Here is a 230,686-nt window from a genome sequence, read left to right on the forward strand (position 1 = left end):
CCGGTAACCTCAGCATCGCTTGTAATTGGCTGTTGGCTGGATTGGCATTGGAGGCTCAAAGCATCAAGTGAGGTTTGAGAGAGTGTACTAGCCGTAGATGATGTTGACTGAGAACACCCAGCGAGAGCAGAACTCACTGCGATAGGTAGTAATAAAGTCAGCTTATTGATTTTGCGATTCATATATCCTCCATAATTTTAATCGCGATTTTATGAGGTGGTTATGACAGCTATCTTTCTGTTTTATGAATAATAGATGACGACAATAGGTCTACTTTACCCATAACAACAAAGCGTTACAGTGACTAATTCATTAACAATAAAAAAGGCGCACAAGCTGGCTGGTGCTTGAGCGCCTTAGTAAACTGAATCGTAGGTTAGAAGTTGTAACCACCACCGATCATGAATACCCATGGGTCGATATCAACGTCTGTTGAGAACTGTTGGCCGTTAAACTTATATTTTGCAGTAGTACCGATATCTGCATACCAAACCGATGCGTTCAGGAACCAATCTTCATTGATCATGTAATCCATACCAATGTTTGCTGCCAAACCCCAAGAGTCATCAAGAGACAGATCGCTTAAACCTAGATCTTTTGCTCCTTGGTTTAGTGACTCATCGAAGAATACAGTGTAGTTGATACCAGCACCCACGTATGGACGGAAGTCGCTGTTCGCTTCACCAAAGTAGTATTGAACCATGAAAGTTGGCGGCAAGTGTTTCGTGTCAGCGATTTCACCTAGACCAGTAGCTGAAATATTGTGGGAGAAAGGACTCGCAGCTAATACTTCAAAGCTGATGTTGTCAGTGAACATGTAACCGAAAGTCAGGCCAAGTTGAGTGTTTGAGTCTACAGAAAATTCTGTATTCGGGTCATTTAAAACTGCGCCGCTGCTGTCGTTTGGAGATACTGTTGCTGCACCTGCACGGATGATGAAATCACCTTCTTTATGAGCAAGAACATTCGTTGACATAAGAGCCGCAATAACCGCAATACCACATACTGTTTTTTTCATTATTATTTCCTTGAGGGCTTCATTTTATTGGTGAATGAGTAATCATTTCTTATTTTGCGTGCAAGTTATCACAGAATACCCCTACTTTATTGATGGAAATCAATTTGTGAAAGGTTGTGACTACTTATGTAAAATTATATCGACCCGATCACTTTATCCCTTCATTTTATTGACAGTTTTGTAATGCGACTTTTCCGCACATCACTTTGTTAACTCTACCTTTTCACTTTGCTCGGATCTCTTTGGATCAAAATAGAGCAAGCTAATATTCTAAATGCATCAATGTGGTGCAACAGGATAGAAATCTTCATTCCCTCTTTTAATATTCAATGGGTTACATTTGGCTTAGTGCTTGCAGGACCATATGCATAATCATAAATACATTGAGGTTCTGACTATGCAAGACACTCTAACAATCGTTCTGGCCGGCGGTGTTGGCTCTCGGCTTTCCCCTCTCACCGATAACCGCGCAAAACCTGCGGTGCCTTTTGGTGGCAAATATCGAATCATCGATTTCACGCTCGCGAACTGCCTGCACTCCGGGCTTCGCCAAATACTGGTACTGACTCAGTACAAATCTCACTCTTTGCAAAAACACTTACGTGATGGTTGGTCGGTGCTTAACCCCGAGCTCGGCGAATACATCACTAATGTTCCCCCGCAAATGCGTACAGGTGACAGCTGGTATAGCGGCACAGCCGATGCGATTTATCAAAACTTATATTTGCTGTCGCGTAGTGAAGCCAAACATGTAGTGGTCTTATCCGGCGATCATATCTACCGGATGGATTACGCCCCAATGCTCAAGCAACATAAGCAGAATGAAGCTGACTTAACTGTAGCCTGCATGGAGGTTTCGATTGATGAGGCCAAGGAATTTGGTGTGATGGAGATAGATGAGTCTCTACAAATCAATAACTTTACCGAAAAACCGCGTTACCCCGCGAGCGTACCCGGCAGGCCAACACGAAGTATGGCTTCTATGGGAATTTACATCTTCGACAAAGAAGTACTGACCCAGGCGTTATTGGCAGACGCAGAAGACCCAGATTCAAGCCATGATTTTGGTAAAGACATCATTCCCAAGTTAGTCGGCAACAACAGTGTTTATGCGTATAAGTTTGGTGACGAAGAAGGGCGCGTAACCCAAGATGCTTACTGGAGAGATGTGGGTACGATCGACTCTTATTATCAATCGAACATGGATTTGTTAAAGCCAACTTCGCCAATCGATTTGTATCAGCCAGATTGGGCAATTCGTACCTATGAGCCGCAACTGCCGCCCGCACGCACCATCGCTTCGGTAGAGGGGAATCAAGGGATTTTCATCAACTCGATGATCGCGAATGGCGTAGTGATTGAAGGTGGTTCAGCGCAAAACTCTATCTTTTTCCCCAAGGTAAAAGTCAGCAATGCCGCGATTGTGATTGATAGTATTCTGTTTGAAGATGTTGAGATTGGAAAAAATTGCCACATTCAAAACTGCATTATAGATAAGAATGTGAAAGTACCAGATGGAACCCAAATTGGTCTTGATAGCCTTGCTGACGCCAAGCGTTTCCACATTTCGAAACAGGGTGTCATCGTCGTCCCCTCCTCTTATCAGTTTGAAGAGTGATGCTCTATCTCGGTTAACTTCACCTCGAACGAAAAAGGCAGCGAATTCGCCTGTCTCTTGATCACAAGTCTGGTTAATCAAGAGACTTGGCGAGTTCATACCCTTCAAGGATGGTTTGTAACCTAAGCCATCCTTGCCATAACGTCTTTATAGAAGCGCGACCTGTTCGCTTGGTATTCTTCCAACCACCTAACCGAGCAATACCGTTGTAAGCCCATGATATATTACGCGCTTCTTTCGGTAGTTTTTTGCTCTCCAACTTGAGCCACATTAACTTCCACGCTTTGCCTTTTAATATCTGCTCACAACTGCTCTTAGATAACTCGTCTGATTCATTCATAAACCTCAACTGGAGTAACCGAGTCGCGATAAAAGCCAAAACGACGCTGAGCCTTTCTAAGTTATCCTTACTTTGCATTCTCAGTTGCTCAACTTCAGTCCCTTCACTTTTCCAGACTTTATGAAAATCTTCTATCAGCCAGCGCCGCTCATAATAACTGACGATTTTGAGTGCCTCTTCCTTGCTCGTTATCGGCTCTGAAGTCAGTAAGTGCCATGCGAGCTTATTACCACTCTCTCCTTGTTCTATACATCCCACGTAGTAAAGCGGAATGTTATCGAACTCTTTCTTGTTAGCAGGAGACTTGAGTGTCACGGGGGCATATTTGATATCTAAATGAGCCTTGCGAGCTTTACGACCGCCTTTTTGCGGTATTTCGAGCACTTTCTCTCCGGCTGATAACAGGGTAGAAGCATAGCTATAAAGACGATTATCGTGCTCTTCAATACAGCGGCTTTGCATTGAGCGAACGAGGAACCTTTGTTGTTGCTCTCGCTTGTAAGTGAGGTATTCAAATAGGTCGGCTTCTCTATCACACACAGAAATTACATCTGACATCTTATCGCCCAGTCGATTTGCGACATGCTCGGATGCTTGTTCCCACTTATAACTTTCTTTTTCTTTATATGGTCGAGTCGCATGCTGGTGCCTCTGTCCACGCTTTTTGATATCCCGTGTCCAGCGTTGCTGTTCAATTAAACCAACCACTGTGTGGGTTTCAGGAGCAAAAAGTAAGGTCGAGTGAACAAACATTGCTCGATGTCGATTGCCTTGATTGGAGTGTCCGAGCTCATCTCGTAAACTGCGATGAGAGTAACTTAGAGAAGTAGTATCTTCTAATGCTAGAAGAGTCTGTTGCTCCAAGGCCTCCTGGACTGTGACATAAAATCCAGCATCTGCAATGTCTTCAGCCTTGATTTTTTCGTTACGGATAAAGCGATAAGCCCCTTCCATGTCCGCGGGAGAAATGATGAGCTTCGAGATTGGAACGCCTGGCTGCTCGGCAAGTGAAGCCGCTAGAGCGACGAGTCTTTGAGTTCGTCTAGGATCATTGAGGTCGGCTTGGCCGAATTGTTTTTGTGCCCAGAGGGTTGGCTCTATATAAGTCATAATCATCATCATCCTTGTCGTATATGGATGATCAGATCACGAAACATAAAATTAGTTCAAAAAAAATCCCTAAGCTGTAGCTTAGGGATTTCTGTATAAGAGACAGGCGAATTCGCTGCCTTTGTATTTGGTTGGATGTTTTCAAGCAAAGCTATCCAATTAAAAGCCCAAGCCTTAGAATGGACCTAACTCAATCATTTGAGCAATCACGACTGAAATCAGAGCGCCCACCGACCAGAACAAGAATAGCGGTAAGAAGAAACGCACCCACTTACCATAAGGGACTTTCGCAATCGCCAGTACCGCCAGCAAGCCACCGTTGGTTGGATAAATGTAATTCGAGATACCATCACCCAATTGAGACGCCAACGCAGCAACTTGACGAGTCACTTCACCAATATCTGCCAGTGGAATGATAATTGGCATGGTGATCACCGCTTGACCACTTCCCGACGGGATAAACAGGTTAATCGCAGCTTGTGAGAAGTAGATACCTGCCGCCGCAACAAGCTTAGAGCTGCCTGAAATGATCTGCGCAAGGTAGTAGATAATCGAGTCGACAATCTTCGCGTCTTCCATGATGGTCAACACCGAACGCGCAAAGAAGATGATCAACACCGCAACTAATACATCGCTGACACCTTTAGTCCAATATTCACAAATCTTGTTAGGAGACAATCCTGCCACCAAGCCAGGAATGATCGCCATTGCCACAAACGCACCTGCGATCTCAGTAAAGCCAAAGCCCATCGTCAGAGTACCGAAGATCATGTATGCGAACACGCCTAAGAATGCGATACCTGCTAGCTTCTCACGAACCGTCAGAGATTTAGCTTCAACGTTTGATTCGTAGTGGTAACCCGTGCCGTGTAACAAACCCTTAGTTGGATCTTGTTTTACTTTTCTTGCGTAATTCAACACATACCAAGCACCGGTCAGCAGCATAAACATGCCGACAATAAAGCGATACCACATGCCTGAATACAAAGGCAGCTCAGCGATAGTATGTGCAATCCCCGTGAAGAATGGATTCGCCAACGCCGCAGCAAAACCCGCACAACTTGCCAGTAGCACAACACCTAACGCTGTGATCGCATCGTATCCAAGCTTGATACAGATCGGAATCATCAACGAGATGAAAATAACATCCAATTCACGCATACCAGTGAAGGTTACGTTGAAGAAGATCGCCGTCATGATCACTGGTGCGATCACATACAAGCCTTGCTTTTTAAGCTTAGTGGTAAGCGCGACGACCGAAGCGTCTAGCAGCCCCATGTGTTTGATGATACCGAAAGCACCACCAACAAACACCACAACACCCATCACGCCAGAAGCGGATTTGAAGCCTTTAAAAAATGATTCGAAAAAAGAGGCTAATGTTGTTGGGTTGCTTGCCAATAGTGTATAGCTGTCTGGGTCGATCACCGTGCGGCCATTCATAACCACTCGTTCAAACTCGCCTGCAGGGATAAAGTAGGTTGCGATTGCTGCAACGATTACCATGATGACCAAAGAAAGAAATGGATGGTTTACTTCTTTCTCTGTCGAAGCTGTATTACCAGCTGGAGATGTAGGTACGGATGTAGATACCGTAGACGTCATATAGACTCCTTACTTTTCAGCAACCAAGCAATACTTGGCGCCAGGGGGATTTTTGGAAAAACGAAACCCTTCACGCAGAACATAGTTCGCGCTAACTAGGCTGTTTCTAAAAGGCCTTTGATAGATGGTGCTCTCAAATGTACATAGTGAAGTAGTGAGAACTACTCTCTTTGCGTCCGAGCAAAATGCAGATGTTCGGCCAAGTCAGGCCAAACTGAATGAGGTCATTACAAGCAGATAAACAGAAAAAGACTGTTTTGGTAATGCGTTTTTTATCAATTACAAAGACAAGCGGCGCATACTAGCATAACGAGCAGTAAAATGTCAGAAAAGTGTGAGTTAAGTCATATTTTGGTAGAGCAATAAAAAAGCGCCCTGCAAACCAGAGCGCTTTTCGGAATTGAATAAAACTACTTAGGAGCTAGCTCGTAGTTCTCTTGCATCTCATGAGGAGCAATACCGTACTCATAATCCGCTAAGTAACCGTCCTTATAAACCTTCATCCCTTTTTCATCCCAGCTCACTTTAATCACGGCTGTTTTGCCATCTTCGCTGCCCATTAGTTCAAGCATTTCAGCATCAATCTTAATCGCTTTGATGGTTTTAATTCGGTTAAACGGCTTGAACTCAGTGGTCGACGTTGGCAGTGAACCATAGCTGCTGATCCACGTCTCTTTTGGCACCAACCATTGGTTGAAAACATCATCAACAATCGCCTTAGGCATACTTGCAATAACCACATCGTCCGTCATCTCGTTGTTCGTTTCTAAGCTGTAACCACCTTTTCCGTCAGAAACGTAGGTCGGGAATTCAGTGCCTATTTCAGATTCAGCAGGCAAACGGCCTAGCGTCACAGACTTTTTAACGTACAGCTCTGCAGTTTCAAATTGCTGCATGATCTCTGGAATTTTCTGAAACTCAACAGGCGCAGCAAAAGCATTAAAAGCGAAAGAAAGTGAAGCTGCAACAGCAGCCAATTTAACAGGCATTTTCATGGTAACGGATCCAAATTTAACGACGGTGTTATGGTATCCCGTACTAACAGGTATCTCAATAAACTACCGCAGTCCTTGATGGTAATTGTGATATTGAGTGACGAATGCATAAATAGTTAGTGCGTTACTCAGACCTGTCGAAGCTTTGAAGCAAATTTCAATATGGAGTGGGCAGTTGAGTGTCTATAAATTAGAGTCTAGTGGTAACTTATTTATCAAAAACAAAAGAAGTTAGCCAAGTGACAAATTCGGAATTATAAAACCGATGAAGAGATATTCACTAGAGTGGCGCTCATAAATAGAGCAAATCATCAAGGATGGAGTATTTTTGAACATGTCTCGAAAACACAAAACATAATATGCGATCAGTTATTCGGACTTTCAAGGGAGTAAGTAGAGATTATTTGATAACACTGAAGTCAATCACACATGTGTACTTTCTCTATTGGTTAATCTATCCGATGTTTGCTACGTTTAAATGATACAGTCATTGGAAAGGTATGATTTATGAAAATAAACGTTCAAACACATCACGTATCAATTAACGACGACTCACGTAAAGACATCGAAGGTAAGTTCGAAAAGATATCTAACCATTTTCCATCACTGATCAGCTGCGACATCATCATTACCAAAGAACATGGTCAACATCAGGTTGAAGTGTTCACCAACTACGAAGGTGTACGTGTAACAGCAAAAGCGACAGATGACGTTATGTACCCAGCTATTTCATCAGCTATCAAAAAGCTAGAAGCTGGCCTAAGCAACCGTAAGGGACAATTGAAAGCAGATCTACACGAGAAACCAACAAGTACCAAGCCAGAGATTGCTTCGGACATCATCCAAGAGATGAAACTGGTATAACTCCTCAAGTAGTCAAAGCTTACCGATAAAAGAAGCTTATTAAGAATTTCAAAGCCAGCACATGTTGCCTGTCTCTTATACACAAATCCCTAAGCCACGCTTGGGGATTTTTTTTGAACTATTTTTAGGTATCATGATCTGATCATCTAAGCAATGACAAGGATGATTATCATGACCTATATAGAGCCAACCCTTTGGGCACAAAAACAGTTCGGTCAAGCCCACCTTAATGACCCTAGACGCACTCAAAGACTCGTTGCTCTCGCAGCCTCACTGGCCGAGCAGCCTGGCGTACCCGTCTCGAAACTCATTATATCCCCTGCTGAAATGGAAGGGGCTTATCGCTTCATCCGTAATGAGCAAATCAAAGCAGAAGATATCGCAGAAGCGGGTTTTTATGTCACCGCACAAGAAGCATTAGAGCAACAAACACTTCTTGCCTTAGAAGACACCACTTCTCTCAGTTACTCCCATCGCAGCATTCGAGATGAACTCGGGCACTCTAATCAAGGCAATCGACATCGCGCCATGTTTGTACACTCAACCTTACTTTTTGCTCCCGACACTCAATCTGTTATTGGTTTAATTGAACAACAGCGCTGGACTCGTGATATAGAAAAGCGAGGTCAAAGGCACCAGCATGCGACTCGACCATACAAAGAGAAAGAAAGTTATAAGTGGGAACAAGCCTCTCGCCATGTCGCTGAGCGACTTGGCGATAAAATTTCGGATGTCATTTCTGTGTGCGATAGAGAAGCCGACCTATTTGAATACCTCACTTACAAGCGAGAGCAACAACAAAGGTTCCTCGTTCGCTCAATGCAAAGCCGCTGTATTGAAGAGCACGATAATCGTCTTTATAGCTATGCTTCTACCCTGTTATCAGCCGGAGAGAAAGTGCTCGAAATACCGCAAAAAGGCGGTCGTAAAGCTCGCAAGGCTCATTTAGATATCAAATATGCCCCCGTGACACTCAAGTCTCCTGCTAACAAGAAAGAGTTCGATAACATTCCGCTTTACTACGTGGGATGTATAGAACAAGGAGAGAGTGGTAATAAGCTCGCATGGCACTTACTGACTTCAGAGCCGATAACGAGCAAGGAAGAGGCACTCAAAATCGTCAGTTATTATGAGCGGCGCTGGCTGATAGAAGATTTTCATAAAGTCTGGAAAAGTGAAGGGACTGAAGTTGAGCAACTGAGAATGCAAAGTAAGGATAACTTAGAAAGGCTCAGCGTCGTTTTGGCTTTTATCGCGACTCGGTTACTCCAGTTGAGGTTTATGAATGAATCAGACGAGTTATCTAAGAGCAGTTGTGAGCAGATATTAAAAGGCAAAGCGTGGAAGTTAATGTGGCTCAAGTTGGAGAGCAAAAAACTACCGAAAGAAGCGCGTAATATATCATGGGCTTACAACGGTATTGCTCGGTTAGGTGGTTGGAAGAATACCAAGCGAACAGGTCGCGCTTCTATAAAGACGTTATGGCAAGGATGGCTTAGGTTACAAACCATCCTTGAAGGGTATGAACTCGCCAAGTCTCTTGATTAACCAGACTTGTGATCAAGAGACAGGCACATGTTGCTGGCTTTTTCGATCTTGAGAATCAGTAAGTCACTCTCGCTACCAAATCGCTTTTCCAGTTCAGTCCATATCGCCAGTCCCTGATAGCTATGACAATCATCAGTAGTCTTTGGTAAAGTAACCCCAGATAACCTACACCAAACGGAATATTTGTTATGAAGAAAGTCGCGTTGATCCTTTTCCTAGCCACTCAATTAATGGCTTGTACAGAAGTTGGCAGTGAAGCTTGGTGTGAAGATATGAAGGAGAAGCCAAAAGGCGACTGGACAGCGAATGAAGCGGGTGATTTTGCCAAACACTGTATTTTCTAAGCGCTCGCTCTCCGTTAAATACAGTTTAATACAGAACACACCGCATAAAAAAACGACCGCTAGGTAGACCGAATTACCTAGGGTCGTTTGAGCTTTAAAATGCTAGATAGGCAAGCTCTCAACTTTCACACGAAACACATGTCATAAAAAACATAGTGAACACAACACACCGATTAAATCAGTTTGTTACGGATGTGGATAACCACCGCTTCTGCAACGATAACCACCGCAAAAATACTCACTAATACCATCGAAACTTTTTGCCATTCAAAAAGGTTTTGCGCATCGTTAAGCACCACGCCAATACCACCAGCGCCCACCAAACCCAATACCGCAGATTCACGAACGTTGATGTCCCAACGGAATAACACGATTGAGTAGAACGCTGGCATCACTTGTGGCCAATACCCTTTCAACAAGATACTCATCCACGAAGCACCCGTTGCGCGTAAGGCTTCAATAGGCCCCATGTTCACTTCGGCAATGGCTTCCGCTAACAGCTTCCCTACAAAGCCGATACTGCGAATTGCAATTGCCATGATGCCGGCGAGAACACCGGGGCCAAACAGTGCGATAAACAGTAATGCCCATACCAGTGAGTTCACCGAACGTGAAGACACAAGGAAAAATTGAGCAAACCAGTTCAACGCTTTATTGGGAGTAATGTTTGGTGCATTCAACAACGCCAAAGGAATCGCGAACACCAAAGTAAACAGCGTACCCAAGGTCGCGATGTGCAACGTTTCAATCATCGCAGCGTGGATCGTTTGTGGGTAAAAAGCGTAATCCATTGGCACCATACGCTGAAACATATCAGCGAACTGAGCAGGCGCGTCATAAAGAAATTCAGGAATCACTTCCACCGTCTGCCAAGACCAAACAATGGCACACACTAGGCTAAGGTAAACGGCGAATCGAGCCAAACGTTCATTAGGTGTAAAACGCTGCCACTCTCTATCGATAGATGCAGTTGTCATTAGAAGATTCTCCTAACAATGTTGGAAAGGAATTCACCGACAAGAATCAGTGCGATAATGGTGAGCAAGATAGCGGCAACGAAGTCATAGTCGAAACGTTGGAATGCAGAGAAAAGTGTTCCGCCAAGGCCGCCAGCCCCCACAATGCCCACCATAGTCGAATTACGCAGATTAGAATCCAACTGATAGCTTGCAAAGCCAATAAATCGCGTGAAAACCTGCGGCATCACGGCATACAGAATGACACTTACAAAGCTAGCGCCAGTCGCTTTAATTGCTTCAACCGGTTTAAAAGAGATCTCTTCAATCGCTTCAGCGAAAAGCTTAGCGATGAAGCCTATCGACGCAAACACCAAGGTCAAGATGCCAGCTAGCGCCCCAAAGCCCACCGCTTTTACAAATAAGATGGCGATGATCACTGGATGAAAAGAGCGACATAAGGCGATAAAAGCACGGACCGGCGTTGAGACGATCGCTGGCATCATATTTCTTGCAGCAAGTAGACCAAGGAATAATGAAATCACAATGCCAAAGATGCTCGAAATAATCGCAATCTGCAAGCTCTCTGCGAGACCACTCAATAGCAAACTGGTACGTGAAAAGTCCGGCGGGAACATTCGAGATAGTAATCGTTCACTTTCACCAAAGCCGATGATCAAACGCTCAAACGTCAGCCCCAATGTCGAAAAGCTATAGAACAAATAAGCGATAACACCAGCGATGATCGCACGGTTCGTCCACGACGCTTTAAACGGGTTTTCACGGTTAGCTTGCGAAAGACTTGGCGACGAACTTGGGTTTAATCCAGCCATGACTCACCTCCGTAGATGATTTTCAGATCTTCCTCCGAAATGCCTTCTGGGCTGCCATCGTAATGCACCTTGCCATTACACATACCAATGATACGTTTGGCATAACGCTTGGCTAAGTTCACATCGTGGATATTCACCAACACCGGGATGTTTTTCTGTTCGGCAAAGGTTTCCATCAACTCCATGATCTCAACCGCGGTTTTCGGGTCAAGTGATGAGGTTGGTTCATCAGCAAGAAGGATATAAGGGTCTTGCATTACTGCACGAGCAATACCAACACGCTGCCTTTGACCGCCAGATAAGCTGTCGGCACGTTGGTTTGCAAAATCTTGCAGACCAACAAATTCCAGTAACTCAAACGCTTTTGCTAAGTCTTGTGCTGAGTAGTTACGGCGCCACGCATTCCAAGCGGTCATGTAACCTAAACGCCCACTCAACACGTTTTCGATAACCGTTAAACGCTCTACCAAGTTGTACTCTTGAAAGACCATGCCGATATGGCGGCGCTGTTTACGAAGTGCTTGGCCTTTTAGTTGAGTCAGGTCGGCACCATCGAAAATGATCTCCCCTTGGCTAGGGTCATTAAGACGGTTAATACAACGTAGAAGCGTACTTTTACCGGTACCTGACGGTCCGATAATCGCGATGATACCAGGCTCGTCGATATCAATATTAATGCCTTTAAGGATTGGCTTGCCTGCCACATATTCATGAAATAGGTTGTTGATCTTTATTCCGTCATAGCTTGCTACGGCCATACTGCATTTCCTTGTGCGAATTTTAGAATGATCTATGCCCTACCCGCGAGGGCATAGATACTGGTACCAATCGTAGTAAGTAACTGGTATTGGTTGAGGTAAGTGTTCTGAGAACTAAGGGTTAGCCGTTGTTTGCTTGTTTCACTAACTCAGCGGCTTTTTTCTTTGCGCGTTTAGCAGCGTCTTTTTCAGCCAGTTTTTTCAAACCTGCTTTGGTGTAAGCCGTGCCTGTCGCATGAGCAATATCACGAATTACGCCCCACTCTTCCTTATAGCTGATTGGCGAGAAACGGTCTGCACCTTTGAATGATGCACTCATCTCTGGTGTGAAGCGGTAGCTGAAGAAGGCTTCGTTGATCTTCTCAACTAGCTCTGGTTTTAGGTTGTAAGCGTAACCGAAAGCAGACGTTGGGAATCGTGGGCTGCGGTAGATGATCTTAAGCTCAGAATCATCAACACGACCTGCTGCTACCATACGATCGTACACGTCAGATGCCACAGGTGCTGCATCATAGTCTCCATTGAAGACACCTAGGATAGATTGGTCGTGTTTACCTGAGTACAGCACTTTGTAGTCTTCATCTGGCACTAACCCTTTAGCTGGGAATAACGCACGAGGAGCTAGGTTGCCAGAGTTTGATGATGCAGAAGTGTGTGCAACCTTTTTACCTTTTAGATCAGCCATTGTGTTGATGCCACTGTCTTTGCGCACAATGGTGATCAGATTGTAACCTTGGAAACCAGACTCATCGCCTTTCACTGCAATTGGAACGTAACCCGCTAGGTTAACCGCGTAACCAGTTGGACCCGTAGAGAAACCAGCAACGTGCAAACGACCAGAACGCATCGCTTCTACTTGTGCAGAGTTCGAGTGCACCGTGTAGTAGATCACTCGCTTACCTGTGATTTTACTTAGGTGAGCTTGGAAGTCGGCAAACGCATCTTTGTATAGCGCTGGGTCTTCTACTGGTGTGTAGGTAAACACAAGCGTACTTGGATCATTCCACTCGTCTGGATTCTTTGGTGAATCTGCCACCAAATCTTGGTTTTCATCACAGTATCGATCGTCTAACACACCACGGCTAGAGCAGTCGCTTGCCATAGCCATTGAAGGAAGTAGTAATGAGCTAGCGATTAACAGTCCTTTAACACTGATTTTCATATTCAAACCTTACTTTTACTTATTGTTGAAAGTCACCTTCGCTATTGCAGCCTTCGTGCCATATTTTTATTTGCTAAATTTCAACGACTTACAACAAAAATCAAACTAACCAAGATCTTTTGAGTCATTGATGTCCAACTCAAAACCAATCATTTGGGTCATTTCTGTCCCATCAACCTTGATGGTAAAAAAAGAGCCCGAAGGCTCTTTGGTTCACTGCTTTTTCTCTTATTATTCTTCAATAATCCAGATAACTTAGGCGTCGCTGTCCATGCAGTTTGCGTAGTAAGTGACCGTTGCAGGCCAGTCACTGAATACGCCCATCACACCCACATCTTGTGCTAACACATCGAGCATTTTCATCATGTCGCCATCATTGTTGATACCATCTTTCACGCTCTTGTAGTACCAACCGCCGCCTTGCGCTAGTGGGCCTGAACGCTCCAGAGTCCATGCGATAATGTCGAGGTCTGCATCTTTAGCGAGCTTAGCGTAATTAGATGCAACCAGTTCGTTATTCTCATCTAGATCAACCAGAGCAAACAGGGGTGGCGCGATGATGTTTACACCCGCATCGTGCAGCTCTTTCATGTTCTCAACAGAAGCGACAAAGTCCGCTTGCTCGTAAACACGGTCATCAAGATAAACGGCTTGTTTACCGAATTTTGGTGCTGCTTTGATCCAGTACTTCACATCATCTAGGTTGAACGATTGCAAGTAAGTCTCTGAAGGTGCAAAGCCCGCATCTTTTAGTTCATCCACCAGCTTTTGCGCGTACATCTCTTGGCTGAAGCCATTGAAAGGCATCTCAACCGCTGCCGATTTCAATTCAGGTGTCACCTTCACACCGTGTTCTTTAAACAGCGCCGCACTTTCTGCGTGTGTCATCAACGTCCCGCTCTGGCTGTATAGATCCGTTCGCCAACCCGGAGTGCCGTTCATGTACTCTTCGACTGTGGTTGCTTTCGGGTTCGCCCCATCCATTTTTCCTTTTAACGTCTTAAACTCCGCCAGCGTGAAATCGGAAGTACGACACTCAACCTGAGCATCTTCGCCTGTCGCAGGGTTCGCCGGTTTAAATGGAACTGAACACTTCTTAGCAAGCTCTGGGTGAGCCAATACATCGGTTGTGGTGTGCAGGTCACTTTGAGAATGTCGACACACCAATTCCTTATCTTTAGTGAAAGTAACATCACACTCTACGACACCGGCTCCCATCTGAATCGCCGCTAAGTAAGATTCTTTAGTGTGCTCGGGAAACTGCATTGCAGCTCCACGATGCCCAATAGAAAAATCACTACGATGAAAAGGCCCTTCGCTACAGCTGAGCAGCTTGGTTTTCAAAGGGCTCTCGTCCATATTGTTGACTAAAAAGAGGGGACGAGGTCCTAGGTTTGCTGACTCTGTCGCCGCCCATGCTGTCATTGAGCTAACGCCGAGTATCAGAGCAATCGAACCTTTCAGTATTTGCTTCATGTTTGTATCTCCTTGCAACAAGCAATTATTTTTCTAATTTCCTTAATCCGGTCATTTCTATTTTTCTGATATGACCTCATGTGGTCTGATGCCACAATGTTGGGATTGCACGCTTTGTGCCAAATGTTAAAACTCTTTTATTACAATTACTTGAAACAGTTAATCATTCGACTAAATGATAAATGGGTCATTGTTGTCTTGTGCTTTTTCTTCCGCTTTGTCTTTTGGTTTATGTTTGCTCTTTGCTCCTCAAGAACCAAGTTAATGAGTTAGGCTTTAAAGCTCTCTTTATCCAACTGGTGTTTCTTCATTTTTCGATAAAGCGTTTTTCGGGGCAGATTCAGCTTGCTTGATACCTCATTGATATTGCCTGCGCTCTCTATCAAGGCTTCGGTTAATACATTTCTCTCGTACTGCTCCATCTGCTTTTCAAAGGCGAAATCTTCCCCAGTCGATTCACAAATTGGCGATTGCAGACCAAAGCCATCGCCGACAATGCCGAGTACAAATCGGTCGGCAACATTACGTAACTCACGTACGTTTCCGGGCCATTCATGTCGGCACAACTGTTGTATCTGTTCGGGATAAATCGTCGAAGGACGCGTCTTGTATTTGTGGCTTGCTTGAATCACAAAGTGGCGGAACAATACCTGAATGTCCTCTTTGCGTTGGCGCAGTGGCGGGAGATTAAGGCTGGCAATATTTAAGCGATAGAAGAGGTCGGCTCTAAATTCACCTGATTCACTGAGGCTTGCGAGGTCAGCTTTACTGGCAGCGACGACTACAATATCGACAGGTATCAATTCATTGCCACCAACACGCTCGATCACTCGTTCTTGAATCACACGTAGCAACTTAATCTGCACTACAATCGGCATGCTTTCAATTTCATCCAGGAAAAGAGTGCCACCATTGGCTTGTTCTATTTTGCCGATGCGTTTCTTATTGGCGCTGGTAAACGAGCCCGCTTCATGACCAAACAGCTCACTCTCAATAATGCTCTCTGTCATGCCACCACAGTTTATTGCGACAAACGGCTTTGCCTTACGACGGCTAAACTGATGTAAGGCGCGAGCAATCACCTCTTTGCCCGTTCCAGTCTCGCCGTTAATGATGGTGTCGACGCCAGTATGAGAGAGCGCAAGCACTTGCTTACGTATGGTGTCCATCGCTTTGGATTGCCCGATAACCACAGATTCAATCGGTAGTTCTGTATCCCGTTCGTCGTCTAACGTTGCAGGGCTGTTGTGCTGACACTGTGCCAACGCCAAGTCGAGCTTTTCTACCAACTCACTGGCATTGAGAGGTTTCTCCAGAAAGTCGAACGCACCCAACTTCATCGCCTCTATCGCCATCGGAATATCACCATGCCCGCTCATCAGTAATACCGGAACATTGGCTGCGCGATGTTGGATTGAGCTCAACAACGTAAGCCCGTCAACTTGTGGCATTCGCACATCACACAGCACCACCAACTGACTATTTGCTTTGAGGGATTTTAGGCCAAGGTTTGGGTCGGTAAAGCTAGTGACACGGAAACCCTCGAGTTCCAACATTTCACTCACGGCTTCAACAACGTCGGTTTCATCGTCGATAAGAACTATGTGTTTTTCTGAAGTCATGAGTTTGTGCCTTTTGGTAGAGTGACGATAAAGGTGGTGCCTTGGTGTTCAATCGATTCGACGTGAATCGAGCCGCCAAAGTCTTTAATTATGTTGTATGCGATAGACAAACCGAGCCCGAGCCCCTTACCGGTTATCTTACGGGTATAAAATGGGTCGAACAGATAAGGAATGTCCTCTTCGGGTATTCCTAATCCATTGTCCTTAACTGCAATTTGAATAGTGTTCAGATACTCTTGAGTGGAGATGCTGAGCTGGGGCCGCTCCCTGTGTTCAACGGCATCCAACGCATTGCTGATTAAATTCACCAGCACCTGCTCTAAGCGAATGCTGTTGGCTCGCACCATTTGATCGCTTTGTAGGGAATACTGAATTGACACCCTACTCTGCCGAGTTTCAAAGAGGTCGATCGCATCGCCAATCACCTTCTCCACCTCGACGTTATCAATTTTGCCGTCACTCTTGCGTGAGAAGGCTTTCAAGTGACGTGTAATCGCAGCCACTTTGTCTAATAAGATCTCGATCTTTTTCAGGTTCTCTTCTGCTCTGTCTGGCCTTTGCTTACCTAACCATAATTGAGCACTTCGAACGTGACTGTTTGCTGCGGTCAGAGGTTGATTGATCTCGTGAGTAATGCCGACACTTAACTGCCCCAACGCGGCCAGTTTTCCAGCTTGAATGAGCTCATCCTGAGTAACACGCAGCTTGGCCTCGGCTAAGGTGCGCTCTTCTACCTCTGCCTCCAATTTTCGGTTGGTTTGCTTGACGACTTTGGCGGTGGTTTGAAATACCTTTAAGTACTTAGCCATTTGCGTCACTTCGTCTTTGCCACGAATCGCGACTTCGGTATCTAAATGGCCCGTAGAAATCGCGAACATGTTGTCTTTAAGCTGTAATAGCCTTTCCAAAATACTCTTGCGCACATAGAACCATGAGATAGCCGCGGCAGCTAACACACTAAAAAGAGAGAGAAAAAGTGACAAACGTTGGTTCGATTGCAAAGAGTGTTGCGCCTGCTGAATCGACTGATCAATATTGCGGTTCACTTGGCTAGTGTTACGTTCGATTTGTACCGTTAACTGATTCAAATGCTCACGGCTGTTTTGTAAGAAATATTGCTCTTGATAGAGATGGTCGAGCGCTTTGTTTTTCAGCCCATACAAGCTGCTATCACTTGAGGCTAGGTTGTAAATCACGGTAAGTTGATTGTCCAATGTTGGAAAATCACTTCTTAGATCGCCACTTACCCATAGCTGCCACCATTCTTCTCCAACCTGCTCAAGTCGTAAACTGGTGTAATCCAGCTCATTAAAACTGGCGTCGTTATACAGTTTTTCTACCAAGCCTAATTGGTAGTACAGCAGGGACTTTAATTGCGTGAATTGAACCTGCTCTTTGGCTGAATCAGGCAAGCTATCGAGTAAATCACTGGCTTGCTGCAATAGCGGGTAAAAGCCTTCGAGTAGATTTCGAAGTTCTTGGTTGAGCTGTTCAGATTCAATCTCACTTTGGTACAACAGACTGAGGCTATTGTTAACTTGAGCAATAAGATCTTTAAAATAGGAGTGATAATCCGGAAATTGCACCATAACGCTATTCATAACTGAAATAGCATCTTCAATTTTAAGCATCGCTTGTTTACGCTCTAAATTGGATTCCGCATCACTGAGTTGAGATGAGGTTGTGATAATGACACGCACCATGTCATTTAAGCGGGCTGCGTTATCTAAAGCGGGGATTTCACTCTCTTTTAGCTCAACAAGGCGTTGATTTAGGTTATCAAAGGTGAAACTGGAGACTACCGAGAGGAAGATGGTAGTCATCGATAACATGGCTAACGCCAGCACCAAACGTAGCTCTATGCCTTTCCAGCCAAACCACTTACGACGCGGAATCTTTATCGGAAATGGACGTTCAAAACGGTCCTTGTTGTCTATCACCTCTGAGACACGACTACTCACTCGCCCCACCTTCTTCTAATCAAAAACCAACAGTAAAGGTCAATGATTCAATCAGTTAGGTGGTTAGCCCGACTTAAAGCCACTTCAAATAGTTTTAGTGAAACTATGAAAACAAGAGCAATCATTAACATTTCACATAAAACACCATAACAATTATTTTACAAACCCCGGACTGTCTGTTTTGAGAGAGAAGAAAGTGACTTCACCGACAGAAACGTGATTACTCTATCAATATAAAAAATCGCATAGGCTTTCACCTATGCGATTTCATCAATATCACGTCAATTTAATAGCCGAGACTCAACGAGTTAAAGAATGATCATCCCATCTTGATAAATCAGTGCTGGCGACACGTCTTGACCAAGTAATACAGGGCCGTCGAGGTCGACAATTTCAGACTGCACAGCAATAGGCAGCGCTGCACGCATGGCCAATGAAGTGCCAAGCATACAGCCAGACATAAGAGTAAACCCAAGCCTTTGCGCTTCTTCGGCAAGTGCTAATGCTTCTGTCAGACCACCAGTTTTATCCAGCTTGATGTTGACCATTTCATACTTGCCCAATAGCGACGAAAGCTGCGACGTGGTGTGGCAGCTTTCATCAGCACACAGTGGGATAGGATGCTTGATGTGTGCCAGCGAGGCATCATGCTGTTGTGGTAAAGGTTGCTCGATCATCGCGATATCAAACTCAGCCAATTGGTTAAACAGTTCTTCAAGATTCAGCCCTGCCCACGCTTCATTGGCGTCCAGTACAATTTTAACCCCAGGAGCCGCTTCTCGGACAGCGCGCACACGCTCTACTACTTGCTCACCATCAAGCTTCACTTTTAAGAGTTTCGCACCGTTCGCCACATAATCTCGAGCTTGTATTGCCATCGCTTCTGGTGTGCCAATCGAGACTGTCATTGCGGTAACAATCTGCGTTGGTAACTCGAACAAGCGATTCGGAAAGATCTGGTCGTTCTGCTGCGCTTGATAATCCCAAAGCGCACAATCGATAGCATTACGTGCAGCCCCTCCAGTCAATAAAGACTGAAGATGATCTCGTAATTCTTCAGGATCGGTCATACCACGCTCAAAAGCCGTTTCAAGAGAGCTAGCAGCTTGTTGAATTTGCGCCAACACAGACTCGGATGACTCACCATAACGTGGATAAGGCGTGCACTCGCCTTGCGCTTGTTTACCATTATGTTCGATGTAAACGCGAACAACATGACACTCTGTTCGGCTGCCTCGAGAGATGCGAAAAGGCGTTTGCATCGCGATAGTAATAGGTTCTGCAGTAATCTTCATAATTTCACTCGGTTGATGTTCGCTTTAACAAATGGAAACGTAGAAATGATGAAATCGTTAAAGTGAATGTCGCAAATGATCAGTAATATGTTGTACACCAAATCGCACTGGATCCGTCACGGGCACTTGATAAAGTGTGGTCCATTCTTGGCACAATGTCTCAGCCTCTTCAATGCTAATCGCAGATGTATTCAGGCATATACCCACCAGCTTCACATCTGGATTTGTCAGTCGCGCCGCTTGCAAATTAACGTCAATCGTCTGTTCTATCGTTGGTAATTTAGCATGCGGAAGGTTGCGAATATGTGGTCGCCCTACTTCATGACATAAAACCAACGCATCAGCTTGAGCGCCATGCAACAAACCCAAACTCACGCCAGCAAAAGATGGATTGAACAACGAACCTTGTCCTTCAATGATGTCCCACTCGTGGTCGGTAAATTCAGGGCTAATCGCTTCGACCGCGCCAGAAATGAAATCTGCAACCACAGCATCAATCGAAATACCGCAGCCTTCAATCAAGATGCCAGTCTGCCCTGTCGCTTTAAACTGAGCAGATATTCCCGCTTCTTTAAGCGATTTTTCAATCGCCAGTGCAGAAAACATCTTGCCTACCGAGCAATCAGTTCCGACAGTGAGCAGGCGCTTACCTTGACGAGGTTTACCATTACCCACGTTGAGGACACCATCAAAATGGCGTACATCATGAAGCTTAATCAATCCTCGCTGTTGCATGTCAGCAAGCGGTGAGAATTCACTCAAGCGCTGGTGCATGCCGGATGCAATCTCAAATCCCATTTCTGCAGCGGCTAATATCGTAGGTTGCCATGAGTCAGGGATAACGCCGCCCGGGTTTGCAGTGCCAATCACGAGCGTTTTCGCTCCCTGCGCTTGTGCCTGTTGCAAGGTCAGATCCGTCAAGCCAAGAGAAACGGTCTGTTCTGTTAAACGTAATTGACCAAGGCAGATTTCTGGTCGCCACTGATGAATACCACGAGCTGTTTTTGCAGCCAGAGGGTCAGTAACATCCCCAAGAAAAAGAAGGTAAGGTTGAGCGATAGACATGTGTATTCCTAATTAAGAGTCCTTGTATGGATTTACCTTAATTAAGAAGTTGAGCCCTGCCGAATGCCTATTTATCGCGTGCCTATAACATGATGTTATGGGTAGTAATTGGAGACGGTAAACTAATCAGCTAACAGCACTTAGCTAATAACATGAGCGCTGCAGTGCTGAAATGAACTGTTTAGCTGCAATCGACTGTGGCGTATGCTCAGCGCATAGAGTCGATACTGAGAAAGTAATAGCTGGTTGAAGTGGCAACACACAGACTGCATCGTCATTTTGATACTGTTCTGCCGTCCACGGATCAACAATCGCAAACCCTGCTTGGTGCTTAACCAGCTCCGCCGCAGCGCTATATCCGCGTACCGATATTGGGTGATGATAATGCTCATCTCGCGCAATCAAGCTTTGATGGAGCAGCAAACCCAAGGGGTCACGACTATCAAGCCCGATAATTGGTAACGGATAATTGATTAAGTCATCAAGGGTTAACTCTGTCGGTAGATGCTCTACGGTGTTAGATGGAACTAGAACCTGAAGGGATTTGGTTAATAGCGTTTCTGACAGTATCGCTGGCGGTGCTTCGTCTCCAAATGCGATAGCAATATCAAGCTCATGCTTCAATAACCCTGAACACAGTTCGTCGCGATTGGCAGTTAACAACTCAAAAGAGAGCTCTTGCTCGCGAGACATTTGGGCGACTACCGGAGTCAGCAATTTGGTCGCTAGAATCGGCGGCGCACCAATACGTAAGTGCTGATGGCCTTGCTTCACTTTGTTGGTCAAAGAGCGAAATTGGCCTAATTGTTGGTAGACCTTCTCCGCTTCTGGTAACAAGGTTTTCGCTTCAACCGTTGGTACCAATCGACCTTTGACACGCTCGAACAAGCCAAACCCCAACTGCTGCTCAGTGTGCGCCAAAATACGCGTCACATTAGGCTGGGACACATGCAAGCTACGTGCTGCTCCAGATACGGTTCCGGTCTGCATAATGGCGTAAAAGACTTCCAATTATCTTAGGTTCAAATCGATGTCCTTGTGATTCGCGAGCGTAATTAAGCCACTAGACTAACATATACATTGCGATTAGAGGCTGACATTAACGAAGGTTACATAGCCTCCGCGTTGGATGTCTTGGTCATGTAATTCATTGGTGTCATCCCTGTTTTCTGACGAAAGAAATGAATAAATGCACTGTCACTAGAGAACTCCAACCTATAGGCGACATCCGATATGCGCATGCCACTCGACAGTAATTCAATCGCCCCCAACAAGCGCCACTGCTGACGCCAACTTTGATATGGCATCCCGGTTTCTTTATTAAAGATCCGAGTGATCGTCTTTTCGCTCGCTCCAACAACCTCACTCAATTGTGCCAACGACGGTGCCATAAAATCTTTGTTATCAATATCAGATAACCAAGGTTTGAGACGGTGGTCTTGAGGTAACGGCAACGACAAGTACACCTCTTGCGAGTCGTTTAACTCTTCGATAAACAAATTCAACGTATTAATTTGCTCATTATTCGGCTTGTCAAATGCCCAAAATGCCATTCGTTCTATCAAGACTCTCATTAACGCAGTGATATCGAAAATCATCACACCTCTAGGCAAGCGCTCTGACAAGGATTGATCAAAGTACAGTGAGCGATATTGGGTAATGTTAGTCATCTGAGCATCGTGTTGAACGCCTTTCGGGATCCATGCCGCCCTCATTGGAGGCAAGACATACTTCACATCTTCTAATGTGATTGTCATGCATCCGTGCTTCGAAAACAGTAACTGGTCTTTTTCATGAAAATGTATGCCGGAAGCGTGATTAGAAACCTCAGCAGCAACACCAACGACTAACCCGTTATGGTCGTCTGCACAAAAGTCATCTTGTTCTGAAATCAATGCCATTGAACAGGTTGTCCTTATTTCGATGTTTTATGTCCAAATCTCATTATAAGATATTAGCACATCATGCCTAGAATAGTACCTGTTCTGTTATCCCTCTGATTAAGAGGTTCAGGAAATAACTAAATCATTACGATATTAATTAGAGGTATTTGAAAACAAAAAATGAACAAGATTATTGGAAAAATTTCTATCCCATTGGCGGTTGTGTTGCTGATGTTTCCGCAAATAGTAGAAACCATGTATAGCCCAGCTCTGACTTCTGTAAAAAACCACTTTGGGGTTACCAGTAGTGAAGCGGCACAAGCGATGTCTATATTCTTCATTGCTTTTGCATTCGGAGTCGTATTCTGGGGGCGCATGTGTGATGTATTAGGAAGACGAGTCTCTACCTTACTTGGGTTAGTCGTCTTTATCATTGCAGCTCTGTTTACCATGTTAGCGCCGACATTCACTTTAATGCTCACGGGCTTTGGCTGCTGTGCTTTTGGTGCCGCTGTTGGTTCTGTTTGCACACAGACTATTATCCGTGATGGTTATCAAGGTAAAGAACTCAGCCACGTCTTCTCGATTGTGGGTACCTCTATTGGTATCAGCCCTGTTGTTGGGATGTTGGCTGGTAGTTGGTTGACATCTATAGGTGGCTATAAATGGGTATTCATGGCGATGGTGGTACTTGTGGCTATCTTACTGATTTGGTCATTAGGTAAACTGCCAGAAACAAAGCCAGCAAATACAAAAAGAGACAGCCTAATTTCTGTTGCTATAAAAATGCTTACTGATGCACACATCTGGTACGTAACGTTAATGGTTGGACTATTCAATATAGCACTATTCTCGTACTACAGTATTGCCCCGTTTATGTTTGAGCAATTAGGGGCAAGTGTGAACTTTTTTGGTAATACCGGTTTTATTCTTGCGATGGGTTCAGTACTAGGTTCTGTCATTAATATGAAGCTAATTCGCATGCATTTAAGTCATGACAAAATTGTAGCATTTGCGTCTTGCCTATTACTAGTTGCAGGCATTGGTGTGTTTATCATGCAGGAATCCGTTTGGTTCTTCATCCCGATGGTATTTGTATCGCTATCATTCGGGCTTGCGTTACCTAATTTGCTTAGTGGTGCCTTGACTAAATATCACGACCACCTAGGCAGTGCTGGAGCTCTATTAGGCCTGTTCTATTACTTAATTATTGGTTTTGGCTTACATAGAGCAGCCGAGTTCGCCGACTTAGCATTGACGCTTTTGGCTTGCGCTGTTGCCGCCATTGTATTGGTTATCATGCACTCTCTGCATCAGATGAAACGTCAATAGCCTTAACTCTTAAAATAAAAAACCACCTTGTTAGGTGGTTTTTTATTACTGAAATACATTAACTAATATAAAGGTAACTAAAATGACAACGTTAATTTATGCCGCGTTATCTATTGCGAGCATCTTCTTTATATTTGCCATCGTCAAATATATTTTAAATCTGTTTACCTTCGATTTTAGCGATATTGAATTTTAAAAACATCTAACAACGAGCGTCAGATTAGCACTTCTCCTTGATAACCAAGTGGTTGCGGTTATCGCGGCTTTTCTTAATCAGCTCGTTACTCTCGTCCATTTCATCTGACTTAGCAAGGCGGTCATAAAGTAGCACATTCACGGTTGCAGCCAAGTTCATGCACCCAACCGTTGGAACGTAAACCACGTGATCAGCTCGATCGGCCACGTTTTGAGCAATAGAACCGTCTTCTGGGCCAAAAATGTAAATCGCGTTTTCTGGGTGTTTAAAACGTGGCAGTGGCGTAGCACCTTCCGCAAGTTCCACACAAACGATTTTGGTTTCAGGGTCAAGGTTATCTAAAAACGACTCAACGCCCGTCAACGGAATAGTACGCGTAGCACTCTTGGTATCAGTGTGAAATTTAGCGGCTTTTTCGTAGCGTTGCCCTGTGTATTTAACTTCGTCGACCTGATAACAACCAGCCGCACGCATGACAGCACCCACGTTTGTCGGGCTCTTAGGGTTAGTTAAACCAATAGTCACATGGCTTTTGTTCATGAATCTTTCTCACTTAGCGAATAGAAATAGTAGGGTGCTACAAAGCGCCGCATTCTAACAAAGCAACGTCGAATTCAAAAGCATCGAAACAAAAGGCCCCAACAAAAAGGACTTTTTCACCATCTAGCCTGATTGGAACAAATGTCACAACAAACATCTAACAGCCATCATATTTATAAAACAAAATCGCTCTGGGGTAACAATTCATCAATAAGCTCATTTACAAATAGCAACTGCATTCATATTGTGTTTTTAAAATTGCACAAGACGATCAAACAGGAAGTAGACATGACCCTAACCATCAAAAAACGTCTTTATATTCTCTCTTTCATTCCTCTGCTACTGATGGCCATCGGAATGATGAGCGTAACATATATGAAGAGTGCAGCGCTAACCGCGCAACAAGTCGAATCCACACGCAGTAAAATGATGGCCATGAAAGAAAAGGAACTTAAAGCTTATCTACAAATGGCCCAGTCTTCTATCAGCCCGCTCTTAGAACGAGGTGCAACTTTAGAAGATGCCTTGCCAACCTTAAGAACACTAGAGTATGGCGAGTCGGGCTATATCTTTGGTTACGACTCTAAAGGAGTGAGAATATTCGCAGGGCAAAATACCGATGGTATTGGAAAAAGTTATTATGACTTGCAAGATAAAAAAGGCCATTACCTGATTCGTGATCTTATTAAGAACTCAAAGCTTGGCAAATTCACTACCTACTATTTTCCAAAACTTGGCCAGTCGGAAGCACTACCAAAACTCAGCTACTCAATATTTATTCCGCAATGGGACTTGATGCTTGGTACTGGCTTTTACACAGACGACATTGATGCAGTCATCGCCGAGATGAAAGAGAGTTCAAACGTTGCACTACAAAGCTCACTCACCGCGATTACACTTTTTTGTGGTTTGATCGCTCTATTGGTTACTCTATTTGCCGTTGTTGTAAACCGTACTATTATGAAGCCCATAGAACAGTTCGATCTGTCAATTAAGGCTTTCGCAACTGGTGAAGCCGACTTAACAGCTCGAATGGAAACATTCAAAGTACCGGAATTCGCGAAGCTTAGCGAGAACTTCAATGCTTTTGTTACTAACCTGCAAACCATTATTCGCAGTGTAAGCGAGGTAGGTCAACAAGTTGTGTCTGAAACATCCAGCATGTCTTCTCGCGCAGCTCAAGTTGATGAACTCGCGACAGGGCAACGGGAAGAAACTGAACAAGTCGCTACCGCTATGACAGAGATGACAACAACGGCTCAGGAGATATCAAGCAACGCTAGCCAAGCCGCGGATTCAGCGAAGCTTGCAGAGGGCAATGCCAAAGAAGCCCAGCAAATCGTAAACGCGGCGGCTGATTCAGTAGCTGTTTTAGCCAGTGAGGTGTCGGAAGCTAACGCTGTCGTGTCTCGTTTAGAAGACGATGTTCAGAACATCTCCTCTTCGTTAGCTGTCATTCAAGACATTGCCGAGCAAACCAATCTATTGGCACTGAATGCTGCAATTGAAGCCGCTCGAGCAGGTGAACAAGGCCGTGGGTTTGCAGTAGTCGCCGATGAGGTTCGTAAGCTGGCGAGCCGAACTCAGGAAAGTACAGGTGACATACATGAAATGATTGAGCAGCTAAAAGCCGCTTCAGATGCCGCAGTGAAAGCGATGGATTCAAGTCAGAATAGAAGTACTCAAACCGTCGAAGAGGCGAACGCTGCCGCAACTGCACTGGCGAAGATCCAAGAATCGATCGATACCATCATGGATATGAACTCGCTTATTGCGACAGCAACCGAACAGCAAAACATTGTCGGCCAAGAGATATCTCAACGTATTGTCGTCATATCAGACCAAAGCTCTCAATCGGCATCGCTAGCCAACCAAAACCGCGCTGGTAGCCAAAACCTCAATAACCGCGCGAATGAACTTTACCACTTGGTCGACCGTTTCACGGTCTGATGTGAAGCGTTCAATAAAAAAATAACCTTAACAAAAGAGCTTCAGAGTTTAGTTTCTTCAGCTCTTTTTTACGTCTATGAACAGACTGTTCAAAACTAATCTAATTGTTCAGAAAGGAAGTCCACCAGTAGACGTACCTTTGAAGACAGATTACGATTTTGAGGATAAAGCGCCCAAATACCCTCTTTATCGTCTCGATAATCAGAAAGCACCTCAACTAACTCTCCAGAGTCTAGATCTTCACTCACATAATATTCTGGTAACTGTACCAAACCTATGCTTTGCTTTGCTGCTTCTAACAAAGCCAAACCACTATTGCACTTAATACGCCCATTAACACGCACCGAGCGAGGACGACCATTTTCTTTAAAGCGCCAATGCTCAAAACCACCAACCAAACATTGATGATTGCTCAATTCGGAGATTGTGTGAGGCTCACCGTAACGTTCGATATAGTCAGGGCTTGCACATACGTAGAGCTGTCGTTGCGAAAGCCTCTTCGCCACAAGACTTGAATCTTCTAATCGACCCAGGCGAATCGCAACATCTACGCCAGAGTCGATCAAGTCAAGCTTTTGGTTAGTCAGCATTAGCTCTAACTCAACTTGAGGGTGAAGCTTTAAAAACTGATGGAGTAATGGTGCAAGCTGGCGCTCGCCATAAGTCACAGGAGCTGTCACCTTCAGTAATCCTTTCGGTGTCGATTGCATTTGAGTAACTGCTAACTCCGCAATTTCTAATCCCTCGACTAACAATTTACATTGCTGATAATATAGCTGCCCGGCTTCAGTTAATGAAACCTTTCGAGTCGTTCGGTTAAGCAGTTTCACCGCGAGACGCTCCTCGAGGTTTGCTACTCTGCGACTAATTTGAGCGACCGATGTAGTAAGCTTCTGCGCTGCACCAGTAAAGCTTTCACGCTCTGCAACTGCAACAAACTCACTAACTCCTTCCCAATTGGCCATGCCTTTACCTTGTGCTGAACTACGGATACCAATGCAGTGTATTGAAGTTACTGATCTCTGTCACCTTAATCAGAAGACTTTACCCATAAATATCAGTTACCTTTGGCTATCGGACTTTTTCAAGCAGCTTTGTTTTGGGTTCAAATATCGACTAATTTAGAATTATTTGTGACGAATTCTCTCAAATAGTGGAGAAGTGTTAGAAATAACACCATAATATAGGGCTCTAAAATAAGTAGGTAAGAACATGAAAATTTGTGGTGTTGAAATCAAAGGTAACGATGCAGTCATCTGTCTTCTTTCTCTGTCAGATGGTGTATTTAACATTCCTGATTGCCGAGTTTCTAAGGTTTCTATCAGCGACGCTAACGACACACAGAATATGAAAGACTTTCAATTCTCTTTTGCAAAGTTAATGGAAGATTACCAAGTAGAAAAAGTAGTGATTCGCCAACGCCAAACTAAAGGCAAATTTGCTGGCGGTGGCTTCGGCTTCAAACTAGAAGCAGCGATCCAATTGATCGACGGCCTAAACGTTGAAGTAGTTTCTCCAACAGACATCAAAGAAAGCCTGAAGCGTAACCCTCTAATGATGAAGTTCAAAGAGACTGGCCTAAAACAATACCAAGAAGCACCGTTTACAACGGCTTACGCATGCTTGATGAAGCGCTAATCGATAGTCGCTAGAAAGTTATTGATAGAGAAAGAGCCTGAATATTCAGGCTCTTTTTATTTTTAACGGTTTAAAGCTGCTTGTCTTCGGAACCTAATCAATTCGGGCTTCTTCACCACCAGATAAACCGCAGTGGCTGACAACGCAAAACCCATTGCGCCATAGATGTCGAACGACTCGCCGAAGATAAGCCACGCTTGAATTGCGGTTGTCGGCGGTACGAGATAAAACACCGATGCGACACTTGAAGACGCCCCATTCTCCACCATGTAAAGTAACAACAATATTGCGACACAAGATAGAACGACTACCAGCCAAATCAGCGTTAACGTAAATTCTACCGTCCAGTTCACTTGCATGGTTTCGTAGCGCATCGCAAAAGGCAGGAACAACGCTGCAGAAGCCAAGTATTGCACCATTGCACCGCCCACCATGTCTGTCCCCTTACAGAAACGCTTTTGATATAAAGTGCCGCAAGTAATACCTACCAGTGACACTAAGCATAACAGTGTCGCCAAGCCTTTTTGGTCATCCGATTGCCATTCAATATTACCCATTAACACCAAGCTAATACCCGCAAAGCCAAGCGCTAAACCAAGCCATTGCGCAAAGTTAAAACGCTGTGAGGTGCAGCTAACCATGATCAGCGCGGTAAGAATAGGTTGCAGACCCACCAATAAAGAGCTCAAACCTGCAGGCATCCCCATATCAATCGCTAGATAGGTACCACCGAGGTAAAAACCATGAATCAATATCCCAACTACACACGCATGAAAAAATGCTCGACCACGAGGGATACGACGTTTAAGGATTGCAATCAAAACCAAGAACAGCGCCACGTTAGCTACCATCCTAAGTGAAAGTAACGTCGCGGGTTCAGCGTATTCAACACCAAGACGAGCGCCAACAAAGCCTGACGACCACAATATTACAAACACAAACGGAATCATTTTAATCAGCATTACAAACCTCTGGTCAACTCTTCATCAATGCTGTTACCTTAGTTGGGTACAGATAACTAATAAAGATACAGATATAATACTTTAAATGGTTACAGGTTGAGAATCGGTAGAAAGGAGAACAGTGTGGAAGTAGAAGTCAGCGGTAATAAATATCTCGCCACCGAGCAACATATTAAGGCTCAAATCGATAAAGGGCTCTTTCACCCTGACGATCGCTTACCCTCAATCCGACAACTAAGCGAGCAACTGGGTGTAAGCAAAAACACCGTGATTCGTGCCTATCAAGAGTTGGAAGCGACGGGCTGGGTATATTCCGTTCCCAAGTCGGGTTATCGCGTTAAAGCCCCCAACACCACAAGTTGGGATGCACCGAGCCAGCCGCAAAAAGTTGACCTTTTATCTGTCACTAAATCTGTACTCTCCCGCCCCAGTGGGCGTTTAAAGTTACAAGCAGGCTCTGCTCACCCAAACATTAACAACCCCGCCATTCGTAGTCTGTACGCTGAAATTGGTCGCCACAGCCGCTTGCAGACTCAACTTCCTGGCTATTACCAACTGCCGCCCGGCGACGAACAATTAGTAAAACAATTGTTAAAGATCACCCACGATCTGGGCGTACCTGCAGGATCGAAAGAGATTGCGATCACTCACGGCGCGCAGCAAGCGATCAGTTTAGCACTTCGCGCGTTAACCAAACCGGGCGATATCGTTGTAGTTGAGTCTCCATGCTACTTTGGTAACTTACTCCTATTGGAATCACTAGGCTTACAAGCACTTGAAATACCAAGCAGTGTGAGCCATGGAATCGATATTCAAGCACTACAAAATGCCTTAGATAAATGGGAAGTGAAAACGCTGCTGCTGACACCAAACTTTACCAACCCGACAGGATCTAGAATGCCACTTGCCAACCGAAAAGCATTATTAGAGATAACCGGATCTTTGCCGATTATTGAAGATGATGTGTTCGGGAGTTTGGCGTTTGATGCTCCGATTGCGAGCTTGAAAGAACTGGATGACCAAGAACGAGTGATCTACGTGAACTCTCTATCCAAGACTTTGGACTCTCGCTTGCGTGTTGGCTGGCTGCTTTCCGGTCGCTATCAACCTTTAATCGAAAAGTACCTACTGTGTGACAACATGGGTAGCTCCAACCTGATGCAATCAGCGGTCGGCCAGTTTCTCACCACTGGCAAATATCGCAGTCATTTATCTAAGATGAAGCGACTCTATCAAACCAACCAAAAGCAATTTCAAAGCCTTTTGATTCAAGCCTTAGATAGCTACCCTCATCTTGTAGGACGCTACCATCTTTCCAAACCTGAGGGAGCATTTATAAACTGGATAACGCTCCCCGAATCACTCGACAGCTATGCCGTCTACCAAGATTGTTTGAAGCATAAGTTAGGTATCTTACCCGGCACTGTGTTTGGCACCCACGACCAATACAAACATTGCCTGCGCTTTACTGTCGCGAACATTGAAGAGAACAAGGACTGGAAAGAAGGAGTCGCAACGCTGGCGAAGTTGATCGCCAAACATACACGTTAACTGCTCCACTAAAACAGGCTAGACCCTGAATATAACAAAGCCCCGCTCAACTGAGCGGGGCTTTCATCATTATCATTCCTGACTTAATTAAAAGCGATTAACCTTGCCAAGCGAACTGCTCAAATACTTTGTCTACTGGCGTTTCAGCAACGTGGTTTACGTAATTACTGATCACTTTCTGTGACAGGCCAAGAATCACTTCTAAAACTTGCTGTTGGCCGTAACCCGCAGCGAAGAATGCTTCCATTTCGTTTGCTGGCACATTGCCACGGTTATGAACCATACTTAGCGTGAAGTCGTGTAGAGCTTGCAGCTTTTCTGTTGGAAGTGCCGTGCGATTACGCAGTGCTTCAGTAATTGCCGGGTCAGCCTTCATTGAGTGTGCAATGCCAGTATGAGCTGGGACGCAGTAGTGACATTCGTGCTCAACGTTAATGGTTTGCCAAACCACTGTCAGTTCTTCTGCATCGAAAGATGAATCGCTAAACGCTTGATGAAGCGGAGTATAAGCCTTGAGTGTATTCGGTGATTCCGCTAACACACCAAACAAGCCTGGAACTCGACCCATCTGCTTTTTAGCGCCATCAAGAATAGGTTGGCTTTGTTTTGGTGCTGATTCTACTGAGTGAATTTTGAAATTGCTCATCGTTCTATTCCTATCAATTCTGATTCTAAATTTGGTCATTTACGGAGATTTAGTGACTGCTCTCCGTTGGTGTGAAAACAATATAAACCAAAATAGAACAGTCGTTCAAAATAAATATCTAATAAGAAATTAAAAGGAAGAATAGACGATTAAAAATCGAGTCATTGTTAACTTATCCTTTTGATTAAAAATAAAAAAAGCCCATCAAGTGAACCTGATAGGCTTTCATTCATTTAAGATTTTATTTTTGAATTACTACCAGTACTCAGCGTGAGCCAAAGCTTCAACACAGCTAGACTGTTCGCTCGCCACTTTGATTTCACCGCCAGTCAGCGATTGAGCGATCCAACCGTGAGAGTAGCTCAACTCAAATGGCGCAGGGATTTGTTCAACAGTGATTTGCTCAAAGCCCACCCTTGAATAATAACTAGGATCACCATACGTCACCGCAAGCTCGACACCCTGCTCTTTTAGAGTCTCTAAGCCGAAGTTAATCAGTTGTTGGCCGATACCACGCTTTTGAACCTGTGTGCTCACCGCTACTGGTGAAAGTAAATACGCCTTGGTTTCATCGTCAAATGAAAGCGGAGTAAAGATAATCGCACCAACGATCGTACTATCCGTATCCGACTCACTAGAATCGTCTTCCGCAACAAAGCAAAGTAGCTCTGCTGGAGCCGTGGTCGTTGCAAGATCATTGGCAAGCTTACCCACTGTTTTACCTTCATTTTCGCCTTCTGAATCGGTAAAGGTTTGAGTAAAAAGTTGAGTGATCGTTTCGATCTCGCTTGAATCGTGTTGTCTAAATTTCATAGTACTCTTCACTTACTGTACTTTCTTCAACACAAAAAAGTGATAATCAAAATCACGCTTCACAGAGCCTTGAGAGCCTTCCACAAGTTTGCTGTTATTGAAGAATTGTTTAATTTCATTGTCGCAATCTGCTAGCGCTTTTGAGTTTGGCATCGTCGCTTTCAGAGCTTCAACTTGCTTTTGCAAGGGCTGATAGTAGGCAAGCCAACCGGCATCACTCATCGCAAAGTCATTCAGGACTTGATAGCCCGCTGCTTTTGCCTGTTTAATGCGCTCAGAAACCGTCGTCATATCTGGGTACTCTTTCTGCCAGAACACTTCGGCCGATTCTCTAGGGTTCTCGGTGTTCCAGACCAAGTCATTCACGACTAATATGCCATCATCGGCGAGTAACTTTCGCCACTGCTTAAGTGCCTTCTGGGCACCCATGATGTAAGCACTACCCTCTGACCAGATTAAGTCGAATGACTTAGCTTCAAACGGTAAATCCATCATGCTTGCACATACCGTTTTGATGTTGCTTTCCAGACCAAGTTCTAGTGCTGCTGATTTAGAATATCCAAACACGGTTGATCATTATCTACCGCAGTGACCTGCACTTCAGCCTGATGTTTTTTCATCGCGTTCGTTAATACGGAGGTTGCAATGCCTTTACCACAACCAATTTCAAGGACGCGCTTCGGTGCTTCCGGAACATGGGAAAGCGCAGTAAGCGTATCCTCATTTGTTCCGGGACCTAAACGTTCTAATCCTTCAAAGATGGCGCCGAAATCCGCCATATATTGTTCATGTTCATTCATGTCTTTCGATAACCACTTCAATCGCAGAGCCTGTTTCTCATCAAAGCCCTGCTTAATTAACCAATCGAGGTGTGCATCTGGCGCAAGCTTATCCATCGACTCATGCCACTCTTCTAATCCGCTTTCGCCTAGCATTGCTGCTAATAGATCTCGTGAACGCTGCTTTTGCAGTAACTCTTCATCCAACTGCTTGAGTCTATTTTCCAACAAACTGCGTTCGATTTTTGCATCTAAACAGGCTTGGCACTCTTTAAGCGTCAACCCACCCGCTTGCAATTGCTGTAACAAGCGAACACGTTGTAGATCCTTTTCAGAATAAAGACGATAGCCATTGCTCTGACGCTGAGCTTCAATCAAACCTAGCTTGCCGTAATACAACAATGTAGAACGACTCAGCCCAACTAATTCGGCCAGTTCAGAGATACGATACATGCACTTCCCCTCTCATTTCGGTAGCAAAGATAAACTATGAAGTTGTAGTCAGGTCAACAGAATTTTAGACACTTTTCACGTCTTTTACCTGTTTTCCTTCAAACTGGTAAAGCGATCTGAGTGTGTCTTTTAGCCATAAAACGAGCGGATTATAGGCATTGCGTTTATGCCAAATCATAGTGAAAGGAATTAGCAATTTATTGGCATGTTCTTCGTTTAACGGAATAGGTAAGCAGGTTAGGTTAGGGTGAAGTTGCTCTGCGTAACGTCGACAGTAGTTGGGCGCAACCGTCGTCATAGAGTGATTTGATTGAGCCGCCATAAACAGAGACTGCTCAAAGCCTGCAAGAGTTAGAGCAATGTTTCGGTCTAGTTGTAGATCGGTTAACACTTCATCCAGCGCCCACGTTTCGCTTTTTTCCCACACGATATTGATATGAGGGTATTTGAGAAAAGCCTCAAGGTTCCACTCTTCCTGTAAGGCCGGATGATCTTTTCTGAGATACACCACTGGCATATCGTGGAACAGGACCTCGAAATCGATAAAGTAAGGCAGCGCGTCTAGAGACTCTTTTGAGCGCGGATGACTTTCTCGCCCTGAAAAGCCGATATCAGACTCACCACGCACGATGGAATCTATTGAATCGTAATCCCAGTTGCGCATTTTTATCTTCGCGTTGGGATAGCGTTGATACACGCTTTGCGTCAGCTCGTTAAGCATGATCAGTGACAGCGGTGATTCCGCCTCTAGATTCAATCGCACATCTTTGGGCGCGTCATCACCACGAGTCGTGAGAATTTGACTGCCAATCTGCAGCCAATCTTGAAGATCTTTGACCATACTTAACGCGAGTGGAGTCGGTGTTAACCCTCTTGGTGTTTTTACAAACAGAGGATCATCAAACCAATCTCGAAGCTTAGTCAGTGATTTACTCACAGTTGAAGGCGTCACGTTAAGCTTTTTGGCAGCTTTCGAAACACTCTGCTCTTGCAGCAGCAATTGCAGAGTGAACAGCAGGTTGAGATCAAGACGGGCTAGTGGCTTCTTCATAATCACTTTTCACTTGGGAAGGACTTACCCATAGTATTAGAGCAATACTGATAACTCCACCAGCAGCCAGTATAAATACCAACATATTCAATGCACTTAGCCCGATCACGCCCATAAGCCAAATGAACAGTGCTGATGTACACACCTGAGAAACACCAAGTATCGAGCTCGCCACGCCTGCTCGTTGTGAATAACAGCTCAATGCTTGGCTCATTGCGACGCCAAAACCTAACGAGAAGCCACCACACACGAAGGCAAAACCGATAAGCGTTACGTAATGTCCCAAGCCGCCATCAATCGATGCGAGCAGCAAGATAGCCGCAATCACGAAACATATTTGAGATGCCAGCATAAGGCTTTTCTGCCTAAATACATTCAGTGCAAATGGTGCAGAGAAAGAAACCAACATACTGACTAATGCAGTGAGAGCCATGGTATAAGAATATTGACCTCGGTTGAAGCCAAGCTCTGCCATGATCAACATCGGAGAAACATTCACGTAAGTCAGAATCGCCGTTACTCCTAAGCTGGTCATGATCACTCGGCCGATAAACAAGGGCTCCTTAAAAGTTTCGTTGGAAGATATTTGAGACACAGAAGTCCGTGCTGCTTCCGAACCTTTACCACTCGGCTTGGTTTCTCTTAGAACTAGAACCGACAGCAAACACACCACTACGCCCATACTTGCCATAGTCGTGAACAAACTGGGCCAAGGGTATACCGTCATGATTAGATGACCGATCACCGGTGCAAGCACTGGCACTATGCAGGTAATGCCATTCATCATCGAGAGCACCTTCGCTCGCTTCTGGTCATCTAGTACATCTCGTAAAATGGCGAATGCCACCACATAACATGAACCCGCACCAACACCTTGGAAAAAGCGTACCGCTAGAAACGGTTCTGCGCTGGTCACCACTCCACCTAGCATTGAAGAAGTAGCAAACACAATCGCACCGAAAATCGCGACAGGCCTTCTTCCTACTTTGTCGGCAAATTTACCGGCGAACAACATGGTGGTTGCCATTCCAGCCAAGTAGATAGAAAACGCAATATGGAGCTGCGCCTCTGAGGCATTTAGGTCAGCGGCGATTTGAGGCAAGCCAACCAAATACAAATCAATCGCCGTTGGATACAAAAGAACAAGCGCGAAACTACAATACAGAAAACGATACATAACACCCCCACATAATTGGTGCGAGGATAATAAGAGCGAAACGTCAAACTACCGAGTGGCATCTACGACAACGGATCTTTCCATTTACGACAAACCCTCAGTATGTAGAAAAGGCGCCAGACAAGAATTCAGGCAATAAGCAAGGTTTTGACTCAATTCAGCTGAACTTAAAACACCGATTTTTTAGCTATAAACCGCTGCCTATTACTCGGTAATCAATTTACAAAAGTTATCAGAACGATAAATAAAATCACCGAATGAATACTTAAATCAACCACTCATACCCACCATAAATTCCTGCTTAAATTTTTTAGAAAAATTCAAAAATAATTAGAATTTAACCCCTAACTTTACTGAGTAATTTGTTAGGCTTGGCAACAAATATTTACAATCCAACTAAAAACTAATTGGATACTTAGAGGTTGCTTTTTTGAATATGAAATTATTCGGCAGTTCTTTGATTCTTTCAGGAACTGCATTAGGGGCTGGCATGCTTGCTATTCCCATGGTGTTGGCTCAATTTGGCTTCATGATCAGCTCAGTGCTGATGCTACTTATCTTTATCGGCACCACATACTCAGCTCTCCTATTGGCAGAAGCGTGTACTAAAACTAAAGACAACAGTGGCATGAGCAGTGTTGCTTACCTCACTCTGGGCAGCAAAGGAAAACACTTTATCAATGCACTCTTTTACCTACTGCTAGTATGCATGCTGATCGCTTATATCTTGGGCGTGGGTGACATCATCCATAAGCTACTGCTCGATGTTGGCGTAAACATCTCTGCATCTGCTGCTTATACCGTTTTCAGCCTATTTATGGGTGTGATTGTGGTAGCGGGTAAGTCTTATATCGATAAGTTGAACCGTGGCCTATTCATCATGATGGTGGTGATGCTATTTATTGTTATCGCTTCTCTGTTTAGCAATATCCGTCTTGATTACCTCACTCAAACTAGCCAATACAAGGCCAATGATGTTGTGCAATACAGCGCGGTTATCTTTACCAGCTTTGCCTCTATGGTGGTGATCCCGTCACTGGTTATCTACAACCGTGAAGCGACTCAAAAGCAGATCCGAAATATGATTCTGTTAGGTTCAGTGATTCCGCTCGTGTGCTACCTCACTTGGTTGTTCGCGATTATCGGTAACCTTGGTACAGACGCGATCAGCCAGTTCCACAACATTTCAGAACTGATCTCTGCGTTTAGCGGACAATCTGCTTGGTTAAAAGTAGTGATTGCTCTGTTCTCTGCACTGGCATTGGTGACTTCTTTCCTCGGCGTGTCCATGGCGCTGTATGACCAAAACAAAGACGCGGTAACCAACAATAAGCTAATGGCTTACGTTCTGACCTTTGTACTGCCTTTGGTATTGGCTGAATTGTTTGCTAGCCAATTCGTCAGCATGCTCGACTATGCAGGTATGGTATTGGTATTCCTAGCTATCTGGGGACCACTCGCAATGGTAGTTAAAGTTCGTAGACCTGACTTCCCTCACCTACAAACCGAGGGCAGCTACACAGCTGCGGGTGGCGACACCGCACTAATGGCGACCTTCGGTTTTGGTGCGTTGATTTTCGTGTCTTGGTTTATGGGTTAGATAGAAGCACAGTATCAACCGCTGCCGTGGTGATATGTATGTGTTTGTGGGTGTAGACTAAACAAGTACCTCACACTCATATCAAAACACAAAAAGTCAGGAGTCTCTGCTATTAACAGTAGATACTCACTGGCTTTTTCAGTATTTGAACGTTATTACTGAGAATTAAAGAGACGTTCTTATTGAGTTAAGTTGTCAAGTAACTGCTCACATTGCGCTTTGAGCGATGTAAGTTCGTTTTCATTCATCTTAGACAAACAAAATATCTCTTCTGGGACAGTTTGCGCGCGCTCTTTAAGTTCAGTCCCTACAGGAGTTAGCGTAATTACTCGCACTCGTTCATCTTCAGCACTACGTTTACGAAGCACATAACCTTTTGCTTCTAAACGTTTAAGTAATGGAGTCAAGGTTCCTGAATCTAAATGTGTTTTAGCGCCTAACGCTTTGACATTTATCTCTTGTTGCTCCCAAAGCACCATCATCACAATGTACTGTAAATAAGTAAGATCAAGCGCTTTCAGCAGAGGTTGATAAGCTCGACTCATTGCATTTGAAGCACTGTAAAGTGCAAAGCACACCTGATTATCTAACTTTAGATATTCATCTTGGTCGCTCACGATCACCTCATCAATAAATTAAATTGCACACAATATACTTGCACACATAAGTTTTATCAATTAAGCTCACCTCAAAATAAAGTTGCACACAATTTAATTTTACACAACCATTTTAAGGATTAAGACAATGACAACACTCTACACTACTTCTGCTACTGCAATTGCTGGTTGTAACGGCCAAGTTTCTACTGACGATAATTTGCTTTCTGTTGCATTAAGCTACCCGAAAGAAATGGGCGGTTCAGGTGAAGCAACGAACCCTGAGCAACTGTTTGCTGCGGGCTACTCTGCGTGTTTCTCAAATGCTCTGCTTCACGTAGCGAAAGAAATGAAAATCAAGATTGTATCGGCGCCAACAACTGCAACAGTTGGTATCGGTCCAAATGAAAATGGTGGTTTTGCTTTAACCGTTTCATTAGCGATTGAGCTCGACTTGGCTCAAGAAGAGGCTGTTACGCTGGTAAAAACCGCTCACCAAGTTTGCCCATATTCAAATGCGGTTCGCGGCAACATTGATGTGAAACTGTCGGTTAACGGACAAGCGCTTTAGTCGCTTTACCCAAAAATATCCCACTAAAAAAATGTCCCGCATTAGGCGCAATGTAGATCAGATAAGGATCGGTTGACCGATCCTTCTTCTGAGAGATAATCGGAAGCCTGTTTCTAGGCTTCCGATTTTTTATGTCTATCCAAAACTATTTTGTCGATTTCCTCGAAGAAAATCCTGTTGATGTAGCTCAACTCACCACTTTCTCTGAACATATCCCAGATGAATGGGTTGTTAAGGCAGCTAGTCTTTCTGATAAAGCGACTATTCGCCGACGTCGACTACCAAGTGACATGGTCTTGTGGTTAATTGTCGGCATGGCCTTCTTCCGTAATGAACCAATTGCCGAAGTCGCACGAAGAATGAATGTCTGTGCGGATGGCTTGGCTGATGAAGAGTTATTAGCAAAAAGTGCTTTAACCCAGGCAAGACAACGTTTAGGCAGTGCTGCACCAGAGTGGTTGTTTAAACAATGTGGGCGAACGTGGGGTCTTGAACGATACCGTGATGATACGTGGCAAGGATTACAAGTTTTTGCTGTAGACGGTGCTCTTTTTCGCACCGCGGATACGCCCGAACTTAGAGAGCACTTTGGCTCGGGTAATACCTCGAGTAGCAGGCAGACACCACATCCAATGCTAAGAGTTGTGACTATGATGAATGTCCGTTCTCATGTCATCGTTGACGCTGCCATAAGCCCTTATCGGCGTGGTGAAATCCCACTTGCTATGCCCTTCATCGACTCTTTACCAGATAACTCTGTGACGTTACTAGATAAAGGTTTTTACGGTGCAGACTTACTTCTCTCTCTTCAAAATAGCGGTATTAATAGACATTGGTTGATACCAGCAAGGAAAGGGTTGAAATACACACTTTTAGATGAAGAAGAAAGCAATGATATGCTCATCGAAATGAACGTCTCACCGCAAGCTCTCAAAAAGAACCCTAGTTTACCTGAAAAATGGCAAGTCAGAGCGGTGACCTATGAAGTACAAGGTAAGCAGAAAACTGTTTTTACATCCCTTCCAAGAGCAGACTACGACGCGAAAGCGGTAGCCGAACTTTATCATGAACGTTGGGAAATCGAATTAGGTTATCGTGATATCAAAAGCTCAATGCAACACAATGCCTTAGTATTACGCAGTAAAACAGTAAACCTTGTTTATCAAGAACTCTGGGGGCTGTTGCTTGGTTATAATTTGGTAAGACGTGAAGCAAGTCAGGCAGCAGTTGAACATGGAAGAATGCCGAATGAAATTAGCTTTAAATACGCTTGTCAGTTTATAGCGAGCCAACTGAAGGTGATGAGTAAAGCGATATCGCCAGGCAATACACCTAAGCGTTTAAAGAGTCTAAGGGGAGACTTATCAGTCCTCTTTATAGACAAACGCCCTAAGCCTAATCGGCCTAGGGCGGTAAAAATATCAAAGACTCGCTACCCAATTAATCGCAAAGCAGCTCCGCTTAAGTGAACTACATTGCCCGCATTAGGCGGGACATTTTTATATAAGATGGAAAACTTCTAACTCTGAAAGATTAGCTCTTAAACGTACTAGCGATCTCTTTCAATGAAGCCGCCAGTTCAGCTTGTTCTTTAGCGGTTGCTGCTATTTGAGTTGCGCCTGTGGTCGACTCCGTCGATTTCTGCTCAACCGCCATCACGTTTTGCGCGATATCTTGAGTCACAACGGCTTGCTCTTCTGTCGCTGTGGCGATCTGTTCGGTCATGCTAAATATCTCGCTTACCGATGCTGAGATACCTTGTAAAGTGTGCTCAACCTCTTTTGAATCCTCAACCGCTTTAGACGACATCTTCTGGCTGTTATCAATAACATTGAACGCCGTCTGCACATCAGACTGTAGCGAGCTGATAAAGCCTTCAATTTCAGCTGTCGATTGCTGGGTGCGCTGTGCCAGTGTACGAACTTCATCGGCTACGACCGCAAACCCACGACCTTGCTCACCCGCTCTTGCCGCTTCAATTGCCGCGTTCAATGCTAACAAGTTAGTCTGCTCAGCGACGGACTTAATCACATCAATCACACTGTTGATGTTATTACTGCTCTCATGTAAGTGGGTGACCTTTTCCGCTAGATCATTAATTTCAGATGCCAGTTTTTCAATCGAGTGATAAGAATCCTGAACAGTGCTCAAACCTTCTTGTGACTGCTCATCGACCAGTTTAGCGGAGCTGGCTGTCTGCTGAGTTTTTGCCGCAACTTCATTTACCGTTGCTGACAACTCTTCTGTCGCCGTCGCAACTAAACCGATTTGATCTTGTTGTTGAACCAGCGTATTCGAGTTGTAATGACAAGTTTGCGAGGTTTCTTCAGCAGCTGAAGCTAAGGTCAGGCTCGACTGAGACAAGTTGTCGATAACGTTCGAAAACTTTTCTAACGTTTCGTTCAGTGCCGAAGATATCTGTCCAAGCTCGCTGTTACCAACGAACTTAGCACGAACCGTTAGGTCATTGTCATTACGAACTTTAGACAACATCACCGTCAGATCTTTTACTCTCATCGTTAGATCGCTGATAGTCTTAACGCTCACGAAGGTCGCAAACAAGGTGACTAAAGCAAACAGACCAATACTCATCATCATCGCAGACTGCGCCTCTGACATCTTTTTCTCAGTCAACGCAATCAATGAGTCTGCTAGCTGATTCTCGGTTTTCTTCAACTGGACAATACGGCCTGTCGCTTGAGCGAACCAATACACAGGGTCGACATCAAAACCACTCATCTTAGATTCAGCCAAACTACGAAGCTTCTCTACTTCTGCCACAGAGCGGTCATTCAATTGCTGCTCAAAGAAGCGGACATTATCTGGGTTACTCAACACCTCAAAGTTTGAGAAGTAGGTATTTTGCTCTGTCACCAAAGAGATGAATTTCACCAGCATACCTGGGCCAAACTCGTTTTTGGAGAAGGTATTATTCAGCACAGCACGCTCAATACCCGCACGCTCTTTACCTTGCAAAAAATTGTAATAAGCGATGGTTTCCGTAGTGATGGTGGCATCAGAGCTTAGCTCTGCGATTAACGCCGAGACACTCAATAATTTTGCGTTAAGTTTTGTGTAATAGCCCAAAGCTTCAGAAAGTGGTATCGACTGAGAATCAACTCGGTTACGAATAGAAGTAATTTGGTTAAGACTTTGGCTAATTTCGTTATTCAGGCGAGTAATCTGCGGTAAATCAATCGCTGCAGACTGCCAATATTCGGTTCTCTGCGCACGTCTATTATCCGCACTGGTTCTTTGAGATTGAAGTTCACTAACAAACTTAGTGCCCTTCGACCCAATAAAACCTGCCGTCATACCGCGTTCTTTTTGTAGCTCATGTACAAGTTCGCTGTACACAACCGACAAACGAGTCAGTTGGTTTAATGACGACATTTCGCTGGTCGTTTCTACGCTTTTAGAAATCGTAGAAGCACTCAGCCATAGAAACCCTAAGATCGGTAAAATAAGCAAAGCGATGATTTTTTGCTTAAAAGACATATCGGTTAATTTCATTGTTATTTCCTAGCAGCTAACGAATCTTTATCTGTAATGTAATTAGACACACTTCTAAAACGGTGTACTTTTACTAAGATCATATAATATTTAGTTTTATCAATTACCGTGCCATGTTATCGGCAATTGATAACGCTAGCATTTAACCTTACAAAACTCATTGGTTTATTTATAAATCTGTTAGCTATGCAACCTTATCGAACACAAAAACCGTGCAACAACATACTCCCGACGCAAGTGACTGAAAAATGACGCTTTTTATCAATACTAAAGGGGTAGGTAAACACTAAAATCCACCTGAATACTCACTACATATTGAGCAGCAACTATGTATAATGCCGCCCCGAAAAGTTAACAATTCAATCAACTAAAAAGCATAACCTGAGGTATTTATGGACTGTCCAGCTTGCGAAAAACACATTGGATGGGAATGGGTAGAAGAGGAAGCCATCGAGCCCAATGAAGAGTTCGACTGCCCTGAATGTGAAGCAACTCTGATGTACACCATCGATGAAGGCACCTATTACGGTGCGCAACATAAAACCGTCGAAGTCGTCGACGAATAGTCTTCATCAGACATTGAGCAAAATTCCATAGCAAAAGCTGCCAAAGCTCATCATCAATTGCATTCAATCGAGCACCTTATGCACCAGTAAGGTGCAAGAACGGCAATTAAGTCGAGCAAAACACACCTTTACTGGAACGAACGTTCAGCATAAAATATTGAACATATGTTCAGATTAATGAAGTAGATGTTATGGCCAAGACTGCGAAGTTCGATAGACAAGATGTTGTAGATAAAGCAACGAACCTGTATTGGGAAAAGGGCTTTCACGCGACTTCTATGCGTAACCTGCAAGACGTGATTGATATGCGTCCGGGTAGCATCTACGCAACGTTTGGCAGCAAAGAGGGTTTGTTTAAAGAGACGCTGACTCGCTATACCGAACTTGGCATTCTTAATTTGAACCGCTTCAGAAGCGAAACAGACTCTCCAATCAAAGCGCTTGAAAGCTTCGTAAAACGTGCAGTAGTTGAGTCCAAACAAAGTGCGCCAAACGGCATGTGTATGTTGGCTAAGACGGTCGCTGAGCTGACTGACGAGCACGCCGAGTTGTTAGAAGAGGCGAAGAGATCTCTAAAGATCATGGAGGGCGAATTCGCTAAGCTAATTACCGAAGCACAAGAGCTTGGTGAGATAAGCAAAGAGCGTGAACCTGTTCAGCTTGCTCGACATGTTCAGGTTCAAATCGCAGGCCTGCGTACCTACGCGAAAACCTGTGACGACATCGATTTACTTAACTCAATGGTTGAAGACGTATTTAAGTATCATCCTTTTTAAATGCTGAGCTCAGACATCTCAACAAAAAGACTCCACTGTTCGCTAAGGGCTAGAGCGGAGTCTTTTTAGTTTTGATCTCGTTAACTTTGTAGCCAATTAACTCTATAGTTTAAGGGTTATACCTTCCTCATGATCAGCGCCTGCGCATTGAAGAGCAGATGCAAACCACTACGGTAAACTTTTCCTGTATCGACGTTCCTTAAAGGCTCCTGCTTCTGGCGACCCAGTTTGTCGCCAGTAATTACACTTTCATGCTAAATCCGAAGTAAATCCCTTCAATTCGCGACATATCTCTGTCTTTCCAATTGTCCAATGTGTCGTGAATTCGGTAGCCGAGTTCCATTTTCATGTTCTCTACCGGTTCGAAAGTTGAACCAAACTGACCACCAGCCAACACGCCATCATCCCTTTTGGCGAAGCTATAACCTGTCGATACTCCTCCGAAAATTGCCCATTTTGAGTCGAAGTTATAGACATAATCATAAGAGCCAGTCGTAGTCGTGTAGTCTGACTTCATACTGTGCGCCACTCCTAACCCCCAACGATGCCTATCGTCGATCAAGGCATGATAGCCGACCGCAGGCGTAAACTCCGACTCATTCAACGCGGTGTAACCATCAAGTACACCTAAACTCACAAAGTGTTCAACGTCATCACTCAGCGCAAAGGCTGCACTCACCGCGAAGCCTGACAACACAACAGCGGGGACCACAAAGTACTTCATTCCCTCTCCAAAATATAAAACATTGTTCAATTAAAGGTTGCAATAGCGGCTTCTGAAGGAAAATAAAATGAAAAGTAAAAAGAGACCAACAGAGCCAATAGCTTATGCAACAACTTAAAGCGCGAGAAACTCTAAGCCCTCAACCAATCTAATTGTCAGAGCTATGACAACTTTGGGTACACAGCACCAATAATTGAAAAGGTAGGTTGATAAACAAGCAAACACAGTGTCTATCAACCTAAATGACCATCTAGTCGAGAATGATGTGAGGAAGGTAACGAGACATATCTTGAGTCACCAGGGAGCTGTCTTCTCGGATTGAGATTCCCGCAGGCTCATCATTAATCAACCAACTACCAACCAAGGTATAGTTATCACCAAACTTTGGTAATGGATGAAAAGCTTGAATGATATGTCCTTCTTCACCGTAAGGGCCCTCGGTATCGAGAACAAGCTCTTGATCTCTTACAACTTGAATATTGGCACCTTCCCGTGAAAATAGAGGCTTAATTACATGATCTGTGAGCTCGGAATTTTTCAGTTGTTTTAGTTTAGGATCATCTGAAAAATACGCAGCTAGTAAGTTCGGATGGTTAGGAAATTTTTCCCATAACAAAGGAAGTATTGCCTTGTTAGATAGCACTGACTTCCACATAGGCTCTAGCCAATTCACTTTGGCCGTATCCAAGTGCTTGGCGTAATCCTCTTGGAACATGAATTCCCAAGGGTAAAGCTTGAACATCCATCGAATCAGGTTATCTTGAGTGTCGGTAAACTCTCCATCTCGCGTTACGCCGATGTCTTCAATATGAACAAACTTCGTTTTCAACCCTGCTTCAATCGCACAGTCCTGCATATACTGAACCGTGCCACGATCTTCTTCAGTATCTTTACAGCATGAAAAGTGCAATGTCTGACCGGGTTGTAAGCGAGCTAACTCTTGGAATCTCGCCATCATTAACTCTTGAAGCAAGTTAAATTGATCAGAATCCCGCCTTAGCTTTCCTGAGTTCACCAAATCTTCAAGCCAAAACCATTGCCAGAATCCTGTTTCAAACAGCGATGTAGGTGTATCGGCGTTGTTTTCATAAAACTTGGCAGGACCACGTCCATCATAAGCAAGATCGATACGAGAATAGAGAGAAGGCTCCCTACGCTTCCACGAATCCAAAACACCTTGCCACATGGATTGAGGGATTTGAAAGCGCTTAAGCCAATATTCATCGTGCACGACCACATCCACGATTTCGAGACACATTTCATGAATTTCTCGAGTTGGCTCTTCAAGATCTTCTTCGATTTGCTTCAGAGTGAACTGGTAGTAAGCCGTTTCATCCCAATACGGTTCATCGTACATGGTATGGAAACCAAAACCATACTCTGCCGCCAGCTGCTTCCAGTGTTTTCGAGGTTCCGAATTCAGACGAAGCATTAGCCGCCCCAACCTTTACTTGAGCTCTTAGAACTACTCCAACTTGATTTCGCTGATACCGTGGAGCCAAAACCACCACGAGAGATAGTTCGTTTCACCGTCGGCTTGGGCTTAAACTCGTCACGACTCACAGATACCGTACCACGTTGATATGACTTCCCATAAGTTCGACCATCCGCAGTGACCCAATCATCATAGAAAATGCTACGAGAGTACGTCGATGTAAACATAGGCTGAGAATAGTAACGACGATCATCTACCATGCGTGCGAACATAAATCCTGCCATCGCAGGCATAAACCAATTGTTTTGAGGAGCAGCAACACATCCGCTAAAGCCAAACTCATGCGCACAATCATCAATGCTCTTATACTTAGGTGCCGTGCGACTCGCTTCTTCTAGAGCATCCTGATAAGCACTTTTGCACTCCGCCGCATAAGATGGGTGATCATAAATACATTCATCGATCGTGCCATAAATATTGGTTCGAACAGAATCATCACTGCAGCCAGAAATCATTGCTGTTGTCACCGCCACAGAAATCGGGGCCAGACTGAACTGACGCCAGTTCTTACGCATTTCAGGCAAAACTACATTTTGACTACGTTTCATGCCGCCTCCTAGTAGGTCATACAAGCGGCATTAAGCAGGCCAATCGCGACAGACATAGATGCCATCACGATACCTGCAGGAATTTCGTTAGCCTTAATACGCTCGACCAATTTTGGCATAAAACCATAACGAACTATCGCAAAAGCGAGTAGTTGTGCGACCAAAGCAATCACGCCCCAGATAGCGAAATCGACCAGATTTACTGAGTTCTTTGCTGCACCAGCAATTGCCAAGCTATAACCTAGGAAAGCACCAGATAAAGTAATACCGGCTGCAATATTTTGTTCATCCTTAACCAACTTCCACTCGTCGTAAGGAGTGCAACGAATATAAACAAACTTAAAAAGCAGCAAGAAGAAAATTGACAATGCGAAGTAAAGCGCAAACGCACCAAGCCCTGCCAGAGAATTTACAAATTGAGACATAATGTTTCCTTAACGGAGATGGAGAATTGTTAACTAATTAACGTGAAGTCAGTTGGAGTAAGGTTAATACCTGTGCTTGTTACTACACTGCGAACGTGCTGATTATTGACGATAGACTCTTCGGCGCTCACCAATAGTGACTCGAATAAATCCGTTTCAGCCTCACGTTCATAAACCATGACAAATTGATCGGTGGTTGTGATATTTCCCGACTGATCCCAAGTAGTCTCTGTCATAGGAACCGGACGAATATTGTCCCAAACCTTGGAAAAGCGGTGCCCTTCAAGCTCCTTGTACGATTGAACCACATCGTTGTCTAACAATGATTGCCACTGAGCGTCGGTATCAATCGGCTTAGACTCATAGAAATACCAAAGCTTCACTTCTTCAATATCAGCTTCTTGATTCCCATGTTGAAGGATCTGTAAATACCCCTCGTCGTCAGTGTAATACCGCAAAAGGCGAGTCTGATTATCAAGTTTGACCTCGCCAACTGCTTTAATGATTTGAGTTCGAGCTGCACCTTCAATAACTAGACTAGGTTCAATAATCTTCAGTTTGAGATCATCAAGTTCAAACGCACCGCCTAGCCTCAATCCAATCACTTCCGGCGCTTGGGGTGCCTGAGGTTTCTCGTCTTTTTGTTTTTTAAACCAGCCAAACATAAAGCACTCCTTGTTTAACAAACGAAAGAGCGTAACGGCCAAGCGCTACGCTCCATATACACGTAACTTAGAAGCTACTTACCGAGAATTCGAGCTAGTTCGTCTTCAGCTGACTTACTTCCCCCAGACACAATGCCAGCATCCGCCAACTTCTTATCTAAACTGCTGCCAGATTGCTGTTCATGGAGTTCTTGTGCAGCCTCAAATTGTGCTTGCCTTTCATCCTGGCGGCGCTTTATACGATCTAAAGATTCAACCGCAGTATGCATTTTTGCATTAGCGCCAACATTTGTTGCTGATACAGCGGCCTGCGCTTTTTGGACTGCTTCATTGGCTTTAACAACGTCAACTTGTTGTTCTAATTGGCGTAATTTGTCTTTCGCTTGTGCGATATTCGTACGCATAGATTGCTCAGACTGAGTAAACTGCTGAAAATAAGCCTGTTCCGCTTGTTGTTCGCTACGCAGCGTCGCAACCTTTGTTGCACACTCCAACGCTAGATCCTGTTGGCCTTTTTCCATAGCTGAACGGGCATGCCCTTCGTATTCAGCTATTCCACTATCGAAGCTCGCAACTTTCTGTTCTGACAGCTTTCTTTTTGCAATGATTTTAACTAAAGCTTCATCTGAACGGCGCAACTCCTCTTTTGCTTCTCGGATTTCTTGATCAAGAATCCTTAGAGCTTGGTTGTCCGCTACCGCTTCTGCCGCTTCATTTGCGCCACCTTTGATGGCCGTTACTAGTTTTTTCCAAACACTCATCTGCTCTCTCCTTATAAGTATTCTTGGTAAAGGTCGATGAATGCCTCAACGTTTCTAAATAGAGTAGCAACTTCAATGACTACACTCTCTTTTTTAGATTGAGACGACAATGAACCAAACGCTGTGTAATAGCTCTCACCATTCACGTCATTAATCCCAATAGTTGATAGAGGGAACATCTTGTGTGTACGCAGGATTGTTTCATTAAGCGCATGCTTATCCTTGACGTCAGATTGAGAGAACAACAAGACTTCAACCAATATCTGTTCCCCTGAAACGGCTAAAAAAGCATTAATTCCATCTTCGTTTTGTATCACGATAGACTGCTCAGTTGACTCAACACTCCAACCCTGATGCTCACTTAAGAGCACTTGTAACTCATTAGTATTCCAATTCATTATTTGTTGCCTTTTGACGTTCAAACCAAAGCATGACTCGTGTCTTATTAAACACGCACTTAAAAAAGCCGCTTTTATTACATAAAAAAACAAATACATATGTTATAAAAGCGAACCAAATTGTATCCTCAATCTATTTATCAATCTCACCTTATACACTTTTTATGTGGATTTCATTGCATAATTACAATGTAAGTTTTGTTTCCGATTATCCGCACCTCTCTATCGACAAAGCTGTATAGCACTCCATTAATTTAAATGCAGCGTAACTGTGCACATAAGAAAAGTGATCAAGCAATACACTTTATTGTTACCGAAGCGTTGTTACAGGAACGTCCCTGGAAATGGGGCAATATTCCAAAGTAAAAGCAGCCAAAACTTGCCATAAATTGTATTCAATCGAGCGCCTTATATCCTAATAAGGTGCAAGAACAACTTGTAAATCGAGTAAAACACTGCTTTAACGGAACGAACGTTCAGCATAAAATTTTGAACATATGTTCAGATTAATGAAGCATATGTTATGTCCAAGACCGCGAAGTTCGATAGACAAGACGCTGTAGATAAGGAAACGAATCTGTATTGGGAAAAGGACTTCACGCGACTTTTATACATAACCTGCAATATGTGCTTGGTCTTCGTCCGGGTAGCATCTATTCAACCGCTGGCAGCAAAGCAAGTCTATTTAAAGAGGTGCTTGCTCACTATACAGAGCTTGGCATTCTCAACCTGAACCGCTTTCGCAACGAAACAGACTCACCAATCAAAGCGCTTGAAAACTTCGTAGAACGTGCAGTAGTGAACCCAAACAAAGCGCGCTAAATAGCATATATCTTGTCGATATCGCGCTTGGCTCACTAACCACAGCGGTTATCGTTGGCTTCTGGAAACCAGTGGTCGTTGAAACAGAGGAAGACACTGTTGAAGCTGCGCCAGTTCAAGCTCAAACAGCACCTGTAGCGGGCGAAGGCGAGTACGACATCGTAGCAGTAACATGTTGCCCTTCTGGTGTTGCACACACCTTTATGGCAGCCAAAGCACTAGAGAAAGCAGGTGCGGCAGCTGGCCTTAAGATTAAGGTAGAAACACAAGGTCAAAATGGCATTCAAAACCGCATTACAGACCTAGATGTCGCAAACGCGAAACTGGTTATCTTAGCTCACGATATTCAAGTGAAAGACGCTCACCGCTTTGCAAACGCGAATGTGATTGAGTGTTCAACCAAAGAAGCGATGAAGAAAGCCGCGGACATGGTGGCTATTTAAAACCTGAAACAAGTTAGAAGATAAAAATTACTACCCCCTAGTAACTAAAATCCCCATTCGTCTAGTCAATGAATGGGGATTTCTTTTTACAGAACAACTCGTAGGAGCAACAGAATCAGCTCTTAGGATCGAGCGTCTCTTCGGTTTCCAAATCAAACAAATGACACTGTAGCGTATTAAAGTGAAGCACTGTCTCTTCGCCACTGTTTGCCGTACGATCGGCATCGAAAGGCACGCGAGCCACCAGCTTATCAGCACCCAATTTGAAGTAGAGATACAGCTCATTACCCATCGACTCGACCACATCAAGCCTGTGCGTTTGAGTATTCACCTCAGACAACGGCGCATCATGATTAGCCAGTTGAATGTGCTCAGGGCGAACGCCGAACCACACCCACTCGCCCAATTTTTCACGAGCAATAGCCTGCTTGTCCTGTGGTAGCGTCCAACGAGTACCACTTTCAGAAACCACGTTCATCACACCGTCAATCTCATCCAATCTCACCTTAAGAAGATTCATCGCTGGTGAACCAATAAAGCCCGCGACAAACTTGTTTGCCGGGTATTGGTAAAGATTCATAGGCGTATCGACCTGCATGATCTCACCTTGATTCAACACGCAGATACGATCACCAAGAGTCATGGCTTCCACCTGATCGTGTGTCACGTAGATCATGGTAGCGTTTTGCCCTTCTTGCTTAAGATTGTTGTGCAGCTGCGCAATGCTGACACGAGTCGACACACGCAGCTTTGCATCCAAGTTAGACAAGGGCTCGTCAAACAAAAACACATCTGGCTTACGTACCATCGCACGACCAAGCGCGACACGCTGCCTTTGACCACCAGACATTTCACCCGGCTTATTATTTAGCAGGTGTTCGATATCCAATGTCTTGGCTGCTTCTTCGATGCGTTCGGTGATTTCGCGCTTAGGCAACTTCTGTTGTTTCAGGCCGAAAGCCATATTGTCGTATACCGACATATGTGGGTAAAGTGCGTAGTTCTGAAACACCATTGAGATGCCACGATCTTTAGGTGGCAGCTCATTCACACGCTTATCGCCAATGTAGACATCGCCTTCTGAGATATCTTCAAGGCCTGCGATCATACGAAGTGTCGTAGATTTTGCGCAGCCAGACGGCCCAACAAACACCATGAACTCACCTTCGCGAATATTCAGATCGACACCGTGCACGGCCTTAAAACCATTTGGGTAGGTTTTCTCTACCCCTCTCAGTGTGACTTCAGCCATAACCTGTCCTTAAATCAATTGGTTAAATACTATCTTTGCAATCTGTCGTGGACGTTTTAGCCACGTTCTTGCAGTTGGTTGAGCTCAAAATGGGCGACTGATTCGATAACCAGATCCGCCACTGGTTCTAACTCGCTGTGTTGTGCTGTCCCCGTCAGCACGCCAACATTGCTTGCGCCTGCATTGCGGCCAAATTCCATATCCGAAACCGTGTCACCAAACATGATCACTTCATGTGGCTCAATACCGCATTGCTCACAGAAGGCATTAAGTAGTGCTGGCGCTGGTTTAGGTTCGATATCACCATCGGAGTAACCGACATAATCAAACATCTCACTCAAACCCGATTGCTCTAATGTGTAGATCGTTGAGTCTTTGGTATCTGCAGTCGCGATGCCTAAAATCATGCCCTGCTGTTTAAACACACCCAGCTTTTCAGCCACACCCGGTAGTGCTTCAATCCAGCTTGGGTTCTCTTCCACTTCGTCATTGAAAGCGGCTTTGGTCACCTTAGTGAACTCAGCGAGTGAGACATTTGGTTGCAGCATGTTGAACCACGCTGTCGCGGTATCTTCCACTGGGTTTGAGGCTAATAATCCATAGTTATCAACCACATCACCTTCAACACCGATGGCCAAGAGTAACTCAGCAGGTGTGACAGTTTGATTACCCTGATGCTGGTCACAGTAAGATTTCACACGCTCACAAGCACCACGAGAAACGTTGAGCCACATCTTGTGGAACTCTAACAATGTGCCGTCTTTATCAAATAACATCGCCTTAAACTTCATCACGGCTCATTCGCTCCATTAGTTCTCCCCAAGTACGCACTAGGGGTTGGTTAAATTCTGGTTGTTTACCGTCGAATACGGCGTTGATGCAGCCTTCAAACTCACGTTCGTCAGATGCAGTGTGAGTACTGTTCATTAGTGCTGAAGAAAGCTCTCCGCGACGAATATCCACTCGGCACCAACGGTAGCCTTCATCAATATGGATACTTTGCAGCTCATCATTCAGAGCGATTCGTCCAACAATCTCGCCATCCACCACGCACTCTGCGTAGTAAAGGTTTTCTGAGTCAGAGACAGCAATTCGATATGTTAGTGGCTGGCCTTGAGAGTCGTTGCCCGGTAGCAAGTCACCTAAGTTGATATCAAACTTCAAGCCGCAACGGCGCTCTAGGTAAACTTGCCCATTACGCAGACCAGACAAGATACCTTCACCGCTCAAGCCATGGCTGTAGACGAAGGTGGATGGGTCGCCGTAGATAGAGGGTTCATCAGATTTAGGATTGCGCTCATGCGGTTTAAGGTGCGAATCACTGCCGCCAATCGCGGCAATACGCTGACCACAATTCCACATTTCATTAAGAACCAATAACGCCTCTTCGGTCGCTTTTGGTGAAGTTGACCAAGTAGGGTCACAACACACTTCAAACGTAGACACTTGGCCTAGATCCACTTGATCGTAATGCCAGTGCCACGGCTTCATCATTGGGTGATTGATGCCAAGGGAGCTGTGTCCACTTTTCGCTAAACTCAATCCCACTTCCATGGTCGCTTGGCTGCTGTGTTCGACGTCTCTAAGGTCCAAAGACTTAACCGGACCATGCACATTGAAGTGCCCGAGATCGGTCGTGACTTCTAACGCAGGTAAGAACAAGCACTGCTTTGATACTGGCAGTTTAGGCTGGCAGATGTTGTGCTCAGTGAAGAAGAAGAAATCGAGCCCTTGTGATTCAACGATGTCTTTGGCCGCAGCCAAAGTATTGTGGCCATCAGAAAGCTGAGTGTGAGCGTGTAAGTCGCCACGATACCAACGGGAATCAGAACTCAGCATATGGCTGTAATCAAACTCGATATCGTGATCAGTTGTGACCGTTGGGTTCAGTTCTAACTCAACATCGTTATTAACTAACTCATCAGAGCAAAGTACATCGACTTGATACTGCATCGCACGCTCGGTACGAAACTCACCCTCAAGGTTATAAAGTTCTAAGAACCACTGGCCCGATGGAATCGCGCCATCAATCGCGCCTAGGCCTGAGTTTTTCGGTTGGGTAGCTAGTGACTTGTGCGCCTTTTCAAATAGCACTTTGCCACGAAAGGCTTGGTTGGCATCATACGCCGCTGCGTACAAGAATCCTTTTTTCACCGTTGTGCCAGTGATCGTTACGCTGTGAGAACCTGCTGGCACATCAAAGGGGATACGTACTCTACCAAACGGCAGCTCACCTTGAAATTGGGTCATTGTCTTCACCAAATTCGTCCTAATTGAAGGACTGGGTCAAAAAGAGGCCCACCCGAATAGATGGGCCTTGATGCATGCAAAGATAGTTTTGTTATCTTTACGGATTAAGAACGATTCGCTCGGTCTAGTGCACGTTGCGCTTTCTTAGCCGCTTGTTTTAGCGCTTTGTCAGCAGACATGTTTTGGATTTGAATCTGATCCGCTGCCACCTTCAGCGCATCCATGATCTTACCGTTGGTAGGGTCTAGGAAGTCTTTGGTCGCCGTGTTCGCTTGCTTCAATGGAATCAGAGCTTGTGGGTTATCTTTAGTGAACGCTTGGTACTCTGGAACTTCAGAAACGCTATTACGCACTGGGATGTAGCCCGTGAACATTGACCATGCTGCGGTGTTTTTCGCATTGGTGTAGAACTCAACAAACTCGAATGCACCTTTCGCCGCGGCATCGTCTGTGCCTTTTGGCATAACGTAAACCAGCGCACCCGCTTGTGGTGCAGAAGGGTTTGAGCCCCAACCTGGTTGTGTGGTTGCTGAAAGCTTAGTGAAGTCCAAGTCACCTTGGTCACCCGATGAACCGGTGTAGCCTAGTGCGTTGTCTTTCATCACGTCATCAATGGTTTTGTACCAGTATTCCCAACCTTGACCACCGTAGTGAATACGCATGATTTGATCATCGTGGATCCACTTACGGAAGCTGTCCCACACTTCAACCCACTCAGGAGAGTCAATCAGTACTTTCTTACCGTCATCACTGATGATCTTAGCGCCGTTAGAAAATGCCGCGTCAATCATGTTGTCTTGACCCCACATCGGCTCCCAGCCGTAGAAGGTCACATTACCTTTCTCATCACGTTGTGTGACTTTCTCAGCGACCTTAGCCACGCCTTGCCATGTATTTAGATCTTGCTCAGTAAAGCCGTTATCTGCCAACACCTGCTTGTTGTAGTAGAACACTTGAGTTGTACCGTAAGCAGGTAGACCGATGATGGTGCCGTCGTCTGCCGTCACTTGATCTTTAAAAGCACCAATGAAATCAGAGAAGTTGAACTCTTCATCCATGAATGGCGTTAGGTCACGGCTCAAACCACGCCCATGCATCGCTTCCGCACGGCCTGAATCTAGCAGCACAAGTTCAGGTGCCGTTTTCGACGCTAAACCGGCTTGCAGCTTCTGGTAGGTTTCCGTGTAGTTACCTTGCAATGCGGGCTTCACCACATACTCATCTTGGCTTGCATTGAACTCTTCGATGAGCTTAGTCATCATTTGCTGTGGCTTAGTACCACCGGAATACCAAAAGTTAACTTCGGTTGCCGCAAGAACACTGCTAGAGAACATAGACGCGCTTGCTGCGCCAGCACACACTAGTGCGAGAGTTTTTAGTTTCATTTCCGTTTACTCTTTTACGCCGTTATCGGCGATACCTGAAAGAATCGTCTTTTGACAAATGACGAATAGAATTAACAAAGGCAATACTGCAATGGTGCTCGCCGCCATGATTTGCGACCAGTTCAACCCATAGTTACCTTCGGCAATAAAGTAGTGACGAATACCAGTAGCGATCAGATTTAAATCCTGAGTTGTTATCACTAGGCTCGGCCACATGTAGCTGTTGTAATTGGTAATAAAAGTGATGAGGAACAGTGTTGCGACTGCTGCTCGGCATTGCGGTAAGATGATTGCCCATAAGATTTTGAGCTCACCTGCACCATCAATTCGTGCCGCTTCAATCAGCGACGGATGCACCTTGATAAACACTTGGCGTAGATAGAACACACCGAAAACCGACGCCGCGTTCGACGCCACTAAGCCCATGTGTGAATCCAACAAGCCCAGTTTTGCCAAGGTGATGTAAGACGGAATGTAAGTCACTGCACCTGGCAGCATGTAACAGCCCATAACGATGAAATAGAGCACCGTCTTCGAGCGAAACTTCAGCTGAGTCAGCGCGTATGCAAACATCGCTGAATTCACAATCACCAACAAGGTGGTGAACAAAGCCACGCTAAAGCTGTTGAAGATGTACAAGCCAAACGGCGCGCTGTGAAAGGTTTCGACAAAGGTTTCCCAACGAAACTGCTCTGGAATCAAGTCCAGCGGGTTAGCAAAGATCTCATCATTGGTTTTCAGCGAACCAGACAGCATCCATAAGAACGGAAACACCATGATGGTTCCACAGGTTGCTAAGAACAGGTGCTTAGCCAGTGCGATAAACGAGCGGCGATCCACTGAAGTTTTCTTTGACGTAACCTCTGATTTGGTCGCTTTGGTTTGGGCTCTAACTTTGGTTTTCGCTGTGCTCTGATTCAATACTTGATTGGCATCCAATACTTGCGTGGTCATAATTCTGTCCTTTCAAAAATCGACTAGTAGTACACCCAGCGCTTGCCGATGTAGGTATTAATAAGTGCCAACAATCCAGTAATCAGGAATATCACTAACGATGTCGCGGCCGCAGGTCCCATTTCGTAACGTTCAAACGCCTGTTGGTAGAACAAGTACAGCAAGGTACGAGTCTCACCACCCGGCCCGCCCTGCGTTAAGATCTGGAACTGATCGAACGCCTGCATTGCCGTGATAATGTTGACCACCACCAAAAAGAATGTGGTTGGTGAAATCAGCGGCAGCGTTATCTTCAAAAAGCGCGTTAAGCTGCTGCAACCATCAATCAAAGACGCCTCATACAGGGACTCTGGAATCTTGTTAAGCGCACTGATGTAAAACAGCATCGTCCAACCAATCGCCTGCCAAACTGTCACGATAATCACCGCAACCAAGGCTGTGTTTCCGTTCTCTAACCATGGAATCGCGCTAAACCCTGCCGACTCCAATAAGTGGTTTGCCAAGCCCGATTTGGTCTCGAATACCCAAGACCACACAATCGACACCGCGACCGTTGGTGTAATCCAAGGCGAGAAGATCACTGCACGATAAAATTGGCTACCCTTGAAGTTTTTGTGCAGCAGCATGGCAAACACAAGACCAAGAAGGATGGTGGGAATCACCACACCAACAGAGAACCAAAACGTGTTGAGCATCGCTTGGATGAACTCGTAGTCCTCGACCATATACTCGTAATTTTCTAAACCGATGAACGAATAATCTGGCGAGATGTAATCCCAATCGGTGAAGCTGATGTAAATCGAATAACCAAATGGTACGAGCCAAAAAGTAAACAGTGGCACCAACAACGGTGCAGTAAATAGCAGTACCTTTAAGCGGTTTTTCATTGGTTCTGAGAAAGCACTCATGGTGACCTCGTCCTTATTTGTATGCGGTTAAATTAAGGGGTTTGTGTGACAGGTTAGTAAGAGCGCCCTTCATTTTTTTTATGGCTACCCATTAGAAAATCTTTCTTCCAGTTCACCGTCTTCCATCTGGTGATAAAGCCAATCACAAAAGAAATTCACCTTGGCACTGCGTTTGTGTTTGGTAATCAAATAGTGGGCTGATTCGGCAGGCATTGAGGACTCTGTCGCCAGAACCAGAGCGTTTTTCTCTAACAACTCAGACACCGCAAGCGAACGCACTAACAACACGCCAATACCATGCTTAACTGCCTCTAGAGCGTGCAGAGAGTTACTCACTTCAAGTAGCACCTTAGGTAAAGTCATCTCGAATTGGTTATGGCTCAACCATTGCAGCCAGTTCTCTCGGTAGCCTTTTACTTGCACGGTCGGCAGAGCAGAAAAGTCATGCTCAACCAAGGAGTCTTGATATTGGTTTTTAAATTCTGGGCTGCACACTAACTGCCAATGTTCTTGAAACAGCCGCTCGCAATGGGTGTCTTCGCTTTCAACCTTACCGTTGGTCAGTTCGATATCGACATTCTGACAAGGGTTGGTTGATGGCCAGTCCACCAGCTGAATATCGAGCCTGATAAAAGGATATTTTTGATAAAAAGATGGCAGACGAGGTAACAGCCAGTTATGGCAAAAGGTGTGATTAACACGCAGGCTCAACACGTCGGTTTCTTTTTCCCCGAAGAGGATTTGAGTCTGTAGTTTCAGATGGGCCAATGAGCCAGCAACAATCGGTTGATAATGCTGGGCGGCTGACGTCAGCTTTACGCCTTTGGAGCTGCGTTCAAACAGTGTGGTATCGAGAAAGGTTTCTAAACTTTTAAGCTGCTGACTCACCGCAGCTTGTGTAACACAAAGCTCTCGCGCGGCAGCGCCAATAGAACCGAGGCGGGCAACAGCTTCGAACGCAACAAGGGCACGTAGAGGGGGTAACATGGCTTCACCTGATTGAAATAAAAGTGAAAAATACTTCAATCAGGTTTCAGTTTTTTGCGCTTACCGTTACAGATTAATGACGAAGGGACGTAGCTCAGATATTTATGATCAACGTCCCTTTTCTCTATTTCAGGTTTTTTTGATATGTCAGAAGATCAATTACTCTTTGATGTAGAGATCTTTAGAGTAGATACGCCCTTCTACATTGTTCTTAGCAAAACCACCGACACTTGGTCGCACTAGACGGGCCTGCATGTAGTAGTAGATTGGTGCGATCGGCATGTCTTCTGCCAGTAACTGCTCTGCTTGGTCATAGAAACCTTGGCGGTCTTGTTCGCTGGTTGCGGCTAAGGCGCTGTCCATTGCTGCGTCGTACTTGTCATTGCTATAGCGAGCAAAGTTACCCGAAGAACCAGAACGTAACAGGCTCAAGAAGGTTGATGCTTCGTTGTAATCCCCACACCAAGAGGCGCGCATCACATCAAAATCACCTTGGCGACGAGACACCAAGTAAGACTTCCACTCTTGGTTTTCAAGCTCAACTTGTGCGCCTAAGTTGCCTTTCAGCATTGATGCAATCGCCACTGCTATGGACTTGTTCGACTCACTGGTGTTGTAAAGCAGTTTGAAGTCCAACGGATTAGACGCATCATATCCTGCTTCTTTCAGTAACTCTTTTGCTTTTTGATCACGTTCTTTCTGAGTCCACGCGCTGTATTCAGGCTGTGTCGCATCAAAACCAGCCGTGTACTCATGAGCAAAGGTATAAGCCGGTAAGTTGCCCACCTGAGTAACACCATTGGTGATAACGTCACGCATCATGGAATAAGAGACAGCCTTACGGACTCGTGCGTCATCAAACGGAGCTCGTGTTGTATTGAACGCGTAGTAGTAAGTACACAGCAAAGGCACCGCGGTAAACGCATCTTGGTATTTGGTTTTAAGTTGCTGCGCCATATGAGTAGGCACATCAGACGTGATATCGACCTCGCCCACTGCATAACGGTTAATCGAGGCATTCTGATTCTCAAACGGAATATAAGTTACTGCGGTTAAGTAAGTATCTGAACTGTGCCAATATTTCGGGTTCTTCTTCAGTTCAATGCGCTCATTCACCACCCACTCGTCTAGTACGAATGCACCATTACCGACAAATTGCTTAGGATCGCTCCACGGCTTGTCGCTACTTTCTAGGGCTGACTTATGCACTGGCATCATGGATGTGTGGCCCGTCATCGCCACAAAGTAAGGCACTTTACTATCGAGTTCGAACTTCACCGTGTGTTTATCAACAGCCGACACGCCTAGCTCTTCAATCGGCTTCTTACCTTCTGCCACATCAGCAATATTGTTGATTTTGGTGAGCTTTAAGTACCACACATTTGGCGATGCCGTTTTAGGGTCTACCGCTCGTCTTATCGCATACACGAAATCATCAGCCGTCACCAGATCGCCATTCGACCATTGCGCGTCTTTACGCAGGTGGAAGACAAAGGTCTGGTTGTCTTCGGTTTCCCAAGATTCCGCCACACCTGGAGTAATGTTGCCATCGCGATCTTGAATCACTAAACCTTCAAACAAGTCACGTAGAATGTGCATTTCCGGCAAGCCTTCTGCTTTCGCAGGATCGAGTGTCGCAGCTTCTGCATCATTAGCACGCACCAAGTGTTGCTCTTTCGCCAGAGAAGTTCCCGCTGGCAATGTGTCAGCAACGGCAGTCACTGATATAAAAGGGGTCAATAGAGATGAAATGAGTAAAGCCGTTGAATGTTTCTTAAAATCCATATGTTTTTGCTCTCCTAGCCTATCTTTGAAGCAAGTAATAAAATTAACAATGCGACTGTTGACGAGTTTTAATGCTTTCGTTTATCTAAGTAGTTTTTGTAATCGTTAATACTTGATAGTACTTGATCAATCAGGAGATAAAGGTGAGTTTAATTCCAAGAACGGAAAGAGCTGCATTTTCAATAAAGCCGCTGCCATATGGAAAGTCGGTATTGGGCGCACCCTTGCTCTATTTCCCCGCACAAGTAGAAAGTGAGTCTCGAGGTCTAATCATAGCGGGCACACACGGTGATGAAGCCGCGTCTATCGCAGGTTTGTCTTGTGCGCTAAGAAGCCTGCCAGCCGCGAACTTGAGACACGATGTGATTCTGTCGATGAACCCAGATGGTAACCAACTAGGCACACGCGCCAACGCTAATCAAGTCGATCTAAACCGCGCTTTCCCAACTCAAAACTGGACAGAAAACGGCACCGTTTATCGCTGGAGTTCTCACACACCAATCAGAGACGTAAAAGTAAAAACAGGGCAGGCAAACCAGTTAGAACCAGAAGTACAATCGCTCATCAACCTCATTGAACAGCGCAAACCCAAGTTCGTCATCTCTTTCCACGAACCACTCGCCATGGTCGACGACCCCGATCAATCAGAACTCGCCACTTGGCTAGGTAAGCAATTCAACCTACCAGTTGTCGAAGATGTCGATTACGATACCCCGGGGTCATTCGGTACATGGTGCCAAGAGAGAAACTTGCCGTGTATTACCGTAGAGCTACCACCAGTTTCTGCGGACCTGACGATAGAACAGTATTTGGATGCATTTGTGGCTGTGTTGGAGTGTGAGAGGGCTAGAGGCTAGAGGCTAGATACCTCCGCCTACCCGATTATTCATTATTTTTCATCTTTAGATTTATACTTCGAAGTCCCAATGCAAATCCAAGGGCAAGTAAACCAGCGACAAGTACCGTGCTAGGGGTTGCACCTAAGTTCTCGAACCATTGTGTGAAAAAATGAATCCCCCCGAAAACTGAAACGGTATTTAGAACCCACCTGCGGTTTCTTTTCCAAGCCCAAACTGCAACCGCAATTAATGCGACAGCCCAAACGAAGGCAAATGTAGAAGCGGAAATAATGACTTCTCTTGTTTCGTTTCGCTCGCCCCACAAAGAACCAACCCAAAAGCCCATATTAATCAGAAAAAAGCCGGTTCTCGATGAAGCAATGGCTATTCTTTCGTATTCTGCTGGGAGTCTTTTAGATAGTTGATATAGGCTTATCGACAATAGGCTAAAAAGAATGACTGTGATGGTAGGCTCTTGAATACCAACAAAGTAAGTCGCATGAAAATATCCTGTTCTAGCGCCGATACAAGCTGATAGCATTAATGTTGCTAGAACAGCAAGCAGAGCACTCCTCGCAAATATACTCGCTACAGTAAATATTGTTGTGACAGTTATAATTGATAAAAGGCTACCTTCGCCCGCAACCGTGATTCCACCTCCGTTCATCAATGCGCCTGCCAAAATACAAATGTTAGCAAGTACATTCCATTGTTCGCTGCCACTACTTAATATCACAAGGCCACCGATTATAATGAATGCTCCTATCAATATTGCGGTTGTTGGTTCGGGTACCAGAGCAAGTATCGCACTACTGACAGCAGTAACCCCAAATCCAATTAGGATGTTAAACGCGAGGGAACCCGTAGATTTTGCAGCAAGGGCACTGAATTTTTCGTACTCTTCCCGAGTAACTGCCCCTTCGCTTAACAATTTATCTAGATCGAGAGTTACTTTCATAATGAATCCTCAATATTCATAACGGCTGCGACAGGGACCGACAAATTTAGCACCTAGTTAAGACAAGCAATCTAAATGACACTTTTGGCAGTCTGTTGCTGGCCATTGTTATAGGTAAATACTTTAGGTATTGGCTCATCGATACATGATATAGATATAGATATAGATAAGTACCTAATCAAGCTCTTGAAACACAATTCCCTAAATAGGTTCGATAGAGCGATATCCAATTAAACCCACCAATACGCATCATTATTGTCCGGCCAGTATTCATGTGGCGAGACTCATGATATCAATACTATACGCATATACTTGCTCAATATTTCCTTGAGACAGTTATTCCGTTAGACACATTTAAATAGGTAGGAAAAACCGCACACATAAGTTGTGACTAGGTAAAAGGGCTAGCTTGAAATAGGCTTTTTCGAGTTAGAAAGTGCCACGGGTAAAAATTCAGCTTGTGAAGGTTTTGGACAAAAATCATTTTCGGAAAATCGAACATTAGCAAATTATGAATAACTACAGGTATGGCAAAGGCTCTTGGAGGTGAAGAGTATGCTTGTTTACCAAACGAGAGTCTTGAGCAATATATATCAACAGTAAACCCTAATATCATGCCTCTGCTTTACGATTTCTTTGTAAAGTTCGACTACTTATTCGTGCTACGTCAGTCTAACTCCACTCTAACGGACGAAGAGTCAGAAGTGTTGCTGTCAGCCCAAGACTTAGTTTATGAAATGCAACTTACAATGATGTAAATCGAAATGCAGTGAAGCACTTTTGCGTCATTCTTGAGTGAGTTTAGTGATACAACGTTAGGGAGAACGAAACTTTATCTTTTCAAAATCTAATCTTTAGTATCCATCTGAAAATAAACTATGTTTTTTTACAATTTGGTCTACTGTTAAAAGAGAAAGGAATCTTCTAACAACGTCATTATTAGGTAATCAGAGCATTAAGATTCAGTTGCCACTGCTAGGAAGGGACACACTATGGTTTTAGAGTCATGTCGTATCACGCTAACAAATCAACAAATTATGATTAGTCAATCAGTTGAGAGCTCTCTCTATCTTCTCGAGGCTGAAATCAACAATGGGATATCTGAAGTTAAAATTGATGCTGACGATGGTTTTCAGGTTCATTCGTATATCTTTGACTCCGTTGAAGAGTCTATTGAAAGCCTGATGAACCTCTAACACTCTAGCTATTATAAGTCTCTATAGAAAGATCTCTTTCAAATAGGTACTTAGCTATAGCAAATTCTAAACGCAACTCACTTGATGAGTGTTCTAACAGGGCATCGCTCTAAGGCGAACTAGGTCAGCAAGGGCGAAACATATTGTTCATTTTACATGGAAGTGAATTTATGAATCTTCTTCGAGCCATATTGCTGAGTCTTCTCGTTACACCTATTTCGAGCCTAGCAGCTAAACCATTAAACTTTGGGATTGTTCCACAGCAATCCGCTGAAAAATTAGCCAGGCAGTGGATGCCCATCCTCCAATATATTTCAAAAGAAATTGGCCAAGAGGTGAGATTTGCCACTAAGTCATCGATTCCTTTGTTTGAAAAAGAATTGTCAAAGGGGTCATATGACATAACCTATATGAACCCTTATCATTATACTGTATTCAGTCAGTCCAACGGTTATATAGCGATAGCTAAGGCAAAAAATAAGAAAATAAAGGGGGTTATCGTTGTGAAGAAAGAGAGTGATATATCTACGGTACAAGAGTTAGAAGGTAAAAAGTTAGCGTTCCCTTCCCCTGATGCTTTTGCGGCAAGTATTTTAAGTCAAAGCTTCTTGGCACAGAATAATATCGATATTGAACCTGTTTATGTACGTTCACATGACTCGGTCTACCATAATATTGCTCAGGGCAACTTCGTGGCAGGTGGCGGTATCTATCGAACCTTAAATGCTATGCAGCCTGAAGTGTCAGATAAATTGACGGTTTTGTGGGAGAGTAAAGGCTATACTCCTCATGCCATCGCGGTCGGCCCTCATGTTTCTAAAGACCTTAGAAAACGTATTCAACAAGCAATAACGAGTCTTGAGAATGTTCACCCTGAGCTGTTGTCTCCTCTTAAAATTAAAGGGTTTGAACAAGCAAAAGACAGCGATTGGAATGACGTTAGACTACTCTTTGCCGAAGAGTAACCTTATGAAATTCCAAACCAAAACCTTCCTCGGTATCGCTTTAATTGAAGTTTTTTTTCTCGCGCTTTTGGTCGTTTTTGCTACAAATTTTATAGCTGATTCGAATAGAGCTTTATTTGAAAGCAAGATAGAGACTACTTTAAATTTATTAAAGCTGAGTAGTCTCGATGCCTTGCTTACCTATGATATAGCGCGGCTGGAGAGTATTGCACAAAACGTAATAAAAGATCCCGATATTGTGTCTTTAACAATGAGTATCTCAGGCTCCGAGGTTGTTATCGTTGGAAATAGAGATGCTTATCATACTGACTCGATATTGATTGAAGGAATGATTTTTAAAGGAATGGATGTTCACATAGATGGCATGGTTATTGGTCGGATAGACGCCATTTTTGATGAACGCGCTATCTTGAGTCACATAGAAAGTTCGAGTCAGTATTTAATTATGATAGCGAGTATCGAAGTCGCATTTGTTGCTATCGCCTCTCTATTATTCAGTCGGTTATTGGTAAAAGAGCTACGTAAAGTCACTAAAGCCATTGAAGGTATCGAAGTATCTGGCCCTGGCTTGACCCTTAGCTATGAAAAGAATGATGAGATTGGTCAGGTGATTTCAGCCTTCAATCGTATGTCTGTGGAGATGAGAAAACAATATGTCCAGCTTTCATTAGCTAAGGAGTCGGCTCAATCAGCCAATAGAGCTAAAGATGACTTCTTATCGGTGGTAAGTCATGAGATGAGAACCCCACTAAATGGGATTTTAGGGATGGCACAAATCTTGGGGGAAGGAGTCGATGAGGCAAAGAAAGAGCAAATAAGCATTATTGTCAGTTCTGGAGAGCATTTACTTCTCATCATTAATGACATTCTCGACATAGCAAAAATGGAACAAGGTAAGCTTGAGTTGCGCATTGAACCATTCTCATTAGAGGCTTTAGTTCAAGAGGTCAAGAATGCCTTTGATAACACTTGTAAACAAAAAAGTCTTGATTACGTTGTTACCACTGAACATATTGAGGGAACTTACCTTGCTGGAGACAACACAAGATTGAAGCAAGTAATATTCAACTTGCTTGGCAATGCCGTAAAGTTTACAAAAAAAGGAGCTGTCACATGTCACTTTCAATGGCTAGAAAGTGAATCAAGATTAACCATTACCATCACCGATACCGGAATTGGTATTCCTACTGATAAGCTTGAGACGATTTTTAAACCGTTCTCACAAGCCGATAGCTCTACCACCCGCCATTTCGGAGGTACAGGATTAGGCCTTGCAATTGTCACCCAACTCCTTGAACTAATGAGTGGGCAGATAGAGTTGGTGAGTGAAGTTAACGTTGGCAGTCAGTGTACTGTTACACTGCCAATGCCTTCAGTTATCACCAAACCGAACCGTTTCAGCAATGCACTTTCCACTCAAACTCATTGCTTCAAGGGGCGCGCTCTTATCATTGATGATAATCAGATTAATCTCATCGTAGGTGAACTTACCTGTAAGAAATTTGGCTTCGATGTTGATACAACGAGCCAAGCAGAAGAGGCTTTAAATCTCATAAAAGTAAATGACTACCTTTTTATACTTGTTGATCTTCATATGCCCGATATATCAGGTCTCGAATTAATAAAAATAATCAACCAAGTCGATGAAGTCCCTGTGTTATTTGGCTACACCGCAGACATGTCAATAAAATCGATTAGAGATTTTGAGCTAGCAGGTACTCAAGGGGTTTTACCCAAACCCCTTACCGATAAAGCATTTCGACAGGTGGTTAATAATTATTTTATGAACAGTATAAGTCGATCTAAAACGTAGAATAATGTTTTACATCGGACAAAAAGTACAGGTTAGACATCTCTTAAAGCAGCAAGACAGCGAATACGCTTTTGATGTGAGGCAGCAGAAACCTTAACTTTACATATTTTTACAGGGAATAGTTATGGACAAACAAAGTAGGCAGCAGATGGACGAGATTCTTATATTGGTAGGTCTAAGGTCTCGTCTTCTAAAGGTCGAATCGCGCAGCGGTTCCAGATTCATAGCATTTTTTTCTCTCACTTTAACTGCTAACTCATGATCATAAACACGCCAGAATTAACCTTACTTTTCCGATATATCCGAGTGCAGGTTGTTAGTGTATTAGGTGGAGAGCCTAAACATTGGCACTCAGATGAAGAGTTGGATGAATATTTAACGAACATTGATGAGAGAATGGTCTGTTTACTTCATGATTTGTTAGTAATGCTTGATTATGTATATACCTTGAAGCTAAACAATATCGACTTAGAAAACGAAGAACGCGACATCCTAGATGTAGCTCAAGAGCTAATTTTAGCAGTCAAATATCCAAGTCAACGAGATAAATGCCTCGAAAAATGGAGATGAAAAAGTGGCAGCAAAAATGGCAGCACTCATTGTAAATTGACGTTATTTAAGGGTGAAAATCGCCCAAGAATACTGTATTTATATACATGCAATTAATTTTAAGTTGTTGATTTTAATTGACATTTTTTGGTTTTCATTAGGTTCTACGGCATGTCTTAACAGTCTGCTATGGACAAGCACTCAGGTGGTGTTGCTAAGTACCGTGCTGCAGAAGGTAAAACTGTTTTACTTCCGTTCCGTGGTTCAGTTCACAACACAATTTCTGACATCCTTGGTGGTGTACGTTCAACTTGTACATACGTAGGCGCAGCAAAGCTTAAAGAGCTAACTAAGCGTACGACTTTCATCCGTGTACAAGAGCAAGAGAACAACGTATTCGGTAAAGAGTAATCTGAACGAATTCGAATAGTTTGAAAATCAAGAGCCGCTTTTTGAACTGACCCCCAATAGTTGGACACCAATTATTGGGGGTCTTTTTATGTCCAAATATAACCGAGAGCTAAAATGTATCATTGCTAAGCAATACTTAGATGGCACATCATCTCTCTACTTAGCAAAACAATATTCAATTTCTTCAAGACAGATACGGTATCGGGCTCAAGTCTTTACCATCCATGGTGCTAACTCATTTTTATCAACTAAAAGTGAAAAAAGCCCACTGTCAAACTGGATGAGAGTGGGCAAATTAGGTATTACTACTATTTCAAGCAAAGTATGCATAGCCAATAATACTAAACAGGTGTCATACTGACAACTGTCACTCTAAAAAAACGGTCAAAGTTTCATCAAAACATATGTAAGTTAAGGGTTTATATTTAAAAAGTTTGCATTTACCAAGTTTAATGCCTATCTAATAATTGATGCTGGTTCACAAATGAGGAGTGATACATGAATAAATCTCAGCTGGTTGAGCATATTGCAAAAAACGCTGAATTATCAAAATCAGATGCTGAAAGGGCTTTAAGTTCTACAATAAATGCAATTGTCGGAGCCCTGTCTGATGGAGGTGAGGTATCATTAGTAGGATTCGGGACGTTCAAAGTAAATGACCGTTCTGCTCGTATTGGTAGAAATCCAAAAACTGGCGAGGAGTTAAATATTCCCGCCGCAAAAGTCCCCGCTTTTAAAGCAGGCAAAGCCTTAAAGGAAGCCTGTAATCATTAAGATATTCACTTGGCACTATTAAGATAAATAACCACCTAAGTAAAACCCACAACTAAAGGTGGGTTTTTCCTTGGTAATACAGCTAACACCAATCGATACTAAGCACTCAACGAATATCTCAGCTTCATCTAGGTAAACACGTGAGGCCGTCAATTGGACACCTTCAATATATTTGCGGAGATCGGCGTCAGCACGTCTTTGGACAAAACCTTGTTAGCTTAAATGACTTAATTGCATCAAGATCAGGTATGAAAAAGTATCTTGAAACCATAGTCTCTTGTTATAAATACATTGCTTACAAGCATCCCGCTTAAATTCTCACAACACAGAGAATTACTCTTTGTCTAAATGTAGTTGGCAGTTGATCTTCTCGAAGCCAATTAGTGTCTTAGAATATATAAGGCTAACTGTAGCGGGCAGATTTTTCTCAATAATGTGGTTGTAATATCCCCGACAAGTTATGCTTTTCCCGTCATCAGAAACCACTACTAACGCTGCTCGGGATCTTCCAATAGTCGTTGACTTTGACTCAAGTATGCTCAGCCCAGTAGTCACTCTTTTATCTAGCTCAATACTTTGATCAATCGTCGAAAGTAAGAAAGTTGTTGCTACCCATAATAAGAAAGCAACTGTTGACTTCGAGTATTTTTCATACCAACGGTTTTTCTTGGGCCCATATTGTTTGAATGTACTGCTTTCAACCGGAGTCTGATTTCGAGACTGTATCCTAATAAATTTCACAGCAAATATTAAATAGATAACGACAGCAGATACAAGCATTACTACAGCAGAGTAAAGAAAATTATGGGTTACATCATAGTTAATCTCTGAAAAAACGAAGATATAAAAGACCAAACATATAGCTTCGCCTACAAACCAAAACTTCAATGTACTCTTCCTCACATTCGAATATGTATGCTTCCAAGAACCACCAGACTCAAAAGTAGATGGTATTTATCACGCCTTGTTAAGGTGTGAGGCACGCAATACCTAAGCATCCGCATACCACCTTAACCACTAGAATAAACGCATAGCAAAAATGCCACGCGTGCCGAATCACTCTTGAACAATTTGTTATAGCTTTTCTAACTTGGCAAATGAACTTGCAAGCAACTTAATCTCTCCGGTTTCATGAAGCCAAACATAAACTTCGGGCTTGAACTGTTCTGACTCTTTTAAGAAAACCATTTGATCACCAAGACCGTTACTAGCAATAGCCAATGCATGATGAGGAAAGTTGCCAAAACCAAAACACGCCTTGGTTTCTGCAATAATGTGGTTACAAGTACGAGCTAGCCTTTTTCGATCGGAGTTGTCCTTGATTGGGTAAAGCTCCCAGTCATCTTCTTCGGTCGTTGCCTCACCACCATTATCAGTCTTCATCGATTCACGATAATCATGAGGGAGCCTTGCACCAAGCTCCACCTCAGTATTAACTAATTGTTCTTCTGTTAAGTTGAATGCCATTTTTACTCCAAAACTATAACAGCTATATTAGACAGAAGAATTCTGTACTTAAATATAGAATTATTCTGTCTAGTATCTTAATGATGAAAACCATACATCTGTTTTGCTATGAATAACAATACTTTAAGTTCTACAGTTCCTTACCTACATCACTAAATACAGATTTTTTCTGTATATCATGAATTGAACGGCAAAATATGTTCCAGCCTGATGCACGAATAAGTGTTAGACGATTGGCCAGCAAGCTGTTGCCACAATAGTTCTCATGCTAAATTCATACGTTCTAAACACACTTTGGGGCACTTTCGAGCTAGAAAGTGCCACGGGTAAAAATTCAACCTGAGAAATTCTTGGACAAAATTAAGCCCGAAAGAACCTATTGTGCATCAAGTCCTTCCCTTACATATCGTCATTCTTTCGTAATAAACATTGCGAAAGCAATCTAAAGCTTTATAGCTTTAGTTGCAATCATTGTTGGTAAATAGTTTTCAATAATAAATCGCGGGGTTGGGTGTTCGTCTTCATAAAAACCAGCAATTACAAAACCGGAATTAATTTGTTCTCCGATTTGCTCTGTTAAAGTATGTCCAAAAACAATGGCCTGTCCTGTAGATAGCTTTTCTTCATATTCATTTTGGGTAAGACTAGTTTTATCAGAATACGGTATCGCATATTTAGGTTTTATGAGCCCTTGCTCTTCTAGCTTTTTATTTCTTTCGAAAATGAATAATACAGGGTTATAAAAACTAGTTAATAAAATCCCCTTCGTTTTAAGGACTCGGTAACATTCATTCCAAAGGTCTTTGAGATCAGGGATATACAAATTTGATATTGGAGAAATGATAAAATCAAATGTCTGCTCTTCGAAGATACTAAGGTTTCTCATATCTCCTTGAATAGTGGTAATGTTCAGTTCGTCTCGTTTAGCGACGAATTTATCTTTATTGAGCTGTTCTCGAGAGAGGTCATATACCGTAACTATTGCACCTGCTGCCGCGAGAACAGGAGCCTGTTGACCACCTGCAGAGGCTAAACACAATATTTTTTTGCCCTCTATACATTTCGGAAGCCAACTTTCGGTTAATGGTTGCTTTGTAATATGAACGGACCAGTTTCCCAACTTGGCTTGCTCAATTACTTCTTGCGACACAGGTTTTGACCAATCCGCTTCAGCTAGCGCGAATTTATCCCAAACTAAACTATTGTGATTTATGATACCTGTACTTATCTTGGGCATAAAGCCTCCTATTAATTAGGAAGATAGACGTAGAACTCAGTTCAATATGAACTTTTAAATCTTAAGCTGATTCTTTAATTTGTAGATATGAAAGATAGACTACGCCTACTGATCCTGTAAATCCGATGATTAAATGGATGAAACAGAATTAGTTGTTCATTGGCGTATATCCTTTAATGGAAGAGGTATTTTCTATGCATCCTATACCGAAATCTGACAATGTCAACTTCTAAGAAACGTGATTACCTTGAACTGATTTCAGTGGTTTAAAAGGATATAGCTTAAACTCAGACAAGATATGTTGAGATAGGTTTTAACTTGAATAGGGGCAAAAAAAATCTAGCCACTAATGACTCACCGAACTCGAAAACAGGTTGATGATCACCACGCCAGCCAAAATCAAAGCGATACCGATGACTGCGTTGATGTCTAGCTTTTGCCCGTAGACCAGCCAAGACAGTGCTGCGACCAGCACAATCCCTGCCCTACACCAAATCGCATACGCCACACCCAAAGAAATGGTTTGCACCGTTAGAGACAATAGATAGAAAGCACAGCCGTAGCCAGCCAATACTGCGACAGTCGCGGGCAAAGAAGTAAACTGCTGCGTTTTAGGTAATAAAGAAGTGGCGACAACTTCAAGCACAATGGCAAGTGATAGCATCACTGGAGGTGGGAGAGATAAAAGCATGTTCAAACCTACAACTAGAAAATAGGCGGCAAGCTTATGCTCTGTTTATTTCCAGAAAATGTCCCTTCTACCTAGTTACGGTATAGACTTTCGATAGATTCTCTTAGCAACACCTTTCCTTTCGCTACCCCTTCAAACCCCATCAATTATTACAAATAAGTAATAATCATTTTCCATTTAGAGGGATTATCAAAACCCGTACTCACACCTATACTAGCTCCAACAAAACGAGAGAGCGGAAACAATTAAGCTCGACTACGCTTAACGAGTTGAACTTAATTGCAAAGTTATCCGCTGTACTGACATATAAAGGAAGCATCCAATGACTATCGAAATCAAACCTGGTCAAACTCATATCCAATCTAAAGCTATGGTTGCTTGGAAAGCGGGCGAGCCGCTAAAGCGTGAAACGGTTGACGTTGAACTGCCAAAAGCTGGCGAAGTACTTGTTCGTATCGTTGCTACTGGTGTTTGTCACACTGACGCATTCACTCTTTCAGGTGACGATCCAGAAGGCATCTTCCCTTCTATCCTTGGTCACGAAGGTGGCGGTATCGTTGAAATGGTTGGCGAAGGCGTAACAAGCGTTGAAGTTGGCGACCACGTTATCCCACTTTACACAGCTGAGTGTGGCGAATGTAAATTCTGTAAGTCTGGTAAAACTAACCTTTGCCAAGCGGTTCGTGAAACTCAAGGTAAAGGCCTAATGCCAGATGGCACAAGCCGTTTCTCTATCAACGGTGAGCCAATCTTCCACTACATGGGTTGTTCTACTTTCTCTGAGTACACGGTACTTCCAGAAATTTCACTAGCGAAAGTAGCTAAAGAAGCACCTCTTGAGGAAGTTTGTCTTCTAGGTTGTGGCGTAACCACTGGTATGGGTGCGGTACTGAACACAGCTAAAGTTGAAAAAGGCGACACAGTTGCTGTATTCGGCCTAGGTGGTATCGGTCTTTCTGCAATCATCGGTGCTCGTATGGCTGGTGCAAGCAAAATCATCGGTGTTGATATCAATGAGAGCAAATTCGAGCTAGCGAAACAACTTGGCGCGACTGACTGCATCAACCCAATGAAATTCGACAAGCCAATCCAAGACGTTATCGTTGAGATGACAGATGGTGGTGTTGATTACTCATTCGAGTGTATCGGTAACGTAAACGTGATGCGTCAAGCTCTTGAATGTTGTCACAAAGGTTGGGGCGAATCTGTAATCATCGGTGTTGCAGGTGCAGGTCAAGAGATCTCAACTCGTCCGTTCCAACTAGTAACAGGTCGTGTATGGCGTGGTTCTGCTTTCGGTGGTGTTAAAGGCCGCTCTGAGCTTCCAGAAATCGTAAACCGTTACATGGCGGGTGAGTTTGGTCTTCAAGAGTTCATCACTCACACAATGAGCCTTGACGAAGTAAACGACGCATTCGAACTCATGCACAAAGGTGAATCTATCCGTACTGTGTTACACATGGACAGATAATTCTCCTTGGTCTCGGCACCTAGGTGTCGAGACCACAGTTCTGATTTAAACATCAGAGCGAAACTGTCTTCACCACCTCCTGCCCGGTGGGTGGTGAAACCTTTAGCTTAAGCTATAGAAAATCAAATACATTAATTCCGAAACCATCAACCTACGGAGCACAATAAATGACAATCGAAAACATTAGCCAAGCAAAGGTTGCTGGTGGTTGGCACAAACAATACACCCACTTTTCTGCAACGCTTGACTGCGATATGCGTTTCGCTATTTTCTTGCCACCCAATGCAAGCAAAGAAAACCCAGTTCCTGTTTTATATTGGTTATCAGGCCTAACCTGTACCGATGAAAACTTTATGCAAAAAGCCGGCGCATTTAAAGCTGCGGCTGAGCAAGGCATCGCTATTGTTGCACCAGATACAAGCCCACGTGGTGAGAACGTTGCTGACAATGAAAGCTACGACTTAGGCCAAGGTGCAGGCTTCTACGTGAATGCTACTCAAGCGCCATGGGACAGCCATTACCACATGTACGATTACGTGGTAACAGAGCTTCCTGCACTGATTGAGTCTTTCTTCCCTGTAACATCAGTGAAATCAATTTCTGGTCACAGCATGGGTGGACACGGTGCCCTAACGATTGGTATCAAGAACGAAGATAGCTACCGTTCTATCTCTGCATTTAGCCCAATCAGTAACCCAATGCAATGTCCTTGGGGCCAAAAAGCATTTAACCAATATCTAGGCTTAGATATTGAAGAGTGGAAGCAGTACGACGCCTCTGAGCTTCTAAAAACCAAAGGCACTAAACTGCCAATGTTGGTTGACCAAGGCGAAGCGGATAACTTCCTAATTGAACAACTGAAACCTGAGCAATTGGTAGAAGCAGCGAAGACAACCAATGCCGATTTAGAGCTACGTATGCAGCCAGGTTACGACCACAGCTACTACTTTATCTCTAGCTTTATTGATGAGCACATTGAGTTCCACGCGGCTTACCTAAACAAGTAGCAACACCTATTTAGCCCACACCTTGCAAAAGCGTGAGGTGTGGGCTTTTTTGTGCCTGCTGTTTGGCTGCAACTATCTTAAACAACGATTAACACTTTTAAACTCCAACGCTATACCAACACAAACAATACAAAGATAAAGGTACGAATATGAGCTGGTTTTTCTTGATGATGGGCGTAATGGCTGAAGCACTTTCTCACGTTGCACTTAAAGCCACTGACGGGTTTAGTTTGTCTAAGCCAGTGCCCGCATTGCTGGTGATCTCAGGGCACTTGGCAGCGTTTCTATTTTTGAGCCAAGCGATGAAGGGGATGCCTGTTGGTGTGGTGCACTCTCTATGGGCTGGACTAGCCATTTTGACAGTGAGCTTAATCTCGACCTTCGTTTACAGCCAACACCTGGACACAAAAGTTTGGATTGGCATGGGGCTTGTTGCCGCAGGCGTCATGTTGATCAACCTATCACAAGGCCACGCGCACTAATTTGCCCAGACGCTTTTAGATAGAAAGCGTCTGAAAGGTAAGTTATGAACAGTGCGTCAATTCGTTCAAATTTCCTAACAGAGTGGTGTCGCCTTCACTTATTCATACTCTTACAATCAACAAATCAAACCTGTTAACATAGCACCTTCAACATCACCTATTTTGAAGGTTGCTATGAAAGCAATTAAGACTCTTTTCTTCCTGATGGTTTTGGCTTGCGGCCTATTTACGGCTTGGCTATTTATTCCAATCCCTGCGACCATGGACAAGCAAACGCTCGATGTCCCACTGACGGAACCTTTCAAGCTTGTGGCATACCGCAGTAATCCAAATGATGCGAGCAAGCCATTTACTTACCACTACTATGTGATTTCAGATGTAGTTGGCGTTGACGACATGGACCCGTTTTTGATTACGACCGATCAGTTTGTGAAGCTTGGCGACTTCGACGAGAACACATTCAACCTTACGGTTAACGGCAAGATTGAGAGTTACACCAACGATTTGTGGATCAAAAAAACCGACGGCAAGCTTCAACACTGGTATGTCAGCGTTGATGCGAACTACGTTCGTTAGATACGAACTCAAATAACTCCAACTTTAAAACTGCGCTCTGGCGTCCAAGCCGAGCGCAATGTGCTCCTAGAGAACAATACGTATTCAGTCTATGGCGTTTGCTCACTTGCTCAAATATTGATTAAACTCAGTCATTGTACGCATCACTCCAGTGGCGATAATGAGTCGATTTCAACACTGCAAATAAGCAAGACAATGCAATCACTATTCCGAGCACCAAAGCACTACTATATCCACTAACCCCCGCTAAACTTGTGGCTAAAGAAGAAAAGACTATCTCTCCAAAAGTCTGTGTTCCCTGAAAGAAAGCAATGTTTGTTGCAGGCTGCAAAGTCTGCTGAGAAAAACGCATTGAATATGTATAGGTGCTTACCGCAATAAAACCCATCCCCAAACCTACAATGACAGATGTTAACCACACACACCATGCACCCAAAAGCCAATCTTCGGCGATCGCTATCCAAAGAAAACCACCGAACATAACCAACTGCAAGCCGAACAGCAATGTTGAGCGATATCCGCAACGCTTTATAAGGTTGCTAGCAATGAAACAACCTACAAGCATTACTAGCAAATGACCAACTCCTGTTAGCATTCCTACTTGCGACATAGACCAAGATAAGTCAACCAAGATAAATTTTGACAGCGCCATTGTGATGACTCCACACAAAGTGGCACATGAACATAGTACCAAAGTTGAAGTCGCTCTTGGGGCTTTGAAAAACTTGAGAAGGGATGCTTTTGCTGTTGTACTGCTGTGCTTCACTTTCGGCTCTTGCCAAGTGATAATTGGTATTAGACATACACACACTATTGCGGCCAATAGTAGTAAAGTCACCCGATACCCAACATATTCAAAGGCAACCATTGCAAACGGGCCCGCAATTAACATCCCGATAATAATTCCTGAAACCTGAATCGCATTCACTAAACCGAGTTGTGACTTCTCTGTATGATCAGCTGCTAAACCATCGGTCGCAATATCTTGTGTCGCTCCCACAATAGAAATGATCGCGAGTAATAATGTCACTATGGCCAAGTTCTGTTCAGTAACGTTAATCATCGCTAATGTTATCAGTGTCATTACCATCACCAATTGCATAGGTATGATCCATGACTTTCTTCGCCCAAGAGAGCCTAGCCAATTATTTTCCACTAATGGCGCCCACAAAAATTTAATGGCCCAAAAAATTCCAGCGAGCGGTACCATTGAGATCAATTCTAGTGGTAAACCGAGTGTTTTTAATAGTGTAGGAATAGCATGGAATGTTAAACCAATAGGGATACCCTGAACAAAATACAGACTACAAATAATGACAAAAAAGACATTGCTTTGTTTAGATCTAAAATTCTCACTCTCACCTTTAATATTGCAGCTTTCCATAAAAGTCCTTAATTTCATTTCTGTTCAATAGGTAAATTAATGTATGGTTTCTGAGAAACTAAATTATGCTTTACATATAAAAGAAAGTAAATGATAATTATTTGCAACAAGTGATTTGGTCATAACCTTAAAGTAATGGAAAATTTATCATCAGAATTTATTAATGACTTCAAATTTTTTAATTTTGATTATCAAGGTAAATCTTTAGATATAATGAGAATTAGTTTTTCTCCAGATAAATTTAGGGAAAACTTATTTTTTCACTTTGATATTGAATATCCAAATTCAGTCAGAGAGTCCGTACCCAAAAGAAAGAGGGAGTTTTTGGCAGGTCGGATATGCACCAAGTACTTGATAAAAAAGAATTTGGGTTACGCAATCGATGTTCCAATCTCCGCAGATCGTTCGCCAAAATGGCCTTGTGGATTAACAGGTTCAATATCTCATACCGATAATAGTGCTATTGCAATAGTGGGTAAAAAAGAACACTCAGACGACAACCTTTCATTTGGTATCGATATCCAGACTTTAATGTCTCAGCAACAGAGCAAAAGCATCCAACCACTTATTGCTGACATAACAGAATTATTGCTATTGAAGAAGCTTAATTACTCTAATGAATATTGCACTACATTGTTATTTTCGGCTAAAGAGAGCATATACAAAGCTATATACCCACATATTATGGAAATAGTCAACTTTGATGCTGTTAATTTAGTCAATATTAATCATCACAAATCAATCCTGACCTTTTCTACGTCCACGAACCTTAACAAAAACTTTAACATCAACAAAATTATCACGTGCAACTATCGCTATGACACCAAGAGAAATGAGATCACAACGCTATGCTTGTATAAACCAAGAAACTAAAAGCTGGCAAAACGTTATCTTGCCAGCTTTCTCTCAACAACAGAAAACTACGAAATAAAGTGCCAACTTTGAGCTTGCTGTTGAAGGTTCCAAAGCTCATTATAAAGAAGTTTATTTTGCAGCAAAGTGTCGTGCCCCCCTTGCTCAACGATCTTCCCTGAGTCTAAAACAACAATATGATCAGCGTATTGAACTGTTGATAACTTATGAGCTATTACAAGTACGGTTTTATTCTGAACTAAAGCTTGCATTGCAACCTGGATATCTCGCTCATTTTCAGGGTCTAGAGAGGCTGTGGCTTCATCTAAGATAACAAGTGGCGCATCTTTAAGAAGTGCACGAGCAATTGAAAGTCTCTGTTTTTCACCGCCTGATAAGTGTACACCACCAGCACCAATCTCGGTATCAAGCCCCTTTTCCATCTCTGACACTAAATTTTTGAGTTTCGCGAGCTCTATAACACGCCACAATTCATCATCTGTCGCACCTGGTTTAGCAACACGAAGGTTATTCGCCAGTGTGTCATTAAAAATATAATTCAATTGAAACACAATACTGACATGCTGAAGCCAATGCTCAACTTGCATACTTGCAATATCAACCTGGCTTCCTTGTTCTCCTATTGAGATTGAGCCTGAATCAAGCTGCCAAAAACGAGCTATCAATGACGCAATTGTCGATTTACCTGAGCCTGATGGGCCGACAAGTGCGGTTACTTTATTGTGAGGGAGAGTTAGGTTTAAACTATCAAAAAGCGGATCTTTTGAACCCGGATAAGTGAAACTCACATCATTAAAGGTGATCGCCATATTTGAAATCTGCGGTCGGCCTTGACCATGTGGCATAGTAGATAATGACAACACTTCATCAACTCGGTTTACAGCCAGATCTAAATAATTTAGCTCAGCCAAAAACATTGACATGTTAAGTAATGGCCTGAAAAAACGAACTGCTGCAATCAAAAATAATAATACTTCCGGTAAAGCTATTGTACGCTCTAACCAAGCCCAAGTAAGTACAACCAGCAACACAATTAAGCCTGACTCCACCAGTACATTAAAGCTGTATACCGGCCATACAGCAGCCTTCTCAGCTTTTAAGGCTTGATTACGTGTTGATGTTAAAACATCATTTAAACGTGAAAAAGCTTTCCCCATCATGCTATGTGACTTGAGTTCCTTTAAGCCATTCATATACTCCATTACGGCATCATTCAGTTGATGCATCAAATGCTGCATGTGACTCTGCCACTTCCTAGCGTAAGCTCGCGTTAGTAAGTAAGCGAAACAAGCTAATGGCAAGGTTGACATCATGGCCAGCCCCATTCGCCAATCTTTAGCTATCAAGCCTAAGGCAAAAAAGCACAATACTGAACCAGTGGCTATAATTGGTGCATACAAATGAGTAAAAATCCGCTCAATCATATCAATGTCTTTTAGCAAGGTGTTATTAACACTGCCAAAATCAGAACGCTGGAAAAAACCCATTGGCATTTTCCGTAAATGGTCACCTAAACGCTGACGAATTTGCTTTCCTGCATCAAAACCAATAAGAGAAATGTTCACGTGAATGACTCGTGCCAATAGGGCCCGTATGATCATCATGACAGCACATCCGATCACCAACAAAAATTGATGCTGTATATCTGGCTTATCGGCTAACATATCCAGCAGAATATAATAAAGAAAGCCATAGGGGGCAGAAGCAAAGAAAGCATCAAGCACTGTCAGAAATACAGTTCGATTTAAACCTTTCAGAGACGTACCGGTTAAACGCTTTAAGGTATTTATTCTCAACATGACTCTACACCCTCTGACACTGTCATAGTCTCTTGACCCTTTGATGATTGCCCAAAGTGCCAAGCTTTAGTTTCTTGGTGTGCTTCCCACATGGACTGATATAGCTCGCAGCCTTCTAGCAATTCACCATGTGTACCTTCTGACACTTTTTTACCTTTATCCATAACAATAATTTTATCGACATGAGTAAGCGTATTTAAACGATGCGCAATAACTAATACTGTTTTGCCTCGCATTAAACTTGAAATTGCTTGCTGGATGCGAACTTCATTGCGCGCATCAGCATAAGCCGTTGCTTCATCAAGGATCAAAATAGGCGAATCTTTAGCTATAGCCCGAGCAATCGCAATTCTTTGAGCTTGCCCACCACTTAAACTCCCTTGATCAACTATCGTCTCGTAGCCTTCTGGTAATGACAAAATAAACTCGTGAGCACAAGCTGCTTTCGCTGCATTAACTATGTCTTCATCGGAAAGCTCATCATTACCCATGCGAATGTTTTCTTTGATAGTCTGCTCAAAAATATAAACATCCTGAAAGACAAAACTAACAAGCGACATCAACTGATCAAATGGAAAATCTGTTATCAACTTATTACCGATAGTGATCTCACCACTCTGGTATTCAAAAAATCGAGGAATCAACTGAGCCGCTGTTGTTTTACCCGCGCCAGATGGCCCTACAATAGCGGTAATTTTTCCTTGCAAAGCAGTAAAAGAAACATCATCGACAGTACTTTTAATCGCTTTATTATGTCGAAACGTTACATGATCAAAAGTGATACCTGTATGTGCTATAGTTTGCTGTTGAGAGCCCTCACTCTGAGGAGTTATTTCACAGAAGTATTTTATCTTTTCAACTCCTTTTAGCATCTCACTGAACATACCACCAAATTGAATAAGGTTGTAAAGAGGTTCCATCAACCCCACGCCCAGTAATATAAAAATAAATAATGTCGATAGCGTTAAATCACCTTGAGCGTATAACCATACACTAACAGGTAATAAAAAAAGCAAACCAAGATCAAGCGATAACTTAAATAAAGATGCTGGCGTTTTTGTATCTAACAACCAATTCGTCACCAGTTTATGATGATCATTCACTGCATCTCGATATTTTTGATGCGAATCGACCGTCATGTTAAACGCTTTTACTACAGGTATAGATGCTACAAAATCGACAACACTAATATGCAAATTGGAAACGACTTTATGGTACTCATCTACTCTAACGTTGAAGCCTTTGAACATAAGAGCTTGTAAAACCAAAGCGATAGGTAAAGGTAAGAGAGCTATAAGTGCCAATCGCCAATCGATATATAACAAGAGCAGTGAAGCAACTAAAGGGCTCACAATCGCAGCAGCCATATCTGGTAAATGATGGGCAATAAAAGTCTCAATTCTGTCGACATCATCTGAAATAATTTTTTTCATTGATGCCGCAGCTTGTTTATTACTTTCACCTAATGATAACTGCCCTACGCTATCAATAATTTGTTGGCGTATTTCAAATAATAGTTGAAAAGCGGCTTTGTGCGACAATAATCCAGATGCTAGTTGCAACAGCATTTTCATCACTAATGCAACCGCAGCAAGTAAAACTAATTGCCAGACAATATAGGAGTCAACAATAGCGTCATTGATAAACCCATCAACCAAATGGTAAATTATAAAATATGGTACAACCGTAAATAAAGAATAAACAACGGCTAATACCATAGACGATAAAAGCTTACGGCGTTGGCTTGCAACCAATTGAATTAACCAAGAAAACGGCGTTCCTTTCATTTTTTTGCCTATATAAATAAGTAAATAAAAAGCGTAAAATCTCATTACGCCCCTAATAAAGAACTAAGACATTTTATTTTTAAGGTAGTCAAACAATGTAGGACAGAGGTTATTAAGGTAAAAATGCCCACCAGAAAAACGCTGAAAATCAAACTCCCCCACAGTTGCTAATGACCAATCTAGAATTTCACTTTCTGTTACTTCTGTATCTCCCTCACCCAGCAAAGCACTAAGAGGACAGGAAAGTGTTGGTAAAGAGTCTCGTTGATAGCTTTCTATTGCCTCAAAATCAGCACGAATAATGGGTAGCATTAACTTTCTAAGGGCTGGGTTATCAAAAACAACCTCTGATGTTCCCCCTAACCCCATGATTTTGTTAACCAAAGCATCATCACTTTGCTTATGGTAGTTGGTCCCTCTACTTTTATGCGGTGGAATTCGTCCTGAAGCAAAGAAATGCGCCAATTTACGACCCTGCTGCTCCCAGCGTATTGCGGTTTCAAACGCCAAAGCGGCGCCCATACTGTGGCCAAAAAAGGAGGTGGGGCGATGAGGCAAAAAAGATAAACTTTGCGCAACCTCATCAGCACACTGGTGTAAGCAAGTCTTGAGTTTTTCTGATAGTCGATGACCACGACCTGAGAGTTGCACTGCATAAACAGCGGTATGCTCATCAATATGGTCACGCCACGGCATGAAATATTCCGCATTCCCTCCAGCAAAGTGGAAACAGATTAGCTGCCTACGTGTGCCTGGTTTGATGAGTTTCAATGGCTTATGCATTTTCACTCTCCTGATGATATTCAACCAACCAACCTTCAATAGAAGGGCTCGTTAACATTGGCTCTTGCGCCGAAATGACTTCAGGATTCCCAATACACCCCATTAAAGATCGCCATACTGATGCTTGTCCTAGTAAGAACTGTGCTGATGCAGGGGTTGGTGATTCAATATTACTTACCATGCTATGTAATGCTGTTCTGATTGCCTCTGACCAGTGTTCGTCAATAATTTCTTCTAAGCTTGGCATTTCTTTGTATAGAAACTCGCAAGAAGCGGGCTGATAAAACTCTGGCGCTTGTTGTTTATCGAGCAACTCTCTCATCCCATTTTCCTCAGGGGTTCGAGGTATATGAAAAGCTCTATTCCATAACACTGGGCCATGTGTGTTAACTAACACCAAATTGCCACTCGGTAACCCCACAGTAATGCGATGCATAATGTGGAAATGGTTATCAGGGTCGCCTGGATCCAACTGGTTCTGAATCTTCAAGATGAGCGGAACCCCAGCAAAAACACCGTGAATTACTTGATAAGGCGGTAATAGCTCCGACTTTAATTTTCTCACCTCAGACCAATCAACATTAGAATGGAACTCAAATGGCGTAACCCCTCCTAATGCCTGTCCCAACATATCGAGCAAGCCGCAAATCACTTGTACTCCACAGGTCGCTTCAATAAAGCAAGGCTGCTGAGTTTCACGCGCTTTCTTTAAGTACTCAACAAAGTGGCGAACAGCTGGCACATTAGGATAATGAGTATTAATTTGGTAATGACATCCATTTTTCCTCGCTAACTTTAAGCATTCCACGACATCTTTTTCATAAACGGGATGCTCTTGCAGAACATGTATGCCTTTTTCTAATAATGCGCGGGCAAGTTGTGACCCATCCCCCCCTACAATTGCAGAACGAACAACAACACATGCAATATCAATATCGTGAGGTAATTCTGATACCTCACGATATAAAGGCACACCATACTCCTTAGCTATTGTTAACGAGCGCTTACTTCCTCTTGCTAAAATTCCAGCAAGTTCAAATCCTGGGAATTGGCGTTTAAATGCGGAAAGGTATACCTGACCAAAAAGCGTTCCACATACAACAACACGATATGTTTTCATCACAAAGCCCCCTCTTCAAACGCCAATTTATAATTAGGCTCAATCGAGAGGTCCCAATGACTAAACATATTTTGTTCGTGCAAAAACGAGATTAAATGACCTGTTTCAACTATTTCAGAAAGCCAAAACACCCCATTATTTAAATGAGACGATGATCGCGTTAACAATTGGTGCGCAGTAAAAGCGGCGGCCAGTCCCGTCATTCGATAGCCATTATTAAACTTACAACGAAGCGCTAAATTAACTGGCTGTTGAGCAATCCAACCTTGCGCATCCATTACGCAATATTGCTGAGTACCATGCTTCTGAACCATGGATTGACTCAGCCTAACTAACGCTGCAGTTTGCTCCTTAGCACTTTCATTTGCTGACATTAATAACTGTCGATCAGCGACTAAATTAAAGGCCGCGAAGTTAGATATTGAAAGTGTGTTAGCGACGCGTTGATGCTCAGCACTCAAATAAGGTAATGCGGTAAATTCTTTTCCCTCAGGTAGTGGTTGATACCCCTCTCTTACCCCCTCTCTCACCTTTATATCATCTCTAATTACCACCCCGCTTAAAGCATCATTCCCCCCTAAGCTTGCAATAAAATCTATCGCAGACGTTGATGTAAATGCTTCAATACCCCCTACATAAAGCTCGATACTGTGCAGTTCTTGTAGCTTTTCTTTGGCAATAAAAGGAAGCAACGAGGTAAAACCGGGAACAAAACCCGCTCCAAAAACACAGCTAACTGGTAAGTCTCGACCCTGCAACTGTTGCTGAACGTGACCGAAAACATCCTGCTCCCCCCCTACATCGACATATAAGGTATGAGTGTCTATTGCAACGCGAGCTATATTGTCTCGAATCGCCGACGCAGGCCCTGCTGCATTTATGATCAAATCATGATGATGGCAAACAGCTGCCACCTCCTTCTGATCATACAAATCAACAATCCTATAATGTGTTAAGTCAGGACGTGGCTGCCGTCCTATTCGCGTAACTTGATAACCAAGCGCACAAAGCGCTTGGTCTATATGTTGTCCCACTTCACCACAAGCTCCGAAGATGGCGACTCTATTCATGCTTTCCTCCTTGCACAGCAACTGTGTTTAAGTGCTTAGCTAGAGGTAATACTTGAGATGATTGCATACAGGTGAAGTGATCACCTTCAAGTGAAATAACATCAATGTCACCAACACTATATTGCAGCCAAAAGTCATGCATATCGGCTTTAAGCGTGGGCAGTAAATAAGTTTCATCTTGCTGACAAGCGAAAGTGAAATCACCACTATAAAAAGATGGTTCATAATGAGTCACAGCCTGCAAACTGTGATGGAACACTGGATAGAGCTGAGAAATATCTCCTACTTTTGCCGTTTGTTGATTTGATTGGATATCAAGTACTGTTTGGAAATAAGCGATACGCTGTGCTTCATTTGCTTTTGCGTAACTCGCATAATTTAGTGAGAGTTTATCAAAGCCGAGCTGTTTAGCTTTAGCCACTACATCTTCAATATTAATTTGATTAGGCTTAGTGGCTAATAAAGCCAAATAAGTTTGCTCAAGCTGAAGTAAATCAATACCGCTCCAAGGGTTTGGTACATTCAGTTCTTTAGCAAGAGCGACATCCGTCATCATAGGGTCATTTACTTTGTACGGAATTTGATAACTACTTGCGATCGTCAATGATGCGAACGGAGAGCCACATTCCATCGCTTGTCTTGCCAGCTCAAAAGCAATTAACCCCCCCATACAAAAACCAAAAAGATGGCATTTAGACAAGTCAAAATTATCTTCCAATAAGGCTTTGTATTGATCAGCTAATTCAACGATCAAATGTTCACTTGGAATGGTTAAATATTGCTGTCTATCCTGAACACTAATGCCATAAACTGGCGCTGTAAGGTGCTCTACGAGTGCTAAGCAAGGCATTACAGTGCCGCTACCATCATGAAGAATAATGATAGGTGCGCCGTCACCTTCTTTAATACGCTGCAAAGCCATTGAACTATCTTCAATCGCACTGCAGTGCTGCTGAATTGGCGTTTGTTTTCGTAAGAAGATCGCAAGCTCTTTAATAGTGGGGGTTTGCAATACCTGGCGAAGTGTCCCTTCCCAGGGAACAAATTCTTCACCTAATTCTTGGCGGATCCTACTCACCCACTGCGTTATCAATAATGAGTCACCACCCGCACCAAAGAAATCATCATTTGGCCCCATATTAGGGTTACCAATCACATCCCGACATGACGATAGTAATAACGTCTCAAGTTGATCAAGGTCTTCTGATACCTCGTTTTGTAGAGTCTCTTGATGGCCTATAATTTCAGGTAACGCCTTTCTATCTATTTTACCGTTATTTGTAAGCGGAAAACGGTCTAAGACAGCCAATTGTGCAGGTACCATATAACTAGGTAACTCTTTACTAAGCTGTTCTAAGATTTCAGTCTTATCACATTCATGCTTCTGACCATTGAATTGGGCCAGCATAAAACTTTGACCTAATTGATATAAGGCTTCTTGATTATTAGGGAACGCAAATAACTGCTCAGCCCCTACATCCGACATTGCGTTTAACCAACGTTCCTGAGGCATAAATGGAGAATTTAATGCTAAACGTTCATCATTATGAGCGGTCAAGCCATGTTTGAATTCCATTGAAGTCATAAGTTGGTAATTATCTCTTGTCGCCTCAATTACAAGTAACCAAGCCCCTGGCTTCATTAACTCACGTAAGTGATTTAACCCTTCACGCGCAACAACTGCGTTATGTAACACATTAGAAGAAACAACCAGATCATACTGACCGCAATCAAAACCTTGCTCTAACGCAGGTTGATTGAAATCGTATAAGCGATAATCAACAAAATCATAACCTTGATAACGAAGCTTAGCTTCATTGAGGAAAAATGATGAAACATCAGTAAAGGTATACTCGACATTATGTGCTGCTAGAGCCGGAATAAGCTCGTTACTTGTACCACCAACACCAGCACCAATCTCTAGGATACGAATTGGCTGAGCACGTTCAGCTAAATGCTTTACTTTACTTAACGCCGCTGTGATCAACATTTTATTCATAATTTTGCTGATCAAGTTATTTTGGTAAGTTGATGTCGCGACATCTAACTTGCCATCAGGAAACAACAAATCGAGAGGATCGGCCTTATCTCGCAGTAACTCAGGCAAACATTGACTACTTCGCTCAAGGTAGTTAACTAAGCCTTTATCACCATCCAAACACTCCAGTGCTTCGTAACATCCTTTCCAACATAACGAGATATCATCTTCGCTCACTTGCTGTAGTAAAGCGTATGTTTCTCCATCATGTCGTGCTAGCTGATTTTCAATAAGCGCTTTTAGCCATCGACTTAATAATTGTTTATGACGAGGCGCATAATTACCATCAGCAATCATGTCATCGATGTTTTTCTGTTGACCTTCACCTAATCCTCCACTTGATTGCAATGCTTGAACCATATGGAGCAAAGCGACTCTATCTAAATAATAAACAAAGTCTGTTACCGACTTCTCTGGCACTGTTTGCCTAATAGCTTCTGCCGTCAAAGTTAACTCGGTTTCCGTCTCTGCAAATTGATGCGAGAACAAAGTACTTTTTGCATCATTTGGGTAAATAGCCGGCTCAATGTAAGCTTGAAGGTGATAATTATGCTTATCTCCTCGCGCTAAGACGACAGCTTGAGATACTGATGATTGACGCTCAAGCGCTGATTCTATTTCACCAAGCTCAACTCGATATCCTCGTACTTTTACTTGGTTGTCATCACGACCAACAAACACGATTACACCATCATCTCGGTAATAACCTCGGTCACCCGTTCGATACCAAGGTGTTCCGGTATACGCATCTTGGAAGAAATGGGCAGCCGTTTTCTCTTCATCTTGCCAGTACCCGAGCGCTACCCCGCTACCGCCAATACACAGTTCACCTGCAACCCAGTCAGGGCAGGCCATACCTTTGTCATCCAGTACAGCAAACATCTGATTTGATAACGGAGTACCGTAAGGAATAGAAGTGTAATAATCAAAGGTAGGATCAATTGGGAAATATATAGACCAAATAGCGGCCTCTGTCGCGCCACCTAAGCTGTATAGTCGGGCGTCAGGTATCAAGGTAGCAATCGCTTTAGGTAATGCGACCGGAATCCAATCACCAGACATCATTACGCATTTAATACTATCCAGCGTAGGTAGTGATTCGTCGGCTAAATATCGCGTTAACATTGTCATCTGCGCAGGTACAGAGTTCCAAACACTGACGTTATGTTCTCGAATTTGACGAGTCCATTCTGCTGGGTTTTGAATATTTTTCTCGCAAGGTAGCACCAACGTAGCACCACAAGCTAAGGTACCAAAGATGTCATAAACTGAGAGATCAAAACTTAGTTTAGCCAATCCAAACACCACATCGCTTGCTGTAATGTCAAAGCGACGATTGATATCGACCACAGTATTCACAGCCGCTTGATGACTTACCATGACACCTTTGGGGCTTCCTGTACTACCAGAGGTATAAATAATGTAAGCCAGTCGTTCAGATGACTGAGTTATCTCTGTACTGCCAATGTTATGAACACGACCTTGTAGCGCTTGCGCATCACAAATATTGACGGCCTCAAACCCATCGTCTGCTAGCTGTTGGGCAAGTTCATTTGAGCGCGTCAACACCAACTCTACATCGGCATCAAACAGAATTTGTTTCATACGAGAAACCGGCTGACTAACGTCAAGCGGTAAATACACCCCATCAGCTAATAACGTTGCTAATGTTGAAACAACTTGTTCAACACTTTTATCAATCGCAATCGCAATACGAGCTCCCTTTGGTAACTTGCTCGCCAGTGACTTTGAACGAACGATCAGCTCATCGTATGTCAGTGTTTGTTCGGGCGTAACCAGTGCTGTCGCATCAGGCGTTAACACTGCTTGCTCTAATACCAGTTGATGCAACATAGATTCAGCAACAGGTTTAATCGTATTATTTACCTGTTCGCGAACCTGTTGTTGTTTATTCGGTAAAGCAAGGCGAGTAGCTTGATCCCACTGCTGAAGTCCACCAGCAATGACTTGTTCAATCGCACCTTCAAAGCATGTAAACATTGACTCGATCATTGAGTCAGGGAATATGCCGTCAAGTACATCCCAATTGATGTACAAACAGCGGTCTCGATTCATAAGTTGGCAATCAATCCAAACTTGAGGCGTTTGACTAATACCATATGCAACCTCCATCCCCATCTCGTACTGAGATTTGGTCTCTGAAACTTGCTCTCTATTACTACCGACTAATGCACTCGTGAAGACTATTGGCATGCGAGCATAATCAGCACCACGTTGTCGGGCTATTTCACGCATAACCTCAACGCCACTAAACGCTTTATACTCTAAGTCTTGCCACAATTGATTCTGCTGCTCTTTCACTTGTGCTAATAAGGTTCGTGACTCCGTAAGATTCACTTCCAGCAAGTTAACACTCGTGAAATCCCCCACCATATTGAGTAAATCTGGATGGATCGGTTCACGATTCATTACCGTCATGTTCAAACAAAAATGTTTTGATTTAGACCACTTAGCTAACACTTCACTAAAGAGCGTCAGTAATAGCGATGAAGGGCTAACCCCTTGATGATTGCATTGACTTTCGAGTTCAGCCCATTGCTCTGGCGCTAATTGCATTTCATGGCGAGTGAAATGCGGTGTTTCTTTCGTAGCTTCCGACGTCAAACCATCATTAATATCAGCGAGGAGTGGTAACTCTGGTGCCATTGGCAAATGAGGCACTCGGTCTTGCCAGTATTGTCTCGCTTGCGCATATTTGTCTGTCAGCTTCTGTCGCTTTTCAAACTCCATGACATCTTTGAACGATAAGCTAATAGGCGCTAGCACCAATTCAGACTCATGATAAAAATGAATCAACTCAGACAAAATCACCTGAATACTCATAAAGTCTGCAATCAATAGGTCAATACTAAAATGCAGGTATGATTTACCTTCCGACCCGCTTACTTTTAAGTCAAACAGAGGCCATGCTTCAGTGTCATAAACGCGATGGGACATGTTTGCCCGATACGTTAACCTCCTATCAGTTTGCAAATCACATTCAATCTTATACTCAGGTACTTGTGATAGTATTTGCTGAGTACCATTAGAAAAGACTATAGCTCGCAACATCTCATGGCGTTCAATGAGCTTATTCCAAGCTTGGTTTAGCTTCTCAACATCAAGATGTGCAAATTCGAGCTCAAAGTAACCGTGGCAGCCTGTGCCACCGAACTCAAACACATTTTGCCGTCCAATAAGATAAGCGGCCTGTACATCATTTACCGGAAAAATCTCATATTTATCTTTCGTACTAGGACAAAGAACAGCGCCCAATTCACGCTCTTTTAGTATTGTTATTAATTCACTTTTTACTGCTTTAAGCTGCTCAACAACCTCTTTGGTCATCACGCCTTGAGGAGCTCTGAACTTCAAGGCGTCAGCTTCAAGCCAAAACTCGGCTTTCTTGGCTTCTAACTGTTGAAGTAACGCTAATGGTGACATTAATGTTGTTCCTTTTTTCATAAGATTCCTTCCTCAAAATCAACCTCGTTGCTCTCTTTTTCTGAGGTTTCAAGAGCAAGTGCAATACGTGAAATCGTTTGTAAATTAAACACAGCGTGAAGTGGCAAAGTAATGCCGTGCTGTTGTTGGAGTGTGCTAGCTAGCTGAATCGCAACAAATGAATCTCCGCCTAAGGCAAAGAAGTTATCGCTCGCGCTAATTGGCGTATTAATACCAAGAACTTGTTGCATTGCTTGAGTCAGAACAATCTCTTCATCTGTACTTGGTGCAACAAACTCACTCTCATTAGAAATTGAAAGTTCCAAGGTTTTTAATACATTTCGATCGACTTTACCGTTAGCTGTGAGTGGCCATTCTTGAAGTACGGCGTAGCCATCAGGCATAGAGTAACTTGGTAAATAATTTAATAATTGCGGCTGAATAATCGACAGTTCGACGGCCATATTCGACAACAAATAAGCATGAATCTTAGGACGAGAATCATGATGCTCAATCAATACAATCGCATCTTTCACTCCAGCGCATGACTTAAGTGCTTTCACTATTTCACCGAGTTCAATACGCAGCCCTGCCACTTTAACCTGGTGGTCACGACGCCCAAGGAACTCTATAGTTCCATCAGGCCAGTAGCGCCCTATATCACCGGTTCGATACCAACGTTGTGATTGATGTTCACAGAACTGCTGCTGAGTTAATTCCTCATTACCAATGTAACCTTGGGCGACACCATCTCCCCCAATCCATAGTTCACCGGCAACCCAGTCAGGGCAGTCATCACCAATATCACTTGCAACTCTAAAACATTGATTTGGTAAAGGCTTACCATAAGGAATTGAACGCCATTGCTTTTCAACTTGCTGAACAACACAATAGTTCGACCAAATTGCAGCTTCAGTCGCACCTCCCATCGCCACGAATTTGGCAAGACAACTGTTACGACGTAAGCGTTCAGGTAATTCCAGATTGATCCAATCACCTGACAACATAACGCAGCGCAATGAGGTCAATAGCTGACATTCAGCCTGTGACTCATTCCCCATCAAAAGCATTTCTAACAATGCTGGTACGGTATTCCACAAGGTAATTTGATGCTGCTGAACCAACTCTAACCAAACGCCAACGTCTCTGGTTTGCTCATCGTTGATAAGCACCAATTTCCCGCCAACAGACAGCAAGCCAAAAATGTCATATACTGATAGGTCGAAGTACAAGGCTGATAACGCTAAGACACTGTCATCTGCAGTTACATTGTGCTGACGATTGACCGCTTCAATGGTATTCATGGCCGCGCCATGAGTGATCGCAACCCCTTTCGGTGTTCCTGTACTGCCTGAGGTGAAGATCACATAAGCCAACTCATCAAGCGTGCTCTGAAGGGGCTCAACCAAAGCTTCTTCAGAAGCCAGCAAGCTTTCAACATTGATCCCTTGGCCACCATTCTCAAACAACTCGTTGCGGTCACAAATCACGAACTTGATGCATGCTTGCGCCAATACAGACTCAACTCGAGCTTTTGGCCAATCAGTTGCTAATGGTACATAAGCCGCTCCAATCCACTGAATTGCAAGGACAGAAACAATCTGCTCGATAGAGCGCGGCAACATGACACCAACGCAATCACCTTTAGCAATTCCATGTTTTTGCAACTGGTACGCTGCCTGACTCACTTTTGTATGCAGATCTCGATACTTATAGCGCTGACCATTAGCGACAATCGCCGTCGCCTCAGGTGCTGCTTGCATTTTTTCATACACACTAATGTGCATTGCTCGCAGAGGCACCACGTCCTGAGTGCTGTTAACAAGAGTGCGAACTTCTCGCTGTGATGCAGGTAACGCTATTGGCGATGGCTGTGACCAATCACAGTCAGCAAGTTGCTCCAATAATTGGCAATATGAATTAAACATTGCATCAACTACACCGTCAGGGAACAACGCCTCGACAACATCCCAGTTAAAGTGTAATTCTCCATCTTGCTCAAATACTTGATGGTCAATCCAAACTTGAGGTGTTTGAGATACGCCCCATACAGATCGGGTAATGCCTAACTCAGAAGACTCATCAAGGCTAGTGTCCGCACCTAGTGCACTAGTGAACACCACTGGCATACTCAAATCAGTCACTTCTTTTAACTTGGCTAACTCGCGTATCACCCAAACAGCAGAAACATCGGCGTACTCCAAGTCTTGCCATAACTGCTGTTGCAAACGCTCAGCACTTTGCAACCAACTTTCACCTGCAATTTGATTTGTCTCAAGTAACAAAAGTGAGGTGAAATCCCCCATAATGTGCTGAATATTGTCATGGACAGGCTTGCGATCAAACAAAGTAACATTGATGCAATGCGATGAGGATTCGGACCATTTTGCCAATACTTGCGCATAACAGTTAAGCAACAAACAAGACGGCGTGATCGCACACTCTCGTGCTTTCTCTGTTAAACGGCTCCATAATTCTTTAGACAAGCAGGATTGGCGTCGAACGAAGCGTGGCTTCTCTAATTGATTTGGCTCCATGCTTAACGGCAGACGCGGAGCCTCCGGTAAACTAGGCAGTCTGCTTAACCAATAACTCTTCGCTAATGTTTGGGATTCATACTCTTCTTGCAGATAAACTTGCTGTTGATAATCACGGAACGTAATCCCCAACTCTGGCAAGTCGGCTTCCAAATCACGATATAAAATTCCAAGCTCAGCAAAGAAAATCCGCATGCTAAGACCATCAAGAATGACATTGTCTAAGCCGATACATAGCCGTTTTTTCCCACATTCAGACTCAATGAGTGTAAGGTGGAAAAGCGGCCATACCTGAGGATTTAACACTCGATGAGATAGCACCTCACGTTGATGAGTAACAACTTCTTCCCACTGTTTTTCAGTACAAGAGACAATCTCCATCGGACAGTAAAGTGCTGACGGAATACAAACTTGTTGCCCTTGGTCATCAAACACAATACGAAGGGTGTCATGACGCTCAATTAAACGCATAAGCGCTTGCTCTAGACGCGTCACATCAAAGCCATCAGCTTCAAATTCAGAATAGAAATGTGTGCCAACACCGCCCATCACAAAGCCTTCGTTTCGCCCCATAATGTAGGCTTGTTGAACATCAGTCAGCACAAATGGTTGATAACGTTCATTCTCGTTATGCACTAACGTGATTTGTGATGAAATTTCACCTGCATCAAATTCTAAATGGCGAGCAAAGTCACTCAACACAGGAAGTGAAAAGACATCGGACAACTTCACACTATTAAAGCCAACCTCGCCCAATGCCGCCGTAATTCTTGTTGCATGAAGACTATCGCCTCCTAACAGGAAGAAATTATCTGTACGTGATGGTGTTACACCAAGAACTTGCGCCCAAACCTCTGCAACATACTTTTCATTGTCGGTTACGCAATCTTGTTTATCTTCATGAGTAACCATTGCAATATTGGCAGCTGATAAGCGCAGTTGAGTACGGTCAATTTTGCCATTGTTTGTTAAAGGCATTGTTGAACAAACGACAATGTGTTGAGGCAACATATAATTGGGTAGCTGTAATGCTAACCAGTCAGCCAGTTGAGAGGTATCAGACACAGCAAGAGTTTCAGCCTGGCGCCCCGTCATCACTAATAAGTTCGCTTTATTTACTACAGGCAAGACATTCATGCTTAGTGATGAAGTTTGCAAACTAGTTTGCCATTGTTGGGCATCAAGTAGAGGTGAAGACTCCCCTCGGCGACAATCATGATAAGGGCTTTGATCTACGCTTCTCATTAACGCTTCTGGCTGCATTAATGTCACCGTTAATAATGCAAGAGGGCTCAGCGCTTGCGTCTCTATCGCAACAAAATGACCACTTGGTGCGATAAGTGAAGACATTAGGTTAATCCCTTCATTCACATCATTAAAACGATGGAGTGCATTGTTACTGATCACCAAATCAGCTTGATGCCTTTCAACGTCGCTTAATGCACAAGCAAAAGCATGATCCCCATAGCCCACTAATCGGAATGTCGCTTGATCAAGAACCGACTTAGCTTGTTCAGCTACGCAGTAACTTACCTGGCTAGCGTCACATTGATTCAATATATGTGATGCTAAATGACCCGTTCTACCATTGAGTTCGACAACGTTTACAGCTCGACCCAATTGCTTAGAAAGTAAGACTATTGTTTCAACAATATATTGTTCCGTTGATGAAAAATCAGGGTGGATTAATGCTAACGCTTCAGGTGTCAACACCGGGTCATCAATAAGCGTAACTTCACTTACCTCGCCCTGCATCAAGTCAACATACCAATCAACCTTATTTTCTAATGCCGATAAGATTGAAGCATGAGCAGGCATATGCGCGACCTTCTTTTGGTAGGCAACCATTGGACTAACGACGTCTTGCTCTTGACGCCAATATCCCCGCTCAGCTGACCATTGCTTTGTTTCAACGAGAACATGCAACCAGCTTTCAAATACAGCTTGAAAACGAGGTGTAATATGCAAACTACATAGCCACTCATCCAGCGTCAGTGACGCACCCGGTTTAACGTTATTTGCTATCACCATCTTATCGAGCACCAAACGCATAACATGCGTTGCCATTGCTTGCTCAATAGCGGTGTGATCGACAGGCTTTGGTGGTGTGGGTTGCGATACCTTTGTATCAAGCAGCGTCATATCAGCTTCATACTCAGTTTGAAGAGCACTCACCTCGCCTTGCTGTTTAGAAACAAAAAGTTGAATATGTTTCTGTGGTTTATCTAGCAATAGCGCTATCGCTTTTTGCACCCCAGAAAATTGCTCTGCCGCATGCTCAACGTCCCCAAGTTCAATCCTAAAGCCATTAAGTTTGACCTGGTTATCTCGTCGCCCAATAAACTCAACGATCCCGTTAGACCAAAAACGTCCCATATCACCAGTTCGGTAATACTGTTGCCCATCATGGAAAATAAATTGTGCTGCTGTTCTTTCAGGGTCAGCAAAGTACCCCTCTGCAACCCCCTGACCACCAATCCAGAGCTCACCAGTCACCCAATCAGGACAATCTCGGCCCAAGGCATCCATCACTCGGTAACTTTGATTACTCAATGAATAACCGTATGGAATGCTTGTCCAATCCGTCTCTACGTAGTTGACATCAAAAGCATTAGACCAAATCGCAGCTTCTGTTGCCCCTCCTAATGCCGTCAATTGAATTGATGGGTTCAAAGCATTTAATCTTGGTTGTAAATCCAAACCAACCCAGTCACCTGACAACAGAACATTTGTCATCGAGCTTGGCAATTGACGAGTGTCATTTTCAGCTGCAATTAACAACATTTCGAACAGTGCAGGCACACTATTCCATATCGTAATTTGATATTCATGAATCAATGAAATCCACGCTTTTGCTTCTTTTCGTTCTGACTGTTGAGGAACAACAACGCAGCCCCCTACAGAAAGTGGTCCAAAAATATCAAAGACAGATAAATCAAAGTTCAGTGCCGATAAAGCAAATGTTCGACAGTCACTAACCAACTGATAACGCTGATTAATATCATCAATAGTATTGGCCGCAGCTTGATGGGTAGTAATAACGCCTTTAGGAATACCGGTAGAGCCAGAGGTATAAATAATATAAGCAACATCGTGTGGTGATACCGAAGCAATTTGTGTTGCTATGATGTGCTCTTGCCCACGTTCATCAATATCGAGTAATGACCAACCAGCCATTGCTTCTTGGTTGGTAATTGCCTCCACAGCATCCTGATTTATTACAACGATTTTAATTGCTGCTTGCTCAATAATTTGATTCAACCGAGCGACTGGTTGCTCAATATCGAGGGGGACATAACTAGCGCCCAATAAGTGTATTGCCAACACCGCGACAACTTGTGATGCTCCCTTTGGCAATAAAATCGCCACACGATCCCCAGACAGTACACCTTCTTGCTTGAGACGATAGGCAAGTTCACCAGCACTTTCTGACAACTGGCGATAAGACATCGACGCTTTATTTTCAATAACCGCAATGGCATCAGGTTGCGCCTCTGCCAATTCAAAGAATCGCTGATGGAGAGTGCGAGGGGCGTACGAAATCACGTCACTGCTGTTTCTCGAAGCACGATCTTTTCTTGCTTCTTCGGTTAAAAACGCGGGCACCGTTTGTTTCAGCATGTTAGGTCGCTGCGCTATTTCAGTGATTAGCCTCCCCATACTAGCAAACATCTGATCGACCATATTGGCTGGGAATAAATCATCGACTGTATCCCAACTTATTATCAACTCCCCTTTTCTCTCCATTACCTGACAGTCAATCCAAACCTGAGGCGTCTGAGAGATGACATAATTCATCTCACCCAGACAACTATCGCCAAGGAAGTCATTACCTAGGTTACTAGTGAAAACTATCGGCATGGCAACTTGAGAGCCTCTCTGCTTGGAAAGCTCTCTTAACAAGCGAATTGCATCGAAATCACTATGGTCAAGATTCGCCATAAATTGGCGATTCAATGCACTTGCATTATCTAAGATATTGGATGCTTCTCCATCACGGCATGCTAATAGCATCAGCGTAGTAAAATCAGCAACAACACCCGACACATCCATGGCAGTATGACGTCGGTTGAAAATCGTAAGATTTAAACAAAAATCCTTATTATCACTCCAGCCTCTTAAGGTCTCCGCATAACAACTCGCCAACATCATTGAGGGAGTAATACGGTGTTGACGGCATGCTTGCTGTAATGCTCGCCATTTATCGGCAGCTAAACGCCATTCACGGTGAACAAACACAGGTTGTTTGATTTCTTCCGGTCGTTTTGCCAACGGTAATTGCGGCGCCGAAGGCAAGCTAGGCAGTTGTGCTAGCCAATATTGACGATCAGCCTCTAGATGCGCTTGCTCACGTATTGCTGATAGATATTGAGGGAAATGCAGGGTTGGTTGCGCAAGTTGTTCACAATTATCATCGAGATAGAACTGAGCTAGATCATCAAGCAGGATTTGAATGCTTAATGCATCAGCAACAACCATATCAATATTGAAGTGAAGACGACTACCTCGCGGACTATGACTTAAATTAATTGCCAAGCCAGATTCATTTTCTAAATCCAGAATCTGCGCTTCTAAATTACGCCTCAGACCCGCCTGTTTACTTGTTGCCAATTCACAGTCAAGAGTTCTCCAATCATATTCATGGATTTGCGTTGGAGCATTCGCTGTAATATAGCCAAGACCATCGCTATTCATCCTCATTCGTAACATGCTATGACGGGCATATAGGCGATCAAGCGCTAAACGAAGTTTGTCACTATCGATCCATTCACTATCAAGCTCTAAGTAGACCTGGCATGCAACCCCACCAAGAGTTTGTGTGCTGTTCCTACCTTGCCAATACGCTTGTTGAACACTAGTCAACTCGAAAGGGTGAGTTAATACTGTTTCAGTATCTTGTTCTTTTTTAGCATCTAGATATTTTTCAGCAACTTGGTCACAACTTACTGATGATTGCCATAATGCAGACCACGCAGCTAAAGTTGGCGCTTCGTACATCCGAACAAGTTCAAACACAACATTGTGCTTTTTCGCTTCATCAACAAGATCCATCATCTGCAATGAATCCAAGCCTAAGTTAATCAAATCAGCGTCTAAGCCTATTTCTCCTGGCTCGATAAGTAGCACATCGCTCAGCCATTCAGTTAAGAATGCTTGATGATCAATGATTGATTTCGCGGGTAAAGTAGCTTCCTCTATATTACTTTTGCTACCTGTATTTTGCTGTTCAACCCAGTATTTCTCTCGTTTAAATGGGTATAGCGGTAAAGCCAATAAAATTTCGGTTGGATAAGTCACTTTCTCACTAAAGTGCGACCAGTCATAATCAGCACCATTGCACCATTGTTCAAGTTCGGCTGGTAATGCCGACGGAACGAAAGATTGACCTACGGCAATTTGTTTTAATTTACATAGTAAGTCTTCGATATCTGCAAATGGAACACATCGCCGGATTGGTAAGTGATGCTCGCGTTTATCTCTCCAAGCATGGAATAGCTCAACAGCATTGTGACGGTGTGATTCTATTGTTTGAATCCAAGCTTTAGCCAATTGGCTAAGACTATCAATATGACTTGCTGTTAAGGGAAGGAACCCTATCTGTGGTAATACATACTCAGATTTGTCCGTCACATCTTGATGATTACGAATAATAATGTGACCCAAAGTCCCAGTAAAACTAAAGGAACTAACCCCCATGCGTCTTAACGGTATTGGACGAACGTCGTTCTCAAAAATATAACGTTCAATCCAAGGCCGTAGCTCAGGATTAAACGACTTAAACGTTGGGTGAGGGAAAACAGTTTGTGCACGCATTTGAGCAATCGCCCTAATCACTCCCGCAACACCAGCAGCAGATTCTAGGTGACCAAACTGCGCTTTGCCTGCAGTCAAATGCAGCGGTTGAATACGACTCTGATAAACACCATCAATAGCACTTAATTCGATAGGGTCGCCAAGCGGTGTGCCGGTGCCATGCATTTCAATTGCATCAATATCATTTTCTGTTCTTCCACTGCGCGCTAGTACTTCTTTCAACAGTGTTTGCTGCGCAAGTGGGTTAGGTGCCGTCAAACTACTACTCTCACCGTCTTGTGCCACACCTGTAGCCTCAATAACCGCTAAAATAGGGTCACCATCTCTTATCGCTGCATCATAATCTTTTAGCAGTAGTAACCCTAAACCCTCAGCACGAGCATAACCATCAGCATCAGCACTAAAAGTAGCGCATCGCCCGTTCGGAGAAAGCATCCCTGCTTTTTGTAAAGCACTCTCTATTTGAGACGAGAGAAGAAGGTTTACACCACCAGCAATTGCAGATTCACAACGCTTTAATTGAATATTTTGGACAGCCATATCAATAGCAACGATAGATGATGAACAAGCGGTATCTATAGTAATAGCCGGGCCACTTGTACCGTAATATTTAGCAAGTCGACCAGAACTACCACTACGACTCGTACCAGTAATTAAATAACTTTTTAAAAACTCAGGAGCGTTTTGATTAGCCAACAGATCACTATAATCTTGGCTTCCCTGGCCGACAAAAATACCTAATGGCAACCCTTTTAATTTCGAAGGTAACCAACCCGCTTGTTCAAAAAGATGCCAACTTGACTCCATCAACCAGCGCTGTTGTGGATCGAGCAAGCAGGCTTCTCGAGAAGACATAGCAAAGAAATTAGCATCAAACTTGTCTATGTTATCAACCGCACCTATGGGTAAAGAAAATGTGCGTAACTCATCACTCACACTCGCTAGTGCTGATTCGCCTTTAATTAGCCAATCTGCGTACTCAACCCAACTTGCGTTTTGTTGCTTTGGTAAACGACTGCTAATTGCAATAATCGCAATATCAGTTGACCGAGATGAAAACTCCTCCACCAACTCTTTTGGGGACTGCTGCCTGTGTTGCTGTTGAACAAACTGACTAAAAGCGGATAGATTTGGATAAGCAAATAACTGTACAGGTGAAATCGAGATACCAAGCTGACTCGAAATTTGTGCGCACCACTGTGTCGCAAGCAAACTTGTCAGTCCTACATCAGTGAAACCTTGCTTGTCACCAATTAGCTCAATACCGACGATAGCTTCAAGGGAATTTCGCAAATATTCAGAAATGTCAGTAATGAAAGCGGGAGTGGCTGGTAGCGACGATACATATAGTGGCTTTAATTTTTGTGCTTGGAGCTCTGATAGCATCAAGCTTCGACGGATCTTACCGCTAGAAGTTTTTTGTAAGCAACCTCTTGCGATGAGGGTAACTTGACTCACTGATAAATTATGATTTTTAGCGATAAGCGACTTAATTGTTTTTGAAATTTTTATTAATTGTCTTTGTTCTGTATGGCGATGCACTTCGCATAACCCATGGATTTCACCTGACTCAATATCTTGAACAAAGCAAGCCCCCCCAACCTCGATGTCACCACACATGCTCTCAATCGTAGATTCTAGGTCGTTAGGCATATGGTTTTCACCAGAAACAATAATGACATCTTTGAAGCGGCCGCAAATATACAATTCACCTCCCCACTTAAATGCCAGATCTCCGGTGCGCAGATACTCCCCATCGTCACAACTTGAATTTATCGATGCATTAAACGTTTGTTGAGTGAGCGAAGCTTTATTCCAGTAGCCTTTCGCCACGCTATTACCGCGAACCCAAACTTCACCAACCTGTCCCAACTCACAAGCAGCACCGGTATGAGGGTCAACAATCTCAACTTGCCAAGAATTAAACTGGCTACCGCTACTCACTAACTCCCGCCCCGACATAGATTCAACAGCATGTCCTTCAGCAAGACAGCCAACATCAAAAGTCTTCATTGCTGCTGAGGCATTCGCAGGTTTATGGCTCACAATAAGCGTGGCTTCTGCCATTCCATATGCAGGTAAGAATCTAGATGACTGGAAACCTGACGATTCGAACTTTTGAGAAAAGCTCCTTATCGTTGAAGCTCGAATCGGCTCAGCAGCATTCATCACGACCTTCAAAGATGAGAGATCCAGCTCACTGGCTTGGAGATCTGAAATAGAATCAACACACAGTTGGTAGGCAAAATCAGGCGCAGCGGTAATTGTGGCTTGGTACTGCTCTATCATGTTTAACCATTTTGCTGGTTCTACAGAAAATTGACTTGGCCGGATAAAACTGCACGTACCACCAGACAATAAAGGGAACATAAGACCGTAGAACAAGCCTAGATCATGATAAAAAGGTAACCAATTTGCGGTGTGGATATGCTGCAGACTTGGTTCTACTTGAAGCATAATGTCGAATTGATGATAAATATTTTTATCATAGTTACAAACCGCTTTTGGGCTTCCCGTTGAGCCCGATGAATATTGCAACATTACGGGACCTGTGGGTGGGCACAGGTCATTCCAACAAAGTGGTTGTTTCTCTCCGAATAACTCATCCAGATATACAACTTCTCGGTTTATATCCCAACCAAATTTTTCAATTTCTCCTTTGGTCGCTGACAAAGCAACAATGAGGTTTGGTTCACAGTCATCCAGGATATGCTCAATATTAGATTTAACTCGCTGTAACCGTTTAACACCAGGCAAATTGACAGGTACCGCAGTAACCCCCACCATCAGACAGGCTAGGTACGAAAAAATAAAACTTGAGTCCCCTGGTAATAATAATAACGCTCTTTCCCCGGAAAAATATTTTATATTTCGAGCAACTTTACTCACTTCATAAAATAGTTCTTGATAACTATAGCTCTGATGTTTTTCACCAGTGCAATCATTCAGTGCTATTTCTAATGCATTATTTTCAAAATTATGCATTAACCTTTGCTGCACCCAGCCAGCTACAATTTCTTGCATTATTTTTTTCCTACACGAATAATTTGTAGTTATCCCCCTCAAACAGAGGGGGAGTATATTATTGGAGAACTACCATTTTAGATTGACAGTGGCACCAATTGTCGCTGGGTCACCAGAGCGGCCGTACCATTTTTCATTTGGTGCATCCCCCATAGGGAAGGCACGTGTCAGGTATTCTTTATCTAATGCATTTTTCGCCCAAAGAGTCAGGTCAATATTATCGCTTGTGTACCCCCCCCTTAAGTTCAGAACGCCATAAGCATCTTGTTTAGTCGTGTTAGCACTATCGAAATAAAAATCACCCGTTACGTTATAGTCAGCGTAAATAAAGTAGTTTTCTAAGAAGTTATAATCCACACCTAGGCTATAAGTATATTTAGGAGAGTTGGCTGGGCGATTACCGCTATAATCATGTTGACCGGCGAAGCCACCATTCATGTCGTAATCCTTGCTAACAAAATCATCAAAGCTTGCATCATTAAATCCACCGTTAACCCAAGTCGTTAAACCAGGCTGAATTAACCATGACAACTCAAATTCAGCGCCCTTACTAACGGTGCCCCCTGCATTTTGGGTAAAGGACTTAGGGTAAGCCTGCTGTTCAACTTGTTGATCTTTCCAATCGATCAAGAATACTGACGAATTAAAGCGAATACGATTATCTAACCATTCACTCTTCATTCCTAATTCATAGTTTATTGTGTATTCAGGATCATACTTTGGTGAAATAGTTGGCGGAGTTAGCATATTAAAACCACCACTTTTATAACCGCGCGCGATGCTCGCAAACATCATAATGTCGGAGGTAGCGTAGAAATTTAAACCAGCTTTAGGCAACCATTCATAAAAACTAGCCGCATCTGAGCCGTTTGAATCTGGATATCCCATATTCTCAAGGTAAAGATAATCAAACTGAACTTTCTGATAATCATAACGTAAACCAGCAATCGCTTCCCATTTGTCAGAGAATCGATAATTAACATTACCAAATACAGCGTAATTACTTACCTTTGATTTTGATTTGGTTTGATTAAACATCTTGCCTTTTTCGGTAAGCATATCAAGGCCAATATCATTTTTGGCAGTTTCATCAAAGAAGTACAGACCACTCACCCAACGAATGGCATCATTTTGATCAGAACTCAATCTCAACTCTTGTGTCACACGAGAAAAGTCTGAATCAATAAAAAGTTTATTACCTTTAATTTGAGTAAAGTCTAAATCTTGGTTATCAACTTTATCCTCTTTGGTATAAGCCGTAATAGACGTAAAATCGAAATTATCTGCAGCATAATTTGCACGAATTGAACCAGTCAAGATATCAGCTTTCGCTAACCCCTCTAAGTTGGAATAGACTTTATGGCTATCTTGATTAATTTGGTCTAGTGTAGCGAATGACATATTGCCATTTTTACGATTTTGGGCATCGACAGTAGCAATTACATCCCATGACTGATCAACGGGTACCCAACGAACTTTTAATCGACCATTAAAGTCTTTTACGTCATTAACGTCGTCTTTACCGTCATAGTCCCTTGTAAAATAGCCGTCATCCGTCGAATATTGAATCGCAGTACGGTATGCCCACTCATCGCTATCTGCAATAGCACCGCCCGAAATAAGATTGCCCTTAATTTGGTTGTAACTTCCGTAGGTTAACCCGGCGCTACCTTCAGTGAAAAAGTCAGGATCCTTTGTATGGATGCTAATAACACCTGATGAAGCATTTCGCCCATATAGGGTACCCTGTGGCCCACGCAATACTTCAATACGTTCAACATCGAGTAATTCTGTGTCAAACGTTTGATACATGACACCATCAATTAAAAACAGTACAGATTGTGAGCCTTCCATGGTGGGGGTAATTCCTCTCATAGAAAGAAAACTCGCATCGGAAGGGTTACCCGCTTTAATCATGGAGACATTTGGGGTTCTTTTTACAATATCAAACGTGTTTTCGATACCAGCTCTTTCAACATCGTAATCCGATAACACTGAAATACTGATCGGGGACTTTTGTGATTCTTCGGCTACCTTTCCAGCCGTCACCACCATTACTTCTAATTTATCAGGGTCAATAGCTTCCCCTAAAACAGTAAAGGAACTTAATGATAAACACACACTAAATGCTAGCTTAGATACTTTTAACGCCATAGGTCCAACCTTTATCCATAAATAAGTAATATCTAATAAAAAACAAATGAATATAGTAATAATAATGTAAACGATTCTCATTTGCGCTGAGTATATTTCCTTGTATCGCGAATAAATGCAAATAACTATCATTTATAAAGAGAGGCTTACTTATTATATTTATACAAAACTCATTTAAATAAGGGGGAGAAATACCATTGGCAGGCACAGTTTTTTAGTAGAAAAGGGATTTAAGGTTATTGATTGACTTCCTAAGCGATCGCTAAAATAAAGAGTAAGGACAATTAATTTACTATTTTAACAATAACACTCAACTTATGATTGTATTTACGAAGGCGTGGGGTTACCTCGTATATATCCTTTAATGATTAGAGTGTTATCGACACCTAAGATGATATAAGCTGACCAAATTCTCGACATATAATAAATCAAAACCATAAAGGATCATCTGTGGAATTTACGCTCGATAAATTTAACGGCATCATCATCAATCCAGCAACAGTCACATATGATGTTGACTCATTCCATGCTGAACTAAACAAGATCACCGAATTTTCAAAGCAAAACAACAAAGGCATCATTTGGATCAGCTTACCAATTGCATTATCACACCTTATCCCTGTAGCGACCGAACTTGGTTTTGTGTTCCACAACTGCCTAGAGGACGAAATTACGCTGATTCACAAGTCCAAGATTGTTGAATTTGTGCCTTTTATTCCCACTCACACCTTGGGTGCTGGCGCATTGATCACTAATGAACACAACCAAGTACTGATTATCAAAGAACATGGTATGACGGGCTATAAATTACCTGGCGGCCACATTGAACTAGGCGAAAGTATTGAAGAGTCTGTGGTTAGAGAGACCATGGAAGAGACTGGCATCAAAGCAGAGTTTGTATCGGTAGTTGGCATGGCAACGCGCCACCCATATCAGTTTGGCAAATCGAACCTCTACTTTGTTTGCCACCTGATAGCTCAAACTCAAGAGATTGCGATTCAAGACACGGATGAAATTGCGGAAGCCAAATGGGTAGATGTAAAAGAGTTCATCAACAACACAGAGAACTACCCGTTCAACCGTCAGATGGTCGCTTCTTTGGTCGGTAAACAAGGTTTGGAACTGACTCAACTCGAAGGCAATTCAGGGCCTACTCATAAGCCAGAAGTCTTCTTTTCTAAAAGCGAATAATAAAAAGTTTGTTCGAGAAGTTTACACCATGAAAAAAGCGCCATTAATAGGCGCTTTCAAAGAGGCAATATCTGAGTTAAGTAAATCAATAAACTCATCATATCCTTGAAAGCCCATATTAGCTTCGCCCAGCCAACGCTAATAAACTGCCTGTACCAATAAATACACTGCCGAAAATACGGTTTTGCACAATCATATGACGGCGATTCTTAACCAATCCGCTCAAACGACTGGCTAACAGTGCATAACCAAACATCACAAGCATATCGACGGTAAGTAAAGTACTACCTAGCACTAGTATCTGCTCTACATGGGGACTGCTTGACACAATAAACTGGGGCAAAAGAGCAACAAGGAAAACAATACTTTTAGGATTGGTAACGTTGACAATCACTGACTGACAAAACATTTTCAAGCCACTTACTTTCTGCTGGTGTTCTTTGTAATCTGTATTATCCACCGTCTCGGTAAACTTCTTGATACCTAAATAAATTAAGTAGAGTGCCCCGACCCACTTTATAGCGTTAAACGCAACCTCTGATTGGGCAAGAACAGCACCAAGCCCAACACCAACTATCGCAATATTGAACATATTCCCAACTTGTAACCCAAGGTTTGAAATCACGCTTCGGCGAAAGCCGTATTTCATTGTTATTGACATCATATTCACGGCCCCTGCACCAGGAGAAACAGCTAAAACAATGCACGCCATCAAAAACGCAAACCACAAATCAAAATTCATTTAAGCTTCCTTTTAAAGTGACATCGACTCTAGACTTAAGCCGCAGTTGTAGTTAGTTTACTCACCACATAAAAGTAGAAAAACTAATTTTTTATATATTCATTCATAAGGAAACCTATGGACAGCCGATTTCTTGAAAGCCTTGTCGCAGTCGTAGAGGAAGGGTCAATAGCCGCTGCAGCTCGTGCCCAAGGCATAACACCAGCAGCTATCAGTCAAAGGATTCAAACGTTAGAAAGCGAGTTTAACTGTAAACTGTTTAGACGAGCAGGAAGTACTGTTCAGGCCACTTATGCCTGTTTGGCGGTTGTCCCCAAAGCAAAATCGATTATCAGGGAGACTCGTGATCTTATCGAAGTTGCGCAAGGGTCGGGATTAGATGGCACGTTAAGAGTGGGAGCTAACTCAACGTCATTAACCGCGTTTATCCCATCGACTCTCAAGTCCATTCGCGAAGTTGCACCGCAGGCTAAATTTCATATCATTCCTGGGAATTCTATCGACTTAAATCGGAGCCTTATCAATGGCGACCTTGATGCCGCGATTATCGTTGCACCTCCCTCAGCTATCCCAAAAACATTACGATGTAGAGAACTGAGAAATGAGCCTCTTGCATTAATTCATAGCAAAACGATTCAAGGGTCTATTGCAAGTATACTGAAAAACAACGCTTATATTAGATATGACCCTACCTGTTGGGGCGGGCAGATGTCGGAACGATTCATGAACGACACAGGGATGACCAAGAATACCATTTTTGACCTGGATTCCCTTGAGGCGATTGCTCAACTGGTGGTGGAAGAGGTTGGAGTATCAATTGTTCCAGTCTGGCCTGGTTTGGAACTCTTTGATGAACACATCACCATCACACCAATAACCAACAAGAAATACAACCGGAAGATGGTACTACTGAGTGCATACCACCCTAGACAGCCCAAACTTCTCGAATTGTTTGTAAAACATTTAGGTGAACTCGACTCGATTACACTGCAAAAAAGTGAGTCAGAGCATTCAGGATCGGGGCAATAAAATGGGAATAAGCGCCGTTGATACGGTGCTTTATACTGAGTCAAATAGTCCCCTGAATCCATTTTAGTGTAATCAGAAAAAGCCTAGCGGATTCGTATCATAGCTGATCAACAAGTTCTTCGTATTCTGGTAGTGATCGAGCATCATCTTGTGTGTCTCACGACCGATGCCTGATTTCTTGTATCCACCAAAGGCCGCGTGTGCTGGGTACGCATGGTAACAGTTCACCCAAATACGCCCCGCTTCAATGTTGCGACCCATGCGGTAAGCAAGGTTGGCATCACGCGTCCATACACCTGCACCCAAACCATATTCAGTATCGTTGGCAATTTCCAACGCTTCAGCTTCATCTTTAAAGGTAGTCACCGCGATAACTGGGCCAAAGATCTCCTCTTGGAAGACGCGCATCTTGTTATTGCCTTCGAGCATGGTTGGTTGAATATAATAACCATTACCCAGATCATCTGGTTGCTGCGCGATTTCACCACCAGTTAACACTTTCGCCCCCTCTTGACGACCAATCTCTAGATAGCTAAGAATCTTATCGAACTGCTCTTGAGAGGCTTGTGCGCCAACCTGAGTGTCAGTGTCTAACGGGTTACCTTGCTTGATGGTTTGAGCGCGCTCGACAACTTTGGTGATGAACTTGTCGTAGACCGATTCGTGGATCAACACACGCGATGGACAGGTACACACCTCACCTTGGTTAAAGAACGCCAGCAGCATGCCTTCTACACACTTATCTAGGTACTCATCTTCATAATCAAAAATGTCTGGGAAGTAGATGTTTGGAGACTTACCGCCAAGCTCAACGGTTGATGGAATCAAGCTTTCAGCTGCACATTTCAAAATATGGTGGCCGACTTCTGTTGAGCCAGTAAACGCCAATTTAGCCAAGCGGTCACTAGTTGCTAACGCTTGACCTGCTTCGCTACCAAAACCATTCACGATGTTGACCACACCTGCAGGCAGAAGGTCAGCGATCTTCTCCATCATCACCAAAATCGATGTTGGTGTTTGCTCGGCTGGCTTCATCACCACACAACAGCCTGCTGCCAGTGCAGGGGCCAATTTCCAAGCCGCCATTAAGATTGGGAAGTTCCAAGGAATGATCTGCCCTACCACGCCAATTGGCTCTGGGAAGTGGTAGCTTGCAGTGTTTGAATCAAGCTCGGCTGCGCTGCCTTCTTGCGCTCGAATACAGCCCGCAAAGTAGCGAAAATGATCGACAATCAACGGAATGTCTGCCGCCAGAGTTTCACGCACTGGTTTGCCGTTTTCCCATGTCTCAGCAACTGCGATCTCTTCTAGGTTTGCTTCAATGCGGTCAGCAATTTTAAGTAGGATATTCGAACGCTCTGTCACACTGGTCGCAGCCCAACTCGCACGAGCTGCATGCGCCGCATCGAGTGCTAAGCTAATGTCCGCCTCGGTTGAGCGCGCGACTTGGCAATACACCTGACCATTCACGGGAGACGTATTATCAAAATACTCGCCGCTGACAGGCTTCACCCACTCACCACCGATAAAGTTATCGTATTGAGCTTTAAAGTTCACCACTGCGTTGTCACTACCCGGCTGTGCGTAAATCATAGTTAGATCCTTCTTAGATGTGTTTTTCGTTATTAAGCGAGAGCTGTCTTATTTTTGTGGCGACTTCTCTTGAGACAAGAACTCATGACAATACGCCTATGTTTATGCTTTCTGTTTAAAACACTGATACTTCGTGCTTTCTTCACAACAAGAACAACGCAAATCACACGCCACAACCTCAAAACTTGTTGTTAATAAATTGTAAAATTATGATTACCAAACATTTACAACCCAAAGTGAGTTGGCATTGAACAGCTGTATGGAAACCAATCCAATGTTCAACTGTTCCAATTTGGTACACTCTCACTGTTACGACATGGAACAGTCATGCACCTTCAACAAGCAAACACCTCAGATTGGCTTTCATCGTCTTGGCACCGCAGCACAGAAGCGGGGCTAAAACAGAGACGTCTTCCCGAAGATATTCGCCTGCCACAGTCGATTCTCAAGCAGCGACGTCATCAGTCATCGAGCTTGATTCAAATCGTCGAGCGCAATGCACTGCCTCTGTTTAACCAGATGTTTGCACGTACCGACAGTCGTTTGATCTTAACCGACATTGAAGGGGTGATTCTCGCTAGTTGGGGACAAGAGCGGTTCAAGGAAAAACTGACTTCGATTGCACTCAGCTCTGGAGCGTGTTGGCAGGAACAACTCAAAGGGACCAACGCCATTGGCACGGCGATCGTGGAAGCTAAACCTGTAACCATCATTGGTGAGCAGCACTTCATCCACCAGCATCGATTTATCAGTTGTTCAGCAAGCCCAGTGTTTGATCATCAAGGGCAAATGGTTGGCGTATTGGACATTACCAGTGAGCAGCAGCAACACGATAGTTCGGTGCAACTGCTCGTTCAAAATATGGCTCAGCTTGTTGGGAATCAATTATTGAGCCATATACCACAAGGCACGACTCGCATTGATCTCGCGTGTGAGAAATCGCTACTTCATAGTGGTTGGCAAGGGATTGTGATAGCCAACGAAGCTGGAGAGGTGGTCGCGCAAAATCAGGTCGCTTCACAACTATTGGATCAAACCTCGATCGTCGGTGAGAGTATCGACACCCTCTTCAACCGAACTTCAATTGATGCACCTTTTGTGTTTAAAAAACAGCACCTAAAACGCCCAACAGCCAAGCGCACACGCTCTCTTTCCGCATCGTGTGATTTACACCATGGTGAACAACAGATAGAACACGCTTGGCAGCAGGCCAATAAGGTTATCGACAAAGGCATTAGCCTATTAATCCTTGGTGAAACCGGTGTCGGAAAGGGCGAGTTTGTTAAGGCTTTACACAAGCAAAGCCAGCGTAAATCGTCGCCCTTAGTCGCGGTGAATTGTGGTGCACTACCGAAAGATCTTATCGAATCTGAATTGTTTGGTTACGCGCCGGGGGCTTTTACAGGCGCAAGCCACAAAGGATTCCAAGGTAAGATCCGCCAAGCAGATAAGGGAATTCTGTTTCTAGATGAGATCGCCGACATGCCATTAGAGGCTCAATGTCGATTGCTGCATGTTCTGCAAGACAAATCCGTGGTGCCTGTCGGTTCCAATCAGAGCTACCAAGTCGATTGCCAGATCATCGCTGCCACTCACAAAAACCTCGAGCAGTTAGTCGCAACCGGTGAGTTTAGGCAAGACCTGTATTACAGACTCAATGGCTTAGCCTTTACCTTGCCAAGCTTGCAACAGCGACAAGATAAGCATGCTTTAATCGAGCATATTCATCGTAAATACGCTGAAGATGAGCGAACAATCTGCCCGCATTTGATGGGGTTGCTATGCGCCTATTCATGGCCGGGTAATATCCGCGAGTTAGACAACCTACTTAAAGTCGCCACTTTACTGGCAAACGACGAACCACAACTCACACTCGAGCATGTGCCCAGCCATCTAGCTCAACACCTCACGTCGTTAGCGCATGATAATCACCACCAATCGACAACCTCTAATGCCATAAAAGGTACAGCGAGTAACGATTTAAGAAGCACCGTTGAAGAAACCTTGTTGCAAACTTATCAAGCCAACCAAGGCAACATCAGTAAGACGTCACGCATACTTGGTATCAGCCGTAATACGATTTATCGAAAACTAAAAAGCTTAGGCATTCTCTAATAATGAAAACAGGAGATCATAACCTGCCCTTTCATTATCGAAAATAAAACTCACTTCCAGTGAGACGTTTTGCCCTCTGATTCGTAATGCTTGAAAACGAAAGAGGGCTCAGATGCAAACAATCAACATAGTGTGGCTAAAGCGTGATTTAAGACTCACCGACCACGCACCTTTACAACACGCTTTATCAGGTCACCCCCCAACGATATTGCTCTACATTTTCGAACCTATGCTGCTAAACAATGCCCACTACTCTGAGCGACATTGGCGGTTTGTTTGGCAGTCGCTGCAATGCATGAATCGGTCGCTGAAAGAGTATGGACATCAGGTTTCAATACTTCATGGCAGTGCGATGGACTGCTTCAAAGCGATTCAATCTCGTTACCGCATCAAAAACGTCTTCTCTCATCAAGAGATAGGATTAAATTGCACTTTTGAGCGTGACAGAGAACTCTCTGCTTGGTTTACAGATCACAACATCCCATGGCAAGAGTTCGCACAAGGCGCTGTCGTAAGAGGGTCGAAAGACAGAATCGGTTGGGACAAGCACTGGAACAATGTCATGCGTGCTCCCATAGAAGAAAATCAGTTAACGACAGAATCACTACATACCCTTGATGCACAGGAGCTTATATTCGCAATCGAGCCTCCACCAGCTTGGTTAACCAAAGTTAAAGGCATACAAACGGGTGGAAGCGCACTGGCATGGGCAACATTAAATGACTTCTTTGAGCGCCGTGGTCGCGATTACTATCGCAGCATCTCAAGCCCAGAAGCTTCACGACATGCCTGTACACGTCTATCCCCATATTTGGCTTGGGGCAATATATCGCTGCGTGAGGTTTATCAACACCTGTTGGGGCACTGGCAAGTCGCAGGGTTTCGTCGCAGCTTGATTGCGCTCTCATCAAGGCTTCACTGGCACTGTCATTTCATGCAGAAGTTTGAATCGGAATGCGCGATGGAATATCGCTGTATCAATCACGCCTACGAAGCACTCTTGCAAAAAGAGACGGTAAAAGATCCGATACATCTTCAGGCATGGAAGATGGGGATGACAGGTGTGCCATTGGTCGATGCCTGTATGCGCTGCCTACATCATACGGGGTACATTAATTTCCGCATGCGCTCAATGCTGGTGAGCTTTCTCACTCACCATATGAACATGGACTGGCGTGATGGTGTCACACACTTAGCGCAGCTGTTCCTCGATTTTGAACCCGGCATTCATTACCCACAGTTTCAAATGCAAGCTGGGGTAACGGGCATCAACACCATCCGAATTTACAACCCAACAAAGCAAGCCCTAGAGCACGATTCCGATGGGGACTTCATCCGAAAATGGGTACCCGAACTTTTAGACATACCCACTCCACTTCTGTTTGAGCCTTGGAAGATGACACCTATGGAAGTCATGATGCACGAGCTTGAACCAGACTCCCCTTACCTTAATCCAGTCGTCGACCTCGAAGTGAGCGCCAAGGAAGCACGAGTGCGTTTATGGTCATGGAGAAAGCTGACGGAAGTGAAACAAGAACGCAGTCGTATTTTGTCACGCCACGTTAGGCCACCGAAGAAACAAAGCAAAACAACACGGGCAAGCTAATACAACGTGTTCCCTCTTTAAATCACTTATAAAAAGAGTGGTAATTCATTGGGTTAAATAAATTTAATTGTGATCGTCGTCATATAATGAGTAATAGACTCGCGGTCACAAACTAGAGAGGCAAAATTGCAGCCTTACTAAAACATTAAACTCACCTAATCATCACTAAAACTAATAAATACATAAAGTTAGCGATTACTAAATGATGATTTTCATATTCATCTAAGCGTTGCGAGCAAAGCCAAAACTGCACATTATGCAATCTTGTTTATATTTTTGATCTCTCTATTCTTTTTGTGTTCATTTTTTTGCATTTTCCGTTCACTTATCTTGTTTAAAATCTCTGCAAACTACCACTATTTAGCTAGAGAGATCATATGTTTAACAGTATACGAACGCGAATTGCGGTGAGTGCGGGCGGGGCGATGGCTTTCACCCTGTTGATCGCAATGGGCATGACCACTAGCGCTTTTACTGATGTGAACAAACAAGTCACAGAGAAAGTAAAACTACAGTTAACCGATGCTACGACAACCGACTTACAAAATACGGCACTTCAGCAAGGGTTAAACATTTCCAACCAACTGAACCCGGTACTAGCCAACTTAACACAAGCACGTTCAATCATTGAGTTGAGTTCAGAAACGGACGCTAGCGCAGACCTTATCGTTAAACAGTTTACTGCCGCGCTAGAAGCACAAAACAAAGCCGTATTTGCCGGCTACATGGTGTGGGAAAACAAGACTTGGCCACAACAAACCGATCTCAATGACGAAAACAGCTTGGACAGCGAATTAGGCTTTAATAGTCAGGGCTACCTTGCCCCTTTCTTCTCTCCCAATGACGAAAACAGCTTTGACGCGGTCGCAATGGAGAGCTACAGCAATACCGAGCTAAACAGCAATGGTGAACGCAAAGACGACTGGCACTTAATGCCTTACCAAACCGGTAAAACATTCGTAATGGAGCCGTACTTCTATCCGGTTCGTGGTAAGCAAGAACTCATCACGACCATCAGCCAGCCGATTAAGCAAAACGGTAAGATCATCGGCTCACTTGGCTTCGATTTGTCACTTCATGAACTGCAAAGCCAGAGTGAAGGTCTTGCTCGTCACCTATTCGACGGACAAGGTAGAATCCTCATCACTTCATGGAAAGGTATCACCCTAGCCAACAGCAGCGCTGGAAACATGGTGGGTAAGAAAGTCTCGCCAGAGCTAGAAAAAGAATGGTCGCGAGTTCAGTCTATCGCTAAACAGTCTGGGGCTGGGTTGATTACATTTGGCGGAGAGGAATACGCCATAACTGCAATCGAAACTAGCGACGCACCGTGGGTAGTCATGGTGTCGGTTCCCAGTAGTCACCTTGCAAAAAGTGTCGACGAATACACCCAGTGGAGTGATGAACAGAATTCGAAAGCGCTTGAAAAAGGTGTGTGGGCGGGGATCGTCGCCGTTCTTCTAGGCATCATCTCAATGGCATTGATTGCCAACTCTCTGGGCAAAGTTCTCAATAACTTGGTCGAGCGATTCAAAGATGCCGCACAGGGCGAAGGCGATTTAACCTACCGCATCGAAGTAAAAGGAAAAGATGAGACCGCGCAACTGGCTCACTGGTTCAATACCTTCCTATCTCGCATACAAGAGATGCTGCTTACTGTAATGGCGACAGCAGACCAAGTCGATAAGAATGCGACTGAGGGTCAAGCGCGTGCAGAGGTATCCCGTGACCAGTTGAACGCTCAAGTAAACGAAGTGAACTCACTCGCCACTGCAATCAATGAGATGAGTGCCACTGCACAAGAAGTAGCGAACTCAGCCGTTCAAGCCGCTGCGGCCGCTAGCCAGGTACAAAGTAATAGCCTTAACGGCATGACACGCATGGACAATGCCGCCAGCGCAGTTGATAGCTTAGCCATTCAAGTGAATGATGCGCAGCAACAAACGCAAAATTTGGTCGATTCGAGCACCGCTATTCAAGGTATTTTGAGCGAAATTGGGGGGATTGCAGAACAAACGAACCTACTGGCTCTGAACGCTGCCATTGAGGCTGCTCGCGCGGGTTCAGCAGGGCGAGGCTTTGCGGTGGTGGCCGATGAAGTGCGTAATCTAGCAAACCGTACTCAAGGTTCGACCGAAGAGATTCGCTCAATGCTAGCGCGCCTAGAGCAAGAGACCCAATCTATCGTGGTATTGATGGAACAAAGTCAAAAGCAAGCGAATGATACCAAGGGCGAAACTCAAGCAGCACATTTAGCGCTGTCTGAGATTAACCAAGCCATTGAAGTCATCAACGACATGAACAATCAAATCGCTTCTGCAGCTGAAGAGCAAAGTTCAGTATCTGAAGAGATTAACCGTAATGTCGTCATCATTAACGACACCGCTGTGGAAGTGATGGACACCATGACATCCTCGGTAGAAATCAGTAATGAGCTGACAGTAAAAGCCGGAGATTTACACGGAGAGTTGAGCAAATTTAAGCTCTCGTAATTCACCCTCTCTTCCATAAAAACAAGGCCGAGAAACGCAATGTTCTCGGCCTTTCTATTTATTGTTCACTCTCGAAATCAATGCCTCTCACCGAGCAAGATCTAATTAGAATCCAATTCAACCAGCTGATTGAGTACCTCTTTGTCCAATACTGGATGATACTTACTCGCGAGCAACAGTACGATGTCTACCGCAGGTAACGGCGGCATATCATCGAGAATCTTCAAATCAGGCGTGACACTGAGCTTGCCCATCGCACCAATTGCCAATCCAGCTTTGACGATTGCACGCTGCGCTGAAGCCGTATTACTGCACGCTAAAAGCTGATATTGCGTATCTTGTTTGGTTAAACCATTCACTGCCGCAGCATGGTATTTACAATCCGTCTGGAACAATGCGAGTGGGACAGTTTTAGAATCATCAAACACAAAATCAGAGCTGCTTATCCAAACGCCCGCATCATTGGTTAGCCAATATCCCTCTTCACTATCGGGAGCGCGGGTCACAATCGCAGCATCAAGCCTACCATCATCAAGCCACTCTCTAAGCGTAATACTCGGCAAGCTAAATACTTGAATGGAGCACGTGGGTTCTGCGTTCTGCAACAGCTTAATCACTTTCGGCAAGATGCTGTCGTTATAGTCTTCAGGGCAACCTAATCGCAGTGGCTGTTTGTCTTCATAACGCTTTACTTGTTTCAATGCCGTATTGTGGAGTGCGACGAGCTGCTCCGCATGAGAACGCAATGCCAAGCCCGCCTCAGTCAATACTAGGTTGCGTCCTTCCTTTTGAAACAGAGTAACGTTAAGTTCTTCCTCTAACTTACGCATCTGAGCGCTAAAGGCCGACTGGGTGCGATTAATCTGCTTTGCAGCACGTGTAAAACTGCTGGTCTCCACAAACGCAAGAAAGCCTCTCAACGCATCAATATCCATATTGAAATCACCACCCATCGTTTTTATTAATGTATTGCATCAAAATTATCCGTTAGTGCGCCGCAATAGAATCCCTTAAGCTCAAATGCATACCCACCAGACGCAAGGAAGCATTTATGCAGCTTTATATCGCTAATCAGAACTACTCAACTTGGTCACTGCGCGCATGGCTAATATTCGATCACTACAACCTCGCCGCAGACGTCATCAAACTTAAGCTATTCACCCCAGATTTTTATAACACGTTAGCGAAAGTGACACCCACTGCAAAAGTGCCGACTCTGGTTGATGGTGACGTTGCAGTGTGGGATTCATTGGCGATTCTCGAATACGTTAACGATGCCTACCTAAACGGTACTGCATGGCCAAGTTCCATTGCTGAACGCGCCTTAGCCCGAGCTATCTCGGCAGAAATGCATTCTGGTTTTTTCAACATCAGAAATGAGTTACCAATGAACTGCCGAGCCAAAAGAAAGCTGGTTTTGAGTGAAGGTGCCCAGAAAGATATTGCTCGCATCGATGCCATTTGGTCTGAGCAAATGGAGAGATACCCAGAGGGTTGGCTATTTGGAGAATGGTCGATTGCCGATGCGATGTTTGCACCTCTAGCACTGCGAGTCGAAACCTACGGCATAAAGCTTTCGGATAAAGCCCAACAGTATCAACAACGTGTGTTGAATAGTCCGTCGATAAAGGAATGGTTGGCAGAGGCGAGTTTAGAAAAAGATATCGTTGAAGAAGACGAGGCAGGAGAGCCTGTTTAACATGTAGCGAATGAGTCTCGAATAACTTCGAGACTCATTGTTTTCATAAGGGAATACGATCTACTGACTCGCTATTCAGCAGTAACGCTCTCTTGGTGAACGTTCGCTTCAAATTCCAATATGTCACCCGGTTGGCACTCTAACACTTCACACAACTTGTCTAGTGTCGATAGCCTTACCGCTTTGGCCTTGCCATTCTTTAACACCGACAAGTTGGCTTCGGTTATCCCAACCTCTTGTGCCAATGTCTTTAATCGCATTTTTCGCTTGGCCATCATAATGTCTAAATTAATGCGGATAGTCATGACAAGTCCTTTAAATCGTTTGGCTGTGCTCATCAGCCAGAATATAACCTTCTTTCATCACCCATGAGATGATCAAAATTATTATACCTAATATAAGTGTCAAAAAGTCCATCCCCACAAAACTAATCTCAAAGATACGCTCACCTGGTGGATTATTGAACGACAAAATCACCGACATCAATGAACCATAGATAACCGACCCCAAAACCCAATAAAACAAGCTATACCCGAGCTTCTGGTATGACAGTGCATTTTCCAAAGAGAAGATTTCGCCTCGCTCATAGTTACGGAATAAACGTATCAGAACCAGTAGTGCGTATATCAGGATGCTAGACATCGCTAAGCTTGTGAACGCAGCAACCATTCTTGTTGTCATAGTAAGTGGCAACATCGTGTAACTCCCGATGTCATAAGTGAGGTAAAAAATACCAGTCGAACTTATAAAGTCATAGGGAGTCTCAACGGTTAACCAGAAGTAGCACACCATGATAGGAGTAAGCACAAGAAAAGACTGCAATAGCATGCGAACACGTCGGCTTTGTTTTTGGATGTTAGACATAGTTAATGTTCCTGTTAAGTTTACAGGAGGATACTAAGATCAAAACAAACGATGATCAACAATAAATTATCGTTTTGCGATAATTTATTTCCTTTTAGCATCTTAACAAAGCAAATAAAAAAGTGTTAGATTTATCCGTTAATGATGAAGGTTCTAGCTCACTCTCGAGTCGATTCACTTAGCCACCGGTCACCTGAACCTTTACCCAAATCGCAATAATTTTGTCGACTGTGATCGCCTAATCACAATGTGCAGACCTGATTGTTTATATTCAAGCAAATTCAATTCATTAAGATAAACATCATGTTACGAGCCTCTATCGTATTACTCAGTGTCACAAGCTTGGCTGTATCTGCCAATATATCCCTACCCTCAGGTGAGGACTGGATAGCTCATGCCAGCGAAGGATTAGCGCCTTATTGGATGATGCCGAGTGCTCAAGGAGAACCGATAGGCAACTTCCCGACTTTCCGCTGTGATGATGGGACATTGCTTGATGTGACCAACGTTTGTCCTGAGTTAGATCGAGGCTGGATCACGCCACACTTCGGCAAAGAGTTCACTCGGATGAAGTCACGCCAAACCTATGCTTATGGCGTGCTCTACCACCTAACCGGAGACAGACAAGCATTAGCGCTCGCTAAGCAAGGGGCTTACTACCTCATTGAACACTTAGAAGATAAACAAAATGGTGGTTTCATCAGCTTCACCAAAGACGGCAAAGCAGGGCTTGAGTGGCAACATCGAACGGCTCAAGATCAAGCATATGCGCTAGTTGGCTTAGCCATGTACTACTACCTAACTCAAGATAAGAAGGTAGAAGACGCTCTCATCGCTCAACAAGCTTTTATCTTCGAACAATACCGACTTAACGATAACAGTGGCCTTGCGTGGGTGCTTGCCGACGGTGAAGATGGCAAAGTCACTCAGCGGGAATTGGTTGCACAACTTGACCAGATTAACGGCTACATGCTGTTAATAGCTCCACTACTGAAAGATCCTACCAAGACAAAATGGCTTGATGATCTGAATTGGCTGACACAAACCATGATCGAGCACTACCACTCCGAAGATGAACAACGCTTCTACGGTGCCATTCACAGCAAAGCAGCCATGATGCCGAATGCCAATCACAATGATTTTGGTCACACCATCAAAGCGTATTGGATGACTTACCTTACTGGGCAAACTCTGGATAACTCCGAATGGAAAGAGTTCGGTATGCAAGGGATGAAGCACACTTTAGCCCAAGCCCAGTACCAGAAAGACTTCACCGATGTATCCCAATACTTTGGCGACAAGCTTCAAAAGGCATGGCAAGGACGAGAGATTACTGGCTGGCAAAGCAGACCAAACACACATTGGGCTTCGTCATGGGAATGGGCTGAGCTCGACCAAGCGGCAATGACGGTATCGCTTGTCGATGGTTCGATGAAAGAAACCCTACAATACACGTTGCCGACTTTTCACGATGTGTGGGTCGACCACAAATATGGTGGTGTAGGGCTTGAACCTAAGCGCACTAAGGCTTTTCATTGGGGCAACGGCTACCATCAATTTGAGCATGCGTTGATTGGTTACTTATATGCCAGACAAGTGGAAGGCAAACCTGCAGTGCTTCACTACGCGAGACCAGCTAACAGCGAGATACCAATGGAACCGTATTACTATCAAGGCGATGTGGTTAAGTTGGAGATGCTTGAGGGGGGAATGCAGAAGGTCAGCTTCAATAACATCCGGCCTTAGCAGGTTTTCTTAAGCGCACAACGAAAATGAGCCCGTTCAAAGGGCTCATTTTGCTATCTTTTTTTTACTATCTTCTTTTGTTCTGCTCTACCAGCTTTTCATTCCATGCGGTATTGCCATCACGCTTAGAGACATCGTACTCCGCACAGAACTGAGATATGGTCATATTGTTATCGCCAGTGGCAAGCTTGAGAGCCAACTGAACTTGTTGAAGCTTGCTTTGCAGTCGCAAGATTTGACCAGCATTTGGGCTTTTCTCTTTGGCGTATTTTAAAGCCGCATGCTTACGTTCTGCCGCGCCAGCTCTACGATCCGCTTCTGATAACAGATACTTTAACTGCGCAACACTCTTGCCCTTCTTAAAAGCAGGATCAAGCAGCTCAACGCACTCATCAAACGATGGGTTGATAACGTATGGGTCTACTTTATGTGCCTGTTGGCGCATCCACTCTAGTGCGAGTTTTTCATCTGACATAATCGAATCTTTTCCAAAGAAATAGCCCTATATGGTATCGCTCAATAGCGAATGGCTGCAATAGCAAATTAACTTATCTCACGCCTTTAAATACAACGCTACAGAAAGTATTGGTGCCACGCATCAAGAAGCACCCTCTCTTCAAATATTGGCGTTAGAAACGAAATAAAGAGCTAACCACACCGTTAAAACTCGCCAAACCAAACACAAGCAAAACGAAATTAAAAACATTTAAATCAATAGTTTATTGATATTAATCCGTGTAATTTACCCGTCAAATTACACGACTTCTTTGCACTCATTCATAGTTTTGTACATTACTCATTCTAGCCAATAAAACTCACCTACTTTGTTTATATGCATGGATAAACATATAAATCAGAGCAATGAAAAGACGTACATTTTTGAAAAGCGTAGCTGGGGCTGCCTTTGTACCAACCCAACTTTTGGCTTCGCAAGGCAACAATCCTTCCTTATTTCCGGTCTCAATTATGCAGGGTGGGCGCAGCGCAACCTCGGGAGATTTTCACCTTCTTAGTGGAGAATTGCCAGCTGATATCCATGGTCATGTGTTTTTTTCTGAAGGGATACCATTGGAGCCAAACCACCTGAGTCCGAACGGCCGCGGCGCTCTAACCCGTCTCGACTTTTCGCCAAGCAAAGTTTCTTTCTTGCGTAAGATGATTGATACCCCGTCAGCCATCATGCAACAGCATATCTCCTATGGCTATGACAGCTTTAAATTACTTGGTGGTATGGCTTATTACAGCCCGACGATGGGATTCGTCAATTATTGTAATACCGCGCCCAACTACCTGGGTGACAACCGATTCGCGCTCAGCTACGAAGGTGGGGTTCCCTACGAATTTGATGCGCTGAGCTTAGACCTGGTCACACCGATTGGTCACTATGATGAGTGGCAGAGCAGTCTTCCACCTTGGATGAGCCCTTTTATTCCTGACAAATGGCTGTTTCCACAAGTTCGTACCACAGGCCATCCGTATTTTGATCTCGAGTCGGATGAATGTTTCACCATTAACTACGGTGGAAACATTTCCAATACGGGTACTAGAAATGGATTTATACGGCTTCTGAAATGGGATAAGCACAGCCCTCTACAAGGCTGGAACATTATTGGCCGTAACGGTAAGCCTGCCTTTATCGCAGCAACCGCTCACTCTCTTGGTGTAACACGCCACCACATCCTCGTATTTGAAACTGCAGCGCAAGTCGAGCCGCTACGTATGATCGGTATATCGTCGGTTTATGCTCAGCAACATCGGACTCCAACTTGGATTATTCGTAAGAAAGACCTCTACCCCGGGCGCGATTATGTGGTTGCCGACTACCTAGAACTGGATTTCGATACCTCAGACATCATGTGTAACTACGATGACCATGAAAACGAAATCACCCTATATGGCCAATACCTAGGAGCGATGGACAAATCGGAGCCCCAATACGCACGCGATAAGCGATTACTTGGTGGAAGAACTCCGAGTCAATTGGCAGGTTACCCGGCAGCGCCTATTGATGTCGGCGGCTTAGTACGCGCAAGGATCCAAGTTCAGTCACAATCCGCTCGACAGATAAATGAAGACTTCAGGCTGATAAGAGACGACCAACTTTTTTGGGATATGAATGATCCCGCGTACCGTGGACACTTCCAGTTCCCAGAGCAATTTGAACACATTTATTGGGCTGCCGTTGGCTATCGCAAAGACCATGTCATTAAGCGTGTCGCAGAGGCGTATGAGCACTACCCCAATAGAAGGTTCACCAACGATTCATTACCTCAAGTCGACCAACCCTCGGCTCTCGTGCACATGGACTGCCTTTCGATGAATCTCGCCGATGCGTATCAATTTCCCTCAGATTGTGTGATGCGAACGCCTCAGTTTATGGCTCGCCCTAACAGCACCTCTCAAGACGACGGCTACATATTCACAGCCGTGGTTCGTAGTCACCCTACTCATGGCATTGGAAATGGCAAAGAGATCTGGATCTTTGACGCACAAAACTTAGCACAAGGCCCATTAGCGATCTTAGGGCACCCGCAACTCAATTTTGCGACGACGAATCATGCGCTCTGGGTAGCAGAGATAGGGCCGAGACCTGCTGATGCCTATAAAGCCAACGTAGGAGACTTCTTCAGTTCACGTTTATCAAGCCATCGCAGCGCTGTTCAAGAAGTCATTCAGCAACACATTCTGCCTCGATTTGGCTAATCCATTCGATGAAGAAAACCACCTTTAAAAATCAACTTCGACTAAACCACAAGGAAGTCTTAATGAAAATAAAAACCATGGTACTTGGTAACGCTTTGCTTGCTGCTGTTATGGGGACAGCTTTCTCTCTTCATTCCTATGAACCGGAAAGAGAGATTTCGAACTACCAAGGAACATACACCTGCCACCCTGAAGCGATTTACGACCCACGTTCTATTGATGAAGTGCAGAGCATCGTCCAAGACGCTCTGATACGCGGTAAGAAAGTGATGACGGGAAATCGCAAGTTCGCCAGCCAAATCGATGCCGCCTGCGCCGGTGACGACCAAGTTCAAATCACTCTGAAGAATATGAATAAGATCGTTCACTTCGATGCAACAAATAAGACCGTCACTGTTGAAGCCGGTATGCGGTTCAACGATCTCAATGACTTCTTACGCGGGCAAGGTTACGCGATCAACATGGTGACTGAGTTAGCTATCTTTACCGTTGGTGGCATGCTGGGCAGTGGCACACACGGCTCTACGTTAGATAGACCAAGTAACATGCTCGCTGACTACGTTACCCAGCTAAAAATTGTTGATGGGCAAGGCGAGGTCAGAGTACTTGAGGGCGATTTACTGGACGCCGCAAGAGTGAACCTTGGTGTACTTGGCGTAGTGGTTGAAGCGACATTAAAACTTGAAGATGCCTTTAAAGTGAAAGCAGAAGTCACCGGTTATCGAGATGATTCCGACCTTGAAGACGTGGTACTGGATATTGCACACAACAACTACTCAGCGAACATCGCATGGTTCCCCGGCTTAGGGCGTTACACCACCACACTTTACAACCCAGTTCCAATCGAGACAGAAGGCCAAGCCTACAATGCACAAGCCGATGTCACAGATGCGGAGGAGTTTTTCTTCGGGCTACTGTTTAATGCCGCACACGAATTCCCAGGGTCTGGTTTGCAGTGTCTTGCTGCCGTTGCTCGTTACAATGGTCGAGCAAACTCCTACTTCAGAGACAGCATCACCGGCAAGAAAGTTGATGAGCCTATCGGCTATTCAGACCAAATGCAGTACTTCGAATGCAAAGACCCGAACAAATGTATCTGGGATCGTCTGCCTATCGCGCTTCAAGAAGTTGCTATCGACATTGAGCGCCTACCAAACTGGATCAATGATGTCCGCCAGATCGTCGACGCACACCCACGTACTTGCTTCCCACTCAATGGTATTTACTTCCGATTTGGTAAAGCTTCTGACAGTTATTTAGGAATGAGCGCAGGGCGAGATACCGCTTTCGTCGGCATTGAATACACACTGCGTAAAGAGGGTAAAAAAGAACCTAAAAACTACTTCGTGAACCTAGAAATAGAGCAAATGTCGCTGCGAAAATATGATGCGCGACCTCACTGGGGTAAAAACTCAGTCGCTATTTTTGAGGACATGCCCTCTCGCTTCCCGATGTGGCCTGAGTTCTTGCAAGCCAAAGCGGAGCTGGACCCTTTCGATACCTTCACCAACCCATTCTGGGAGCGTGTGAGTGGTGAAACGCCATTAGAAGATTATCTAAAACCAGGATGTAACGTGCGTGGCGAATGTTACTGTCAAGAAGATGCCCACTGTCAATCAGGGACGACTTGTCAGTCAGGGCTCTACTTCACTGACGCTCGCATCTGCCGAAAATAACCGGCTCGTCGGGCATATAGCACTGCGCTCTATGCCTGATACTCGTTTTTCCAAAGGATCCAACAAAGGACATCACTTCAATGAACCTCTGCCAACTACTGCGTTTAGGGCTAACATGTTGCTGCCTGTTCGTAGCACAAGGATTTGCTACCACACTCGAGGATATACGCCCTCATACTCCATCATCTCAACAAACTTGGGCTGAACAATGGTTCTACAATATCGCCGTTCCAGAGGTCGGCTACTTTAAAATCAGCCTACAAACCTACATCGCTCCTAACTTTACTGACCCAACGCCTAAGGCATACGTGCACCTCGCGTTTACACCGGTAAATGGCAAGACAGTGAAATACGACATCTTTCGTGATGAGTTAATACTTCGTGGTTTTAACGACTCGGAAAAGTTCCATTACGAAATACCGGGGATTGTCGTCGCCAATAAAGACACACTGAATGTAACTTTCGAAGACTTCCAATTCTCGATGCGTTGGGATGGCGAACATACTCATTATTGGCGTGGCAGAAATCCGGGGCAAACGCCTTTCGGTATTATTCCTGAATTACCGGGAGTCGGAGGTAAATGGTTTCTTTACACCGTTGGCACGCCGATTCAATACAGTTTCTACGATGGTGAGCAATCTCTATTTGGAAGCGGATACGCTCAGCTTGATAAAGGGTGGTATGACAAAGAGTCTAGCGCAGGAATGATCTACACCATGGGACTTTCTGATGAACTCTATTACATGTTTACAGGCGCAAAAGTTGGGAATTCTAATATTGAACTGTGGGCTGGCCGCTATATCTCTCCTAATTATGACCTGATCTTCTACCCGGCGATTGGCAATATTTCACTGAAAAGAGAGGTAGATTCCTGCGCAGGGTACTTAAAATTCGAAATGAACAAAATTAAGTACAAGATGGTCATGGAAGTAAAATCCGAACTGGAAAGCTTTTACCCGTTAGCCTTCCCTTCTGTGATTATCTTTGGCGGAGAGCAGAAGTACATGAAATCGATGAAGGCTGCGGTCAATGTATCTTTATATGAGCACAACGTTTTGGCAGAAACCATAGAGATGCCGCAAGCCTTATTGGAGTTTAGTGGCCCTTTCTATTGCGATGCCTTGGATGATATTCAAAATGCATCACTGTAAATCGGCTTTAATACACAACAGGTGCTTCTAACAAAACAACAACGGAGTAGTACTTTCTTGGTGCTACTCCACAACTTAACGCCTTCCAATCAGTTCCAGTAACCCCAAAAGACTCACCTTTCATGCAGACGTAATGATAGCTCACGAAACGGATAATTTTCCTGATCGATAAAAAGCCCATGTTCGTACATATAGGCTCATAAAACACAGGTTCATTTAATCAAGTAGGAAGAGAAAGGTATGAAGGACATCACCCTGTCAAAGAACGATCTTCAAGCCATGGAGCAGCGAGAGCGCACTCGTCTAGTCAACTCATTGTCAGGATTCAAGAGTGCGAATTTGATTGGTAGCTGTGACAGTCAAGGGGCAGCAAACTTGGCCGTGATAAGCTCGGTGGTACATTTAGGCTCTCACCCTCCACTATTTGGTTTTATTGTCCGCCCATGTAAAAGACGCCGCCACACCTTGGACAACATTCTCGAGACCAAACACTTCACCATCAACAGTATTGGCGCTGACTTTTTAAAGAAAGCTCACCAAACCTCTGCGCGATATCCTAAAGAAGTATCCGAGTTCGAGTCGGTCGGCCTGACACCTTATTATGACGATGACTTCTTCGCACCGTTTGTATTAGAAAGCGCTTTGAAAATTGGGTTGGAATTGAAAGAACATATTCAGATAGAGAGCAATCACACCCAGATGCTGATTGGTGAAGTCGTCATGCTTCACGCCCCCAAAAATGCCTTTATGCCCGATGGATACTTGGATCTAGAGGCTTTAGACACAGTCACAATATCAGGGCTAGACAGCTATCACGTGACACAACGGCTATGCCGACTAAGTTACGCTAAACCCGATGAACCATTGTTTCCGCTCACACGCGAAGGCGATCCCACCTCATGGTAGGTCCTTCAACCTAACTCAAAGTCATTTTGTTCAGAAATTGGATACGAAAAGTGGTAACTTCCTCGGCTTAGGTTTGTAAGGCACTGAGCCGTACCTGATAGTATTTACGTTATACACTCATTTCTAAGGACTCCTTTGAAGTTAACCCACTTTAAGTACAAAACCCGTAAAGGCCCTGACTACCGACACGGCGAGCAGGTGTCTTTCATGGATATTAAACAGACCTTCGGTATGGGAAGCATTCGTGTGGGCGCTTGGGTAACCAAAGAAGAAAAGGACTTAGCTGCGAACTTAATATTCGATTCATTAGCAGACCTGGCTTATATTTTGGCTCTGCCACCTGAAACGATAGGCCTTCGTGGCACACTTGGGTTGGCATTTGGCAGTGGTGGCAGAAAAGGCGTACAAGCACATTACGCGCCCAACCAGCGTGAATTGGCACTCGCGAAAAACGCAGGTGCAGGTGCGCTCGCTCACGAGTTTTGGCATGCATTTGACCACTACATCGCTGAAAAAGCGTTTGAGATTGGCGATACTTCAGGACCTCGCAAACACATCTTGTTTGCCAGCGATTGTTGGTTACACGATAGAAAGGTGCGACCTCATCCATTAAACGAGAGTCTGATGTCGCTGTTCGATGCCACGCTACTCAGCGAAAATAACTTGGATAAGCACGATTACGTTGCCCGAAGTGTCATAGCCGACAAAGCGACGTCAGCTCGTTACTTCTCCTTACCAACAGAGATGATAGCGCGCGCTTTTGAGTCCGCCATTGAATCCTGCTCAGATATCGAAAACTCGTACCTAGTCGATGGCACAACAAAGCCGGATATGTTCCCTCTGTATCCAGACCTCACGCATAGAGAACAAATCTACAATGCGATACAAGGCTACTTTGCACCGCTAGGCCGCTCTTTGAGCAAGTAGCTCTTAAAGTAAGTAACGTTTTGGACAGCTAGATCAATAGATGATCCAAGGCTCAAAACTGTTTATAGTCGATACACTTCAACATATATGATTCAGAGGCTGTAATGATCCATTGGCCATCTTTAGTAAAACTAGACGGCGATGATGAACTGATTTACGTCGCATCCGAGAGTGACTTTCAGACAGAATGCTCAGACATGATCTTAGGTGAAGATGATTACCTCATTGATTCTGAAGGTAACAGCTATTCACTTCAATCCAGCTCAAACCAACTGAACCTAGTGAAACGACCTGAGCAATATTCGGTTGAAAACGTGACTAAACTAATTCGCAATCATGAGTTCCAGAAAGCCGAAGTGTGTCTAATGAAAATTCACTTCCCAACTATTGAAGAAGCAATTCAATCTTTGGCTTTTGAGCCACGTTAATAGCTCCCCTGAAAGCTAATAAACGAGACCTGTTAAAACAAAAACAGCGCCTAAATAGGCGCTGTTTTTCGTTTCTTATCTCGTTATCGCTAGTTAAATTGAGCGACCGAAAGCTAGATTAAGCGATAAAAATCTGAGCCAATGCGTAGCCTAAACAACATGCGCCTACGACGCCGATTAAACCCACCGACATGAATGAGTGGTTGAAGTACCACTTGCCAATCTTGGTGGTACCAGACACATCGAAGTTCACTGTTGCGATATCTGATGGGTAGTTCGGGATGAAGAAATAGCCGTAAACCGCTGGCATCAAGCCGATAAGCAGCGCTGGGTCTAACCCTAGACCAAGACCAACAGGCAACTTCATACGTGCCGTTGCCGCTTGCGAGTTTACAACAACCGATACGATGAATAGTGCTAGTGCGAACGTCCAAGGGTAGTTGGTCACCATTTCCACGATGCCAGATTTGAACTGAGGCATTGCGTATTGGAAATAAGTATCTGACATCCAAGCGATACCGAAGATAGCAATGGCCGCCACCATACCCGATTTAAATACCACACCATTTGGTACATCACGTGGGTCAGTTTTGGTTGCCAGCAAAATGATACCGCCGAAGCAGAGCATCATCATTTGGATGATGACCGACATCTTGATTGGCTTGTCGCCGTCTACAATGGTTCTAATCTCAGGCACCATCGCCACAATAACGATCACGACAATAGAAAGTAGGAAAATTAATACCGCATTACGAGCTGAACTAGGTAGCACTTCATCTAATGATGTTGTTGTAGTGCTCTCAATACGCTTTTTCCACTCAGGATCTTTCAAACGCTCTTGGTACTCAGGATCGTCATTCAGTTCTTTACCGCGTTTTAAGCTGTACAGAGAAAGTAGAAAAGTACCGAATAGCGTTGCAGGCACCGTCACCAATAGAATCGAAAGCAAAGTGATAGAGTGTTGAATATCCGATAGCTGCGCTAAGTAATAAACCACAGCTGCCGAGATTGGCGATGCAGTAATCGCAAGTTGAGACGCAACAGAAGCTGCTGCCATCGGGCGCTCGGGACGAATCCCGTTCTTCAATGCCACATCACCGATGATAGGCATGATTGAGTAAACCGCGTGGCCAGTGCCCAATAGGAACGTCATCGAATAGGTAACGAATGGGGCTATCATGGTGACGCGTTTCGGTTTCTTTCTTAGCACCCTTTCCGCGACTTGTAACATGTACTTCAGACCACCAGCCGCTTCGAGGATCGACGCACAAGTCACGACCGCGAGAATAATCAGCATTACAGTGACCGGTGGCGACGTTGGTGGCATCTTGAAGATAAAGACCTCAATCACCAAACCAATGCCCGAGACACCCCCTAAACCAATACCGCCATAACGAGAACCGATATAGAGGACAATAAGCAAAAATAGAAACTCAAAATACAACATAAGCAACCCTGCTAAAAATGTGGACTAGGGTTATTTTGTCTTTATGTTCAATGCGTTACTTATTGGTAGATCACACAATCATTGAGCGTTTTAATGGATTGTTTTTTATAAGATTATGGTCACGATAACAGGCCAATAAGTATCAAGAATGTAATTTTTCATTCGAGCACAGCCGCTAGATTGTTATGCACTCTGATGTTCATTGTTTCTGATAGAACATCGAAATCTATAGAATTAACCTATAAGATCTTTTGGCTATTAAAACAACAAGATGCATATCACCTTCATCGCGTAAAAACCAAGAGCTGAGTACTGCTTACAATAAACCTTCTCGTTTTTTCACAAAGCTTTGACTCGCCTATACCTAGTGGCTATGTCAAAATACTCGCCCTCATGACCACAACACATAAAGAACCACGGATATGAAATTCCAAGCAGCTATTTTTGATATGGATGGCCTACTCCTTGATACTGAGCGCCTGTGTATGCAGATTTTTGAAGAAGCATGTCACGCGCAAGGTGTCCCATTTTTAAAGGACGTTTACTTAGGCATCATCGGCTGTAACGCAAAAACTATCGAACAGATCTTTAGAAATGGTTATGGCGAAGATCTTGATTATCCGGCTCTAAATAATGAATGGCGTACTCGCTATAGCGCGATTGTTAAGAACCAAGCGATTCCGGTCAAAGATGGCGTGATAGAACTGCTGGAATGGCTAAAGTCGAATGACATTCCAATCGCGGTGGCAACCTCAACACAGCTTGATATCGCGAAGAAAAAGCTTGAGTTAGCAGGCCTAGATTCTTACTTCACTTCACTAAGCACAGGCTGCGAAGTGACTCACGGTAAGCCTCATCCAGAGATCTACTTGCTGGCCGCTGAGCGCTTGGGCGTTGCACCTGAAACTTGTCTTGCGTTTGAAGATTCAAACAACGGTATTCGAGCATCGATGGCTGCCAACATGATCAGCTTCCAGATCCCTGATTTAGTCGAACCATGCGATGAAGTAAAAGCGCTTGGGCACACCATCAGCCCTTCGCTGCATGATGTATTGGTACAGCTTCAACAAGCTACGGCTTAAGCTCTGACTGCCGTTGATAATGTTTTTATCAACGTAAACAAGCCTCTCTATTAAGCCGACTCACAGAGTCGGTTTTTTTTATTGCTATTCCTTTTATAAAAGATAAAAACGCGCGCTTGAAACTGTTAAAGTCGATTTGAAATAAATGTTAGGTATTAAGCAACATCAGTAACGGAGAAAGAGACGCGTGAAGGGAAAGTTTGAAGACCAACTGCTTGATTTTGCACAGCAAGAAATGACACAAGATGCAGCACACGACATCAGCCACATTAAACGTGTCGTCAAAACTGCAAAGGCATTGTGTGACCAAGAACAAGCAAAGCTTGAAGTCGTTTTACCAGCGGCTTATCTTCATGATTGTTTCACCTTTCCTAAGAACCATCCAGACAGAGCCCAAAGCTCGAAAATGGCTGCAGACAAGGCGATCGCTTTCCTTAAATCTATCGACTATCCCGCGTCCTATCTTGATGAGATCCATCATGCCATTGTCACGCACAGCTATAGCGCCAACATCATACCAGAGACCTTAGAAGCGCAGATCGTCCAAGATGCCGATCGCCTTGATTCTCTCGGTGCAATTGGTATCGCTCGATGTTTGTACGTGGGTCAGAGCTTTAACGCTGAACTGTATAACCACGAAGACCCGTTCGCTGAACATCGTGACTTGGATGACAAGCATTACAGCGTCGACCACTTCTACGTGAAGCTATTTAAGCTCGCTGAAACCATGAATACCGAATCCGCCAAGTTGGAAGCTAACAAGCGCACTGACTACATGCGCGGCTTTCTTGAACAGTTGGGCGCAGAAGTTTAGTGACTTAGAAAAAGAGACACACGACAAGGAGAGAAGGATATGGAAATAAATCGCTTTAAGGCATCCGACGCCGACGAGATCGTCACTTGGTTCACATCACTCGAAGACTATGTGCTTTGGGGAGGGCGAACCTTTGGTTGGCCATTAGAAGCCGAATCGATTATCAAACGCTCTCAAGAGCCTCAAGTTGAGCTTTATACCTTCTCTGAATCCAGTGCTCTCTCTGAACCGAGTTCAAACGGTAATCACACTGAACTGATCGGGTTTATGGAGTTTCAACGTATGTCAGACATTGAACTCCGATTCTGCCGAGTGGCCATTCACCCAAGTCAGCGTGGTAAAGGGTTTGGGCAGTCCATGATAGAAAGTGCATTAAACGCTGCGAGACAAATCCCAGATGTCACCACCATCAGCTTAGCGGTCTTTCAGCAAAATATCGGAGCAAAACGTTGCTACGACAAAGCGGGCTTTCAAGTGGTCGACAAAGAACCAAAATGCAAAGAATTCAATGGCAACACCTGGCCTCTGTATCAAATGGAATTAGAGCTCAGCTAGCGTGTTTTAGTCGGCTTGTTCGTTTTAATTAACAGACTTACTTTAGTTAACAGAGTCGTTTTAATTGCCAGATTCGACCCTATATCTTAGAAATCGTATTAATTTGGAACCTTCAATGACCCAAGAAAAATTCGACACCATTTACCAACGAGCAGCTCATCGTAAAGGTGGTGCAGCCGAACTCGAAAAGATTATTCGAGCACCTCTATCGCAAGCCCAGCTATCACAAATCACCGATGACCGCTGGTTAGCAGCCTTTACTGAAAAGGTGTTCCAGTGCGGTATTTCTTGGAATGTGGTGAGAAAGAAATGGCCGCAATTTGAAGAAGTGTTCTTTGAGTTCGACATCGAAAAAATGCTGATGCTGCCGAATGAAATGTGGGAGCAGAAAGCGCAAGACCCGCGCATTATTCGCCACCTGACTAAGGTGATGACTATCCCTGCCAATGCCACCATGATTCACAACGCCAAACGTGAAGCGGATTCATTCTCACAAATGGTTGCCGACTGGCCATCAGAACGAATTACAGAACTTTGGGATTATCTGAAGAAACACGGTAAGCGGCTAGGTGGTAACACAGGTGCTTACACCTTGCGCCAAATGGGAAAAGACACGTTTATCTTATCTTCTGACGTTGAAGCGCACCTGCGCAGCACAGATGTGATTGATAGCGGTCGTAACACCAAGCGAGCACTAGTCGCGGCAAGTAAGGCTTTCAACGAGTGGCAGCAGCAATCAGGTCGTACCCTGAGCGAAATAAGCCAGATCGTCGCCTACAGCTGTGGCGATAATCGCGTCTAGTTCAATAAGAATGGCTTAAAGCTTTAGATTGCACACAGTTCCCTGCAAACTAAATGTTATAAGTCATTAACAAATAAGCGTGCATCGCACTTTCATCCGGTGGCATTGTATAGATAAATGTATACAATATAGAGTAACACTCATGAATTATTCACGACCAATCCAACTCGACTAAACAAGGGCCCTTATCTCTATGACAGCTCTCAAAAATTCTGTCTCCAAAGGTGTAAAAACAAAAGTAACAGGCCAGACTCAAGACGATGTTGTTTACTGCCATATCTTCGACGCAATACTAGAACAAAGGCTGCCACCAGCTACCAAATTAAGCGAAGAAGCACTAGCAGAAATCTTTGGCGTTAGCCGCACTATCATTCGCCGTGCCTTGTTACGTCTCTCTTTAGAACAAGTTGTGGTTATCCGTCCTAACCGAGGGGCCATGATTGCTGCACCAACGGTAGACGAAGCCAAACAGATATTTAAAGCACGTGAAGTGATGGAGCTTGCTATCACAGAGCTTGCCGTAAAAAACGCCACCAAAGCTCAGATCGAAGAGTGTAGAAAATTGGTCGCGAAAGAGAACTGTGCCTTTGACCAAGGTGATTACGGCTCTGGATTACGTTTGTCTGGTGAGTTCCACATCAAACTGGCAGAAATGGCAGAAAATGCCCCCCTGCTCGCTTTCCAACGCAGCCTAGTATCACAAACCTCACTGCTTATCGCTCAATACGAGACAGGTAATCACTCGAACTGTTCTTTGGATGAGCATGAAGGATTGCTTGATGCCATTGAGTCTGGCGATGAAGAACAAGCCGTCGAATTGATGAAAGAGCATTTGAGCCACATTCGTTCCAAGCTCAACCTAGACAGCAGCACCGCATCGAGCGACCTGCATGTTGTGTTCTCAGATTTACTTAAGAACAAATCATAACGAGCTAACTATTCCAATCCAGCTCTAACAACTTTCTGTTAATAACTTTTTGTTAACAAGACGGGAGAGAAGTAATCCTCTGTGTTTACTTCTCTTTTTTATGCCTTTCCCATAATCACAGACGCAAAGATCGACTCATTTCACCTCAAACACTCTCTATTCTGCCCTAAATAGCGCTCTTAGCTTCTACAGTATTTGATCCATCAATGCCAAAAACCTTGTCTTTATTTTGTATACATCGCTATTAATTCATTCACACCACAAAACTCAGCACTTCCAATTTAAAGCCAAATAAAACAAACAACTACAGACAAAAACAAATTGTACACAATCCAACAATGCGCAGTGTTGTTGCATTTTTGTAAATAAATAGTTGACCACAGGGTCAGGATGGATAATTATTGACTTAGAAGTCAAAAAGAATACACATGGAACAATGTCGATTTACAAGGAGGTCTCTTGATTACTTTTTTGCTCAATCAGGAAATAAGACGTGAAGACAATCTGTCGCCGAATATGACAGTGCTCAATTACCTTCGTACCAAGATAAATAAAACAGGTACCAAAGAAGGTTGTGGGTCAGGTGACTGTGGCGCATGTACCGTCGTTCTCGGTGAGGTAGTTGATGGACAACTGCAATACCGTTCGGTGAACTCTTGCCTTACATTTGTGTCAGCGTTACACGGTAAGCAGCTGATCACAGTAGAAGATCTGCAAAACCGAGATAAGTCATTACACCCTGTACAGAAAGCGGTCGTCGATTTTCACGGCTCCCAATGTGGTTACTGCACACCGGGCTTCATCATGTCGATGTTTGCGCTTGGTAAAAATAAGCCTGATGCAAGCAAAGAAGACGTCATGGAATCATTGGCAGGTAACTTATGTCGTTGTACTGGTTATCGCCCTATTGTTGATGCTGCAATGTCGCTTTCAACACACCAACCTTTGATTGATCAATTTGCTGAACTCGAGCGCAAAACCATCGAGAAGCTAGAAAGTATTCAAGACACCGAGGCCAACTTACGTCTTGGCCACCTCACTGCTTTTTCCCCGAGAAGTACTGATGAGTTGGCCAAGCTTTTTCAAGCCCACCCGAACGCTAAGCTAGTTGCTGGCGGTACGGATTTAGCACTGGAAGTAACGCAATTCCATCGTGAGATTGAAACACTGATCAGCGTAAACCTTGTTGAAGACATGAAGGTATGTGAAGAGACAGACACCGATTTAATCATTGGTGCCAACCTTCCAATCAGCGACTCTTACTCGCTACTGAAAAAACACTACCCTGATTTTGGTGAACTGTTACACCGCTTTGCTTCGCTGCAAGTACGTAACCAAGGCACCATCGGCGGTAATGTTGCCAATGCTTCTCCTATCGGTGATACGCCTCCCCTTCTGATTGCGCTTAATGCGAAAATCAAACTGCGCTGTGGTGATGAGTCTCGGATCATGCCGATTGAAGATTACTTCATCAGCTACAAGGTGACGGCGCAGAAAGAGAGTGAGTTCATTGAACAAATCATCATCCCTAAACCAACCAACGACAGCTTCCGTGCTTACAAACTGTCTAAACGTTTAGACGATGACATCTCTACAGTATGTGGTGCGTTCGATATTCAAGTCGAAGAAGGCAAGGTAACACACGCTCGTATCGCCTTTGGTGGTATGGCTGCAACGCCTAAGCGCGCAACCCGTTGTGAAAATACGTTATTAGGCAAACCATGGACAGACGCTAATATTAAGTTAGCGATGCAAGAACTGTATAGCGACTTTGAACCGCTATCTGATTTCCGTGCAAGCCAAGAATACCGTTCATTGTCGGCGGCAAACATGCTGCGTCGCTACTTCATTGAACAACAGAATAAAAACAACCAAATCGAAACAAGGGTAACGTCTTATGTCTAATTCAAACAAGCATGCGATGACCCACGAAGAGATGGTTACCATTGCAAAACAAGACCTAAAAACTGGCGTGGGTAAGAGCGTTAAACACGACAGTGCAGCCAAACAAGTAACGGGCGAAGCGGTATACATTGATGACCGCCTAGAGTTTCCCAATCAACTGCACGTGTACGCACGCCTGAGCACTCAAGCACATGCGAAGATCACTAAGATCGACGTTTCGCCGTGTTACGAATTTGAAGGTGTGGCCATTGCTATCCAAGCCAAAGACGTACCGGGTGAACTGGATATCGGTGCAATCCTACCGGGCGACCCACTTCTGGCTGACGGCAAAGTAGAATATTACGGTCAACCCGTGATTGCCGTAGCAGCAAACGATCTAGAAACAGCACGTAAAGCGGCACATGCAGCCATTATTGAATACGAAGAGCTACCTGCCATCCTTGATGTTAAAGAAGCGCTAGAGAAAGAGCACTTCGTAACTGAAAGCCACACTCAACAGCGTGGTGACTCAAAAGCCGCACTGGCAAAAGCAAAACACGTGATCTCTGGTGACCTAGAGATCGGCGGCCAAGAGCACTTCTACCTAGAGACTCAAATCAGTAGCGTAATGCCAACCGAAGATGGCGGCATGATCGTCTACACATCAACTCAAAACCCGACCGAAGTTCAAAAGCTGGTTGCAGAAGTGATTGGCGTACCGATGCACAAAGTCGTGATTGATATGCGTCGTATGGGTGGTGGTTTCGGTGGTAAAGAGACTCAAGCAGCCTCTCCTGCGTGTATGGCAGCGGTGATTGCCCACCTGACAGGCCGACCAACCAAAATGCGCCTGCTGCGTAACGAAGACATGCAACAAACCGGTAAACGACACCCGTTTTACAACCAATACACCGTCGGTTTTGACGACAATGGTGTGATTCAAGGTGCTGACATTACCGTTGCAGGTAACTGTGGTTACTCGCCAGACTTATCAAGCTCTATCGTCGACCGTGCAATGTTCCACTCAGACAACGCTTACTACCTAGGCGATGCAACTGTGGTTGGTCATCGATGCAAAACCAACACAGCGTCGAACACCGCTTACCGTGGCTTTGGTGGCCCGCAAGGCATGATGACCATCGAACACATCATGGACGAGATTGCGCGTTACCTGAAAAAAGATCCTTTGGAAGTACGCAAAGCGAACTACTACGGCGAAGAAGGCCGTAACGTAACCCATTACTACCAAACCGTTGAAGACAACTTTTTACCTGAGATAACCGAACAACTTGAGCACAGCAGTGACTATCACGCACGTCGTAAAGAAATCGCTGAGTTCAACAAGCAGAGCCCTATCTTGAAGAAAGGTCTTGCTATCACACCGGTGAAATTCGGCATCTCGTTTACTGCGACTTTCTTGAACCAAGCAGGTGCGCTTATCCATATCTACACCGATGGCAGTATTCATTTGAATCACGGTGGTACGGAAATGGGGCAAGGCTTGAACATCAAAGTGGCACAAATCGTTGCACAGGAGTTCCAAGTCGATGTCGAACGTATACAGATCACCGCTACAAACACAGACAAAGTTCCGAACACATCACCAACCGCAGCCTCATCGGGCGCCGACCTCAACGGTAAGGCCGCGCAAAACGCAGCAATAACCATTAAGCAGCGCCTGATCGACTTCGCTTCAGCACACTTCAAAGTGTCTCCAGAAGAGGTGGTGTTTAAGAACGGCATGGTGCAGATCCGCGATGAGATCATGAGCTTCAACTCATTTGTTGAACTGGCTTGGTTTAACCAAATTTCGCTATCGAGCACTGGCTTCTACCGCACTCCGAAGATCTATTACGATCACGAGAAGGCGCGCGGTCGTCCGTTCTACTACTACGCCTACGGTGCTTCTTGTTCAGAGGTCATCATCGATACTCTCACTGGCGAGAACAAGATTCTGCGTGTTGATATTTTGCATGACGTGGGCGCTTCACTGAACCCTGCGATTGACATCGGCCAAGTCGAAGGCGGCTTTGTGCAAGGTGTCGGCTGGTTGACAACAGAAGAGTTGGTATGGAACCAACAAGGTCGCTTAATGACCAATGGCCCAGCAAGCTACAAAATCCCTGCGATTGCTGATATGCCAATTGATTTCAGAACGCACCTTTTGGAAAACCGCAGCAACCCACAAGACACCGTATTCAACTCGAAAGCCGTGGGTGAGCCACCTTTCATGTTGGGGATGTCGGTATGGAGTGCATTGAAAGATGCGATTAGCTATGTAGCCGTTGATGGTGCAATTCCTAAGCTCAACACACCAGCAACGCCAGAGCGTATTCTGATGGCGATTCAGGAAGTCTCTGAAACAGCCCCGGCTTCGGTCGATGCTCAATCAGAAACGGCTTAGAGCTGACAGATATGGCTTAGGGCGTACTAAACAGCTTAGGAAGTACAGAAGGGATTTAGGAGGGCATATGTTTAAGGATAATTGGATTCACGAACTGGCAAAACTGGAAGAGAACTACGAACCATGTGTAATGGTGACAGTGCTTGAAGACAGAGGCTCAGTGCCACGTGATGCGGGTACCAAGATGCTTGTCACTCGTGACCGAATCATCGCTACGATTGGTGGTGGTCACCTTGAACATGTGGCCACTAAAATGGCGCGTGAAATGCTGATTGCCAGTGAAAAATCACTCAAAGTAGAACGCTTCAATCTAGGTGCTCGTTTAGGCCAATGTTGTGGCGGTATGGCAACCTTAAGCTTTGAACCCATTGGTACTCAACAGAACCATCTCGTGCTGTTTGGCGCTGGCCATGTGGCAAAAGCGCTGCTACACATTGTCGCGACCCTACCCTTCCGTGTGACCTGGATTGATGAACGTGAAGAAGTGTTCCCTGACACACTTCCTCACGGTGTCAAAAAGCTAGTCACAGACGATCCGGTTGGCGAAGTGAAACACATGCCACCGAACAGCTACTACCTAGTAATGACCCACAACCACCAGCTTGATTTCGATTTAACGAAAGCCATTATCGACCGTGAAGACAGCCGTTACTTCGGCATGATCGGCTCGCTGACCAAGCGTAAGAAGTTTGACTTCCGCCTAGAGCAGCGTGGCTATAGCCAAGAGCAAATTGAAACTATGATTTGCCCGATTGGCATCAGCGCTGTGAATGGCAAACATCCCGCTGAAATCGCGGTATCGGTTGCGGGTGAACTGATCGCACACTATCAAGGGCAAGCGCTTAAACAAAAGCGCCCGACCAAACAATATCGAAATCAGGATTTGACCGAGCAACACAGTCAACCAAGCGATGTAGGCGAACCACCTTTGGAAGAGAAGATCGCCTAATACAAGTCGCAAAGCTTCGGTAGCCATAACGTTACTGAAGTCATTAAAAGGAAGTAAACATGACAACGCAACGCAAAGCTTATCGCGCCAGTATTTTACACAGCGTAGCCGACCCAAAAGACGTCGGTATCGATGAGTCTTACGACTATTTTGAAGACGGTGTTTTAGTGGTTGAGAATGGCCACATCGTCGATTTAGGCCATGCCGATGACGTATTAGCACGTCAACCTAAAACACTCGAAGTAAAAGAATACAAAGACAAACTGATCACCTCTGGTTTTATTGATACGCACATCCACTACCCTCAAACGGGGATGATCGCGTCTTACGGTGAGCAGCTACTTGATTGGTTAGAGAACTACACCTTCCCAGAAGAGAAACGTTTCAAAAACCCAGTCTACGCGCACAAAGTGGCGAAGCTATTTCTAGACGAACTGGCGAGCAACGGCACCACGACAGCACTCGTGTTCGGCACCGTGCACAAAGAGTCAGTGAACGTGTTCTTTGAAGAAGCGGAGAAACGTAACCTACGTATGATCGCAGGTAAGGTTTTAATGGATCGCAATGCGCCCGATTACCTCACCGATACTCCTGAATCTGGCTATGAAGATTCAAAAGAACTCATCGAGAAATGGCATAACCGAGGTCGCTTGCACTACGCAGTAACGCCACGTTTTGCACCAACTAGTACGCCAGAACAGTTGGCGACAGTTGGGAAATTACTCGAAGAGTACCCAGACGTATACATGCACACCCACCTTTCTGAAAACAAGAAAGAGATCGACTGGGTTTTAGAACTATTCCCCGAGCGCGACAGCTATTTAGATGTGTATGACCACTATGGCTTGCTGCATAAGCGCTCAGTATTTGCACACGGTATTCACCTATCAGACTGCGAATGCAAACGCCTAGCGGATACTGATTCTGCAATCGCCTTCTGCCCTACTTCCAACCTGTTTTTAGGCTCTGGCTTATTCAAGCTACCAAAAATGGAAGAGCACGGTATTCGTGTTGGAATGGGAACAGACGTTGGCGCTGGTACCAGCTTCTCGATTTTGCAAACCATGAGCGAAGCGTACAAAATCATGCAGCTTCAACAAGAGAAACTTCACCCTGCTAAATCGCTGTTTTTGGCAACTTTAGGTGGCGCACGTTCTCTGCATTTAGAAGATAAAATCGGTAACTTAGAAGTAGGCAAAGAAGCCGATTTCGTCGTGTTGGATCTGCACGCGACACAACTGATGCGCTTTAGAATGGAACAAGCGACCAAGCTTGAAGAAAAACTATTTGTACTAATGAGCTTAGGTGACGACAGAACCGTCAGCGAGACTTACATCTACGGTGAGAAAGCCTACGACGTGAATTTCAAAGATTACAAAAAGCTTGTGAGTTAAGTTGCGAGAAATAATCACACAGCGGCTTAACTTAACGATGGCACGCTCTCGTGCCATCGAAAAATAGCGAAAAAGTTCAAGATTAACAAATACCTTTAGATATTGGCCTATAAAAAATAGACGATATATCTAGTTGAAGCGAACTTCCTTTAGTGGCACATCAAAACTTCATCAAGTCACGAACAAAGATATAGCATCGAAAAATCCCTACTCCCCCCCATCAAATAATGACAAATAAAATTATAAACAATTAAATCACCCCAAAATATAAAATATGCAATTGAGATCTATTTTAAGATAATAAAAACAAAAAAAACTTTTTATTATCTTTTTTTATACTATATTGGGCCCCAAAAAGGTAACTAGTTATGAAACTCAAAGAAATAAAAACTGGAATTTCCCTAATGTTGTTTGCTTCATCGGCATGCGCAGGCCCGCTAGATGAAATCATCACCACGGATGAAAAAAAGATATCAACTATTACTGTTGGCGTTGACGGCAGCTGGTTTATTAAATCAGAAGATAGCTGGAACTTACAAGGATGTAATGAAATAGAAGTACTTAAAATTGAATCAAGTCACCCAAATAAAGTAGATTACATAAATTTACTGTCCACAATAAATGACTATTCAAAAGCAAAAATAAAAGCCCATGCTTATTGTGAGAAATATGACAACTCCGTAATTACTGCTGGTAAATTTATATCTATCACCTTCAGCCAGTAGTTATATTTAGATAAATTAAAAGTGGACTAATTAATAGAGCAACACTGTAATCTTTGGTAAAAAACCAAACCATAGCTTAATCATCGACATTTAATTAGCAATTTAAATATCTATTAATTATAAGTGTGAAAAAATATTATTATAAGAATTGCCTTTTCCAAATCTCTATAAAATTTTAATTAGAAAGGCTGATAACCATACCCCGAGAGAAAACCAGAAAAGTGTAATTTATATTTAATACTGGCTAGGACGATTTAAAAGGGTAGACTATGTCTTTAAATGCTCATCAACAAGAGAAATTAAAAATTTTCATAAAGGATATTCATAAAAAAGCAACAAGCTTTATGGGTTATCCAATTTCAACAGACTTTAACTATCAACAACTAAAAGAATTAATCAACTTTCCTTTAAATAACCTTGGGGATCCTTTTGCTAAATCTACTTGGCAAGTTGATAGTAGAGAGTTTGAATGTGAAGTAATAGAATTTTTTGCAAAACTATTACGAGCACCTGAAAAAGATTGGTGGGGGTATGTCACAAATGGCAGTACTGAAGCTAATCTATATGCTTTATATTTAGCTCGTGAACTCTACCCTAATGGTATTTGTTATTTTTCCAAAGAAACTCATTATTCTGTCGCCAAAAATTTACACTTGCTCAATATGCGTCATATAATGATCCGATGTGACGATAAGGGGGTAATTGACTATGATGACTTGCGAGAAACGCTAAAAGTCAATAGGGATGTGCCTGCTATTATTTTTGCGAATAGTGGCACCACTATGACAGAAGCCAAAGATGACATAAAAAAAATTCGTACTATTCTAGACGAGTTTTCTATTTCAAAAAGTTATATCCACAGTGATGCCGCATTATGCGGAGCTATAAATCCTTTTTTAACACCCAGACCGTCGTTTGATTTTGAAGACGGTGCCGACAGCGTTTCACTGAGTGGACACAAATTTATTGGTTCTCCAATTCCTTGTGGGGTTGTTGTAGCCCGTAAATCAAATGTTGATCGTATTGCACGCTCTATTGCTTACATTGGCTGTTTAGATACTACTATTACAGGCTCACGTAATGGCTTTACACCGATGGTACTGTGGTATGCCATTAACAGTTTAGGGTTAGAAGGCCTGGCTAAACGTGTACTACACAGCCTAGAAGTTGCAAAATACACGGAAATTCAATTACAAAATATAGGTATAAAAGCTTGGCGAAACCCAAATGCGATAACTGTTGTTTTACCAGCTGTGCCAGAGGAAATAAAGCAAAGATATCAATTAGCAACAGCAAATGGTATGACACATATTATTTGTATGCCACATATGAAATTTTCAGATATTGATGCGTTTACTTCTGCATTAAAACTAGACATGAATGACCTATGAGGATATTTAAATGGAAAAGATAATATTAATATCTGAAGACTATATCGGATTGATCACAGACATAACGGAAATTTTATCGAAAAATAAAATAAAAATAAAAAACATAGATGCTGACAAAATAAATAACACCGCATTAATAAAGATAAGTTCAGACAATAACAAATACACGTATGAAATATTGATTAAAGCGGGATTCAATATTATTTTCAACACTGAGATAATAATGGTAAAAATCGATGATGAGCTTGGAGCGTTGGCAAAATTAGCAAGGAAATTATCAGAGAATAATATTGACATTAGAAGTCTGAATATTGTCGAACAGGATGAAAACCATTTGATTTTATCTATCACATGCTCAGATCCAGAGAAGACTAAAAAATTGATGAGTCACATGTTGATATAAACAAAACCTGACAATACCAAATTTTATTTTTGGCAACTTTAGGTGGCGCACGTTCTCTGCATTTAGAAGATAAAATCGGTAACTTAGAAGTAGGCAAAGAAGCGGATTTCGTGGTGTTGGACTTGCACGCTACCCAACTGATGCGCTTTAGAATGGAACAAGCGACCAAGCTTGAAGAAAAACTTTTTGTACTGATGAGCTTGGGTGACGACAGAACCGTCAGCGAGACTTACATCTACGGCGAAAAAGCCTACGACGTCAACTTCAAAGATTACAAAAAACTCGTTAGCTAGTTTGCTAACAATGAACACACGCTAGGTAACCTTTGTTGTTAAAGAACCCGTCCAGATTCGCCTAGCTTAAAAGACCAGTTGCTAATGCTACTGGTCTTTTTTTGTCCCTAATTCAAAGAAATACAAATTATTACTCGTGGTGTGCTCAACACCCATGACGCAGCCAAGTTATGTTGGTACGTTAGACGGTGGTAGACCAAATATTGTCTGTTTAAAACTATTGTCCGCTTAAAACAACACACGCTTAGAAAGGAATTCTATGTTCGAACAGGTCGTTAGCATTCTGTTTCCCGTTTTTGCACTCGCCAGTGCTGGCTTTGCAGTTGGTCGTTGGCTTAAGCCCGATTTCAAGCCAATCAATCGCATTAACATGGATGTCTGTATTCCTGCTTTGGTGTTTGCATCGCTGACCACCATGCCGCTCGACACCGAACAACTGCCGCTGATTTCAGCCTCTTTGGTTGCGGTGTTAGTGCCCGCACTGCTGATGATTCCGATCTGTAAGATCTTTAAGCTCAACTTCAAAGCTTGGGCTCCCCCACACATGTTTCGCAATAGCGGCAACCTTGCGATTCCCCTATTCACGTATACCTTTGGCGAAAGTGCATTAGCCCCAGCGGTATTACTGTTTGTGGTGTCAGCATGTGTTCATATCAGTATAGGCTTAGCATTATTAAGCGAAGGTAACCCGATCAAGCAGATCTTCAAGATGCCAATATTCTTGGCTGCTTTATTAGCAATGACACTAAATTTGTCCGGTATTCCTGTGTGGAATCCTATCTACGAAGCCACATCGCTGCTTGGGCAAGCTGCTGTTCCCATCATGCTGTTGTCACTGGGATCACAAATGGTCAACTTGAGGCTGAGTGGTCTGAAAGTCGGCTTGTTATGTACAGCGCAATCTCTGTTCACTGGAGCGATCGCTTTTACGATCATCTACTTCTTCATTCCTCTACCCACTCTACACTTGCAGATGATGGTGCTGTTCACCATGCTGCCACCTGCAGTGATGAATTACCTGTTTGCAGAAAGGTTCAACGTAGAGCCACCTAAGGTCGCCTCTATGGTGTTGTTCAGCAACTTCTTAAGCGTGGTAACGCTGCCGATACTGCTATCTTTTGCCTTGTCGATATCAAGTTGAAATCCAGGATTTATCTTACTTATCAAAGCAAAAAAGTGGGAGCACGCCTCTCTAAAAGTGGATGACAATAATCGAGTCTACCATTCAGTTTTCCATTCAAGGCCTTACTCCCTGAACAAAGCAGCGAAAGTGTGCAACGAAAAAATATTCTTACTTTGACTTTATTCCCATCGAACTTCATCTTCCTGAGATAACAATATATCTACGCATCACTCCACTGCTCTTAGTCTTTATAAGTCATATGAAAATTAAAAATTTAATACCTCTACTGCTATGTACCTTCTCTCACCAAGCATTGTCTGCTGCAAATTTCACTACCGATTTTGTAGAGCTTGGGATTCAAACAAAGCCGAATGGTATTAGTTTGGAAGGGGGGAGAGATATCAATGACAGCCTTGCGCTTCTGGGTGGGGTAAGTTCAAATGCCGATCTCGATGAAGACAACTATGACGTCTATATCGGGCCTCAAGTTTACGGGCCTATCAACCAAGCCATCGATCTCAATACTCAACTATTGCTTCACTACAACAAAGGATCTTACGCTCCGGGGAAAAGCAAAACCTTTATTGAATTCAACGCAGGGCTTCGTGCCTGGATTACTCAACGAGTAGAAGCAAATGTCATGGTGGGGGCAAATGGAGAGCATTCGATCTTTACGTTTGGCGCGAGATTCCATGCAACGGATAAAGCCGCGTTCTCGATATCTTCTAAGAATAACGGGATTTATGGGCCTCAACTACAACTTGGTGTTAGATACAACTTTAATTAAGTGACAGTAAGTAAAGGTTCTTAAAAGCAAAGTAGCCATTTGGTGACACATCTCGTAATCAACATATTTATCACAGCAAAACCCCAATACACATCCTATATTTAACAGTGGCTTAACTTCAGTAAGTTCAATTCTACGTTAATTATAAGGATATAAAAATGAAGAAGACTTTGCTTGCCTCTTCACTCGCATTGGTAGCGTCGTTTGCCTATGCAGAACAAGAGGCTCAACTGCCACAGACGTTATTTCAAAATGTCGATGTCTTCAACGGCACTGAAAACAAGTTGTACGAAGACCACTTTGTATTGGTCGAAGGCAACATCATTACCTCCATTTCAGCAAAAACAATTGATGTTCGCGACGATGCCGTAGTGATAGACGGTACAGGTACAGGCAAAACCTTAACCCCAGGCTTTATCGAAAACCATGCGCACTTGATGCTAATGGGGCCAAGCTTGCCAACGATGGAATCGAATACCACGTGGGAAGATTTCGCCATACACGGAACGCGTATGGCAGAGATGTACCTGATGCAAGGTTTTACCACAGTTCGTGACGCAGGCGGGGCCAACGGTGGCCTAAGAAGAGCCATAGATGCGGGGCAAATTATTGGGCCTCGTTACTACCCATCCGGTGCATTTTTGAGTACTCGTGGCGGACACGCTGACTTTGCCAACTACACCGCTCCTGTCGGTGAAGAAACCAACTTTAGCCGTTTGAATATGGCACAAGAAGTCAATAGCGTTGCCGAAGTGAAGAAGTACGCTCGTAACAACTTCCGCATGGGTGCAACCCAGTTGAAATACATGCAATCCGGTGGTGTGGTATCTGCCTTTGACCCGTGGCAATTACTGGCAGGTTCACCAGAAGAAGTCGGTGCAGCGGTTGAGGTAGCCGATACTTACGGCAGCTACGTAATGGCGCACTCCTATCGTAAAGAGGCGATCATTGGGCACTAAACGCAGGCGTTAAATCGATCGAGCACGGCTTTATGTTCGACTGTGAGATTTCAGAACTCATGGAAGAAAAAGGAGCGTACATCACCACTAACCTTACCGCGTTCGACCCTAACCTTCTTGAGATTCCTGCTGTTAAGAACGTCCCATCAAGTTTAGCCAAAGCAAAATCGGCTTCTGCCGCGTTTAAAGACTACATCCCGAATATGAAGAAGTGTCCAGCTCCTCGTGGTTTCCAGACTGACTGTGTAGGCTCTGTTGATGCTTGTAACATTCAAATCGCTTACGAGAAAAAGCTAAACAATGACTTCTTTGGTCCTTACGAATCATTGAAAACTCTTACGTCTGTCGGTGGTGAAATTGCCACACTATCAGGTGACTTCATGAACCCATATCCAGATGCGAAACTGGGTGTGATTGAGAAAGGCGCATACGCAGATATTCTGCTGCTTGATGGTAACCCATTCGAAGACTTTTCTGTGGTAGGTACCGGTGACCAATGGTTTGGTGCCGATAAGCGACCAGACTCACCAGAAAGCATTAAGCTCATTATGAAAGATGGCGTTGTCTACAAAAACACACTTTAGACATCAAGCTTCAAAGTCATAGCTCATAGATAGAGCATGGTTCATCGGCTTTTACAGGCCGATGAATCACTTGAAACGACCTAACACCAACCAATAGCGAGCCAAACATTGAATAGATTTATCACCCTATTTGTATCCATAGTTTCGTTTTGTAGCCTAGCAAGTGAACCAACAGAACTCGATTGGAAAGACCTGAGACCAGTACATGCACAGAACCAAATCGTGTTGCCTGAGATCAGCTATCAACAAAAACTGACACTTCAAAAAATATTCACCTTAAGCCAGTACAACGATCCAAAGAGTAATGATGAGTTAGCCACCCTCAAAGAAACATTAAAATCGGAAGGGCTAGACGCCGATGAATTACTGAAACTGCGTTCTGAGTACATCGCGAATCAACAGCGAGCATCAGAAACAGTGACTCAAGACTTTGACGGTAAGAAGGTGCGTATACCTGGATTCCTGGTTCCAATTGCTTTCTCAGCGCCCCTCGTTGCTACCGAATTCTTGTTAGTTCCTAATGCTGGAGCGTGTATACACATGCCACCACCACCAGCGAACCAAATTGTCAGAGTCTCTTACCCTGAAGGCTACAAAGTAGAAACCGTTCAGTATCCAGTTTGGGTCGAAGGTGTGATTTCATCAAAACTGACCACAGACAATGTGTATCTTGTCGATGGCGATACCGATGTGACCATGAGGTACGATATGAATGCTTCGTTGGTTGTGAATTACCACTAACTAAAACGGCGTAAACCACGAAGTGCCAATGCGAGCTTTGGTTTGACCGACAACTCATAACCTATAACAAAAAGAGCCTCATCGAGGCTCTTTTTAACATCCAATCAATCCCAAACCACACTGTGGGTTCTCCGCCAAATTAGACACAATCCAAACTAGCTTGATGGTTCGAAGACCAACGTATTGTCATGTCCGATGATCGTCAACTGTTCACCCGCATCGTCGTAAGCCACAGTAACGCTCTCTTCGAACGTATCAAAAATCAGATTCTCTTGAATCGCTTGAGTTCCACTACAGCCCATTCTTGTGCTGGCAATTGGTGTGAACGCCAAATAGCCTTGTTCAAATGTCGTCACTTGGGTAACGAAGTGGTTACAGCCCGTACGACCATAAATATTATCTCGTGCTATTTGTATTGATGCTTGGTGCGTCGGTTGCTCACCATTAACACGAATAAGATTCCAAGGCCCCATAACAGCCTGATGCATGGACGATAACTCACGAGATGTTTCTATTTCTTGCGCTTGAACGACTGTTCCTAACACTCCAGAAAATAACAACACACTAAGCGATAAAATTACTTTTTTCATTATTCTTTCCATTACTTATAATTACCAACGCGTGAATTTAATTGAGACTGCTTCACCCATTCCTAGCCCTAACCCGCCAGCTTTAAGGTCAAAAATCTCTCCAGCTTCTCGGTCCCAAATTTTCACCTCATGGTAAAACAAGCCGCTGAAGTAATGCCCCTTATTATCGAGTAATTCGATCTGTTTCCCCTTCTCAAGCTTATCGAAGAATCGCTCATCAATATAAGATGAACCAGAAAAAACAGGAATTGTTGTAATACCAGCGAAGCGCATCACTAACTCACCATAATCACCAACAGCACAGGCAATCACAATACCTGCACCGCCACAGGTCGTGACACGATATTGCCAGCCAGAATCGGTAGTAAAGGCACGCTTGATCGTTCCTCGCCCTAATACACCATCTACTTGAATATGCACTTCTTCCGGCAATGTCGTGCCTTTAATTTCAAACATATGAGGTTGAGAGTTACGGAAGTAAGGTATCGACATACCTTGACTAACAAATCGCTTAGTTGGTGTGATAACTTTGATTCTTAACCTATCACCATCAGTGTAACCAATGAGATTAGACAGGGAGCTCGGGTCATTCATATCAAGCTGTTCAATATCAATCCAAGCACCTTTATTAATTGAATAAAAGGCTTTCATCTCTTCGCTGCCACTTTCTCCAGACATGTCCAAGCTATTCTTGATAAATAGCGTTGAACTTAGCACCGAGTTAGAAAACAGCAAGTTTAATAATAGAAATGTAAGTTTAATTTTCTCCAGCATATACTGACCCTAATATTTAATAAGTATTTTAGCTGGCAGAATATTATGTATAAAAAACAAACAAAACAACACATGATAAAATAATATATTAGAATCAAGTTGGGGCGCATACTTTTTTAGGGTTTATAATAATATAACTATCATACTTTAGAACTAGAAATATAACATTTAACAAGTTCAGTAAGAAAAAAACCAATGAACACAAAAGTCTATAAATTAGGGGACGGTAATATTAGCCACATAATAATTTAAACTGAGTTACGTATGGTTATTTATCAAATAATAAAATGACTAACACGGAAAAGAAAACGAGAGGCTTCCTCGTCAAAGAAAGTCATACCCACTGAATCTAAACGGTAGTTTACCCAAGCTTGTCTAGTTTAAGCTCCGCCGTCACCTTAGTAAGGCGCAGGGCTATCGCAAAGCAAACTAAATAAGGGCTTACATACCAAAAGAGACTTTCTAGTGGCTGCTTCACCTGTGCCTCTCTGGTCTTAATATACTGGTTTTTCTGTTTTTCATACTGGTTCAGCATACCACTCACCCACACAGCATCACTTTCTACTAAAGAAACACTAGGCGCAGGAACCGTAAAATCAGCCGCATTTGGCAATAGAGTGAAATCCACATCTTTAAACGTCATCGCGGTGTTCAAATACCACAAACACGCTTCATGGTGCTGCCCATAATTGTCTAATGATGGTTGTCCATTGCAGACATCACTTCTTAACTTATCCAAAGAAAACTGCTGTACAGACTCTAAAATCGCCACCGCTCTGGTTTGTTCTGTTTCGACCCAGTCACCTGCAACTTTGGCACGAATTTCAGACACAGCACCGAGCATTCCAATACCCGCCAGTAGCGGCCACAGATAGTCCATCCGTTTCCATTTTCGTCGGCTCAAGTTGAACCCACACCAAAGAGGAAGGTGTAAAAGGAGCGTTAGCCCCAGTGATAGCAAAACGAAATTCAAAGAGCTAGAGAGCATGAGTTCGCTATCAAAGAAGTTCTTCATAATGAGTTACTTGCTGTTAAACAAGGAGTGATTTGATACTAAGAGTGATATTAGAAAAGAGTGTAAGAGGAAAGTAAAAACAGCACAGAGAATTGGAGTTAGTGCTGTTTATTTGAACATATCAGGCATTAGCAGCATATCTGAGGAATCAAGCTTTAGCTTTTAATTAAATGCTTTTCCATCGGGATACAGTCGAGGCTGATACCTCTAGGAGAATGATAAGTGGAAAGCTCATCACCAATAAAGCCACACGAACGATAAAACGCAGCTGCATTCAGAGTCGATTCTAGTTTCATTAGAGGCAAGTTCTGTTGATTCGCTAGCCCCTCTAAGAATTGCAGCATCATTTTAGCTGCACCTTTACCGTAAAAATCAGGGTCTACGAAAATCGCATCAACCATACCCGTTTGGGTATTGATCTTACCGCTACCAATCACTTGGCCATCCACTTCGGAAACGTAAAAGGTTGCTCCCACGTCAGCGATGAATGCCTCAGACATCTCGCCCGGCGTCCATAGTGAAAGCTGTTCTTCCGAGTAATAAGCGGAACACTGGTCAAGGATGGCACGACTGCGAATATCAAAAATATCCTTGGCATCAGATATAGCTGCTTTCCTTATATTAATCATAATTAACCTCCAAAAATTAATAGATAGTGTTTGCTAACTGATAAAAAACTAGTCGATAGCTAATGTAGGAGAACGTTGCGCTTTAGCTGACATAAAATAGAAGCCAACCGCACTAGCAAGGGAAATTAAAACCACACTTAGCCAAGTAAAGGTGTAACCATAATCATCAATAAAATAGCCAATGACAACAAAGCTCGGCATAACAAAAAGCATTCTTAATGTAATCAACACACCTTGAATACGCCCGCGATGGCTCGACGGTGAGTTGTTTGCTAGGTATACCCCTTCTTTTGTTAAAAGGAGAACCTCGCCTGCAGAAAGAAATAACCAAGCAAAGAAATGAACAGGAATGGTTGGATATAACATCACCAGCATGTAACCAAATGCAAACATCAAACCAGCATAAGCAAGGCTAACTGTCTCTAGTTTCTTTGAGGTTAACCTCATTAAAATGGGTGTGATAAGCACCACTAAAACACAAGCGTAAGTCATTAGTTGCCCAAAAATGACAGGACCTTGCTCTCCGAACACGTGGCTCAAGTACAGTGGGCTCGCCATTGTCATTTGATTCAATGAGTACCACAGCAATCCGCATAGAAAAGTGAATAGTAAAAGCCTTGGCCTTGCTCGTAGAACGGACCAAACAGAGCCTGAGACCGGCTGTTCGAGCTCGCTATCGTTGGCCGATTCTATTCCAGTTTGCACTCTCACAAACGTAGCAACAATAACAACACAGCAAAGAGCAGCCACCCCGTTACCAAAGAATATCCACTCAGTATGATTCCAAAACAGGTAACCAGCCATGATAGGACCAAGGGCTGAACCAAAGTTGTACGCTAAATAACTGAGCGAAATAACTGCATCACGATTTTTAGGTGTGGAAAGATCAGCAACTAAAGCATTGCTCGCGGGCAGAGCTAAACCACCAAAGAAATAGGCTGACAACAACAGCGTAGGCACGATGACAGGATCATCAGCGAAAAAACCACAAACAATCAACAATACTGCAGAGGTAAACTCGCCAAGAACCATGATTCGTTTATGTCCCAATCTATCCGATAACCTCCCACCTAAAAAGCTCCCAAAGAGGTATCCGCCCGTTCCCGCCATTGCTAAGGTGCCAGCTACCGTTGCTGAGTATCCCAACTTGTCAGTAAAAAGTAAGACAAGGAATGGCAGAATGAAGTTACCCATCCCTAAAATCATTCTAGCCACAGCTAAATAATAAATATTGTTTGGTAAGTTCCTGTACATTGCACTGGCAGAGAATAGCTGATTGATCATAATATCCTTAAAGTAACATCAAGTTTTTGGCGACTGTTTTTTATTCGATGGTGCTGAAATCGAGGCTTCTAGGCACGGCAACACTCACCACCTGAGTGCCTGCAATTAAGTCATGCAAACAACGTCTGTCTTTACGTAAAGCAAACAGGTAATCAAGAGTCGATATATACTGACCAACAACAGGAATATAGACAAAGATACTCATCGGTAAGATTCGTTTGATCACTATGTTGAATAAACCTAGTTGTTTGCCATCCATATCAACAATTGCAATTTCCATTACATTTTTACCGATCGTTTGTCCCTTATTTTGCAGTAAGTAGCCGTGACACAAGAGAAACATCACCCAGCCATAAACAAACACCATGATTTGTTCGTGTAGATCTATAGTTCCGTTAGAAGCAGCTCGATCGAACAAGTCGGTATACAAAACAACTGGAATCATAGCAGCCGCGTAAATGAGGCCATCAATAAAAAGCGCCCAAAAGCGAGACCATCGAGATGCGAGAATAACTGTAGGTGTATTTGCTATGACTTCAGACATGCCCTTTCCTAAGGTAGTGTTGATTATTAATGTAGAGAGTGCGATTTCTGATAACTAAAGCTTCATTTATTGATAAAAAACGTAGAAATAGGTGTGAAAAACACATTGTTTTCAATAAATAAATCCGCTTTATAAAATCAAAAGAAACATATCATGCACAAATGGTCACAATAGGTATCCAACGCAGTTTATGTGAGTTTCATTGCATAAAATAAAGATAGAGATGTAATGATAAATTGGAAGGACGCTTACCAAGGTAAAACTTGGAAGTAAGAGGTGGAGACTTAACACGCTGTATAAATGCATTTTTCACTAAATAGTGATACCAAAAATGAAGACTATCGCGTCTACTCTAGCCCCAACACATACTCGATAAAAGCTGACTTCTTTTCACGATATTGATCTTGTGGCCAACCTTCACAGTGCATTTTTAGGGCATTGTATTGTTGGACTAAAGTCCGGTTCATACACAGCTTGTCACGAAACGCCAAAAAGCACTCAAACTCAGAACCATTGGCGACCACTTGCAACGCCACATCTTCAGAGGATATGGATTCCAGCATGCACAATTCGGGCGTTCTTAGCGTATCGAGTTTCTCTTTAAAGCCGAGTGTTGTAAGTCGTTCTACAGCACCCTCAAGCTCGTTGGACTCAACGCCAACGAAGATATCTAAATCGCCCTTAGATACGGCCAACGGAATAGACGATGCGCCGACGTGCTCAACTCTCGCGTTAAGGAGTAGCTTCTTGATATCACGTTCATATCGTTCAAACATCTCATGGCAAGCCGCTTGATATTGTTCTGCTGGGTAAAATTGCATGCGTCCTCACTATTCAAATTAGCACTAGTGCACTACAGGCTATTAAATATGCCTATTGCTACAAGCGACAGAACGATACTAATAATCCCAATACTAGATACTCGCTCCCGCTCTTTTTCGTCAGGTGAAAACGAAGGAAAACGTCCTAAAGTGAACACCTTAGATACAACCCACCCCACGCTAAAGCAAATGATATCCATAATGAAGAACTGGAAAAGCATGCGAAAGAACGCACCAACGAACCTAAAGAGTGTGAGTACTATATCTTCCATTTTCTTTCCTAACGAACGTCAATTTTGAATAGAAAATGCCATGGGTATAGGTTCAGATCAAGTCGCTTATACGGAACTATCTACGAAATAGCGATTGAAAGAAGGCTTAATTCGACCTTCAATTGGGAGAGAGCGGTAAAAAGTTCAATCGGATATGAAGCCTAAAGTATTGTACCCACTTAAATTGACTCGCAATTTGAAAGTAAGAAATTGATTTAAAATATAAGTTCAATATAACAACAAGATAAGCTCAATAATAAATGGCACTCCCTTTGCAAACCATACTGTGATGACCGAAACGCTCTGAGAAAGACAACGAGCCAAAAGGGGAAAAGTCACATGGAGAATAGAATTCCATCTCTAGATGGTTTGCGTGCAGCATCTATATCGCTAGTCTGTTTAGGGCACTTGTGCGGTACGGTTAACTTTCCTCAAATTTTTATGCCACTCAATAGCTTGGGAAACTTCGGCGTAAAAGTATTTTTTGTGATTTCTGGGTTCCTAATCACCACGCTATTGCTCAGTGAACTTAAGCTAACCAATAAGATAAACCTGCCTCAATTCTTCATCCGGCGTATGTTTCGTTTATTCCCTGCTTTCTACTTCTACATTCTTTGTATCGCTATTGCAGAATACGCAGGCATCATCTCTTTACTACCGGGTGACCTATTCCATGCTGTTACCTACACGATGAATTATCACCACGAACGCGAATGGTGGCTCAACCACACTTGGTCACTTGCGGTCGAAGAGCAATTCTACCTTTTGTGGCCACTTTTACTCACTACATTGGGAAGACGACATGCAAAGTCATTGCTCATATTAGCCGTTTTATTTATCCCCTGTATCCGCTACTGGATGTGGTTTGAAGCCGGCAGTTCCCCCTCTGCGATGACCCGAGAATTTCAGGCAATTGCAGATGCACTAGCCATGGGCTGTATTATTGCCTACATGAAAGAGGCAGGGTTCACACTCCCTAATTATTTTGGTTCTAGATTGTTTATAGTCGTGCCTGTGGCGATGATTTTAGTTCCCAGCGCACTCTATAAATTGAGCCCAGCTTGGTTCTACGTACTTGGCCAGACATTAATCAACGTTTGTGCTGCACTTATGATTCTTCGCTATAGCCAGTTTAATCACGGCCTGAGCTTCACTATCCTAAATAGTAAACTTGCTGTGTGGCTAGGTGTATTAAGTTACTCGCTGTATCTGTGGCAAGAACCTTTCTTAAATTCTTGGACTCGTGAATGGTATGCCACCTGGCCTATTAATATTGTTCTCGTATTTATATGTGCGCTCATTTCATACTTCTTAATTGAGCGACCTGGACTTGAATTAAGGAAGAAACTCGCAGCAAGACGTAAGAAGGCGGGGACGGTAAACGGACGTAAATCCAAGGTGTAAGATCTAATCCCCTTCGCAACAACTATAGTTTCTCGAAGCGCCAGTCAGATATCCAAAAACAAAAAGCCCCGGTTATAGGAACCGGGGAAACAGGGTGGGATGAGTTTGGCGCGTGCCCGTAAGACCAAACTCTCCCCAAGCCTCACCTAAGACTCATGCTCTTAGGTAAAGGATGCTGAGTACTGTTTTTGAAAAATACGGTTATTGAATCGTGGCGCCTTGTTCTACCCAAGTGCCGATGAGTGCTCGCTCTTCGTCGGTCATTTGAGTCATGTTACCAAGAGGCATCACCTGAGTTGTTACGGTTTGAGCAACGATCCTAGGTACATTAGCTTTGATCTCTTCTGGCGTATCAAGCATGACACCTGCTGGCGCGGCAGCAAAAGCGGCATGGCTAGGCGTTGCAGAGTGACACACTGAACAGCGCTCTTGAATGACCTTGTTGATGGTTTCAAAGCTGACACCTGCACTCGCAGGTTGCGTTGCGTGTGCTGGAGCTTGTTGAGCATCAGTCGTTGCAGAAGGCGTACTATTCACAGCAAGTTCTTCTGGAGACGATTCGGTCGTGCTAACTTGCACTTCTTGTACCACTGGTGCTTGCACTACCGGGGTCATCTGTTTTTTCGCGTAAGGTGAGGTAACAAACGCGAGAGTAATCATACCCAATGCCGCTACTGGCACTGTCCATGCGAACTTCTGACTGCCATGACGGGTGTTGAAGTAGTGACGAACCAATATACTGAAGATTGCCAGACCAGCAAGGATCAACCAGTTGTATTCCGAGCCGTAAGTGCTTGGGAAGTGGTTACTGATCATGATGAACAGCACTGGCAGTGTCATGTAGTTATTGTGACGAGAGCGCAGTAGACCTTTCGCAGGCAGTGCCGGATCCGGTTCGCGTTTCTCTTCAATCGCTTTCACCAAGTTACGCTGCGCAGGCATGATGACGCGGAATACGTTACCCACCATGATGGTACCGATAATGGCACCCACGTGGATATAAGCACCACGGCCACTGAACACTTGGGTTAGGCCATAGGTCGCAGCAACGAGCAGCACAAACAGCACAACGCCAAGCAACACCGGGGTTTTTCCTAATGGCGAGTCACACAGTAAGTCGTAGATAAACCAACCAGCAACGAATGAACCAATACCAATCGCGATTGCCGTTGTTGAATCAAGGCCAGAGCCCGGTGCAATCAGGTAGATTTCTGCGTTGAGGTAATAAACGACACCCAATAGACACACGCCTGTGATCCATGTGAAGTAAGCTTCCCACTTGAACCAGTGTAGGTGCTCTGGCATTTCTGGTGGCGCAAGTTTGTACTTCTCTAGGTGATAAATACCACCGCCGTGAATCGCCCATAAGTCGCCTGAAAGGCCCGTTTTAGGGTTAACTCGGTTAAGGTTGTTCTCTAACCAAACAAAGTAAAATGATGCGCCTATCCACGCAACACCAACAATCATGTGAGCCCAGCGTATTGCTAGATTCAACCATTCTGTAATATGCGGATCCATAATAAACTCCTGTATCACAACGCTTTAGCTAAGCGTTGCTCTTCCTTGTTGTCTTCCGTTGGCATATCTTCCAAATGCAATGCCACCAGGTCGTTCTCAAAATAAACTTCATCACAGTTATGTCCTTCTCCACCTCTATCGACGATCAAGAACTGGTCTTGATCCGTGAGTGCAAGAACCGGGTGATGCCACACCCCTTTGTGATAGTTCACTCCTTGACGGCCGTTGCTTAAGAAAGCTCGGCAATTGGCTAACGATGGGTTACCGCCTTTTGGGGCAACAACAATTAAATAGGGTTGACCAAGTAATGGAATGAATGCCTGAGAGCCAAGTGGATGACGCTCTAGCATTTTGATGGTCAGTGGGTAGCTCAACGGCGTAGCTTGGAAGATGCTGATGATCGCTTCTCCGCCTTGCTCTTGTACATCCGTTATCGCTAGCTTGTGGTAGCGACGTGTTGATCCACTGTTGATCATGAAAAAATCACTATTATCGGACTCGATAACATCCCCAAACTCTGCAAAAGCCTGCTTAGTTAACGGTTCGATAGTTAAACGACGTATTCCATTACTCATACTGATTTCCTTACCTATTTCGCTTTCGTACCAAATAGACGCAAACGGCTGATACCACCATCTGGGAATATGTTTGCACGTACGTGGGTAATCGCACCAAGGTCATTAACCTCAGAAATGAATTCGTGAATTTCGTGCGCTTGCAGCTTTTGTGCAGGCAATAGTTCACGCCAGAATAGGCTTTGTGTTTCTACTTGGTCGTCGGTCCCGCCTTTCACATAAGCGGCTTGAATTGAGCAGCTGTCTGGGTAGTTACCTTTGAAGTGGGCTGTATCAACAACGATACGTTCGATGTTACCTGGGTGGCCTAGAGCCACGATAACCCAGTCGTTACCCGGTGTACGACGACGTGCTGTTTCCCAGCCATCACCCATGTTTTCACCGCGGCCTGGGCCTAAGATGTTAGCTTTGTTGCCGTAATGCTCGTCGCTACATGCCAGTGCTCGGCCACCGTGTTCAACCGATGCTAGGTCGACTTGTTGTTGAGAATCTATCGCGTCCCAATCAACACTTGGTCGACCATAAACACGTAAGCGTGCCACACCGCCGTCTGGGTAGATGTTCAAACGTAGGTGCGTAAATACTTGGTCACTTTCGATTGCTTCAAGATGATGATGATCACCTTGTAGTGCCATTGAAGGCAGAATTTCTTGCCACTCTGTTGAGTCAGTTGGCTCACCTTGTGGTGAATAACATGCGTCAATTGATGCCGAAGGTGGGAAGTTACCTGTGAAGAATGAGGTATCAATATCAACGCCAGCAATGGTGCCAGCTAGGCCAAGGCGAACGACACAGTAGTCGTAACCTTCACCACGTTTACGTCTGCTTTCCCAACCGTCCATCCACTTGCCGTTATCGTCGTATAAGTCGTCTTTCCACTCTGGCGCTGCATGGCTGAGTAGACGGCTTTTATCGGCGAAAAAATCGTCGGTTGCAAAGATAGCTTCTGCGCCGAGTTTTTCGTCTGCAAGGTTTATGTACTGTTCAAATTTATGGGTCATGTCCGTGTAATCCTATCCAATTAATCAAGTAATAATAAAATGAGAACTCAGTGGCTTATTCGCTTATAAAGCGGGCTCTTAACGCACTAAGACTGGGCTGAGATAGCTGTTAACTCCGTTAACTTACATATCCCAGAGACGAAACATCGCGATCTTGTTGATCTCTTGAATCGCCGTAGCAAACTCAGTTTCACTATCATTTCCTAATCGCATCTCGAACGACTCAAGAATTTGGTAACGATTGGCTCCCTTCACCGCCATGATAAAAGGGAAATTGAAGCGACTTTTGTAGCTGTTGTTGTAAGAAGTGAATTTTTCAAATTCTTCGGCGCTGCATTGGTCAATGCCCGCCCCCGCTTGTTCTTTGGTCGACGACTCAGTAAGTTCGCCGTTTACTGCTGCTCTGCCAGCTAAGTCTGGGTGAGCGTTGATCAAAGCCAACTGTTTGCCTTGGTCGGCATTCAACAAGATGGACGCCATTTTTAGATGAAGATTCTCAATGTGGTCGTCTTCGGCATTCAAACCTTGGTCATATACCGCCTCAGCAACCCATGGGCTGTGCTCGTAAACATCAGCAAAGTGCGCGACAAAAGTGTCACGGTCCATGGTTGTTGGTTGGCAAGATCGAAATTCAGTCACGTTAAGCCTCCTTGCTGTTCGTTCTAATTTTGTTGTCCGTTGTATGGATGATGTTTGTGCCAGTGGTTGGCAATATCGATTCGACGACATAGCCACACGCTGTCATGCTGTTTTACGTAATCTAAGAAGCGTCTCAATGCAGCAATACGACCGGGACGACCAATAAGACGACAATGCAGTCCTACCGACATCATTTTCGGTGCGGTTTCGCCTTCCATATAAAGGGTGTCAAAAGTGTCTTTTAAATACTGGAAGAACTGCTCACCAGAGTTGAAGCCTTGCGCCGTTGAAAAGCGCATATCGTTCACATCAAGTGTGTAAGGGATCACTAGCTGTGGATGACTGGTTTCGGTGTGCCAATAAGGCAGGTCATCGTCATAGGCATCTGAGTCATAAAGGAAGCCACCTTCTTCTGCGACTAAACGACGAGTATTCGGCCCTGTACGACCGGTATACCAACCTTGCGGACGTTGACCCGTCACCTGTTGGATAATCTCAATCGCTTTGGTCATATGGTCACGCTCTTCTGACTCATCAATATATTGATAGTCTATCCAACGATAACCGTGGCTACAGATTTCGTGACCTGCTTCTACCATGGCTTCAGCTACGTCTGGGTGACGCTCAATAGCCATAGCGACCGCAAATACAGTCAGTGGAATTTCATATTCATCGAACAAGCGAAGAACACGCCACACACCCGCTCGGCTACCATATTCATAGATGGATTCCATGCTGATGTGACGCTCGCCTTTGATCGGCTGTGCTGACGGGATCTCTGAGAGAAAGGCTTCAGACTCGTCGTCTCCATGTAACAAACAACGCTCACCGCCCTCTTCATAATTCAATACAAAAGAAACCGCGACGCGCGCATTACCTGGCCATTGAGGGTTTGGAGGGTTAGCTCCGTAACCGATCAAATTTCTTGAATAATCCTTATTCATCCAAGTACTCCTAACATAAGTGGTTGGCTTAGCCGCTCTTTAAGTGAGTCGCCAAATGATTCAAGCAAATGGATTCTCGATAAACAGAGCAACCTTACCCCTATACATTTATTGTATACAATCATTTATCTCAATGTAAAGATTTTGTTATTCAAGTTAATTTTTTATAACAATATCTTTTAAAAACAAGATCTTAACAACACAACCATTGACCAAAAACCAATAACTCACACCTTAAAACTCAGAAAAAACGACTGGATAGTTAACATTTTTCCAACAATTCGCTTTACTAATTGTATACAGTTCGTACATAGTTAGTGATAACAAAGTGACCAGTTGCATTTTTTACAGGGTCGAATTACACAGATAAACCACGGAACAGAGGAGCGCCAAAAGCGCTATTAAAGGACTATGGGAAGACTAACAACACACGTATTAGACACGACTCACGGCTTACCGGGTGCAGAGATCAAGGTAGAGCTTTATAAGGTCAACGAAGACTCAACAGAAAAGCTGGCGACAGTACTCACCAACTCCGATGGCCGAACCGATGCGCCGATTCTGGCAGGAAATGATTTCCGACCGGGGAAATACCAATTGGTGTTTTACGTCGCCGATTACTATAGAAGCAAAGGCGTGGAGCTGGATGGTGTACCCTTCCTTGATGATGTTGTTATTCGCTTTGGTCTAGATGATCCAGACGCGCATTATCATGTCCCTCTTCTCGTCTCGCCTTACAGTTTCTCAACCTATCGGGGCAGTTAATCCCGTGCCCTAGAACTTCGAACTAGGCTCAACCATCGAATAATAAACAGATTCGTGCGTGCATCTAAAATGATGCGCGCTCAGTAAACACGCTCATATAAAAATACTAACAACGTTATTAGTTAGGAACTTGATGGCTAAAGAACAAATAACTAAAGAAATAGCGGCTAGGAAAAAACCTTAAAACTTAATATTGAAATCTCGCTGTATTCAATAAATGGATCACAACATAAAAGGACTTGCTGACATGAGTGAGAGTAAAACAGAAATACTCAACCAAGATGCGAACAACGGAATTTTAGAGAAGTTTTTTAAAATTAAGGCCCACGGAAGTAGCGTAAAAAATGAGTTAGTCGGCGGTGTCACCACCTTCGCAACCATGGCTTACATCATCTTCGTTAACCCACAAATCATGGCCGCTTCAGGCATGGATTCAGGTGCGGTATTCGTCGCAACCTGTATTGGTGCTGCGATCGGCTGTTTGTTAATGGGGCTATTTGCGAACTGGCCTGTCGGACTTGCGCCGGGCATGGGCTTGAATGCCTTCTTCTCGTTCACAGTAGTAAGCGAAATGGGCTACAGCTGGGAAGTGGCACTGGGTGCGGTGTTTATCTCAGGTATCTTGTTCGTCGGGATGAGCTTCTACAAAGTCCGCCAATGGATAATTGAAAGTATCCCGGTGAGTCTGCGCTATTCCATGACGGCAGGTGTTGGCTTGTTCTTAGGTCTGATTGGCTTAAAAACAGCAGGTATCGTCGTCGAAAACCCAGCAACTTTGGTATCACTAGGTGACTTCACTAAACCAGAAGCGCTACTGGCTGCTATCGCGTTCCTTATCATCGCGGTACTCAGTGAGCGTAAAGTCTTTGGTGCGGTGCTAATCGGCATTTTGAGTGTCACTCTGGTCGGTATGATGCTTGGCTTAGTGCATTACAACGGCTTTTTCGCAGCTCCACCAAGCTTAGCGCCTACGTTCCTAAAAATGGACATTATGGGTGCACTTGATGTGTCGATGATCAGCGTTATCTTGGCTTTCCTTTTTGTAAACATGTTCGATACCGCGGGTACTTTGATGAGCGTGGCTGAGCGTGCAAATCTGACGAACCCTGAGACGGGTAAGATCGAAGGTCTGAGTAAAGCGCTTAAAGCCGACAGTATCTCAAGCGTGGCAGGTGCGTGTGTGGGTTGTCCGCCAGTAACCAGTTATGTAGAAAGTGCAGCTGGTGTTGCAGCAGGAGCACGAACAGGCCTATCTGCGATTGTGGTGGGTGCATTGTTCTTAGCGGCAATTTTCCTATCTCCACTTGCAGGTATGATCCCAGCTTACGCAACCTCTGGCGCTCTGATTTATGTGGCGTTCGTGATGATGAGCAGCATGCAGCACGTTGACTGGAAAGACTTCACCAACGGTGCTCCCGCAGCCATTACAGCGTTAATGATGCCTCTGACCTTCTCTATCGCGAATGGTATCGCACTCGGTTTCATTACCTACACAGTGCTGAAACTGGCGACAGGTAAAACAAAAGACGTCTCGATTTCGATGTACTTCCTAGCGGCTATCTTCATCGCCAAGCTAGTGTTCATCGGTTAATCCTATCTCTCCTGAATGGTTCGGCATGGAACGTTCAGAAACGTTGCTTGGCTCGCTCGCTAGCCAAGCAACGACAACATTTTTAAGAAAGCTAATGACATCGATGACGAGAGCATACCCCCTACCGATTCAGTGCACCTTTTTTATGACCCTACGCAGTTTGTAGAAGTCATTATTTGACGCCAATCGCCTGTAAACGGCAACGCAGGCAGAGGAATATCAAATGAAACTTCTGTACACCCTTAATGAAAGACCGCCTCACGGGCTAACCCTTCTACTCGCATTACAGCACATGCTCGCCTCGATTGGTGGCATCGTCGCTGTTCCCCTTATTGTCGGCGCTTCTATTGGCCTACCTAACACAGAGATCGTTTCACTGATCAATGCTGCACTATTGGCATCCGGTATTGTGACCGTCGCTCAATGTCTTGGTTTCGGACCTGTCGGTATTCGATTGCCCGTTGTAATGGGTTCAAGCTTCGCCTTTTTAGGGGTGGCCATTTCAATCGGTAACGAAGGTGGCGTAGCCGCCATTATGGGCTCAGCGCTAATCGGCTCGTTCGTGGTAATCGGTGCCAGTTTCTACATGGACAAGGTTCGCAAGCTGTTCCCAACCGTGGTAAGTGGTGTGGTGGTTACCTTAATCGGCTTAACCATTTTACCGGTTGCCATGAACTGGGTCGGAGACTCTCCTGCCAACACCGAACAATTCGCCACACTACCTAAATTGTTCCTAGCACTTGTCTCACTGGGTATTGTGGTTGGTGTATCGGTTTACTGTAAAGGCGCGGTTGCGGCTTCCGCTATCGTGATCGGTTTAGCAGGCGGCTACATTGTGGCTTTATCACTCGGCATGGTCGACCTTGAGCAAATCGGCTCTGCGGCTTGGATTGGCGGTCCTGAACCTTTTAAATATGGCTTTACCTTTTCAATCAGTGCCATCATCAGTATGAGTTTGGTGTACATCGTGGTTATCGCTGAAGCAACAGGTGACTTCATGGCGCTTGGCAACAACTGTCAAACACAAGTCAGCGGTAAAGACCTAAAACGTGGGCTACTGGGTGATGGTATCGGCAGTACCTTATCGTCGATTCTCACTGCAATGCCACTCGCTTCATTCAGCCAAAACGTTGGTATTGTCGGTATCACAGGGGTAGCAAGTCGCTACGTGGTTGCCGCAACCGGTGGTTTACTAATTTTAGGCGGTTTATTCCCCAAATTAGCCGCTATTGCCGTCACGATCCCTAAACCCGTTTTGGGTGGTGTGGGCTTTGTGATGTTCGGAATGATTGCTTACGCGGGTATCCGCATGTTGATCAAAGCCGCAGACACCAAGCGAAATGCCTTGGTAATCTGTGTAGGTTTGGCATCTGGTTTGGCCGTTACCTTCGAACCAAGATTGCTGCAACACTTGCCACACGATTTAGCGAACTTCCTGCACTCTGGCATTACGACTGGCACCATCATGACGGTTGTTCTTAACCTTGTATTGCCTAAATCTTCACGCGCAGAAGAACAAGAAGCGTTAGCCGAAAGCCAAGCGCAAGTTGAGCTAGAAATGAAAGAACAAGCTGAAGAAGAACTACACTCAAACGAGCAGCTAGAGATTCAACAAGCAACAACAGAAACTGACGTTCAAACGGCATCAGATAACCCTGAGCCAAAAACGAACTAACTGATTCTCGAACTAGCGTAAAACCGATTTCCGTAGAATCACGGGCGTAATGAGAACACTGAATGTTTCACGCCCTTGATTCGAATTTATCTTTTAACAACAAATACCAAATAAAGACCCTCTTCCCTGAAAAGGCTGAGATGGCTAAGGACTACTATGAATGGAAACCATCTGGATTAAGAATCCTCTCGCAATCTACACTGGCTCACTAGCTGATGCAGAAGGCGGCATTGTCATTAAAGGTAATAAAATCATTGAGCTGGTTGGCAAACACAAAGAGCCGACCTTACCCGTAGATTACAGCGTCGACGCCTCTCGTCATGTTGTAACACCAGGGCTTATCAATGCGCACCACCACTTCTATCAAACCTTAACGCGTGCCTACCCCGGCGCACTCAATAAAGAACTCTTCCATTGGCTACAAAGCCTCTACCCAGTTTGGGCGAACCTCGATTCTGAGATGATGAGCCTTGCTACTGAGCTGGCGCTTGTCGAGTTAATGATGTCGGGCTGTACTACAGCGTCGGACCATCATTACTTGCTGCCAAACGGGCTTGAACACGCCATTGATTTACAAGTCGAGGCGGCAGAGAAATTGGGCGTAAGGGCGATATTCACTCGCGGTTCCATGAGCCTTGGGGAAGATGAAGGTGGACTACCTCCACGACACACCATTCAAACCGAACAAACCATCATTGATGACAGCCAACGCTTGATTCGTGATTACCACCAGCGTGATGAAGGGGCGATGATTCAAATCGCACTCGCGCCTTGTTCGCCATTCTCGGTCACCACAGATCTGATGAAAGAGACCGCCAAGATCAGTGAGCGTGAGAACGTAATGATGCACACCCACCTGTGCGAAACCTTAGACGAAGAAGACTTCTGTATTGAGAAGTTTGGCCTACGCCCTGTCGACTACCTAGAGGATGTCGGCTGGCTCAATGAACGCACTTGGCTTGCTCATGGTATTCACTTCAATCCAGAAGAGATCAAGCGCTTGGGTAAAGCGGGCATTGGTATCAGCCATTGCCCAACTTCTAACATGATGTTGGCTTCCGGTATTTGTAAGAACAACGACCTTGAGGCGGCTGGCGTAACAGTCGGGCTAGGTGTTGATGGCTCAGCGTCAAACGACGGCTCCAATATGATTGCTGAAGTTCGCATGGCGATGTATCTACAGCGCCTGCAATATGGCTCTGCCAATGTTTCACACTTTGATGCGTTGCGCTGGGCGACATCCGGCTCTGCAGCCGCAATGGGCAGAACCGACATTGGTACGCTAGAGGTCGGTAAACAAGCCGACATCGCGATGTTCAAGCTTGATGACATTCGTTTCTCTGGCAGCCACGATCCACTTGCAGCACTACTACTCTGCGGCGCTCCACAAGCGGACAAAGTAATGGTTGCCGGAAAATGGCGAGTTAACGATGGTTCGGTGATCGGCATAGACATGGGGCAGCTAATGCACCGTCACCACACCGCTGCAATGAAACTAGGAAAACTGGCAATGAATAATAACTAACGCCAATGCTTGTCCATCAAACAGTGTGTACCTCACTATGATGGGCAAGCTTCCTTACTACTAATAAAAATTCAATTCTGACTGTTAAATACGCCGTCCTATTGGTTGTTCTTCCCCTAAATATTAAACCAAAATCCACTCTATAATTAATATCACTAATTTAATAATTACTAATTTAAATGTGGCTAATTTAAATATGGCTAATTTAATTAGAGCTAAATATTAAACCTATTATTTATTTGGCATAGGTCAAATTTAAAACACTCGTTCTAATTATATAAACATCAATTAAATCAACAGATTTAGTAATAATCACAACAATTATGATAATTACATTTCTATCATTTAAATCATTGGTGAATAGAATGAAAATCTCCGACGCCTTTCTAGATATAGCCTGAATAAAGAATAGAAACTAATGATTTAAATATCACTAAATTCAATAGATCAACAATCAAACAATACGGATTCAAATATGTGATCCAAATAGAACTTTTCATTATAAATTTGCTATAGATTGACCAAACCTTATAAAAACAAAAAACATATTAATGGAGAGCATATTTAAAACCCACAAAATAAATACAAGAATGGGAATATAAACAATTCAATAAACCCGCATAAATATATAGAAATACCATTTTCATGGTAGGGGATTTTATTGTCTCTAGAAAAGCTAATAACAAATCTAACAGGGATAAAACATGAAAAAAATCACACGAACGCTGGTATTATCTTCGATCTCGATTGGACTGCTTTCCTCTTTTGCTTTCACTTCTCAAGCAGCGCCAATTCAAGTTAATCAGGCGTCAGCCGAACAGAACATACCTCAAATCACCTACGATACGATCACCGGTGAAAATGGCGTTTTTATCGATCTAGAAACCGACAATTTCATCCTCAAACAGCAAGAGTGGTATCAGATTCAAGCGTATGTCGAGGGAGCACTGGCACTGCCCGTCACAGAAGCCAGCATGAAATCGGCTTTTAGCATTCCTAACGACATCCCTTTTTCTAACTTCCAAGCTTTAGTTCAGCAATATTCCAATATCCATGACACCGCTTTCTACTGGAAAAAAGACCTGTACCCAAGCATCGTGAACCTCTCATTGAGCCTAGCGAACTATGTACAAATCAAAGACTACATGCTCAATCCTTTAAGCGACGCCCTTAATGAGATGTTGGCAAAAGCATTTTCACCGTTACCAGAAGATATCGAGGCTGTTGAACGCAACCGAAAAATGGCGATTGCTTATCTGAAAAGCCTGCAAAACTTTTCATTGAGATACCAGCAAGAGGTGTCCGATGTGGGTGACAACTTGTTGGACTTTTCTGCGCAACTAGACACACAAAAGCTACAACTTGAAGTGTTGGAAGGGACTCATAACGGGTATCTAACAGATGATGGCAGCGTACTTCAACAGCAAGTGAACGACATCAATGCCCGAATCGCACAACTCAACAAAGACTACACGCACTATGTCACGGTTGCCTCTACTGCCGTCACCTACGCGTGGTTCCCTTTAGTCGCCGTGCCAATCATGGGCGTCTACGGAGATAAAGCGGAGAAAGCACGTAAGCTGCGCAATGAACTGCAAAATGAAGTTAAAGATTTAGAAGAACAATTGTCTTACACACAAAAGGTATATAACTCTTACCATCGCTCTTCAGAAAGCATTGATCTTATATCTCAGCAAATTGAAGATGCTATCCCACATATTAATAAGCTGAAGTTAAATTGGCAGAAAATGAATACCGACTTCACATCACTGCTTGCTGCATTAGATGAAGCTCAAAACAATGCCGATATCATGAAAGACGACGCAATGCTTGGTGCTATCGGCGCATTAGCCAATACATCGGTTGCAGAAATGAACTGGAATAACATCAGCGAGAAAGCCAAGGCATTTGCAAACAATGCTTATATTCAAGAAATGGAGTAGTCCATACCCATCGACAAATAGCTCGGCAAAGCGACGCCTCGCTATAAGTTAAACCAGCAAGACCAATAAAAACAAAACAACAACAGAACACCACGCCTTATGGAAAATAAGGTGTTGGTTTCTGCTACCCAAAATTTGGCTAATACTCATTTCGACAGGACATTAATATGAGAATTCTACCGATTATTATTTCTCTTTCATTATCTCCACAAGCTTTTGCTAGTGACTGGCTAGAGCTTAATAACTTGCCTAATTCCACCGAATACCCAACTTGGGTTCAATCTGCCTATTCCGATGTCGATGTTATCTCTCGCTCTACGTCGGATCTCCACATCAACCTCAGTGACTGGATTGCAGAGCAGAACCTTTACGTGACTAAGCCCTCCAAGATCGTCGTTTTTGCCGATACCATTGAGGTTCCAGAAAACTTCAACTTGGTGGTGAATAACCAAAACATTCTCATTTTTGCTCGTAAAATTGTCGGACAAGGCGCCCCGACTTTCGTTCTCGGGCAACAAGGCGCTGCGGCATCAGTGACTGTGATTGCAGGACAGATCGACACTCCAATTAATGTCCTCGCTTTCCAAAACGATGGCAGCATTACACGAGATGCCCTTTCAGCAGAAGATGGCGATGGAACCTCTGTGGCATTAGCAGGAGAACACTACCGCAGAACCACCATCGACTCGAACATTACTGGGCAAATGAAACTAGCGACCACACCTTTTACCGACATTGTTAACCGCTCTTTTGATATGGCTTCCAGCTTATTCGACACGAATCCAGAGCTTAGCCTCGAACTGATTAACTGGATTGAGCAGAGTTTGCGTCACGCAGGCTCAGTGGTGGAAGATGACCCTATCCTTTCAGATCTATACCTCCAAACCGTTGCATTTAAACAGTTCATTAGTTTCAGCACTAAAGAAAGTAACTATGTGCCTTATCTCGACAAGGTGCTCTACCAAGGCAAATACGAAGCTTACCTGAATGCAATGATCGCGTATCAAGCACAGTGGGATATCATTCAAGACAGAAGTACGGTGATCGAAGACAAGATTGAAGCTGCGAAGTTAGCACTCGATAACGTTGAAGACGTTCTCAGAGCACAAGACTCGATCATCACTCAAACCCAATCTAACATAGACAAAATAGGCGACAGCCTGACCGAAATCGACAGCCAATACAAAGCTCAAGAACTTGTGACACTGAGTGCAAGAACCACTTACTTAGTCGGTGTAGAAAACTGGAAAACTCAGCAAGAGCTCAATGCAGCATTGGCTATCTTCAAAGCCATCGCAGAGATTGGCAGTGCCGTCAGCGGTGTGTTCACAGGAAATCTATCTGGTGTGAACGACCTCACCGAGCAATTGGCTAAAACGCCAGAAGCACTGGATAAAGCGAAAAACTTAGTCACCAATATCAAGACAGTCACGGGGATCATTGATAGCGTTACCAAGACTATTTCGGGCATCGCGCAGCTCACCGCCGATGTGAAATCGACCATCAAACTTCATAAAATCTCCGAAGCGATGGATGGCTTTAACTTTAATATTCCGACTTTGAATGAGAGTAATCTGGCCTGGGATCTGATGATCACCGAGATCCGCAGTAACTTAAGACTTGCTGATAGCTTGGGAATTAAAGGCGCGAGACAATACTTAGTCGAACTTGAAAAACAGGTGCTATTAGGCAAAGCAATTAACACCACTCAGCTTAATTTTGCACAAGAGCAAGCCAAACTCGTCGACCTACTATTGACCAAGAACGTCACCGCTAATCAACAGCAAAGATTGAGTGACGCCATTGAGAGTTATCAGGTAGACAGCGAAGGTTTCGACTCCATCGAGCGTGAGCTTTCACGAGTGCTAATGCACTTCAAACGACCAATGTATGTGGCTTTGTCTAACTATGTTCAGGCATACGAATACTGGGCATTGAAACCAAGTGAGATAACACCTTCGCTGAATAAAAGTTACTTGGACTACCAGTTTGACCTCGCGTCCATAGAAAGTGAGTATGTGAATGCACTCTCTTCATTCCAGCCAGCACCACAAGACTTCACTATCGACAACTACACCATCTCTAGCCCAGAGCAACTCGATAGCTTCGCAACCACTGGCGAGTTGAACTTCACTATTCCATTAGGGCAGGCACAATTATGTTCATTCGACCGAGTCAGACTCTCTACAGTACGTGTGTTCTTAGAAGGGGAAAACTTACCTTATGGCAAGCAGCTCAACCTTGGAATATCGAGTTCAGGTAACTATGCAGACCGCTATCAGGATCAGGATTACCAATTCAGTTCTAACCCGGTCTCGCGAGCGTTTTACTACCGCTTGGATGATCCAACCACCAATGACGTTAGCATCATCACCGATGGCGCAGTGGCGAATAAGTTCGAATATGCGTACTTCCAACCCACTCCATTCTCGACATGGAATGTCACCCTCAACAACTTCGATGAGGCAGACCAAGCCAACAACCTATACCTAAAAGATGTCGAGCAAATTAGGGTTGAGTTCTTAGGCAGTGGTATCCCGAATGGCAACAGTTGTTCTAATTAGTCGGAATAGTGAAGAAGGATAACATGAAACACAAAAAGCCCCCCCTTAAGCTATCTGAGGGCAAGCATTATTACGCATAAACCGGTGGAAATCCCTATTCTAGGTATAGAAAGGGATTTCTTCAACTATGATTCAAGCTAGATAGTAAGAACCGTAAACACAGTGTGTTAATTTTTATAAACTACTCATTTGGAGGACAAGTTATGACTTTGACCTGATTCTTATACTGAAATACCAATAAACAATCTTCGTAGTTAATAATTTCTATTTTTTTAAAAATCATATTATTAGAAGTTAACTTAAAGGAAGTTTTGTTTTGTTCAACTTCAAAGTAAGTGACTTTTTCGCCTCTATCAACATACCAACTATCAATAATAATCTTTGAGTTAAACAATAGGTTGATTAGCGACATGTCACTATAGCTCTCTTCTATACCGACTTCCTGTTCATTTTCGTTACTTATATTTTTAGGAGTTTCAGTTTTTAATTCTTTGTCAGAAGTTACAGGTATGTCTTTTTTTTCTTCTAAATTTACATGGGCTTTAGAGTGACTAATATAAGACTTTAATTTAAAGTCTCGTTCTGTAGAAAAATTATAAATTAAAAATACGAGCGTAATAGCAGCTAATACAGGCCAAAACATAATGTTGCTTTTGTTGTCAAAGTGAAAAAGGTTTCCAGTTTTTACATAATCTCGTTGATAAAAAGAATTATAATTCGAAAACGTCTTTCTACTATAAAATCTCAGTTTGGATGACAGCACAACGACACGTTCTAGCGTAGGGACACCGTCATAAACTTTCTTTATATAACTCCACTTCTTAAGAAAGAAGGGGTTATGCGTTATTTTATGTGAAAATGATATTAAATCTTGCATCTTTTCAGACAGCGAGAGCGGGGATTGAGTGATAATAAAAAAATCCGTTCTGAACTTACGATGTTGTGCCAAAAGTTGGAACCAAGCATCTTCATCTTCTTTTAACAAAAATTGAAATTCATCCAACACGAAAGTCAACTCAACGTCTGAAGAATCAATTAATCTAACAATATCAAAAATTTCAGGAGTTTCATTTACTGTAAGATATTCACTCGATACATTGATAGGAATATTAGTGAATACTTTATTACCAAGTTTAAGGTTCGGTAAAATATGATACTTCACGGCTTCATAGGTTTTTCCAGTTCCAGGTCTTCCGTAAATAAGTGTAATCATAACTACCCCTTAAGAACTCGAATAAACGTAACAATAGGTAGCGCAAGCAAGCCGCAGAAGATTACGAGGAAAAAGCCTAAGAAAAAGGCTTCATTTACCAATTGAACCGATTCTATATCTTGCCCGTTTTTCTCTAAAGCTATTGCTAACCTGTCTAAAGAGTTTGCAAGTAAGACATTGCTATCGCCTCCTATACTATCTTCAAATCCACCTAAATAACTCTGACAGAAATCATCAAACTGGATGTTTTCATCGTGTTGTTTTTTTACATCTAATTTGATTTGGGACATAACACTTCCACCAAGGCTAAATATACGAATAAAGCAAAAATCGATCCGAGATGTCTTCCTAAAACTAGTATTTTTCTCCATCACGATTAAGTAACTAGCATCCAGTTAAATAGAAAAATTTCTCCCCTAAAAGGGAAACCTAATATGGTATCAACAGCCCAAGCAATGCAACCAATGGCAATGCAACATTAACTTAGTTTTCTGAACTTATTTTGGCTCAAATATTGCAAAATTCCATCGGAGGTGAATTTATGGAAGTAATAAGTTTCTTAGTCGGGTCTTTATGTGGGTTTGTTTTTATGCTGCCTTGTCTTATAGCGTTGGTTCAATAAATTCAAATTTGAGAGTCAAAATGAAAATGAGATAGGAATATGATAATAAAAAGCGCATTAAAATTTATGACCCATGAAGCGATCGTGTTATCTGTTATCTTCATCAATGCTGTTGTGATGGTCGCACTTGAAACAACACCAACATTACCAAAAACTATAGGCTATTGGATTCTTTGGGTAGACTTCGTTTGCGTGCTCTATTTTGCAGTGGAACTTGGTGTCAAATGGACAGATTTGGGTACTAAGGGTTACTTTTCTGATAATTGGAATAAATTAGACTTTTTAATAGTAATACTGAGTATCCCGGTTCTCATTGAACCTTTCTTAAGTGGTGGTATTGGATGGTTGGGTGACATGGCCATTCTTCGCCTCGCTCGTTTCTTGAGACTATGGCGAATTCTCCGTTATGTCTACACTTCGGAAACATACAAGTGTCTGCGTATCCCAGTAATCCTACTGATTGTTTTAACAGCCTTTACTATGCTGATTGATAGCAGCAAAGACTTAATATCAGATATTTACCCTCAGATTAAGCTCACTTTGAATGTTTTGCTTGTACTCAGCCTCACTTTTTTACTCGTTAGGATGTTACGAGTTTTATTTTCTACATTTTTTCACAGAAAACTCACTCAAAATCCTTACAACTTTGACAGCTCTCTTGTCGATTTTATATGTCTGATCGCGGTTGTTTTGACATCATTAAACGGAATAATGATAGCAATAAGCACTGCAGGTCATGATCCATTCGCTCTCCTCGCTGGTTTGGGGATCGGAGGTATGGCAATCGCATTTGCTGCACAGGACGCAGTGGCAAACATTATCGCTGGAATAATGTTACTGGTTCAAAAACCATTCAGAACAGGAGATTGGATTTGTATTAATGGAAATACAGGAGCCGTACATCATATCGGACTTAGATGTACAGTTTTAGAAGAGTTTGGCGGGGAACACTTAACATTCCCTAATAAAATATTTATGGATAGTCCTGTCAGAAATATAGACAAAAGAGGCTTTTACTTACTATCGGGGAGTATTCGACTGCATCATAAAACCAAGCATAATGAAATTAATGAAGTCATAGACATGATGAAAAAAATATGTACCGAACATCCTGAGCTATATAACGACTGTGGCGTGCGCTTCGAAGGATTTGGAGAAGCATGCTTCCCTGTTTCATTTTGGATGTGTGTTAAAGAATGGAGCCAGAGTGAACAAATAATATATCGAGACCGTTGGGAAAAAATAAGAGTGGTTGAGCAGGATTTTTATATCAAACTAGTGAAGGGGGTAAATGAAAAAGGGATTACGTGTGCAATGCCAATTCGCGAAATGGTGGAAGAAAACAAAACATCACCGCTAACAGAAAAGGATGGATACCATGAAAATTAAACATCTATTAATACTACTAACGTTGCCATTTGTGCCTTATGAAGTACTAGCCGCTGCTACAGAAAATATTGAACAAATTGCAGGGTCGATTGATTTAACTTCAGTAGAATCAACCGCATCTGATGTAGGGGTTACTGCTGTTGCAGTCAGTGCCACTGTAAAGGCTGTTGGTATAATTAAGAATGTCATTAACCAAGCCTAAACCTATGCGTTACGATTGATGCGAGTATAGTAGTATCCTTACTGTACTCGCGACGTCGAAACAATACCTTAACACTCAAAGATAGTGGTTAGCCCCTGGGCTGACCAAACGTCAAATTTAGCTATGTACCAGTTCCTGCGAGAAATCAAATGTTTCAGCTTTTAACACCGCAACCTTTAATCACTAACTGAGTGATAAACTCAGCGGCTTCTTCGTAGTCTTTGTCATCGAGCTTATCTTTCTGCATAACACTGCAAATCTGCCAGCCAAAATCCGCATAGGTTTGAGTCGCAGCCCAAATGGTAAACATCAGGTGATGCGCAGGTACGTCGTCCATCAGCCCTTTTACCGACCAAGTCGAGAACTTATCAAGGATCATCTGTGACTGCTTATACAACTCATCACCGATCTCTTTCGGAAGCACTTTAGCACCTGACATCACTTCATTGGCAAACACTTTAGAAGCGTGTGGGTGGTCGCGTGAGATGATTAACTTAGTTTGAATGTATTGAGATAGGGCTTCTACGGGATCACTCAGCTCTTCAATAGGACGAGAGGCTTCAAGTAACGGCTGCGTGACGGTTTCTAGAACGGCATTGTAGAGCTTGTCTTTCGAGCTGAAGTAATAGAATACATTGGGTTTGGGAATGTCGGCCGCCTTCGCGATATCCGCCATTTTGGTTGCGGCATAACCATGAGTAGCGAATTGTTCACACGCCACTTCGATGATTAAATCTTGATTCTTTTGTCTGATCCTAGACATATGACTTCCTTTACAGCTCATTACTTAAACCATAGTAATCAACGTGCTTCATTAGTCCAGAAGATAATTCAAGAACTCAAGGTCACCGCATTGACAACAAAAAATGGCCGCCACATGCACAGTGGAGCGACCCTTTTATCCGGTTGCTAAAGAATCAATATTGCACGGAAGTCATTGACGTTAGTCAGAGTAGGCCCTGTCGTCAGCAGAACGCCTATTTGCTTGAAAAAGTCATAACTATTATTCGCCTCTAGATAATCATCGGCTTTGAGTGATAAGCGAGTACCTTTTTGCCAAGTTTCTGGTGTTATCCATGCTCCGGCATTGTCTTCCACACCATCAATACCGTCCGTATCAGCGGCCAAAGCGAATATGTTGTCCTGCCCTTTCAGTTCGTTGTACAAGCTTAAAAGGAACTCACAATTGCGCCCACCACGACCATTTCCTTTAACCGTTACTGTTGTTTCACCACCTGAAAGCAATACACAAGGAGTCTCGAAAGGGTGCTTATTATTAGCAACTTGCTTGGCTAATGCTGCGTGCACCTTCGCCACTTCTCTCGCCTCACCCTCGATACAATCACTCAACACATACGCAGGAATACCTAAACCTTCAGCCTCTGCCGCCGCTGATTCAAGAGCAGACATTGGAGTCGCGATAATATGGTGCTCAGCGTTTTTCCAACAAATGTCATCTGGCTTGATGGTTTCAGATTCTGGGTTATTCAGCCATTCAAATGCCGAGTTAGGTATTTCTATCTGGTAGCGTTCCAATATGGCGAGGGCATCAAAGCGCGTGGTGGTGTCCGGTACGGTTGGTCCTGATGCAATCACACTGATGTCATCACCCGGTACATCCGAAATCGCCAATGACACCACTCTTGCTGGATACGCTGCTTTGGCAAGTCGGCCGCCTTTTATCGAAGATAGATGTTTACGAACACAGTTCATCTCATCAATGGCTGCGCCAGATTTAAGTAGTGCTTTGTTGATTTGTTGCTTCTCTGCCAAGCTAATATCGCCACCAGGCAGACTCAGTAATGCGGAGCCACCTCCCGATAAGAGACATATCACGGTGTCGTCTTCACTTAGGTTGCTCACCAACTCCAACATCCGGTGACTGACTTCAAGCCCCATCGCATCCGGAACTGGGTGCGCCGCTTCAATCACCTCAATGTACTCACATGGCGCGAGGTGTTCATAACGAGTCACAACCAAACCTTCTAAGTCACGTAGCGCAAGGTCTTGCTGTTTCTTGGCTTGCCATACGGCTTCCAATTCAGCGGCCATCGATGCTGCCGCTTTCCCTGCCCCGATAACGACAGTTCGCCCAGCTTGATTTGCCGAGCGATAAAATATGTCTTGAGGGAGAAAAGGTTCGATGTGATTTTGGGGTAGTGCCTGGTTTACAGCACTCGAGAAAAGGGTTTGCAGAAACTGCTTAGCATCAATGTCCATCAGCCACTCCTTAGTTGACGGAGGAAAAAAGAACCCCAATACAAGGCGAAAGGGTGCCTGCTAAGATTAAGTTGGAAAGGAACAACTTCAACCTTTGCCTCGTATCGGGAACGCGTATAAAAGGAGACGAAACTACGCGATTTATAAACAAACTGTTTGAAACTGGGGGGCTAACTCATTGACGTGCTGTCGAGGCGCAAAGTAGATTCACGATTCGACATTACATGCGATGCTAGCCCGTATTCATCATTAAAAAGAGGTTAGCGAATCGAGTGGTCAGAACGTTTCTCAATCGCTTGGATAAGCGCTGAGTGATCCCAGCCTTCACCGCCCATCTCGGCACACTCACCAAACAGCTCTTGAGCATTAGCCGTGTTTGGCAGTGCAACCCCAAGCTCTTGTGCCCCCGTTAGCGCTAGGTTGAGATCTTTTTGATGAAGCGAGATTCTAAAGCCAGGGTCAAATGTGCCTTCCACCATGCGTTCACCGTGCACCTCAAGGATCTTTGAGTTAGCAAAGCCACCCAGCAGCGCCTGGCGAACTCGCGCTGGATCAGCACCGGCTTTTGATGCAAACACTAGCGCTTCAGAGACCGCTTCAATGTTCAGTGCTACGATGATCTGGTTGGCAACCTTACACGTTTGGCCAGCACCGTTATCACCCACCAGCGTGATGTTTTTGCCCATCACTTCAAATAGAGGTCGAGCTTTATCAAAAGCGTCCTGCTCACCACCCACCATAATAGTAAGTGCCGCATTAATCGCGCCTACTTCGCCACCTGAAACCGGAGCATCAAGATATGATGCACCACCTTCGTTGATGCGTGCTGCAATGGCTTTAGTCGCGATAGGTGAGATAGAACTCATATCGATGACTAGCTTGCCCGTTGCCCCACCAGCAGTAAGACCTTGCTCGACACCGTTATCACCAAACAGCACCTCTTCTACTTGAGGGGTGTTCGGCACCATAAGAATAATGACATCTGCCTGTTCTGCGGCTTCGGCTGGGGAATGACAAACCGTTGCGCCTGCTGCAACCAACTCAGCAGGTGCTGCGTTGAAATGATCCGACAGAATCAAGTCGTGACCCGCTTTTTGAAGGTTACTCGCCATAGGTTTACCCATGATGCCAGTTCCGATAAATGCAATTTTAGACATGTTGTTCTCCTTAACGTTTGAGGGTTACCAGGCGCAATTAACGGTACTGGTTCAGCCAACCAAGGCCTTCGGTCGTTGTCGTTTTCGGTTTGTATTCGCAGCCAACCCAACCTTGATAGCCAAGCTCATCAAGGTAGCTAAGTACGAATGGATAATTGATTTCTCCGGTTCCCGGCTCGTGTCGACCAGGGTTATCAGCCAACTGCACGTGAGCGATTTGACCGATGTTCTGCTGCATAGTCGGCGTAAGATCGCCTTCCATAATCTGCATGTGATAGATATCGTATTGGATAGAAAGATTATCGCTCGCCACCTCTTTAATGATGGCTTTCGCTTGCTCTGTGGTGTTCAGGAAAAAGCCAGGAATATCGCGCGTGTTAATCGCTTCAATCACTAAGCTAATGCCTTCGGCAGCCAGAGCATTTGCGGCATAGTGGAGGTTAATCACAAAGGTTGCCTGAGCGTCTTGCGGAGTCACTCCCTGTGGGACAATGCCCGCCAAACAGTTCATCTGTTTACAGCCCAGTTTCTTGGCATAAGCTATCGCTTTAGGCACGCCCGCTTGAAACTCTTCAACGCGTGCTGGGTCAACCGCAATACCACGATCGCCTGCATCCCAATCCCCAGCAGGCAAGTTAAATAGCACTTGCTCTAGATTATTAGCATCAAGCTTTTGTTTAATCTCGTCCGCATCAAAGGCATATGGGAAAAGGTATTCGACGCCTTGAAAACCTGCTTCTGCGGCGGCTTCAAAACGGTCCATAAAATCAACTTCCGTGAATAACATTGACAAGTTTGCTGCAAATTTTGCCATGATTCTGTCCTTACTCTTTGTTTGGTGAAGCTAACGTGGTTTGGTGAAGCCTCGCTCTATTGGAGGCTTTCCGTAGAGCTCAATCTCGCTCTACGGACACACATTACTTCGTGATTACTTGTACGCTAGCGCGGTTGGTGCATCGCTACTGCTTTCCGCAAGCGGTTCAAATTCATTGATGGCGTTGATCTCTACGCCCATAGAGATATTGGTCACGCGCTCCAAAATCAGCTCAACAACCACAGGCACTTTGTGCTTGTTCATGAGCTCTTTGGCTTGCTCAAACGCTGCTGCAATTTGGTCTGGTTCGCGAACACGAATCGCCTTACAACCAAGGCCTTCAACAACAGCAACATGGTCAACACCGTAGCCTTCAAGCTCTGGCGCATTCTGGTTATCAAATGCCAGTTGCACACAGTAATCGATATCAAACTGACGCTGCGCTTGGCGAATCAAGCCTAAGTAGGAGTTATTCACCAGTACATGGATATATGGCAGGTTGAATTGGGCACCTACTGCTAGCTCTTCAATCATGAATTGGAAGTCGTAGTCACCGGAGATAGCGACGATATCGCGATCCGGATCCGCAGCTCGCACACCCAATGCCGCAGGTGTTGTCCAACCAAGCGGGCCAGCCTGACCACAGTTGATCCAATGTCGAGGCTTGTACACATGAAGGAACTGCGCTGCGGCAATCTGCGACAAGCCGATAGTGCTGACGTAGCAAGTATCACGACCAAATGCTTTGTTCATCTCTTCATAAACGCGCATCGGTTTCATCGGTGCTTCATCGAAATTAGTTTTGCGTAGCATGGTCGATTTGCGCTCCTGACACTCACCTACCCAACCACTTCGATTTGGTAATTTACCTGCATCGCGCCACTCTTTAGCGACTTCAACCATGAGCTCAAGTGCCGATTTTGCATCTGAAACAATGCCTAAATCAGGGCAGAACACGCGGCCAATTTGGGTTGGTTCAATATCGACATGAACAAACTTACGACCTTCGGTGTAAACATCGACAGAGCCGGTGTGACGGTTGGCCCAACGGTTACCCACGCCAAATACAAAGTCAGAGTTCAGCATGGTTTCATTACCGTAACGATGAGAGGTTTGTAGACCCACCATACCCGCCATTAGCTCATGATCATCTGGGATAGAGCCCCACCCCATCAAGGTTGGAATTACTGGTACACCTGTGATCTCAGCAAACTGCTGCAGCAGCTCAGATGCGCCTGCGTTGATAACACCACCACCTGAGACAATCAGAGGTTTTTCAGCTTGTGCCATCATGGTGAGTGCTTTCTCAACCTGTTCGCGAGTCGCTTTGGGTTTGTATGGTTCAAGCGGCTCGTAGGTATCAATATCGAACTCAATTTCGGCTAACTGTACATCTAGAGGTAGGTCAATCAGCACAGGGCCAGGACGTCCTGAACGCATCAAGTGAAAGGCTTTTTGAAAAGCGCGTGGCACTTGAGCTGGCTCCAGTACCGTAGTTGCCCACTTAGTGACAGGCTTGGCAATGGATTCGATGTCGACCGCTTGAAAATCTTCTTTATGAAGGCGAGCACGTGGAGCCTGACCAGTAATACATAGGATAGGGATCGAGTCAGCCGATGCCGAATAAAGGCCTGTGATCATATCCGTCCCTGCTGGACCTGAAGTACCAATACACACACCAATATTATCTTGATTCGTACGTGTGTAACCTTCAGCCATGTGTGAGGCACCCTCTACATGTCGAGCTAAGACGTGATCGATCCCTCCGAGTTTTTTCATTGCTGCGTACATTGGGTTTATTGCTGCGCCGGGAACACCAAATGCGATGTCTACTCCTTCACGTTTAAGCACTTCAACCGCTGCTTCAATCGCTTTCATAATTGCCATTCGAACCTCCAGCTCAGATTGTATACAATTAAATTAACTTTTGTGTACTATGAATCATCCTCAGCATTTATCAAGCCCAATTTGAAACAATTTTGTTACATCAACCTATCCTATTGAACAGCAAACAAGACTGAAAACCTTACAATTCATTGCTTTACATAAAATATCTTTACGTAAAAATAAATTACAAAAAGATCAAATGATAAATAAATGTTAAATACCATTTGCTTGTTTACAATTTCTACAATATAAATACCGTTAAAAAGAACATTTTGTATACAAAATGACATCGTATTGTGTAAAGGAGACAAGCAATGATGAATGACGTGAAAGAAAGAGAAGAAACACTGTGTATGCAGGTACTTGGGAATATGGACAACCCCGAGTACAAAGAGATCTTGTCTAAAGATGCATTGAAGTTCTTAGAAGCTATCGTTAACAAGTTTGGAGATCGCCGTCATGCCCTGCTAAATGATCGCGACACAAAACAAGCGCAATATGATGATGGTGAGCTACCTAATTTTAGAAAGGACACTATCTCTATTCGTCAGAATAAAGAGTGGAAAGTCGCAACACCGCCACCAGAGCTACTGGATCGTCGCGTAGAGATCACAGGCCCTATCGAGAGAAAGATGGTGATCAACGCATTAAACTCAGGTGCGAAAGTCTTCATGTGCTGTTTTGAGGATGCGTCTTCCCCAACTTGGGCCAACATGGTCGAAGGGCAAATTAACTTAAGAGATGCCAACTTAGGCACCATCAGCTATTTCGATGAGAAGAAACAAAAGAACTACCAGCTAAACAGCGACCCTGCGTTGTTAATCGCTCGCCCTCGTGGAATCCATCTACCTGAACAATCGATTCAATTCAACAATCAACCTATTGCGGGTTGTCTGATGGACTTTGCGTTGTACTTTTTCCACAACTATCAATCACGAGCGCAGCAAGGGTTGGGCGTTTACTACTACATTCCAAAGCTTGAGAGCATGGAAGAAGCACAATGGTGGGACGACATTTTCAGTTTCACTGAGAACTATTTCAACGTCGCAAAAGGCACCATCCGTGCGACCGTATTGATTGAAACGCTGCCAGCCGTTTTCCAAATGGAAGAGATCTTGTACGCCATGCGCGATCACATCGTTGCGATGAACTGCGGCCGTTGGGATTACATCTTCAGCTACATTAAAACACTGAAAAATCATAAAGATCGTATCTTGCCAGACCGTCACGGGATCGGAATGGATCAAGAATTCCTTAACGCATACAGCCAACTGCTGGTTCGTACTTGTCACGCTCGTGGAGCACTGGCGATGGGGGGCATGTCAGCCTTCATTCCAGCAAAAGATCCACAAGAGATGGAGCGTGTTACCGCCAAGGTTATTGAAGACAAACAAAGAGAATCGCAAAACGGCCACGATGGCACATGGGTCGCGCACCCTGCCTTAGTTGCTTTAGCGATGTCGATCTTCGACAAGCACCTTGATGGCAAGGTGAATCAAATGGATTTCCAAAGCCCTGAGCACACGATCAATGCCGACACCTTACTTAAACCATGTGAAGGCAGCCGCGACGAGGCCGGCGTACGCAAGAATATCCGTATTGCGTTGTATTACATCGAGGCTTGGATCCAAGGCTACGGCTGTGTACCTATCTACGGACTAATGGAAGATGCCGCCACCGCGGAGATCTCAAGAGCCAACATTTGGCAATGGATCCATCATGGCGTCACGCTCGATGACGGCCAAACCTTTACCAAACAACTGTTCCACTCTTGGCTTTACCAAGAGTTAGACACAATAAAACACGAAGTCGGTGACTCGCGCTATGCAGCAGGTCGATTTGAAGAGACGGCTGATCTTTTCTACCAACTTTCTACCGCCGAAGAGTTCGCTGCCTTCCTAACTTTACCCAGCTATGGGCTTTTGCAAGAATCCAGCTAGGCGTCTTGCGGCGATTCAAACAGTGCACTGATTAATGCTCTGTTTGAAATAGCCAAGCCCCTGAAAATTAGGAGATAACATGGGAAGTTTGACTCTACAACAAGCGTTAACCATCATAGATGGCACCTTTAAAGCAGGCAAAAAGATTCACACAGAGCCCCTCACTGTTGCTGTGTTAGACAGCGGTGGCAAACTGATTTCTCTGCAACGTCAAGATGGCTCCAGCATGATGCGACCTGATATCGCCATTGCTAAAGCCTGGGGCGCACTCGCACTAGGGTGTTCCTCAAGAAAACTCGCCCAAGATGCTGACAACAGGCCAGCATTTATCTCCGCCGTGAATGTACTCGCACATGGAAACATGGTGCCAGTACCAGGGGGCTTACTGATTCGAGACAAGGATAAAACGGTAATCGGTGCTATTGGTGTCAGCGGCGACATATCAGACATAGATGAAAGCTGCGCCATCAACGGAATTGGCTGCGCAGAACTGTTTAGCGACGAGATGCTGCAAGCTTAATGCAGAAATAGAGACAACTTAAAAAAAGAAAACCGAAGCCTTATGCTTCGGTTTTTTAATGAATCTAAAAAGAGATAAGCGAACCTACTCGTAGGCACTCAACCAAGTTTTTAAGAGTTGGTTAGTGTTTTTCTTCTGGCTAGCCGATAAAGACTTAACCAGTTTTTTCTGCATTTCGACATGCTCAGTCATCATCTCATCAATAAGAACTAAACCATCTTTGGTCAATTTCACGCTGACGCTGCGTCGATCTTCTTTACTGTGCTCGCGGCTGATTAACCCTTTAGCTTCCAGTTTATCAAGACGATTAGTCATCGCACCTGATGTCAGCATCATTGACCCAATAAGCTCAGAAGGCGTTAGTCGGTATGGCTTTCCAGAACGTCGCAAGGTCGCCAATACATCAAACTCGCCCAATTTCATGTCGTATTTTTTATGAAGGTCGGCAACTTGCGTCTCCATATACTTGGCAATACGCATAATCCGGCCCATCATTGCCATAGGCTCAGTTTCTAATTCGGGCTTTTCCTTTGCCCATTGCTCTACAACGCGGTCGATAGCATCCATTTGCAATCTAGCTCCGTTATTAGTCTGATTACTTTAAACTAGTTTAACATAAAGATACTTTACAACCACTAGTTCTCAGTATACAGTTCACACAACAGTTATCTTAACGTAAAGATATTTTAGATGAACATATTATTAGCAATGATTCCCGCATTCTTCTGGGGAACAACTTATGCAGTGACGCAATTTACGCTACAGGAGTGGCCACCACTATTACTAGGTGCTTTGCGTGCATTACCTGCTGGTTTGTTATTGCTAGCGGTAAAACCGACACTGCCGAAAAAAAGCGAGTGGCAAATCATTTTCACTCTAGGCCTGATCAACATCGCGACCTTCTTTGGTTTGATCTTCGTGATGGCACTGACACTGCCTTCAGCGATTTCGGGTGTGGGTATGATCTCTGTGCCTGTGTTCGCAATGATCTTCCACTGGGTAGTGAAAAAGCAGCGCCCACATTTGATTCAAGCCTTGTCAGGTATTGGACTGGTCACCTTGGCGTGGATTCTATTCAACCCAAGCCAAATCGCATTGAACCCTATCGGTTTAGGTGCCATGTTTGCCGCGATCATGTGTATCGTTATTGGCAGCAGCATTACCAAATCACTGGGTAATCGCATGCACTGGTGGAAGGTGCTGACATGGCAGCTGATTCTGGGCGGTGCAATCTTGTCTGTCGCGTCTGGCGTTCATGCCTTCATCGATCCGCAACCTTATGTGAATGCTGTGACTCATTTCGATACTCGTAACGCAATGGGCTTGGTTTGGGTAATTGGGCTAAACACAGCACTGGGTTACGGTATGTATGTATGGCTACTACAACGTATGACTGTGGTTGATTTTACCTTTGGTGGTATCGCCAACCCAGTAGCGGGCATCGTGACAGGTATGGTGTTAATAGGCGAATCCTTCACTGCGGTACAATACTCACTCATGACAGGCATGATCATTATGTCACTGCTACCACAGCTGATTCTTGCAATCCGACAGTCCAAGACAGTCAAACCCGTTACGCAGTAAAAGCTGCAAACTAAACTATAAAAACGCGCCTTAAATTGGCGCGTTATTTATTAATGGTCGTTACAAAACTTAAGCCAAATCCTAAATCTAATCAATATATCGAACCTTGGTCATCATCAACCCAAGGGCAGCCAACACTTGAGCCACAAAACAGCTGACAAAGAGTACCGGCAAACCAAACATTGTCACCAAGTATCCAGAAGCAGCCAGACCAAATGGCATCAAGAGTTTAAACAAAGACCCTGTAATTCCAGCAACACGACCAAGGTGCTTTTCCTCGAATGCTTCTTGACGATAGCTCCAAATACAAATACTGCTGTATACGCCAATCGCACTCACCCACAAGAACGACATCATCAATACGCCTTTTTCAATAAAAACCATGTGCGCTGAAGTCATACCTTGCAGTAAATAGCTTTGACTCAGCAATGCAGGGAACAAGAATCCAAACGCCTCTAAAACAATAGATAAAATAAGCAGCACGCCAAGCCCGATGCGCTTTCTAACCTTATCAGCGGTAAAAGAACCTAATAGTCCACCGACACCAGACGCCGCGATCAAGTAACCCACCTCGATATGACTGAGCGCTAATTCAGCTTTGGCAAAATAGATGGCTTGAATCCAGAAAATTGCACCCGTAGTATTGATCACCATTACGACCAAGGTGATGTGCCACATGTTTTTGTTCGCATATAAGATCAACCAACCCTCTTTAAGCGCACTCAGCACCGACTGTTGAGCGACGGGGGCTGATGGCTTGAATTCCAGCTTATTGAGCTGCCAAAACGCTAGCACATACATCCCCGCAATAAGCAAAAACACGTTATGTAACGCAGACAATAAAAGCAGCCCCCCAGACAAAACTGGGCCAACAGTTTCTAACAAACTGTACAAAGAACTCATTCTCGCGGTGGCGGTATTTTGCATGTGCTGAGGTAAAACATTTTTCATCATCCCAATACGCGCATTGTGGTAACCATAGTTAAACGCCATCATCAGGAATGCGCACGGAAACAGTGCGTACAAAGGGTTCGGCAACCATCTCACTGCAATATAAGAGACGACCAATACTGCTGCTTGCCCGATCAACATGCATTGTGACCACTGCTTTTTATTAAACCTGTCAACCCAAACACCGATGAACAGAGCTAATAGTAGGTTGGGTAAAAACTCGACGGCTCTCATCCAACCCATCATCTCTGAAGACTCTGTCAACTCGTAAACCAACAAGGGCAGAGCAAGGTCATAAATCTTGGTACCAAAGGCAACAAAGAACGCTGTTGAGAACAAAACAATAAAGCTTGAGCTTTTCCAAATAGAGGGTGATGCCCCTGCACCTTTTACACTTTCCATTTCTCATTCCTTTTAAAAACAATCGAATAACTCTATTATCGAGATTAAAAGATGAAGAAAAATAGAAAGATTAAACAAGGATTTCACCTTTATGTATTACTGGAAGGCTCTAGCATTTTTACGTTCTCGGGTACTCGTTAACCAACCGACTTCACTCTCTTTAACTGAAGTAACGAATGCGCTAGGTTGTACCAAACGTAACGCTCAATTGGTGATCAAAAAGCTAGTCAGCGAAGGTTGGGTTGACTGGAAGTCAGGAGTTGGCAGAGGCAACCTACCCACACTCACGCTATTAAAAAGCCTGGACAGTGAGCTTGAGGTACGAATAGATGAGTTGCTCTCTGATAATAAAGTTGACCAAGCATTGGAGCTGGTTGATGAATCACAACGGGATCAGTTTCTACTGGGTTATATCAGCCGCTATCAAAGCTTGCCGACTGAACTAGATATTCTGCAAATCCCTTTTTATCGAGGGACACACAGTCTGGACCCGATAAAAGTCACACGACGCACTGAAGCTCACATCACTAGCTACCTTTTTAGTAACTTACTACGTTTCAACAAGTCAACTCAGTCGTTTGATGGTGATCTTGCCATTGATTGGTACCAAACAGAGCACCGTTGGCACTTCACGTTACGCAAAGGCTTAGTCTTTCATGACGGTTCACCGATTCTAGCGCAAGACGTCAAAGCACACTTTCAACGTCTGATAGGCAGCAGTCATCACAATAGTCAGCAATTTAAATGCATCTCCGCTATTACTGTTATCGATCCGCTCCACCTCTGTTTCGATATCAATGCCAACACAGGCTACCTTCCATCACTGCTATCGTGCTCCGCTGCGGGTGTTGCCAAAGAAGTGGGAGGGAAAATCATTGGTAGCGGCAGCTTTAAATTGGTGGAACAGTCCGAATGGCTAACCAGACTCGAGGTTTTCAGCTCCTACCATGGGCACCGACCTTGGGTAGACGGTATAGAAATTTGGAATGTTGGTGATAAAGCCAAAGACTATGAAATGCACTGCGATATTGTTCACTCACACCCACATTACCAACACTCATCCATCTCAAACGAGCTTGCCGAGATAGAACAGTGGGAAAAGGGGTGCGAGTACGCTGTGATAAACCCACATCGACACACTTGGCTATCAAACCCACAACACCTTAAATCACTGAGTGAATTACTACGTTTGCTAGGGATCGCAAAAGACATATCTCTGGACACCGTCGGCTACGCCGAGGGGATGCTATCGACGTCCAATCAATCAACACAGCCAAAGATAGAAACGGCGAATAACCAAAGCCCACTCCAAATGGCCCGACAATTCGCTGACCAGCTTAGCAAGCCTAAACAACCGTTAAAGATCCTAACCTATCAGCTGTTTGACCACATAAAAATGGCTCGCCACTATTGTGATCGGTTAAATGAACTTGGTTTTATCTGCGAATATCAAGTGCTCGAGTTCCCTGAATTTTGTCAGCCAGATAACCTAAAAGATGCTGACATATTAATTAGCGGCGAAGTGTTTTCAGATAACCTCGATAACAGTTGGATGGGGTGGCTACAAAGTTCTATCGCATTAGAAGTTTGCCTCACTGATGAGCAAAAACAGTGGCGAGATGAAAGCCTTGAACGGCTTTGGAAAATCACCGATTACCAACAACGACAACCTGTCTTCCTAGACATAGAAGCGCAATTGATCACATTCGGAATCTATCGACCAATTTTCCACGTTAAACAGCAGCTCAATTATGCCAAAACCGTGAACCCTGTGGAGCAGTTGGCGAACGGTTGGATTGATTTTAACCAAATCACTATGCGCCGCTAAATTGGTCAATTCTTAAACTAAAATTAAACCTCACAAAGAACAATGACTTTATTAAAATATCAATTGGTAAAAATATTTACTTCTCATTGGTTATATTAGAGATTTAATTTCTACATTTCATTTCAATTAGAGACAAAAAGACAAACTTTTTCTCCGACGACCTCCTTATACTGTGCCACGTCATTAAGGCGCTACAAGCCTATGATTTAAAATAATTATTAATGAGTAGTCACCATGAATTCGAAGTCGCTAACTATCTTGCTTTTTGTCTCTGTTTGCTTAATTTGGGGAACCACTTGGTTCGCTATGGAAGTGGCATTGCATTCTATCCCACCAATTTTTGCTACTGGACTGCGCTTTTTACTTGCAGCCCCTCTGCTTGCAGTATTAGCAAAAGCCTTCAATCAACCTTTACTGTTCCCTAAGGGCAAGCGTCAATGGCTACTTATTGTGGCACTGATGTATTTCGCGATTCCGTTCACTTTGATGATCTATGGTGAGCAATACATCTCTTCTGGTTTGGCTTCGATTATCTTCGCTAATATGCCTGTTGCTGTGATGCTGATGTCGGGTTTATTCCTTGGTCTACGCTTAGCGAAACATCAAATATTCGGCCTAGTTACCGCGGTTATCAGCCTGTGTTTAATTCTTGGCAACGAAATGCAAATGGGCGGTGATGACTACTTTATCGGTACGGTTTGCCTGGGTCTTGCGGTTGCAATTCACGCGGTAATGTACGTGTTAGTTCAAAAACACTGTAAAGGCATCGAAGTACTGACTTACAACGCTGTACCAAGCTTTATTGCTGCGATGTTCTTATTTGCTGTATCGGCTGTTGGTGAGAACGTAAACATAGAATCTTTCACTTGGGATTCTATCTCAGCGGTCGTGTACCTAGGTTTTGTAGCGAGTGTCGGCGGTATTGTGGCTTACTTCAAACTAGGTCAGGTTTCGACACCGTTCCAAGCATCCATTTGTTTCCTTATCTTCCCAGTGGTTGCGCTACTGATCTCTTGCTACATCAACGGTGAGGTGCTTTCAGAACAGTCTCTGCTTATGATGATCCCTCTGCTTTGTGGCATCTTGCTAACTAAAGCACCGAAGAGCACCTTCAAGCTGCGTTCAACGCTTAAAACGGCAAGCACTAACTAAGTAGCTAAACAACTAAAACCAAAGCCATATTCAAACTGCCCCAGAAACAAAGCGTGTGTTTCTGGGGCCTTGTCTATTAGTCTATATGTTTAACTGGAGTGAGGATGAACACACTCTCTAACTACGCAAAGTAGCACTTACTCAGTCATATAAAACTTCTCACCCAGCCTCATATATTTCTTCAAGGGTTGTGACTTGAGAAATTGAATCCATTTGACCGAGTAGAAAGTTCGCAATTTCACGGTTATTGGACACTCTAGGTACCTTTTGTTGATTATCAACTTGTTTTTTATTTTCAGTTAGGTAGTCGCAAAATGAGCGTTCTCTTAGCCTTGTTACTATGGGTATGCTGAGTTCTCCCTTACTTCGGAATGCTTGATAGAACGCACATTGTGACATTAATGCTTTATCAAGCTCTTCAGCTAAAATCGATAAATTAACCTGTTCATTATCAGGTATTTCAATAAACCAATGATGGTAAAATAACTTGGTATCATTGCAAATCGGGCTAGGAGCGACCGTAAACTCATGCACACTAATATTTAACTTTTCCGCGACTTGACTCATTACCAACTCAACATGTTCGCTACGGATATGTTCACCCATAATATTTAACTCATGCTGTGTCCTACCACATACCACGATACGGTAAGGGTTGATGGAAACAAATCTTACGATATCGCCTACACAATAACGGTATAAGCCCGAAAACGTCGAAATCAACATCACGTAGGCTTGATCTCTCTCAACCTCTTGTAAAGAGAGACATGTGGGCGTCGCTGTATGAAATTCGCTCAACGGAATGAATTCAAAAAAAACGCCGTTATGAGTGTCGAGCAACATACCGTCTTCTTTTAAATCTTGCACAGCAAAAAAGGCCTCCGAGGAGCAATAAAACTCTCGAACATTGATTTTATGGCCTAGCATTTTTTCTATTGCGGGTAAGTAAGGTTGATATCGAGTCCCCGAAGAATAGAAGGTATCAAGATTTGGGAAGATATGATGTAAGCACTCAGAGCCAGAAACTTTTTGGCAAGCTTGTAACATTACAACTACCCAGGAAGGAAAGCCGACCATAGAACGAATATCCTTGGCATTAATGGCTTCTCGCGCAATTTGTAGCATCATCTCTTCATGCTCAGGAATGTCTAAAGTTTCTTCAACCGGTACAACTCCTTTAAACAGCCTTTTAGGCAATAGCTTTCGAGTCAGCCCTGATAGTCTACCAATAGGAAAACCATTCATCGAGACTGTTTTACATGACCCCGTTAGAGCAATACAATTAGCATGAACTAGTGATTTTTGCTGGCTTATTAAAGGGTATAAATGTGCCAATTGCATTGAGCCTAACAATTGATTTGCCTGACTTTCTTTTGTCACAGGAACATATTTAATTTCTCCCGTGGTACCTGACGTACAAGCAAAGTAACGAGGCTTGCCCGGCCAAAGCACACTCTCTTCTCCAAGAACAACTCTTCGCATGTAAGGGGCGATCGTTTCGTTAGTCTGAATGGGAACAAGTGATTGAAAATCTCTAACGGTGCAAATACTAGAAAAATTATTTTGCTTGCCGAATTGGGTCTTCCGCCCCGACTTTATCAGTTTCTTAAATACATTACTTTGTCCAGAGATGGGGTCTTTAAGTAGTTTTTTATATTTCCTCTTAGTTTGAGCATACCGAAGTGTGTGGATAATTTTCACTTTTTAGTCCTTATCATTAGGTGGAGTTTGTTTACATGAACTGCGTAACAAAAAGGTAAGTAGATAGACGGTATTGAATGCGCATCTTTTTAGTAAAAGGCACTAATATTCAGGCACAACCTATAAAAGCATGTAAGCCATTACTATTTGCTCCTTCACGCTCCGCTTGTCTCCGAAAACCAAATTGGTCTTCGCAATTCCAGTCATTACTCCTTTGTTAGCCAACTAACATTAGTCAAACAAACTATATTCACACTGTTTTATATTAAAATATTTTAAAGGACTGTATGATTTTTGAATCCAATCACTATTTATAATGCAACAACCATAGTGTTGCGTAGGGTGGTAAGTTCTATTGACTGAGGACGCATTTACCTACAAAGAGGCTATGCTAATTCTGACACTCGCATTAACAACTTTATGCTCAAATTTGATAATGAACTACGCGAAAAATGAGGAGGTTACTTTGCATGTTTTTCAACAAACAGGCTGTACTGGTAAGGCTAGGAATCAGGACACCAGCAACTAGCCCACAAAATCTTTTCGTTGGCTACTGTTACTAGCACCTTTGCGACTCGACGCTGAGCAATTCCTACAACGCTATTTGCACAGCTATAAAACGTTCTTTCATCCCAAAGCGTTGAATATTGATAAACATTCTTTTTATAGTAACGCCAGTACTCGGATAAAGCGCGAATAACGCATGAGGCAAGGTGTGAAATGGCGGAAAGTATCCAACCGAGTGGTAAGTTTCGATTCCGATTAAACAGTTTAAGCTCACCGTATCTGGTCTCAACCAGAACGCGAAAATGTCGCCTTCTAAGCCTAATTAGGAAGACCCAGTATGTATTGAGGGTTCTCATTCTGGTATTGGTTATATGGGACTTACCGACTCTTGATCAAAATAAAAGCCGTGCAAGATAAAAGTCATTCGATTAATAATAAAGCCATCATCTCCAAGAACGGTTGAAAACTTCATGAGCAATACCACCCTGCCTATTCCAAAAATACCGCTCATTTTAGGAGAACCTTGCCGAGCGCTGGAATTTTCAGGTATCCAAGAAGCACAGTTCATCGAGCCGCATCGTCACGAGTACTGGGAAATCGTGTGGTGTTTGGATAATAGCGGAACGCAAAGCATCGATTTCATCGAATACCAAAACCGCCGCGGCCGTTTATTTACCATTTCACCGGGGCAGGTTCACCATTCTGAGTTCATGGGCAAAAGCGTTCGCATGTTGATATTCAGCCCCGGCTTCGCTGAAACTAATCCACGTAGCACGCAACTGGTGAATACCGTATTTTCTACGATTGATCGTCCACCGTACCTTGATTGCAACGAAGAGGGTTTTCCCTACCTAGAATCAATTTACACACTGCTCCTAGAAGAATGCGAACGAAAGGCGTGCGACTGGGAGCTTGTAGAATCACTCCTTAACAGTTTTTTACGTTACGTATTGCGCTTTTCTAAAAAGCCATCCCAAAAAGGGAAGCAGAAAGATGCTCGCATTGTTCAATTGATCGAATTGATTGAACTGCATTATCGCGAAAAAAAGAAATGCCAGTTCTACTCCGATGCCTTAGCTCTCACCAGCAAACGTCTCAACGAATTAGTGAAGGCGGACAGAGGCAAGACGGTCACGCAACTGATTCATGACCGAATTATATTAGAAGCGAATCGAGAGCTGGTGTTTTCGACCAAATCCGTCAAGACCATCGCCTTTGAATTGGGCTTTGATGACCCTGCTTATTTCAGCCGCTTCTATCGAAAGCAAAAGAGAGAAACACCTGCAGAATTTCGTCACCGATGTTTAGATAGTACAATATAAAGGGTGGATAATCCCTTTTATCCACGTTTGAATGTACCAATAATACCCGAAAATAAATTCATCACATTCGGGTATTTTTCTATTCCATGGCTATCAACTTAAACACTGACCCTATTTCAAAATCCTTTTATCAGTATCTATGGCCAGCGCTAACTGGCATGTTAATAAAATCCTTGTTCATAATGGGCGATACACTCATCGTCGGGATGGGCATCGGCTCCGAGGGAGTTGGTGCAATGGCATTAATTGTTGCGCCATTCTCCATTTTTACCGCCATTGCAATGATGGTTGGGATTGGTGGCGCCGCCAAAATGTCGATAGAAGTTGGCAAAGGAAAATCCAGAGCCAGTCAAATCTGGTTTAGTCAATCAATCTTGCTCATAGCGCTGCTTTCGAGCATAACGGTTGGAGTTGGCATAGTCTGGCTAGATGAAATTATTGCCTTAATTGGAGCCACAGGCTCTATAGCGAAACATGCTCACGATTATCTGTCTGCGATGCTACCGTTTTTCGTCATCTATTCACTCGCTTGGGTTCTATCCTGCTTTGTGCGCAACGATACAAACCCTAAACTGGCCACTTATGCCATGTCTTTTGGTGCGATAGCTAACCTAGCATGCGATTATTTGTTCATCATGAAAATGGACATGGGAATGGCAGGGGCAGCCTATGGAACGGCAGTCGCACAAACACTAATTGCATTAATTTTGATCACTCATCTCGCCGGAGAGAAAGGCACGTTGAGGCTTAATTTAAAAGGCATCGGATTAAGTAAAGCGAAAGAAATTTTAAGTATAGGTACACCGACTTTCTTTCTTGAACTCACATCAGCAATGACCATTATTTTGTTCAATTATGTCCTACTAAACCAGTTCGGTGAGGGCTACATTATCGCCTACGGTTTGACCACAAACGTTGGTATATTTGCCCTATTTGTCATGGTAGGCATCGCACAAGCATGTCAGCCAATCCTTAGCTTTAATCACGGAGCAGGACGCCCAGAACTCATTGACGAGACTCTAAAACTGGGGGTGAAAGCAGCCATGGGCAGCGGTACGGTCTTTCTGTTAGGTATCTGGCTGTTGGCGCCACTGATTGCCTCAATTTACTTAGGTAATGCGAATGACTTAATCCCAATCGCCGCAAGCGCGCTGACGTTTTACTTCTTCGGCGTACCTTTGATGGGGTTAAACATGGTGATTGCCAACCTGTTCCAAGCCATTGCCAAGCCAAAACAAGCGACGCTTATTTCCTTATGTCGAGGGTTTGTGTTTGTTGCGCTAGGTGTATTACTACTGCCTAAGCTCTTCCCGCAAGACGGCATTTGGGCAAGCATTGTCTTTGCAGAATCGCTCACCGCGGTGATCAGTTTGAGCATGTTGCTAAACTACAAACGTAAAGCTCTTTCACCAGCTTATTCTTGATATCGAATATTCCGGGCCTACAAACAGCCTGTAGACCCGGATAGATTAAAAAACGACTTATTCACGTTCATCAAAGACGAATTGGCCCTCCACACTGAAGTGATCTGACAAATGCCACTCACCCCACGTCTCTTCGCTCACCCGCTGTCTCAACTTAACGGTATTCGTATTTTCAAAGGCTCTGCGGTGCTCTGAACTAACGAGTACATAATCGAGGTACTCAGATTGGGAGCCACCAGAGTATTTAGCAGACGCGTATGAGTTTATACTCGGGTCAAATGTTGCTTCTCGATATCCAAGGTAAGTTGGCGGATCAACCTCAAGCGTAGCCAACATAAGCAAGTACTCCATAAAATCGCTATTTTTATCGATGTTAAAGTCACCTGCATAAATGACTGCCTCGTCGGCTGGTATTTGTTTAGTCAACATAAAAGTCCGTAATAACCCAAGCTGCAAGCGACGTAATCTTTTTGCGGCACTTGTATTAAACGAAGCTAGGTGTGTATTGAAAATATGGTATATCTGACCATTTTTATCGATTTTAGTGTAAACAATTCCTTTATCAGCATAACAATCTGTCCCAGAGCAGTGATCAAACACCAAAGCATCCGTCTCTAAAATTGGGTAGCGACTTAACGTAACAACACCACCATCATAAAGTGCAGCGCTATCACCACCGACGACGTCGGTTTGGTAAGGGTATTCCAGCTCTAAAGCGTCAAACATTGGATCTCTCGCGCTCGAAAACGCTTCCTGTAAGACCAAAACATCATAGCCGGACAAACTGTGTTCCATCAGAGCAGCACGAGCATCAATGTCCGAAGAGACAGAAGGAATCATCCATAGGTTATAAGTAGCGACCGTCAGCACATGATCTCGGTACTCCATGTCGGCAATATCATGGTCAGCAATCACAAACTCAACGTCATCAAAGCCAGAGGTATAAACCGCTTTTACTCCGAACTCAGTATGACTACCGTCACCGCGGTTAAGATTGGTCACGTAGGGATTATAATCTGTTTTTAAAACGAACCTTTTATACCCGTAGGAAAGCGTGGTACCTGCCCCATGACCGACTAAACGCAATTGCGCTACCGGAGTACCGGTTTCCTCTATCCATCCTCCATAACCGTTTGCACGTTCAACATGCATAAAATAATCATAAGTTGCACCGTTGACTATCCCGTAATAACGATTAAAGTCAGCTACCTTAACTCGTTGGTAAGCGGGTATGATAATTTGCTCTGAGGTCAAGCGATATTGGTTGCCGTTTTCAACTGGGGCCGTGGCATCCGCGATAAAGTTAATACGGACAGGTTCATCCGTGCGGTTAATGTAGTAGACAGAAGTAGCTAGTGCTTGGAACGTCATTGCCCACAACAAAGCGGCAATAGTCAATGTTCTCATCATTAATAATCCTTATTCGTTGTTACACGTAGACATGCGGGTTCAAGCTAAACTCCATATGCAACCAAGCGCAACGAAAAGAAAATCAAAACGTGCAGTGTAACCAAATTGTTACTTTAATGTTAATATTGTGTTCTTTTATTTAAATTTATGATCGATTATTTCCCATAATAAGAAGTTTTAATCTCAAGGCTGAAGCACTAAGCATTGCATGCACTAGGTGGTTTTATGACTACCATTAATATCGACCTAAATACACTGCGTTCTCAGAACATTTGAAGCCACCGATCTTACCCACTAGAGTCGCGTTAAATGTTCTCGCCTAATACCAATATAAAAAGCCTGCGTAATTGCAGGCTTCCTTTTCTTTGTGACATGATAGAACGGCTTAGATCGCTTCTCCATTTACCATTACTGCGACATTAATGTTGCCACGAACCGCGTTTGAGTACGGGCACACCTGATGCGCGCGACGAGTTAGCTTCAACGCTTCTTCTTGTGACATGTTTAGCTCAACCGCTAGGCTCACCGTCAGTGCAAATCCACCGTCATTATTCGGCCCAATACCTATTTCTGCAGTAACAGGAGCTGGCTCTATATCCATTTGATCTTCTCGCGCTACGTGCTGAATCGCACTAGAAAAGCATGCCGAATAGCCCGCCGCGAAAAGTTGTTCTGGGTTTGTCGCCGAACCCGTTCCCCCCATCTCCTTAGGATAAGCCAGTTCTAACTCCAAAAGACCGTCATTTGTTTTTACTTGACCATTGCGACCAGCCACTGCAGTAGCCTGAGTTTTATAGATTGTAGTCATACTAATTTCCTTTTTAATTTAAGTTGCGCACTATTTAGTTGCTCACAACCTTATATCGAATTAAAGATCGTTGCAACTATATTGCGCACAATTTATTATGTTTTTTTCCATGGATAGCTAGGCAACGCCAATGAGCCAGTGTCACACCGACAACATCATGACCGACGACGATAAACTCTTACTCGAAAACCAAATTTGCTTCCCTCTCTATAGCGCAGCGAATGCGGTGATTCGAGCCTACCGTCCGCTGTTGGACGAGCTTGATCTGACCTACTCACAATATTTAGTGATGATTGTGTTATGGGAGAAAGACGGTGCCAGCGTGAAAGAATTGGGATCACAACTGCATTTAGACTCAGGCACACTCACGCCGTTGCTTAAACGATTAGAAACAAAAGGCTACGTAGAGCGTGGTCGCAGTGAAACGGATGAGCGCGTTCGTGTACTCAATCTAACCGAGCGGGGTCGTGACCTCAGAGAGCACGCCAAGTCAGTGCCAAACGCCATGATGTGCAAAATTTCATTAGAGTTGGATGAAATGATCATGCTGAAGAAACTGTGCGGCAAAGTGCTCGATAATCTGGGCTAACAAAACGGAGCGCATAAAGACGACTTATAAATCAGAAACAAAAAGCGCCTTAGTCAATGGCTTACTGTTTATAAGCTTTGTGTACCGGCTTGCTCTCAACATTGCTGATCTTTACTTAGGGAGATCACATCATCTGATTGAATTGATTGCTACTTCACTCGCACTAATCTTGTCATCAGCTCACTAATGGGCATTAACTTAGTGATAGCTAGACTCTTTCAGGCCCCGGCAAGCCCCAAACAAGCAAAACTCATAGCAATTGCTCGCAGTTTTGTTTTCATGGCATTGGGTATCATCATTTACCGAAGCTATTCCCAGAAAAAGGGGAGAGTCGTCTATTTGTTGAAATCTGATCGACAATCTTCAGCTACAGTGTGTGGAGCAGCTACAGAAAACACTTTGCTAGTTCTTTAGATCAACAGAGCGTTTAAAAGTGGCTTTGTTGCGTAATTCAGTTTAGAGACAGAGCCACCCTGTTTCGCATGCTTTTTAGTCAATACGACAAGTTTCAGGCATACCTAACCCAGTAAGCTTGTTCAACGCTTTTATCATCGCGTAAGTTTCCCCCACCTGTGCATTGTAATTTCTTAAGCTCAATCGGCCTCCTAGCAACTGTTTAACTCGATACATCGCTGTTTCTGACAATGAACGTCTGTGGTATCCATACCGCTCTTTCCAATACTTATTTGAACCGTATAGCTTCTGGCAACCCACGGCGAGATTTCGAGGGTGACCACGCTCCCAGAAGGCTGCTCTTTCTCTTGGGGGAATAAGCGCAACGGCTCGCTTAATCTTAATAGCAGCGTGACACGCTCTTGTGTCATAAGCGCCATCACCAGACACCTCAAGGATACTTCGGCGTGTTTGTTTTAGTAAATTCGGGAGTACTTCTCCATCTGTAACCGTTGATAAACTTAGCTCGGCGGCAATGATCTCATGAGTGTTGGTATCGACGGCAATATGAAGCTTTCGCCAGACTCTACGCTTGCCATCCGTCCCATGTTTTTTGACTTTCCATTCACCTTCGCCATAAACCTTAAGGCCAGTAGCATCAATGGCCAGGTGCTGTATCGCTCCTCTCGTTTTAGTCTTAAATGAGACCTCAACTTGCTTGGCTCTACGACTGATGCAGGTGTAATGCGGACAACTTAACGGTACATGGGCTAACCTAAATATCGAGTCGATAAATCCTTGCAGCGCTCTCAATGGCATAGAAAAAACCCGTTTCACCATGAGTGCTGTCGTGATAGCTAAATCACTGAACCGACGTGGCCTCCCACGCTTATTTTGTTTGCTTTGCGCCCAGCCGCTTATTGCCTCTTCATCAATCCAAAAGGTCAGAGAACCACGGTTAATGAGTGATTGGTTATATTGCTTCCAGTTGGTTGTTTTGTAACGAGGTTTAGGCATAGAGCTACGAGAGGTAGTGGACGTAGCTGATCAGATCGTAGGCTCTGGATTTAGTTCCATTGAATTACGCAACAAAGCCTTTAAAAGTATCAACCGCAGAAACTAAAAAAGCTCCAATATCGCTATTGGAGCTTTTTTGCTTGATGCCTGTGATATAAAATACCAAACTAAAATTTCAATTTCAATTTCAATTTCAATTTCAATTTCAATTTCAATTTCAATTTCAATTTCAATTTCAATTTCAATTTCAATTTCAATTTTAAAATTAAAAGTTGACTAAGTATAAAAATAACATAGTACAGACCTAAGCGGCTAAGTTGTGGAGCCATTTCCCAGAATTAAAGCGAAAGATAGAAAGGATAAGTTTTAAAAATTCTTCAATCAAAACAATAGAATATATATAAATCACTGACATTGAGATTGAATTTAAGTACAAAACAAGAGGCAAAGTAAATAGCCATTGAAAAATAAAATCACACCTCAAGCAAAAAAGACCATCACCGCCAGCTCGTATAACACCATTCATCAGCTGTATTGATAAGCTTTTAATGAATATACTAAAGATCATAATATAAAAGAAAATATCAGCATCGATAATTAGTTTATTTAAATTAAATAATTTAAAAATTAAATCTTTAGATATTAAAAGTAGCATTGAGATTAAAAATGACATTAAAAATGAGCTTATAATTGATATTTTAGCATCTTCAAATATATAATCATTACTTCTATTAGGTATATTTTTCCCTATTTCTATACCGGTTGATACAGAAAGCCCAATAGTAAAAGAGAGAACAACAGCTTCAATTGGACTAATTATTGACATAATATAGAGAACTTCTTGACCTCGACTTCCTACTAAAATATAAAAAGCGGAAGCACCTACAGCCCATATTACACCTGAAGATGAAGAGAAAAAAGCTTGCTTAAATATTCTAGACATTAAACCTGGTTTGTAACATTTTATTCTCAACAAGACAGAAAATCGTCTATAAGATATATAAACGATAATTATAAATTCTATTAAAGAGCTTATAACAGTACCATACGCAGCACCTATTACACCAAGTTTGAAATTATATACCAACACAAAACTAATGGTAATATTAATAAAAACAGAAAAAATCGATATATATGACGGAGTCCTATAATCACCTTTAATACGAATTAGACTCGATAATGTTAAGGTTACAGAAATAAATATAAGACTAAAAAGAACAATATCTATATAACTAGAGGATAAGGAAAGTATAATTTTATTTTCACTTGAAAATGAAATTATATAATCTTTAATATAATATACTAAAATGATAATAAGTAGAGCAACCCCGCAGCCAAACCTAAGGGTAAATTTGCTAGAATAGCTTATACATTCAACACTTTCAGAGTTATGAGACATCACATAACTAGCACCTGTTGAGATACCTGATAAAATTATAAAGGCAACAAGAAAAATTTTTGATGCTATACCTACGGCAGAAACACTTTCAAAACTGGATAAAGTTAACAAATATGTATCAACAAATGATTTAGATGAAACAATTAAACTCTGAACAGCGATCGGCAATGCAATAGAGTAAAGATAAAATATTCTTTTTAACATAAAAGTACCAAATGGGAAGCTATTCGCTTCCCATATTAATATTAAGGTGAGATTTCAATAGAATGTTTATAATTTTCATTTAATAAGGAAAATTCAATAAATGTATTTATATATCCCACTTTTGATCCACAGTCATAACTTTTCCCAATCATATAGTAAGCACAAGAGTTATATAGCTCTCTAATTGCTGTTGTTAATTGGACTTCACCTGAAGGGTCTGGAGTTACATTACAAAGTAAATTCCAAATATTTTCTGTAAAAATATAACGACCGATAGCCGAGAAATTAGAATTTATTTCACCATTGAGAGGTTTTTCAACCATGTTTACAATCTTACTTATAGAACCTGGTGAAAAATAATTTTTGTTTTCAACATCTATTATTCCATAAGATGAAACTTGATCCCATGGAACATCTTTTACCATCACTTTGCTTAGGTGATCTTGATAAAAGCTTTCTTTCATACTTTTAAAAGATCTATTTGACGGTTTCAGCAAGACATCAGGTAAAGCTACTGCAAAAGGTTTATTTCCGATATAAGGGTATGCACACAACACAGCATGGCCTAAACCCAATGGCTCTTTCTGGTAAATGTATTCAAACTTAATACCTTTATAGCTATCACTTTTTTCAAAATAATCTTTGATAGATTCCTTTCCTGGACCTAAAACAAAAACTATTTCTTTAAATCCTGAGGCAATACATTCACCAACGACATAATCAATAACTGGTTTATCTGTAACGACTAACATTTCTTTGGGGATGCTTTTACTAGCAGGGAACATTCTGGTGCCACGACCTGCTGCTGGGATAACTACTTTCATATTGACTTGATATTTTTGACTACTTTAGCGGGATTACCCATAACAATTGAGTATGCTGGCACATCACGAGTAACAACACTATTAGTTGATACCACTGCATGCTCTCCTACAGTTACACCTTTAAGAATTGTTGCACCTTTTCCTATCCAAGCATGTTCCTTAATTATGACTGGTTTTGATAATATACGTTCGGCTTCATCGCTTTCCCCTCTTCCAAGCAACGGGTGACCATCAGAGTCCATAATCGTAACACCAGGACCGAAAGTGACATTGTCTTCTACAGTTACAGATTCATAAGAAATAATACACGTACCTTGTAAAACAACATTGTTGGCGATAGAAATAATACCTGGACTTCCATCGTTTACTTTAACTGATGTTAGTTTTATTTTACTGTTTGGGAATGCAAGGATATCTCTCGACTCCAAATAACACCTCTCACCAATACTTATAACATTTTTAAATGTATCTTTATTAACAGGAAGGTGATTGTATTTTTTATCATAACACCAGGTAAAAGTGAGATCAGGGTCACCACAGACAGCACTGGTTTGCCCAAGTAACGAGCTAGAGCCATCAAATCCCGTAAGGTAAATGTTTTTATACAAAGGCATTACATATGCTCCGCATTTAAAAATATTGATTTATTGAGAGAGAAAATTTTATCTTCTATTGGTACACTATAGAAAGATGTTTGCCATATATTATATTTATCATGAATTCTCAATGCTGCATTATTTGCTTCTGCTGCTTTATCACTAACTTCTTTTTCATGAGGCCAGTGAACGGAGCATAAACCTCTATCTACAACAAATTTATTGTTATTCATAAATAATCTGATACCGAGATCTACATCTTCCCCACCCCATGAATTGAATGACTCATCAAATGCACCAGATTTAATTAATTCCTCTCTTTCTGCTGAAACATGGCAAGTCCAAAAAAGATCAAATGGCGCTGGCCAAGATGAAATGTTATAGCCAAATTCATCATATAGTGATTGTCTAATATCTAAAGCATTTAAGTCTTCCATCATAGAAATTAATTGCTCTGTATTTTTATCTTTAAGGTGAGGCTCTATCTCTTCAAGTTTTTCATTCGAAATCTCAAAGCCATACACATATCCGATACAGACAGTAGGGAACTTTGAATTCTCATGAATTTCAATATGTTTATCTATAGCATCTTTTTGTAGAAGCACGCCAGTATCAATAAAAACAATATAATCACCCTCAGCTGCATATAAACCTAAATTTCGAGCTTTTCCAGCTCGAAAGCCATCGTCTTTTTGCCAAATATACCTTAAATTTAATTTGTCTTTGAATATTTCGCAAACTTGTCGTGAATCATCACTACCACCATCATCAACGACAATAACTTCAAAATTACTATTAGATTGAGAAACCAGAGAAGTTAATGTGTAGCTTAGCAATTGACTTCTATTATAAGTTGGGATAACAACACTTAATTTCATTATTATTTTCTTCTATATTGACAAAATCATATATTCAGAATTATCACCATAGGAAAACATGTTATGAAGTGGTAATTCTTTCTTAAAGTTCATTTTATTCCAAAATTCAGAAGCACCATTAACCGCAACTAGTGAAATAGAGGAAAAATTAAAATCTTTAGATTTTTTTTCAAAAAATCTAAAGAGTATACTCGCTAGGCCCGCCCCTCTTTTCTCAGAAGATAAAGCTAAATCATGAATATGTATATTCTTTGATTTATGAGGTTCGTACTCAATGCTATTTAAAGCAGGGTATGAATTTTTGGGATATGGCAATGCTATAATATAACCACATATAACCCTATCCATCTCGATAACAAAACAAGTTTTTTTTGAAAAAAATACTTTTGACTCAAGTGAAACTCTCGGCTCTTCGAATTCAAAGCCATAAGAGTCTCTCTGAATTTTCAATATAAAATCCCAGTCTCGCTTCTCTATCTCTCTTATAATCATAAGTTAATTCTTATATTTTATAATAAATTAAAAATCATCAATTTACGAACTTATGAGTAAGAGGTTCAAAACCATTAAAACCCAAAGTTGTATAACTAGCAGAATAAGCACCGCATGATAAAATCCAAACTGGATCTCCTGGTTTTAAATCTTTTGGAATACCAATTAACTCTTTTTCACAATTAAATACATCATCGCTATCACATGTCGGACCTGCAATAATCGCCCCAACACGGTCTTCAGATTGGCTGTTAGGAAAAAAAAGTGGGTAAGTCAGTGCATCTGTTTCATAAAGCCCATTAAACTTACCACAATTTAAAAATAGCCAGTTTTGCTTTTGACCATTAGGTTGTACTCGCTCAGTTAAACGCACGACTTGGGTCTTGATTATTCCGAAGTCTGCAACAAGAAATCGTCCAGGCTCCATAATAAATTTTAATGAATATCCAGCAGTTTTTTCTAACTTTTTAATACCTGTCTTAATAGCTAAAATCAAACTATTAATTGGAGGCGTAAGCTTATTGCCAGATTTATCTAAATAACCTGAAGCTGGCAACCCCCCGCCTAAATTTATATATTTTAACTGTATACCTTCATCTTTTATTTTTAAAAGTAATATATCTAACTGATCAAATATTTTATCCCAAGACAAAGGGTTCATTTGCTGTGAACCTATATGTAGTGAAATACCAGCTGGAATAAGACCGTTAATTTTAGCTTCTTTAAGAATTTTAATTGCCTCACTCAACGAACAACCAAATTTCTTACTTAACCCCCATACAGCACCTTTGCCATCGGTTGCTATTCGGCAAAAAACATTACTTCCAGGAGCATATTGTGCAATGGCCCTAGTGTCATCGATATTATCGGTTGCAAAGTCACGTATACCTAAGTTAAAAGCATTCGAAATTTGAACATCTGATTTAATAGTGTTTCCATAATGAATTTTATCGACTTTGGTTCCAGTCTTTAGTGCTTGAATAATCTCATTAGGACTTGCAGCATCAAACCCAGAACCTTTATTTGATAAAGTGTTTAGGACTTCGTCAAGAGGGCAGGATTTAATAGCAAATCTTATATCCAAGTTAGGAATTTCTTCCTTAAGTCTGTTGTACTGTCTTTCTATATTTTCTCTATCAAATACAATACAGTCTTCTTTTGTACTTTTAAGTACTTCTATTTGTTTATTTGAGATCATACTTACTATATAAATTATCTATTTAAAGCTGTTGAAATTAGATTTGGCCAAATGGAAACCAAGTAAGAGAAATTTTTAAAATCTTCCTTTACTTCATTTAACAAGCTAACTTTTTTCTCTTTCAAATCAGTTGCAAATTTTTCATATCGACCTCCGAGCTTTTCATACTCATTTATCAAAATTTCTATTTTTTCGTTACAGACATTTTCATTTATCAATATACTCTTATCGATAAAACTTTTAATTAGTTCAACTCTAGGTTCATACTCTTCATTAATTATATTACTGCCATATTTTTCCATGCTCTCATAAATTGAATATAGATATGGCATAGATATCAGAAACTTACAGAATCTTAATTGAGATTTTTTAAATCCATCATCTGTTTTTCTTACAGGAGTATAAAAGTTTTCAATATGTCTATTATGAGATATACCTGGTAATGTAGAGCTTTTTACAAAATGTAACAGGAAGTAATCTGAGCCTGTCGTCTCTTCGCCCGGTGGTAGAGGTATATGTTGGTGAACTTTATAAAAACCAACATTACACATATCTATCTTCATAGGATCAGATGTTCCAAGGCATTTATGGTCTTTTGTAAATCGTGTAGTACCTCCACCAGTAAATGAAACATCGACCAAGGACTTTTTCTCTTCTTCGGTCGAACCTGTAGGAGCCCACAAACCAACCACCTTAGAATAGGCAGACGGTGATAATTCCTTGAGTTCACTTATATCGACTGACATCTCACCAATAAAGGAGCCACCAACTAAAGAAATAGGCATTAACTCTTGCTTATGAGTTAATGAGCTAGAGTTAACCTTATCAATAATATCTTTAGCTTTTATTCCCAAAGCTATTAGTTCATTTTCTATAGGAAAGATATAATTGTTAGACAGTTTTTGATAGCGACTGTCAGAATCTCTTCTTAACAATATATCACACCCCATTGCAGAGCTAATTAGGAATGCTCTATTAGTACATGCTCCATAAGAAACTCCTTTAGGACTCATCAGGTAAATTGCTTTTTCTGGTTTTTCCACTCCGGAAGTTTTTACAATATCAGAAATGAATTTATCTTGCTCATTTTCATTCAGGTAAATTATTTCTATTGATAATTCATTTTTCAAACGTTGTAAAACTGACTGGTTATCTTGAGCTATTTCTTTTGGCGAAGTATCCAGAATAAGTAATTTTATATTGATATCAAATTTTTTATTTGCGTATTCTGCTTCATATGCAAGTAGCTTAATCGTCTCTTTACACTCACGGTTTGTTGGGAGAGATAAACATACATTTCTCATTACGATTTATCCTCACACCATTTAGCTAAACCCAGTAATTTTTTGCCTAAGTCGTTCAACTTTGCACTACCATACCTTTCCGATTCATGCATGACTGCATCACCCAATAGAGTTGGGTTCCAGTCTGGAGTTGAAAGTTTTTCCCAAGACTTGATCCTGGATTCTCTCAAATTACTGTTATCTTCGAGCGCAGGAGACATAGACAAATACTGAACAGCTCTAACTCCTCTTTCTGACATATTTTCTTTAACTCCATGTGCCAATAGGCCATTAAAAATCAACATATCACCAGCTTCTAATCGAGGAATAACAATTGGATGCTCCTCTTTATTTACCTTAGGTCTAATAGGGTCACGATCTTTAGGCTGCTTCACTTTCCAATCGTCAAAATGTCTAAACAAACTCGGGCAACATTGAAACCCTCCGGTTTCCGGGTTCGAGTCATTCAAAGCAATAATACCCTGAACTCTTTGTGGTAGATTTTCTAAACTCGTGTCCACATCCCAATGTAACGAAATATCAAAACCTTCATCTGTCCGTTTTATTAAATCTCTTGATCTGTTGAATATATTAGGTGGATTAAGATTCACTCTATCCAAAGTAACCCATAGCTCTTCGCAATCCCATATATCAACAAATGCATTGTATACTTTACTGTCTTGGCGTGAATCCCATAACAACTGATGGTGATACACTTCAACAAAACCATATACATAAAGGTCTTTATCGAGATCGCTCCGGTACACTTTTTCTGGATACCATGTTTCTGGTTTCTCCCTATCCATATTTTGAAAATCCCAGGTCATATCAAGTATCTTCTCTGCAAGGTCCTTAGAGATTGCACTCTTTATGATCACAAACCCAAATTCTTGCCAATGTTTCCAGTCTTCTTTACTTAAAACCTTAAGTGGTAAATCTTTAGTTATTTTATTAAGATTTTTTTTTGCGAAGTATGATTCTCCGTCTTCACTTTGGTATCTACCACAGGCCGAATTAAAAAACTTTTCTTTCATAAAATATTATTAAACTTATTTTTCAGCGGTTAATTTGTTTTCGAGTAATGTACTTATTTTTATTTTTTATTTAACCCCACAAATTGAAATGTAACTTTTCAAAAATAGACTGCCAACATGACATTTCCATAACAAAAAACATCAAAAACACAAAATACCGCTCTCCCACCAACGAATAATGTTAATTGTTGTGAAGAAAATTTAAAAAATATCACCATAAAAAATTTTTTATTGAAAATTTATTTTCAAGCGTAGACGATTATGTAACGTTTCAACAATATCCTGCCCGCGTAAATCAAGAAGTATTATTAATATATATGATCTTGACATATTTAATTTAAATATTAAGTTTTACTTAATTTTAATTATCTTATTTTTTTTCGAATAACCACATAATCAATACACTTAATTATCGGTAATTTAAAAACCACCTGTCTAAAAAAACAACAATAAAAAAACAGGTACTTAGATAACCCTTATATTTCATAGGATATTTTGTCTAATATTTAGGCAATATTTGAAATCGACAATTTAATCAAAAAAAAATGATTTTTATTTAAATCCTATTTTTTTAATTTTTCGAATTACAGTGTGGTGATTAAGTTAGCAATTAAGTGCATTAATAAGAAAGGAGAATGGCTTTGTTGCGTAAATCGATGGAACCAAATCAAGAAGCTACGATCTGATCAGCTACACCTTTTAATCGTCGTAGCCTCATGCCTAAACCTCGTTACAAAACAACTAACTGGAAGCAGTACAATCAAGCCTTAACCAATCGTGGTTGTCTGACCTTTTGGATTGATGAGGAAGCGATAGCCGAGTGGAAGCAAAACAAACAAGGCAAGCGTGGTAGACCTCGCCAGTTCAGCGACTTAGCCATTACTACTGCATTGATGGTGAAACGCGTGTTCTCTATGCCATTGAGAGCGCTGCAAGGATTTCTAGACTCCGTATTTAAGCTGGCTAACATCCCACTTGTTTGCCCACACTACACCTGTATAAGCCGCCGAGCTAAGGAAGTTGAGGTTTCATTTAAACCCAAAACCAGAGGAGCAATACAACATCTGGCAATTGATGCCACTGGCCTCAAGGTTTATGGCGAAGGTGAATGGAAGGTCAAAAAGCATGGTACTGATGGGAAGCGCAGAGTCTGGCGTAAGCTACATTTAGCCGTTGATACTAGCAGTCACGAAATAGTCGCAGCAGAGCTGAGTTTATCTAACGTTACCGATGGCGAAGTGCTTCCCAACCTACTTAAGCAGACACGTCGTAAAATCATTGAGGTATCAGGTGATGGTGCTTATGACACAAGACATTGCCATGATGCAATACGTATAAAGCGAGCGGTTCCGCTAATCCCGCCACGCGAAGGGGCTGCCTTCTGGGAGCAAGGACACCCTCGCAATTTAGCAGTTGGTTGTCAGAAGCTTTATGGCTCCAACAATAAGTGGAAAAAGCGGTATGGCTATCACAAGCGGTCGCTATCAGAGACAGCAATGTATCGAGTGAAACAGTTGCTAGGTGGGAAATTAAGCCTGAGAAACTACAACGCTCAAGTTGGCGAGACTTACGCTATGATCAAAGCGCTGAATAAGCTTACGGGGTTAGGTATGCCTGAAACTCAGTATATTGTTTAAGAGTCAAGCACATGGGACAGGCATGTCTTCGCTCTGAATTAAGCAACAAAGCCAAGGAGAATGCTAAAGGCAGTACCAATCGAAACAAGTTACGCTCTATTCAAGCCTCAAATTTTAATTTGCTAACTGAGGCTTCAGGTGGATCGAAGGGGCTGTTCGCGGAAACTCTAACGACAATCTTCAGCTACAGTACATTTCGCAGCTGCAGAAAACACTTTGCTAGCTCTTTAGATCAACAGGGCATTTAAAAGTATGAACCGCAGAAACTAAAAAAGCTCCAATATCGCTATTGGAGCTTTATATTTATCTCACGTTAGGTGACCGTGGCATTAGCGCCAACTAAACATTCGTACTTCGTTGCCCTCTTCAGGCTTCTTGGGAATATTCAAAGACAGCGCTAAAGAAACCACAGCCATCGCTGCACCAATGTAGAACACTGTCGCAGGCGAAGATAGCCAAATCACACCGAAGGCAACAGGAATGACAACAGCTGCAATATGATTGATCGTAAAAGAAACACCTGCAGTTGAAGCCATATCGGCTGGGTCAGCAATCTTCTGGAAATAGGTTTTAATAGCTAACGCTAAAGCGAAGAATAGGTGATCGACTACGTACAGAGCTGCGGCCCATTCAGCCGTTTGCACTAAAGCATACCCAACAAACACACCGACCAAACCAACATACTCGAAAATCAATGCCTTGCGTTCACCAATTACACCAATTAATCGACCTATACGTTTTGCAAATAAGAAGTTAAACAGGTAATTGATTAAAAACAGTAGAGTGACGTCTGCTGCAGAGTAACCGAACTTTTCAACCATCAAAAAGCCTGCGAATACGGTAAATATCTGTCGTCGGGCCCCACTCATGAAGGTCAACGCGTAGTAGAGCCAGTAACGCTTTCTCAGCACCAGTTTCTTATTTTGTTGAGTCTTGGTTTGAAATTCAGGGAAGCCAAAAGTCATCACCAGTACCAGAACAAAACCTAAGCCGCCAGTAATGCCATATACCCAAACGAAATCGAGCTTTAACTGCTCCAACATCCCCCAGATAGAGCCGTAAGTAAGCAGAGATGCTAACGCACCAACCGAGATCATTTTACCTAGCATCTCTGGTGCTTCTTCTTTACTCAGCCATTGTAGGGATAAAGATTGCTTGAGGGTTTCAAAATAATGAAAGCCCGTCGACATCAAAATGGTGGTAAACAAAAGGCCAGTAAGTGAAGGGAACAAGCCAGTAATCGCCGTCCCGATAGTGAGCATAGCCAGCGATACCAACATGAAGCGCTGCTCGCGGATGAAAGCCAGCACAAACAACACAGTAAAAGCTAAAAAGCCTGGAATTTCACGAACGCTTTGCAGCAAGCCGATATCGGCACCGTCAAAGTTCGCTTTCTCTATCACGAAATTGTTCAACAGAGCCATCCAGCTCGAAAAAGCGATAGGTACAACAATCGAAATCAATAATAAAAAGTTTTGCGGCGTTTTCCAGCTCGCCTTCGATGCACTCATAGCAGCCAAATCCTGAATGATAATGTTACATCATACTCTGCTTTTCTCTTGAGTCACAAATCATTAACACTTCTGGAGAAGTTAAAATGACACGACTTTTATCGTTTGCGTAGGGGAGCGAAAAAACAGCAATCGACGCCTTGAAATGATGAAACATTATGTTACATTTACACCCTACTTGATCACAACCAAGTGACGGGAATGACAACCCTGCGTAACACTCCTCTCTACTACGCGCATCCCAATATCAAAATTTCATTCTAAGCCTACCTGCACTTGCAGAGTTTGCGCTTCTGACTTTTATAATAATAACTCATTGGATTAACTATGTTTCCCATCTCTCATGAGGGGAAGTGGTTTCGATTTTTAATGGTATTCATATTCCTTGGTGCTGCCATGGAGACGGATATCTATCTACCCACATTTCCCGATATATTGAACGACTTCAACACTAACGCGGTTATGGTGCAGCGCATTCTGAGCTATAACTTTATCGGCATCTGTCTTGGTTCCTTACTCTATGGACCACTATCGGACCATTTTGGTCGCCGAAAGATACTAATGTTTGGTTTTAGCGTCTTTCTTGCTGCAAGTATCGGCTGTATTTATGCTTCGAGTATCGAGCAATTACTGGCGTTTCGACTACTTCAAGGCTTTGGCAGTTCGGCGTGTGTGATCGTTGGTACCGCAATGATCTTTGATCTGTTTGAAGAAGAACCCGCCGCCAAACTGATTGCCGATCTCAACACTTTAGTGGTCAGCTTGATGGCTTTTGCACCTCTTATTGGCGGCTGGATAAGCCTCCATATGGGGTATAAAGCAAACTTTGTCTTTATCGCCATTTTAGTACTGCTTTCTGCGACCAAATGTTTCTTCTTCTTGCCTGAATCTTTGAGTAAAGATAAACGGAAGAAGGTCGCGCCAAAGCGAATAGCAAGCGACTACAAAAACCTATTGTCTTCGTCAGCCTTTTGGTACAACACGCTAGTGACGAGCTTAATTCTTGCCGCCTATATGATTTATGTTTCCAACATGTCGTTATTGTATATAGAGCAATTAGAAGTCAGCCCTGATCAGTTCCCGTTTTTCCAAATGGCAACACTGGGCACATTCGTCTTGGTGAGTTTGAACAACGCACGCTTAATCGACAGGTTTGGCATTGATAAATTAAAAAGTACTGGGCTTGGCTTAATATTTACCACCACGCTCATCTTTTTCTTATTGCCGTCTGAACAACTTAACTCACCATTCATCCTAACAGGGACGATGTGCTTGTTTTCAATAGGTGCAGGGTTATCGATTGGATTGTTCTTTGCGAAATCGATGCAAGTTTTTCCGGAGCTAACGGGAATCGCAGCATCACTGGTGACAGCTATTCGTCTATTTATCGTTTCTGCAGCGATTGATTTAGGCAGTAATGCGTATGAAGGGACGTCGGAGTCAGTCATACATGTGATGACCGCTGTCGTTGCCTTTTTAGCAGCCATCTCATCGCTCAATTACTGGCGTCAAAGCCGATTGAAGCAGGCTGAAAGCTCTTGATTAAACAGCTCAATCAAGAGCATATAGTTTGATAGTTTGTGGATAGTCCATAACGAAAAGCCCAGCAAATGCTGCAATGTAGATCAGATAAGGATCGGTTGACCGATCCTTCTTCTGAGAGATAATCGGAAGCCTGTTTCTAGGCTTCCGATTTTTTATGTCTATCCAAAACTATTTTGTCGATTTCCTCGAAGAAAATCCTGTTGATGTAGCTCAACTCACCACTTTCTCTGAACATATCCCAGATGAATGGGTTGTTAAGGCAGCTAGTCTTTCTGATAAAGCGACTATTCGCCGACGTCGACTACCAAGTGACATGGTCTTGTGGTTAATTGTCGGCATGGCCTTCTTCCGTAATGAACCAATTGCCGAAGTCGCACGAAGAATGAATGTCTGTGCGGATGGCTTGGCTGATGAAGAGTTATTAGCAAAAAGTGCTTTAACCCAGGCAAGACAACGTTTAGGCAGTGCTGCACCAGAGTGGTTGTTTAAACAATGTGGGCGAACGTGGGGTCTTGAACGATACCGTGATGATACGTGGCAAGGATTACAAGTTTTTGCTGTAGACGGTGCTCTTTTTCGCACCGCGGATACGCCCGAACTTAGAGAGCACTTTGGCTCGGGTAATACCTCGAGTAGCAGGCAGACACCACATCCAATGCTAAGAGTTGTGACTATGATGAATGTCCGTTCTCATGTCATCGTTGACGCTGCCATAAGCCCTTATCGGCGTGGTGAAATCCCACTTGCTATGCCCTTCATCGACTCTTTACCAGATAACTCTGTGACGTTACTAGATAAAGGTTTTTACGGTGCAGACTTACTTCTCTCTCTTCAAAATAGCGGTATTAATAGACATTGGTTGATACCAGCAAGGAAAGGGTTGAAATACACACTTTTAGATGAAGAAGAAAGCAATGATATGCTCATCGAAATGAACGTCTCACCGCAAGCTCTCAAAAAGAACCCTAGTTTACCTGAAAAATGGCAAGTCAGAGCGGTGACCTATGAAGTACAAGGTAAGCAGAAAACTGTTTTTACATCCCTTCCAAGAGCAGACTACGACGCGAAAGCGGTAGCCGAACTTTATCATGAACGTTGGGAAATCGAATTAGGTTATCGTGATATCAAAAGCTCAATGCAACACAATGCCTTAGTATTACGCAGTAAAACAGTAAACCTTGTTTATCAAGAACTCTGGGGGCTGTTGCTTGGTTATAATTTGGTAAGACGTGAAGCAAGTCAGGCAGCAGTTGAACATGGAAGAATGCCGAATGAAATTAGCTTTAAATACGCTTGTCAGTTTATAGCGAGCCAACTGAAGGTGATGAGTAAAGCGATATCGCCAGGCAATACACCTAAGCGTTTAAAGAGTCTAAGGGGAGACTTATCAGTCCTCTTTATAGACAAACGCCCTAAGCCTAATCGGCCTAGGGCGGTAAAAATATCAAAGACTCGCTACCCAATTAATCGCAAAGCAGCTCCGCTTAAGTGAACTACATTGCAGCAAATGCTGGGCTTGATATCGCACCATGACCCCTTATCTCGATGAATAAACAAGTTGGATCTAAATAACAGCAGGACCTTTATCAACATACTCGTATTGAGAAATAATAACGAGGTACTCTACTCCATAAAATTAAAAATCATTCCACTACTTGCGAACCTACTGCAAATACTCTCACATTATCTTCAAAAGCAAGGCTGTCATTGGGCAGACACACGACCTCTCACCAAACAGAAGTTTGTGAGCGATATGCTAATGAGGCAAGCGGCTAAGGGTAATTAGCCACTCATTAAAGACTAGCTAGCCTAAATTAACCGTTTCAGTTTTTCCAATAAACATTGGCACGCGGCTGACTCTTCAATAAATTCTTGTTCACTAAGACGTCTTCCTCGCTCTGCATAGTAAACATACCACCGGCCCTCTCTCTCTTGTAAACAATACTTATCATTGGCTAGCTCACCTGAAAGTGTATATGATTCAGCAGGTACACCTAATGACTTTAGCTCTTTCATTAATTGTTTTCGGTTATTTACCATATTTATTTGATACAAAGAAAATCTAGCCCTAACACAGAAAACAAAATCTGCGAGATAGCTAAATGAATAAACGTAAGCGAAACACATACTCAAAATAACCAAAATCAACATATCAACCATTATCTCACCGCCGTTATCCTGTATGGAGATGGCAATGGAGGTGCCCACAGCTGACAAAGCCCCCACTTTGCGAAAAGTACTTTGGTGAGTATCGCCTTTTGTTGTCTTAAAACCAAAGAACAACAGGACTGGATTATTGTCTGAGACAGTGCCTTGCCAGATAGCAGAATTGAATGAAAAAGATGAAGCCTTAAAGCGGCCCTTCATTAACCCTACTCTAAAGTTTGATTTGGGTTCTAGTACCCTGGTGAGAAACCCACAACAACACATGCCTATTGGCAAGAGCAATAACATTGCGATACTAAGCAAACTACCGCTATATGTACTCCACTGATATATTATGATTGATAACACGTAGGCGAAAGATGTCGTAAATAACAAAAACCGCCAGCTTACAAAAGCAAAAGACAATTTAACTCGCGTTCTAAAATAGGCCGCTCCAATTATAAAGATAGTTAGCATCAATAAAAATATACTGACATAAACGCGTAAAGCTGCTGCATCAAAATAGGACCGCAACAGCACAGCTCCTCCCGCTAAAGCCAATATTATAAAAATCCCCCCAAAATCAATCAACTCACTTTCATCCGACATACTCTGCATAATTATCCTTTAAAGGGGCTTAACCAGCCCCTCTTATCATTCTTTAAGAAACCTACCAGCCCCAGTTTTCGGCACCATACTGGTTAAATGAGTCAAGCCCACTGCTAATACCCTGAGCGGTATAATCAATGCCTTCAGAAACCAACATCCCTACACCAACACCGGCAGCTATCCCCCCTAAAGCAGCGAGCCAAGCAGGCGCACTCGCGACAAGAAGTGCTGTCGCAGCGGCACCTGCGGCACCTGCAACATAACCAGATATAACACCTTTACCCGTATTATATACAATCTCATGTGCAAACTCTGCCGACGCCATATCTTTACTATCGTCCATTACGTAATACAAGACTGTACCGGCAGGCGCCATAACCGCACCGATCACCCCACCCGTTTTCGCCGACTGTGAAAACTCACCTAAGCCGTGAGCCATTTTCACTGCCGAAGCAGCATTCCACTTTTCAACACCTCTGGAGAGAAGAGCTGGCTCTGTAAAACTTGGAGTTGGGTTATGTACATGAGTGAACCTAACCTTTTTGTACGGCTCTGAGTAAGAAACATTCCCGATTTTGACCTGAGTTCTCAGCGAACCAACCAGCCCAGAGGTCGCATCACTTATTATCCCGGTGACCGTTTGGGGTAAAGCTTGCCTACTGAATGCTTGAGCAAGTACAGGATGCTTGCTCTCCTGCTCTGCCCACCACTCATTGAGGTTACTGAAAAACTCAAAGGAGGTGTTTGTTCCTGAATTATCAATAGGGGATATTGGTACTGGTGGAGACATTGGAACACGCTCATTAAGCACATAACCATCACGCCAAGGTCCAGGCGAGCGCTCATGTCCGCTGACTCCCAGTGCTAACTCTCCAAAGTGATGTTCTAACTGCGCATCCCATCCGCTCACATGCGTCGCGAATGTTAAATCTTCCTCTTGGAAATTCCAGTTACTCGGGTCATCCGCTGCAGAAAGTGGCGTTACAATCGTCGTTGGTTGACCATTTTTGTTCATTATGTCTTTAAGAGGCTGGGTTCCATATTGTTCAGTAAAAACACGACCCTTTCTAGGTGCCTGAGTGGAAGCAAACGGCTCAGCCCTTGTTTTCTCATTTGACAATCGCTCTTTCACCAACGCATTGCCCAACGTATTACCAAACGCATCCAAAGCGAAGCGCCCTGCGTTAGCTCGCAGCGACTCTCCTCGCAACACTGACGCCGCCGCCGCGCCAACCCAACCTGATGTGAAGTGTGACCCACTGCCTTCACCCAAAGAGAAACTCAACTCATGACTCGCCGCATTTCCGACCACCGAAGCCGCAAAATTCGTCCAGTTAAATGACATCTCTCCGCCTAACGCCTTAGCCCCCAAATACTGCGTACCATAGGAGGCTGTACTGCGTACCAAACCGGTACCCAGCCTATCGACAAAGCTCGCCTGTTGAGCTGCGCTCGCCGCTTTCGCCGTCTCCGGTGTCGCCGCCCAGCCTCCACTCAAGTACCGGCCTACGCCTGCTGCCGCTGCCGCCGCAAAACTGCCCATGGCCACTTGTCCCCATGAGAAATCATCCACCACGCCCATGGCTTTACCAACCAATTGACTCGCAACCGAGCCCATGGCGCCTCCGATCGCCGCCGCGCCCATCGCGACCCCAGCACTCATGCCAACGCTCGCACCGCCGGCCAAGGCCGCCATACCTGCTGCCATGCCCGTAGCGCTGCCTACCGCCGCTCCCGTAACTCCTGATATCATTGGCGCCGCCGCACCCGCCGTGTAAACGGTGACCACCACGGCAACCACCGTCATCACGATCATTGCCACCGGATTACAACTCTTCTTCGGCGGAGGTGGGGCGATCGGATCCGGGCTGATGTTGCCCAGCACCTCACTTTCGTTATAAGGCTTAAAGCTTTCTGCACCGTTGAACGTCTGCGTATGCTGGTTTGGCACCACCAAACGCTTGCCTTCTACCAGCGGCTCACTCGGAGACACACCATTTGCATCAGCCAACAAGTACCAGTAACGACTGTCACCGTAGACCCGCTGTGACACTCGCTGTAACGTGTCATTGGCCGACACAACGTAACTGCCCGGTTGTTGCCCCACCGTACTCGCTTTCTCATCCATTAAGTCGGCGTCTATCTTATTCGACACATGCGCTAAAGGATTGCCACCACTGCTCAGCTCTGCCGTCAATTGGCCATCATTCAGTTGCAGCGCTATCTGCCCCTCAAAATCGCTCAACACTTTACGCTCACTCGACGACTTTGTACTGGTCACGCTCTGCAAATGCCCTGCTGGGTTGTAGTGATACTCCGTCTTACCATCTTCATACGAACGTCCCCAAGCCCGGCGGGTGGTGCCCACCGTTAATGTAGATTTACGAAACGCATCTTTAGCTTGGTAAGTGTAAGCTTGCGTATCTACGACACCGCCACTTTTCAAATTGGTGGTGCGCTGCTCACTCAGCTGACCCGAATAGTGGTACGTCATATGCGTGTCGTATTGCCCTCGAAACCCACGACTGCGATCACTCCGCCCATCGATATGCTGCGAGGTCAGCTGACCATCCCAATAGAAATAGTCGACCTTCTCATCTTTGACGCTGCTCTGCTCGGCTCGGGCCGTCGCCCCAGCCTGATGCGTCGCGCTCCAATAACGGTACTCATAACGGCTGCTCTCTTGCTCAATCGCATGCCCCATTCGTGCGTTGCGCTGCTGCATCTCATACACTTTGACTCGCTGACGCCCCGCATACTCAAACTCGTTGACTTGGTTCAGGTGTCCATTCTCGTCATACCCCGTCAACGTCTCGGTTTTCACCAACTCATCGCGCTGACTCGACCGCCCTTGACGGTAATACACCTCCCTGGATGTATTGGCCCAGCGCACCTCTTTCACTTTTTGACCCAGTGCGTTGTAGGTGATGATCCGGCTACCGTCATGCCCACCTATCGCCACCGTCGCCACATCTTGTGTTCGAGTATGAGAGCCGACCATCCGGTTATCTCCGTCATAATGGTACCAACGCGTCTGCGTCTCCTCGCCTTTCACGGTCACCACTTTACGACGGTTACCCACCGCATCGTAGTCATAACGTACTTCCGACGCCGCTAAGCTCTCGCCAAATGCCCGTGCTTCGGTCGCTTTAATCGTGTGAATACGACCCATTGCATCCCACTGCGTGTGAGTATTCAGTCGGTGCTCTCCCTCTTTCAGCACTCGTTGTGTCTCACGACCATTCACATCATAAACATACGTCTCAGACTTGCCGCCGACCGTCTGCTGAGCCAGTAATCCACCGCGGTCGTAGACAAAACGTTGGTCTAAATCCCCCCCGTATTTACGCGTAACCCGTCCAAAGTCATCATACTCATAAACGATAACCTGACCATTTAGCCACGTCTCTTGTGTCACTCGCCCCATCGCGTTGTACGCGGCCCGCTTGGTGGCCTGAATGGCCCCATCTTCCAGCCAGTGCTCCGCCGTTTTTTGTCCCAGCGTGTTATACTCATAGCGACGATGAGTCCCTTCGCCCTGAGTCTCTGTGATCCGCCCGACCGCATCATATTGCGTATACGTTCGGTAACCCGACTCCCCTTGCCACTCTTCCAGGTAACGTTGCCCAACTTGGTCATACGCGTAACGAACGTACAATTCCGCATAAGTTCGGTCGGCACTCAACCGAGAGCGACTGAGAAGTTGCCCCTGCGCATCAAAGTCAAACATTTCTCCCTGGCCCGCGTTATTGACCCGTGCGACTCTGTTCCCCAGCGCATCATGATAGTAATGACTGGCATCGCCACTGCCATTAACGTCCATCAGTTTCTGCCCCGACATATCGTAGTAGCTCTTTTGCCACTGACCATTAGCGTCTTGCACCGCAATCCGATGCCCCTGCGCGTCGTAATACATTAAACTCACGCCCGACGAGGACGTCACCTGACCTGCGGAGTCCACCGTTCGAGTTGCCGGTGCCGTGACACGCGTCACTTGACCTGCATGATTGTAAGTAAAATGGGTCGTCTGGCCATTGACCACTCGGCTTCGCACCTGACCAAACCGGTCAAACTGCTGGGTCGTCACACTGACCTTCCCACCAAAGGCGGTGCTCTCTTCTCGAAGCAAGTGACCCAAACGATCGTACTCACGATGTACGCTCTTTTCGCCAGTCACGTCTTGAGTCACCTGACCTTGCCCGTCATACTGATATCGTGATTGGATGCCTTGACGCGTCGCTACCGTCACCCGGCCCAAACCGTTGTAGCGATAACGCTCTTGGACCGTGGCGTTATGGTGCTTCTCGGTCACTTCACCAAAGGCGTTGTACTGCGCCGACTCCGTGATGTCCCCTGACGCCGCTTTCACCGTCGTGCCCGTTTGACGCCCCGTAGCGTCATAAGCGTATTCTGTCGTACGCTGATGCGTGTACGCCAAGCCCTCACCCACCTTTACCTGAGTACTTTCTCGAATCACCCGGTTCATCAGGTCGCTCTCCACTTGGGTGTAGTGACCCAACGCGTTCTCCCTTCCCGTCAGCTGACCTTGAACACTAAAGTATTGAAAGCTCTGGCGCCCTTCCGTCAATGTCGCCACTTGGTTACCTTGGGCGTCGTACAGATAATCCACGCGTTGATGAGCACGTAAACGTGCCGGACGCTCGGTTTGACCGGCAATCGCCAGCCCTGACACCACGTAATCACGGGCTTTACCCCAAGTCGACACCAAACGCCCCAGCGCATCATACTCTTGTGTGATCCGATTGGCGGCCGAGCTGTGCGTCGACGCATCCGGAGCCCCCACCTCCTCAACGGTCATGGTCATCCGACCCGCATAATCGTGATAAGTCGTGGTCACAAGATCATCGGTGTGATGGCTTACCCGATCACCGTCATGCGCACTGAACGTCACATTATGACGCGTCACTTGATGGCGATGCCCTCGCGCGTCGTAGCCATAGGTTATTCGGCGCATCGCTTGTGCCGATGTCTGTGTGCTCACCCAGGCGTCGACGTGACTCAGGCGCCACTCCCCTTGATAACGATGGGTCAAGATTTTCTCTTCCGACAACTCACCCAACCCGTTGTAACCATATAACGTCAAGTAATTTTCTTCATTTAGGCTCGCCAACCGCTGCCCTGTGACCGAGTACAAGTGTTTGACCTGTGTGCTTAGCTCACCGTCATAGTGTTTAGACACGCTCACTCGTTCACCGAAACGGTTGAACTCCGTACGTTCAGTTAAAGTATGCGCATCCACGCTGCTGCTCTGTGTCACAGCAACACGCTCACCGCGAGCATTGTAGGCCTCGCTGACCTGACGCCAATCGCCTCCTTTCTGAGTAAAGTCACTCAATGCCGATACGCTCAGGCTTTGACCCGGTTGACGCGCTGTGGTGTACGCCTTGGCGTAACGGCGTTGCTCAATTTTTTCACCATAGCCGTTGTAACGATGCTCGGTGATGTACCCCAATTCATCCACATCAAAACGTAACTGACCCGCCGCGTCGTATACGCGGTCGCGGCGTGCACCTTCAGCATTAATATTAATGGACGCCAGCCCCTGACCGTTGTACACCACCTGATTGCCCGCCAAGCCCTGGGCTTGCACTTGATGTCCTTCTACGTCATAAGTGAAGGACTGAGTATTTTGCAGGCGAGTGCCGTCGGCCTTTGTGGTACGCAGTACATTGCCTAAACTGTCGTAGGCATGACGAGTCGTCAGCCGACCAATGAACTGGGTGACCGCTTGCTCTTTTTGCACGTCAGCGTAGCTGACTATCGCCGAGCGCTCAGTGATTAACCGCCCGCGCGCGTCATACTCGTAGTCCGTATCGTTGCTGGCAATATCAGCCTTTGCCTGACGAAGCGTGGTATAACGTGCCAGATGCACCTGCTGCTGTGCTTGCTCAATGGCCTCACTCGCTTGATGTGTCGAGGTGTGAGCCTGAGTTAGGGCAACATTGACCTCCCCGTGCAACGCCACGGCGTCACCAAGGTGCTGTCGGGCGGTTTGCAATGACTGCGCAGTCCGACTCAGCGATTGGTGCGCTTGACCAAACTTGATGCTCGCTTGGTTTAAGGTCGTTCGCGCCGCAAGCAGCTCTGTCTCTGTTCGAAGTTTATCAGCCTGAGCTTGTTCCAAATGGGTGCGCGCTTCCGATAACAGCGCTTGTGATGCTTCACGAGCACGCCTAGCCTGAGAGAGCTGCTCTTCAGCCTCGCGGAACGCTTGATAAGCTGCACTAAGACTTCGCCTAGCCTGAGTTAGTGCGTTAATTGCCTGCTGATGTGCCCGCTGAGCCGCCTGCACTGCGCGTTCAGCATCATTAACTCGTTGTGACGCCTGTGTGACCAAATTATTTTTCTGGGTCAACGCATTTTGAGAAAGTGACACAACTGTTTTGGCTTGCGAGCTTCTCTGTTTGGCGTACCTAAAGTTCCGTATCTGGCTGATGATAGTAGACAATACACTAATATCTCTTCTGAACTGTGTCATCTGTCTGGCATAGCGGTTTGCCTCATCTTCCGCATCTATTGCCCGATCATAAAACACTTCCTCAACCCCGCCAGATGCTTGATAAAACATTTTCCAGTTGTATTCAGCTTCAGCATCCCACTTTGCTTTTTCAGTCGTAGCTTTTGATAAGCGGGTGGTAAAGGTTTTTTTTAGATTATTCGCTACTCCAATACAGGTATTCAATGCCGCTATATTCGACGCGCGCGTGCGTAATAAACGGGAACTTAAATCGCGCATTGCACTATCACTATGACTTTTTATGCCTCTGGCACTTGCAGCTAATAACGAAAACACCTGCTCCTCTGAGCTTTTGGCGGTAGTCAACTCGCGCTTAGCAGCATCCAACTCACGCTGTTTAACGGCCCTGTCTCGTTCGGCCTGTGACAAAATCTCTTTCTGAGCTGACAAATGCCTGCTTGCACTTATCAGTCCTTGGGATTTCGCTCGCTCACTCGATTCAGCTCTCCTAACCTTTGTCTGCTGTTCTTTACCAATTGTTTCAGCAGCTTCAGCCGCGCGTAAAGAGCTGCTCCACGCTACGCTTTTTTGTGAAAATTCGATCGTCCTAGTGTTAAATGCCGCCTGTCTCGCTTCAACTCGACTTTGATCCTGCGCTAAGGTAACTTGTAACGCGTCATACCCCGCACGCTGCTCACTCAACGCATCAAACTGTGCCTGCATTGCCGCCGATAAACTCTCCAGCTCTTTACGCAAAGCCTCTACTGTCGCTCGGTTCGCCACCACGCTTTGCTGCGCTTGAACCTGCTTGCCATCAGCGCCTTCGATGTGCTGCTCCGCACGATCACTCAACCCATCCACATCGTCCAACGTTGCGGTGCCGTCACCCACATCTGGCTTGAATGTTGGATTGTACGCACTCACCTGCAATAAGCTTGGCTCAAAGTCAGAGGGCTCGGCCCCCTCAACGGAAGTGAATGGGTTGGCCGCAATCTGAGATTTTAGCGACGATAACCTCGCCTGTGCCGACGCTTCATCTTCCGTTGCTTGCGTCAATATCGCTCGAAGCCCTTCATTATTTGGCTCACGAGACAACGCACTCTGCGCTGACTGCTTGGCCGTGCGCGCCTTACCTAATGCCACCTCATATTTACGAATTAAGGCCTGCTCTTCCTGGCGAATCGCTCCCTGTAAGGAAACGATGTCTCGCGCCAAAGTCTCTTGACGCGCCGCTTCTAAACTGGCCTCTTGGTATAGACGGTTCAAACGTTGAGTGGCGCCACTTAGCTGATTGCCCAACACACCATTTTCTGCATGAGTGCGCGCGATACCGGAGGACAATTCCGCCAATGACTGCTTCATGTTATCAATGCGGGCTTGTTGATCGCTCAGTGTAGCCAGTTGTTGATTGAGCTTGTCGGATACAATGTCCGCTGACGCCAGGCGGCTCAGTGCCAATCGAATGGCGGCTCCGTCCTCTAAAGTGCTGTCTTGCTGGCGTACGACCTCCAACGCCACAGACAAAGCCTCGTTATTGACGTACACTTTCTGTCGAGTTTTCTCCGAGTGCCGATTGTATTGGTACTCCACTAAGTACCCTTCGCCATCCATCTCAAAGACCAAGCGACCCAGCACATCGAACACACTCAGCTCTGAGCGTACTCGCCCCGCTTGAACTTCTTGTGATAACGCGGCTTTAAATGCCGCCACCTCGGCGTCACTGCGCCCTTGCAGACTCACCGGTTGGTCGTAACGAATCGTATGCGTTACCCGCCCCATGACATCGTAACCGCGCTCCGTCACCGCCCCCGTTTCACTGATACTGAAGCGCAATTGCCCTTTCTCGTCGTAAATGGACTCACTGATTCGATTGTTCGGCGAGGCCGCTAACCAATCACTGTCGGTCACCGGTTTGGCGTATCGCGTGGTGCGTATAACTCGATTCGCCGCGTCATACTCATAACCCGTGGCATAGTGCAAACCATCAATATCAAATGCCAAACGTCCTGATTCATCATAACGATGTTCGGTGACACGCCCACTGCCCGATAACGCATCATTCACGCTCTCCACCGTCCATGCGTTCATTGGTGCTATAGCCTTGGCATAACGAGTGGTTTGTATTTTTCGGTTGGCCGCATCGTACTCATACGCCGTCACATAATTCAGCGCATTGATGACGTACTGGACCCGGCCCTGCGCGTCATACACAGTGCGCGAAATACCACCTTGACCCGTTTGCTTCTCTATTACTTGACCAGCAGCATTATAGCGATAAGACACGCTGCGGTTACTCGCCCGACCAGACCAGCTCTGACCTGAACGCACGCGCTTTTCAAGGACTGCGCCCATGACGTCTCGCTCATACTCAGTCACACGCTCTTGCTGAATCTGGCCATTCGCTGCCAACGCCCCTTCTACCTGCTCGATTATCCGACCATCGAGGTCATAGGTGTACTCGGTGCCTACCCCGCCTTGCTCAGCCCAGATTTTACGGCCCTGACTGTCAAAGCGCAGGGTCGTCACTCGCCCCTCACGATTTTCACTGATGCGCTGCCCATCGGCGTTGTAGGCGTAAGTGGTGGTTAATTTTTCTCCATCGGCGTCTTGAATCACTTTCCACTGGCGGCCCAGCGCGTCGTAACGATATTCGGTGCGCGTACCATCAGCATTGGTAGAGAAGGTCAACAGCCCAGTTTGGGCGTGGTATTCGTTGGAAGACAAAGTTTGAGGTTCGTCGTCGCCTTTGGCGAGGAAGGTGGTGCGGGTCACTTTACCCTGCGCATTGTATTCAAAGCCACGCTGATGACCCAGCCCATCGGTGATGGTCACTGTTTCACCGTGCGCGTTCTTTTCGGTGACCGTACGAATGCCCCCCGGCGACACCACAGTCACGCGATGGTTCGCATCATCGTACTCATACTCAGTCTTCTCTCCTGCGCCATTGGTCAGCGATAACGTTCGACCCAGAGCATCCATCTCAATGCGCTCTTGCACAGCTCCCGATAACCTCACCGTTTTTATGCGACCACCCGCCACATAATCGGTCACTCGCTCGACGCCTTCACCGTTGGTTTCACTCACCATACGACCTCGATGGTCATATTTACGCTGCCACTGTGAGGCGTACTTCACACGCGAAGAGGTCACGGCCTCTCGCGTATCTCCATCCTCAATACGGGTGCCAGCGCGATAATCTTTGGCGACGGACTGATGAATCACGTTCCCTCGTTCATCGTATTCATACCTCGTGACATGACGCGCGATTTGGCTGCCACTGCGCTCTCCGAAATTCGCGTAAGCCTGTGCCACGTGTTGGCGTACACGATGACTTAGACGACCGTCTTGCTGATATAAGTAAGTGGTGCGCACCCCTTCACCATCCAACTCTCGGCTCAATCGGCCCATTGGGTCATATTCAAACGCCTTAATGACCTCACCATCGATGCGTGTGCCGCTCACTTCGCCATACGTGTTATACGTCTTGCTCCGCGTATTCCCCAGCGCATCCGTGGTTTGAATTAAGTGCCCCGCTTTGTCATATTCGTACGTTGTCGTGCCCGTGGCTGGATGATATTGACTCGACTTACGCCCCATGACATCAAACTCAGTGCGGACACCTCGATCCTCTATCAAGCCAGACAACGCCACACTTTGCCAATCTTGCTGCCCAGCCGCTACCACTTGCCCAGTCAGCTCACCAAAGCCATTGTATGTGCGGTACTCTGAGCGGCTCACTGACGTGTTGGCCCCCGTGATGGTCTGACGCAGCCTTCCCGTCACATCCTCATACACATAGCGCGTTTCCACTCCGTGTCGGTCTGTTGACACCATCAAGCGACCGGCTTCATCACGACGCTCACGTGAAAGCAGCACTTTTGGATAGCTCGCCCCCAATGCAGGCGATGAACCGGAGTTGATGCCTTCAACCACACGAGCGATGTCAACTTGACTCATGTCTTCATCGCCAAATGGATGCCAATACACTTTCTTGTCTCGCCCAGCGTCGAAGTAACAAGTCTCGGTTAAAGCCCCTTGCTCGTTCATCTGAAAACGCACGCGTCCATGATGGTCATAGACGACTTGAGTGCGATCAAACTCGCCGTCTGGTACTCGAATCGGCGAAGATTCCGTAAGGTCAGGGTGATGGTAACGACGCGTTTCTGTCACTTGCCCTCGTGCGTTATACCAATACTGAGTCACGTAACCGCCCTCATCTCGACTCAATACCTTGCGCCCGGCCTCATCGTATTCATGCCGAATCGAAATGCTGCCTCGGCTATTACGCTCAACCAATACCCGCCCTTGCGCATCCAATTCCACGCTATTGACCAGCGCGTCCCTATCGCCAAGAACCACGGTAGTTTTGACCGTCTCTCTGTCATCCTCAAAATAAGACCTCGTCACGCGCGGTTTGATGGTGGTTGACAACCCAGACAAGACCGACTCGCCCGTGACGGTCAGCGTACCGCCCCTAACCCAATCGGATGTGTCAACCTCACTGGCGTACTGCGCTTCCACCGCCACTCGCCCTTGTGGATCTCGTCGGTACTCCGTCACGGCGCCCAATTCCGACACCGTCAACCAAAGCCGACCTTGCGCATCGTAAAACTGAAATTGCTCACTGCCATCCGGGTGCTGCGTCGCCACAAGCTGCCCCGCTTCGTTATAAAGGAACTGACGCTCTCGTGACACCAATGTGGGGGCACTGCGTTGCTCTGATATTAACTGACCCGCAGTACTGAACGTTTGGGTCACGGTAGCACCACTCGCTTGAGACACCACAACCTGACGGCTTTTGTCTAAATATTCGGTGGTCGTGGTCACCCCTTGAGCATCCGTTTGGCTAACAACGCGCCCTAACCCATCATAAACTTGAGTCGCGCGGCTCACGACCTTCGCGGTCCCGCTTTCCAGATCCCCCACTAAGGTATCCGATGCCAATAACTGACCAAACGCATCGTAAGTAAAACGAGTATGCTCGTTCCGACTGTGACGAAGGCTCAACGAGCCTTCGCTCGCTGACTGTTCATCCAACAATTGAGCGGTTTCGCCTTCCGGGTGAATGTCAAAGGCCACCAACAGTACAGAAGGTAACGCCACAACTGGCTCATCCGGCGCCCCTACGCTCGATAGATTCAACGCTAAGTCGACATTCAAAATCAACCCCAGGTCACTCTGTAATAAGTCGCTGCTCCACTCACCTTTTGTTGACAAATATATTCGACCGCCGGCGAGACGGTGACGATTTGTGAGACTCCCTAATTCTCCCAACAGTTGCCCTGACTGCTCTTCGTTCTGGTGAGTATTGAACGTCTTTGAGGACACGAGCTGACCGTCTGCGTTCAATAATGTCAGTGTTACTCCGGAAGTCGCTCCATCAATACGTTGGCCACCCAGCCAAACTCCCGCAGAAGTGTTCGAAGCCACCACCTCAAGGTGAGGCGACGTCAGCCCATCCCCTTGGTCATCAAGCTGTTCATGCCGTGTTTGGGTATGCAATAGACCACGCTGATAACTGAACGTCGTCAACGCTGTTTGACGTTTATCTTGTGCCTCTGACCACTCCATAAGCGCTTGGATTGATGGGGAACCAGTGCCTTGCGCATCAAACACCGCATTCACATACACTCGAGAATGCGTGCGCTGACCAAAGCCATCGTATGCGTATTCCGTCACTAACCCGCCTTCGTTGATTTCGTAACGCAGGTTTACCCCATCATAGAGGGCATAACGGTGCCCTTCTCCCGCTCGCCCATTATTGATGTGCGTCGCCACCAAGCGTTGCATGTCATCGTATTCGTAGCGTTCACGCCATTCACCCAACGCTCGCTTTACCGTGCAATTGCCCATCTCATCATATTGGTAATCGGTGACACGCTCCCCCAATGTCCCTGTCTCAACCGCTGCCACTAAGTTATTCTGACTATCGTAATGGTAACGTGTCGCATGAGGCTCACCGTTTGACTCTTTCAAACCATAACCAATATCTTTGTCGTAGCGCACTTCGGGAGACAAGGTGCCCACTAAACGGCCTTGCTCATCATGCGCGTAATACCACGCCTGCCCTGTGGCATCGGTCACTTTCAACTGGTGCCCATTAGCACGCTCTGGCTGATAATCCAGCAAGGTGACAATGCCGTTATCATCAATACGACTTAGGTGCGGTTTCCCCGCCACCGTGTCATAGCCGAGTGTCATCACACTGCCATTACTTTTACTGATGCGGTGAATAAGATGACTGTCGTCATCGTGGTACTCATAACGGGTCGTCAATACTTGACCATCCGTTATTGACTTATCTTCCGGCGAGAGGTCCACCTTCACGCTCGATAAACGCCCTTTAGCATCGTAACCATAATGCACTTTACTGTGCGAGTGAGTGAGATTACCTGCGCTGTCCTCTGTCCAGCTATCGATGCGCGTCAACTGACCCTTGGCATCGAACACAAAACGCAGCTCTTCGCCGTTTACACTCTGAACCGCTGTCAGCCGCTCACCTTGATACCGATAATGGGTTTGGTTACCAAATCGGTCTTCTGCGCGCAGCATACGGCCACTGTCGGCATCGTAGTACTCCTTGACGCCTGTGCTGCCTTCTTCATATACCCACTCTTTACTCTGGCGAATTAAGCTATCATGGGCCCCTGCACCGGCCGTTGACTCGTAGCCGCTCCCCTTAGCGTGAAACACTGAAGCATGCCCATCACCTGAGACACGTTTAATGACTGAGCCTGCCACCTGTATTTCTTGCTCGAATGAGAAGCGCCAGTTATCGCCATTACCATCTTGCTGCTGGCCTTGGCTGTTGTAGGTGCGGACAAGAGACAGATCCAGACCTTTACTGACTAAGGTTTGGTCTTGATGATGCAACACCAAGTTGCCGCTCGACGCGTTGATCTGTAGCCCATTGTTACCACCTAGCTTAATGCTGGCTTGCCCTTGTGGATCGAAATGGCCTAACCCATTCCCACCGATGATCGTTGCCATGCTGACCCCGTGTTATTGTTTTATAAAATCAGATGTATATACATGGCGAAAAATCGAAAAAAGATGAGAAAAAAAATCAAAAAGGGCCGATAAATATGATACATGTCACATATTGTATTTCACCAACCTATTTGTATGGCAAATGCCAAACAATTGAAAAAAAGGACGTTATCTTCAAATTGTCACTATCGCTCAGTTCTAACACTCTCAAAATACTGGGCGCACCTCATGGTCGGGTTACAAAATGGCGAAAGCAAAAAGCATGGAGATAAGACGTTCAGGGGGACACTTCATGAAGGGGGATGGGGCGACTGATTGATAGCGCTTGTTAACGGCTTTTATTGTCGGCTCTAACAGTGCCCCATGCTTGACTGGACTGAACCGCTCAGACACAAACACAAGCACAGTGTTTAATAATACCAGATGGGCCATAACGAAAAGCCCAGCAAATGCTGGGCTTGATATCGCATCATGATTCTTTATCTCGATTGATAAAGAAGTTGGTTCTAAATAACAGCAGGACCTTTATCAAGGTATTTGCGAACCTACTGCAAATACTCTTACATTATCTTCAAAAACAAGGCTATCATCGGGCAGTCCTCCCCGATTAACCAAAGATTGATGAATGATATGTTGGATACGATAATACAATAGAACACTCATTAAAGGAGATAATTTAAATATGTCTATAATAGCTGTTTTTTCATTTCTAACATTTGTTGTTGCCATAGTGGCACTAATTTTGTCTTTTATTCTCGGGATTATTCTTGGACGTATTTTAAAAGTACACGAACCAAGCGCTCGAAATCAACTTTTCGCATTTTACATACCTGTTTCCTTACTTTTGTTATATGGATACGTTAAAGATAGTGAAAATGCCAATAAAATTCCCAGAGATAAGCTTTGGGTATTGGTTACCTTAAAGTACCTAATACCAACAGCACTAATCTCTGGAAGTATGATGTTTATCACTGGCTATTTTGCATTTACTAACCAGCTGTAAAGCTAGTCAGTAAAATCAGCATAGGCTTCTCTCCCTAAGTCATAAACCCAAGTCAAGCCATTTATGATTGGATCTCGTAAACTCTGTTCGTAAAAGGTATCTATTTCATAATCAACCTTAACCCCTACTCCAACACCTGTTGTTACGGCTATAGTTGGTGCTGCTGGCGCGAATACACCTGTTGCTGTTGTTAATGTACCAGCAATACCTCCGGCAACTGTTCCTACATATGTTGACGCTGCACCACTTGAAACCATTTGTACAAAATCGACACCAGTAGCAATAAACGCTCTTGAACTAACCCCATACTCATTGATGTTATTGTAGCCATCAACACCAAATTCATAAGCATCCCCAACAGTTCCTAAGTATTTACTGTATCTGTACAAAGACGAGCTTTCACTCACAACTTTAGAGGAAGTTGAGTAGGTCTGATTATTACCATAAATCCTAATCATTTCGCTGCCATCCGGACCATAAATAGAGGAATGCGGTAGCTCAGTGTTAACTAAATGAGGTGAGCTAACTTTTAAATCACCTAATGTATTATAATTAAACATATAACTCGTCGAAATATGTTGTGTCCTTGAGTTAAGCACTCGCCCATATTCATCGACATGTTCAAATAATTTTTTGGAATTAACGACTGTTGTACCTACTCGTTGGCTAATGTCTGTTAAGCGACTGGCACCACCAAATACATGCCCCTCATTGCCAATTGTGAACTTTGGATCCGCTACTCTATCTTTACAAAGCACATAACCATCACGCCAAGGTCCAGGCAAGCGCTCATGTCCGCTGACTCCCAGTGCTAACTCTCCAAAGTGATGTTCTAACTGCGCATCCCATCCGCTCACATGCGTCGCGAATGTTAAATCTTCCTCTTGGAAATTCCAGTTACTCGGGTCATCCGCTGCAGAAAGTGGCGTTACAATCGTCGTTGGTTGACCATTTTTGTTCATTATGTCTTTAAGAGGCTGGGTTCCATATTGTTCAGTAAAAACACGACCCTTTCTAGGTGCCTGAGTGGAAGCAAACGGCTCAGCCCTTGTTTTCTCATTCGACAATCGCTCTTTCACCAACGCATTGCCCAACGTATTACCAAACGCATCCAAAGCGAAGCGCCCTGCGTTAGCTCGCAGCGACTCTCCTCGCAACACTGACGACGCCGCCGCGCCAACCCAACCTGATGTAAAGTGTGACCCACTGCCTTCACCCAAAGAGAAACTCAACTCATGACTCGCCGCATTTCCGACCACCGAAGCCGCAAAATTCGTCCAGTTAAATGACATCTCTCCGCCTAACGCCTTAGCCCCCAAATACTGCGTACCATAGGAGGCTGTACTTCGTACCAAACCGGTACCCAGCCTATCGACAAAGCTCGCCTGTTGAGCTGCGCTCGCCGCTTTCGCCGTCTCCGGTGTCGCCGCCCAGCCTCCACTCAAGTACCGGCCTACGCCTGCTGCCGCTGCCGCCGCAAAACTGCCCATGGCCACTTGTCCCCATGAGAAATCATCCACCACGCCCATGGCTTTACCAACCAATTGACTCGCAACCGAGCCCATGGCGCCTCCGATCGCCGCCGCGCCCATCGCGACCCCAGCACTCATGCCAACGCTCGCACCGCCAGCCAAGGCCGCCATACCTGCTGCCATACCCGTAGCGCTGCCTACCGCCGCTCCCGTAACTCCTGATATCATTGGCGCCGCCGCACCCGCCGTGTAAACGGTGACCACCACGGCAACCACCGTCATCACGATCATTGCCACCGGATTACAACTCTTCTTCGGCGGAGGTGGGGCGATCGGATCCGGGCTGATGTTGCCCAGCACCTCACTTTCGTTATAAGGCTTAAAGCTTTCTGCGCCGTTGAATGTCTGCGTATGCTGGTTTGGCACCACCAAACGCTTGCCTTCTACCAGCGGCTCACTCGGAGACACACCATTTGCATCAGCCAACAAGTACCAGTAACGACTGTCACCGTAGACCCGCTGTGACACTCGCTGTAACGTGTCATTGGCCGACACAACGTAACTGCCCGGTTGTTGCCCCACCGTACTCGCTTTCTCATCCATTAAGTCGGCGTCTATCTTATTCGACACATGCGCTAAAGGATTGCCACCACTGCTCAGCTCTGCCGTCAATTGGCCATCATTCAGTTGCAGCGCTATCTGCCCCTCAAAATCGCTCAACACTTTACGCTCACTCGACGACTTTGTGCTGATCACGCTCTGCAAATGCCCTGCTGGGTTGTAGTGATACTCCGTCTTACCATCTTCATACGAACGTCCCCAAGCCCGGCGGGTGGTGCCCACCGTTAATGTAGATTTACGAAACGCATCTTTAGCTTGGTAAGTGTAAGCTTGCGTATCTACGACACCGCCACTTTTCAAATTGGTGGTGCGCTGCTCACTCAGCTGACCCGAATAGTGGTACGTCATATGCGTGTCGTATTGCCCTCGAAACCCACGACTGCGATCACTCCGCCCATCGATATGCTGCGAGGTCAGCTGACCATCCCAATAGAAATAGTCGACCTTCTCATCTTTGACGCTGCTCTGCTCGGCTCGGGCCGTCGCCCCAGCCTGATGCGTCGCGCTCCAATAACGGTACTCATAACGGCTGCTCTCTTGCTCAATCGCATGCCCCATTCGTGCGTTGCGCTGCTGCATCTCATACACTTTGACTCGCTGACGCCCCGCATACTCAAACTCGTTGACTTGGTTCAGGTGTCCATTCTCGTCATACCCCGTCAACGTCTCGGTTTTCACCAACTCATCGCGCTGACTCGACCGCCCTTGACGGTAATACACCTCCCTGGATGTATTGGCCCAGCGCACCTCTTTCACTTTTTGACCCAGTGCGTTGTAGGTGATGATCCGGCTACCGTCATGCCCACCTATCGCCACCGTCGCCACATCTTGTGTTCGAGTATGAGAGCCGACCATCCGGTTATCTCCGTCATAATGGTACCAACGCGTCTGCGTCTCCTCGCCTTTCACGGTCACCACTTTACGGCGGTTACCCACCGCATCGTAGTCATAACGTACTTCCGACGCCGCTAAGCTCTCGCCAAATGCTCGTGCTTCGGTCGCTTTAATCGTGTGAATACGACCCATTGCATCCCACTGCGTGTGAGTATTCAGTCGGTGCTCTCCCTCTTTCAGCACTCGTTGTGTCTCACGACCATTCACATCATAAACATACGTCTCAGACTTGCCGCCGACCGTCTGCTGAGCCAGTAACCCACTTCGGTCATAGACAAAACGCTGGTCTAAATCCCCCCCGTATTTACGCGTAACCCGTCCAAAGTCATCATACTCATAAACGATAACCTGACCATTTAGCCACGTCTCTTGTGTCACTCGCCCCATCGCGTTGTACACGGCCCGCTTGGTGGCCTGAATGGCCCCATCTTCCAGCCAGTGCTCCGCCGTTTTTTGTCCCAGCGTGTTATACTCATAGCGTCGATGAGTCCCTTCGCCCTGAGTCTCTGTGATCCGTCCGGCCGCATCATATTGCGTATACGTTCGGTAACCCGACTCCCCTTGCCACTCTTCCAGGTAACGTTGCCCAACTTGGTCGTACGCGTAACGAACGTACAATTCAGCATAAGTTCGGTCGGCACTCAACCGAGAGCGACTGAGAAGTTGCCCCTGCGCATCAAAGTCAAACATTTCTCCTTGGCCCGCGTTATTGACCCGTGCGACTCTGTTCCCCAGCGCATCATGATAGTAATGACTGGCATCGCCACTGCCATTAACGTCCATCAGTTTCTGCCCCGACATATCGTAGTAGCTCTTTTGCCACTGACCATTAGCGTCTTGCACCGCAATCCGATGCCCCTGCGCGTCGTAATACATTAAACTCACGCCCGACGAGGACGTCACCTGACCTGCGGAGTCCACCGTTCGAGTTGCCGGTGCCGTGACACGCGTCACTTGACCTGCATGGTTGTAAGTAAAATGGGTCGTCTGGCCGTTGACCACTCGGCTTCGCACCTGACCAAACCGGTCAAACTGCTGGGTCGTCACACTGACCTTCCCACCAAAGGCGGTGCTCTCTTCTCGAAGCAAGTGACCTAAGCGATCGTACTCACGATGTACGCTCTTTTCGCCAGTCACGTCTTGAGTCACCTGACCTTGCCCGTCATACTGATATCGTGATTGGATGCCTTGACGCGTCGCTTCCGTCACCCGGCCCAAACCGTTGTAGCGATAACGCTCTTGGACCGTGGCGTTATGATGCTTCTCAGTCACTTCACCAAAGGCGTTGTACTGCGCCGACTCCGTGATGTCCCCTGACGCCGCTTTCACCGTCGTGCCCGTTTGACGCCCCGCAGCGTCATAAGCGTATTCTGTCGTACGCTGATGCGTGTACGCCAAGCCCTCACCCACCTTTACCTGAGTACTTTCTCGAATCACCCGGTTCATCAGGTCGCTCTCCACTTGGGTGTAGTGACCCAACGCGTTCTCCCTTCCCGTCAGCTGACCTTGAACACTAAAGTATTGAAAGCTCTGGCGCCCTTCCGTCAATGTCGCCACTTGGTTACCTTGGGCGTCGTACAGATAATCCACGCGTTGATGAGCACGTAAACGTGCCGGACGCTCGGTTTGACCGGCAATCGCCAGCCCTGACACCACGTAATCACGGGCTTTACCCCAAGTCGACACCAAACGCCCCAGCGCATCATACTCTTGTGTGATCCGATTGGCGGCCGAGCTGTGCGTCGACGCATCCGGAGCCCCCACCTCCTCAACGGTCATGGTCATCCGACCCGCATAATCGTGATAAGTCGTGGTCACAAGATCATCGGTGTGATGGCTTACCCGATCACCGTCATGCGCACTGAACGTCACATTATGACGCGTCACTTGATGGCGATGCCCTCGCGCGTCGTAGCCATAGGTTATTCGGCGCATCGCTTGTGCCGATGTCTGTGTGCTCACCCAGGCGTCGACGTGACTCAGGCGCCACTCCCCTTGATAACGATGGGTCAAGATTTTCTCTTCCGACAACTCACCCAACCCGTTGTAACCATATAACGTCAAGTAATTTTCTTCATTTAGGCTCGCCAACCGCTGCCCTGTGACCGAGTACAAGTGTTTGACCTGTGTGCTTAGCTCACCGTCATAGTGTTTAGACACGCTCACTCGTTCACCGAAACGGTTGAACTCCGTACGTTCAGTTAAAGTATGCGCATCCACGCTGCTGCTCTGTGTCACAGCAACACGCTCACCGCGAGCATTGTAGGCCTCGCTGACCTGACGCCAATCGCCTCCTTTCTGAGTAAAGTCACTCAATGCCGATACGCTCAGGCTTTGACCCGGTTGACGCGCTGTGGTGTACGCCTTGGCGTAACGGCGTTGCTCAATTTTTTCACCATAGCCGTTGTAACGATGCTCGGTGATGTACCCCAATTCATCCACATCAAAACGTAACTGACCCGCCGCGTCGTATACGCGGTCGCGGCGTGCACCTTCAGCATTAATATTAATGGACGCCAGCCCCTGACCGTTGTACACCACCTGATTGCCCGCCAAGCCCTGGGCTTGCACTTGATGTCCTTCTACGTCATAAGTGAAGGACTGAGTATTTTGCAGGCGAGTGCCGTCGGCCTTTGTGGTACGCAGTACATTGCCTAAACTGTCGTAGGCATGACGAGTCGTCAGCCGACCAATGAACTGGGTGACCGCTTGCTCTTTTTGCACGTCAGCGTAGCAGACTATCGCCGAGCGCTCAGTGATTAACCGCCCGCGCGCGTCATACTCGTAGTCCGTATCGTTGCTGGCAATATCAGCCTTTGCCTGACGAAGCGTCGTATAACGTGCCAGGTGCACCTGCTGCTGTGCTTGCTCAATGGCCTCACTCGCTTGATGTGTCGAGGTGTGAGCCTGAGTTAGGGCAACATTGACCTCCCCGTGCAACGCCACGGCGTCACCAAGGTGCTGTCGGGCGGTTTGCAATGACTGCGCAGTCCGACTCAGCGATTGGTGCGCTTGACCAAACTTGATGCTCGCTTGGTTTAAGGTCGTTCGCGCCGCAAGCAGCTCTGTCTCTGTTCGAAGTTTATCTGCCTGAGCTTGTTCCAAATGGGTGCGCGCTTCCGATAACAGCGCTTGTGATGCTTCACGAGCACGCCTAGCCTGAGAGAGCTGCTCTTCAGCCTCGCGGAACGCTTGATAAGCTGCACTAAGACTTCGCCTAGCCTGAGTTAGCGCGTTAATTGCCTGCTGATGTGCCCGCTGAGCCGCCTGCACTGCGCGTTCAGCATCATTAACTCGTTGTGACGCCTGTGTGACCAAATTATTTTTCTGAGACAACGCACTTTCTAAATTATTAATTTGCCTTCGCTTACTAGATATACTTTCGTTGATCCTCTCTATCTCTTGTAGCTTTGTTAATAGAGCGTTAATTTTTGAGATCCCGGTTGACGCAGAATTCTTGAGTAAATCAAAAGAACCAATGAGCATTGTATTTCTTATGTTCGTAACAACTTGCTGGCCTTGACGCATACCTATATGTTCGTATATGTCTCTTTCAGCCTCTTGGTAAGTCATCAGTTCACTCGGGATTGGGAAATTTGGCCAATTTGGAAATGTTCTTGGCGCTGCACTTGATACCCGATGAACGTGAGACAACATAGCTTTGAACTTAGTGAGCTTTGCTTTTGCTACAGAAATCGAACGAGCTTTGGTAAAGTCTTTATTTAACGAACCGTTATTACTAAACATAGCTAAATAACTTGATTTGGCTTGCTCTAGCTCAGATTTAGTGAAATTTGCCCCTGACACCCTATTTGTAATGTAGTTTTGAATTCTCGGCCCAAACAGTTCTCCGGACTGACCTCCGCCAGTCATTGTCAGAGCAAACATGGCTTTACTTCTATTTGAACCATTTCGAACAAAAGCTTTTAATGAGTTAATAGCTGATTTTTGTGCTTTTAATGACGGACCTAAACTAGTTTTTGTTTCAGCCAATTGTCGCGAAATGCGATCCCTATCTTGTTCGGCCTGTGACAAAATCTCTTTCTGAGCTGACAAATGCCTGCTTGCACTTATCAGTCCTTGGGATTTCGCTCGCTCACTCGATTCAGCTCTCCTAACCTTTGTCTGCTGTTCTTTACCGATTGTTTCAGCAGCTTCAGCCACGCGTAAAGAGCTGCTCCACGCTACGCTTTTTTGTGAAAATTCGATCGTCCTAGTGTTAAATGCCGCCTGTCTCGCTTCAACTCGACTTTGATTCTGCGCTAAGGTAACTTGTAACGCGTCATACCCCGCACGCTGCTCACTCAACGCATCAAACTGTGCCTGCATTGCCGCCGATAAACTCTCCAGCTCTTTACGCAAAGCCTCTACTGTCGCTCGGTTCGCCACCACGCTTTGCTGCGCTTGAACCTGCTTGCCATCAGCGCCTTCGATGTGCTGCTCCGCACGATCACTCAACCCATCCACATCGTCCAACGTTGCGGTGCCGTCACCCACGTCTGGCTTGAATGTTGGATTGTACGCACTCACCTGCAATAAGCTTGGCTCAAAGTCAGAGGGCTCGGCCCCCTCAACGGAAGTGAATGGGTTGGCCGCAATCTGAGATTTTAGCGACGATAACCTCGCCTGTGCCGACGCTTCATCTTCCGTTGCTTGCGTCAATATCGCTCGAAGCCCTTCATTATTTGGCTCACGAGACAACGCACTCTGCGCTGACTGCTTGGCCGTGCGCGCCTTACCTAATGCCACCTCATATTTACGAATTAAGGCCTGCTCTTCCTGGCGAATCGCTCCCTGTAAGGAAACGATGTCTCGCGCCAAAGTCTCTTGACGCGCCGCTTCTAAACTGGCCTCTTGGTATAGACGGTTCAAACGTTGAGTGGCGCCACTTAGCTGATTGCCCAACACACCATTTTCTGCATGAGTGCGCGCGATACCGGAGGACAATTCCGCCAATGACTGCTTCATGTTATCAATGCGGGCTTGTTGATCGCTCAGTGTAGCCAGTTGTTGATTGAGCTTGTCGGATACAATGTCCGCTGACGCCAGGCGGCTCAGTGCCAATCGAATGGCGGCTCCGTCCTCTAAAGTGCTGTCTTGCTGGCGTACGACCTCCAACGCCACAGACAAAGCCTCGTTATTGACGTACACTTTCTGTCGAGTTTTCTCCGAGTGCCGATTGTATTGGTACTCCACTAAGTACCCTTCGCCATCCATCTCAAAGACCAAGCGACCCAGCACATCGAACACACTCAGCTCTGAGCGTACTCGCCCCGCTTGAACTTCTTGTGATAACGCGGCTTTAAATGCCGCCACCTCGGCGTCACTGCGCCCTTGCAGACTCACCGGTTGGTCGTAACGAATCGTATGCGTTACCCGCCCCATGA

At 44.2% G+C, this 230,686-nt stretch carries 173 protein-coding genes and 6 pseudogenes (2 of these 179 cut by a window edge); 80 read left to right on the top strand and 99 right to left on the bottom strand.

What is annotated here, in order from left to right; translation table 11 throughout:
- Both OCV52_RS19340 and ompW read right to left on the bottom strand, forming a co-directional pair.
- Positions 1-182 carry the 5' end (the start) of a choice-of-anchor I family protein gene (locus tag OCV52_RS19340; RefSeq protein ID WP_137408974.1) on the bottom strand. The gene continues 1,630 nt to the left of window position 1, outside the view, so 182 of the gene's 1,812 nt are visible here — the first part of the coding sequence; its start codon is at positions 180-182; its stop codon lies off the left edge, out of view.
- A gap of 194 nt (positions 183-376) precedes the next feature.
- Positions 377-1,018, bottom strand: coding sequence for an outer membrane protein OmpW (gene ompW / locus OCV52_RS19345; protein WP_137408975.1), 642 nt, complete (start codon positions 1,016-1,018; stop codon positions 377-379).
- A gap of 397 nt (positions 1,019-1,415) precedes the next feature.
- Here ompW and glgC point away from each other — a divergent pair, with 397 nt between their 5' ends.
- The gene (gene glgC, locus OCV52_RS19350; protein ID WP_137408977.1) at positions 1,416-2,636 is read left to right on the top strand and encodes a glucose-1-phosphate adenylyltransferase; all 1,221 of its coding nucleotides are present in this window, start codon (positions 1,416-1,418) and stop codon (positions 2,634-2,636) included.
- 73 nt (positions 2,637-2,709) lie between these two features.
- On the opposite strand, the gene OCV52_RS19355 is transcribed toward glgC, so the two are convergent.
- From OCV52_RS19355 to OCV52_RS19365, 3 genes are all read right to left on the bottom strand, one after another.
- Complete coding sequence (locus OCV52_RS19355) at positions 2,710-4,086, bottom strand: IS4 family transposase (RefSeq protein WP_261900897.1); 1,377 nt, start codon at positions 4,084-4,086, stop codon at positions 2,710-2,712.
- A 174-nt stretch (positions 4,087-4,260) separates the two neighbouring features.
- The gene (locus OCV52_RS19360; protein WP_116870957.1) at positions 4,261-5,691 is read right to left on the bottom strand and encodes a YfcC family protein; all 1,431 of its coding nucleotides are present in this window, start codon (positions 5,689-5,691) and stop codon (positions 4,261-4,263) included.
- A gap of 410 nt (positions 5,692-6,101) precedes the next feature.
- Complete coding sequence (locus OCV52_RS19365) at positions 6,102-6,686, bottom strand: hypothetical protein (RefSeq protein ID WP_137409172.1); 585 nt, start codon at positions 6,684-6,686, stop codon at positions 6,102-6,104.
- Between the two features lie 507 nt (positions 6,687-7,193).
- On the opposite strand from OCV52_RS19365, the gene hpf reads away from it, so the two are divergent.
- The 3 genes from hpf to OCV52_RS19380 all read left to right on the top strand — a co-directional run bounded on the left by hpf (position 7,194) and on the right by OCV52_RS19380 (position 9,442).
- Positions 7,194-7,550, top strand: coding sequence for a ribosome hibernation-promoting factor, HPF/YfiA family (gene hpf, locus OCV52_RS19370; RefSeq protein WP_128163573.1), 357 nt, complete (start codon positions 7,194-7,196; stop codon positions 7,548-7,550).
- 171 nt (positions 7,551-7,721) lie between these two features.
- A complete protein-coding gene (locus OCV52_RS19375; protein WP_261900898.1) occupies positions 7,722-9,098 on the top strand; it encodes an IS4 family transposase in 1,377 nt (458 codons plus the stop codon).
- Positions 9,099-9,286: 188 nt separating this feature from the next.
- A complete protein-coding gene (locus OCV52_RS19380) occupies positions 9,287-9,442 on the top strand; it encodes a DUF3012 domain-containing protein (RefSeq protein WP_008216583.1) in 156 nt (51 codons plus the stop codon).
- 173 nt (positions 9,443-9,615) lie between these two features.
- On the opposite strand, the gene phnE (OCV52_RS19385) is transcribed toward OCV52_RS19380, so the two are convergent.
- From phnE (OCV52_RS19385) to OCV52_RS19435, 11 genes are all read right to left on the bottom strand, one after another.
- Positions 9,616-10,419, bottom strand: coding sequence for a phosphonate ABC transporter, permease protein PhnE (phnE, locus tag OCV52_RS19385; protein WP_137408802.1), 804 nt, complete (start codon positions 10,417-10,419; stop codon positions 9,616-9,618).
- Complete coding sequence (gene phnE / locus OCV52_RS19390) at positions 10,419-11,231, bottom strand: phosphonate ABC transporter, permease protein PhnE (RefSeq protein WP_137408803.1); 813 nt, start codon at positions 11,229-11,231, stop codon at positions 10,419-10,421. Before phnE (OCV52_RS19390) ends, phnE (OCV52_RS19385) begins: the two co-directional genes overlap by 1 nt.
- A complete protein-coding gene (phnC, locus tag OCV52_RS19395) occupies positions 11,219-11,989 on the bottom strand; it encodes a phosphonate ABC transporter ATP-binding protein (RefSeq protein ID WP_017631561.1) in 771 nt (256 codons plus the stop codon). Before phnC ends, phnE (OCV52_RS19390) begins: the two co-directional genes overlap by 13 nt.
- A 121-nt stretch (positions 11,990-12,110) precedes the next feature.
- Positions 12,111-13,151 (bottom strand): phosphate/phosphite/phosphonate ABC transporter substrate-binding protein, encoded by a 1,041-nt coding sequence (gene phnD / locus OCV52_RS19400; RefSeq protein ID WP_137408804.1) that lies wholly within the window; start codon positions 13,149-13,151, stop codon positions 12,111-12,113.
- A 255-nt stretch (positions 13,152-13,406) separates the two neighbouring features.
- Positions 13,407-14,627, bottom strand: coding sequence for a glycerophosphodiester phosphodiesterase family protein (locus tag OCV52_RS19405; protein WP_137408805.1), 1,221 nt, complete (start codon positions 14,625-14,627; stop codon positions 13,407-13,409).
- A gap of 269 nt (positions 14,628-14,896) precedes the next feature.
- Entirely contained in the window at positions 14,897-16,249 is a 1,353-nt protein-coding gene (locus OCV52_RS19410; protein ID WP_137408806.1) for a sigma-54-dependent transcriptional regulator, read from the bottom strand.
- Positions 16,246-18,219 (bottom strand): ATP-binding protein, encoded by a 1,974-nt coding sequence (locus tag OCV52_RS19415; protein ID WP_137408807.1) that lies wholly within the window; start codon positions 18,217-18,219, stop codon positions 16,246-16,248. The genes OCV52_RS19410 and OCV52_RS19415 overlap by 4 nt, the downstream gene beginning before the upstream one ends.
- A gap of 299 nt (positions 18,220-18,518) precedes the next feature.
- A complete protein-coding gene (dgcA, locus tag OCV52_RS19420) occupies positions 18,519-19,505 on the bottom strand; it encodes an N-acetyl-D-Glu racemase DgcA (protein ID WP_137408808.1) in 987 nt (328 codons plus the stop codon).
- Between the two features lie 57 nt (positions 19,506-19,562).
- On the bottom strand, positions 19,563-20,570 hold the full coding sequence (gene dgcN / locus OCV52_RS19425; protein WP_137408809.1) for an N-acetyltransferase DgcN: 1,008 nt from the start codon (positions 20,568-20,570) through the stop codon (positions 19,563-19,565).
- Between the two features lie 144 nt (positions 20,571-20,714).
- The gene (locus OCV52_RS19430) at positions 20,715-21,560 is read right to left on the bottom strand and encodes a LysR family transcriptional regulator (protein ID WP_240700703.1); all 846 of its coding nucleotides are present in this window, start codon (positions 21,558-21,560) and stop codon (positions 20,715-20,717) included.
- 119 nt (positions 21,561-21,679) lie between these two features.
- Complete coding sequence (locus OCV52_RS19435) at positions 21,680-22,471, bottom strand: AraC family transcriptional regulator (RefSeq protein WP_137408810.1); 792 nt, start codon at positions 22,469-22,471, stop codon at positions 21,680-21,682.
- Positions 22,472-22,633: 162 nt separating this feature from the next.
- On the opposite strand from OCV52_RS19435, the gene OCV52_RS19440 reads away from it, so the two are divergent.
- Positions 22,634-23,785, top strand: coding sequence for an MFS transporter (locus OCV52_RS19440; protein ID WP_137408811.1), 1,152 nt, complete (start codon positions 22,634-22,636; stop codon positions 23,783-23,785).
- A 220-nt stretch (positions 23,786-24,005) separates the two neighbouring features.
- On the opposite strand, the gene OCV52_RS19445 is transcribed toward OCV52_RS19440, so the two are convergent.
- Positions 24,006-24,521, bottom strand: a complete 516-nt coding sequence (locus OCV52_RS19445) for an RNA methyltransferase (protein WP_137408812.1) — start codon at positions 24,519-24,521, stop codon at positions 24,006-24,008.
- A gap of 288 nt (positions 24,522-24,809) precedes the next feature.
- Here OCV52_RS19445 and OCV52_RS19450 point away from each other — a divergent pair, with 288 nt between their 5' ends.
- Entirely contained in the window at positions 24,810-26,471 is a 1,662-nt protein-coding gene (locus OCV52_RS19450) for a methyl-accepting chemotaxis protein (RefSeq protein ID WP_137408813.1), read from the top strand.
- A gap of 95 nt (positions 26,472-26,566) precedes the next feature.
- On the opposite strand, the gene OCV52_RS19455 is transcribed toward OCV52_RS19450, so the two are convergent.
- Positions 26,567-27,436, bottom strand: coding sequence for a LysR family transcriptional regulator (locus OCV52_RS19455; RefSeq protein WP_137408814.1), 870 nt, complete (start codon positions 27,434-27,436; stop codon positions 26,567-26,569).
- 247 nt (positions 27,437-27,683) lie between these two features.
- Between OCV52_RS19455 and OCV52_RS19460 the strand changes: the two genes are divergently transcribed.
- Positions 27,684-28,109, top strand: a complete 426-nt coding sequence (locus tag OCV52_RS19460) for a DUF3010 family protein (RefSeq protein ID WP_137408815.1) — start codon at positions 27,684-27,686, stop codon at positions 28,107-28,109.
- Positions 28,110-28,171: 62 nt separating this feature from the next.
- Here the strand turns inward: OCV52_RS19460 and OCV52_RS19465 are convergent, their stop codons facing one another.
- Positions 28,172-29,071 carry a DMT family transporter gene (locus OCV52_RS19465; RefSeq protein ID WP_102425236.1) on the bottom strand — a complete coding sequence of 300 codons (900 nt, stop codon included), beginning with the start codon at positions 29,069-29,071 and terminating at the stop codon, positions 28,172-28,174.
- Positions 29,072-29,194: 123 nt separating this feature from the next.
- Between OCV52_RS19465 and OCV52_RS19470 the strand changes: the two genes are divergently transcribed.
- Complete coding sequence (locus OCV52_RS19470; RefSeq protein WP_102425237.1) at positions 29,195-30,622, top strand: aminotransferase-like domain-containing protein; 1,428 nt, start codon at positions 29,195-29,197, stop codon at positions 30,620-30,622.
- Between the two features lie 97 nt (positions 30,623-30,719).
- Here OCV52_RS19470 and OCV52_RS19475 read toward each other — a convergent pair whose 3' ends face one another.
- From OCV52_RS19475 to OCV52_RS19495, 5 genes and pseudogenes are all read right to left on the bottom strand, one after another.
- Positions 30,720-31,268 (bottom strand): carboxymuconolactone decarboxylase family protein, encoded by a 549-nt coding sequence (locus tag OCV52_RS19475; RefSeq protein WP_137408816.1) that lies wholly within the window; start codon positions 31,266-31,268, stop codon positions 30,720-30,722.
- 255 nt (positions 31,269-31,523) lie between these two features.
- On the bottom strand, positions 31,524-32,093 hold the full coding sequence (locus OCV52_RS19480; RefSeq protein WP_137408817.1) for a GNAT family N-acetyltransferase: 570 nt from the start codon (positions 32,091-32,093) through the stop codon (positions 31,524-31,526).
- Positions 32,094-33,313: pseudogene (locus OCV52_RS19485) on the bottom strand (MerR family transcriptional regulator). It lies immediately after the preceding gene.
- Between the two features lie 64 nt (positions 33,314-33,377).
- Positions 33,378-34,364: an HTH-type transcriptional regulator YidZ gene (yidZ, locus tag OCV52_RS19490; RefSeq protein ID WP_137408818.1), complete on the bottom strand. Its 987-nt coding sequence runs from the start codon at positions 34,362-34,364 to the stop codon at positions 33,378-33,380.
- Positions 34,339-35,541, bottom strand: coding sequence for an MFS transporter (locus tag OCV52_RS19495; protein ID WP_137408819.1), 1,203 nt, complete (start codon positions 35,539-35,541; stop codon positions 34,339-34,341). Before OCV52_RS19495 ends, yidZ begins: the two co-directional genes overlap by 26 nt.
- A gap of 436 nt (positions 35,542-35,977) precedes the next feature.
- On the opposite strand from OCV52_RS19495, the gene OCV52_RS19500 reads away from it, so the two are divergent.
- Entirely contained in the window at positions 35,978-37,141 is a 1,164-nt protein-coding gene (locus tag OCV52_RS19500; RefSeq protein ID WP_137408821.1) for an amino acid permease, read from the top strand.
- 179 nt (positions 37,142-37,320) lie between these two features.
- On the opposite strand, the gene OCV52_RS19505 is transcribed toward OCV52_RS19500, so the two are convergent.
- Positions 37,321-37,758 carry a MarR family winged helix-turn-helix transcriptional regulator gene (locus tag OCV52_RS19505; RefSeq protein WP_171762518.1) on the bottom strand — a complete coding sequence of 146 codons (438 nt, stop codon included), beginning with the start codon at positions 37,756-37,758 and terminating at the stop codon, positions 37,321-37,323.
- Positions 37,759-37,885: 127 nt separating this feature from the next.
- On the opposite strand from OCV52_RS19505, the gene OCV52_RS19510 reads away from it, so the two are divergent.
- Both OCV52_RS19510 and OCV52_RS19515 read left to right on the top strand, forming a co-directional pair.
- Positions 37,886-38,308, top strand: a complete 423-nt coding sequence (locus OCV52_RS19510; RefSeq protein WP_137408820.1) for an organic hydroperoxide resistance protein — start codon at positions 37,886-37,888, stop codon at positions 38,306-38,308.
- A gap of 131 nt (positions 38,309-38,439) precedes the next feature.
- The gene (locus OCV52_RS19515) at positions 38,440-39,777 is read left to right on the top strand and encodes an IS4 family transposase (protein WP_137409200.1); all 1,338 of its coding nucleotides are present in this window, start codon (positions 38,440-38,442) and stop codon (positions 39,775-39,777) included.
- Positions 39,778-39,841: 64 nt separating this feature from the next.
- On the opposite strand, the gene OCV52_RS19520 is transcribed toward OCV52_RS19515, so the two are convergent.
- The gene (locus OCV52_RS19520) at positions 39,842-41,821 is read right to left on the bottom strand and encodes a methyl-accepting chemotaxis protein (RefSeq protein WP_137406887.1); all 1,980 of its coding nucleotides are present in this window, start codon (positions 41,819-41,821) and stop codon (positions 39,842-39,844) included.
- A 392-nt stretch (positions 41,822-42,213) separates the two neighbouring features.
- Here OCV52_RS19520 and OCV52_RS19525 point away from each other — a divergent pair, with 392 nt between their 5' ends.
- Positions 42,214-42,387 (top strand): hypothetical protein, encoded by a 174-nt coding sequence (locus OCV52_RS19525; RefSeq protein WP_170222422.1) that lies wholly within the window; start codon positions 42,214-42,216, stop codon positions 42,385-42,387.
- Between the two features lie 191 nt (positions 42,388-42,578).
- Positions 42,579-43,163 carry a TetR/AcrR family transcriptional regulator gene (locus OCV52_RS19530; RefSeq protein ID WP_137406886.1) on the top strand — a complete coding sequence of 195 codons (585 nt, stop codon included), beginning with the start codon at positions 42,579-42,581 and terminating at the stop codon, positions 43,161-43,163.
- Positions 43,164-43,404: 241 nt separating this feature from the next.
- Here OCV52_RS19530 and OCV52_RS19535 read toward each other — a convergent pair whose 3' ends face one another.
- The 7 genes from OCV52_RS19535 to OCV52_RS19565 all read right to left on the bottom strand — a co-directional run bounded on the left by OCV52_RS19535 (position 43,405) and on the right by OCV52_RS19565 (position 48,179).
- The gene (locus tag OCV52_RS19535) at positions 43,405-43,887 is read right to left on the bottom strand and encodes a hypothetical protein (RefSeq protein WP_004741674.1); all 483 of its coding nucleotides are present in this window, start codon (positions 43,885-43,887) and stop codon (positions 43,405-43,407) included.
- Positions 43,888-44,137: 250 nt separating this feature from the next.
- Positions 44,138-45,319 carry a glutathionylspermidine synthase family protein gene (locus OCV52_RS19540; protein ID WP_137406885.1) on the bottom strand — a complete coding sequence of 394 codons (1,182 nt, stop codon included), beginning with the start codon at positions 45,317-45,319 and terminating at the stop codon, positions 44,138-44,140.
- Positions 45,319-45,930, bottom strand: a complete 612-nt coding sequence (locus tag OCV52_RS19545; RefSeq protein ID WP_137406884.1) for a DUF1190 domain-containing protein — start codon at positions 45,928-45,930, stop codon at positions 45,319-45,321. Before OCV52_RS19545 ends, OCV52_RS19540 begins: the two co-directional genes overlap by 1 nt.
- Before the next feature lie 8 nt (positions 45,931-45,938).
- Positions 45,939-46,355, bottom strand: coding sequence for a DUF350 domain-containing protein (locus OCV52_RS19550; RefSeq protein ID WP_137406883.1), 417 nt, complete (start codon positions 46,353-46,355; stop codon positions 45,939-45,941).
- Between the two features lie 29 nt (positions 46,356-46,384).
- Positions 46,385-47,020 (bottom strand): YjfK family protein, encoded by a 636-nt coding sequence (locus OCV52_RS19555; RefSeq protein WP_004741678.1) that lies wholly within the window; start codon positions 47,018-47,020, stop codon positions 46,385-46,387.
- A 74-nt stretch (positions 47,021-47,094) separates the two neighbouring features.
- The gene (locus tag OCV52_RS19560; protein WP_137406882.1) at positions 47,095-47,781 is read right to left on the bottom strand and encodes a PspA/IM30 family protein; all 687 of its coding nucleotides are present in this window, start codon (positions 47,779-47,781) and stop codon (positions 47,095-47,097) included.
- An 11-nt stretch (positions 47,782-47,792) separates the two neighbouring features.
- Positions 47,793-48,179, bottom strand: a complete 387-nt coding sequence (locus OCV52_RS19565) for a DUF2170 family protein (protein ID WP_004741680.1) — start codon at positions 48,177-48,179, stop codon at positions 47,793-47,795.
- Between the two features lie 582 nt (positions 48,180-48,761).
- On the opposite strand from OCV52_RS19565, the gene OCV52_RS19570 reads away from it, so the two are divergent.
- Both OCV52_RS19570 and OCV52_RS19575 read left to right on the top strand, forming a co-directional pair.
- Positions 48,762-49,001 carry a hypothetical protein gene (locus OCV52_RS19570; RefSeq protein WP_390903407.1) on the top strand — a complete coding sequence of 80 codons (240 nt, stop codon included), beginning with the start codon at positions 48,762-48,764 and terminating at the stop codon, positions 48,999-49,001.
- A gap of 5 nt (positions 49,002-49,006) precedes the next feature.
- A pseudogene (locus tag OCV52_RS19575) lies at positions 49,007-49,444 on the top strand (PTS fructose transporter subunit IIB); the annotation flags it as partial.
- Between the two features lie 115 nt (positions 49,445-49,559).
- Here the strand turns inward: OCV52_RS19575 and OCV52_RS19580 are convergent.
- The 8 genes from OCV52_RS19580 to OCV52_RS19615 all read right to left on the bottom strand — a co-directional run bounded on the left by OCV52_RS19580 (position 49,560) and on the right by OCV52_RS19615 (position 58,965).
- Positions 49,560-50,696: an ABC transporter ATP-binding protein gene (locus OCV52_RS19580; protein ID WP_137406881.1), complete on the bottom strand. Its 1,137-nt coding sequence runs from the start codon at positions 50,694-50,696 to the stop codon at positions 49,560-49,562.
- 56 nt (positions 50,697-50,752) lie between these two features.
- Positions 50,753-51,487: an HAD family hydrolase gene (locus OCV52_RS19585; protein ID WP_137406889.1), complete on the bottom strand. Its 735-nt coding sequence runs from the start codon at positions 51,485-51,487 to the stop codon at positions 50,753-50,755.
- On the bottom strand, positions 51,477-52,946 hold the full coding sequence (locus OCV52_RS19590) for a CehA/McbA family metallohydrolase (RefSeq protein ID WP_137406880.1): 1,470 nt from the start codon (positions 52,944-52,946) through the stop codon (positions 51,477-51,479). The genes OCV52_RS19585 and OCV52_RS19590 overlap by 11 nt, the downstream gene beginning before the upstream one ends.
- Positions 52,947-53,050: 104 nt before the next feature.
- Positions 53,051-54,331 carry an extracellular solute-binding protein gene (locus OCV52_RS19595; protein ID WP_137406879.1) on the bottom strand — a complete coding sequence of 427 codons (1,281 nt, stop codon included), beginning with the start codon at positions 54,329-54,331 and terminating at the stop codon, positions 53,051-53,053.
- Between the two features lie 6 nt (positions 54,332-54,337).
- Positions 54,338-55,285 (bottom strand): carbohydrate ABC transporter permease, encoded by a 948-nt coding sequence (locus OCV52_RS19600; RefSeq protein ID WP_102423611.1) that lies wholly within the window; start codon positions 55,283-55,285, stop codon positions 54,338-54,340.
- 23 nt (positions 55,286-55,308) lie between these two features.
- Positions 55,309-56,193 (bottom strand): carbohydrate ABC transporter permease, encoded by an 885-nt coding sequence (locus tag OCV52_RS19605; RefSeq protein WP_102332230.1) that lies wholly within the window; start codon positions 56,191-56,193, stop codon positions 55,309-55,311.
- A gap of 84 nt (positions 56,194-56,277) precedes the next feature.
- Positions 56,278-57,180 carry a LysR substrate-binding domain-containing protein gene (locus OCV52_RS19610; protein WP_137406878.1) on the bottom strand — a complete coding sequence of 301 codons (903 nt, stop codon included), beginning with the start codon at positions 57,178-57,180 and terminating at the stop codon, positions 56,278-56,280.
- 159 nt (positions 57,181-57,339) lie between these two features.
- Positions 57,340-58,965 carry an ABC transporter substrate-binding protein gene (locus OCV52_RS19615; protein ID WP_137406877.1) on the bottom strand — a complete coding sequence of 542 codons (1,626 nt, stop codon included), beginning with the start codon at positions 58,963-58,965 and terminating at the stop codon, positions 57,340-57,342.
- Positions 58,966-59,117: 152 nt separating this feature from the next.
- Here OCV52_RS19615 and mpaA point away from each other — a divergent pair, with 152 nt between their 5' ends.
- Positions 59,118-59,822 (top strand): murein tripeptide amidase MpaA, encoded by a 705-nt coding sequence (mpaA, locus tag OCV52_RS19620; RefSeq protein WP_240700658.1) that lies wholly within the window; start codon positions 59,118-59,120, stop codon positions 59,820-59,822.
- 25 nt (positions 59,823-59,847) lie between these two features.
- Here mpaA and OCV52_RS19625 read toward each other — a convergent pair whose 3' ends face one another.
- Positions 59,848-60,762, bottom strand: coding sequence for a hypothetical protein (locus OCV52_RS19625; RefSeq protein WP_137406875.1), 915 nt, complete (start codon positions 60,760-60,762; stop codon positions 59,848-59,850).
- A 527-nt stretch (positions 60,763-61,289) separates the two neighbouring features.
- Here OCV52_RS19625 and OCV52_RS19630 point away from each other — a divergent pair.
- The 7 genes and pseudogenes from OCV52_RS19630 (at position 61,290) to OCV52_RS19655 (ending at position 66,470) form a co-directional block, all read left to right on the top strand.
- A complete protein-coding gene (locus tag OCV52_RS19630) occupies positions 61,290-61,520 on the top strand; it encodes a hypothetical protein (RefSeq protein WP_137406874.1) in 231 nt (76 codons plus the stop codon).
- A 234-nt stretch (positions 61,521-61,754) separates the two neighbouring features.
- Positions 61,755-61,958: a hypothetical protein gene (locus tag OCV52_RS19635; protein ID WP_008219412.1), complete on the top strand. Its 204-nt coding sequence runs from the start codon at positions 61,755-61,757 to the stop codon at positions 61,956-61,958.
- 170 nt (positions 61,959-62,128) lie between these two features.
- Positions 62,129-62,923 carry a phosphate/phosphite/phosphonate ABC transporter substrate-binding protein gene (locus tag OCV52_RS19640; RefSeq protein ID WP_137406873.1) on the top strand — a complete coding sequence of 265 codons (795 nt, stop codon included), beginning with the start codon at positions 62,129-62,131 and terminating at the stop codon, positions 62,921-62,923.
- Positions 62,924-62,927: 4 nt separating this feature from the next.
- Positions 62,928-64,736: an ATP-binding response regulator gene (locus OCV52_RS19645; RefSeq protein ID WP_137406872.1), complete on the top strand. Its 1,809-nt coding sequence runs from the start codon at positions 62,928-62,930 to the stop codon at positions 64,734-64,736.
- 702 nt (positions 64,737-65,438) lie between these two features.
- Positions 65,439-65,696: pseudogene (locus OCV52_RS19650) on the top strand (IMP dehydrogenase); the annotation flags it as partial.
- A gap of 88 nt (positions 65,697-65,784) precedes the next feature.
- Positions 65,785-65,949 (top strand): annotated as a pseudogene (locus OCV52_RS25600) (helix-turn-helix domain-containing protein); the annotation flags it as partial.
- Positions 65,950-66,194: 245 nt separating this feature from the next.
- Positions 66,195-66,470, top strand: coding sequence for an HU family DNA-binding protein (locus tag OCV52_RS19655; protein ID WP_096993610.1), 276 nt, complete (start codon positions 66,195-66,197; stop codon positions 66,468-66,470).
- 333 nt (positions 66,471-66,803) lie between these two features.
- Here OCV52_RS19655 and OCV52_RS19660 read toward each other — a convergent pair whose 3' ends face one another.
- From OCV52_RS19660 to OCV52_RS19680, 4 genes are all read right to left on the bottom strand, one after another.
- Positions 66,804-67,358: a hypothetical protein gene (locus OCV52_RS19660; protein WP_137406869.1), complete on the bottom strand. Its 555-nt coding sequence runs from the start codon at positions 67,356-67,358 to the stop codon at positions 66,804-66,806.
- A 186-nt stretch (positions 67,359-67,544) separates the two neighbouring features.
- The gene (locus OCV52_RS19670) at positions 67,545-67,937 is read right to left on the bottom strand and encodes an SMI1/KNR4 family protein (RefSeq protein WP_025539246.1); all 393 of its coding nucleotides are present in this window, start codon (positions 67,935-67,937) and stop codon (positions 67,545-67,547) included.
- Positions 67,938-68,379: 442 nt separating this feature from the next.
- A complete protein-coding gene (locus OCV52_RS19675) occupies positions 68,380-69,174 on the bottom strand; it encodes a class I SAM-dependent methyltransferase (RefSeq protein ID WP_137406868.1) in 795 nt (264 codons plus the stop codon).
- Positions 69,175-69,520: 346 nt separating this feature from the next.
- Positions 69,521-69,865, bottom strand: coding sequence for a DMT family transporter (locus OCV52_RS19680; protein WP_137406867.1), 345 nt, complete (start codon positions 69,863-69,865; stop codon positions 69,521-69,523).
- Between the two features lie 322 nt (positions 69,866-70,187).
- On the opposite strand from OCV52_RS19680, the gene OCV52_RS19685 reads away from it, so the two are divergent.
- The 4 genes from OCV52_RS19685 to OCV52_RS19700 all read left to right on the top strand — a co-directional run bounded on the left by OCV52_RS19685 (position 70,188) and on the right by OCV52_RS19700 (position 73,401).
- On the top strand, positions 70,188-71,336 hold the full coding sequence (locus OCV52_RS19685; protein ID WP_137406866.1) for an S-(hydroxymethyl)glutathione dehydrogenase/class III alcohol dehydrogenase: 1,149 nt from the start codon (positions 70,188-70,190) through the stop codon (positions 71,334-71,336).
- 167 nt (positions 71,337-71,503) lie between these two features.
- Complete coding sequence (fghA, locus tag OCV52_RS19690; protein ID WP_008218063.1) at positions 71,504-72,343, top strand: S-formylglutathione hydrolase; 840 nt, start codon at positions 71,504-71,506, stop codon at positions 72,341-72,343.
- A gap of 149 nt (positions 72,344-72,492) precedes the next feature.
- A complete protein-coding gene (locus tag OCV52_RS19695; protein ID WP_008218062.1) occupies positions 72,493-72,825 on the top strand; it encodes a DMT family transporter in 333 nt (110 codons plus the stop codon).
- Between the two features lie 174 nt (positions 72,826-72,999).
- Complete coding sequence (locus OCV52_RS19700; protein WP_137406865.1) at positions 73,000-73,401, top strand: hypothetical protein; 402 nt, start codon at positions 73,000-73,002, stop codon at positions 73,399-73,401.
- 127 nt (positions 73,402-73,528) lie between these two features.
- On the opposite strand, the gene OCV52_RS19705 is transcribed toward OCV52_RS19700, so the two are convergent.
- Positions 73,529-74,803: an MFS transporter gene (locus tag OCV52_RS19705; RefSeq protein WP_137406864.1), complete on the bottom strand. Its 1,275-nt coding sequence runs from the start codon at positions 74,801-74,803 to the stop codon at positions 73,529-73,531.
- A gap of 117 nt (positions 74,804-74,920) precedes the next feature.
- On the opposite strand from OCV52_RS19705, the gene OCV52_RS19710 reads away from it, so the two are divergent.
- Entirely contained in the window at positions 74,921-75,658 is a 738-nt protein-coding gene (locus tag OCV52_RS19710) for a 4'-phosphopantetheinyl transferase family protein (protein WP_137406863.1), read from the top strand.
- A gap of 47 nt (positions 75,659-75,705) precedes the next feature.
- Here OCV52_RS19710 and OCV52_RS19715 read toward each other — a convergent pair whose 3' ends face one another.
- The 8 genes from OCV52_RS19715 to OCV52_RS19750 all read right to left on the bottom strand — a co-directional run bounded on the left by OCV52_RS19715 (position 75,706) and on the right by OCV52_RS19750 (position 101,228).
- On the bottom strand, positions 75,706-77,457 hold the full coding sequence (locus OCV52_RS19715) for an ABC transporter ATP-binding protein (protein WP_137406862.1): 1,752 nt from the start codon (positions 77,455-77,457) through the stop codon (positions 75,706-75,708).
- Positions 77,451-79,289, bottom strand: coding sequence for an ABC transporter ATP-binding protein (locus tag OCV52_RS19720; RefSeq protein WP_240700656.1), 1,839 nt, complete (start codon positions 79,287-79,289; stop codon positions 77,451-77,453). The genes OCV52_RS19715 and OCV52_RS19720 overlap by 7 nt, the downstream gene beginning before the upstream one ends.
- Before the next feature lie 18 nt (positions 79,290-79,307).
- On the bottom strand, positions 79,308-80,027 hold the full coding sequence (locus OCV52_RS19725; protein WP_137406861.1) for a thioesterase II family protein: 720 nt from the start codon (positions 80,025-80,027) through the stop codon (positions 79,308-79,310).
- Positions 80,020-81,147: a Gfo/Idh/MocA family oxidoreductase gene (locus OCV52_RS19730; protein WP_137406860.1), complete on the bottom strand. Its 1,128-nt coding sequence runs from the start codon at positions 81,145-81,147 to the stop codon at positions 80,020-80,022. Before OCV52_RS19730 ends, OCV52_RS19725 begins: the two co-directional genes overlap by 8 nt.
- Positions 81,147-82,217, bottom strand: coding sequence for an NAD-dependent epimerase/dehydratase family protein (locus tag OCV52_RS19735; RefSeq protein WP_137406859.1), 1,071 nt, complete (start codon positions 82,215-82,217; stop codon positions 81,147-81,149). Before OCV52_RS19735 ends, OCV52_RS19730 begins: the two co-directional genes overlap by 1 nt.
- Positions 82,210-87,720, bottom strand: a complete 5,511-nt coding sequence (locus tag OCV52_RS19740) for a non-ribosomal peptide synthetase (RefSeq protein WP_137406858.1) — start codon at positions 87,718-87,720, stop codon at positions 82,210-82,212. Before OCV52_RS19740 ends, OCV52_RS19735 begins: the two co-directional genes overlap by 8 nt.
- The gene (locus tag OCV52_RS19745) at positions 87,717-99,074 is read right to left on the bottom strand and encodes a non-ribosomal peptide synthetase (RefSeq protein ID WP_137406857.1); all 11,358 of its coding nucleotides are present in this window, start codon (positions 99,072-99,074) and stop codon (positions 87,717-87,719) included. The genes OCV52_RS19740 and OCV52_RS19745 overlap by 4 nt, the downstream gene beginning before the upstream one ends.
- 69 nt (positions 99,075-99,143) lie before the next feature.
- Positions 99,144-101,228, bottom strand: a complete 2,085-nt coding sequence (locus OCV52_RS19750) for a TonB-dependent receptor (RefSeq protein WP_170222420.1) — start codon at positions 101,226-101,228, stop codon at positions 99,144-99,146.
- A gap of 450 nt (positions 101,229-101,678) precedes the next feature.
- Here OCV52_RS19750 and OCV52_RS19755 point away from each other — a divergent pair, with 450 nt between their 5' ends.
- On the top strand, positions 101,679-102,419 hold the full coding sequence (locus tag OCV52_RS19755; RefSeq protein ID WP_137406855.1) for an NUDIX hydrolase: 741 nt from the start codon (positions 101,679-101,681) through the stop codon (positions 102,417-102,419).
- Between the two features lie 118 nt (positions 102,420-102,537).
- On the opposite strand, the gene rhtB is transcribed toward OCV52_RS19755, so the two are convergent.
- A complete protein-coding gene (gene rhtB / locus OCV52_RS19760; RefSeq protein WP_137406854.1) occupies positions 102,538-103,161 on the bottom strand; it encodes a homoserine/homoserine lactone efflux protein in 624 nt (207 codons plus the stop codon).
- 117 nt (positions 103,162-103,278) lie between these two features.
- Here rhtB and OCV52_RS19765 point away from each other — a divergent pair, with 117 nt between their 5' ends.
- A complete protein-coding gene (locus OCV52_RS19765; protein ID WP_137406853.1) occupies positions 103,279-104,190 on the top strand; it encodes a LysR family transcriptional regulator in 912 nt (303 codons plus the stop codon).
- Between the two features lie 72 nt (positions 104,191-104,262).
- On the opposite strand, the gene exaC is transcribed toward OCV52_RS19765, so the two are convergent.
- Positions 104,263-105,783, bottom strand: a complete 1,521-nt coding sequence (gene exaC / locus OCV52_RS19770; protein WP_137406852.1) for an acetaldehyde dehydrogenase ExaC — start codon at positions 105,781-105,783, stop codon at positions 104,263-104,265.
- A 327-nt stretch (positions 105,784-106,110) separates the two neighbouring features.
- On the opposite strand from exaC, the gene OCV52_RS19775 reads away from it, so the two are divergent.
- The 3 genes from OCV52_RS19775 to OCV52_RS19785 all read left to right on the top strand — a co-directional run bounded on the left by OCV52_RS19775 (position 106,111) and on the right by OCV52_RS19785 (position 111,996).
- Entirely contained in the window at positions 106,111-107,898 is a 1,788-nt protein-coding gene (locus OCV52_RS19775) for a sigma-54-dependent Fis family transcriptional regulator (RefSeq protein ID WP_137406851.1), read from the top strand.
- 112 nt (positions 107,899-108,010) lie between these two features.
- Positions 108,011-109,504, top strand: a complete 1,494-nt coding sequence (locus OCV52_RS19780; protein WP_137406850.1) for a cryptochrome/deoxyribodipyrimidine photo-lyase family protein — start codon at positions 108,011-108,013, stop codon at positions 109,502-109,504.
- Positions 109,505-109,881: 377 nt separating this feature from the next.
- Complete coding sequence (locus OCV52_RS19785) at positions 109,882-111,996, top strand: methyl-accepting chemotaxis protein (RefSeq protein ID WP_137406849.1); 2,115 nt, start codon at positions 109,882-109,884, stop codon at positions 111,994-111,996.
- 101 nt (positions 111,997-112,097) lie between these two features.
- On the opposite strand, the gene OCV52_RS19790 is transcribed toward OCV52_RS19785, so the two are convergent.
- Positions 112,098-112,949, bottom strand: coding sequence for a LysR family transcriptional regulator (locus OCV52_RS19790; RefSeq protein WP_137406848.1), 852 nt, complete (start codon positions 112,947-112,949; stop codon positions 112,098-112,100).
- Positions 112,950-113,047: 98 nt separating this feature from the next.
- Between OCV52_RS19790 and OCV52_RS19795 the strand changes: the two genes are divergently transcribed.
- Positions 113,048-113,695 (top strand): glutathione S-transferase family protein, encoded by a 648-nt coding sequence (locus tag OCV52_RS19795; RefSeq protein ID WP_137406847.1) that lies wholly within the window; start codon positions 113,048-113,050, stop codon positions 113,693-113,695.
- 71 nt (positions 113,696-113,766) lie between these two features.
- Here OCV52_RS19795 and OCV52_RS19800 read toward each other — a convergent pair whose 3' ends face one another.
- Positions 113,767-114,000: a helix-turn-helix domain-containing protein gene (locus OCV52_RS19800; RefSeq protein ID WP_102425503.1), complete on the bottom strand. Its 234-nt coding sequence runs from the start codon at positions 113,998-114,000 to the stop codon at positions 113,767-113,769.
- Positions 114,001-114,010: 10 nt separating this feature from the next.
- On the bottom strand, positions 114,011-114,559 hold the full coding sequence (locus OCV52_RS19805) for a DUF2975 domain-containing protein (RefSeq protein ID WP_102425502.1): 549 nt from the start codon (positions 114,557-114,559) through the stop codon (positions 114,011-114,013).
- Between the two features lie 303 nt (positions 114,560-114,862).
- On the opposite strand from OCV52_RS19805, the gene OCV52_RS19810 reads away from it, so the two are divergent.
- A complete protein-coding gene (locus OCV52_RS19810; RefSeq protein WP_137406846.1) occupies positions 114,863-116,305 on the top strand; it encodes an AGE family epimerase/isomerase in 1,443 nt (480 codons plus the stop codon).
- A 67-nt stretch (positions 116,306-116,372) separates the two neighbouring features.
- Here OCV52_RS19810 and OCV52_RS19815 read toward each other — a convergent pair whose 3' ends face one another.
- Positions 116,373-116,780 (bottom strand): hypothetical protein, encoded by a 408-nt coding sequence (locus tag OCV52_RS19815; protein WP_102425500.1) that lies wholly within the window; start codon positions 116,778-116,780, stop codon positions 116,373-116,375.
- Between the two features lie 386 nt (positions 116,781-117,166).
- Between OCV52_RS19815 and OCV52_RS19820 the strand changes: the two genes are divergently transcribed.
- From OCV52_RS19820 to OCV52_RS19845, 6 genes are all read left to right on the top strand, one after another.
- Positions 117,167-119,008 (top strand): carotenoid oxygenase family protein, encoded by a 1,842-nt coding sequence (locus OCV52_RS19820; protein WP_137406845.1) that lies wholly within the window; start codon positions 117,167-117,169, stop codon positions 119,006-119,008.
- A gap of 62 nt (positions 119,009-119,070) precedes the next feature.
- On the top strand, positions 119,071-120,684 hold the full coding sequence (locus tag OCV52_RS19825) for an FAD-binding protein (RefSeq protein WP_137406844.1): 1,614 nt from the start codon (positions 119,071-119,073) through the stop codon (positions 120,682-120,684).
- A gap of 80 nt (positions 120,685-120,764) precedes the next feature.
- Positions 120,765-121,835, top strand: coding sequence for a hypothetical protein (locus OCV52_RS19830; RefSeq protein ID WP_137406843.1), 1,071 nt, complete (start codon positions 120,765-120,767; stop codon positions 121,833-121,835).
- A gap of 240 nt (positions 121,836-122,075) precedes the next feature.
- On the top strand, positions 122,076-122,741 hold the full coding sequence (locus OCV52_RS19835; protein WP_137406842.1) for a flavin reductase family protein: 666 nt from the start codon (positions 122,076-122,078) through the stop codon (positions 122,739-122,741).
- A 135-nt stretch (positions 122,742-122,876) separates the two neighbouring features.
- Positions 122,877-123,668, top strand: coding sequence for a CLCA_X family protein (locus tag OCV52_RS19840; RefSeq protein ID WP_137406841.1), 792 nt, complete (start codon positions 122,877-122,879; stop codon positions 123,666-123,668).
- A 104-nt stretch (positions 123,669-123,772) separates the two neighbouring features.
- Positions 123,773-124,096 (top strand): DUF4144 domain-containing protein, encoded by a 324-nt coding sequence (locus OCV52_RS19845; RefSeq protein ID WP_137406840.1) that lies wholly within the window; start codon positions 123,773-123,775, stop codon positions 124,094-124,096.
- A gap of 118 nt (positions 124,097-124,214) precedes the next feature.
- On the opposite strand, the gene OCV52_RS19850 is transcribed toward OCV52_RS19845, so the two are convergent.
- Positions 124,215-125,543, bottom strand: coding sequence for an anaerobic C4-dicarboxylate transporter (locus OCV52_RS19850; protein ID WP_137406839.1), 1,329 nt, complete (start codon positions 125,541-125,543; stop codon positions 124,215-124,217).
- 422 nt (positions 125,544-125,965) lie between these two features.
- On the opposite strand from OCV52_RS19850, the gene OCV52_RS19855 reads away from it, so the two are divergent.
- From OCV52_RS19855 to OCV52_RS19940, 18 genes and pseudogenes are all read left to right on the top strand, one after another.
- Positions 125,966-126,625, top strand: a complete 660-nt coding sequence (locus OCV52_RS19855; protein WP_137406838.1) for an HAD family hydrolase — start codon at positions 125,966-125,968, stop codon at positions 126,623-126,625.
- A 187-nt stretch (positions 126,626-126,812) separates the two neighbouring features.
- The gene (locus tag OCV52_RS19860; protein WP_137406837.1) at positions 126,813-127,439 is read left to right on the top strand and encodes an HD domain-containing protein; all 627 of its coding nucleotides are present in this window, start codon (positions 126,813-126,815) and stop codon (positions 127,437-127,439) included.
- A gap of 39 nt (positions 127,440-127,478) precedes the next feature.
- A complete protein-coding gene (locus OCV52_RS19865; protein ID WP_137406836.1) occupies positions 127,479-127,994 on the top strand; it encodes a GNAT family N-acetyltransferase in 516 nt (171 codons plus the stop codon).
- A 115-nt stretch (positions 127,995-128,109) separates the two neighbouring features.
- Entirely contained in the window at positions 128,110-128,796 is a 687-nt protein-coding gene (locus tag OCV52_RS19870; RefSeq protein ID WP_137406835.1) for a DNA-3-methyladenine glycosylase I, read from the top strand.
- A 193-nt stretch (positions 128,797-128,989) separates the two neighbouring features.
- On the top strand, positions 128,990-129,724 hold the full coding sequence (locus tag OCV52_RS19875) for a GntR family transcriptional regulator (protein ID WP_017630710.1): 735 nt from the start codon (positions 128,990-128,992) through the stop codon (positions 129,722-129,724).
- Positions 129,725-130,240: 516 nt separating this feature from the next.
- The gene (xdhA, locus tag OCV52_RS19880) at positions 130,241-131,629 is read left to right on the top strand and encodes a xanthine dehydrogenase small subunit (RefSeq protein WP_240700657.1); all 1,389 of its coding nucleotides are present in this window, start codon (positions 130,241-130,243) and stop codon (positions 131,627-131,629) included.
- Complete coding sequence (gene xdhB, locus OCV52_RS19885; RefSeq protein ID WP_137406833.1) at positions 131,622-134,012, top strand: xanthine dehydrogenase molybdopterin binding subunit; 2,391 nt, start codon at positions 131,622-131,624, stop codon at positions 134,010-134,012. The genes xdhA and xdhB overlap by 8 nt, the downstream gene beginning before the upstream one ends.
- Positions 134,013-134,079: 67 nt before the next feature.
- Positions 134,080-134,961, top strand: a complete 882-nt coding sequence (gene xdhC, locus OCV52_RS19890) for a xanthine dehydrogenase accessory protein XdhC (protein WP_137406832.1) — start codon at positions 134,080-134,082, stop codon at positions 134,959-134,961.
- Between the two features lie 59 nt (positions 134,962-135,020).
- Positions 135,021-136,355, top strand: a complete 1,335-nt coding sequence (gene guaD, locus OCV52_RS19895) for a guanine deaminase (RefSeq protein ID WP_061033022.1) — start codon at positions 135,021-135,023, stop codon at positions 136,353-136,355.
- 368 nt (positions 136,356-136,723) lie between these two features.
- The gene (locus OCV52_RS19900) at positions 136,724-137,080 is read left to right on the top strand and encodes a hypothetical protein (RefSeq protein WP_137406831.1); all 357 of its coding nucleotides are present in this window, start codon (positions 136,724-136,726) and stop codon (positions 137,078-137,080) included.
- Positions 137,081-137,349: 269 nt separating this feature from the next.
- Positions 137,350-138,471, top strand: coding sequence for a histidine decarboxylase (locus OCV52_RS19905; protein WP_108020171.1), 1,122 nt, complete (start codon positions 137,350-137,352; stop codon positions 138,469-138,471).
- 10 nt (positions 138,472-138,481) lie between these two features.
- A complete protein-coding gene (locus OCV52_RS19910) occupies positions 138,482-138,874 on the top strand; it encodes an ACT domain-containing protein (protein ID WP_004737501.1) in 393 nt (130 codons plus the stop codon).
- A 23-nt stretch (positions 138,875-138,897) separates the two neighbouring features.
- Positions 138,898-139,167, top strand: a pseudogene (locus OCV52_RS19915) (amidohydrolase family protein); the annotation flags it as partial.
- A 259-nt stretch (positions 139,168-139,426) separates the two neighbouring features.
- On the top strand, positions 139,427-140,308 hold the full coding sequence (locus OCV52_RS19920; RefSeq protein WP_137406830.1) for an AEC family transporter: 882 nt from the start codon (positions 139,427-139,429) through the stop codon (positions 140,306-140,308).
- 241 nt (positions 140,309-140,549) lie between these two features.
- A complete protein-coding gene (locus OCV52_RS19925; protein ID WP_116871013.1) occupies positions 140,550-141,077 on the top strand; it encodes a hypothetical protein in 528 nt (175 codons plus the stop codon).
- 158 nt (positions 141,078-141,235) lie between these two features.
- Positions 141,236-142,036 carry an amidohydrolase family protein gene (locus tag OCV52_RS19930; protein ID WP_233090172.1) on the top strand — a complete coding sequence of 267 codons (801 nt, stop codon included), beginning with the start codon at positions 141,236-141,238 and terminating at the stop codon, positions 142,034-142,036.
- 32 nt (positions 142,037-142,068) lie between these two features.
- Positions 142,069-142,620 (top strand): hypothetical protein, encoded by a 552-nt coding sequence (locus OCV52_RS19935; protein WP_240700655.1) that lies wholly within the window; start codon positions 142,069-142,071, stop codon positions 142,618-142,620.
- A gap of 108 nt (positions 142,621-142,728) precedes the next feature.
- Positions 142,729-143,361, top strand: a complete 633-nt coding sequence (locus tag OCV52_RS19940; protein ID WP_137406829.1) for a DUF3299 domain-containing protein — start codon at positions 142,729-142,731, stop codon at positions 143,359-143,361.
- Positions 143,362-143,516: 155 nt separating this feature from the next.
- On the opposite strand, the gene OCV52_RS19945 is transcribed toward OCV52_RS19940, so the two are convergent.
- The 7 genes from OCV52_RS19945 to OCV52_RS19975 form a co-directional block, all read right to left on the bottom strand.
- On the bottom strand, positions 143,517-143,951 hold the full coding sequence (locus OCV52_RS19945) for an META domain-containing protein (RefSeq protein WP_061033019.1): 435 nt from the start codon (positions 143,949-143,951) through the stop codon (positions 143,517-143,519).
- 21 nt (positions 143,952-143,972) lie between these two features.
- Positions 143,973-144,629, bottom strand: coding sequence for a hypothetical protein (locus OCV52_RS19950; RefSeq protein ID WP_233090178.1), 657 nt, complete (start codon positions 144,627-144,629; stop codon positions 143,973-143,975).
- A 457-nt stretch (positions 144,630-145,086) separates the two neighbouring features.
- Positions 145,087-145,740, bottom strand: a complete 654-nt coding sequence (locus tag OCV52_RS19955) for a hypothetical protein (protein ID WP_102425831.1) — start codon at positions 145,738-145,740, stop codon at positions 145,087-145,089.
- Positions 145,741-145,895: 155 nt separating this feature from the next.
- On the bottom strand, positions 145,896-146,369 hold the full coding sequence (locus tag OCV52_RS19960) for a GNAT family N-acetyltransferase (protein ID WP_137406827.1): 474 nt from the start codon (positions 146,367-146,369) through the stop codon (positions 145,896-145,898).
- A 48-nt stretch (positions 146,370-146,417) separates the two neighbouring features.
- A complete protein-coding gene (locus tag OCV52_RS19965; protein WP_137406826.1) occupies positions 146,418-147,653 on the bottom strand; it encodes an MFS transporter in 1,236 nt (411 codons plus the stop codon).
- Positions 147,654-147,693: 40 nt separating this feature from the next.
- On the bottom strand, positions 147,694-148,197 hold the full coding sequence (locus OCV52_RS19970) for an RDD family protein (RefSeq protein WP_137406825.1): 504 nt from the start codon (positions 148,195-148,197) through the stop codon (positions 147,694-147,696).
- 347 nt (positions 148,198-148,544) lie between these two features.
- Positions 148,545-149,018 (bottom strand): GrpB family protein, encoded by a 474-nt coding sequence (locus OCV52_RS19975; protein WP_137406824.1) that lies wholly within the window; start codon positions 149,016-149,018, stop codon positions 148,545-148,547.
- Positions 149,019-149,629: 611 nt separating this feature from the next.
- On the opposite strand from OCV52_RS19975, the gene OCV52_RS19980 reads away from it, so the two are divergent.
- Positions 149,630-150,694, top strand: a complete 1,065-nt coding sequence (locus OCV52_RS19980) for an acyltransferase family protein (RefSeq protein ID WP_137406822.1) — start codon at positions 149,630-149,632, stop codon at positions 150,692-150,694.
- Between the two features lie 201 nt (positions 150,695-150,895).
- Here the strand turns inward: OCV52_RS19980 and OCV52_RS19985 are convergent, their stop codons facing one another.
- The 5 genes from OCV52_RS19985 to puuE all read right to left on the bottom strand — a co-directional run bounded on the left by OCV52_RS19985 (position 150,896) and on the right by puuE (position 155,371).
- Positions 150,896-152,212, bottom strand: coding sequence for a urate hydroxylase PuuD (locus OCV52_RS19985; protein WP_137406821.1), 1,317 nt, complete (start codon positions 152,210-152,212; stop codon positions 150,896-150,898).
- Between the two features lie 14 nt (positions 152,213-152,226).
- Positions 152,227-152,787, bottom strand: coding sequence for an ureidoglycolate lyase (locus OCV52_RS19990; protein ID WP_137406820.1), 561 nt, complete (start codon positions 152,785-152,787; stop codon positions 152,227-152,229).
- A gap of 14 nt (positions 152,788-152,801) precedes the next feature.
- A complete protein-coding gene (gene alc, locus OCV52_RS19995) occupies positions 152,802-153,788 on the bottom strand; it encodes an allantoicase (RefSeq protein WP_137406819.1) in 987 nt (328 codons plus the stop codon).
- 123 nt (positions 153,789-153,911) lie between these two features.
- On the bottom strand, positions 153,912-154,427 hold the full coding sequence (gene uraD, locus OCV52_RS20000; RefSeq protein ID WP_060980997.1) for a 2-oxo-4-hydroxy-4-carboxy-5-ureidoimidazoline decarboxylase: 516 nt from the start codon (positions 154,425-154,427) through the stop codon (positions 153,912-153,914).
- 23 nt (positions 154,428-154,450) lie between these two features.
- Positions 154,451-155,371, bottom strand: coding sequence for an allantoinase PuuE (gene puuE / locus OCV52_RS20005; RefSeq protein WP_137406818.1), 921 nt, complete (start codon positions 155,369-155,371; stop codon positions 154,451-154,453).
- A gap of 411 nt (positions 155,372-155,782) precedes the next feature.
- Here puuE and uraH point away from each other — a divergent pair, with 411 nt between their 5' ends.
- The 6 genes from uraH to OCV52_RS20035 all read left to right on the top strand — a co-directional run bounded on the left by uraH (position 155,783) and on the right by OCV52_RS20035 (position 165,434).
- Positions 155,783-156,136, top strand: a complete 354-nt coding sequence (gene uraH, locus OCV52_RS20010) for a hydroxyisourate hydrolase (protein ID WP_017076963.1) — start codon at positions 155,783-155,785, stop codon at positions 156,134-156,136.
- Positions 156,137-156,383: 247 nt separating this feature from the next.
- Positions 156,384-157,727: an NCS2 family permease gene (locus OCV52_RS20015; RefSeq protein ID WP_137406817.1), complete on the top strand. Its 1,344-nt coding sequence runs from the start codon at positions 156,384-156,386 to the stop codon at positions 157,725-157,727.
- 223 nt (positions 157,728-157,950) lie between these two features.
- On the top strand, positions 157,951-159,402 hold the full coding sequence (locus tag OCV52_RS20020; protein WP_137406816.1) for a nucleobase:cation symporter-2 family protein: 1,452 nt from the start codon (positions 157,951-157,953) through the stop codon (positions 159,400-159,402).
- Positions 159,403-159,562: 160 nt separating this feature from the next.
- Positions 159,563-160,927 carry an 8-oxoguanine deaminase gene (locus OCV52_RS20025; protein WP_137406815.1) on the top strand — a complete coding sequence of 455 codons (1,365 nt, stop codon included), beginning with the start codon at positions 159,563-159,565 and terminating at the stop codon, positions 160,925-160,927.
- Positions 160,928-161,631: 704 nt separating this feature from the next.
- Complete coding sequence (locus OCV52_RS20030; RefSeq protein WP_105058766.1) at positions 161,632-162,870, top strand: alpha-xenorhabdolysin family binary toxin subunit A; 1,239 nt, start codon at positions 161,632-161,634, stop codon at positions 162,868-162,870.
- A 167-nt stretch (positions 162,871-163,037) separates the two neighbouring features.
- A complete protein-coding gene (locus OCV52_RS20035) occupies positions 163,038-165,434 on the top strand; it encodes a hypothetical protein (protein ID WP_137406814.1) in 2,397 nt (798 codons plus the stop codon).
- A 181-nt stretch (positions 165,435-165,615) separates the two neighbouring features.
- Here the strand turns inward: OCV52_RS20035 and OCV52_RS20040 are convergent, their stop codons facing one another.
- Both OCV52_RS20040 and OCV52_RS20045 read right to left on the bottom strand, forming a co-directional pair.
- Positions 165,616-166,647 carry a zonular occludens toxin domain-containing protein gene (locus tag OCV52_RS20040; protein WP_137406813.1) on the bottom strand — a complete coding sequence of 344 codons (1,032 nt, stop codon included), beginning with the start codon at positions 166,645-166,647 and terminating at the stop codon, positions 165,616-165,618.
- A 2-nt stretch (positions 166,648-166,649) separates the two neighbouring features.
- On the bottom strand, positions 166,650-166,937 hold the full coding sequence (locus tag OCV52_RS20045) for a hypothetical protein (protein WP_008220972.1): 288 nt from the start codon (positions 166,935-166,937) through the stop codon (positions 166,650-166,652).
- A 371-nt stretch (positions 166,938-167,308) separates the two neighbouring features.
- Here OCV52_RS20045 and OCV52_RS20050 point away from each other — a divergent pair, with 371 nt between their 5' ends.
- Positions 167,309-168,658: a mechanosensitive ion channel domain-containing protein gene (locus OCV52_RS20050; RefSeq protein WP_004737468.1), complete on the top strand. Its 1,350-nt coding sequence runs from the start codon at positions 167,309-167,311 to the stop codon at positions 168,656-168,658.
- Positions 168,648-168,860, top strand: coding sequence for a hypothetical protein (locus OCV52_RS20055; protein ID WP_004737467.1), 213 nt, complete (start codon positions 168,648-168,650; stop codon positions 168,858-168,860). Before OCV52_RS20050 ends, OCV52_RS20055 begins: the two co-directional genes overlap by 11 nt.
- A 154-nt stretch (positions 168,861-169,014) precedes the next feature.
- On the opposite strand, the gene OCV52_RS20060 is transcribed toward OCV52_RS20055, so the two are convergent.
- From OCV52_RS20060 to gcl, 5 genes are all read right to left on the bottom strand, one after another.
- Complete coding sequence (locus OCV52_RS20060) at positions 169,015-169,623, bottom strand: TetR/AcrR family transcriptional regulator (RefSeq protein ID WP_137406812.1); 609 nt, start codon at positions 169,621-169,623, stop codon at positions 169,015-169,017.
- Positions 169,624-169,769: 146 nt separating this feature from the next.
- Entirely contained in the window at positions 169,770-171,080 is a 1,311-nt protein-coding gene (locus tag OCV52_RS20065; protein ID WP_137406811.1) for a glycerate kinase type-2 family protein, read from the bottom strand.
- A gap of 260 nt (positions 171,081-171,340) precedes the next feature.
- Positions 171,341-172,237 carry a 2-hydroxy-3-oxopropionate reductase gene (locus OCV52_RS20070; RefSeq protein WP_137406810.1) on the bottom strand — a complete coding sequence of 299 codons (897 nt, stop codon included), beginning with the start codon at positions 172,235-172,237 and terminating at the stop codon, positions 171,341-171,343.
- A gap of 37 nt (positions 172,238-172,274) precedes the next feature.
- Positions 172,275-173,051: a hydroxypyruvate isomerase gene (gene hyi / locus OCV52_RS20075; RefSeq protein ID WP_137406809.1), complete on the bottom strand. Its 777-nt coding sequence runs from the start codon at positions 173,049-173,051 to the stop codon at positions 172,275-172,277.
- Positions 173,052-173,165: 114 nt separating this feature from the next.
- Complete coding sequence (gcl, locus tag OCV52_RS20080) at positions 173,166-174,938, bottom strand: glyoxylate carboligase (RefSeq protein WP_061032996.1); 1,773 nt, start codon at positions 174,936-174,938, stop codon at positions 173,166-173,168.
- 314 nt (positions 174,939-175,252) lie between these two features.
- On the opposite strand from gcl, the gene aceB reads away from it, so the two are divergent.
- Positions 175,253-176,878, top strand: coding sequence for a malate synthase A (gene aceB / locus OCV52_RS20085; protein ID WP_137406808.1), 1,626 nt, complete (start codon positions 175,253-175,255; stop codon positions 176,876-176,878).
- 79 nt (positions 176,879-176,957) lie between these two features.
- Positions 176,958-177,398, top strand: coding sequence for a GlcG/HbpS family heme-binding protein (locus OCV52_RS20090; RefSeq protein ID WP_004737460.1), 441 nt, complete (start codon positions 176,958-176,960; stop codon positions 177,396-177,398).
- A gap of 84 nt (positions 177,399-177,482) precedes the next feature.
- Here the strand turns inward: OCV52_RS20090 and OCV52_RS20095 are convergent, their stop codons facing one another.
- Entirely contained in the window at positions 177,483-177,965 is a 483-nt protein-coding gene (locus tag OCV52_RS20095; protein WP_004737459.1) for a MarR family winged helix-turn-helix transcriptional regulator, read from the bottom strand.
- Between the two features lie 123 nt (positions 177,966-178,088).
- Here OCV52_RS20095 and OCV52_RS20100 point away from each other — a divergent pair, with 123 nt between their 5' ends.
- Positions 178,089-178,982 (top strand): DMT family transporter, encoded by an 894-nt coding sequence (locus OCV52_RS20100; RefSeq protein ID WP_137406807.1) that lies wholly within the window; start codon positions 178,089-178,091, stop codon positions 178,980-178,982.
- A gap of 87 nt (positions 178,983-179,069) precedes the next feature.
- On the opposite strand, the gene OCV52_RS20105 is transcribed toward OCV52_RS20100, so the two are convergent.
- The gene (locus OCV52_RS20105) at positions 179,070-180,335 is read right to left on the bottom strand and encodes an MFS transporter (protein WP_137406806.1); all 1,266 of its coding nucleotides are present in this window, start codon (positions 180,333-180,335) and stop codon (positions 179,070-179,072) included.
- A 91-nt stretch (positions 180,336-180,426) separates the two neighbouring features.
- Here OCV52_RS20105 and OCV52_RS20110 point away from each other — a divergent pair, with 91 nt between their 5' ends.
- Entirely contained in the window at positions 180,427-182,163 is a 1,737-nt protein-coding gene (locus tag OCV52_RS20110; protein WP_137406805.1) for an SgrR family transcriptional regulator, read from the top strand.
- Between the two features lie 234 nt (positions 182,164-182,397).
- Positions 182,398-183,315, top strand: a complete 918-nt coding sequence (locus OCV52_RS20115; protein WP_137406804.1) for a DMT family transporter — start codon at positions 182,398-182,400, stop codon at positions 183,313-183,315.
- Between the two features lie 159 nt (positions 183,316-183,474).
- On the opposite strand, the gene OCV52_RS20120 is transcribed toward OCV52_RS20115, so the two are convergent.
- Positions 183,475-185,016 carry a GH3 family domain-containing protein gene (locus tag OCV52_RS20120; protein ID WP_137406803.1) on the bottom strand — a complete coding sequence of 514 codons (1,542 nt, stop codon included), beginning with the start codon at positions 185,014-185,016 and terminating at the stop codon, positions 183,475-183,477.
- 977 nt (positions 185,017-185,993) lie between these two features.
- Here OCV52_RS20120 and OCV52_RS20125 point away from each other — a divergent pair.
- Together OCV52_RS20125 and OCV52_RS20130 are read left to right on the top strand one after the other, a co-directional pair.
- Positions 185,994-186,845 (top strand): helix-turn-helix domain-containing protein, encoded by an 852-nt coding sequence (locus OCV52_RS20125; RefSeq protein ID WP_105024102.1) that lies wholly within the window; start codon positions 185,994-185,996, stop codon positions 186,843-186,845.
- A gap of 86 nt (positions 186,846-186,931) precedes the next feature.
- A complete protein-coding gene (locus OCV52_RS20130; protein WP_137406802.1) occupies positions 186,932-188,269 on the top strand; it encodes an MATE family efflux transporter in 1,338 nt (445 codons plus the stop codon).
- Between the two features lie 57 nt (positions 188,270-188,326).
- On the opposite strand, the gene OCV52_RS20135 is transcribed toward OCV52_RS20130, so the two are convergent.
- On the bottom strand, positions 188,327-189,679 hold the full coding sequence (locus tag OCV52_RS20135) for a sphingomyelin phosphodiesterase (RefSeq protein ID WP_032554007.1): 1,353 nt from the start codon (positions 189,677-189,679) through the stop codon (positions 188,327-188,329).
- 385 nt (positions 189,680-190,064) lie between these two features.
- Positions 190,065-190,487, bottom strand: coding sequence for an organic hydroperoxide resistance protein (locus OCV52_RS20140; RefSeq protein ID WP_137406801.1), 423 nt, complete (start codon positions 190,485-190,487; stop codon positions 190,065-190,067).
- 130 nt (positions 190,488-190,617) lie between these two features.
- Between OCV52_RS20140 and OCV52_RS20145 the strand changes: the two genes are divergently transcribed.
- The gene (locus tag OCV52_RS20145) at positions 190,618-191,076 is read left to right on the top strand and encodes a MarR family winged helix-turn-helix transcriptional regulator (protein ID WP_137406800.1); all 459 of its coding nucleotides are present in this window, start codon (positions 190,618-190,620) and stop codon (positions 191,074-191,076) included.
- Between the two features lie 489 nt (positions 191,077-191,565).
- Here OCV52_RS20145 and OCV52_RS20150 read toward each other — a convergent pair whose 3' ends face one another.
- The 9 genes and pseudogenes from OCV52_RS20150 to OCV52_RS20190 all read right to left on the bottom strand — a co-directional run bounded on the left by OCV52_RS20150 (position 191,566) and on the right by OCV52_RS20190 (position 200,394).
- Complete coding sequence (locus OCV52_RS20150; protein ID WP_261900875.1) at positions 191,566-192,486, bottom strand: IS5 family transposase; 921 nt, start codon at positions 192,484-192,486, stop codon at positions 191,566-191,568.
- A 304-nt stretch (positions 192,487-192,790) separates the two neighbouring features.
- The gene (locus OCV52_RS20155; protein ID WP_137409147.1) at positions 192,791-194,089 is read right to left on the bottom strand and encodes an MATE family efflux transporter; all 1,299 of its coding nucleotides are present in this window, start codon (positions 194,087-194,089) and stop codon (positions 192,791-192,793) included.
- Between the two features lie 41 nt (positions 194,090-194,130).
- Complete coding sequence (locus OCV52_RS20160; RefSeq protein ID WP_137409146.1) at positions 194,131-194,913, bottom strand: UTP--glucose-1-phosphate uridylyltransferase; 783 nt, start codon at positions 194,911-194,913, stop codon at positions 194,131-194,133.
- Positions 194,914-194,924: 11 nt separating this feature from the next.
- A pseudogene (locus tag OCV52_RS25685) lies at positions 194,925-195,062 on the bottom strand (acyltransferase); the annotation flags it as partial.
- Positions 195,063-195,526: 464 nt separating this feature from the next.
- The gene (locus tag OCV52_RS20170) at positions 195,527-196,387 is read right to left on the bottom strand and encodes a glycosyltransferase (RefSeq protein ID WP_137409144.1); all 861 of its coding nucleotides are present in this window, start codon (positions 196,385-196,387) and stop codon (positions 195,527-195,529) included.
- Between the two features lie 12 nt (positions 196,388-196,399).
- On the bottom strand, positions 196,400-196,879 hold the full coding sequence (locus OCV52_RS20175) for a GNAT family N-acetyltransferase (RefSeq protein WP_137409143.1): 480 nt from the start codon (positions 196,877-196,879) through the stop codon (positions 196,400-196,402).
- Positions 196,880-196,916: 37 nt separating this feature from the next.
- Positions 196,917-198,077, bottom strand: a complete 1,161-nt coding sequence (locus OCV52_RS20180; RefSeq protein ID WP_137409142.1) for a type III PLP-dependent enzyme — start codon at positions 198,075-198,077, stop codon at positions 196,917-196,919.
- A 14-nt stretch (positions 198,078-198,091) separates the two neighbouring features.
- Complete coding sequence (locus tag OCV52_RS20185) at positions 198,092-199,381, bottom strand: DUF6271 family protein (RefSeq protein WP_137409141.1); 1,290 nt, start codon at positions 199,379-199,381, stop codon at positions 198,092-198,094.
- Positions 199,381-200,394: a phytanoyl-CoA dioxygenase family protein gene (locus OCV52_RS20190; RefSeq protein WP_137409140.1), complete on the bottom strand. Its 1,014-nt coding sequence runs from the start codon at positions 200,392-200,394 to the stop codon at positions 199,381-199,383. The genes OCV52_RS20185 and OCV52_RS20190 overlap by 1 nt, the downstream gene beginning before the upstream one ends.
- Positions 200,395-201,110: 716 nt before the next feature.
- Between OCV52_RS20190 and OCV52_RS20195 the strand changes: the two genes are divergently transcribed.
- Positions 201,111-202,031: an IS5 family transposase gene (locus OCV52_RS20195; RefSeq protein WP_261900876.1), complete on the top strand. Its 921-nt coding sequence runs from the start codon at positions 201,111-201,113 to the stop codon at positions 202,029-202,031.
- 329 nt (positions 202,032-202,360) lie between these two features.
- Here the strand turns inward: OCV52_RS20195 and OCV52_RS20200 are convergent, their stop codons facing one another.
- The gene (locus OCV52_RS20200; RefSeq protein ID WP_137409181.1) at positions 202,361-203,542 is read right to left on the bottom strand and encodes an MFS transporter; all 1,182 of its coding nucleotides are present in this window, start codon (positions 203,540-203,542) and stop codon (positions 202,361-202,363) included.
- 327 nt (positions 203,543-203,869) lie between these two features.
- Here OCV52_RS20200 and OCV52_RS20205 point away from each other — a divergent pair, with 327 nt between their 5' ends.
- Positions 203,870-205,084 carry a multidrug effflux MFS transporter gene (locus OCV52_RS20205; RefSeq protein WP_137409182.1) on the top strand — a complete coding sequence of 405 codons (1,215 nt, stop codon included), beginning with the start codon at positions 203,870-203,872 and terminating at the stop codon, positions 205,082-205,084.
- A 157-nt stretch (positions 205,085-205,241) separates the two neighbouring features.
- A complete protein-coding gene (locus OCV52_RS20210) occupies positions 205,242-206,579 on the top strand; it encodes an IS4 family transposase (RefSeq protein WP_137409200.1) in 1,338 nt (445 codons plus the stop codon).
- 317 nt (positions 206,580-206,896) lie between these two features.
- On the opposite strand, the gene OCV52_RS20215 is transcribed toward OCV52_RS20210, so the two are convergent.
- Positions 206,897-207,850 carry a hypothetical protein gene (locus OCV52_RS20215; protein ID WP_137409191.1) on the bottom strand — a complete coding sequence of 318 codons (954 nt, stop codon included), beginning with the start codon at positions 207,848-207,850 and terminating at the stop codon, positions 206,897-206,899.
- A gap of 52 nt (positions 207,851-207,902) precedes the next feature.
- On the bottom strand, positions 207,903-221,309 hold the full coding sequence (locus tag OCV52_RS20220; RefSeq protein WP_261900877.1) for a DUF6531 domain-containing protein: 13,407 nt from the start codon (positions 221,307-221,309) through the stop codon (positions 207,903-207,905).
- Between the two features lie 682 nt (positions 221,310-221,991).
- Between OCV52_RS20220 and OCV52_RS20225 the strand changes: the two genes are divergently transcribed.
- Positions 221,992-222,312, top strand: a complete 321-nt coding sequence (locus tag OCV52_RS20225) for a hypothetical protein (RefSeq protein ID WP_137409163.1) — start codon at positions 221,992-221,994, stop codon at positions 222,310-222,312.
- A gap of 2 nt (positions 222,313-222,314) precedes the next feature.
- Here OCV52_RS20225 and OCV52_RS20230 read toward each other — a convergent pair whose 3' ends face one another.
- Positions 222,315-230,686: the 3' portion of a DUF6531 domain-containing protein gene (locus tag OCV52_RS20230; RefSeq protein ID WP_261900878.1), read on the bottom strand. 5,209 nt of this gene lie beyond the right edge of the window; the window shows 8,372 of its 13,581 coding nt (coding positions 5,210-13,581); its start codon lies beyond the right edge, outside the window — the gene reads right to left on this strand; its stop codon occupies positions 222,315-222,317.

It is taken from the genome of Vibrio chagasii, from assembly GCF_024347355.1.
Classification (GTDB): Bacteria; Pseudomonadota; Gammaproteobacteria; order Enterobacterales; family Vibrionaceae; genus Vibrio; species Vibrio chagasii.

Coding starts and splice junctions, on each gene's coding strand:
- OCV52_RS20050 (WP_004737468.1), top strand. CDS start 167,309: ATGATAATAAAAAGCGCATTAAAATTTATGACCCATGAAGCGATCGTG.
- OCV52_RS19950 (WP_233090178.1), bottom strand. CDS start 144,629: ATGTCTGGAGAAAGTGGCAGCGAAGAGATGAAAGCCTTTTATTCAATT.
- xdhB (WP_137406833.1), top strand. CDS start 131,622: ATGTCTAATTCAAACAAGCATGCGATGACCCACGAAGAGATGGTTACC.
- OCV52_RS19475 (WP_137408816.1), bottom strand. CDS start 31,268: ATGAGCAATTTCAAAATTCACTCAGTAGAATCAGCACCAAAACAAAGC.
- OCV52_RS20130 (WP_137406802.1), top strand. CDS start 186,932: ATGGCTATCAACTTAAACACTGACCCTATTTCAAAATCCTTTTATCAG.
- OCV52_RS20100 (WP_137406807.1), top strand. CDS start 178,089: ATGAACATATTATTAGCAATGATTCCCGCATTCTTCTGGGGAACAACT.
- OCV52_RS19685 (WP_137406866.1), top strand. CDS start 70,188: ATGACTATCGAAATCAAACCTGGTCAAACTCATATCCAATCTAAAGCT.
- OCV52_RS19905 (WP_108020171.1), top strand. CDS start 137,350: ATGTCTTTAAATGCTCATCAACAAGAGAAATTAAAAATTTTCATAAAG.
- OCV52_RS19705 (WP_137406864.1), bottom strand. CDS start 74,803: ATGAAATTAAGGACTTTTATGGAAAGCTGCAATATTAAAGGTGAGAGT.
- OCV52_RS19445 (WP_137408812.1), bottom strand. CDS start 24,521: ATGAACAAAAGCCATGTGACTATTGGTTTAACTAACCCTAAGAGCCCG.
- OCV52_RS19545 (WP_137406884.1), bottom strand. CDS start 45,930: ATGAAACGTAGTCAAAATGTAGTTTTGCCTGAAATGCGTAAGAACTGG.
- OCV52_RS19520 (WP_137406887.1), bottom strand. CDS start 41,821: ATGAAATTAACCGATATGTCTTTTAAGCAAAAAATCATCGCTTTGCTT.
- gcl (WP_061032996.1), bottom strand. CDS start 174,938: ATGGCAATTATGAAAGCGATTGAAGCAGCGGTTGAAGTGCTTAAACGT.
- OCV52_RS19540 (WP_137406885.1), bottom strand. CDS start 45,319: ATGCTTCGTCTGAATTCGGAACCTCGAAAACACTGGAAGCAGCTGGCG.
- OCV52_RS20175 (WP_137409143.1), bottom strand. CDS start 196,879: ATGATTATAAGAGAGATAGAGAAGCGAGACTGGGATTTTATATTGAAA.
- OCV52_RS19645 (WP_137406872.1), top strand. CDS start 62,928: ATGAAATTCCAAACCAAAACCTTCCTCGGTATCGCTTTAATTGAAGTT.
- OCV52_RS19800 (WP_102425503.1), bottom strand. CDS start 114,000: ATGACTATCCGCATTAATTTAGACATTATGATGGCCAAGCGAAAAATG.
- OCV52_RS20020 (WP_137406816.1), top strand. CDS start 157,951: ATGAAACTTCTGTACACCCTTAATGAAAGACCGCCTCACGGGCTAACC.
- OCV52_RS19935 (WP_240700655.1), top strand. CDS start 142,069: ATGTTCGACTGTGAGATTTCAGAACTCATGGAAGAAAAAGGAGCGTAC.
- OCV52_RS19500 (WP_137408821.1), top strand. CDS start 35,978: ATGAAATTATTCGGCAGTTCTTTGATTCTTTCAGGAACTGCATTAGGG.
- OCV52_RS19715 (WP_137406862.1), bottom strand. CDS start 77,457: ATGTTGAGAATAAATACCTTAAAGCGTTTAACCGGTACGTCTCTGAAA.
- OCV52_RS20015 (WP_137406817.1), top strand. CDS start 156,384: ATGAGTGAGAGTAAAACAGAAATACTCAACCAAGATGCGAACAACGGA.
- OCV52_RS19555 (WP_004741678.1), bottom strand. CDS start 47,020: ATGTTTGGCTGGTTTAAAAAACAAAAAGACGAGAAACCTCAGGCACCC.
- OCV52_RS19450 (WP_137408813.1), top strand. CDS start 24,810: ATGACCCTAACCATCAAAAAACGTCTTTATATTCTCTCTTTCATTCCT.
- OCV52_RS20110 (WP_137406805.1), top strand. CDS start 180,427: ATGTATTACTGGAAGGCTCTAGCATTTTTACGTTCTCGGGTACTCGTT.
- OCV52_RS19955 (WP_102425831.1), bottom strand. CDS start 145,740: ATGAAGAACTTCTTTGATAGCGAACTCATGCTCTCTAGCTCTTTGAAT.
- OCV52_RS19580 (WP_137406881.1), bottom strand. CDS start 50,696: ATGGCTGAAGTCACACTGAGAGGGGTAGAGAAAACCTACCCAAATGGT.
- phnE (WP_137408803.1), bottom strand. CDS start 11,231: ATGGCTGGATTAAACCCAAGTTCGTCGCCAAGTCTTTCGCAAGCTAAC.
- exaC (WP_137406852.1), bottom strand. CDS start 105,783: ATGATTTACGCACAGCCGGGTAGTGACAACGCAGTGGTGAACTTTAAA.
- OCV52_RS19805 (WP_102425502.1), bottom strand. CDS start 114,559: ATGTCTAACATCCAAAAACAAAGCCGACGTGTTCGCATGCTATTGCAG.
- OCV52_RS19640 (WP_137406873.1), top strand. CDS start 62,129: ATGAATCTTCTTCGAGCCATATTGCTGAGTCTTCTCGTTACACCTATT.
- OCV52_RS19565 (WP_004741680.1), bottom strand. CDS start 48,179: ATGAATTGGAATACTAATGAGTTACAAGTGCTCTTAAGTGAGCATCAG.
- OCV52_RS20060 (WP_137406812.1), bottom strand. CDS start 169,623: ATGTCTAGGATCAGACAAAAGAATCAAGATTTAATCATCGAAGTGGCG.
- OCV52_RS19730 (WP_137406860.1), bottom strand. CDS start 81,147: ATGAAAACATATCGTGTTGTTGTATGTGGAACGCTTTTTGGTCAGGTA.
- OCV52_RS19630 (WP_137406874.1), top strand. CDS start 61,290: ATGGCAAAGGCTCTTGGAGGTGAAGAGTATGCTTGTTTACCAAACGAG.
- OCV52_RS19775 (WP_137406851.1), top strand. CDS start 106,111: ATGCACCTTCAACAAGCAAACACCTCAGATTGGCTTTCATCGTCTTGG.
- dgcA (WP_137408808.1), bottom strand. CDS start 19,505: ATGAAGATTACTGCAGAACCTATTACTATCGCGATGCAAACGCCTTTT.
- OCV52_RS20040 (WP_137406813.1), bottom strand. CDS start 166,647: ATGATTACACTTATTTACGGAAGACCTGGAACTGGAAAAACCTATGAA.
- OCV52_RS19625 (WP_137406875.1), bottom strand. CDS start 60,762: ATGAAAGTAACTCTCGATCTAGATAAATTGTTAAGCGAAGGGGCAGTT.
- OCV52_RS20030 (WP_105058766.1), top strand. CDS start 161,632: ATGAAAAAAATCACACGAACGCTGGTATTATCTTCGATCTCGATTGGA.
- OCV52_RS20155 (WP_137409147.1), bottom strand. CDS start 194,089: ATGTTAAAAAGAATATTTTATCTTTACTCTATTGCATTGCCGATCGCT.
- OCV52_RS20145 (WP_137406800.1), top strand. CDS start 190,618: ATGAGCCAGTGTCACACCGACAACATCATGACCGACGACGATAAACTC.
- OCV52_RS19870 (WP_137406835.1), top strand. CDS start 128,110: ATGACCCAAGAAAAATTCGACACCATTTACCAACGAGCAGCTCATCGT.
- OCV52_RS20045 (WP_008220972.1), bottom strand. CDS start 166,937: ATGTCCCAAATCAAATTAGATGTAAAAAAACAACACGATGAAAACATC.
- OCV52_RS20225 (WP_137409163.1), top strand. CDS start 221,992: ATGTCTATAATAGCTGTTTTTTCATTTCTAACATTTGTTGTTGCCATA.
- OCV52_RS20035 (WP_137406814.1), top strand. CDS start 163,038: ATGAGAATTCTACCGATTATTATTTCTCTTTCATTATCTCCACAAGCT.
- OCV52_RS19355 (WP_261900897.1), bottom strand. CDS start 4,086: ATGACTTATATAGAGCCAACCCTCTGGGCACAAAAACAATTCGGCCAA.
- OCV52_RS19410 (WP_137408806.1), bottom strand. CDS start 16,249: ATGACTTCAGAAAAACACATAGTTCTTATCGACGATGAAACCGACGTT.
- guaD (WP_061033022.1), top strand. CDS start 135,021: ATGACAACGCAACGCAAAGCTTATCGCGCCAGTATTTTACACAGCGTA.
- OCV52_RS19655 (WP_096993610.1), top strand. CDS start 66,195: ATGAATAAATCTCAGCTGGTTGAGCATATTGCAAAAAACGCTGAATTA.
- OCV52_RS19510 (WP_137408820.1), top strand. CDS start 37,886: ATGACAACACTCTACACTACTTCTGCTACTGCAATTGCTGGTTGTAAC.
- phnC (WP_017631561.1), bottom strand. CDS start 11,989: ATGGCCGTAGCAAGCTATGACGGAATAAAGATCAACAACCTATTTCAT.
- OCV52_RS20025 (WP_137406815.1), top strand. CDS start 159,563: ATGGAAACCATCTGGATTAAGAATCCTCTCGCAATCTACACTGGCTCA.
- OCV52_RS19360 (WP_116870957.1), bottom strand. CDS start 5,691: ATGACGTCTACGGTATCTACATCCGTACCTACATCTCCAGCTGGTAAT.
- xdhA (WP_240700657.1), top strand. CDS start 130,241: ATGACAGTGCTCAATTACCTTCGTACCAAGATAAATAAAACAGGTACC.
- OCV52_RS20070 (WP_137406810.1), bottom strand. CDS start 172,237: ATGTCTAAAATTGCATTTATCGGAACTGGCATCATGGGTAAACCTATG.
- OCV52_RS19530 (WP_137406886.1), top strand. CDS start 42,579: ATGGCCAAGACTGCGAAGTTCGATAGACAAGATGTTGTAGATAAAGCA.
- OCV52_RS19710 (WP_137406863.1), top strand. CDS start 74,921: ATGGAAAATTTATCATCAGAATTTATTAATGACTTCAAATTTTTTAAT.
- OCV52_RS19960 (WP_137406827.1), bottom strand. CDS start 146,369: ATGATTAATATAAGGAAAGCAGCTATATCTGATGCCAAGGATATTTTT.
- OCV52_RS19585 (WP_137406889.1), bottom strand. CDS start 51,487: ATGAAGTTTAAGGCGATGTTATTTGATAAAGACGGCACATTGTTAGAG.
- OCV52_RS19980 (WP_137406822.1), top strand. CDS start 149,630: ATGGAGAATAGAATTCCATCTCTAGATGGTTTGCGTGCAGCATCTATA.
- OCV52_RS19430 (WP_240700703.1), bottom strand. CDS start 21,560: ATGCAGACCGGAACCGTATCTGGAGCAGCACGTAGCTTGCATGTGTCC.
- OCV52_RS19365 (WP_137409172.1), bottom strand. CDS start 6,686: ATGAAAATGCCTGTTAAATTGGCTGCTGTTGCAGCTTCACTTTCTTTC.
- OCV52_RS20205 (WP_137409182.1), top strand. CDS start 203,870: ATGTTTCCCATCTCTCATGAGGGGAAGTGGTTTCGATTTTTAATGGTA.
- OCV52_RS19615 (WP_137406877.1), bottom strand. CDS start 58,965: ATGGATTTTAAGAAACATTCAACGGCTTTACTCATTTCATCTCTATTG.
- OCV52_RS19495 (WP_137408819.1), bottom strand. CDS start 35,541: ATGTATCGTTTTCTGTATTGTAGTTTCGCGCTTGTTCTTTTGTATCCA.
- glgC (WP_137408977.1), top strand. CDS start 1,416: ATGCAAGACACTCTAACAATCGTTCTGGCCGGCGGTGTTGGCTCTCGG.
- xdhC (WP_137406832.1), top strand. CDS start 134,080: ATGTTTAAGGATAATTGGATTCACGAACTGGCAAAACTGGAAGAGAAC.
- OCV52_RS19975 (WP_137406824.1), bottom strand. CDS start 149,018: ATGCAATTTTACCCAGCAGAACAATATCAAGCGGCTTGCCATGAGATG.
- OCV52_RS20160 (WP_137409146.1), bottom strand. CDS start 194,913: ATGAAAGTAGTTATCCCAGCAGCAGGTCGTGGCACCAGAATGTTCCCT.
- OCV52_RS19825 (WP_137406844.1), top strand. CDS start 119,071: ATGAAAATAAAAACCATGGTACTTGGTAACGCTTTGCTTGCTGCTGTT.
- OCV52_RS19700 (WP_137406865.1), top strand. CDS start 73,000: ATGAAAGCAATTAAGACTCTTTTCTTCCTGATGGTTTTGGCTTGCGGC.
- OCV52_RS19675 (WP_137406868.1), bottom strand. CDS start 69,174: ATGCCCAAGATAAGTACAGGTATCATAAATCACAATAGTTTAGTTTGG.
- OCV52_RS19560 (WP_137406882.1), bottom strand. CDS start 47,781: ATGAGTGTTTGGAAAAAACTAGTAACGGCCATCAAAGGTGGCGCAAAT.
- OCV52_RS19435 (WP_137408810.1), bottom strand. CDS start 22,471: ATGGCATTGATTTCAGAACAAGATGACTTTTGTGCAGACGACCATAAC.
- OCV52_RS19670 (WP_025539246.1), bottom strand. CDS start 67,937: ATGGCATTCAACTTAACAGAAGAACAATTAGTTAATACTGAGGTGGAG.
- hyi (WP_137406809.1), bottom strand. CDS start 173,051: ATGGCAAAATTTGCAGCAAACTTGTCAATGTTATTCACGGAAGTTGAT.
- OCV52_RS19815 (WP_102425500.1), bottom strand. CDS start 116,780: ATGTCAGATGAAAAACTCGCACTAGAGTGGATGCGCCAACAGGCACAT.
- OCV52_RS20135 (WP_032554007.1), bottom strand. CDS start 189,679: ATGATGAGAACATTGACTATTGCCGCTTTGTTGTGGGCAATGACGTTC.
- OCV52_RS20200 (WP_137409181.1), bottom strand. CDS start 203,542: ATGAGTGCATCGAAGGCGAGCTGGAAAACGCCGCAAAACTTTTTATTA.
- OCV52_RS19750 (WP_170222420.1), bottom strand. CDS start 101,228: ATGGCGTTAAAAGTATCTAAGCTAGCATTTAGTGTGTGTTTATCATTA.
- OCV52_RS19600 (WP_102423611.1), bottom strand. CDS start 55,285: ATGACCACGCAAGTATTGGATGCCAATCAAGTATTGAATCAGAGCACA.
- OCV52_RS19550 (WP_137406883.1), bottom strand. CDS start 46,355: ATGTCTCAATTTGTAAATTCTCTGGCAGGGCTTGGTGCGTTTGCGCTT.
- OCV52_RS19515 (WP_137409200.1), top strand. CDS start 38,440: ATGTCTATCCAAAACTATTTTGTCGATTTCCTCGAAGAAAATCCTGTT.
- OCV52_RS19535 (WP_004741674.1), bottom strand. CDS start 43,887: ATGAAGTACTTTGTGGTCCCCGCTGTTGTGTTGTCAGGCTTCGCGGTG.
- OCV52_RS20195 (WP_261900876.1), top strand. CDS start 201,111: ATGCCTAAACCTCGTTACAAAACAACTAACTGGAAGCAGTACAATCAA.
- OCV52_RS19945 (WP_061033019.1), bottom strand. CDS start 143,951: ATGAAAAAAGTAATTTTATCGCTTAGTGTGTTGTTATTTTCTGGAGTG.
- OCV52_RS19835 (WP_137406842.1), top strand. CDS start 122,076: ATGAAGGACATCACCCTGTCAAAGAACGATCTTCAAGCCATGGAGCAG.
- OCV52_RS19780 (WP_137406850.1), top strand. CDS start 108,011: ATGCAAACAATCAACATAGTGTGGCTAAAGCGTGATTTAAGACTCACC.
- OCV52_RS20150 (WP_261900875.1), bottom strand. CDS start 192,486: ATGCCTAAACCTCGTTACAAAACAACCAACTGGAAGCAATATAACCAA.
- OCV52_RS19785 (WP_137406849.1), top strand. CDS start 109,882: ATGTTTAACAGTATACGAACGCGAATTGCGGTGAGTGCGGGCGGGGCG.
- OCV52_RS19925 (WP_116871013.1), top strand. CDS start 140,550: ATGAAAATTAAAAATTTAATACCTCTACTGCTATGTACCTTCTCTCAC.
- OCV52_RS19460 (WP_137408815.1), top strand. CDS start 27,684: ATGAAAATTTGTGGTGTTGAAATCAAAGGTAACGATGCAGTCATCTGT.
- OCV52_RS19525 (WP_170222422.1), top strand. CDS start 42,214: ATGGACTGTCCAGCTTGCGAAAAACACATTGGATGGGAATGGGTAGAA.
- alc (WP_137406819.1), bottom strand. CDS start 153,788: ATGACCCATAAATTTGAACAGTACATAAACCTTGCAGACGAAAAACTC.
- OCV52_RS19865 (WP_137406836.1), top strand. CDS start 127,479: ATGGAAATAAATCGCTTTAAGGCATCCGACGCCGACGAGATCGTCACT.
- OCV52_RS19590 (WP_137406880.1), bottom strand. CDS start 52,946: ATGACCCAATTTCAAGGTGAGCTGCCGTTTGGTAGAGTACGTATCCCC.
- uraH (WP_017076963.1), top strand. CDS start 155,783: ATGGGAAGACTAACAACACACGTATTAGACACGACTCACGGCTTACCG.
- OCV52_RS19930 (WP_233090172.1), top strand. CDS start 141,236: ATGAAGAAGACTTTGCTTGCCTCTTCACTCGCATTGGTAGCGTCGTTT.
- OCV52_RS19965 (WP_137406826.1), bottom strand. CDS start 147,653: ATGATCAATCAGCTATTCTCTGCCAGTGCAATGTACAGGAACTTACCA.
- yidZ (WP_137408818.1), bottom strand. CDS start 34,364: ATGAAGAAGCCACTAGCCCGTCTTGATCTCAACCTGCTGTTCACTCTG.
- OCV52_RS19455 (WP_137408814.1), bottom strand. CDS start 27,436: ATGGCCAATTGGGAAGGAGTTAGTGAGTTTGTTGCAGTTGCAGAGCGT.
- OCV52_RS19810 (WP_137406846.1), top strand. CDS start 114,863: ATGTTACGAGCCTCTATCGTATTACTCAGTGTCACAAGCTTGGCTGTA.
- OCV52_RS19970 (WP_137406825.1), bottom strand. CDS start 148,197: ATGTCTGAAGTCATAGCAAATACACCTACAGTTATTCTCGCATCTCGA.
- OCV52_RS19985 (WP_137406821.1), bottom strand. CDS start 152,212: ATGGATCCGCATATTACAGAATGGTTGAATCTAGCAATACGCTGGGCT.
- OCV52_RS19910 (WP_004737501.1), top strand. CDS start 138,482: ATGGAAAAGATAATATTAATATCTGAAGACTATATCGGATTGATCACA.
- OCV52_RS19820 (WP_137406845.1), top strand. CDS start 117,167: ATGAAAAGACGTACATTTTTGAAAAGCGTAGCTGGGGCTGCCTTTGTA.
- OCV52_RS19720 (WP_240700656.1), bottom strand. CDS start 79,289: ATGAGATTTTACGCTTTTTATTTACTTATTTATATAGGCAAAAAAATG.
- OCV52_RS20180 (WP_137409142.1), bottom strand. CDS start 198,077: ATGATCTCAAATAAACAAATAGAAGTACTTAAAAGTACAAAAGAAGAC.
- ompW (WP_137408975.1), bottom strand. CDS start 1,018: ATGAAAAAAACAGTATGTGGTATTGCGGTTATTGCGGCTCTTATGTCA.
- phnE (WP_137408802.1), bottom strand. CDS start 10,419: ATGACAACTGCATCTATCGATAGAGAGTGGCAGCGTTTTACACCTAAT.
- OCV52_RS20105 (WP_137406806.1), bottom strand. CDS start 180,335: ATGGAAAGTGTAAAAGGTGCAGGGGCATCACCCTCTATTTGGAAAAGC.
- OCV52_RS19855 (WP_137406838.1), top strand. CDS start 125,966: ATGAAATTCCAAGCAGCTATTTTTGATATGGATGGCCTACTCCTTGAT.
- OCV52_RS20220 (WP_261900877.1), bottom strand. CDS start 221,309: ATGGCAACGATCATCGGTGGGAATGGGTTAGGCCATTTCGATCCACAA.
- OCV52_RS19605 (WP_102332230.1), bottom strand. CDS start 56,193: ATGAGTGCTTTCTCAGAACCAATGAAAAACCGCTTAAAGGTACTGCTA.
- OCV52_RS19375 (WP_261900898.1), top strand. CDS start 7,722: ATGACCTATATAGAGCCAACCCTTTGGGCACAAAAACAGTTCGGTCAA.
- OCV52_RS19920 (WP_137406830.1), top strand. CDS start 139,427: ATGTTCGAACAGGTCGTTAGCATTCTGTTTCCCGTTTTTGCACTCGCC.
- OCV52_RS20140 (WP_137406801.1), bottom strand. CDS start 190,487: ATGACTACAATCTATAAAACTCAGGCTACTGCAGTGGCTGGTCGCAAT.
- OCV52_RS19405 (WP_137408805.1), bottom strand. CDS start 14,627: ATGAAGCAAATACTGAAAGGTTCGATTGCTCTGATACTCGGCGTTAGC.
- OCV52_RS19740 (WP_137406858.1), bottom strand. CDS start 87,720: ATGAAAAAAGGAACAACATTAATGTCACCATTAGCGTTACTTCAACAG.
- OCV52_RS19990 (WP_137406820.1), bottom strand. CDS start 152,787: ATGAGTAATGGAATACGTCGTTTAACTATCGAACCGTTAACTAAGCAG.
- OCV52_RS19845 (WP_137406840.1), top strand. CDS start 123,773: ATGATCCATTGGCCATCTTTAGTAAAACTAGACGGCGATGATGAACTG.
- dgcN (WP_137408809.1), bottom strand. CDS start 20,570: ATGTCTATCGCTCAACCTTACCTTCTTTTTCTTGGGGATGTTACTGAC.
- OCV52_RS20185 (WP_137409141.1), bottom strand. CDS start 199,381: ATGAGAAATGTATGTTTATCTCTCCCAACAAACCGTGAGTGTAAAGAG.
- OCV52_RS19610 (WP_137406878.1), bottom strand. CDS start 57,180: ATGTTACCCCCTCTACGTGCCCTTGTTGCGTTCGAAGCTGTTGCCCGC.
- OCV52_RS20210 (WP_137409200.1), top strand. CDS start 205,242: ATGTCTATCCAAAACTATTTTGTCGATTTCCTCGAAGAAAATCCTGTT.
- OCV52_RS19765 (WP_137406853.1), top strand. CDS start 103,279: ATGGACAGCCGATTTCTTGAAAGCCTTGTCGCAGTCGTAGAGGAAGGG.
- OCV52_RS20090 (WP_004737460.1), top strand. CDS start 176,958: ATGGGAAGTTTGACTCTACAACAAGCGTTAACCATCATAGATGGCACC.
- puuE (WP_137406818.1), bottom strand. CDS start 155,371: ATGAATAAGGATTATTCAAGAAATTTGATCGGTTACGGAGCTAACCCT.
- OCV52_RS20115 (WP_137406804.1), top strand. CDS start 182,398: ATGAATTCGAAGTCGCTAACTATCTTGCTTTTTGTCTCTGTTTGCTTA.
- fghA (WP_008218063.1), top strand. CDS start 71,504: ATGACAATCGAAAACATTAGCCAAGCAAAGGTTGCTGGTGGTTGGCAC.
- OCV52_RS20055 (WP_004737467.1), top strand. CDS start 168,648: ATGAAAATTAAACATCTATTAATACTACTAACGTTGCCATTTGTGCCT.
- OCV52_RS19440 (WP_137408811.1), top strand. CDS start 22,634: ATGAACAAGATTATTGGAAAAATTTCTATCCCATTGGCGGTTGTGTTG.
- aceB (WP_137406808.1), top strand. CDS start 175,253: ATGATGAATGACGTGAAAGAAAGAGAAGAAACACTGTGTATGCAGGTA.
- OCV52_RS19900 (WP_137406831.1), top strand. CDS start 136,724: ATGAAACTCAAAGAAATAAAAACTGGAATTTCCCTAATGTTGTTTGCT.
- OCV52_RS20215 (WP_137409191.1), bottom strand. CDS start 207,850: ATGCAGAGTATGTCGGATGAAAGTGAGTTGATTGATTTTGGGGGGATT.
- OCV52_RS19875 (WP_017630710.1), top strand. CDS start 128,990: ATGACAGCTCTCAAAAATTCTGTCTCCAAAGGTGTAAAAACAAAAGTA.
- OCV52_RS20125 (WP_105024102.1), top strand. CDS start 185,994: ATGAGCAATACCACCCTGCCTATTCCAAAAATACCGCTCATTTTAGGA.
- OCV52_RS19850 (WP_137406839.1), bottom strand. CDS start 125,543: ATGTTGTATTTTGAGTTTCTATTTTTGCTTATTGTCCTCTATATCGGT.
- OCV52_RS19680 (WP_137406867.1), bottom strand. CDS start 69,865: ATGCTTTTATCTCTCCCACCTCCAGTGATGCTATCACTTGCCATTGTG.
- OCV52_RS20170 (WP_137409144.1), bottom strand. CDS start 196,387: ATGAAATTAAGTGTTGTTATCCCAACTTATAATAGAAGTCAATTGCTA.
- OCV52_RS19595 (WP_137406879.1), bottom strand. CDS start 54,331: ATGAAACTAAAAACTCTCGCACTAGTGTGTGCTGGCGCAGCAAGCGCG.
- OCV52_RS19830 (WP_137406843.1), top strand. CDS start 120,765: ATGAACCTCTGCCAACTACTGCGTTTAGGGCTAACATGTTGCTGCCTG.
- rhtB (WP_137406854.1), bottom strand. CDS start 103,161: ATGAATTTTGATTTGTGGTTTGCGTTTTTGATGGCGTGCATTGTTTTA.
- OCV52_RS19745 (WP_137406857.1), bottom strand. CDS start 99,074: ATGCAAGAAATTGTAGCTGGCTGGGTGCAGCAAAGGTTAATGCATAAT.
- OCV52_RS19695 (WP_008218062.1), top strand. CDS start 72,493: ATGAGCTGGTTTTTCTTGATGATGGGCGTAATGGCTGAAGCACTTTCT.
- OCV52_RS20190 (WP_137409140.1), bottom strand. CDS start 200,394: ATGAAAGAAAAGTTTTTTAATTCGGCCTGTGGTAGATACCAAAGTGAA.
- OCV52_RS20065 (WP_137406811.1), bottom strand. CDS start 171,080: ATGGACATTGATGCTAAGCAGTTTCTGCAAACCCTTTTCTCGAGTGCT.
- OCV52_RS19795 (WP_137406847.1), top strand. CDS start 113,048: ATGCAGCTTTATATCGCTAATCAGAACTACTCAACTTGGTCACTGCGC.
- OCV52_RS19725 (WP_137406861.1), bottom strand. CDS start 80,027: ATGCATAAGCCATTGAAACTCATCAAACCAGGCACACGTAGGCAGCTA.
- hpf (WP_128163573.1), top strand. CDS start 7,194: ATGAAAATAAACGTTCAAACACATCACGTATCAATTAACGACGACTCA.
- phnD (WP_137408804.1), bottom strand. CDS start 13,151: ATGAAAATCAGTGTTAAAGGACTGTTAATCGCTAGCTCATTACTACTT.
- OCV52_RS20095 (WP_004737459.1), bottom strand. CDS start 177,965: ATGGATGCTATCGACCGCGTTGTAGAGCAATGGGCAAAGGAAAAGCCC.
- OCV52_RS19735 (WP_137406859.1), bottom strand. CDS start 82,217: ATGAATAGAGTCGCCATCTTCGGAGCTTGTGGTGAAGTGGGACAACAT.
- OCV52_RS19465 (WP_102425236.1), bottom strand. CDS start 29,071: ATGCTGATTAAAATGATTCCGTTTGTGTTTGTAATATTGTGGTCGTCA.
- OCV52_RS19635 (WP_008219412.1), top strand. CDS start 61,755: ATGGTTTTAGAGTCATGTCGTATCACGCTAACAAATCAACAAATTATG.
- OCV52_RS19790 (WP_137406848.1), bottom strand. CDS start 112,949: ATGGGTGGTGATTTCAATATGGATATTGATGCGTTGAGAGGCTTTCTT.
- OCV52_RS19380 (WP_008216583.1), top strand. CDS start 9,287: ATGAAGAAAGTCGCGTTGATCCTTTTCCTAGCCACTCAATTAATGGCT.